Origin of the sequence: Leeuwenhoekiella aequorea (assembly GCF_004104375.1) — a bacterium.
Lineage (GTDB): Bacteria > Bacteroidota > Bacteroidia > Flavobacteriales > Flavobacteriaceae > Leeuwenhoekiella > Leeuwenhoekiella aequorea.
In genome coordinates, this window is record NZ_QOVM01000001.1 from 1 (window position 1) to 230,686 (window position 230,686).

Annotated in this window: 199 protein-coding genes and 4 tRNA genes; 110 read left to right on the plus strand and 93 right to left on the minus strand. The window is 34.9% G+C overall.

The genetic code is table 11. The features are described from left to right. Window positions 1–116: 116 nt before the first annotated feature. Entirely contained in the window at window positions 117–614 is a 498-nt protein-coding gene (locus DSM00_RS00005; protein WP_128755970.1) for a CAP domain-containing protein, read from the minus strand. Window positions 615–975: 361 nt separating this feature from the next. On the opposite strand from DSM00_RS00005, the gene DSM00_RS00010 reads away from it, so the two are divergent. Next, window positions 976–2,028, plus strand: a complete 1,053-nt coding sequence (locus DSM00_RS00010) for an isoaspartyl peptidase/L-asparaginase family protein (RefSeq protein ID WP_128755971.1) — start codon at window positions 976–978, stop codon at window positions 2,026–2,028. A 401-nt stretch (window positions 2,029–2,429) separates the two neighbouring features. On the opposite strand, the gene DSM00_RS00015 is transcribed toward DSM00_RS00010, so the two are convergent. Then, window positions 2,430–2,927, minus strand: a complete 498-nt coding sequence (locus DSM00_RS00015; protein WP_128755970.1) for a CAP domain-containing protein — start codon at window positions 2,925–2,927, stop codon at window positions 2,430–2,432. A gap of 477 nt (window positions 2,928–3,404) precedes the next feature. Between DSM00_RS00015 and DSM00_RS00020 the strand changes: the two genes are divergently transcribed. The 4 genes from DSM00_RS00020 to DSM00_RS00035 are packed head-to-tail and all read left to right on the plus strand — an operon-like array spanning window position 3,405 to window position 9,626. Beyond that, on the plus strand, window positions 3,405–3,911 hold the full coding sequence (locus DSM00_RS00020) for a GbsR/MarR family transcriptional regulator (protein WP_128755972.1): 507 nt from the start codon (window positions 3,405–3,407) through the stop codon (window positions 3,909–3,911). 10 nt (window positions 3,912–3,921) lie between these two features. Then, window positions 3,922–5,058 carry an efflux RND transporter periplasmic adaptor subunit gene (locus DSM00_RS00025; RefSeq protein WP_128755973.1) on the plus strand — a complete coding sequence of 379 codons (1,137 nt, stop codon included), beginning with the start codon at window positions 3,922–3,924 and terminating at the stop codon, window positions 5,056–5,058. A gap of 21 nt (window positions 5,059–5,079) precedes the next feature. Next, window positions 5,080–8,223 carry an efflux RND transporter permease subunit gene (locus tag DSM00_RS00030; RefSeq protein ID WP_128755974.1) on the plus strand — a complete coding sequence of 1,048 codons (3,144 nt, stop codon included), beginning with the start codon at window positions 5,080–5,082 and terminating at the stop codon, window positions 8,221–8,223. Window positions 8,224–8,225: 2 nt separating this feature from the next. Next, window positions 8,226–9,626 (plus strand): efflux transporter outer membrane subunit, encoded by a 1,401-nt coding sequence (locus DSM00_RS00035; protein ID WP_128755975.1) that lies wholly within the window; start codon window positions 8,226–8,228, stop codon window positions 9,624–9,626. A gap of 111 nt (window positions 9,627–9,737) precedes the next feature. Here the strand turns inward: DSM00_RS00035 and DSM00_RS00040 are convergent, their stop codons facing one another. Both DSM00_RS00040 and DSM00_RS00045 read right to left on the minus strand, forming a co-directional pair. Next, window positions 9,738–10,217 (minus strand): CYTH domain-containing protein, encoded by a 480-nt coding sequence (locus tag DSM00_RS00040; RefSeq protein ID WP_128755976.1) that lies wholly within the window; start codon window positions 10,215–10,217, stop codon window positions 9,738–9,740. Window position 10,218: 1 nt separating this feature from the next. Continuing rightward, the gene (locus tag DSM00_RS00045; RefSeq protein WP_128755977.1) at window positions 10,219–10,875 is read right to left on the minus strand and encodes an NAD(P)H-binding protein; all 657 of its coding nucleotides are present in this window, start codon (window positions 10,873–10,875) and stop codon (window positions 10,219–10,221) included. A 134-nt stretch (window positions 10,876–11,009) separates the two neighbouring features. On the opposite strand from DSM00_RS00045, the gene dinB reads away from it, so the two are divergent. Beyond that, window positions 11,010–12,113 (plus strand): DNA polymerase IV, encoded by a 1,104-nt coding sequence (gene dinB, locus DSM00_RS00050; RefSeq protein WP_128755978.1) that lies wholly within the window; start codon window positions 11,010–11,012, stop codon window positions 12,111–12,113. Window positions 12,114–12,167: 54 nt separating this feature from the next. On the opposite strand, the gene pyk is transcribed toward dinB, so the two are convergent. From pyk to DSM00_RS00075, 5 genes are all read right to left on the minus strand, one after another. Beyond that, window positions 12,168–13,604, minus strand: coding sequence for a pyruvate kinase (gene pyk, locus DSM00_RS00055; protein ID WP_128755979.1), 1,437 nt, complete (start codon window positions 13,602–13,604; stop codon window positions 12,168–12,170). Beyond that, window positions 13,604–14,092, minus strand: a complete 489-nt coding sequence (locus DSM00_RS00060; protein WP_128755980.1) for an IPExxxVDY family protein — start codon at window positions 14,090–14,092, stop codon at window positions 13,604–13,606. Before DSM00_RS00060 ends, pyk begins: the two co-directional genes overlap by 1 nt. A gap of 96 nt (window positions 14,093–14,188) precedes the next feature. Beyond that, window positions 14,189–14,935, minus strand: a complete 747-nt coding sequence (gene rnc, locus DSM00_RS00065; protein ID WP_128755981.1) for a ribonuclease III — start codon at window positions 14,933–14,935, stop codon at window positions 14,189–14,191. Between the two features lie 6 nt (window positions 14,936–14,941). After that, complete coding sequence (gene fabF, locus DSM00_RS00070; protein ID WP_128755982.1) at window positions 14,942–16,195, minus strand: beta-ketoacyl-ACP synthase II; 1,254 nt, start codon at window positions 16,193–16,195, stop codon at window positions 14,942–14,944. A 19-nt stretch (window positions 16,196–16,214) separates the two neighbouring features. Next, on the minus strand, window positions 16,215–16,448 hold the full coding sequence (locus tag DSM00_RS00075) for an acyl carrier protein (protein WP_009778413.1): 234 nt from the start codon (window positions 16,446–16,448) through the stop codon (window positions 16,215–16,217). Between the two features lie 176 nt (window positions 16,449–16,624). Between DSM00_RS00075 and purN the strand changes: the two genes are divergently transcribed. The 4 genes from purN (at window position 16,625) to DSM00_RS00095 (ending at window position 20,833) form a co-directional block, all read left to right on the plus strand. Further along, window positions 16,625–17,194, plus strand: coding sequence for a phosphoribosylglycinamide formyltransferase (gene purN, locus DSM00_RS00080; RefSeq protein ID WP_128755983.1), 570 nt, complete (start codon window positions 16,625–16,627; stop codon window positions 17,192–17,194). Between the two features lie 56 nt (window positions 17,195–17,250). Next, window positions 17,251–17,886, plus strand: coding sequence for a ribonuclease H1 domain-containing protein (locus DSM00_RS00085; RefSeq protein ID WP_128755984.1), 636 nt, complete (start codon window positions 17,251–17,253; stop codon window positions 17,884–17,886). Between the two features lie 73 nt (window positions 17,887–17,959). Continuing rightward, on the plus strand, window positions 17,960–18,883 hold the full coding sequence (locus DSM00_RS00090) for a PfkB family carbohydrate kinase (protein ID WP_128755985.1): 924 nt from the start codon (window positions 17,960–17,962) through the stop codon (window positions 18,881–18,883). 51 nt (window positions 18,884–18,934) lie between these two features. Next, window positions 18,935–20,833, plus strand: a complete 1,899-nt coding sequence (locus DSM00_RS00095) for an amidophosphoribosyltransferase (RefSeq protein ID WP_128755986.1) — start codon at window positions 18,935–18,937, stop codon at window positions 20,831–20,833. A 766-nt stretch (window positions 20,834–21,599) separates the two neighbouring features. Here the strand turns inward: DSM00_RS00095 and DSM00_RS00100 are convergent. Beyond that, window positions 21,600–22,208 carry a superoxide dismutase gene (locus DSM00_RS00100; protein ID WP_128755987.1) on the minus strand — a complete coding sequence of 203 codons (609 nt, stop codon included), beginning with the start codon at window positions 22,206–22,208 and terminating at the stop codon, window positions 21,600–21,602. Between the two features lie 161 nt (window positions 22,209–22,369). Between DSM00_RS00100 and DSM00_RS00105 the strand changes: the two genes are divergently transcribed. The 7 genes from DSM00_RS00105 (at window position 22,370) to DSM00_RS00135 (ending at window position 35,442) form a co-directional block, all read left to right on the plus strand. After that, window positions 22,370–25,513: a UvrD-helicase domain-containing protein gene (locus tag DSM00_RS00105; protein WP_128755988.1), complete on the plus strand. Its 3,144-nt coding sequence runs from the start codon at window positions 22,370–22,372 to the stop codon at window positions 25,511–25,513. Between the two features lie 236 nt (window positions 25,514–25,749). Further along, the gene (locus DSM00_RS00110; protein WP_394365790.1) at window positions 25,750–27,123 is read left to right on the plus strand and encodes an OmpA family protein; all 1,374 of its coding nucleotides are present in this window, start codon (window positions 25,750–25,752) and stop codon (window positions 27,121–27,123) included. A gap of 149 nt (window positions 27,124–27,272) precedes the next feature. Next, complete coding sequence (locus DSM00_RS00115; protein WP_128755990.1) at window positions 27,273–28,655, plus strand: OmpA family protein; 1,383 nt, start codon at window positions 27,273–27,275, stop codon at window positions 28,653–28,655. 81 nt (window positions 28,656–28,736) lie between these two features. After that, the gene (locus DSM00_RS00120) at window positions 28,737–31,439 is read left to right on the plus strand and encodes a PD-(D/E)XK nuclease family protein (protein ID WP_128755991.1); all 2,703 of its coding nucleotides are present in this window, start codon (window positions 28,737–28,739) and stop codon (window positions 31,437–31,439) included. Window positions 31,440–31,532: 93 nt separating this feature from the next. Then, window positions 31,533–33,473: a M1 family metallopeptidase gene (locus tag DSM00_RS00125; protein WP_128755992.1), complete on the plus strand. Its 1,941-nt coding sequence runs from the start codon at window positions 31,533–31,535 to the stop codon at window positions 33,471–33,473. Window positions 33,474–33,591: 118 nt separating this feature from the next. After that, window positions 33,592–33,981, plus strand: a complete 390-nt coding sequence (locus DSM00_RS00130) for a hypothetical protein (RefSeq protein ID WP_128755993.1) — start codon at window positions 33,592–33,594, stop codon at window positions 33,979–33,981. Between the two features lie 156 nt (window positions 33,982–34,137). Next, window positions 34,138–35,442, plus strand: a complete 1,305-nt coding sequence (locus DSM00_RS00135; protein WP_128755994.1) for a voltage-gated chloride channel family protein — start codon at window positions 34,138–34,140, stop codon at window positions 35,440–35,442. A gap of 498 nt (window positions 35,443–35,940) precedes the next feature. On the opposite strand, the gene DSM00_RS00140 is transcribed toward DSM00_RS00135, so the two are convergent. Both DSM00_RS00140 and DSM00_RS15480 read right to left on the minus strand, forming a co-directional pair. Continuing rightward, window positions 35,941–37,812, minus strand: a complete 1,872-nt coding sequence (locus tag DSM00_RS00140; protein ID WP_164916270.1) for a sensor histidine kinase — start codon at window positions 37,810–37,812, stop codon at window positions 35,941–35,943. 143 nt (window positions 37,813–37,955) lie between these two features. Further along, the gene (locus tag DSM00_RS15480; RefSeq protein WP_164916271.1) at window positions 37,956–38,123 is read right to left on the minus strand and encodes a hypothetical protein; all 168 of its coding nucleotides are present in this window, start codon (window positions 38,121–38,123) and stop codon (window positions 37,956–37,958) included. Window positions 38,124–38,501: 378 nt separating this feature from the next. Here DSM00_RS15480 and DSM00_RS00145 point away from each other — a divergent pair, with 378 nt between their 5' ends. After that, window positions 38,502–39,275 (plus strand): hypothetical protein, encoded by a 774-nt coding sequence (locus DSM00_RS00145; protein WP_128755996.1) that lies wholly within the window; start codon window positions 38,502–38,504, stop codon window positions 39,273–39,275. Window positions 39,276–39,570: 295 nt separating this feature from the next. After that, the gene (locus DSM00_RS00150) at window positions 39,571–40,791 is read left to right on the plus strand and encodes a site-specific integrase (protein WP_128755997.1); all 1,221 of its coding nucleotides are present in this window, start codon (window positions 39,571–39,573) and stop codon (window positions 40,789–40,791) included. Between the two features lie 69 nt (window positions 40,792–40,860). Here DSM00_RS00150 and DSM00_RS00155 read toward each other — a convergent pair whose 3' ends face one another. The 7 genes from DSM00_RS00155 to DSM00_RS00185 all read right to left on the minus strand — a co-directional run bounded on the left by DSM00_RS00155 (window position 40,861) and on the right by DSM00_RS00185 (window position 52,584). Continuing rightward, window positions 40,861–42,306: a glycoside hydrolase family 30 protein gene (locus tag DSM00_RS00155; RefSeq protein ID WP_128755998.1), complete on the minus strand. Its 1,446-nt coding sequence runs from the start codon at window positions 42,304–42,306 to the stop codon at window positions 40,861–40,863. 14 nt (window positions 42,307–42,320) lie between these two features. Further along, on the minus strand, window positions 42,321–43,724 hold the full coding sequence (locus tag DSM00_RS00160; protein WP_128755999.1) for a glycoside hydrolase family 30 protein: 1,404 nt from the start codon (window positions 43,722–43,724) through the stop codon (window positions 42,321–42,323). Between the two features lie 17 nt (window positions 43,725–43,741). Further along, window positions 43,742–45,478: a cellulase family glycosylhydrolase gene (locus DSM00_RS00165; RefSeq protein WP_128756000.1), complete on the minus strand. Its 1,737-nt coding sequence runs from the start codon at window positions 45,476–45,478 to the stop codon at window positions 43,742–43,744. A 24-nt stretch (window positions 45,479–45,502) separates the two neighbouring features. Beyond that, window positions 45,503–46,987 (minus strand): glycoside hydrolase family 30 protein, encoded by a 1,485-nt coding sequence (locus tag DSM00_RS00170; protein WP_128756001.1) that lies wholly within the window; start codon window positions 46,985–46,987, stop codon window positions 45,503–45,505. Window positions 46,988–47,057: 70 nt separating this feature from the next. Beyond that, window positions 47,058–47,924 carry a hypothetical protein gene (locus DSM00_RS00175; RefSeq protein WP_128756002.1) on the minus strand — a complete coding sequence of 289 codons (867 nt, stop codon included), beginning with the start codon at window positions 47,922–47,924 and terminating at the stop codon, window positions 47,058–47,060. Between the two features lie 16 nt (window positions 47,925–47,940). Next, window positions 47,941–49,455: a RagB/SusD family nutrient uptake outer membrane protein gene (locus tag DSM00_RS00180; protein ID WP_128756003.1), complete on the minus strand. Its 1,515-nt coding sequence runs from the start codon at window positions 49,453–49,455 to the stop codon at window positions 47,941–47,943. A 12-nt stretch (window positions 49,456–49,467) separates the two neighbouring features. Then, window positions 49,468–52,584, minus strand: coding sequence for a SusC/RagA family TonB-linked outer membrane protein (locus DSM00_RS00185; protein WP_128756004.1), 3,117 nt, complete (start codon window positions 52,582–52,584; stop codon window positions 49,468–49,470). 278 nt (window positions 52,585–52,862) lie between these two features. Between DSM00_RS00185 and DSM00_RS00190 the strand changes: the two genes are divergently transcribed. Continuing rightward, complete coding sequence (locus tag DSM00_RS00190; RefSeq protein WP_128756005.1) at window positions 52,863–55,775, plus strand: helix-turn-helix and ligand-binding sensor domain-containing protein; 2,913 nt, start codon at window positions 52,863–52,865, stop codon at window positions 55,773–55,775. Window positions 55,776–56,186: 411 nt separating this feature from the next. Here DSM00_RS00190 and DSM00_RS00195 read toward each other — a convergent pair whose 3' ends face one another. From DSM00_RS00195 to DSM00_RS00240, 10 genes are all read right to left on the minus strand, one after another. After that, window positions 56,187–56,540, minus strand: a complete 354-nt coding sequence (locus tag DSM00_RS00195) for a BfmA/BtgA family mobilization protein (RefSeq protein WP_128756006.1) — start codon at window positions 56,538–56,540, stop codon at window positions 56,187–56,189. Window positions 56,541–57,335: 795 nt separating this feature from the next. Then, entirely contained in the window at window positions 57,336–58,397 is a 1,062-nt protein-coding gene (locus DSM00_RS00200; protein ID WP_128756007.1) for a hypothetical protein, read from the minus strand. A 106-nt stretch (window positions 58,398–58,503) separates the two neighbouring features. Further along, complete coding sequence (locus tag DSM00_RS00205) at window positions 58,504–59,769, minus strand: McrC family protein (RefSeq protein ID WP_128756008.1); 1,266 nt, start codon at window positions 59,767–59,769, stop codon at window positions 58,504–58,506. Then, window positions 59,735–62,431 carry an McrB family protein gene (locus tag DSM00_RS00210; protein ID WP_206633773.1) on the minus strand — a complete coding sequence of 899 codons (2,697 nt, stop codon included), beginning with the start codon at window positions 62,429–62,431 and terminating at the stop codon, window positions 59,735–59,737. The genes DSM00_RS00205 and DSM00_RS00210 overlap by 35 nt, the downstream gene beginning before the upstream one ends. 4 nt (window positions 62,432–62,435) lie before the next feature. Next, the gene (locus DSM00_RS00215; RefSeq protein ID WP_128756010.1) at window positions 62,436–63,104 is read right to left on the minus strand and encodes a hypothetical protein; all 669 of its coding nucleotides are present in this window, start codon (window positions 63,102–63,104) and stop codon (window positions 62,436–62,438) included. A 2-nt stretch (window positions 63,105–63,106) separates the two neighbouring features. Next, window positions 63,107–64,843: a hypothetical protein gene (locus DSM00_RS00220; RefSeq protein WP_128756011.1), complete on the minus strand. Its 1,737-nt coding sequence runs from the start codon at window positions 64,841–64,843 to the stop codon at window positions 63,107–63,109. A 15-nt stretch (window positions 64,844–64,858) separates the two neighbouring features. Next, the gene (locus DSM00_RS00225; protein ID WP_128756012.1) at window positions 64,859–66,850 is read right to left on the minus strand and encodes a restriction endonuclease subunit S; all 1,992 of its coding nucleotides are present in this window, start codon (window positions 66,848–66,850) and stop codon (window positions 64,859–64,861) included. Further along, the gene (locus DSM00_RS00230; protein ID WP_206633774.1) at window positions 66,843–68,462 is read right to left on the minus strand and encodes an HsdM family class I SAM-dependent methyltransferase; all 1,620 of its coding nucleotides are present in this window, start codon (window positions 68,460–68,462) and stop codon (window positions 66,843–66,845) included. Before DSM00_RS00230 ends, DSM00_RS00225 begins: the two co-directional genes overlap by 8 nt. A gap of 93 nt (window positions 68,463–68,555) precedes the next feature. Beyond that, a complete protein-coding gene (locus DSM00_RS00235) occupies window positions 68,556–71,648 on the minus strand; it encodes a type I restriction endonuclease subunit R (RefSeq protein WP_128756014.1) in 3,093 nt (1,030 codons plus the stop codon). Between the two features lie 275 nt (window positions 71,649–71,923). Continuing rightward, a tRNA-Ala gene (locus tag DSM00_RS00240) sits at window positions 71,924–71,997 on the minus strand. A gap of 190 nt (window positions 71,998–72,187) precedes the next feature. Between DSM00_RS00240 and DSM00_RS00245 the strand changes: the two genes are divergently transcribed. Continuing rightward, complete coding sequence (locus DSM00_RS00245) at window positions 72,188–72,691, plus strand: GNAT family N-acetyltransferase (protein WP_128756015.1); 504 nt, start codon at window positions 72,188–72,190, stop codon at window positions 72,689–72,691. Between the two features lie 42 nt (window positions 72,692–72,733). Then, complete coding sequence (locus DSM00_RS00250; RefSeq protein WP_128756016.1) at window positions 72,734–74,077, plus strand: MATE family efflux transporter; 1,344 nt, start codon at window positions 72,734–72,736, stop codon at window positions 74,075–74,077. A gap of 28 nt (window positions 74,078–74,105) precedes the next feature. Here DSM00_RS00250 and DSM00_RS00255 read toward each other — a convergent pair whose 3' ends face one another. After that, window positions 74,106–74,753: a 2OG-Fe(II) oxygenase gene (locus tag DSM00_RS00255; protein ID WP_128756017.1), complete on the minus strand. Its 648-nt coding sequence runs from the start codon at window positions 74,751–74,753 to the stop codon at window positions 74,106–74,108. A gap of 210 nt (window positions 74,754–74,963) precedes the next feature. On the opposite strand from DSM00_RS00255, the gene DSM00_RS00260 reads away from it, so the two are divergent. Next, window positions 74,964–75,419: a 6-pyruvoyl trahydropterin synthase family protein gene (locus tag DSM00_RS00260; protein WP_128756018.1), complete on the plus strand. Its 456-nt coding sequence runs from the start codon at window positions 74,964–74,966 to the stop codon at window positions 75,417–75,419. A 36-nt stretch (window positions 75,420–75,455) separates the two neighbouring features. After that, on the plus strand, window positions 75,456–76,235 hold the full coding sequence (locus DSM00_RS00265; RefSeq protein ID WP_128756019.1) for a UDP-2,3-diacylglucosamine diphosphatase: 780 nt from the start codon (window positions 75,456–75,458) through the stop codon (window positions 76,233–76,235). Here DSM00_RS00265 and DSM00_RS00270 read toward each other — a convergent pair. From DSM00_RS00270 to DSM00_RS00290, 5 genes are all read right to left on the minus strand, one after another. Next, window positions 76,228–76,575, minus strand: a complete 348-nt coding sequence (locus DSM00_RS00270) for a hypothetical protein (protein WP_128756020.1) — start codon at window positions 76,573–76,575, stop codon at window positions 76,228–76,230. The genes DSM00_RS00265 and DSM00_RS00270 overlap by 8 nt on opposite strands. Window positions 76,576–76,632: 57 nt before the next feature. Beyond that, window positions 76,633–78,327 carry a single-stranded-DNA-specific exonuclease RecJ gene (gene recJ, locus DSM00_RS00275; RefSeq protein WP_128756021.1) on the minus strand — a complete coding sequence of 565 codons (1,695 nt, stop codon included), beginning with the start codon at window positions 78,325–78,327 and terminating at the stop codon, window positions 76,633–76,635. After that, on the minus strand, window positions 78,327–79,835 hold the full coding sequence (locus DSM00_RS00280; RefSeq protein WP_128756022.1) for a hypothetical protein: 1,509 nt from the start codon (window positions 79,833–79,835) through the stop codon (window positions 78,327–78,329). The genes recJ and DSM00_RS00280 overlap by 1 nt, the downstream gene beginning before the upstream one ends. 174 nt (window positions 79,836–80,009) lie before the next feature. After that, a complete protein-coding gene (rsmI, locus tag DSM00_RS00285) occupies window positions 80,010–80,687 on the minus strand; it encodes a 16S rRNA (cytidine(1402)-2'-O)-methyltransferase (protein ID WP_128756023.1) in 678 nt (225 codons plus the stop codon). Between the two features lie 14 nt (window positions 80,688–80,701). Then, window positions 80,702–81,580: a hypothetical protein gene (locus DSM00_RS00290; protein WP_128756024.1), complete on the minus strand. Its 879-nt coding sequence runs from the start codon at window positions 81,578–81,580 to the stop codon at window positions 80,702–80,704. A gap of 100 nt (window positions 81,581–81,680) precedes the next feature. Here DSM00_RS00290 and DSM00_RS00295 point away from each other — a divergent pair, with 100 nt between their 5' ends. From DSM00_RS00295 to DSM00_RS00320, 6 genes are all read left to right on the plus strand, one after another. After that, window positions 81,681–82,322 carry a thymidine kinase gene (locus DSM00_RS00295; protein WP_128756025.1) on the plus strand — a complete coding sequence of 214 codons (642 nt, stop codon included), beginning with the start codon at window positions 81,681–81,683 and terminating at the stop codon, window positions 82,320–82,322. Then, window positions 82,323–83,426, plus strand: a complete 1,104-nt coding sequence (alr, locus tag DSM00_RS00300; RefSeq protein ID WP_128756026.1) for an alanine racemase — start codon at window positions 82,323–82,325, stop codon at window positions 83,424–83,426. A 72-nt stretch (window positions 83,427–83,498) separates the two neighbouring features. Then, a complete protein-coding gene (gene mscL, locus DSM00_RS00305) occupies window positions 83,499–83,921 on the plus strand; it encodes a large conductance mechanosensitive channel protein MscL (RefSeq protein ID WP_128756027.1) in 423 nt (140 codons plus the stop codon). A gap of 292 nt (window positions 83,922–84,213) precedes the next feature. Next, complete coding sequence (locus DSM00_RS00310) at window positions 84,214–85,203, plus strand: aspartate-semialdehyde dehydrogenase (protein ID WP_128756028.1); 990 nt, start codon at window positions 84,214–84,216, stop codon at window positions 85,201–85,203. Window positions 85,204–85,295: 92 nt separating this feature from the next. Continuing rightward, window positions 85,296–87,461 (plus strand): prolyl oligopeptidase family serine peptidase, encoded by a 2,166-nt coding sequence (locus tag DSM00_RS00315; RefSeq protein WP_128756029.1) that lies wholly within the window; start codon window positions 85,296–85,298, stop codon window positions 87,459–87,461. A 69-nt stretch (window positions 87,462–87,530) separates the two neighbouring features. Then, window positions 87,531–88,457: an ABC transporter ATP-binding protein gene (locus DSM00_RS00320; RefSeq protein ID WP_128756030.1), complete on the plus strand. Its 927-nt coding sequence runs from the start codon at window positions 87,531–87,533 to the stop codon at window positions 88,455–88,457. Between the two features lie 485 nt (window positions 88,458–88,942). Here DSM00_RS00320 and accC read toward each other — a convergent pair whose 3' ends face one another. From accC to pdxA, 6 genes are all read right to left on the minus strand, one after another. Continuing rightward, complete coding sequence (gene accC / locus DSM00_RS00325; RefSeq protein ID WP_128756031.1) at window positions 88,943–90,295, minus strand: acetyl-CoA carboxylase biotin carboxylase subunit; 1,353 nt, start codon at window positions 90,293–90,295, stop codon at window positions 88,943–88,945. A 72-nt stretch (window positions 90,296–90,367) separates the two neighbouring features. Next, window positions 90,368–90,853: an acetyl-CoA carboxylase biotin carboxyl carrier protein gene (gene accB / locus DSM00_RS00330; protein WP_128756032.1), complete on the minus strand. Its 486-nt coding sequence runs from the start codon at window positions 90,851–90,853 to the stop codon at window positions 90,368–90,370. A 27-nt stretch (window positions 90,854–90,880) separates the two neighbouring features. Continuing rightward, window positions 90,881–91,876, minus strand: a complete 996-nt coding sequence (locus DSM00_RS00335; protein WP_128756033.1) for a beta-ketoacyl-ACP synthase III — start codon at window positions 91,874–91,876, stop codon at window positions 90,881–90,883. A gap of 159 nt (window positions 91,877–92,035) precedes the next feature. After that, the gene (gene rpmF, locus DSM00_RS00340; RefSeq protein WP_128756034.1) at window positions 92,036–92,236 is read right to left on the minus strand and encodes a 50S ribosomal protein L32; all 201 of its coding nucleotides are present in this window, start codon (window positions 92,234–92,236) and stop codon (window positions 92,036–92,038) included. A gap of 9 nt (window positions 92,237–92,245) precedes the next feature. Then, entirely contained in the window at window positions 92,246–92,800 is a 555-nt protein-coding gene (locus DSM00_RS00345) for a YceD family protein (RefSeq protein WP_128756035.1), read from the minus strand. A gap of 102 nt (window positions 92,801–92,902) precedes the next feature. Beyond that, window positions 92,903–93,973, minus strand: a complete 1,071-nt coding sequence (gene pdxA, locus DSM00_RS00350; protein WP_128756036.1) for a 4-hydroxythreonine-4-phosphate dehydrogenase PdxA — start codon at window positions 93,971–93,973, stop codon at window positions 92,903–92,905. 63 nt (window positions 93,974–94,036) lie between these two features. On the opposite strand from pdxA, the gene DSM00_RS00355 reads away from it, so the two are divergent. Further along, window positions 94,037–94,621, plus strand: a complete 585-nt coding sequence (locus DSM00_RS00355) for a riboflavin synthase (RefSeq protein WP_128756037.1) — start codon at window positions 94,037–94,039, stop codon at window positions 94,619–94,621. Here DSM00_RS00355 and DSM00_RS00360 read toward each other — a convergent pair. Together DSM00_RS00360 and DSM00_RS15485 are read right to left on the minus strand one after the other, a co-directional pair. Next, window positions 94,608–94,841 carry a hypothetical protein gene (locus tag DSM00_RS00360; protein WP_128756038.1) on the minus strand — a complete coding sequence of 78 codons (234 nt, stop codon included), beginning with the start codon at window positions 94,839–94,841 and terminating at the stop codon, window positions 94,608–94,610. The genes DSM00_RS00355 and DSM00_RS00360 overlap by 14 nt on opposite strands. Before the next feature lie 871 nt (window positions 94,842–95,712). Further along, window positions 95,713–95,774: transfer RNA gene (locus DSM00_RS15485), tRNA-Met, on the minus strand. Between the two features lie 127 nt (window positions 95,775–95,901). Here DSM00_RS15485 and DSM00_RS00365 point away from each other — a divergent pair. Continuing rightward, on the plus strand, window positions 95,902–97,101 hold the full coding sequence (locus tag DSM00_RS00365; protein ID WP_128756039.1) for a site-specific integrase: 1,200 nt from the start codon (window positions 95,902–95,904) through the stop codon (window positions 97,099–97,101). A gap of 274 nt (window positions 97,102–97,375) precedes the next feature. On the opposite strand, the gene DSM00_RS00370 is transcribed toward DSM00_RS00365, so the two are convergent. Further along, complete coding sequence (locus DSM00_RS00370; RefSeq protein ID WP_128756040.1) at window positions 97,376–97,867, minus strand: MerR family transcriptional regulator; 492 nt, start codon at window positions 97,865–97,867, stop codon at window positions 97,376–97,378. A gap of 87 nt (window positions 97,868–97,954) precedes the next feature. Here DSM00_RS00370 and DSM00_RS00375 point away from each other — a divergent pair, with 87 nt between their 5' ends. Genes DSM00_RS00375 through DSM00_RS00385 form a run of 3 tightly spaced genes read left to right on the plus strand, consistent with a single transcriptional unit; the run spans window position 97,955 to window position 99,647 of the window. Further along, entirely contained in the window at window positions 97,955–98,692 is a 738-nt protein-coding gene (locus DSM00_RS00375; RefSeq protein WP_164916272.1) for a TIGR04255 family protein, read from the plus strand. Between the two features lies 1 nt (window position 98,693). Further along, on the plus strand, window positions 98,694–99,131 hold the full coding sequence (locus DSM00_RS00380; RefSeq protein ID WP_128756042.1) for a hypothetical protein: 438 nt from the start codon (window positions 98,694–98,696) through the stop codon (window positions 99,129–99,131). 18 nt (window positions 99,132–99,149) lie between these two features. Next, window positions 99,150–99,647 carry a DUF7689 domain-containing protein gene (locus DSM00_RS00385; RefSeq protein WP_128756043.1) on the plus strand — a complete coding sequence of 166 codons (498 nt, stop codon included), beginning with the start codon at window positions 99,150–99,152 and terminating at the stop codon, window positions 99,645–99,647. A gap of 194 nt (window positions 99,648–99,841) precedes the next feature. Here the strand turns inward: DSM00_RS00385 and DSM00_RS00390 are convergent, their stop codons facing one another. From DSM00_RS00390 to DSM00_RS00415, 6 genes are all read right to left on the minus strand, one after another. Further along, window positions 99,842–100,138 carry a hypothetical protein gene (locus DSM00_RS00390; protein WP_128756044.1) on the minus strand — a complete coding sequence of 99 codons (297 nt, stop codon included), beginning with the start codon at window positions 100,136–100,138 and terminating at the stop codon, window positions 99,842–99,844. Between the two features lie 42 nt (window positions 100,139–100,180). Next, window positions 100,181–103,030: a type I restriction endonuclease subunit R gene (locus tag DSM00_RS00395; protein WP_128756045.1), complete on the minus strand. Its 2,850-nt coding sequence runs from the start codon at window positions 103,028–103,030 to the stop codon at window positions 100,181–100,183. Between the two features lie 142 nt (window positions 103,031–103,172). Further along, on the minus strand, window positions 103,173–104,084 hold the full coding sequence (locus DSM00_RS00400) for an Abi family protein (protein ID WP_128756046.1): 912 nt from the start codon (window positions 104,082–104,084) through the stop codon (window positions 103,173–103,175). Window positions 104,085–104,255: 171 nt separating this feature from the next. After that, window positions 104,256–105,461: a restriction endonuclease subunit S gene (locus DSM00_RS00405; RefSeq protein ID WP_128756047.1), complete on the minus strand. Its 1,206-nt coding sequence runs from the start codon at window positions 105,459–105,461 to the stop codon at window positions 104,256–104,258. A gap of 2 nt (window positions 105,462–105,463) precedes the next feature. Then, window positions 105,464–105,988 carry an MltR family transcriptional regulator gene (locus DSM00_RS00410; RefSeq protein WP_128756048.1) on the minus strand — a complete coding sequence of 175 codons (525 nt, stop codon included), beginning with the start codon at window positions 105,986–105,988 and terminating at the stop codon, window positions 105,464–105,466. A gap of 1 nt (window position 105,989) precedes the next feature. Then, a complete protein-coding gene (locus DSM00_RS00415; protein ID WP_128756049.1) occupies window positions 105,990–107,585 on the minus strand; it encodes a type I restriction-modification system subunit M in 1,596 nt (531 codons plus the stop codon). Between the two features lie 995 nt (window positions 107,586–108,580). On the opposite strand from DSM00_RS00415, the gene DSM00_RS00420 reads away from it, so the two are divergent. Then, window positions 108,581–108,907: a hypothetical protein gene (locus DSM00_RS00420; protein WP_128756050.1), complete on the plus strand. Its 327-nt coding sequence runs from the start codon at window positions 108,581–108,583 to the stop codon at window positions 108,905–108,907. 99 nt (window positions 108,908–109,006) lie between these two features. Continuing rightward, the gene (locus DSM00_RS00425; protein ID WP_128756051.1) at window positions 109,007–109,432 is read left to right on the plus strand and encodes a hypothetical protein; all 426 of its coding nucleotides are present in this window, start codon (window positions 109,007–109,009) and stop codon (window positions 109,430–109,432) included. On the opposite strand, the gene DSM00_RS00430 is transcribed toward DSM00_RS00425, so the two are convergent. From DSM00_RS00430 to mce, 8 genes are all read right to left on the minus strand, one after another. After that, a complete protein-coding gene (locus DSM00_RS00430; RefSeq protein WP_128756052.1) occupies window positions 109,429–109,920 on the minus strand; it encodes a hypothetical protein in 492 nt (163 codons plus the stop codon). The two genes, DSM00_RS00425 and DSM00_RS00430, sit on opposite strands and share 4 nt — an antisense overlap. Then, window positions 109,877–110,653 carry a relaxase/mobilization nuclease domain-containing protein gene (locus tag DSM00_RS00435; protein ID WP_128756053.1) on the minus strand — a complete coding sequence of 259 codons (777 nt, stop codon included), beginning with the start codon at window positions 110,651–110,653 and terminating at the stop codon, window positions 109,877–109,879. The genes DSM00_RS00430 and DSM00_RS00435 overlap by 44 nt, the downstream gene beginning before the upstream one ends. Next, window positions 110,653–110,955 (minus strand): plasmid mobilization protein, encoded by a 303-nt coding sequence (locus DSM00_RS00440; protein WP_128756054.1) that lies wholly within the window; start codon window positions 110,953–110,955, stop codon window positions 110,653–110,655. The genes DSM00_RS00435 and DSM00_RS00440 overlap by 1 nt, the downstream gene beginning before the upstream one ends. 407 nt (window positions 110,956–111,362) lie before the next feature. After that, the gene (locus tag DSM00_RS00445) at window positions 111,363–112,547 is read right to left on the minus strand and encodes a VapE domain-containing protein (protein WP_128756055.1); all 1,185 of its coding nucleotides are present in this window, start codon (window positions 112,545–112,547) and stop codon (window positions 111,363–111,365) included. 90 nt (window positions 112,548–112,637) lie between these two features. Further along, window positions 112,638–112,931: a helix-turn-helix transcriptional regulator gene (locus tag DSM00_RS00450; RefSeq protein ID WP_128756056.1), complete on the minus strand. Its 294-nt coding sequence runs from the start codon at window positions 112,929–112,931 to the stop codon at window positions 112,638–112,640. A gap of 114 nt (window positions 112,932–113,045) precedes the next feature. Further along, entirely contained in the window at window positions 113,046–113,729 is a 684-nt protein-coding gene (locus DSM00_RS00455; RefSeq protein ID WP_128756057.1) for a hypothetical protein, read from the minus strand. Between the two features lie 128 nt (window positions 113,730–113,857). Then, window positions 113,858–113,931: transfer RNA gene (locus DSM00_RS00460), tRNA-Ile, on the minus strand. 68 nt (window positions 113,932–113,999) lie between these two features. Beyond that, a complete protein-coding gene (mce, locus tag DSM00_RS00465; RefSeq protein ID WP_128756058.1) occupies window positions 114,000–114,422 on the minus strand; it encodes a methylmalonyl-CoA epimerase in 423 nt (140 codons plus the stop codon). A 146-nt stretch (window positions 114,423–114,568) separates the two neighbouring features. On the opposite strand from mce, the gene rbfA reads away from it, so the two are divergent. Continuing rightward, window positions 114,569–114,961: a 30S ribosome-binding factor RbfA gene (rbfA, locus tag DSM00_RS00470; protein ID WP_128756059.1), complete on the plus strand. Its 393-nt coding sequence runs from the start codon at window positions 114,569–114,571 to the stop codon at window positions 114,959–114,961. Between the two features lie 12 nt (window positions 114,962–114,973). After that, the gene (locus tag DSM00_RS00475) at window positions 114,974–116,176 is read left to right on the plus strand and encodes an ABC transporter permease (protein ID WP_128756060.1); all 1,203 of its coding nucleotides are present in this window, start codon (window positions 114,974–114,976) and stop codon (window positions 116,174–116,176) included. A gap of 26 nt (window positions 116,177–116,202) precedes the next feature. On the opposite strand, the gene dusB is transcribed toward DSM00_RS00475, so the two are convergent. Both dusB and DSM00_RS00485 read right to left on the minus strand, forming a co-directional pair. Next, window positions 116,203–117,198, minus strand: a complete 996-nt coding sequence (gene dusB, locus DSM00_RS00480; RefSeq protein WP_128756061.1) for a tRNA dihydrouridine synthase DusB — start codon at window positions 117,196–117,198, stop codon at window positions 116,203–116,205. An 84-nt stretch (window positions 117,199–117,282) separates the two neighbouring features. Then, the gene (locus tag DSM00_RS00485) at window positions 117,283–119,697 is read right to left on the minus strand and encodes an outer membrane beta-barrel family protein (protein ID WP_128756062.1); all 2,415 of its coding nucleotides are present in this window, start codon (window positions 119,695–119,697) and stop codon (window positions 117,283–117,285) included. Window positions 119,698–119,866: 169 nt separating this feature from the next. On the opposite strand from DSM00_RS00485, the gene lepA reads away from it, so the two are divergent. Together lepA and DSM00_RS15490 are read left to right on the plus strand one after the other, a co-directional pair. After that, window positions 119,867–121,663, plus strand: coding sequence for a translation elongation factor 4 (gene lepA / locus DSM00_RS00490; protein WP_128756063.1), 1,797 nt, complete (start codon window positions 119,867–119,869; stop codon window positions 121,661–121,663). Further along, window positions 121,663–121,833, plus strand: coding sequence for a hypothetical protein (locus DSM00_RS15490; RefSeq protein WP_164916273.1), 171 nt, complete (start codon window positions 121,663–121,665; stop codon window positions 121,831–121,833). Before lepA ends, DSM00_RS15490 begins: the two co-directional genes overlap by 1 nt. 20 nt (window positions 121,834–121,853) lie before the next feature. On the opposite strand, the gene DSM00_RS00495 is transcribed toward DSM00_RS15490, so the two are convergent. Together DSM00_RS00495 and DSM00_RS00500 are read right to left on the minus strand one after the other, a co-directional pair. Next, window positions 121,854–122,948 (minus strand): Gfo/Idh/MocA family protein, encoded by a 1,095-nt coding sequence (locus tag DSM00_RS00495; RefSeq protein WP_128756064.1) that lies wholly within the window; start codon window positions 122,946–122,948, stop codon window positions 121,854–121,856. 119 nt (window positions 122,949–123,067) lie between these two features. Beyond that, window positions 123,068–124,942 carry a cation:proton antiporter gene (locus tag DSM00_RS00500; RefSeq protein WP_128756065.1) on the minus strand — a complete coding sequence of 625 codons (1,875 nt, stop codon included), beginning with the start codon at window positions 124,940–124,942 and terminating at the stop codon, window positions 123,068–123,070. 240 nt (window positions 124,943–125,182) lie between these two features. On the opposite strand from DSM00_RS00500, the gene DSM00_RS00505 reads away from it, so the two are divergent. The 7 genes from DSM00_RS00505 (at window position 125,183) to DSM00_RS00535 (ending at window position 135,085) form a co-directional block, all read left to right on the plus strand. After that, a complete protein-coding gene (locus tag DSM00_RS00505; protein WP_128756066.1) occupies window positions 125,183–126,040 on the plus strand; it encodes an MBL fold metallo-hydrolase in 858 nt (285 codons plus the stop codon). A gap of 65 nt (window positions 126,041–126,105) precedes the next feature. Further along, the gene (locus DSM00_RS00510; protein ID WP_128756067.1) at window positions 126,106–127,755 is read left to right on the plus strand and encodes a S8 family peptidase; all 1,650 of its coding nucleotides are present in this window, start codon (window positions 126,106–126,108) and stop codon (window positions 127,753–127,755) included. A gap of 96 nt (window positions 127,756–127,851) precedes the next feature. Further along, window positions 127,852–129,690: a M1 family metallopeptidase gene (locus tag DSM00_RS00515; protein WP_128756068.1), complete on the plus strand. Its 1,839-nt coding sequence runs from the start codon at window positions 127,852–127,854 to the stop codon at window positions 129,688–129,690. 122 nt (window positions 129,691–129,812) lie between these two features. After that, window positions 129,813–132,386, plus strand: a complete 2,574-nt coding sequence (locus tag DSM00_RS00520; RefSeq protein WP_128756069.1) for a M1 family metallopeptidase — start codon at window positions 129,813–129,815, stop codon at window positions 132,384–132,386. 90 nt (window positions 132,387–132,476) lie between these two features. Next, the gene (gene rnpA, locus DSM00_RS00525; protein ID WP_128756070.1) at window positions 132,477–132,866 is read left to right on the plus strand and encodes a ribonuclease P protein component; all 390 of its coding nucleotides are present in this window, start codon (window positions 132,477–132,479) and stop codon (window positions 132,864–132,866) included. Window positions 132,867–132,971: 105 nt separating this feature from the next. After that, window positions 132,972–134,597: a S41 family peptidase gene (locus DSM00_RS00530; protein WP_128756071.1), complete on the plus strand. Its 1,626-nt coding sequence runs from the start codon at window positions 132,972–132,974 to the stop codon at window positions 134,595–134,597. A 110-nt stretch (window positions 134,598–134,707) separates the two neighbouring features. Further along, window positions 134,708–135,085 carry a hypothetical protein gene (locus DSM00_RS00535; protein ID WP_128756072.1) on the plus strand — a complete coding sequence of 126 codons (378 nt, stop codon included), beginning with the start codon at window positions 134,708–134,710 and terminating at the stop codon, window positions 135,083–135,085. 44 nt (window positions 135,086–135,129) lie between these two features. Here DSM00_RS00535 and DSM00_RS00540 read toward each other — a convergent pair whose 3' ends face one another. Then, complete coding sequence (locus DSM00_RS00540) at window positions 135,130–135,573, minus strand: GNAT family N-acetyltransferase (protein WP_128756073.1); 444 nt, start codon at window positions 135,571–135,573, stop codon at window positions 135,130–135,132. A gap of 1,033 nt (window positions 135,574–136,606) precedes the next feature. Between DSM00_RS00540 and rnr the strand changes: the two genes are divergently transcribed. The 3 genes from rnr (at window position 136,607) to DSM00_RS00555 (ending at window position 140,315) form a co-directional block, all read left to right on the plus strand. Continuing rightward, complete coding sequence (gene rnr / locus DSM00_RS00545) at window positions 136,607–138,817, plus strand: ribonuclease R (protein WP_128756074.1); 2,211 nt, start codon at window positions 136,607–136,609, stop codon at window positions 138,815–138,817. Between the two features lie 61 nt (window positions 138,818–138,878). Then, window positions 138,879–139,550, plus strand: a complete 672-nt coding sequence (locus DSM00_RS00550) for a head GIN domain-containing protein (protein WP_128756075.1) — start codon at window positions 138,879–138,881, stop codon at window positions 139,548–139,550. Between the two features lie 48 nt (window positions 139,551–139,598). After that, window positions 139,599–140,315: a LysE family translocator gene (locus DSM00_RS00555; RefSeq protein WP_128756076.1), complete on the plus strand. Its 717-nt coding sequence runs from the start codon at window positions 139,599–139,601 to the stop codon at window positions 140,313–140,315. 104 nt (window positions 140,316–140,419) lie between these two features. On the opposite strand, the gene DSM00_RS00560 is transcribed toward DSM00_RS00555, so the two are convergent. Together DSM00_RS00560 and folB are read right to left on the minus strand one after the other, a co-directional pair. Beyond that, a tRNA-Cys gene (locus DSM00_RS00560) sits at window positions 140,420–140,490 on the minus strand. Between the two features lie 50 nt (window positions 140,491–140,540). Further along, window positions 140,541–140,897 carry a dihydroneopterin aldolase gene (folB, locus tag DSM00_RS00565; protein ID WP_128756077.1) on the minus strand — a complete coding sequence of 119 codons (357 nt, stop codon included), beginning with the start codon at window positions 140,895–140,897 and terminating at the stop codon, window positions 140,541–140,543. A 235-nt stretch (window positions 140,898–141,132) separates the two neighbouring features. Between folB and DSM00_RS00570 the strand changes: the two genes are divergently transcribed. The 4 genes from DSM00_RS00570 to DSM00_RS00585 all read left to right on the plus strand — a co-directional run bounded on the left by DSM00_RS00570 (window position 141,133) and on the right by DSM00_RS00585 (window position 144,363). Next, complete coding sequence (locus DSM00_RS00570; RefSeq protein ID WP_128756078.1) at window positions 141,133–143,163, plus strand: glutamine--tRNA ligase/YqeY domain fusion protein; 2,031 nt, start codon at window positions 141,133–141,135, stop codon at window positions 143,161–143,163. 122 nt (window positions 143,164–143,285) lie between these two features. Further along, window positions 143,286–143,669, plus strand: coding sequence for a YtxH domain-containing protein (locus tag DSM00_RS00575; protein WP_128756079.1), 384 nt, complete (start codon window positions 143,286–143,288; stop codon window positions 143,667–143,669). A gap of 6 nt (window positions 143,670–143,675) precedes the next feature. Beyond that, window positions 143,676–144,131, plus strand: coding sequence for a hypothetical protein (locus DSM00_RS00580; protein ID WP_128756080.1), 456 nt, complete (start codon window positions 143,676–143,678; stop codon window positions 144,129–144,131). Continuing rightward, window positions 144,118–144,363: a DUF6327 family protein gene (locus tag DSM00_RS00585; protein WP_128756081.1), complete on the plus strand. Its 246-nt coding sequence runs from the start codon at window positions 144,118–144,120 to the stop codon at window positions 144,361–144,363. The genes DSM00_RS00580 and DSM00_RS00585 overlap by 14 nt, the downstream gene beginning before the upstream one ends. 77 nt (window positions 144,364–144,440) lie before the next feature. Here DSM00_RS00585 and DSM00_RS00590 read toward each other — a convergent pair whose 3' ends face one another. Next, complete coding sequence (locus DSM00_RS00590; protein ID WP_128756082.1) at window positions 144,441–145,433, minus strand: SPFH domain-containing protein; 993 nt, start codon at window positions 145,431–145,433, stop codon at window positions 144,441–144,443. Window positions 145,434–145,519: 86 nt separating this feature from the next. Here DSM00_RS00590 and DSM00_RS00595 point away from each other — a divergent pair, with 86 nt between their 5' ends. Further along, complete coding sequence (locus tag DSM00_RS00595; RefSeq protein ID WP_128756083.1) at window positions 145,520–146,182, plus strand: hypothetical protein; 663 nt, start codon at window positions 145,520–145,522, stop codon at window positions 146,180–146,182. Here the strand turns inward: DSM00_RS00595 and gltX are convergent. Then, window positions 146,177–147,691 carry a glutamate--tRNA ligase gene (gltX, locus tag DSM00_RS00600; protein WP_128756084.1) on the minus strand — a complete coding sequence of 505 codons (1,515 nt, stop codon included), beginning with the start codon at window positions 147,689–147,691 and terminating at the stop codon, window positions 146,177–146,179. The two genes, DSM00_RS00595 and gltX, sit on opposite strands and share 6 nt — an antisense overlap. Before the next feature lie 213 nt (window positions 147,692–147,904). Between gltX and DSM00_RS00605 the strand changes: the two genes are divergently transcribed. The 5 genes from DSM00_RS00605 to DSM00_RS00625 all read left to right on the plus strand — a co-directional run bounded on the left by DSM00_RS00605 (window position 147,905) and on the right by DSM00_RS00625 (window position 155,311). Continuing rightward, the gene (locus DSM00_RS00605; RefSeq protein WP_128756085.1) at window positions 147,905–151,270 is read left to right on the plus strand and encodes a hypothetical protein; all 3,366 of its coding nucleotides are present in this window, start codon (window positions 147,905–147,907) and stop codon (window positions 151,268–151,270) included. Then, window positions 151,263–151,688, plus strand: a complete 426-nt coding sequence (gene ybeY / locus DSM00_RS00610) for an rRNA maturation RNase YbeY (RefSeq protein ID WP_128756086.1) — start codon at window positions 151,263–151,265, stop codon at window positions 151,686–151,688. The genes DSM00_RS00605 and ybeY overlap by 8 nt, the downstream gene beginning before the upstream one ends. A 67-nt stretch (window positions 151,689–151,755) precedes the next feature. Continuing rightward, on the plus strand, window positions 151,756–153,633 hold the full coding sequence (gene mnmG, locus DSM00_RS00615) for a tRNA uridine-5-carboxymethylaminomethyl(34) synthesis enzyme MnmG (protein WP_128756087.1): 1,878 nt from the start codon (window positions 151,756–151,758) through the stop codon (window positions 153,631–153,633). Between the two features lie 41 nt (window positions 153,634–153,674). Next, entirely contained in the window at window positions 153,675–154,520 is an 846-nt protein-coding gene (locus DSM00_RS00620; protein ID WP_241652332.1) for a class I SAM-dependent methyltransferase, read from the plus strand. Between the two features lie 218 nt (window positions 154,521–154,738). Continuing rightward, a complete protein-coding gene (locus DSM00_RS00625; RefSeq protein ID WP_128756088.1) occupies window positions 154,739–155,311 on the plus strand; it encodes an OmpH family outer membrane protein in 573 nt (190 codons plus the stop codon). A gap of 45 nt (window positions 155,312–155,356) precedes the next feature. On the opposite strand, the gene DSM00_RS00630 is transcribed toward DSM00_RS00625, so the two are convergent. Continuing rightward, complete coding sequence (locus DSM00_RS00630) at window positions 155,357–156,505, minus strand: DNA polymerase III subunit (protein ID WP_128756089.1); 1,149 nt, start codon at window positions 156,503–156,505, stop codon at window positions 155,357–155,359. A gap of 139 nt (window positions 156,506–156,644) precedes the next feature. On the opposite strand from DSM00_RS00630, the gene DSM00_RS00635 reads away from it, so the two are divergent. From DSM00_RS00635 to DSM00_RS00645, 3 genes are all read left to right on the plus strand, one after another. Continuing rightward, window positions 156,645–157,832, plus strand: a complete 1,188-nt coding sequence (locus DSM00_RS00635; protein ID WP_128756090.1) for a phosphoglycerate kinase — start codon at window positions 156,645–156,647, stop codon at window positions 157,830–157,832. Between the two features lie 85 nt (window positions 157,833–157,917). Further along, window positions 157,918–159,486, plus strand: a complete 1,569-nt coding sequence (locus tag DSM00_RS00640) for a LysM peptidoglycan-binding domain-containing protein (RefSeq protein WP_128756091.1) — start codon at window positions 157,918–157,920, stop codon at window positions 159,484–159,486. Between the two features lie 18 nt (window positions 159,487–159,504). Beyond that, window positions 159,505–160,473 (plus strand): DUF4837 family protein, encoded by a 969-nt coding sequence (locus DSM00_RS00645; RefSeq protein WP_128756092.1) that lies wholly within the window; start codon window positions 159,505–159,507, stop codon window positions 160,471–160,473. Between the two features lie 75 nt (window positions 160,474–160,548). On the opposite strand, the gene tatA is transcribed toward DSM00_RS00645, so the two are convergent. Then, window positions 160,549–160,755: a twin-arginine translocase TatA/TatE family subunit gene (tatA, locus tag DSM00_RS00650; protein ID WP_128756093.1), complete on the minus strand. Its 207-nt coding sequence runs from the start codon at window positions 160,753–160,755 to the stop codon at window positions 160,549–160,551. Window positions 160,756–160,874: 119 nt separating this feature from the next. On the opposite strand from tatA, the gene DSM00_RS00655 reads away from it, so the two are divergent. The 7 genes from DSM00_RS00655 to DSM00_RS00685 all read left to right on the plus strand — a co-directional run bounded on the left by DSM00_RS00655 (window position 160,875) and on the right by DSM00_RS00685 (window position 169,598). Beyond that, window positions 160,875–161,741 (plus strand): M23 family metallopeptidase, encoded by an 867-nt coding sequence (locus DSM00_RS00655; RefSeq protein ID WP_128756094.1) that lies wholly within the window; start codon window positions 160,875–160,877, stop codon window positions 161,739–161,741. Further along, window positions 161,741–163,234, plus strand: a complete 1,494-nt coding sequence (locus tag DSM00_RS00660) for a GH3 auxin-responsive promoter family protein (RefSeq protein WP_128756095.1) — start codon at window positions 161,741–161,743, stop codon at window positions 163,232–163,234. Before DSM00_RS00655 ends, DSM00_RS00660 begins: the two co-directional genes overlap by 1 nt. Before the next feature lie 18 nt (window positions 163,235–163,252). Next, the gene (locus tag DSM00_RS00665; RefSeq protein WP_128756096.1) at window positions 163,253–164,944 is read left to right on the plus strand and encodes a DUF6909 family protein; all 1,692 of its coding nucleotides are present in this window, start codon (window positions 163,253–163,255) and stop codon (window positions 164,942–164,944) included. After that, window positions 164,944–165,897 (plus strand): hypothetical protein, encoded by a 954-nt coding sequence (locus DSM00_RS00670; RefSeq protein WP_128756097.1) that lies wholly within the window; start codon window positions 164,944–164,946, stop codon window positions 165,895–165,897. Before DSM00_RS00665 ends, DSM00_RS00670 begins: the two co-directional genes overlap by 1 nt. A 65-nt stretch (window positions 165,898–165,962) precedes the next feature. Beyond that, window positions 165,963–167,273, plus strand: a complete 1,311-nt coding sequence (locus DSM00_RS00675) for an MATE family efflux transporter (protein ID WP_128756098.1) — start codon at window positions 165,963–165,965, stop codon at window positions 167,271–167,273. A gap of 2 nt (window positions 167,274–167,275) precedes the next feature. Next, entirely contained in the window at window positions 167,276–168,346 is a 1,071-nt protein-coding gene (locus tag DSM00_RS00680; protein ID WP_128756099.1) for a hypothetical protein, read from the plus strand. Continuing rightward, complete coding sequence (locus DSM00_RS00685) at window positions 168,315–169,598, plus strand: O-antigen ligase family protein (protein ID WP_128756100.1); 1,284 nt, start codon at window positions 168,315–168,317, stop codon at window positions 169,596–169,598. Before DSM00_RS00680 ends, DSM00_RS00685 begins: the two co-directional genes overlap by 32 nt. Here the strand turns inward: DSM00_RS00685 and DSM00_RS00690 are convergent. Further along, window positions 169,567–170,655, minus strand: coding sequence for a glycosyltransferase (locus DSM00_RS00690; protein WP_128756101.1), 1,089 nt, complete (start codon window positions 170,653–170,655; stop codon window positions 169,567–169,569). The two genes, DSM00_RS00685 and DSM00_RS00690, sit on opposite strands and share 32 nt — an antisense overlap. Window positions 170,656–170,847: 192 nt before the next feature. Here DSM00_RS00690 and DSM00_RS00695 point away from each other — a divergent pair, with 192 nt between their 5' ends. Next, the gene (locus DSM00_RS00695; protein WP_128756102.1) at window positions 170,848–172,200 is read left to right on the plus strand and encodes an exopolysaccharide biosynthesis polyprenyl glycosylphosphotransferase; all 1,353 of its coding nucleotides are present in this window, start codon (window positions 170,848–170,850) and stop codon (window positions 172,198–172,200) included. Further along, window positions 172,178–172,945, plus strand: a complete 768-nt coding sequence (locus DSM00_RS00700; protein ID WP_128756103.1) for a glycosyltransferase family 2 protein — start codon at window positions 172,178–172,180, stop codon at window positions 172,943–172,945. The genes DSM00_RS00695 and DSM00_RS00700 overlap by 23 nt, the downstream gene beginning before the upstream one ends. Here DSM00_RS00700 and DSM00_RS00705 read toward each other — a convergent pair whose 3' ends face one another. Continuing rightward, on the minus strand, window positions 172,946–174,247 hold the full coding sequence (locus DSM00_RS00705) for a phenylacetate--CoA ligase family protein (RefSeq protein WP_128756104.1): 1,302 nt from the start codon (window positions 174,245–174,247) through the stop codon (window positions 172,946–172,948). It abuts the gene before it with no gap. A 70-nt stretch (window positions 174,248–174,317) separates the two neighbouring features. Here DSM00_RS00705 and purD point away from each other — a divergent pair, with 70 nt between their 5' ends. After that, window positions 174,318–175,589, plus strand: a complete 1,272-nt coding sequence (purD, locus tag DSM00_RS00710; RefSeq protein WP_128756105.1) for a phosphoribosylamine--glycine ligase — start codon at window positions 174,318–174,320, stop codon at window positions 175,587–175,589. A gap of 67 nt (window positions 175,590–175,656) precedes the next feature. Here the strand turns inward: purD and DSM00_RS00715 are convergent, their stop codons facing one another. Then, window positions 175,657–175,872 (minus strand): DUF6341 family protein, encoded by a 216-nt coding sequence (locus DSM00_RS00715; RefSeq protein WP_371455477.1) that lies wholly within the window; start codon window positions 175,870–175,872, stop codon window positions 175,657–175,659. A gap of 81 nt (window positions 175,873–175,953) precedes the next feature. Here DSM00_RS00715 and DSM00_RS00720 point away from each other — a divergent pair, with 81 nt between their 5' ends. Genes DSM00_RS00720 through DSM00_RS00745 form a run of 6 tightly spaced genes read left to right on the plus strand, consistent with a single transcriptional unit; the run spans window position 175,954 to window position 181,123 of the window. Beyond that, window positions 175,954–176,886: a DUF6427 family protein gene (locus tag DSM00_RS00720; protein WP_128756106.1), complete on the plus strand. Its 933-nt coding sequence runs from the start codon at window positions 175,954–175,956 to the stop codon at window positions 176,884–176,886. Then, the gene (locus DSM00_RS00725) at window positions 176,874–177,518 is read left to right on the plus strand and encodes a hypothetical protein (RefSeq protein ID WP_128756107.1); all 645 of its coding nucleotides are present in this window, start codon (window positions 176,874–176,876) and stop codon (window positions 177,516–177,518) included. Before DSM00_RS00720 ends, DSM00_RS00725 begins: the two co-directional genes overlap by 13 nt. After that, a complete protein-coding gene (locus DSM00_RS00730; RefSeq protein WP_128756108.1) occupies window positions 177,515–178,510 on the plus strand; it encodes a DNA adenine methylase in 996 nt (331 codons plus the stop codon). Before DSM00_RS00725 ends, DSM00_RS00730 begins: the two co-directional genes overlap by 4 nt. A gap of 6 nt (window positions 178,511–178,516) precedes the next feature. Further along, a complete protein-coding gene (locus DSM00_RS00735) occupies window positions 178,517–179,134 on the plus strand; it encodes a DUF4254 domain-containing protein (RefSeq protein ID WP_128756109.1) in 618 nt (205 codons plus the stop codon). Next, window positions 179,135–180,172 carry a glycosyltransferase family 9 protein gene (locus DSM00_RS00740; RefSeq protein ID WP_241652333.1) on the plus strand — a complete coding sequence of 346 codons (1,038 nt, stop codon included), beginning with the start codon at window positions 179,135–179,137 and terminating at the stop codon, window positions 180,170–180,172. Between the two features lie 6 nt (window positions 180,173–180,178). Next, entirely contained in the window at window positions 180,179–181,123 is a 945-nt protein-coding gene (locus DSM00_RS00745; protein ID WP_128756110.1) for an NAD(P)H-dependent flavin oxidoreductase, read from the plus strand. A gap of 78 nt (window positions 181,124–181,201) precedes the next feature. On the opposite strand, the gene DSM00_RS00750 is transcribed toward DSM00_RS00745, so the two are convergent. Beyond that, window positions 181,202–182,254 carry a ferredoxin--NADP reductase gene (locus tag DSM00_RS00750; RefSeq protein ID WP_128756111.1) on the minus strand — a complete coding sequence of 351 codons (1,053 nt, stop codon included), beginning with the start codon at window positions 182,252–182,254 and terminating at the stop codon, window positions 181,202–181,204. Window positions 182,255–182,358: 104 nt separating this feature from the next. Between DSM00_RS00750 and DSM00_RS00755 the strand changes: the two genes are divergently transcribed. From DSM00_RS00755 to DSM00_RS00855, 21 genes are all read left to right on the plus strand, one after another. After that, window positions 182,359–183,828, plus strand: coding sequence for a DUF5687 family protein (locus DSM00_RS00755; protein WP_128756112.1), 1,470 nt, complete (start codon window positions 182,359–182,361; stop codon window positions 183,826–183,828). Between the two features lie 59 nt (window positions 183,829–183,887). After that, window positions 183,888–184,607 (plus strand): ABC transporter ATP-binding protein, encoded by a 720-nt coding sequence (locus tag DSM00_RS00760; RefSeq protein ID WP_128756113.1) that lies wholly within the window; start codon window positions 183,888–183,890, stop codon window positions 184,605–184,607. Between the two features lie 96 nt (window positions 184,608–184,703). Beyond that, the gene (gene porW / locus DSM00_RS00765; protein ID WP_128756114.1) at window positions 184,704–187,271 is read left to right on the plus strand and encodes a type IX secretion system periplasmic lipoprotein PorW/SprE; all 2,568 of its coding nucleotides are present in this window, start codon (window positions 184,704–184,706) and stop codon (window positions 187,269–187,271) included. A 4-nt stretch (window positions 187,272–187,275) separates the two neighbouring features. Then, window positions 187,276–187,680, plus strand: a complete 405-nt coding sequence (locus DSM00_RS00770) for a bactofilin family protein (RefSeq protein ID WP_128756115.1) — start codon at window positions 187,276–187,278, stop codon at window positions 187,678–187,680. Continuing rightward, window positions 187,649–187,864 (plus strand): AtpZ/AtpI family protein, encoded by a 216-nt coding sequence (locus DSM00_RS00775; protein WP_128756116.1) that lies wholly within the window; start codon window positions 187,649–187,651, stop codon window positions 187,862–187,864. Before DSM00_RS00770 ends, DSM00_RS00775 begins: the two co-directional genes overlap by 32 nt. Further along, complete coding sequence (locus DSM00_RS00780; protein ID WP_128756117.1) at window positions 187,864–188,259, plus strand: DUF6168 family protein; 396 nt, start codon at window positions 187,864–187,866, stop codon at window positions 188,257–188,259. The genes DSM00_RS00775 and DSM00_RS00780 overlap by 1 nt, the downstream gene beginning before the upstream one ends. A gap of 91 nt (window positions 188,260–188,350) precedes the next feature. Beyond that, window positions 188,351–189,532, plus strand: a complete 1,182-nt coding sequence (gene atpB, locus DSM00_RS00785; protein WP_128756118.1) for a F0F1 ATP synthase subunit A — start codon at window positions 188,351–188,353, stop codon at window positions 189,530–189,532. Between the two features lie 38 nt (window positions 189,533–189,570). Next, entirely contained in the window at window positions 189,571–189,771 is a 201-nt protein-coding gene (atpE, locus tag DSM00_RS00790; RefSeq protein WP_164916274.1) for an ATP synthase F0 subunit C, read from the plus strand. Between the two features lie 89 nt (window positions 189,772–189,860). Next, window positions 189,861–190,361, plus strand: coding sequence for a F0F1 ATP synthase subunit B (locus tag DSM00_RS00795; protein ID WP_128756119.1), 501 nt, complete (start codon window positions 189,861–189,863; stop codon window positions 190,359–190,361). Window positions 190,362–190,376: 15 nt separating this feature from the next. Continuing rightward, on the plus strand, window positions 190,377–190,916 hold the full coding sequence (gene atpH, locus DSM00_RS00800) for an ATP synthase F1 subunit delta (protein ID WP_128756120.1): 540 nt from the start codon (window positions 190,377–190,379) through the stop codon (window positions 190,914–190,916). A 49-nt stretch (window positions 190,917–190,965) separates the two neighbouring features. Next, complete coding sequence (gene atpA, locus DSM00_RS00805; RefSeq protein ID WP_128756121.1) at window positions 190,966–192,546, plus strand: F0F1 ATP synthase subunit alpha; 1,581 nt, start codon at window positions 190,966–190,968, stop codon at window positions 192,544–192,546. Between the two features lie 32 nt (window positions 192,547–192,578). Next, complete coding sequence (atpG, locus tag DSM00_RS00810) at window positions 192,579–193,451, plus strand: ATP synthase F1 subunit gamma (RefSeq protein WP_128756122.1); 873 nt, start codon at window positions 192,579–192,581, stop codon at window positions 193,449–193,451. A gap of 114 nt (window positions 193,452–193,565) precedes the next feature. Then, a complete protein-coding gene (locus tag DSM00_RS00815; RefSeq protein WP_128756123.1) occupies window positions 193,566–194,000 on the plus strand; it encodes a hypothetical protein in 435 nt (144 codons plus the stop codon). An 80-nt stretch (window positions 194,001–194,080) separates the two neighbouring features. Continuing rightward, window positions 194,081–195,514, plus strand: a complete 1,434-nt coding sequence (locus DSM00_RS00820; RefSeq protein ID WP_128756124.1) for an oligosaccharide flippase family protein — start codon at window positions 194,081–194,083, stop codon at window positions 195,512–195,514. A 17-nt stretch (window positions 195,515–195,531) separates the two neighbouring features. Next, on the plus strand, window positions 195,532–195,966 hold the full coding sequence (dut, locus tag DSM00_RS00825; RefSeq protein ID WP_128756125.1) for a dUTP diphosphatase: 435 nt from the start codon (window positions 195,532–195,534) through the stop codon (window positions 195,964–195,966). A 95-nt stretch (window positions 195,967–196,061) separates the two neighbouring features. Continuing rightward, window positions 196,062–197,072, plus strand: a complete 1,011-nt coding sequence (locus tag DSM00_RS00830; protein WP_128756126.1) for a sugar phosphate nucleotidyltransferase — start codon at window positions 196,062–196,064, stop codon at window positions 197,070–197,072. A 10-nt stretch (window positions 197,073–197,082) separates the two neighbouring features. Next, the gene (locus DSM00_RS00835; RefSeq protein WP_128756127.1) at window positions 197,083–198,426 is read left to right on the plus strand and encodes a tetratricopeptide repeat protein; all 1,344 of its coding nucleotides are present in this window, start codon (window positions 197,083–197,085) and stop codon (window positions 198,424–198,426) included. Between the two features lie 4 nt (window positions 198,427–198,430). Continuing rightward, window positions 198,431–199,201, plus strand: coding sequence for a DUF4292 domain-containing protein (locus tag DSM00_RS00840; RefSeq protein ID WP_128756128.1), 771 nt, complete (start codon window positions 198,431–198,433; stop codon window positions 199,199–199,201). Beyond that, window positions 199,201–200,460: a murein hydrolase activator EnvC family protein gene (locus DSM00_RS00845; protein WP_128756129.1), complete on the plus strand. Its 1,260-nt coding sequence runs from the start codon at window positions 199,201–199,203 to the stop codon at window positions 200,458–200,460. The genes DSM00_RS00840 and DSM00_RS00845 overlap by 1 nt, the downstream gene beginning before the upstream one ends. A 64-nt stretch (window positions 200,461–200,524) precedes the next feature. Then, window positions 200,525–201,202 carry a hypothetical protein gene (locus DSM00_RS00850; RefSeq protein ID WP_128756130.1) on the plus strand — a complete coding sequence of 226 codons (678 nt, stop codon included), beginning with the start codon at window positions 200,525–200,527 and terminating at the stop codon, window positions 201,200–201,202. After that, the gene (locus tag DSM00_RS00855) at window positions 201,192–201,803 is read left to right on the plus strand and encodes a hypothetical protein (RefSeq protein ID WP_128756131.1); all 612 of its coding nucleotides are present in this window, start codon (window positions 201,192–201,194) and stop codon (window positions 201,801–201,803) included. The genes DSM00_RS00850 and DSM00_RS00855 overlap by 11 nt, the downstream gene beginning before the upstream one ends. Window positions 201,804–201,805: 2 nt before the next feature. Here the strand turns inward: DSM00_RS00855 and DSM00_RS00860 are convergent, their stop codons facing one another. After that, window positions 201,806–202,315, minus strand: coding sequence for an acyl-CoA thioesterase (locus DSM00_RS00860; RefSeq protein ID WP_128756132.1), 510 nt, complete (start codon window positions 202,313–202,315; stop codon window positions 201,806–201,808). 94 nt (window positions 202,316–202,409) lie between these two features. Further along, complete coding sequence (locus DSM00_RS00865) at window positions 202,410–203,342, minus strand: HU domain-containing protein (protein ID WP_128756133.1); 933 nt, start codon at window positions 203,340–203,342, stop codon at window positions 202,410–202,412. 95 nt (window positions 203,343–203,437) lie between these two features. On the opposite strand from DSM00_RS00865, the gene dprA reads away from it, so the two are divergent. Next, a complete protein-coding gene (dprA, locus tag DSM00_RS00870) occupies window positions 203,438–204,538 on the plus strand; it encodes a DNA-processing protein DprA (protein WP_128756134.1) in 1,101 nt (366 codons plus the stop codon). Here dprA and trpS read toward each other — a convergent pair. After that, the gene (gene trpS / locus DSM00_RS00875) at window positions 204,535–205,503 is read right to left on the minus strand and encodes a tryptophan--tRNA ligase (protein ID WP_128756135.1); all 969 of its coding nucleotides are present in this window, start codon (window positions 205,501–205,503) and stop codon (window positions 204,535–204,537) included. The genes dprA and trpS overlap by 4 nt on opposite strands. A 121-nt stretch (window positions 205,504–205,624) precedes the next feature. On the opposite strand from trpS, the gene DSM00_RS00880 reads away from it, so the two are divergent. Next, entirely contained in the window at window positions 205,625–206,377 is a 753-nt protein-coding gene (locus DSM00_RS00880; RefSeq protein WP_128756136.1) for a lysophospholipid acyltransferase family protein, read from the plus strand. A gap of 109 nt (window positions 206,378–206,486) precedes the next feature. Here the strand turns inward: DSM00_RS00880 and DSM00_RS00885 are convergent, their stop codons facing one another. The 4 genes from DSM00_RS00885 to recA all read right to left on the minus strand — a co-directional run bounded on the left by DSM00_RS00885 (window position 206,487) and on the right by recA (window position 210,052). After that, window positions 206,487–207,989 (minus strand): outer membrane beta-barrel protein, encoded by a 1,503-nt coding sequence (locus DSM00_RS00885; protein WP_128756137.1) that lies wholly within the window; start codon window positions 207,987–207,989, stop codon window positions 206,487–206,489. Beyond that, window positions 207,986–208,534: an RNA polymerase sigma factor gene (locus DSM00_RS00890; protein WP_128756138.1), complete on the minus strand. Its 549-nt coding sequence runs from the start codon at window positions 208,532–208,534 to the stop codon at window positions 207,986–207,988. The genes DSM00_RS00885 and DSM00_RS00890 overlap by 4 nt, the downstream gene beginning before the upstream one ends. Before the next feature lie 19 nt (window positions 208,535–208,553). Continuing rightward, entirely contained in the window at window positions 208,554–208,964 is a 411-nt protein-coding gene (locus tag DSM00_RS00895; RefSeq protein WP_128756139.1) for a hypothetical protein, read from the minus strand. 77 nt (window positions 208,965–209,041) lie between these two features. Continuing rightward, window positions 209,042–210,052: a recombinase RecA gene (gene recA, locus DSM00_RS00900; protein WP_128756712.1), complete on the minus strand. Its 1,011-nt coding sequence runs from the start codon at window positions 210,050–210,052 to the stop codon at window positions 209,042–209,044. Between the two features lie 575 nt (window positions 210,053–210,627). On the opposite strand from recA, the gene trhO reads away from it, so the two are divergent. From trhO to DSM00_RS00935, 7 genes are all read left to right on the plus strand, one after another. Further along, complete coding sequence (gene trhO / locus DSM00_RS00905; protein WP_128756140.1) at window positions 210,628–211,665, plus strand: oxygen-dependent tRNA uridine(34) hydroxylase TrhO; 1,038 nt, start codon at window positions 210,628–210,630, stop codon at window positions 211,663–211,665. 301 nt (window positions 211,666–211,966) lie between these two features. Then, window positions 211,967–213,136 (plus strand): PSP1 domain-containing protein, encoded by a 1,170-nt coding sequence (locus DSM00_RS00910; RefSeq protein ID WP_128756141.1) that lies wholly within the window; start codon window positions 211,967–211,969, stop codon window positions 213,134–213,136. After that, a complete protein-coding gene (locus tag DSM00_RS00915) occupies window positions 213,129–213,629 on the plus strand; it encodes a gliding motility lipoprotein GldH (RefSeq protein WP_128756142.1) in 501 nt (166 codons plus the stop codon). Before DSM00_RS00910 ends, DSM00_RS00915 begins: the two co-directional genes overlap by 8 nt. After that, window positions 213,613–215,943 carry a penicillin-binding protein 1A gene (locus DSM00_RS00920; RefSeq protein ID WP_128756143.1) on the plus strand — a complete coding sequence of 777 codons (2,331 nt, stop codon included), beginning with the start codon at window positions 213,613–213,615 and terminating at the stop codon, window positions 215,941–215,943. The genes DSM00_RS00915 and DSM00_RS00920 overlap by 17 nt, the downstream gene beginning before the upstream one ends. A gap of 110 nt (window positions 215,944–216,053) precedes the next feature. Continuing rightward, window positions 216,054–216,752 carry a CoA transferase subunit A gene (locus DSM00_RS00925; protein WP_128756144.1) on the plus strand — a complete coding sequence of 233 codons (699 nt, stop codon included), beginning with the start codon at window positions 216,054–216,056 and terminating at the stop codon, window positions 216,750–216,752. A 35-nt stretch (window positions 216,753–216,787) separates the two neighbouring features. After that, on the plus strand, window positions 216,788–217,426 hold the full coding sequence (locus DSM00_RS00930) for a peroxiredoxin (RefSeq protein WP_128756145.1): 639 nt from the start codon (window positions 216,788–216,790) through the stop codon (window positions 217,424–217,426). Beyond that, on the plus strand, window positions 217,426–218,082 hold the full coding sequence (locus DSM00_RS00935; RefSeq protein ID WP_128756146.1) for a 3-oxoacid CoA-transferase subunit B: 657 nt from the start codon (window positions 217,426–217,428) through the stop codon (window positions 218,080–218,082). The genes DSM00_RS00930 and DSM00_RS00935 overlap by 1 nt, the downstream gene beginning before the upstream one ends. A gap of 514 nt (window positions 218,083–218,596) precedes the next feature. Here the strand turns inward: DSM00_RS00935 and DSM00_RS00940 are convergent. The 13 genes from DSM00_RS00940 to hemA form a co-directional block, all read right to left on the minus strand. Beyond that, window positions 218,597–220,288, minus strand: coding sequence for an ABC transporter ATP-binding protein (locus tag DSM00_RS00940; protein WP_128756147.1), 1,692 nt, complete (start codon window positions 220,286–220,288; stop codon window positions 218,597–218,599). Window positions 220,289–220,324: 36 nt separating this feature from the next. Continuing rightward, the gene (locus DSM00_RS00945) at window positions 220,325–221,038 is read right to left on the minus strand and encodes a 3'-5' exonuclease (RefSeq protein ID WP_128756148.1); all 714 of its coding nucleotides are present in this window, start codon (window positions 221,036–221,038) and stop codon (window positions 220,325–220,327) included. Window positions 221,039–221,129: 91 nt separating this feature from the next. Beyond that, on the minus strand, window positions 221,130–221,609 hold the full coding sequence (locus DSM00_RS00950; RefSeq protein WP_128756149.1) for a methylated-DNA--[protein]-cysteine S-methyltransferase: 480 nt from the start codon (window positions 221,607–221,609) through the stop codon (window positions 221,130–221,132). After that, on the minus strand, window positions 221,609–222,775 hold the full coding sequence (locus DSM00_RS00955) for a CNNM domain-containing protein (protein ID WP_128756150.1): 1,167 nt from the start codon (window positions 222,773–222,775) through the stop codon (window positions 221,609–221,611). The genes DSM00_RS00950 and DSM00_RS00955 overlap by 1 nt, the downstream gene beginning before the upstream one ends. Window positions 222,776–222,918: 143 nt before the next feature. Next, entirely contained in the window at window positions 222,919–223,908 is a 990-nt protein-coding gene (gene hemB, locus DSM00_RS00960) for a porphobilinogen synthase (RefSeq protein ID WP_128756151.1), read from the minus strand. A 29-nt stretch (window positions 223,909–223,937) separates the two neighbouring features. Beyond that, window positions 223,938–224,840, minus strand: a complete 903-nt coding sequence (gene hemF / locus DSM00_RS00965; RefSeq protein ID WP_128756152.1) for an oxygen-dependent coproporphyrinogen oxidase — start codon at window positions 224,838–224,840, stop codon at window positions 223,938–223,940. Between the two features lie 17 nt (window positions 224,841–224,857). Then, complete coding sequence (locus tag DSM00_RS00970; protein WP_128756153.1) at window positions 224,858–225,388, minus strand: GNAT family N-acetyltransferase; 531 nt, start codon at window positions 225,386–225,388, stop codon at window positions 224,858–224,860. Then, window positions 225,385–226,125 carry an EI24 domain-containing protein gene (locus tag DSM00_RS00975; protein ID WP_128756154.1) on the minus strand — a complete coding sequence of 247 codons (741 nt, stop codon included), beginning with the start codon at window positions 226,123–226,125 and terminating at the stop codon, window positions 225,385–225,387. Before DSM00_RS00975 ends, DSM00_RS00970 begins: the two co-directional genes overlap by 4 nt. Beyond that, window positions 226,122–226,613 carry a DUF6973 domain-containing protein gene (locus tag DSM00_RS00980; RefSeq protein ID WP_128756155.1) on the minus strand — a complete coding sequence of 164 codons (492 nt, stop codon included), beginning with the start codon at window positions 226,611–226,613 and terminating at the stop codon, window positions 226,122–226,124. The genes DSM00_RS00975 and DSM00_RS00980 overlap by 4 nt, the downstream gene beginning before the upstream one ends. After that, the gene (gene hemE / locus DSM00_RS00985; protein WP_128756156.1) at window positions 226,610–227,641 is read right to left on the minus strand and encodes a uroporphyrinogen decarboxylase; all 1,032 of its coding nucleotides are present in this window, start codon (window positions 227,639–227,641) and stop codon (window positions 226,610–226,612) included. The genes DSM00_RS00980 and hemE overlap by 4 nt, the downstream gene beginning before the upstream one ends. 21 nt (window positions 227,642–227,662) lie before the next feature. Further along, window positions 227,663–228,394 carry a uroporphyrinogen-III synthase gene (locus tag DSM00_RS00990; protein WP_128756157.1) on the minus strand — a complete coding sequence of 244 codons (732 nt, stop codon included), beginning with the start codon at window positions 228,392–228,394 and terminating at the stop codon, window positions 227,663–227,665. A 13-nt stretch (window positions 228,395–228,407) separates the two neighbouring features. Continuing rightward, window positions 228,408–229,325, minus strand: a complete 918-nt coding sequence (gene hemC, locus DSM00_RS00995) for a hydroxymethylbilane synthase (protein ID WP_128756158.1) — start codon at window positions 229,323–229,325, stop codon at window positions 228,408–228,410. 3 nt (window positions 229,326–229,328) lie between these two features. Then, complete coding sequence (gene hemA, locus DSM00_RS01000) at window positions 229,329–230,594, minus strand: glutamyl-tRNA reductase (protein ID WP_128756159.1); 1,266 nt, start codon at window positions 230,592–230,594, stop codon at window positions 229,329–229,331. Window positions 230,595–230,686: the final 92 nt, after the last annotated feature.

Here is a 230,686-nt window from a genome sequence, read left to right on the forward strand (position 1 = left end):
CTGCATCTAACATAACAAAACCAACTTAAAGTGTTTGAATCTGTAAATGTTTTAAATATTGTAATCGAGTTGGTAATTATGAATTTGGGGAAATTCGTGGGGCTTAAATTGTAATATTATTTTGTAATAAATATTTGGGTGAAATAAGCAGTTCCTTTTTCATTTTTTACTACGGAAATACCGCTATGTGTGAAATTTCCTTCAAGAGCCTCTCTATGACCTTCACTCTTAATCCAGGCAGCAACTACTTCTTTAGCGTCTCGGTATCCAAAAGCTACATTCTCACTTACACGGGCAGCTCCTTTAGATTTTAAATAATCTGAACGCTTAAAAAAGTTATCGTGACTAATGGTTCCTTTTGTAGCCATATACTTAGTATGCTCTACTGCTTTAACTTTTGAATCTGAATTGTTTTGAAGTGCTGATAAACCTAATGATGCGCGGTGCTCATTAACTTCAGATAAAATTTCTGCAGCAAAAGCCTCTTCAACGGTAAGATCTGCTGAGATTTCTAATGCAGCTTCTTCAACTGGCATTAATTCTTCATCCTGCGAGCAGCTTGTTAAAAATAAAGCGAAAGTAAGTGCCAAAAGGCTAGTAGTAAAAGTTCTCATGATTTGGGGTTTATGAGTTATGTTGTTACAAACATAGCATGAAGAATCTATTCCTACAACACGTTGTCGGTTATTTTGTGTATTTCATCGACTACAATATCATTTTTAACATAATTAATGTAAATTTTAACAGTATTTGACGGCTAATTGTGTCTTTTGTCGATGTTCAAAAAGTATGAAAAAGGTAAGAAAATTTAAAAAATATGCATTTCAGCGACATAACTGGTTAATTATTCGGTTAAAAGACACTTTATAGTAAGAAAGTAGGAAATAATCTCGTAGATTTTTCTAATCAACATCAGCAGGTGATTTATTGTGATGAATTCGATTTTATGTACTTTACAGGTTTAAACAAAATAATATGAGATCTCTTTTCAGCTTATTAGCAATCATTCTTCTAGCATCTTGCAATCATCAGGAGCAATCCAAAGAAAAACCAGAAGATAAAACTCCCGTACAACAAAAATTTGCTATTGTTATTCACGGCGGCGCAGGCACAATTCTAAAAGAGAATATGACAGACTCTCTAGAACTAGCCTACAAAGAAGCACTGACAGAGGCTATAAAAATTGGATACGAAATTCTTGAAAACGGCGGCACCAGCCTTGAAGCGGTGCAGCGCACCATCAATAGTATGGAAAACTCCCCACTATTTAATTCTGCAAAAGGAGCTGTTTTTAATCATGAAGGTATAAACGAACTAGACGCATCTATTATGGATGGTGAAACTTTAAATGCAGGAGCCATTGCAGGTGTCACTAATGTAAAAAACCCTATCAATCTTGCATATGAAGTTATGACCAACTCAGAACACGTCTTGTTAAGCGGTAAAGGAGCCGAGCTTTTTGCTAAAGAACACAACATAGAACTGGTTGATCCCTCCTATTTTTTTACGCAAAATAGATTTGACGCTCTTCAGCGAACCTTAGCAAAAGAAAAAATATCATCATCTAATAAGACTGCTTTTTACGATCCGTTTATTAAAGATGATAAATACGGCACCGTAGGCTGCGTGGCCCTAGACAAAAATGGAAATATAGCTGCCGGTACTTCTACAGGCGGTATGAATAATAAAAGATACAATCGTATTGGTGATTCGCCAATCATAGGTTCTGGTACATACGCTAATAATGCCACTTGCGGCGTATCTTCCACAGGATGGGGAGAATATTTTATAAGAGGTCAAGTGGCTTACGACATTAGCGCCCAAATCGAATATGCCGGCAAAGACTTAGAAAGCGCTGCAAAAAATGTCATACAAGATAAGCTTACAAATTTAGGCGGTACCGGAGGAATAGTAGCACTCGATAAATTTGGAAACCCTTCAATGGAATTTAATACAGAAGGAATGTACAGAGCCTATATGAATGATAAAGGCCAACTAACGCTGGGCATCTACAAAGAAAATGAATAAATAAGTCAGCAATTAGGCGGAATACTAATCGGATTTAAAGCGATAGTTGAGTAATACAGTTTGAGCTGAAGGATCCATTCATTATAATTACCCCTGATGTCAAAGCATTTATCTTTATTAAAGATTAGGTTTTAAAATGCACGTAAGACTTCTACCTAATTTTAGCTCATACCAAGGACAATGCCATATAAAAGAAAACCTCTGAAGAATATCACTTCAGAGGTTATCGACAAATTTAATAAAATCCCATATCAGGATAAAAGCGAAACAGCAGGTCCCCACCCACTGCATCTAACATAACAAAACCAACTTAAAGTGTTTGAATCTGTAAATGTTTTAAATATTGTAATCGAGTTGGTAATTATGAATTTGGGGAAATTCGTGGGGCTTAAATTGTAATATTATTTTGTAATAAATATTTGGGTGAAATAAGCAGTTCCTTTTTCATTTTTTACTACGGAAATACCGCTATGTGTGAAATTTCCTTCAAGAGCCTCTCTATGACCTTCACTCTTAATCCAGGCAGCAACTACTTCTTTAGCGTCTCGGTATCCAAAAGCTACATTCTCACTTACGCGGGCAGCTCCTTTAGATTTTAAATAATCTGAACGCTTAAAAAAGTTATCGTGACTAATGGTTCCCTTTGTAGCCATATATTTAGTATGCTCTACTGCTTTAACTTTTGAATCTGAATTGTTTTGAAGTGCTGATAAACCTAATGATGCGCGGTGCTCATTAACTTCAGATAAAATTTCTGCAGCAAAAGCTTCTTCAACGGTAAGATCTGCTGAGATTTCTAATGCAGCTTCTTCAACTGGCATTAATTCTTCATCCTGCGAGCAGCTTGTTAAAAATAAAGCGAAAGTAAGTGCCAAAAGGCTAGTAGTAAAAGTTCTCATGATTTGGGGTTTATGAGTTATGTTGTTACAAACATAGCATGAAGAATCTATTCCTACAACACATTGTCGGTTCTTTTGTGTATTTCATCGATCATGACGTTATTTTTAACATAATTGGCGCAAACTTTAACAGTATTTGACGTCTAATTGTGTCTTTTGTCGATATTCACTATACATATAAAAGGTATGAAAATTTAAAAAAATGCATTTCAACGACATAACTGGTTAATTATTCGGTTAAAAGACACTTTAAATAAAATAAGTAGGAATTAATTCTTGAAAAAAAGACTAGAAAAGTTTCAATAAGTACACACACCTTCCATTAAAAAAATTAATTCCTTAGTTGCCAGCACTGTAAATGAGAAAACTTTGAATATTTAATAACTACAACGTTGTCTTTCATTTAACAAAGTTTTAGGTTTGCTTAGTTCGGCAAATTACGAACTAACCATAATTTTGCTCCTCGAATTTATTATTATGAATCAGGAAGAATTAGAAGAAACTAAAAAGCTATTAATCGAACGCCTTGGCGTACATATCGAATGTAAAGATCAATTAGCTCCCTTAGCCGCTAGAATTCTTGCAACATTAGTCTTAACAGGCAAAAAAGGAGCAACTTTTGAAGATCTGGTAACTGGCTTACAAGCTAGTAAAAGCACAATCTCTACCCACTTAAATACATTACAAAGCAATAAGAACATTACATATTATACAGTTTGTGGTGATCGTAAAAAATATTTCATTACTAACCCAGACGGTTTTATCATCAATTTAGATAAGATGATCACCACCTGGGAGAAGGAAAAACAATTACACCTTCAGGTAATGGAGTATAAGCAAAAAATAAATGACGACTCTAATTCTGCTGAGGATAGAGTCTTTGACCTGGAATTTCATAAGGACTACATGAATTACTTAGACCAGGCTACCTCATCAATTAAGAATATCCGCCAAAAATTAGTCTCCAAAACAAACCTAGAATAAATCTGTAAGTATGAGAAATAGAGTTTTAATCAATTGTATCCCTGTATTATTGGGAATTTTACTTACCGCAACATCGTGTGGTGACAGTAAAACTGAACAACCTGCTCAACAGGCACAAAAAACACCAGCCTTACCGGTTGTTACCTTGCCCACTCAAACGGTTACAGGTTATACGTCTTACCCTACACGTATAGAGGGAATTGTAAATGCAGAGGTTTATGCGAAAATTTCGGGTTATATCACAAGCGTAGCTGTAGACGAAGGACAAAAAGTACGTAAGGGTCAAACATTATTTAGATTAGAGACTCAATCTTTAAATCAAGATGCTGCTGCCGCAAGGGCAAATGTAAATGCAGCTCAAGTCGAGGTAGATAAACTTAAGCCACTCGTTGAAAAAAATATCATTAGTAATGTGCAATTAGAAACAGCTAAAGCACAATTACAGCAAGCAAAAAGTGGTTATAATGGGATTGCAGCAAATATTGACTACGGAAATATAAAGAGTCCGGTTGATGGTTTTGTAGGTTCTATAAATTTAAGAACAGGTTCATTAGTAAGTCCGTCAAGTCAAGAACCTTTAACAACTGTATCTGATATAAGCAAGGTGTATGCTTATTTTTCAATGAATGAAAAAGAGTACTTAGACTTTATTCAAAAAGCAGAGGGTGCTTCCATAGAAGAAAAAATAAAAAATATGCCAGCCGTAAGTTTAATTCTTGCCAATGGTGCAACCTATGATTCTGAAGGTAAAATCGAAACAATCAACTCTCAAATTAATATGAATACGGGTACAGTTTCATTTAGGGCTGTTTTTGATAATCCTTCTCGCATACTAACAAATGGAAATAGCGGAAAAATACGTGTTCCTAAGACGTATACAGATGTTGTAGTAGTACCTAAAGAATCAACATTTGAACAGCAAGGCGATATTTATGTTTATAAACTAGACTCAAATAACGTTGCCACTTCTGCAAAAATTAGTGTTAGTGGAGATGTTGACAACTTATATGTGGTAGAAAGTGGTCTTACAAAGGGAGATCGTATTGTGGCAAAAGGAACCAGCACGTTGCGGGGTCAAACTACTATACAGCCACAGGAAACACCATTTGATAGTGTTGCCAAGCCCGTAAGTAAAGTATTTAGATAACCCTCAGATAATACATATATTATGTTACAAAAATTTATAGAACGTCCCGTTCTCTCTACAGTAATATCTATTATTATCGTGATATTAGGGGTTCTAGGACTTTCATCATTACCTATAACGCAGTACCCAGATATTGCGCCTCCTACGATTCAGGTAAGTGCCACGTATCCTGGGGCAAATGCTGAGACAATTCTCGAAAGTGTAATCATCCCTATCGAAGAACAAATAAATGGTGTTGAGGGAATGACTTATCTTACCTCAACAGCGACTAATAATGGTACTGCAGCTATAACCGTATTTTTTGATCAGGATGTAGATCCAGACATTGCAGCAGTAAACGTACAAAACAGGGTAGCTCAAGCAAACTCATTATTACCGCAAGCTGTAATACAAACAGGTGTTACCACACAAAAACAGCAAACAAGTGCATTAATGTTTATGTCATTCTTTAGTGAGAATGACGATTATGATGATATTTATCTTCAGAATTATTTGAAAATAAACGTTATACCAGAAATTCAGCGTGTAAACGGTGTAGGGAATGTTCAGGTTTTTGGATCTAAAGATTACGCAATGCGTATCTGGCTTAATCCTCAAAAATTGGCTGCCTATGATCTAATCCCTTCAGATGTAACGGCTGCACTAAATGAGCAAAGTTTAGAAGCTGCAGCAGGATCTTTAGGAGAAAATGATGGAGAGTCTTTTTCTTATGTTATAAAATATAGCGGTCGTTTTAAAACCGAAAATCAGTATAGTGATATTGTGATCAAAGCTCTGGGTAACGGCGAATTTCTAAGACTGAAGGATATTGCAGAAATAGAACTTGGTGCTCAATCCTATACCGGTGGTGCAGTAACAAACGGAAATCCTGCTGTGAATCTTGGTATTTTTCAAACTAAAGGTTCTAATGCACAAGAAATTATAGAATCTATACAAACAAAGCTGGAAATTTTAAAAGAAGATTTTCCGGAAGGAATGAATGTTGTAATACCTTATAACACAAACAGTTTCTTAAGCGCTTCTATAGAAAAAGTATTACACACATTAATCGAAGCTTTTGTTCTCGTATTTATAGTAGTATTTATTTTCTTACAGGATTTTAGATCTACTCTTATACCTGCAATAGCAGTACCTGTATCTATCGTAGGTACTTTCTTTTTCTTAAGTCTATTTGGCTACTCGATAAACCTGCTTACTTTATTTGCACTAGTCCTCGCAATTGGTATTGTGGTGGATGATGCCATTGTTGTAGTTGAAGCGGTACACGCAAAACTAGATGAAGGCGAGACAGATCCTAAGAAAGCAACTTCAGAGGCCATGCACGAGATTTCTGGAGCAATTATCTCAATTACCCTGGTAATGGCTGCCGTATTTATTCCGGTAACCTTTGTACAAGGACCTACGGGAGTATTTTATGAGCAATTTGGCATCACGCTAATTGTAGCAATTATAATTTCTGCTGTAAACGCATTAACTTTAAGTCCGGCATTATGTGCTCTTTTCTTAAAAGGTCATGAGGAGAAAGCTCCAGATGGAAAAAAGAAGAATATAGCAAAGCGTTTCTTTGATGCTTTTAATACCGGTTTTAAAGCAACAACTGCTCGTTATGGTCGATCTGTACATTTCTTATACCGAAACAAATGGGTTACAATACTCATATTCGTTTTAGCAATAGGTGGTATTTTCTGGTCATCATCAGTCGTAAAAACAGGGTTTGTTCCTGATGAAGATCGAGCGTTCTTATTTATAAATACAGAACTTCCTCCAGGATCATCTATAGACCGTACCCACGAGGTAAATGAGAAGCTTTATAGTATGATTAAAGGAATGGAAGGTGTAGAAAGCATGTCTTTTATAGAAGGTAGAAGTATTATTAATGGAGCCGGAAGCAACTATGGTTTAGGATTTATTAAACTTGATGACTGGGAAGAACGTGGATCAGACGAGCTTTCTATGGAAACAATCACTGGAAAACTCTTTGGTATTGCGGCTCAAATTCCAGAAGCTAACATAATTTTCTTTGCACCCCCTAGTATTCCCGGATTTGGAAATGCTGCCGGAGCAGAAGTAAATTTACTAGACCGTTCTGGTGGAAGTTTTGAAGATCTTGATGCAACAAATCAAGAGTTTATAGGAAAACTTACCCAACGACCAGAAATTCAATATGCTCAATCTTCATTTAACACAAAGTATCCGCAGTACGAACTAGATATAAATGTACCGGTAGCTAAAGAGCTTGGGGTTCCTATTAGTAGTATTTTCTCTACACTCCAAGGTTATATTGGGGGTGTATTCGCATCAGATTTCTCAAGATTTGGTAAGCAATATAGAGTATATATACAATCACTTCCTGAAGATCGCGCAGACTTAGCGGATTTAAATGAGTTATATGTAAGAACTGATAGTGGTGAAATGACACCTATTACACAGTTTATAAACTTAACTCGTGTTTATGGACCGCAATCTGTAACTCGTTTTAATTTATTTAACTCTACAAAAATTACAGCAGCATCTAGTCCGGGTTATAGTTCTGGAGATGTTATTGCAGCAGTAGAAGAAGTGGCAAAAACTTTACCGTCAAATTATACAACCGCTTATTCTGGTTTAACGCGTGAAGAAGTAAATGCAGGGAATCAAACAACAACTATATTTATTCTATCACTTGTCTTTGTGTATTTCTTACTAGCTGCACAGTATGAAAGTTATATCATTCCGCTTGCGGTAATTCTTTCGCTTCCTTTTGGAGTATTTGGAGCCTATATAACTACGCAGTTTACCGGCTTACAAAACAATATTTACTTTCAGATAGCACTTATAATGTTATTGGGGCTTCTAGCCAAAAATGCAATTCTTATCGTAGAGTTTGCCATACAAAGGCGGAAAGCTGGAGAAAGTATTGTTGATGCAGCGGTACACGGAGCAGAATCACGTTTACGACCTATACTTATGACTTCGTTTGCTTTTATAATGGGGCTTTTACCTCTAGTATTTGCCAGTGGTGTAGGTGCCGAAGGGAATCGATCTATAGGTACGGGAGCAGTAGGTGGTCTTTTAATAGGTACTATAATTGGTGTTTTTATAATCCCTGTTCTCTACATTCTGTTTCAATGGTTACAAGAAAAAATATCTGGAGCACCAACCCCTAAAATCGAAGAAACTCACTAATTATGAAAAAGCAACTTATATATAGATTCTTAATTCTGGGAGTAGTTCCTCTTTTTTTAGCCTCTTGCTTTGCAGCAAAAGATTATGAACGGCCAGAAGCTATAGTGAATGATCTTAACTACCGTACAGATAACTTGCCAGCAGACAGCTCAAATGTGTCTTTAATTTCGTGGCAAGATTTGTTTACAGATCCTTTGTTAAAAACTCATATTGAAGAAGGTCTGGCTCAAAATATTGATATACGTGTAGCGATGCAGCAAATTCTTGCTGCACAGGCTTATTTCAAACAAGGCAAACAGGGTTATTTTCCTACTTTAAGTGTATCGCCACAATATACACACCAGGAATTATCATCTAACAGTCAGTTTGGAAGTCAGTTTTCTACTTTAGACGTTTATCAACTTGCCGGAAACTTAACTTGGGAGGCAGATATATGGGGAAAAATACGCAGTAATGAACGTGCATTTGCAGCATCTTATCTACAAACCGTTGAGGCGCATAAAGCTGTAAAAACACAACTTATTGCCAATATAGCATCTGCATATTTTCAGCTTTTAGCACTTGATGAGCAGCTGGCAGTTACTGAAAGAACAATAGAAACCAGAAGCAGCAGTCTTGAAACCACACGTGCCCTTAAAGAAGCGGGTAACGTTACAGAAGTAGGTGTTAAGCAAACCGAAGCACAATTATATACTGCTCAAGCACTACGACTAGACATACTCAATCAGATACGGCTGCAAGAGAATAGCCTGTCTATTCTTTTAGGAAAAGAGCCCGGTCCTATAGCTCGCACAAAATTAAGCGAGCAGGAGATTAAAACTCCTCTTAAAACCGGAGTGCCTGCAGAATTACTAAGCAATCGTCCAGACATACGTGCTTCAGAATATAATTTGATGAATGCTTTTGAGCTTACAAATGTGGCGCGAAGTAGTTTTTATCCGTCCTTAACGCTTACAGCATCTGGTGGTTTTCAAAGTTTAAACTTTGACAAGCTTTTTGACTCTAGCTCATTGTTTGCAACAATTATAGGGGGTTTAACACAGCCTATTTTTAACGGAAGACAAATACGCACGCAGTATGAAGTTTCACAGGCAAATCAAGAAGAAGCAAAACTTAACTTTAGAAACGCATTACTTAATGCAACACGTGAGGTTTCTGATGCGCTTTATTCTTATGAGATTGCTACTGAAAAATTAGGCGTTAAAAAGAATGAATATGAAGCTTATGAACTTGCAACTTCCTATTCTGAAGAACTTTTAGATAACGGATTAGTTAACTATCTGGAAGTTTTAACCGCAAGACAAAATGCATTAAACTCAAGCCTAGATCTTGTAGACACTCGATTTAATCAACTACAAGCAATTGTAGATTTATATGAAGCGTTAGGTGGTGGCTGGGAATAATATTTGAAGTGTCTTTTACCCCTAAAAGAGAATTCAACCAGAACCGACATCCCATAAGGAATGTCGGTTTTTTTGTGCGTTATATTTTCAGAGATCTAATTTTCAAATAATCTAATTAAAATCTGAATGCGCTTTAATTGGGTTTTTACTCAATTGAGAATTATAATAGCGATTATCCCCGGTCACCTCTTCACCCAACCATAGGGGTTTTATAAAAGCTTCATCTTCAAAATTTAATTCAATTTCGGCTAGAATTAACCCTTTATTTTCTCCTTCAAAAACATCTACTTCATAGGTATGAATACCGGCCTTCACAAGGTACCTTCTTTTTATAATAGTACCGGGTTCACAAAGTTCAAATAGCGCTTCGGCCTCTTCTTTAGAAAGTTGTTTCTCCCACTCAAAACGCGTGGTTCCGCTGCTGTTAGAACGTCCTTTTATAGTCAAGTAACCTTCCTCATTTTTAATGCGAATACGTACTGCACGATCTGGGTTACTATTCAAATACCCTTGTTTTATTTCGCTATACGTAAATGCATCAATTTTAAAATCATCACTCTTTACTAGAAATTTACGTTCTATCTCCTGCATATTAGTTGGCTATTTTCTTTATTTCATCAGACTCAATCCGAATTTCACTATAGGTATTAAACGCCAGATATTGCATTGTGGCTACAATAGGTTCTGGCTTAATACTTTGGTATTTTTTTAAAGGTCCTATTAGTAATGGATTTAAAACTTTAAATGCCCCAATGGCTAGTTTTTCTAGAATACGTTGTTCTTCACGATATCCTGCTAGTAAAGAAGGCTGCAGAAAATAGGTTTCATTTACATTTTGTTTTAAAACATCACGTTCCATTTCACCTTTAGTTTTATTGTAAAAAACACTACTGCTAGGATTAGCTCCTAAAGCTGAGATTGCAATAAACTTCGGGATATTGTTATACGCACTTAATTTTGCAGCAGCCACAGGAATCCCATAATCAATTTTTTTATAGGTTTCTTTATCATCGGTTTTTGCTTGCGTGGTACCAATACAACAGAAAACCACATCTCCTTTAAACTGTTCTGCGTATTTTTCTAGATCAAATAGATCTACAATATGTTCTTCTAGCTTAGGATGTACAATTCCTGACTTTCTTCTATGGAAACTAATAAGTTTATCATATCTGGAATCCTCTAAAATATTTTTTGCCAGAGCGTTTCCTATTAAGCCTGTAATTCCTAAAAGTATTGCTGTTTTTCCCATATCTCAAAAATTAATTATAGCTATAAAGATCACATGATTTTAAAACATGAAAACTACTAAAACCTAAATAAAATACTGCCAAATAAAGCCTAAGCTATTTTTAAATAACCTTTAGTAGGTAACTTTGTAGCGCTATGGAAGACTTTCCTGTAAACCGAAAAATAATTCACGTAGATATGGATGCTTTCTATGCATCTGTAGAGCAATTAGACAACCCAGAATTACGTGGTAAGGCGGTTGCCGTAGGTGGCGGTTCAGAACGCGGTGTAGTTAGCGCTGCTAGCTATGAAGCACGCAAATTTGGTGTACGTAGTGCAATGGCTGGCGGTCTTGCGCGCAAATTATGTCCAGAACTTATTTTTGTGAAAACACGTTTTGAACGCTATCGTGAAATTAGCGCTCAAATACGTGAAGTCTTTTATGAATATACAGACCTTGTAGAACCCTTATCCCTTGATGAAGCATATCTCGATGTCACTCAAAATAAAAAAGGCAACCCCAGCGCAAGCTTAATAGCTAAAGAAATACGAGCTAAAATCAAAGATAAAACTGGCCTCAATGCCTCAGCGGGAATTTCTATAAATAAGTTTATTGCAAAAGTAGCTAGTGATATAAATAAACCCAATGGTCAAAAAACCATAGGTCCAGAAGAGGTGATTGCATTTTTAGAAGATCTTGATATACGTAAGTTTTATGGCGTAGGTAAAGTCACCGCAGAGAAAATGTATCAATTGGGAATTTTTACTGGTAAGGATTTAAAGACAAAATCAATCGAATTTTTAAATGAGAAGTTCGGAAAAAGTGGAGCCTACTACTATCACGTGGTGCGAGGTATTCATACCAGTCAGGTAAAACCAGACCGGATACGCAAATCCCTGGGCGCCGAACGTACGTTTAGCGAGAATATATCTTCAGAAATTTTTATGATAGAGCGCTTAGAAAATATCGCTGAAGAGATAGAGCGCAGAATGAAAAAATCTGATGTAGCGGGCAAAACAGTGACCTTAAAAATAAAATACAGTGACTTCACTTTAAAAACACGCAGCAAAACCTTACCCTATTACATTCGTTCTAAAGAAGTGATTTTAGAAACTGCCCGCGAATTACTCTTTCAGGAAAAGATGGAAAATAGTGTTAGATTGCTAGGCATAACACTCGCAAATTTGAATACTGAAGAGCGTGATCAAAAAGTTTCAGAAGACAAGGTTATTGCTGTTCAGTTAAAATTTGACTTTTAATAAAAAAGCCTTTCATTTCTGAAAGGCTTTAAGAATTATAAATTAATGTTGTGATTAATTTCCTTGTATTTCTCGTACACGTAAGGTATTTACCATTCCTTTTTCGCTAATAGGCATTGCTGCAAGGCTAATAACCATATCACCTACTTCAAGATAACCTTGATCCCGTGCAATGCGATTTACGTCACGTACGGTCTCGTCTGTAGATACAAATTTATCGTAATAAAATGCTTTAACTCCCCAAAGTAAGTTTAATTGGGTCAAGATAATTTTATTAGATGTAAATACTAAAATATGAGATTTTGGCCTCCAAGCTGAAATTTGAAAAGCTGTATAACCACTATTTGTAAGCGTTGTAATTGCCTTTGCATCAATCTCATTTGCCATTAAGGCAGCGTGATAACAAATTGCTTTAGTAATATATCGATTTGTGCGTATGTGCGGAGGAGTATGTGGTACTTTAATAAGATCAGAATCTTCTACTTTAGATAAAATCGAAGCCATACGCTCAATAACCTGAACAGGATATTTACCTACAGATGTTTCTCCACTTAGCATCACAGCATCTGCACCATCCATTACAGAGTTAGCAACATCGTTAACTTCTGCTCGTGTAGGCGTTAAGCTATCGATCATGGTTTCCATCATTTGAGTCGCAATGATTACCGGTATGCGTGCTTTTTTAGCTGCAAGTACAAGTTCTTTTTGAATAAGAGGAACTTCTTCTGCAGGAATTTCAACACCAAGATCTCCACGAGCAACCATAAGTCCATCACTATAAGCAACAATTTTATCGATGTTCTTAACAGCTTCTGGTTTTTCTATTTTGGATATAATAGGAATTTTGTGCTCTGAGTGTTCTTTAATTAAATCTTGCAATTGTATTAAATCACCTTCGTGACGCACAAAAGAAAGAGCTAACCAATCTACTTTTTGACTAATTGCAAAAATTGCATCTTCAATATCTTTTTCTGTTAACGCAGGAAGAGAAATGTTTGTATTCGGAAGATTTACACCTTTGCGTGATTTTAGCGGTCCACCTTGAATAACTACAGTTTCAACTTCACTTTCGTTATCAGATTTAAGAACTTCAAAAATTAATTTTCCGTCATCAAGAAGTATGCGTTCTCCTTTATTTACATCTCTAGGAAAATGTTGATAATTCATATAAACACGCTCCTTTGTACCTTCAAACTCTTCTTTTGTAGAAAAAGTGATGATGTCTCCAGGATTAACTTCAATACCTTCTTTCATTATACCTACACGAAGCTTAGGGCCTTGTAAGTCTGCTAAAATAGCGGTGTTGTAACCAAATTCATCGCTAAGGCTGCGTATCATTTGAATGCGTTCTTTTACTGCATCATAATCTGCATGTGAAAAGTTGATTCTAAAGACATCTACACCCGCTTTAATCATTTCGTGTAGTACCTCTCTCTTGCTAGTTGCGGGACCTAGAGTTGCAACAATTTTGGTTTTTTTCTTATTTGACATTATTCAAAAATTAAATTTTGTTTTGATTTTAAGGAACTTACGTTAACATCGTAAGCCGTTATTATTTGGGATATTTGGTTCAACTGGTTTAGAAGTGTCTGTAGGCATACCTGTTCAGAATCACTCTCAATTTTGAGCAAATAATCTGCATTTCTAACCTCGGGTACTAAATTAAAAGTCTTAAAATGTTCACCTGCAGATTCTGCAAATAAATCATTATTAGATAAATTACCTAGCTCTTTAAATTTGTACTTGTTGCTTATAAGCGTATAATTTACATAGTTTTTTACATCTTCATACTGCATAGTAGGAAAACTATATCTGTCATTCTTAGTATAGTAATGTACATCCTTAGCACATTTTAAATGTAAGCCTGCATATTTATTAAGAATAAACGCCAATCTATAATCTTCTAATGAACAATGCATTGCTATTAATGCAAAATCGTATTCAAACGTATCGTCCAATAAAAGTTTTAGAGCGGCCATAGAAATGTTTAAGCACCTAAATATACTTAAAGTCTAACAGAAATATGCGTGTTTAACCTTAAGTAAATGTAAAATGAGAATCTATGCTAAATTGATTTAGTTGAAACGATGCAAATCTATTTTGTTTTGAAAAACATAGTAGGCTCTTTTTGCGGCTTTCTCTTCAGCTTTCTTTTTTGAAGTAGATCGTCCTTTTGCAACTTGCTTACCATCAATAGATAACTTTACCGAAAAATGCCTGATAGCATCTAACCCTGAGTCTTCATAAGTATCAAATTCAAACACTCGCTTTTCTTTTTGACACCATTCGATAAGAAGACTTTTGTAGCTAATTACCCTACCCTCCAGTTTTTCTATATCTACATACGGTTCTATTACACGCTTGTTGATAAACCTACAACAGTATTTATATCCGCGATCCTGGTAAATAGCACCTACAAGTGATTCAAATAAATTTCCGTGCACATTTGTGCCAAAATTCTCTTTGGGTATTGCAGACCTTAAAAGACTTAATAGATTTAAATCTCTACCTAATTCATTTAAATGTTCTCGGCTAACTACTTTAGATCTCATTTTTGTAAGATACCCTTCATCACCTCTGCCTACCTCATCAAAAAGGTGAGCTGCAATTACACTTCCCAGCATAGAATCACCTAAAAACTCGAGACGCTCATAATTAAAAGCGTGGCCTTTAGCATTTTTAATCCCCATTGATCTATGGGTAAATGCCTCTTCGTAGTGTTTAATATTGCTAGGTTTAAAACCAATAATAGCTTTAATAGCAGCAAAAAAATTCCCGTCCTTTTCAGAACGGGAAGTAAATATGTTGCGAATCGCACTCATATATTATTATTCGCTAAACTTTTTGAAAATTACACAAGCATTGTGACCTCCAAAACCGAAAGTGTTGCTCATTGCAACGTTTACCTCACGTTTTTGAGCTTTGTTTAAAGTTAGGTTTAGTGAAGAATCAATATTCTCATCTACAGTCGTATGATTTATTGTAGGCGGTACAAGACTGTGCTGCATAGCTAATATTGAAGCAATTGCTTCTATAGCACCGGCAGCCCCCAGTAAGTGACCTGTCATAGACTTTGTTGAATTAATATTAATATCTTTAGCATGCTCACCAAATACTTTAGTAATTGCCTTCAGTTCTGCTACATCACCTAATGGGGTTGAGGTACCATGAGTGTTAATAGCATCTACTTCTTCAGGCTTAATATTTGCATCACGTAAGCAATTAAGCATTACACGTTCTACACCTATACCTTCAGGATGTGGAGCAGTCATATGATACGCATCACTTGACATACCACCACCAGCAATTTCTGCATATATTTTAGCTCCTCTAGCTTTAGCGTGCTCGTATTCCTCAAGGATCAGAGCACCTGCACCTTCTCCTAAAACAAACCCATCTCGGGTAGAGTCAAAAGGACGTGAAGCTGTTTCAGGATTATCATTTCTGGTCGACAAAGCGTGCATAGCGTTAAAACCGCCCATACCTGCTTTTGTTACTGCTGCCTCACTTCCTCCCGTAACAATAATATCACAATGGCCTAAACGTATATAGTTTAGAGCATCTATCATTGCATTGGCAGACGATGCGCAAGCAGAAACTGTCGTATAATTAGGACCCATAAAACCGTGCTTGATAGAAATATTACCAGGGGCAATATCAGCTATCATTTTAGGTATAAAAAATGGGTTAAATCTTGGGGTCCCATCACCTTCAGCAAAGTTTATAACTTCATCTTGAAAAGTCTCAAGACCACCTATACCAGCTCCCCAAATTACTCCAACTCTAAATTTATCAACCTCATCAAGATTTATTCCTGCATCCTTGATAGCCTGATCTGAAGACACTAATGCATATTGTGCAAAGCGATCTAACTTTCTGGCTTCTTTTCTGTCAAAAAAATCTTCAGCGTTAAAATTTTTGAGCTCACAAGCGAATTTGGTTTTAAACTTCTCTGCGTCAAAATACGTAATAGGGGCACAGCCACTCTTACCTGTACTCAATCCTTCCCAATATTCTTCAATATTGTTCCCGATTGGCGTAAGCGCACCAAGACCTGTTACAACGACTCGCTTTAACTCCATAAGGTAATTTGCTTTCTTCTTATTTTGCTTCTTCTATATAGGAAATAGCCTGGCCTACAGTAGCTATATTTTCTGCCTGGTCGTCTGGAATTTGGATATCAAATTCTTTTTCAAACTCCATAATAAGCTCAACTGTATCTAACGAGTCTGCTCCTAGGTCGTTTGTGAAGCTAGCTTCTGCAACAACCTCGTTCTCATCAACGCCTAATTTATCTACGATGATGGCTTTTACTCTTGATGCAATGTCTGACATAATATTTTATTTTTAATTTTAATTAGGAGGCAAAAATAGCAAACTTTACGGTTTTACCACATTCCCTATCTAAAATGTGTCGTTAAAATAAACATTTCCTTTTTAACTTTAGAAAAAAAACCTCCTAATAAAGGATATTTATTACTTGCTTTGCAGCTCCAAAACATAAGTATACTATGAAGAAGATCGTAATTTTTGCATCTGGCAGCGGTTCAAATGCACAGCGTATTGCAGAATATTTTAAAGAGCGAAATGATGCGCGTGTTGATCTTATTTTGAGCAATAAACCCACTGCAAAAGTACTTGAACGGGCTACAAAACTTGATATTAGCAGCTTTAGTTTCAATAAAAAAGCCTTTTATGAGACTAATCATGTTTCTAAACTTCTAGATGCAATACAACCAGATCTTATAGTTCTTGCCGGCTTTTTATGGCTATTCCCTAAAGCTATAATTAAATCATATGAGGGAAAAATTATAAATATACACCCAGCCTTGCTACCTTCTTACGGCGGGAAAGGTATGTATGGGGCAAATGTGCACAATGCAGTTGTAACTGCAAAAGAAAAAGAGTCTGGCATTTCTATACATTATGTAACTGAAAATTATGATGAGGGCGCAATAATTTTTCAGGCTAAGACAAAACTTAATTCAGAAGAAACGGCAGAAAGTCTAGCCGCTAAAATTCATCAGCTTGAATATGAGCATTTTCCAAAAGTTATTGCGGCGCTATTAGAAAAGCAATAAACAATTAAAATATCATTGAGATTTCCGCCTGTGTGGAAATGAAAAGTAATTTTTCAATGGCTAAAAAAGAAAAGTTCTACGTCGTTTGGCAAGGAAAAAAACCTGGTATTTATACAAAATGGAAGGATTGCAAAGCGATGATTGATGGTTATGCAGGAGCCCAATACAAATCCTTTTTATCTTTTGCAGAAGCTAAAACAGCATTCAATAAAGATTATAATGATGTAAAAGGCAGTTCTAAAAAAAAGCGGGTGCTTTCTGATATTGAAAAGCAAAAATATGGCGAACCCAATCTTTATTCTATTGCTGTAGATGCCGCAAGTTCAGGAAATCCGGGAATTATGGAATATCGCGGTGTTGACACACAAACTCAAAAACAACTCTTTCATCAAGGTCCTTTTAAACAAGGAACAAATAATATAGGTGAATTTTTAGCACTTGTACACGGACTCGCTTTTCTGAAAAAAAATAAAAGTGACCGCATAATTTATTCAGACTCTAGAATTGCCATAGGCTGGGTCAAGAAGAAAAAATGCAATACAAAACTTACTGAAAGCGCCCGCAATAAAGATGTTTATGATCTGGTACGTCGCGCCGAACACTGGCTTAAAGCAAATACGTATACAACAGTAATTGTTAAATGGGAAACAAAAGCGTGGGGAGAAATTCCTGCAGATTTCGGAAGAAAGTAAGTTTAATAGTTCTCTAACGACCATTGTTTAAAATTGCACTATCAAAACAGTATATTTGCACAAAATTATTTGAATGCAAAAAATGGTAATTGTAGGCACTTGTGCCTTTGATGAAATAGAATCTCCTTTTGGAAAAACAGGAAAAATATTAGGTGGTGCAGGTACCTACATAGGTCTTGCTGCATCAAATTTTGATCTAGATCAAGCAATAGTTTCTATTGTAGGGTCAGATTTTCCGCAAGAATATATTGACATTTTAAAGAATAAAGGTGTGAATATGGAAGGTCTTGAGATCGTTAAAGATGGTAAAACATTTTTCTGGAAAGGTCTTTATCATAATGACCTCAACTCAAGAGATACACTAGTAACAGAATTAAATACCCTAGCAGATTTTAATCCAATTGTTCCTGAAGATTACAAAGATTCAGAAATTGTGGTTTTAGGTAATCTGCATCCTATAGTTCAGCTCTCTGTATTAAAGCAAATGAATACTAAGCCAAAACTTGCTATTCTGGACACCATGAACTTCTGGATGGATAGTGCCCTTGAAGATTTAAAAAATGTAATTGCACATGTAGATGTGATTACAATTAATGATGAAGAAGCACGCCAATTAAGTGATGAATATTCTCTGGTTGTGGCAGCACAAAAAATATCGGAGATGGGACCTAAATTTGTTGTGATTAAAAAAGGAGAACACGGAGCGTTACTTTTTGAAGGTGAGAATATTTTCTTTGCTCCTGCACTACCTTTAGAAGAAGTTTTTGACCCTACCGGTGCCGGCGACACCTTTGCAGGAGGATTTGCAGGTTATCTTGCCAGTACAGGAGATTATTCTTTTGAAAATATGAAACGAGCAATTATTCACGGCTCGAATCTTGCATCATTTTGTGTAGAGAAATTTGGCACAGAACGAATGCAAGATTTAAAACCAGACGAGATAAATCAACGCTTACTGAAATTCAAAGCGTTAACCCAATTTAATATAGACCTATAAAACAACCGCGCCCTCTTCTAACCGAAGGGGGCGCAAACATTTGACTAAGTTATGAGTGACGCAATAAAGCACGAATGTGGAATTTCGGTAATACGGTTATTAAAGCCACTAGAGTATTACAAGGAGAAGTACGGCAGTGCATTTTATGGGGTAAATAAAATGTATCTAATGATGGAGAAGCAGCATAACCGCGGTCAGGATGGTGCAGGTTTTGCCAGCATAAAATTGGATGTAGGTCCAGGCGAGCGATACATAAGCAGACAGCGATCAATAGCACAGCAACCTATTCAGGATATTTTTGCACAGATTAATTCTCGAATTAATGAGACGCTACTTGAGCATCCAGAATACGCAGATGATGTTGCATTACAGAAAAAGTATGTTCCATATATAGGTGAATTGCTTTTAGGCCATGTACGCTATGGTACCTTCGGAAAAAATAGTGTTGAAAGTGTACATCCATTTTTAAGACAAAATAACTGGATGCATCGTAATCTTATTGTTGCGGGTAACTTTAATATGACTAATGTTTTTCAGCTTTTTAATAAGCTTGTAGAACTTGGTCAGCATCCTAAAGAGAAGGCAGATACTATTACCGTAATGGAAAAAATAGGTCACTTTCTGGATGATGCCGTTGCTAAAATTTATAAAAAACTTAAAAAAGAAGGGTTTTCAAAGTTTGAAGCATCTCCGCAAATTGCAGAGCGCCTTAATATCGCAAAGATTTTAAGAAAAGCTTCAAGAGACTGGGATGGTGGTTATGCAATGGCTGGCTTACTGGGTCATGGAGATGCGTTTGTATTGCGTGATCCATCAGGAATAAGACCTGCATATTACTATCAAGATGATGAAGTGGTGGTAGTTGCTAGTGAGCGACCTGTAATTCAAACTGTTTTTAATGCAAAGTTTGAAGATGTTCAGGAATTAGATCCTGGTCATGCTATCATTATTAAGAAAAGTGGAGCGACTTCTATAGAGCAGGTACAAGAGCCTCGTGAGCGTAAAGCATGTTCTTTTGAACGTATCTATTTCTCTAGAGGTAGTGATGCAGAAATTTACCAAGAACGTAAACAACTTGGTCGTTTGTTAATGCCCGAAGTTTTAAAACATATTAATCACGATACGCAAAACACTGTTTTTAGTTATATTCCTAATACAGCAGAAACATCATTTTATGGAATGGTCGAGGCTGCTCAAGAAGAACTTGATAAGCAAAAAACAGCTGAAATACTAGAACATCGCGACACCTTAGATGAAAAAGGTCTTAATACCATTTTATCAAAGAAGCTAAGAACTGAAAAAATAGCAATTAAAGATGTTAAGCTACGTACTTTTATCACAGAAGACAGTAGTAGAGATGATCTAGTAGCTCACGTATATGATGTTACGTATGGTGTTGTTAAATCGACAGATAATCTTGTGATAATTGACGACAGTATTGTTCGCGGTACAACATTGAAGAAAAGTATTATTAAAATGCTTTCTCGTCTGAATCCTAAAAAAGTGGTAGTTGTTTCTTCGGCACCGCAAATACGCTATCCAGATTGCTATGGTATCGATATGGCAAAACTTCAAGACTTTGTGGCATTTAGAGCTGCAGTAGCATTGTTAGAAGAAACAGGTCAAACAGAAATTATAGATCGGGTTTATCAAAAATCACTATCGCAAGTAAGTTTTGAAGATAAGGATGTAGTAAACTATGTAAAAGAAATTTACAAACCTTTTACAGACGAGCAGATATCTGATAAAATTGCACAGTTACTAGTTGATGAAACAATACAGACTGAGGTAAGTGTTATTTATCAAAAAGTTGAAAATTTACATAAGGCTTGTCCTAAGAATTTAGGAGACTGGTACTTTACAGGTGATTATCCTACTCCGGGGGGAAATCGCGTTGTAAACAGAGCTTTTATCAATTATGTAGAAGGAAGTTTAAAAAGAGCGTATTAAAAAAGGTACTTAAACTGATAATTTCGTATTTTATCTAAAACTTTATGTATACTTAATTATACAACGTACTTTGGACATTACCAGAGCATAAGTAGGTTAAGTTCATGGTAGATTTGGGGCAAAAAAGGTGGATTTATTCCACCTTTTTTATTGCCAAAATTCGGGGTTGCGCTCACACAAAAAATGACCAGAAGTCGCAAAAATTCATTGTTGAATAAAGGTTGAAATAAATTTTAGAAGCGAGCCGTTTCTTTCTTCAGGTTTTCCACCTTTTTTATTGCCAAAATTCGGGGTGGCGAGCACACGAAAAATGACTAGAAGTCGCAAAAGTTCATTATTGAATAAAGGTTGAAATAAATTTTAGAAGCGAGCCGTTTCTTTCCTCAGATTTTCCACCTTTTTTATTGCCAAAATTCGGGGTGGCGAGCACACGAAAAATGACCAGAAGTCGCAAAAATTCATTATTGAATAAAGGTTGAAAATAATTTTAGAAGCGAGCCGTTTCTTTCCCCAGGTTTTCCACCTTTTTTATTGTCACAAATTCGGGGTGGCGAGCACACGAAAATGACTAGAAGTCGCAAAAATTCATTGTTGAATAAAGGTTGAAATAAATTTTAGAAGCGAGCCGTTTCTTTCCCCAGGTTTTCCACCTTTTTTATTGCCACAAATTCGGGGTGGCGAGCACGATATTTTTTGACATAAAAAATGAGCATAAAAAAACCCGGAATAAATTCCGGGTTTTTGAATAATTATAAATGCTTATTAATTATTTATTCTGCGCATAGCGGCTAGAAACTTCTTTCCAGTTTATTACATTAAAAAATGCTTCAATATAATCTGGACGTCTGTTTTGATAGTTTAAGTAATATGCGTGTTCCCATACATCCAATCCTAGAATCGGCGTACCACCACAACCTACTTCTGGCATAAGTGGATTATCTTGATTAGGAGTAGAACATACTTCTACTTTTCCACCTTCATGAACACATAGCCAAGCCCATCCAGAACCAAATTGTGACCCTGCTGCACTACTAAATTTATCTTTAAAAGCTTCGAAAGAACCAAAAGCAGCATTAATTGCCTCGGCTAATTCTCCTGTAGGCTCTCCTCCTCCATCTGGAGACATTACTTCCCAGAAAAGACTATGGTTATAAAAACCACCACCATTATTACGAACAGCACTATTAGACATATCAAGATTGATTAGAATATTTTCTATAGTCTTACCTTCGTGATCTGTGCCTTCGATAGCTGCATTTAATTTGCTTGTATAACCAGCGTGATGCTTACCGTGGTGAATTTCCATGGTTTTAGCATCAATATTAGGTTCTAATGCGTCTTTAGCATATTTTAAACTTGGAAGTTGAAATGACATATTTATTTATTTTTTTGTTAATATAACAGTTGATTTCCAAAGATAGCAATTCAGCTTTCGTAATTAAAGCAACACGTGTTATAAAAGTCTTAAGTTTTAAATATTAAGTTCTTAGGGCCTTATTCGAATTAAATTATTAACTCCTTTATTATCTTGAATTTATGCAAGATCATCATACAATTTCTATTTACAATGCTTCCGCCGGTGCCGGAAAGACATTTGCTCTTGTAAAAAATTATCTCGTAATACTTTTTAAAAGTAAAAACGAGTTTAAATACCGCAGAATTCTTGCGATTACATTTACAAATAAGGCGGTTGCAGAGATGAAATTGCGTATTGTAGATAATCTTCAGTCTTTCACAAAGGATGAGATCATCAATGATCCCAGTCCCATGTTGCTTGCTATCGAAGAAGAGACCGGCTTGAGCAGGTTAGATATTCAGAATAAATCAAAGAAGCTTCTAAAAAATATAGTTCAGGATTTTGCATCATTTGATGTTGTTACTATCGATAATTTTACGCATCGAGTTATTCGCACATTTGCACACGATTTAAAAATTCCTCAAAATTTTGAGGTTGAATTAAATACTCAAGATGTTTTAGAACAGGCTGTAGACAGGTTAATTGACAAGGCCGGAAAAGATAAACTGGTGACCGATATTCTTCTTGATTATGCTCTAGAGAAAATAGACAGTGATCGAAGCTGGGATATATCTAGAGATTTTTATGACATAAGTAGATTATTACTTAGTGAGAATGACAGAGCTTATTTAAAAATGCTTGAGGGAAAGTCGCTTGAAGATTTTGCCGAATTGAAAAGACATATACGACTATCTGTTATTAGCACAGAAAAAGCAATTATTGAAAACGCAAAAAAACTTCTCGATTTTATTTCTTCAAATGGGCTGGAAGAAGGACATTTTAAAGGTAAATATTTACCGAAAGCACTCGTAAAAATTGCTGACGGGTTGTTTACAATCAATACCACATCTGCATGGGTAGTGAATTTAGGTGAAGAGCCTATGTATACAAAAACGCAAAAACAGCCTATTAAGGATATTCTAGATGAAATTGCTCCAGAAATCGCTCTTCAGTTTAACACAATTAAACATGATATTTTAAACTTAAGTTTTCAGGAAGAGCTTTATAAAAAAATTACTCCTCTATCTGTATTACAAGCGATACAAGACGAGGTTGATAAAATAAAGACAGAGAATAATTTGATATTAATATCAGATTTTAATGAGTTGATAAGTAAAAATATTGCCGATCAACCTACACCATTTATTTATGAGCGTTTGGGTGAGCGTTATGAAAATTACTTTATAGATGAGTTTCAGGATACTTCAAGATTACAATGGGGAAATTTAATCCCATTGATAGATAATGCCGTTAGTGTAAATCAATCTGAAGATTTATCGAATAGTCTTATGCTAGTGGGAGATCCTAAGCAAGCAATATACCGCTGGCGCGGAGGGGAGGCTGCTCAGTTCATAGAGTTATCTAATACTACTAATCCTTTTCAAAATGAAGATAAGGCAATTATAAATCTACCCTTTAATTACCGCAGTTTTCACGAAGTTATTAATTTTAATAATTCCTTTTTTAGTAAGCTCGCGAATATCTTTGAAAATGAAGATTATAAAAGAATATATACTGAAGGCAATGCCCAAAAAGTAAATTCTAAAGAAGGAGGTTATGTGTCAATTTCTTTTATAGATGCCATTAATAAGGAAGAATCTATCCCCTTATATCTTGACGAAGTAGTATCAAGAATCGCATCTTGTCGAGAAAATGGTTTTGATCTAAATGAGCTCTGTATTCTTGTGCGTAAAAATTCTGAAGGTATTGCAATCGCTCAACGTTTACAAGAAGAAAATATACCTGTTATTTCTAATGAGAGTCTATTAATAAAACAATCTGCTCAAGTTCAATTTATAGTTAATCTTCTTCATTATACGATAGAAAAAGAATCGTCTGCTATAAGTATTAAACTGCTTGAATATTTAGCTGAAGAATTTTTAAACTTAGAAAACCCACACACTTTTTACAAAAACAACTTAATATTTACGGGAGCCACCTTACTTAGTAATGCTTTAGGAGAAAAGTCAATCTTTGACTTTGAGCAATGTGCTAACCTTCCCCTCTATGAAGCTGTAGAATATATTATACGAAGTTTTGAATTACAAAAAGATGGTGGCGCCTACTTGCAATTTTTTCTGGATGCCGTTTATGACTTTACTCAAAAAAATTCTGGCGGTGTCCCCGAGTTTATAACCTGGTGGGATCGCAAGCAAGACAAACTAAGCATAAGTACACCACCTGGCTCAGAAGCGATACAGATAATGACTATACATAAAGCAAAAGGTCTTGAATTCCCCGTTGTAATATATCCTTTTGCAGATAGCGAATTATATCCCAGAAACTCTGATTCGTATAATTGGTATTTACCAGGTAAGGAAGATTTCTTAGGATTTGAAGCTTTACTTATAGGTCAAAAAAATGAGCTCACACAGTTTAATGATCAGACTGAAGCTTTATATCATATTAAACGAAGCCTTCAGCAGTTAGATAATATTAATATCCTTTATGTTGCATTAACGCGTAGTGTAGAGCAATTACATATCATTACAAATAAAGGTGCGCTGAGCAAAAGTGAACCAAAATCATTTTCAGACTTGTTTATAAATTATGTAAGTGAGTTTCCTGAATTTAGTGAAGAATCTTATTTCTTTTCAACAGGTAATAAAGAGCGAATTTCAAAACCCGGTATTTCAGATCTTATTTCAGAACATTTGGCACTTACTAGTACAGCAAAGGAAGATCATAATCTTATTATGGTCACCCAAGCTGATACATTGTGGGATACTGAACTGGTTGAGGCAATAAATCTGGGGAACGTTATCCATGAACTTATGGAAAATATAAAATTTGAAGAAGATATAATTTCAGCATTAAATAAAGCCCGCACTACAGGATTGATAGAAGCCGATTACTATCAGATTCTTTATGAAAAATTACAAGGATTGATCGTCTTATTAAAAACTGAAGGATTCTTCAATAAAAGCAATACTATTTTAAACGAAAGGGATATAAATTTAAACGGAAAAACTATTAGACCAGACCGTTTGGAGATTAACGCTGATAAAGAAGTATGGTTATTGGATTATAAAACAGGTTCAAAAAACGACTCCCATAAAGATCAAATAGATGTGTATGCTAAGGCTTTAACTACCATGGGATATACCATTAGGAAGAAAATAATTGTATATCTCAATGAGGAGGAGCAAATATACATCCCTTAATAAAACACAAATTAACTTAAGGCAACTTATTAACAATGGAATTTTAAATATGTTTATATATCTGATATACAGTTATTTAAAAAATATATTTTAATGTTTGTAAGTTAATAAATACTTCTCCTTTTTTGTAATTCTTAATAAAGGTTTAATAAAACTTTATCAATTGCCGCTTTGTATCTAAATTTTAACAAACTACTTTTACCCCCGTATTGAATAACTTATCCTTTAAAAATATGATTAAAAGTACTAGTATATTGTTTATGTTTTTTGCAGTATTCTTTGGAGCAAACACAGTTTTGGCTCAAGATGCAAACAACCCTTGGTATATAAGTGTTGGAGTTAACGCTGTTGACACTTATCCTGTAGATGAAGACAATCGACCCTTAACAGGTGGTTTTCTTAATGAAATGTATAATGTAGATGACCACTGGAATATTCTACCTTCTATCTCTACTTTATATGTAGGTCGTTACATAGGTAGTGGATTTGCATTTGGAGTTAGAGGTTCTTTAAATAAGATTGAGAAGCTTGGTGATACAGATGCTAATGATCTTGCTTATTACGGTTTAGACGGTACATTTACATACAGCTTCCGCGATGCTCTTTTTGGAGAAGGCGGCTGGTTTGATCCTTATTTAGGTGTAGGTGGTGGTTACGTATTTGTAGGTGATTTATCTAGCCACGGTACAGCTAACGGAACTGTAGGTTTAAAGCTTTGGCTTGGAGAGTCTATTAGTTTAGACTTATCTACAACGTACAAGCACGCATTTGAAGATAGATATACTAAACATATGCAACACACTGCAGGTATAGGTTTCGCTTTTGGTGGAGTTGATACAGACGGTGATGGTATCTTTGATAAAAATGACGAATGTCCAGACGTTCCTGGTTTAAAAGAATTTAATGGTTGTCCTGATACTGATGGTGATGGAATAAAAGATTCTGAAGATGCTTGTCCAGAAGTTGCTGGTCTACCAGAATTTAATGGTTGTCCTGACTCTGATGGTGATGGTATTGCAGATCCTCAAGATAAATGTCCTGATGTTGCTGGTTTACCTGCTTTAAATGGTTGTCCTGATGCTGATGGTGATGGAGTAACTGATGCTGAAGATAAATGTCCTAATGAAGCTGGTCCTGCAGCTAATGATGGTTGTCCTTACCAAGATAAAGATAACGATGGTGTATTAGACAAGGATGATGAGTGTCCTACAGTTCCTGGTACAGTAGCAAACAATGGTTGCCCAGAAGTAACTGTTGAAGTATTGGAAGAAATCAATGTACAGGTTAGAACAGTTCTTTTTGACCTAAACAAAGCAACAATACGTAAAGAGTCTTTTGAAACTTTAGATAATGTTTCTGGGACTATGATGGAGTATCCTAATACGAGATTCTTAATAGAAGGTCATACAGATAGTCAAGGTAGTGATGCATATAACTTAAAGTTATCTGACGAGCGCGCTGCTTCAGTTAAAAATTATTTAATTGAAAAAGGATTGCCTGCATCAAGATTATCTTCAGAAGGATTTGGTGAGACTAAGCCAGTAGCAAATAATGCTACAGCAGCTGGTAGACAACAGAACCGTAGAGTTGAAATATCACTTATAAAATAATCTAACTTGTTATTAGCTATGCAACAAATCAAATGCCAGAATCATCTTAAATAAGCGATTATTCGATTTTTCTCAAATTTGATTTTGTTGCTAGTTTTTAACAAATTACATTTGCTTCAATTAACACACTTAAATTTTACTTACTTAACATGAAAAATCTTACTCAATTATTTTTATTTGCAGCTCTTGTCGTGATCGGCATGAGTCAGGCAAATGCTCAAGACAAAAACAACCCTTGGGCTGTTAGTATTGGTGTAAACGCGGTAGATACATACCCTGTATACCCACCAGATAACAGACCAATGACTGGAGGCTTTCCTGATGAATTTTACAATGTTTCTGATCACTGGAATATTCTTCCATCAGTTTCTACATTATATGTAGGTCGTTACATTGGTGCTGGTTTTGCATTAGGTGTACGTGGTTCTATCAACAAAATTGATAAATTAGGTGACCTTCCTGTTGATGATTTAGCTTACTATGCTGTTGATGGTATGTTCTCTTATAGCTTCCGTGATGCCCTTTTTGGCGAAGGTGGCTGGTTTGACCCTTACCTAGGTGGTGGTGGTGGTTACGTGTTCATTGGTGATAAGCCAAGTCACGGAACATTAAACGGTACTGTAGGTTTAAAAATCTGGTTAAGCGATAAAATTAACCTTGATCTATCTTCTACTTACAAGCATGCAATGATGCCTGGTACTTATTACACAAGACACATGCAACACGTAGTTGGTGTAGGTTTTGCTTTTGGCGGAAAAGATACTGATGGTGATGGTGTTTATGACAAAAATGATGAGTGTCCTGAAACTCCAGGTCTTAAAGAATTCAACGGATGTCCTGATACAGATGGTGATGGTATAAAAGATTCTGAAGATGCTTGTCCTGAAGTAGCTGGTTTACCAGAATTCAACGGATGTCCTGATTCTGACGGTGATGGTATCGCTGATAACGAAGATAAATGTCCTAACGTAGCTGGTCCTGCTGCAACTAATGGTTGCCCTGATGCTGACGGTGATGGTGTTATCGATGCAGAAGACAAATGTCCTAATGAAGCTGGTCCTGCTTCTAACGATGGTTGCCCATTCGTAGATACAGACGGTGACGGTGTTGCTGATAAAGATGACAAGTGTCCTAACGTAGCTGGTCCTGCTTCTAACAATGGTTGTCCAGAAGTTGACGCTGCTGTATTAGAAGAATTAAATGGTGAAGCTGGTCGTATCTTATTTGATACAGATAAAGCTACTATCCGTAAGAGCTCTTTAGCTACTGTAGATAGAATTGCTGCAATCGTTATGGAATATCCTAACGCTAAATTTGAAGTTGAAGGTCACGCTGATAGCCGTGCAAGTAATGCTTACAACATGAGTCTTTCTGAAAGAAGAGCTCAATCAGTTGTTGATTACTTAATCTCTAAAGGTGCTAACGCTAGCAACCTTATGATTCACGCTTACGGTGAAGAGCAGCCAATCGCTCCTAACACTTCAGCTGCAGGTATGCAACTTAACAGACGTGTGAAACTTACTTTAAAGTAAGATCATTTTCAGACTAGATTCTGATTACAATATTTTTTTTAAAACGCCCCGTTTATTCGGGGCGTTTTTTATTTTTAGCATATGACTACATTCATCGACGAGATAATTGAAGATTTATTAAACTCTAACATACCGCTTTCTCAAACGGTGATTGTTTTACCCTCTAAAAGAGCTGGGAGTTTTTTTATTAAGAATTTAAAAAAGAAGTTAAAAGATGAGGTTTGCTTTCTGCCAAAGACCTTAAGCATAGAAGAACTTGTTGAGGATATATCAGGATTGATTCCTGCATCACAAACCCAATTACAAGTCGAATTGTATCACATATATCAACAACAATACAATCAAGGGGAGCCAGAATCATTTCTAAATTTTCTTGGATGGGGACAAACTCTGTTAGGTGATTTTAATGAGATAGACAGACACCTTATAGCTACAAAACCTTTTTTTGATTATCTAAGTGCTATAAAGGAATTAAACCATTGGTCAACAGACAAATCTTCTACGCTAGTTTCTAATTATCTTATTTTCTGGAAATCTATAGCAGACTATTATGAGAATTACAAAACACATCTAGAAAAGTTAGGTCTAGGCTATCAAGGTATGCTTTATCGAAAGGCAGTTGAAAATATAAATGACTATCTTAAAGATGATGAGCAACATTATCATTTTTGTGGATTTAATGCTTTAAACACAGCAGAACAGGAAATAATTAAACGATTCTTAACCAGACCATCTACTAAGATTTTCTGGGATATTGATCCGTATTTCTTAGAAGATCAATATCATGTTGCCAGTACATTTATAAGAACATACCTTAAATCCTGGCCCCAATTAAATCCTGATAATTCAATTCTAGTAAAAGGGAAATCTCGATACAATTCTGAAAAGAACATTGTTGCTACCGGAATCTCACAGAACATTGGCCAAATTAAATATGTAGGACAATTATTAGCAGATTTCTCACAAAACGACCTAGAAAACACAGCGGTAATTCTTGGTGATGAAGCACTCCTATTACCTTTGTTAAATTCGTTACCACATAATATTAAGGCATTAAATGTTACTATGGGTCTGCCTTTACAGCAAGTAGCCCAAGCTGCTTTCTTTGAAAACTGGTTTCAATTACAACTCAACTTTAAAGAAAATGGATTTTATTATAAAGATGTACTCGCCTTACTAGATCAACAGTATGCAATAATTCTCTTAGGAGATATTCGGCTGACTATAAAAAAAGAGATAACTCAGAAAAATCTAATTTATATAGATCCTTTAAAACTAAATATTACCAGCGAGTCTACTGCACTACAACTTATATTCAGTTCATGGAAAGATAAAAGTAGACAAGCATTAGCAGCTATTTTAAAAATCATACAGCTTTTAAAAGAAGAACTCTTTCCACAAAAGAACTGGCTACAGTTAGAATTTCTACACGCTTTTTTAGAACTCTTTAATCAGCTTAAAAATTTAAATGACACCTATACTTATCTTGGAGACATTAAGACGCTTAAACAGTTTTATAGGGAATTACTTAGTAAAGAAACATTAGATTTTAGAGGAGATCCCTATTCAGGTTTACAAATTATGGGAGTCCTTGAATCTCGAGTACTCGATTTTGAAAATATTATTATAACCTCGCTCAATGAGGGAACTTTCCCTTCAGGTAAAAGTCAAAACAGCTTTATACCGTTTGACTTAAAGATAGAATACAAATTACCTACCTATAGAGAAAAGGATGCTATATATGCCTATCATTTTTTTAGACTTTTACAGCGTTCTCAACATATAAATCTTCTTTATAACAATGAAGCAGGTGGTCTTAATAGTGGTGAGAAAAGCCGTTTTTTATTGCAGCTAGCCACAGATCCCGATGTAAACTACTCATACAAAGAACAAACTGCAAGTGCCGGTGTGACTTTGAAGCCTAAAACACTTAAAAAAATTAAAAAAACACCAGAGATAATTGCTAGTATTAAAAAACATGTCGAGGCAGGTTTATCTCCATCTGCTTTAACAACTTACATTAGAAATCCTATTGATTTTTATTATAAATACGTTTTAGGTATTAAAGAGCTGGACGAAGTTGAGGATATCATTGCTCACAATACATTAGGAACTGTGGTTCATGAAACACTAGAAAAATTATATGAACCGTATTTGAATACGGTACTTACTCCCGCAATCCTCACCAAAATGGAAGCAGGTATTGAACAGGAAGTACGTAAACAATTTGCGATCTGGTACAATGCGATAAATATTGATACAGGTAAAAACCTGATAATTTTTAACGTAGCCAAGCAATTTGTACGCAATTTCTTAATTCTAGAGCAAAATGAGATAGGGAGTGGAAACCAGATTATAATTAAAGCTCTTGAGGCAAAATATAGTGTCACAATCAGGGATGGAGTGACATTAAGAGGAACAGTAGATCGAATAGATACTGTAAATGATGTTTTAAGAGTTTTAGATTATAAAACCGGAAGAGTCGAAAAAGGACATCTTGTTCTAAAGGAATGGGATGATCTTATTTCAAATTATAACAAACAATCTAAGGCATTTCAAGTTTTATGTTACGCACTAATGCTTTATAAGTCTGAAGGGCTTCCTCAAAGTACTGAAGCCGGTATTATATCTTTTAAAAATTTAAAAGAAGGTTTCTTAAAACTGAATAAAGATAGAAACTCTTTAATTACTCAGGATCTTATTGAAACCTTTCAAGAATATCTCTTGCAGCTAGTTGATGAGATTTTAGACATCGACACCCCCTTTACAGAAAAGGAAGTATAGAATATCTATTAATTGAAGATTAGCTATCAACACTATAGATACTATTTGATAAAATAGAATTACATTTAAAACTCAATCAAACTTTTTTAGTAAATGAATAATTTCAGCAAAAAATTTGCTTTTGCAACACTAACTCTGACAACACTTTGTGTGGTTAATGCTCAGGAAATTAAGGTTTATAATCAACCTCTTTTCAGCGAATTTCTTGAACATAGTGGTAATGAGTTTCGTTCTGCCACTGGTGAACCCGGTGAGAATTATTGGCAAAATGAAACCGATTATGTTATTGAAGCTACGCTTAATGAGCAAGCACAAACTATCACGGGTAAAGTCACGCTGCATTATACAAATAATAGTCCGTTAGCACTAGATTACATCTGGATGCATCTGGAGCAAAACCGATTTACGGAAAAATCTAGAGGAACGCTCACAACCCCTATCGCTGGTAATCGCTATAATGGTGATGTAGATGGTGGTTATACGCTCTCAAATTTAAACGCCAAAGTAAAACGTAGCAATTCCTCAAAACACATAATTACAGATACGCGTATGCAAGTATTTTTTGCAGAACCTCTAGCTGCAAAAGGTGGTGAAGCTACTATCTCTATGAATTTTAAATATAAAATTCCTCAGGATGGTATGGATCGTATGGGACGTGTAGTCACAAAAAACGGAACCATCTTTGCTTTAGCACAATGGTTTCCCAGAGCGGCGGTTTTAGATGATATCGAGGGCTGGAATATAGAACCTTATCTTGGCGCAGGCGAATTTTACCTAGATTATGGAGATTATGATTTTAAAATTACTGCTCCATTTGACCATATAGTTGTAGCTTCAGGTGAATTACAAAACCCTAAAGATGTTATGTCTTCTAAAATGCGCGACCGGATGGATCAAGCAAAAAATAGCGATGAGACGGTATACATTATAAAGCCAGAAGAACTTAATGATATGTCATTAAGAGCTAAACAAAACGGTACACTTACTTGGCATTTTAAGATGAAAAACACCCGTGATGTAGCATTTGCATCTTCTAAAGCATTTATTTGGGATGCGGCAAAGATCAATTTACCCAATGGAAATAAAGCTGTTGCCCAATCTGTTTATCCTATTGAAAGTTCTGGTGAAGAAGCGTGGTCACGATCTACAGAGTATACTAAAAATTCTATAGAGAATTATTCTAATAAATGGTTTGAATATCCATATCCAACAGCTGTAAATGTTGCCGCAGAAATAGGCGGTATGGAATATCCCGGATTGAGTTTTTGCAGTTGGAAATCTAAAGGAGCTGGACTATGGGGTGTTACAGATCACGAATTTGGTCATAACTGGTTTCCCATGATTGTAGGGTCTAATGAAAGACGTTATGCCTGGATGGATGAAGGTTTTAATACTTTCATTAACCACTATAGCACACTAGAATTTAATAATGGAGAGTACCCTGCAAATCTTAGCAAAGTACGCAATTCTATAGGCTGGTTTAATAGCCCTAATCGGGAAGGCATAGACACCTATCCAGATGCGACAAATCTAAGAAACCTTGGGATGACGGCATATTACAAACCTGCACAGGGATTATTTATGCTTCGTGAATACATCTTAGGATCAGAGCGCTTTGACAATGCATTTAAATCGTATATCAAAACTTGGGCTTACAAACATCCACAACCCAGAGACTTTTTTAACCATATCGAAAATGTCGCTGGTGAAAATCTTGCCTGGTTTTGGAAAAGCTGGTTTTATGGTACGGGAAATATTGATTTAGCTATTGACACAGTTAGTGAGAAAGAGGGTAATTATATCATAACTATTTTAAATAAAGGTGAAGTCCCTATGCCTGTAAAGATGATGGTGACTTATGATGATAACACTACCGAGTTGATAACGCTTCCTGTAGAGATCTGGCAGCGCGGTAATTCATGGAATTATATGCTGAATAGCACAAAAAAGTTAAGTAAAGTTGAACTTGATCCAGAGAAAATAATTACTGATGTAAATTTTGAAAACGATATTTGGGAACCGACTCAGAAATAATTTCTAATTTTTTAAAACATCCATTATAAAATCCCAGATCGAGTTCTGGGGTTTTGTAGTTTATAGCATTTTGTAACAATTAGTATATTATAACTACCTATACCTAAAACAGATAATTATGGAACTGCAGTCAAACAATCTCAACACTTTCAGAATTTTATATATAATTAAGGGTGTACTTACATTACTGGGATCCTTGATTCTATTAGGCTATTTGATTTTTATCTACAGTTATACCAGCGAAACAGATACTATTCCTTCTGCAGATTTAGGTTTCCAAAGTATACTGGCAATTGTTCTTGGAATAGGTTTTTTGATTTGTTTGATTGTAGGTATACTTTCGTTATTAGCAGCTAAATATATTGGCCAAGCTCGTAACTATACTTTTGTACTTGTAGTAGCCATAATATCTTGCCTTTCTGGTATACTAGGCATCCTGCTTGGTGTTTTCACAATAATAGAGATCAATAAACCTCACGTCAAAATACTCTTTGATCAAAAAAATTAAAAATTTATAGTCCAGAGGATAACCTTCGTATTACTATAGAGTTTAGTTATTCTAGTATATTTGCGCCTAAACAAAACGGCATAAGGTTTTTTATTTCTTCAAAAACTGTCGTTATTTCCAAATGCTAGAAAAAGCAATTCGATATGGTACAATCTTATGGATAACAACAAGCTAAAACTCTATTTATTTAAAATAGAACAAATTCCAGCATTGCTCTACCTCTTCAAATGGCTCATTATTTGTACATTTTTAGGAGCAATCGCAGGTAGTGTCTCTGCATTTTTTCTCGTTAGTCTTGATTGGGTAACAGCTTATAGAGAGTCTCACTTTTGGATTATAGCATTGCTGCCCGTGGCAGGATTTATTGTTGGTATATCCTATCACTTATACGGTAATAGTGTAGTAAAAGGAAATAACTTACTTCTTGAAGAATTTCATACGCCAAAAAAAATTATTCCCTTTAGAATGGCTCCTTTAGTTCTCTTCGGAACTCTAGTTACTCACCTATTTGGCGGATCTGCCGGGCGGGAAGGAACCGCAGTTCAAATTGGAGGAGCCATAGCAGACCAATTTACTAAGATTCTAAAACTTTCAAATCGAGATCGTAAAATTTTACTTATAGCAGGTATAAGCGCAGGCTTTGCTTCTGTTTTTGGAACACCACTCGCAGGAGGAATTTTTGCTTTAGAAGTTCTGATTCTTGGCAGAATTCGTCTCGACGCAATTGTCCCCAGTTTTTTAGCGGCAATTCTTGCAGATTATTTTTGTAAGATTTGGAATGTTACACACACTCATTATCATATAAATTCTATCGTAGAAATGAATCCCCAAAACTTACTTTGGGCACTGTTAGCAGGAGTAATTTTTGGTTTGGTGAGTATGTTGTTTTCAAAATCTACACACTTCTGGAGTGATTTATTTAAAAAACACCTTAAATATCCTCCTCTTCGACCCGTTATTGGCGGAGTCGTAATTGCAATCGCAGTATATGCAATTGGCACAACAAAATATATAGGTTTAGGTGTACCTACAATTGTAGATTCATTTAATATATCAATGAACTCCTACGATTTTTTATTAAAACTTCTATTTACTTCATTCACACTGGGTGCCGGTTTTAAAGGAGGCGAGGTAACTCCTTTATTTTATATAGGAGCAACTCTAGGAAATGCATTAATTTGGTTTGTGCCTTTACCTATAGATTTATTAGCAGGTATGGGGTTTGTAGCTGTTTTTGCAGGCGCTACAAATACACCTATCGCTTGTACAATTATGGGAATTGAACTTTTTGGTATAGAGTCTGGAGTTTTTATTGCATTGGCGTGTAGTACCGCCTATTTATTCTCCGGCCACTCTGGAGTTTATGCTGCTCAAATAATTGGAAGTCCAAAATCTGAAAAATTTGATGACGAAAAAGGAATCTATTTATCTGATATCAAAGACAAACGCAAACAAAAATAGCAGAACTTGTTACACTAAAACCCAATTTTTAGGATGTGTTCAGTTACCAGACTGTGAAATCGACACGAAAACTTAATGACTTTAGAGGAAGGAAATTTAAATAAAAGACGAGAACTTAAATGTATCGTCTTTCTGTGCAGAGTTATGCCGATCCATTTTCTTTTTCAGTTATGACACTATCTCAAAAGGATTTTCTTCTATCGAATTCACAATGACTTTTTAAACCAGCCTACAGCTTTCTGGCTTTATCTATCTATGCTATCCCGGAAAGTAGCTTTCGTAGAATGTGATTTTTTTTTAAAAAAAATCAGTAAAAAAAATCATACCCGTTCTGATTTGACCCTGCAACCTTTAGGCGATTATAGGCATTATCACGATAATACTCTTCATCTACTTCCTCAATTTTCAGTTGATTCTTCAAGGGTCTACAATCCTTTTAATATCACCTTGAAAATCTTCTGCGATTAATGCTTTTTTAAAACACATTGAAAAACAATTTTAATTAGGAATTTTAATCAAAGCCTTAAAACCATTGCCCTGTTTAGATTCAAAACTAATGCTTCCTCCTATGGCTTCTATACGCTTTTCTGTAATGAAGAGTCCATTTTTCTCAATTTCAGAAATATCAATCCCTACACCATTATCTAAATACCGAATTTCAAGTTCGTTTGCCTGCTGCTTCAGGTTTAAAGTAACAAGTTTAGCTTTGCTGTGTTTACTCATATTGATAAACAACTCCCGTAAGACTTTATAAAGAGTTATTTTGGTCACATTGCTCAGGGATTGCCAGGGTATATCTTTACCACCCACAATAAGCAGCTGTGTTTCTTCTGGTTTTTGAGAATTCAGCATAGCATAAAGGACCTCCTTAAAATTTGCACCGGTATCCACGGCGTTAATTTCACGCGAAAAATCCCGACTTTGTTGATAGAGCTCATCAAGCTCGTCGAGTATTTTTTCAGGATCGGCTTTACTCTGCACCAATAGCATCAAGTGATGTAAACCTGCCCCAAAATCATCGTGTAACCGTTGTGACAAAGCCGCTTCTGTAGCGTAAGAAGCCTCAACACGATCTGCCCGGTTTTGGGCTTTTAAGCGTTTAACGCGTTGTCTATTTGAATAATAACCAATTGCTAACACAGAGGCTAAGAAAACTGTACCTCCAAGAAACCAATATCTCATATTACGTTCTTGAATAGCTTCTAGCTCGGCTTCCGCATTTTCTTTTTCTAGCCTTAGTATTGATTCCTGTTTTATTTGATCATCATATTTGTATTTGGCAAACTGAGTTTTTACTTTAAGCTCTTGCTTATAGAGACTATCTTGTAAAAAGATGTAACGGTTGTGTATTTCTACACGATCAGGAAACAACTGCATCAGGTGTTTCATGGCATCTTTTTCTGCCCTTGGAACTCTAATCGTTTTTGAAAGTTGAATTACGGAGTCAAAATAACGGGCAGCCCGTTGGGGTTCTATCTTGCTGTAAAACTCGCCTAGATGTGTATAGCTAGAAAGCAAGCCACGCTTATCACCTGCTTGTTTACGCAAGTATAATGGCTTTAAAAAAGAATTTTTTTTAATTGGTTTGTTAGATAACCAGTTTGCGTATGCCAAATTATCTAAAACACGAGCGTGTTGAGAACTTTCTATTTTTAATGAGGAACTCTCTAATATTTCATTTAAGAGTTTAGCTGCTCTAAAAAATTCACCATTATCTATATAAGTTACTGCTAAGTTATTTTTAATACTTAACCCATTCTCTTCACTTTCAGTCAAAGCTATAGCTTTTAAAAAGTATGTTTCAGCATCTTTATAATTAAAGAGTTTACGATGGTTTGTTCCTAAAGTACTGAATGCAGAAGCTGTTTCATTTTTACTCTTTTCTCCAAAATATTGCAAAGCTTCAGTTAAGGTTTCTTTACTTCCAAAAAAATCGCTTTGAGCTTGCTGAATATTAGCCATATTCAACAAATTTTTTCCGATCCAACTACTATCTTTCTCTCGTTGATAATAAGTCTTAGAGCGATTGTAACGTACAAAAGCACTATCGGGTATTTCTGCTATTATCTCGTAGTAATATCCCATTAAGTAGTTTTGCTTGGCTAATACTAACTCATTTTGAAACTGCTTAGGTATTCGGCTCAAAACTTTATCATACTTGATAAGACTATCATATTGTCCTAACGAAAGATGCAACCAGTTTTTTTGATATAAAATTTTCGGTAATAAAGTATCAGATGGGATAGTACTGACTAATTTAAACGCCTTTTCTGTCAATTCATATTGTGCGTTTAAAGCTAAATCTGCATTTTTCGATTCTTCAAAATATTTAAGTGTACTGTCTATACGAGTGGTTGGTGTACTTTGCAAACTTCTCTGCTTTCCTGTGCAAGAAATCAGTAGAATATAAATGAGTAAGAGTAGCGTTTTCTTCAAAAAAGTTTTTAGCTAAACTACTACAAAAAGAGCTATACCTCGTGGTACAGCTCCTATTTATTAAGACTCAAATTCATTTAATCTCCCATACCTTCAGGAGGCGGAGGTGGAGGTGTTATTTGTTCATCATCTCCCTCAGTGGCCTGAGTTCCTTTAATTAAACTTTCTTCATAAGCGTCTGCACTGCAAGAGGTAACCACCCCGTTTAAGGCCACAATAAATATGGCTATTATAATTTTTTTCATCTTTTTAAGATTTGGAATTAGACAAAGAGGTGGCCGTCCGAGATTTCCCCAGCATTTGCTTTACAGCCACCATTGAGTTTTGGAGTACTCCTGTTGATTTTTTGGAAAGTGGAAATCTTATGCAGCAGCTTTAAGCTACTTTCCAATTGGCTTAAGCCACTGCATTATAGATTTCCGTAAGAATGCTTGTTCTAGAAAAGCTATGTTAGCAACACATAGCAGCAAGTATTCTCTGGGACAAAGTAAAGGGAAGATGAAAGAGTAGTTGCAGACAGACAACAGACAGGTTTTAGACAGCTAATGGACACCCCGTAAAAACAAGGGTTCACAATGGGTCTGTCTAAAAGTTGTCTACATATTATTTGTATTTTTGATAAGATGGATGAACGATTAACTAAAAAAATTGTTGAAGAAGTATTTGAAAAAGCCAAAACAAAATCGGCTTCACATAGCAAACATGCTTTATCCAAACAGGTTGAATTAGAATCCAGATTGAGTTATAGAACTCTTGAGCGAACCTATAATAAATTCATAACCAAAACCCGAGATCTAGATTATGCTCCAAATTCAGATAGTATTGATGAATTCTGTATTTATTTGGGATATCAAAATTATGCTGATTATGTCTCAAAAAAATCAGTTAAAACCACACCTTCTCAAGATTCTACATTAGATATATCAAAGCCTACTGAAACAGCAAAACCGACATCTAAAAGGAAATTACAATTTTTGGTTATTGCTGCCCTAGTTATAATTTGTATAGCTATCGCTGCACATATGAATTACAACAGTATAGGTTTAAAAAATACAAAATCTGGAGCCTGTATGACATGGAATGGGGGTAGTTATGAAAAAATTTCCTGTTCCGAAAAACCCTATTCTAAGTTCGGCACACCTATAGAACCTTATGATGACACACGACTAAAAAATTTTAAGCGTATTAAAGTGAATATGGCTACTCCTTTTTTTGCTGAAGAAACTGACAAACCACTTATCTGGTATTATAAAACCGATGAAGAAACGATTGAATACTATACTGCTCCTGGAGTTCATCCGGTAAATGGGAAAACTCTAAAAGCCGTGACGAAATATATTATACAGAAGTATGTCCCACTACATCAAAACTGGGAGTCATCTTTTCTAATAGAATAAGCTTGGTTTTTTAATGAACAATCCGTCAAGTGTGTCAAAAACTTTAAATTTTCAAATTGCGTGCAAATAAAAAGGGTTTCGAGAGCAAAACTCTGGAAACCCTTGTGGAGAAGATCGGGCTCGAACCGACGACCTCTTGACTGCCAGGTTTTCTTTAACACTTCTCTAACTATTAAAAATCGATATAATTTATTGATTTTCAGGTTTCTAATAATTTTTGATATTATAACATATCACTTGATATCAAAGAATTGCGTGCAAATTGCGTGCAAATTTTTTTACTAATTTTAAGGATATGAAGACCAGTTTAGTCCTTTCCTTAGACACACGAAGATCGAAAAAAGATGGCACATATCCTATCATTTTGAGATTGACTCATGGCCGAAAAACAACATCAATTGCCATGGGGTTTTCTGTACTTAAATCGGAGTGGGATGATCGCAAGAAAAGGGTAAAAAGATCGTATAAGGGAGTAACTTCTATAAATAGATTGAATACCCTTTTGGCCAAAGAAAAAATTGATGCGATGGATATCATCAATAAGCTTCAAGATAAAAAACGTTTACACCGTATGGGAATAATGCAATTAAAAGATCTGATTGCAACAAAATCGCATTATGAATCCTTTTTTAAATTTGGAGAGCGCGTCATTGAAGAAATGAAAGAGATGAAACGCTTTGGAAATGCGGAGGCTTATAATCAAGTACTCAAAGCGATTAGAAAATTTATGAGTGGCAGTGATTTAACGTTTAATGAAATCAATTATGAATTTCTGGTAAACTTTGAAAAGCATCACCTTTCAAAAGAAGGAAATTCAATTAACGGTGCTGCTTCCTATCTTAAGGGAGTACGCGCTATCTACAATAAAGCGATTAAGATGGGATACGCCGAAAAAGATGGGCATCCGTTTGAGTTTTATACCATTCGCACCACCCCTACAGCCAAAAGAGCTTTAGATATCGAACACTTAAAGAAAATCATCAACCTGGAATTAAAACCGGGTCACCATCTTTTTGATTATCGCAATTATTTTGTCTTGTCTTATATGCTTTACGGTATCTCCTTTATAGACCTGGCTTATTTAAAAATGGAAAATATAATCGATGGGCGTTTAAAATTTAAGAGAAAAAAGACCGGTAAACTGTATGACATTAAACTGTTTCCTCAACTGGAAGCGCTTTTAGCACATTACACTGTTGGAAAAAGAAAGAGCGATTATATTTTTGATATCATCTTTAGAAACGATCCAGAACTCGCCTATAAGGATGCAAAATGGGAGCGTTTACGCTATAATAAAGGTCTAAAGGAACTTGGTGAGCTCTGCGGGATTGAAACCCGTTTAACGTCTTACGTCTCCAGACACAGTTTTGCGACGCAAGCGATGCTGCACAAAGTGCCTGTGGTGGCGATTTCTGCAATGCTTGGGCATAGCAAGTTGAGCACGACTCAAATTTATTTAAAGGATCTGCCTAATAATATTCTAGATGAATATAATGTGTTAATACAATCTACTTAGAAAATCCAAACTAAAATAACCCTAACAAGAATATTCTTAGGGTTATTTTAATCACATATTGGATAACGCTTAATAAACCAAGCTTTGAATACTATGGGCTGGTATTTCTAAAGTAGTTTCAGCTCCTTGGATATACAGTGAATACGATAAATTCTCATCAGTTTTATTCATCACCACCGTCACATAAGAACCATCTATATTTTCAAAACTTGTACTCATTAGCACACTTCTACTTACTGCAGAACTAAGACGTTTAGCTTGTTGTTTTATGAATTTTGAAAAATGACCTATGTAATAATATGATGGTGTATAAATTAATTCACCGGTTGTCGTGTCTGCGTGAATAGGAGCAAAACAAAAATTCCCCACATGATTGGGCCCGCCGTTTTGATCCAAAAGAATATTCCAGTCTGTCCAGGCTACCGTCCCATTGTTAAAATCGTGAATCATTTGCTCGCCATAACGCTCACCATTAGGCCAATATTGATATCTGGAAGCATCAAACTTTTCAATGCAACCTTCTGTAAACATGAGCTTTTTATCAGGAAATGCTTCATGCACACGGTTTACATTCTCGTATAAAGGTTCGGCACCGGTCCAAGTTTCATACCAGTGAAAGCCGGTACCCCACGCATATTTTGATGCTTCAGGATCTTCAAAAATCACATTAGAGCGGTTTACCATAAGATCTCGATTATGATCCCAGACGACTATATTTTTAGCTCCTAAGCCTTCTTTTTCTAGGGTTGGCCCAAGATAGTCTTTTAAGAAATCGCGCTCCTCTTCGGCAGAATAAATACAGGATTCCCAAGTTTGCGTCGCCATAGGTTCGTTTTGAATTGTAAGCCCCCATATAGGCATTCCTTCAGCCTCATAAGCTTTTATAAACTTAGCGTAATAATTTGCCCAATTTTGACGAAATTCCGGCTTTAACTTTCCGCCTTTCAGCATAGAACCGTTTGTTTTCATAAATGCCGGCGGACTCCAGGGACTCACATAAAGTGTCAATTTTCCACCTGCAGTTTGGGTTGCTCTTTTAATCATTGGGATGCGGTATTGCTGATCGTGAGCTATAGAAAACGTGTTTAAATCTGCATCTCCTTCTTCCACATAGGTATAACTTTCCTTACTAAAATCGGAACTGTGAATTGTGGTTCGCAATAACGAATAACCGATGCCTTTTTCAGAATCGTAATACGCATCTAGCAAGTGTTGTTGTTGTTCTTTTGGTAGTCCTGCAAAAATTTCGGCACTTGCATCAGTTATTGCACCACCAATTCCTAAAATATTTTGAAAGGTTTTCTTCGGATTTATAAATAACGAGATTTCGGTTTCTAAAGGTTGTGTCGCTTCTTTAAATTGAGCCGTTCCGGTTATAGATAAACGAAGATCTGTATCTTTTGAAGTTGTATAGATCTTGATTTCTTTGTTTGAAAAATCGGCATCTTGAGCATTCACGGTCAATGTGCTTGCACAAAGAAATAAGACTCCTAAATAGTATAAATAATTTTTCATAATTCGTTTTAAAATTAAAGTACCAGCGTCCCTACATCTCCAGCAGCAAGAGCAACCAATACATTTGAATCTTTTCTTTTTACCTCAACTGTTTTAGTTTCGTTAGACGTATTTTGAAGTATAACTACCGTTTTACCTTCCGGAGTTTTAAAAGCAACATTAGGAATATCACTCGTTGCGTTAGAATCGATACGCAACGAACCCGCAGGAACAAATTTTGATGCTTGCCCTATTATATAGTAGGCTGGCTCACGGGTAACAGTATCTCCTTCTAGGGTAACAGCACCTAAGCAACGATCACAACCGCCACGATCTGTATGTGGCTCTTGATTTTTATCGGCAGCTAAATTCCATTCTAAAACGGTTTTACACCAGTTTCGGGTAGCTCCAATAATTAAATTTTCGGTATGCCATGCCATTTCCTGTGCAAAATTACCGGGAGCTCCCACCCACTGTTCTGTGAAGTATAAATTCTTATCAGGATGCGCGTCATGAACTTGCATTAAGGCATCAATTTCTCCACCGTACAAATGAAATGCCGAGCCATCAACATACTTTGCAGTTTCGGGATCATTTAAAATAGAGATGGGATAATCAGGCCGATCTGCATTGTGATCGTACAAAAGTATTTTTGTTTTAATACCTTCTTTTTGAAATGCAGGACCCAAGTGATTTTTTATAAATTCTCCCTGTTGTGGCGCTTTCATTAAAAGGCTGGGATTATTACCGGGATGCAAGGGTTCATTTTGAATGGTAACTGCATCTATAGTAATACCTTCAGCATGCATCGCTTTAATATATTTTATAAAATAAGCCGCATACACTTCGTAATATTCTGGCAACAAACTTCCGCCTCGCGTATCGCCGTTATCTTTCATCCAAACCGGTGGAGACCACGGCGAACCTAAAATCTTGATGTCGGGGTTTATACTTAAAATTTCTTTTAAAACCGGAACTAAGTGCAGGGTATCTTGAGCCAACGAAAACTTTTCAAGATTCTCATCTGTTTCTCCCTTCGGAAGATCATCATATGAAAAAGGAGCTGCATCAAGGTCTGAAGCGCCAATACTCAATCGTAAATAACTTACTCCCAGTTCGTCTTTTGCAAAAAGTTCGTTTAATAATTCAGCCCGAGCAGAATCGCTCATCGTATGGATATGCATCGCGCTACCGCCTGTCAACGTGTATCCAAAACCATCCATAGTTTGATACGTAATTGAATCGTTAACCACGATGGTCTCATCAACCAGAGTAGTATCTAGAGTTTGGGAAGGGATTTCACGCTTTTCTAGCAATGCGGTTTTATCTAAAGAAGTAATCCAGATTTCAGCGGTTTCTGTTTTTTTCTCTGATGTTTTACAACTCTGAAAAATGCAGAATAGGCTAAAAAGCAGGTAGGGGTATTGATTAAATTTCATTTACGATATCACTTAATTTAGTTACTGATTTTTATGCTTTGAAGATTGAAACCGGAGTGTTCTACTAAAAGCTTAATGGTGTTTTTTCCAGCTTTTAAATACACCGAAACAGGCGCAGTCCATTCCCATTTATCAGCTGTATTCTCTATGTTAATTGGTGTAGTATTGCGGTCGTTTATTAGCAGAGAAGCTTTACCCGTATTGGTGTTTGAACTTATTTTTAGAGAAATTGAATACGCCCCAGCTTCATTTGTATTAACCGTGTAATGCAGCCATTCATGCTGCTCCAAATCTCCCACATAAACCGCCTCATTATCAGGATTTATTTTAAAAAGATCAACCCCATCATTGCGGTATGTTCTTCCTAAATTCCAGGTTTGCCGCTCTTTGCCTGTGGAAATATGATAATTTGCAGAAATCGTATCGTGATACGCAACGCCATCTGTACCTAAATCATAATCTGCCGCTTTGATCACAAGCTGGTTTTTTAATTGATTGTATTTAAATGGGATTGCATCGGCGTTTTTGGGTTGCCTAATGATCGCATCGAGCACATCATAATGCACAATACAGTTTTCTATTTTTGCATTTTCTGCTAACTGCATTAACGCTTCAAATGCTTCTTCAGACGAAGGTTTTTCTGATTTTTCTGCCCAATAATTCAGTAAATCACGGTATCCTTTATTTATTTTAATTTCTAAAGGGTTATTAAAACCAAGTTTTTTTAAAGGCCACCAACACCAGCCAATATTATTTTCTTCCATTAAAGAAATGGCATCTCTAAACCAAACATTAGAATTTTCGCCAGACTCACCCAGCCAGACCGGGATATTGTATTTGTTACGGTATTCCAGAAACTGTTGTATAGAAGCTGTGTCGTTGTAATTCCAGTATTTATGAAAACTAAGTACAATATTGGTGTCCCAAGGCGGTAAAACACCATTGTAATTATTACCCCAACCGTTACCTTCTATAATCACAATATGATTGGTATCTATTTCACGAACGGCTTTGGTAAGTTCTTCTAAGAGTTTACGTAATGGCTTATTTTCCGTATCTTCTATACCATTTTCATTCTTGCCGTTTTCAAAAGTCCAGTTGGGTTCATTAAGTAAATCATAAGCGCCAATCCAGGTTTCATCTTTGTATCGCTCAGCAAGTTTTTGCCAGACTGCAATAAGTTTTTGTTGATTTGCCTCACTCTCCCAAAGCGAAGGTTTTGAAGGATTTCTATCTGAAATATTTACGTCGTGACCTTGCCCTCCGGGAGCTGCATGCATATCTAGAATCAAATACATCTTATTTGCTTTACACCATTTAAGCAAGGAGTCTGTAAGTTGAAAACCTTCTTCGAGCCATGTATTTTTACCTGCAACAGGCTCTTCATCTACAGGAAGGGTAAATAAATTATAATGTAACGGTAAACGTATAGAATTAAAACCCCACTGCTTAAGCGAATCTACATCACGCTTTTGCATATGATTTTTACGCCATGCTGCATAAAACTGCTCTGTTTTCTCCTTGCCTACAAGTTCTTCAACGTGTTCTTTAAACACATACTGCTGGCCTGAAAATGGAACTTGAAGCATATAGCCTTCCTGCAGCATATAACCGCCTAGACCAATACCGCGAAGCAATACATTTTCGCCATTCTCATTTACAATTTTAGAATTTTCAGCTTTTAAAAATCCCTGACCAAAAACCTGACTTCCAAAGAGAAAAAATGTCAGGAAAATTAAATGTGTTATTTTCATATTGAAGCTTAACTGATTGCTTGTTTATTCCCAAATATAGGTGCCAACTGCACCTGCATCTAATGCGGTCACAACCCATTTTCCATTCTGTTTAATGTTGAAGGGAAGATTTGTGGAACCATTATTTTCTACGATAAGTACTTTTTTACCATCTGGTCTTACAAAAGCAACATTTTGAAGTTCTCCTTTTAGAGCACTTTCTATGCGTACCGAACCTGCAGAAACAAATTTTGAAGCATGCGCAACAATATAATATCCCACATTACGGGTAATAGCAGATCCACTTAGAGTTAATGCTCCTTTACAAACTGTACAGCCACCATCTGTATGCGGTCCAAATCCTGCATCATTCGCTAAATTCCACTCCAACGCATTTTTACTCCAATTACGCATAGAGCCAATAATCACATTCTTTAAATGCCATTTTAGTGTTCCTGCAAAATCTTCTGTTGATGAGTTGTATTGTTCCGTGAAATAGACATTTTTATCAGGGAAGGCATTATGAACTGTAGATAAGGCCGCAATATCCCCAGCATAGAGGTGAAAAGCAGAGCCATCTATAAATTGATTTGTAACTGCATCATTTAATATGGAAATGGGGTACTGGGGATTATCACAATTGTGGTCATAAATAATAATTTTAGTTGCTATCTCAGCTTGCTTTAAAAAAGGACCTAAATTATTCTTAATAAAGTTTGACTGTTCTGTAGCAGACATCTCCATACTAGGATTGTTACCTCCATGTAAGGGTTCATTTTGAGGGGTAAGCGCATCTATAGTTATTCCCTCTGCTTGCATAGCATTTAAATATTTTACCCAATAATTAGCATATACCTCATAATATTTGGGCTGTAATCTTCCACCTATGAAACTACTATTATCCTTCATCCAAACGGGAGCCGTCCATGGGGAAGCCATAATTTTAAGACTAGGATTAATAGTAAGTATTTCTTTTAAAAGATCAATTACACCACGGTCTTTTTCTATACTGAATTCAGATAAATCTTCATCGGTCTCACCCGCAGGCATATCATTATAAGTAAATGGAACTTCATTAAGGTCTGAAGCACCTACACTTATTCTTAAGTAACTGATGCCAATATCATTTGTACCTGTACCGAAAAGTTCCTGAAGTAAATCTCTCTTTTTATCAGCTGGTAATGCATTAATCACTTGAGCACTACCGCCGGTTAATGAAAAACCAAAACCATCTATAGTTTGATAGGTTTTTGACGCATCAACTTCTATGCTAGTATATCCATTAGGGCTTGTGCCAAAGATTAAGTTCCCAGGTTGCTTATCTAGTTCTGCACTTCGGTTTCCTGTAGTAAGCCAGAAATCCATTTCATTTACAGTACCGGAAGGATTTGTGGGCGTTGTAGGTATCTCCGGATTTTCGGGAGTTTCTGTTAGTTCTTCATCTGTAGAAGATGAGGAGCAACCGGCAGTAATTCCTAATACGAATATTAGGTAAAACAATCGGCTCGAAATTGTATATACTAGTTTCATTTTTAGCTTTTTTAATTAAAAAAACAATAAACAACCAACACTTCTTAAAACGAACTGCTGCTTTTATTGACTAATTCGCACTTCCTCTAAATTCTACATTGGTAAGAGATATACCCGTAGAACCCATATTTTCTCCACCACTTTTGATAACTAAATAAACAGTACCAGATTGATCGAAGCTTACTGTATTACCAGAACCCACACAACCTATTTTAGATAATTTACCTTCAAATTGTCCGTTTGCACAACCATCCCATGTACTTAATCCCATTCTACGGCCTTCTGCGGTGTAATCCTGATTTTGAACGGGTACAACTGGTGATACATAAACCTCAAACCAGGTGTTTACAGACCCATTACCAAAGACCTTCATATCAATGGTGTATTCTTTATTTGCTTCTACCTCTACGGCTTGATATAAACCTTGTTGATTATAACTAGAGCCGACTACATTTGCACTTCCTTCAGTGAACGTAAAATATGTTCCGGATTCACTAATCTTAAGAATAGTCCATTCATTTTGGTCTGCTTCTGTCATAAAGCTTCCTCCTTTAATAAGGTTTCCTGCTACAGGATCTGAAGTGGCAACATTTACTTCTTGTGAAGTTTCATTTACCACACCGCCGCGCCCGTAGGCTTGATGTGTAATGGTGTAAGTACCTGCATCTGGCAAAAAAATCTCTTCACTAAATGAACCTGTAAAAAAACCGTCTCCAATATTCCAAAGTGATTTCAGAACATTATCGTTACTGGCATCAAGAACAAAGCGATTAGGTTCTCCACTCACTGCTTCTATAGTAAAAGAAGCATCCACATTAGGATCGCTAAGACCATTACCTCCTGCAACTTCGTCTGGCTGGCAGTTAGTAAATCCTAATAATGCAATCATAAGACCTGCAAGGCCTAAAGTTTTAGACTTTATAGTTTGTGATATCATGTCTCTAATGTTTTGATTAATAATTAGGATTTTGAACGATTAAGGTATTCTCTAATTCATTAAGTGGAATTGGAAAAATTTCATTCTTACCCGATGTAAAACCCCTGTCTGCTAATACACTCGCTGCTCTTCCGGTACGCACGAGGTCAAACCAACGATGTCCTTCTCCTGCTAGTTCGCGTCTTCGCTCTAACATAATATTATCTATAGAAACAGGTACTGGTGAAAGACCTACTCTGGCACGCACGGCATCCAGAAGTGCCTGAGCACGTGCTCCTGATGCCCCAAGTGCTTCAGCTTCCATTAAATAGGTATCTGCAAGACGAATGATGTACACATTTTGTTTATAATTAAGTTCTACGTTACCACCACCCGTAGATTGATCAGACTTTAAAGGCATAAATTTTTTCAAGAAGTAGCCGGTATCTCTATTACCCGGTGTATAGTTCGCTTCACCTGCAGCTTGCAATGCTTTTAAGTCAGCAATTGTTGCATCAAATCTTGGATCCCCTTTCAAAACATCGTAAAGTCCCTGAGTTACAGTATTAAAACTCCATCCTCCTGCGTAGTCAGGAGCTGATGAACCTGCAGTAACCGAATAACCACGAGGACCTACCATTTGATTCACGGTGTTACCTTCATTCTGACCACCACCCCAGGTGTCATAACTAACGTTTGCAAGACTTGTCGCAGCCAGTTCAATAATAGATTCTGAGTTAAACTCATTCGTCAAACTAAAAAGATCTGCAAAGTTATCTACCAACTTGTAACCATATTTACTGGTTTCTCCTGGCATGCCATTAACCTCTGCAAATTGTTGTGCTGACTGTTGATTTTTACCTTCATACAAATACACTTTTCCCAATAATGCCTGAGCACTACCCTGGGTAAAACGACCTGCTTCATTTTCTAAATCAGTAATACGTAGCGGTAGGTCTGGTAAAGCTTCACTTAAATCTGTTTCTATCTGAGCGTAAATTACCTCTGGAGCTACTTGCTCTACCGTATAGATCTCACTGGTTAAGATAGGCTCAGTAAACAAAGGCACATTTCTGAACAGTCTAACCAATTCAAAATAGTAGTATGCTCTGAGTGCCTTTGCCTCTGCAGTGAATCGTGTGCGCAATGCATCATCCATCGGTACATCAGGAAGTTTTTGAAGGAGAATGTTTGTTCTGAATATTCCTTGAAAATAGTCATTCCAAAAACTCCCGGGTATAGTTGCAGGATCAATAGTATAATTTGAAAAAGATTGAATCCCAGTTCCGTCTGAAGGACCACCACCACCGGCGAAATGATCATCTGAACCCGCATTCATCATCGTTATCATGTTCTCAAAGCTTTTTGATTGCTTGCCCATGATATCGTATGCTGCTACTAATCCTGAAAAAGCTTCATCTTCGTTAGAATAATAACTGTCAACCAAAGGCTGACCTAAAGGATCTAGTTCTATAAACTCTTTAGAACACGAAATCGCAGATGCTGTCATTATCAATAAAACAGCGGGGTATAAAATCGATTTTAGTTTCATAACTCTATTTTTTTAAAATTGTACATTAACGCCTATAAGCCCTGTTCTCGCTTGTGGATAATATCCTCGATCTATACCGAATATACCCCCACCTATTTCAGGATCATAACCGGTATATTTTGTGAAAGTAACTAGGTTTTCACCGGTCAAATAAATTCGTAATCTTGTAAGACCTATACTTTCAATTACATTTCTATTTAAAGAATATCCTAATTGAACCGTTTTTATTCTTAAGTAATCTCCTTTTTCTAAATAGAAATCTGAAGGGTTTGTGAAGTTGTTGTTTCGATCAATATTACTTAAACGTGGAAAGCTATTTGAAGTTCCTTCTCCTGTCCAACGATTAAGTGCCTCTGTCTGATAATTTGCATTACTTATATCCAGACGTCTTAAGCCTTGGAAAATTTCATTTCCACCTGCTCCTTGTGAAAACACAAGCAAATCAAAGTTTTTGTAATCAAGATTCAGAGTTAAACCAAATGTGTATTTAGGAATTGAACTTCCTATAAATTTACGGTCATCTGCATTTATAGAACCGCTATCATCAACATCTTCATATCTAAAATCCCCGGGTACTGCATTAGGCTGAATAATTACACCTTCAGAATTTACATAGGAATTAATCTCTTCCTGATTCTGAAAAATTCCCCGGGTTTTAAAGCCAAAAAATGAATTAAGAGGCTGTCCTACTGCTGTTCTTGTAATAGGATATGTGCTTGATTGAAACCCGGCACCACCAGATAAAAAGTCAATACCTTCTCCTAAGTAAACCACTTCATTTTCTAAATAAGAAACATTTCCATTAAGTGAAAAATTGAAATCTCCAAAGTTTTTTGAATATCCTAATTCAATGTCAAATCCTTTGTTTACCATATCTGCTACATTAGCAGCAGGACTTCCTGTTGCTCCAACGTAACCCGGAAGGCGTACATCTTGTAGTATCCCCACTGTTTTCTTATTGTAAAAATCAACAGTGACAGAAAGATTGGTAAAGAAACGTGCATCAAAACCGATATTACTTTGTCTTGTTTCTTCCCATTTTAAATCAGGATTTGCAGGAGCATTAGGACTGTTACCTATAACTACGGCTGAAACATTCCCAAAAGTGTAGTTACGACCTGCACCAATGGTTGAAAGGTATCTAAAATCACCTATAGCATCACTACCTACAATACCGTAACCCCCTCTAAGTTTAAATTGATTAACAACATCATTTTCTTTCCAGAAATCTTCTTTTAAAGGATTCCAACCTAAAGAGAATGAGGGAAAAAATCCATATTTATTATTTGATCCAAAACGAGAGGAGCCATCACGACGTATAATACCCGTTACCAGGTATTTCTCTTTGTAATTATACGTAAGACGTGAAAATAAAGAAGTTACTCTATGCTCCGTTCCTATATAAGCGCTGGCAATAATTTGATCATCAGGTACCTGAATAAATGCTGCATCTTCTCTACTGTTTACAGGAATATCATTGTACGTTACAGTTTCACCTTTAGTGTCATTTTCAGTATAGGAACCTTGACCTAAAAGAAGTGTAAAATCATGATCTCCTAATTGTTTTGAATAGGACAACGTGTTTTCAATATTCCAACCAAAACCTCTGTTTGTACCTCTGGAGATATTATTCTGAGAAGTCACTGTTGAGGTGTTTAAAAAAGACACTGGCGTAAAACTCTCATAACCGTAATAGGCTAATTTTCCTCCTAAAGTACTTCTGAAGTTTAGACCAGGTATTAGTTCAAGATTCACATAGACATTACCTACAAAATTATCTGCCCAGTCATAATTACCCAATCGCGTTTGAATATAGGCTAAGGGGTTAGTCATTTCCTGAATTACAAGATTAGAAATTCCATAAGGATTTCCATTAGGGTCTCTAATTATACCAGGATTAGTATATAAACCAGAATTAGCAACGGCAGGATCTGTAATCACAACAGGAGTTGTAGGATCTAAATTTATAGCTGAACTTAAGGGTCCTCCAAACTCACTGTTTGTATTACCAATACCTATACTCTTCTCATTAGAATACCCTATTGTTTCACCAATTGTAATTATATCATTAATCTGGTGGGTAGAGTTCAGTCGTATGTTCTGCCTCTTATAATTAGAAATTTCTTTTGCGACTATACCTTCCTGATCTAAATAACCAAATGACAAGTAGAAGGTAGAGACTTCATTACCTCCGCTTAAACTAAACTCGTGATTCTCTTTTTTTGCACTGTTATTGAAAATAACATCTTGCCAATCTGTACCTACCCCTAGGTTTTCTGGGTTGGGAAATGGCAGGTTAAAATCTTGTGGAGAACCACTAAAATCATTAGCATATTTCTCGTTAAATAAGGTCGCATATTCTGTTGCATTTAATAGATCTAGTTTACGCGCTGGTCCAGAAAGACCTGTGTACCCATTATAGCTAACCGTAAGTTTACCTAATTTTCCTTTTTTGGTAGTTACTAAAATTACACCTGCTGCTGCTCGGGCTCCATATATTGCCTGTGATGCAGCATCTTTAAGAACTTCTATAGACTCAATATCAGATTGATTTAAATACCCAATGCCTCCGGCATCTACAATTACTCCGTCTACAACCCAAAGAGGTTCATTATTACCAAAACTGGTAATACCTCTTACACGAATAGTAGAAGATGCTCCTGGCTGACCAGAATTTGCTGCAATAGTTATCCCGGAAGTTCTACCTTGTAAAGACTGCTCAATACGAGTCACTGGTAGACTTTCTAACTCACTAGCTTTAATACTTGAAATTGCCCCAGTAACCACACTTTTCTTCTGAGTACCATATCCTACAACTACAACCTCATCAAGAGCTGCTGAGTCTTCAGACAATGTTATCTTTAAATTAGTCTGCTGCCCTACCGGAAATTCAAGCGTTTTAAATCCTATATAAGAGATAACGAGGATATCCTGAGAGCTAGCGTCGATTGTAAAATTTCCATCAAAATCAGTTTGAGTTCCCTGATCGGTTCCTTTTACCAAAATATTTGCCCCAGGCAAAGGCATAGCATTTGCATCTAAAACTGTACCTGTTATCTCATTCACCTGTGCATGAATTGCACTAAAAGCGAATAAAAACAGCACCAAAAAGTAATTTTTAATTCTCATTCGATCAATAGATTTAATTGTTAGTCAGCTAATACAAGAAATCTATGTTGTCATATTCTCATAAATACAGTCAACGAAAACGTTTTCTTGTTAAAATAATACCACTCAAAACTATTATTTAACAACACAGAGACATAGAAAAGAACTACACTTGTACTACGCCAAAATGTTAACCTTACTCGTCAGCACTACTTCATACAGTTTTAGCATCTGAATTTCAGTATTTTAATGATCTTATTTTTTACTAATTTTGTTAATGGAAATGAAAAATTATAAAGTTGATTAATCTATTACACTTGTTGGTTAGAATAAAAGTATTAGTATGCCTGATAGCTCTGGCTTGTTCTTCGTGCCTAGTAGCTCAAGAAAATGAATTTTTCCAAAGAATAATTCCTAAAATAACGCATTACACAAGGGAAGATTTTGAAGCAGACAGTCAATTTTGGACAATGACAGAAGATGCAGAGGGCGTATTTTATTTTGGCAACAATGACGGAATTCTAGTTTTTGATGGAGAGCGATGGCAAAAAGTAACCTTGCCCAATAATTCTGCAGTTAGAAGCTTGCTTACCGATGAAAATAATAAAATACATGCAGGTGGTTTTAATGAAATAGGACTAATTGAAAAAGACTCTGAAGGTAATTATTATTATAAATCAAGAAATAAACCATTAGATCTTGAATCTTTGAATCTCGAATATTTCTTTCAAGTTCACGAATTTCAAGAAGCCATTATTTATAGATCATTTCAGGAGCTTATTGTAGTTAGAGAAAATAATGTTACTCACATAAAAGCCAATTTAAACTTCATTTATTCAGGTGTTGTAAACGGACATTTTTATGTTCAAGATCAAAACCACGGAATTTTCGAATTTGATCCTAAAAGCTCTAGTCTTAAAAAGATATTTGAAACCCCTTTAAACTTAGATAACATTGTTGCTTTCTTACCTACAGATGAACTTAACGAAGTTTTAGTGTTAACAAAACCCGGAGGTGTCTATTTAGCAAACAGAGATACCAATACATTAGAATTTATAAAAGAACTATTTCTCGAAAACGAACAAGAAGAAATACTTTCAGCTGTAAACTTCAATAAGACTTATTTGTTAGGTACGTTATCATCTGGTATCATAGAGTTAAACTCAGGCTTTCAATTAGATCACAAAAGATCAACCTTTTCAAAACTTGCCAACTCAACCATTTTATTTATTTATCCACAAGAAAATCAAAAAAGAATTTGGGCAATGATGAATAGTGGTATTGATCTTATTGAGTTTGATTCTCCGGTATCACAGCTATTTGAAAACTCATCTATCGCAGATATTTATATTCACAAAAACATCTTATACCTAGCAACAAATACGGGTGTGTTTTATAGTGCTTTTGATAGTGATCATATTGAAAAACTCAGTTTTCAAAAGATTCCAAATCTCGAAGGACAAGCGTGGTCAATTCAGGAACAAAATGATGTGATATTAATAGGGCACGATAAAGGGCTTTTTCGTCTAGATCAATTTAAGCCCATTCGTATAGGAAACACCTATGGGATATGGAAAGTCATCCCTATAAATGGTAAGACAAATAGCTTCTTTGCCGCAGGTTATAGCGGATTATATCCTCTTACTTATAATGCAGGAAATTGGAAATTAGAAGATAAAATAAGTGGATTTGATGAGTCTAGCAGAGATATCGTTCAGATAGGAGAAAGTAATAGCTTTTGGATTTGTCACGGTTATAAAGGCGTTTACCATTTAAAACTTAATGAACGTTTTGACCGAGTGTTTTCATTAGAACATTTTACAGATCAAAATGGACTTCAGTCTGCCTTTAATGTAAATGTAACCTTATATAATAAGGAAATTATTTTCACTACAAATACCGGGATATATACTTTTGATAAGAATAATTCTCAATTTATACCTTATACATCACTTAATAAAGTGCTTAACCCTAAGTTAAATACACGTAAACTTATAACCACCGACTCAAAAGTTTGGTTTGTTCAGGATGATGAAGTAGGATATTTTGACACCAGTAATGAGGATATAACCGTTAATAAAAATCTTTTTTTAAATCTAAAAGGGAATTTAAATCGGGGAATGGAAAGTATCCTTCCATTAAGTCACGATCAGGTCCTCATAGGTGCTACAAATGGTTTGTTCCTTTATAATTTATACGAGAACAACCCCGATATAAGAGCGACAACTCAGATAACAGGAATGTTGTATCAAAAGAAACCGCAAGCTTTTACAAGATTAGGTTTAATGAATAATCAGCAATTAACCAATGTTATAGATATATTACGATTTGAATTTTCCGCACCTCAATTAACTCCTTCTTCCCAAAAAGAATTTCAATTTAAACTAGAGGGTGTAGACAGCGAATGGTCTGAGTGGTCCACAAATCCATATAAAGAATATACGCACCCCATCCCTGGTGATTATATTTTTAAAGTCCGTAGTCGTAATTTTATGGGGCAAACCGCAAGTGAAGCTTCTTTAAATTTTACTATACCCCACCCTTGGTACCAAAGTAAAGCTGCATACTTGTTTTATATTCTATGTATTATTACAATAACGTTTGTGATCATTAAACTTGTAAATAAAAAGATTGAAAAAGAACGTCAAAAAGAAAAACTGACTGCTCAAAAATCTAAAAAACTTCTGGAGCTCGAAATTGAACAGCTCAAGCTAGAACAAGACAAAGCACGTATTAAAAAACACAAAGAAGAATTAGAAATAGATAACCTTGTAAAAAGTAAAGAGCTGGCTAATTACACGATGCTTCTCGTTAAAAAGAAAGAAATATTTACAGAAACTTTTAATGCCCTTAAAGATTTTAGAAATTCCTTAAAGACTCAAACTGCTCGCAAAAGACTTCAAGATGTTTTATTTAACCTCAACCAGCATAGAATGGGTGAAGAATATCTAAATGTTTTTGATATTCACTTTGAAAAAGTACACGAAAACTTTTTTAATCATCTTAAAGAAATAGATCCGAGTATAACGAAAAGAGAACTTAGACTGTGTGCTTTTGTAAAAATGAATCTTACAAATAAGGAGATTGCTCCTCTATTAAACATTTCTACACGTGGTGTTGAAACTGCTCGTTACAGAATACGTAAAAAATTGAAGGTGAACGATGAAAGCTTCAATTCCTACTTAGAGGGATTAGAGAGCATTTCAAACTAATACAGTAAATGTAAAAGCGATCATATTTTAATATCATCTTTAGAAACGATCCAGAACTTGCCTACAAGGACGCAAAATGGGAACGTTTACTCTACAACAAAGGTCTAAAGGAACTTGGCGAGCTGTGTGGCATTGAAACCCGTTTAATGTCTATGTGTACAGACACAGCTTTGCGACGCAAGCAATGTTACATATAGTGCCTGTAGTGGCTATTTCAGCAATGCTTGGATATGGCAAGTTGAGTACAACTCAAATTTATTTAAAGGATCTGCATTCTAATATTCTTGATATATATAATTAGCAGGTATACGGACAATAAAATTTTCAAGTGAAAGAAAAAAAGCTTCAACTCTATAGGCATGGAGTAATTGAATTTCATCTAAACACGATCGTTTCAAAATCTTTACCATCTCAATCTTTAAAAGAGTCACTATTTTTCTCCAAAATTTTCCGCTCCACAAGTAAGGGTTTCTCATTTTTTTGGGGCTGAAATAAGCGCTCTAATAATTCTCGTGAAGGCTTCAATTGTTCTGTTTCCATTCTTCTTAATATAGCCTCAACAGCATCCATGCGCTTGTCAACTAGTACGTGTAAACTATGTACAGAATCATCAAAAGGAACAAAAGGATTAATCGAATACTTCTCAAAAAAGTCCAACATGACTTCTAAGGTTTCTGTATAATTTGCATCATTTGTTATGGCGTACTTTTTAAAGCGCTCCACCGTTTCTGTATGAAAATTAATTCTGGAAAATTTAGGACTCATAGCTTTAAAATTTAAAATTAGGATAATCACTTGCCCTGTTCATAAGGCTTGAGAAGCGTTTTTAAACTTTTTGGCGCAAAAGTGAATTTCACTCAAAATTAAAAATGATCATAAATAACTGAAATACAGTGATTTAAAACTAAAAATGAGATCTGTAACATCGCGCAGCGTGTTACCCTCTTGCTGATCATTTTTATCCGCTTCGCTCCTCAAAACGATAACTTTTAAACCCTAAGTTATCATTAAAAATCCTCATTAATTATGATAGCAAATAGCATCAAATTAAATGATATCAAAAAGTCTATTTACTTATTATATCTGGAGCGTTTTCCTTGTAAAATGATTGAAATAGTATTTTCAACGTGTTCGAATTTTCAATTTTATTAAAACGAAAAAAGAGTTAGTATTCATTCCCATTTACTTCCCATAGAGCTGTATGCGTTTCCTTTTCGATTGCCCGTATTTAAAATTTAGAATTGAGAAAAGCTTTTATAAAAAGAGCGAGCTGAGGCCTGCACTGAGCAGCGTCGAAGTGAGCCTGATTATGCAAAGCGCCTCAAGCTAAATTTTAGTTCTTTAAAGAAAAGGAAACGGCTGCTGTGGAGAATGCCTAATGATAGTTTTGAGTTTATCCAATGTTGGATTTGAATACAAATTTTCAAGTCATTAGGATCAAGCGAACTTAATCCCTCTTTCAGGGATTGGGTTCAAGACCTTTGAATGAACCGCTTTTCCCGAAATGAAGTCTTTTGCGAAATGGAGGGGAATGGGGTGAAGGCTTTACTATTTGCTACTTTATTCAAGTGAACCAATATAATCTAGTTTCTCAATTCTATTTTTAGCCCATTTAAGAAGCTCCAATTTATCATAATCTAAATCTTTATTTTTTTCAAGCATACTGATAAACTCCTTCAAGTTTTCAACACGCTTCCATTGATCAGCAATATTCAATAGTTCTTCAAATCGCTTTTCTTCTTCTACCATTTGTTTTTCAATGGCTTTGGCTTTTTGTATTTCAATTTCATTTTGCCGGTACTTAATCTCCTGATAAATTCCTTTAGCTCGATTAGTTCTTCCTAAATATTCCAACTTAGCAATAATTTCAGAAATTTTATCTTCAACAAATACTGTCTTTTGATCCTGCCATTCCTTGCCCCACCACTCATCAATCTTAAAAGCAAGTTTCCCCGTACCTAAAAGGTCAGAACCCCATCTATCATTCTCCCTTTTAACCCTCTTATTTACTTCCCGTAAACTGAAAGGAAATAGTTCACCATGAATGTTAATTTTATAACTTTTGTTTTGTAGTTTAAAACTGTGCCCTCTTAAACGTAAATTTTTAATCAGGCAATCCATAAAACGCAGAGCGCGAGATTGAACCTGCTTTGTAGTACTTATTGAAACTCTAGGATTATCCCTGTAATTAAAATAAACACCTCGCCTTTTACTAATCTTTTCTATTTCAGCTTCTATACGTAAGTAATCTTGAATGAGTTCATCTGGTTTACTCAGTCTGTTTGAAACTGTTAAGTTAAGTTTAGAGTCGCTTTCGATTTCAAACTGAATTGATAGTTCTAGTTCTTTACCTTGCAAATAAGCTTGTGAGATTAAATCTGCTTTTTGTTTTACTCTCCTCCAAATTATTTTATCCTGATCTTCAGAAGATAATTCGGGTTTTACTCCCTGTTTACCAAATTTCAGCTTAGCCCAATAACTTGATTTGGGTCTAGGAATGTTGTTCTTATTGCAGATTAAAATTATAGAATGGTAATCTATACCATACTCATCAGTAATTTTTGATAAGGATTTAGACCAAACTAGATCATAGAACTCTTTTCGGCTAAGTCGTTCCTGCATGGGCTCCAATAAGTTTTCAGAGTTTTGATTATTGAAAAATAAAAATGGCCATTATTTGTCTTTAGGGGTTATTTTTCTCGCTATTCTTGAGTTCTATTTACTTGATTCAAAATCCCAGAACCCTTTTCAAATCTGAGCTAAAATTATCATTTATCCTTCCGCCTTCTAAAATGTTTATCCATGCTAAACCACAGCTATGGTTCTCACCTTTATCCTTGATAGGTTCAAATTGTTTTACTGCTGTAACTTTTTCTTTATTCGATGGATATAAGAGAATAGCTTGAGTGGATTTCCAATATTCATTATACACATACATCTGCCGCAAGTCGTTAGTCGAAGGTTTATATTGATCAATGATTTTCCACTTGGTATCAATGATCATTGCAGTGTGGTCGCCTTTTCTAATTACAATATCAGGCCTTATGGTAATACCATTCCAAAAGGTTTTACTACGCTGTCCCAATACCTGAACCTCATCATCCCGAAAGGCTTTTTTAAGATGTACCAAAATATATTCTTCCCAAAGATTATTCATATCAAAGAGCAACGCAATCATCTTCTCTGAACCGCTTTTGACGTTAGGTGCAAAATTGAGAATAATGAGACGGGCTATTTCTAGGGCAGTTGTATAGGGTTGTTCTTTTCGACCTAAAACCAATTTATCAAAAGTAGCCGCTGTTGCTTGGATTGCTTTTACTTCCGGAAAATCTAATTGGATGGACTTACATTTTCCATACAAATACCCTCCCCGTGTAAACTGCTCAATGATTCCTAGTGCCTGATTTAATATCTGATGAATCAAATGATCTTTATCGTAAACCTGATGCTCTGTGTAAAAGCGTTCTTTATGTATAAGGTTTTGCGAAATTTGCTTGGCAAAAACCAATTTTCCCTTTAAAGTATTTAGATTGCCTTGTTTGCGGTAGTATTTTTTAATAAGCCCTTGATGCATGAGTTTTTGTACCTCATTCAAATACCACTCAAAATAAATATCAAGTAAATGTTTGCTTTGTTTAGTGACATTAGCGTGATCAACTTGATTTACTTTAAGTCGCCTGGTTACCCGTAGCATCTCAATTAAAGCATTTTGCCAAGCGCCTTCATCTGCACTGGAGCGGTCTGCTTTCGGTAATACTTCTATACACACATCATGTACCTGTAAAACGCCTACGTAGTGTTTAAAAGTGATTTTATTAAGCCCTACTGTAAAGTATTTGTTGCCGTGAAGCTCATTTAATTTAACTAGGGCTCGAAAGTGCTTTTTCTTAAATTCGACCTTACCCTTTTTAGTTCCAATATTTAAACTATCATACTCAAAAACTTGTATTTGCCTGGGACTATGCATATTCTGAAAGCTCCTGTATTGCTGCATCAAAATCTATCTCACTAAAAGGCTTTAGTAAGTAACGTGTAGTTTCATTTTCAACCGAAATTCTTGTAGACTTTGAAAATATAGCTTGGGAATCATAGTTCTCAATTTCTACAAATTCATCCCCTAAAACCAGTCCTATCTTAGAGTAGTCTTTATAAAAATATTCCTGAAGCAACGGTATAATTTTATTTTCAAAAACCTCTTGAAGTTTTAGCTGCATGTCTGCCGCCTGATATACTTCAAAAAAATAGGAATGCCCTATAGTATGATCCCGATCCAGTAAGTATTCTATACGTTTATTGATTGTTTTAAGAATTGAATCTAGACGTATACCTGAATAAGTATAATTATTAAAATAAGATATTTGTTTCTCATCAATTCCTTCATTAATCATTTTAGACCAGATTGCTTTTCGATCTTCATAAAGATGATCATCTGCCCCAACAAATTTTAAAAACTGTTCTTCTTTAGTTTTATATAATTTACTTAACCAATCGTTCTCTTTATACTTCCAAAGTAATTCCCAGAAAAATCGCTGAGGTTTTAATAAATCTGCATCTGGCATAATTTCTTTAAAAGAGAATCTTCTTCTTAAAGCAGTATCTAACGCTTCTACAGAACGGTCAGCAGTGTTCATTGTACCAATTATATATACATTTGAGGGTATTGAAAAAGTTTCTTTAGAATAAGGTAAAGTAACCTCAATCATTTCTTTATTATCCTTACGCTTATCCGGTTCAAGTAACGTTATCAACTCTCCAAAAATGGCTGATACATTTCCTCGGTTAATTTCATCTATAATGAGCACATAATTTTTCTTGGTTTGCTTGGCTTTCTTACTATCTTTTAATCCGCATTGATCTTTTAAATGCTCAAGAATGCTCTTTACATAACTGGGATTATACATTCCTGCAGTATCCTTACCGATATACAGTTTTTTTATAAAATCAATAGAAGCCGGGTAATCTGGTTGTTCATTTACACTGTTTTCTGGGTTTACTCTAAAGGTTGTACCACCATTATAACCAACTCTGAATTTTTTACCCCTACTCGTTTGTAACTGTTGCTCTCCTTCATTTTCTATTTTAGTTTTAAATTTTTCAATAGCATCTTCTACTGTTTCACTGCCTCCTTCTGCGTGTTCACACAATTCTTTAAATACACCGGGTTGTACTTTATATATTACCTCTTCTTTTTCATTGGTTTCAGGCTTAATCCCTTCTACAAAATCCTCATATCCAAAACTTTGATGAAACGTAGTAAACGCAACTTGTTTTGATTCAACTAAAGAGTTATAAACTTCATTAATCTGCTCTCGATAACTCAAATTTTTCGAAGGGTCATAATCAAAATCTGGCTTTGCAATAGAAACAGCGATTTCTTTAGTAGAATAAGTTTTTCCAGTACCTGGAGGACCGTATAAAATTTGATTTAAAGGAATATTAAACTCTTCAATGTTTTCAAAAAGTTCTTGATTTATATTATTCAGGAATATTTTCTCAATAGCACTTTTGTTCCATACCCTGCTTATTGTATTCCTATAACCACCTTGACCTATTAATTTTACAGGTTTAAAATTAGGCTCCCAATCCACCTCCAACTCCCTGCCGTCATTACGGTTACCCTTTACAATACCACGTGCATGAACTTCTAAGACTGGGATTGTACGCCCTTCCTTTTTCATCGTATAAGTGGTTTTAGCTGCTATTGCTGCTCCTACAAGCACTTTATTAGTAGCATCGATAAACTTTGTTTTATACCCATTGACCCATATACCTTCTTCTAAAAATTTACTAAGTTGATTGGTGTCTTTAGTACCGTAATAGTGAAACCCAACGCAGTAGTAGGCTGGTACATTTTTATAATCTTGTATTGATTTCTCTCCACTCATAAATTCATTGACATTTAAATTCTTAAATAAGATATATTTTAAAGCGTTGCTAGTAGTACCAGCATCCTTATTCCATTGGGTACGTTTAGAATCTTTAATATGTTCATATTGAAGCCTAAACTGATTTTTAAACTCTTCTAATACTTCGTGATCAATTTCTGACCAATTATCAACTTGTAGTTTTATATAACTTTGATCGGGTACACCTTTATAATCATAGCTATAATTAATAGTATACTTATTCTCTAAATGCTTCTTAAATTTTGGGCTTATCAAAAGTCCTATATAGGATTTCGAGTCTTTTTCACTATAGGAGTACGCGGCTCTCATACCTACGATAATAGAAAGATCACCATCAGCTTCAATTGCCATTCTTACCTTATAGACCTCAATCTCTAGATCTGATAAAATACTTTGCCCAAAATTTATAAAATCCTGAAAAAGTGTTCTATTCTTAATTTTGGTCTCAATATGTTTTATAAGTTTACTTTTATCTGGGTTATTGTAAACTAAATCTTCTGTGATTTTAAAACCGAAATCTTCAATGAATTGATTTGTAGATAGACCACCTCCTATTCTTTTCATTTCTATTTCTGGGTGCTCTTCTTCTACAATTTGTGCAGCTCTGCCTAAAACAATCTTAGGTGGCATTTTGATTCCTTTATATTCCACATGATACCGTTCACTCCTATTGGTATCTGGCCAATCTTCATTGTTTTTTAGTACCCTTTCGATAGTTGATTTCCAGATTTGGTTTTCCTTTTCAGTCATAGAATTATCTTGATTTAGCAGCATAAATGATGGTATTGACTGTAATAAGAAAAGTCAATAGGCCACATACACATGCAATAAGATTAAAGGTGTTGAGTCTGAAAATATTTATTAGTAAATAAACATCGAAACAGATGGGTCCAAAAAGAACAATAGCTTGTAAAGCTGTACCTGACCACTTCATCCACTTTTTTAAATCTTTCTTTTCTGTTTGATAATCTAACCCATGAAATAAAATGCTAAATGGTCGTATCGCATTTAACGTTTCACTTAGTGAACCAATTTTATAAAGGTCTTTAGCCAACTGGTCAAACTTTATTCTAAGGTCATTGTTATTGTACCAGCGAATAATATTTGCCATGTATAGATAACTGAATAAAACAGCTATTCCATTAAGAAGTTTATACTTATCGGTTAGTTGAAAGCTTAATATATTAACTTTTTTAATGTAATCCCACAATACCAAAAAATAGATTACTACACTTACCACAAGCACAAAAGAATTACGCTGTATGGCTCTATTGTTTGACCGAATATTTTCTGTTATAAGATTGAGGTAATTTTGCTTACTGGATTCTGATTCTATCTCTTGATCTTTATTAGAGTCAAGTATTTCAGGAATCTCAATTTCTGAGGCTATTTGCTTTAAGTATTCGTTCTCTACTTCTGTCATCTTTACTTTCCACTAAATTTTCTAAAAGCTCTAATTATTTGAAAGATGAAAATGCCTAAGATCAATCGATGAAGAAGGTCTAACAAATACAGAAAAGCACTTCTATCTTCTCCGTAAACGCTTTCAAACTTTCTAGCAGGATTAAATATTTGCCAGTAAACCTTAAAATGACCAATGCATTCCAACCAAGTCATCTTAACCTCTTCCCAAGAAGTTGCATAGCAATACTGCAATTTGTCAGAAAAGAGAGGTAGCTCTATTAAGTAAAAACCAAGAGTTATTAAGGCTACAATCCAAAGTGGTTTAAACCAATCTATCCCATAATTATTAGTCATATTTACGGTCATAATTAATTTATCATTGCTGCCATAATTGTCTGAACTTTTTAGTTCCGCTCTATGTGCTCGCATCTCTCTTGCTTGAAACAAAAGACTATCTATTTGATTGCCCTGCGATTTTAATGCATGTTTTATTTGCCTATATATTTCCCTACGTGTTCTATGTGCTTTAGAAGTATTATTATCAGAAAATCCCATAACCAGTTGGCTGTCATCAAACCAATTCACATTAGAGCATTTTATCCCATCAAATGAAGTATTCTCTACATTGATCGTAAGGAAACTTCTAAAATCCATCTCAGTAAATCTGGTAGTACCCAGATCATTATGAGCCATTATAATTGCACTTGAGTCAACCAGATTTGTTTTAAAGAGTTCATTCTCTGCTTGGCACCTTTCAAAAGTGACATCTGCATAATTTGTAAACTCTATCATTTTGAGCGTGCGTATACTCATCTGGCATAAAAGAAGTTTTAGATTTTGATTTATACCTGAAATATTCAACTCTGCTACCCGCCAATTTTGAATACGTAAAACACCTTTTAAATCTGGGGTAATGGGTAGCCTTATAAACTCTATACTTTTACCTCTTCCTCGTATATCTGCTCCCTCTATAAAATCTGCATTTGCGATCCATAGTCTCTTTAAGTAGCATTCTTTATTGCCTTCCTCATCATTAAAATTCTCATATTCAAGCTTTTTGTTGAAAGTGTCACCAATTATGCTCCAACTATCAATAGTAGATGATTTTATAGTAACCGTCTCTTCGAAAATATTCTTATTAAAAATCAATCCTTTAGAATTCAAATTAAAAAACTGAACCCAATTTTTTATCGTCGATTTTATTATACTTATTCTACTGCTGCATCTATTGATTCTTAAACTACCATTCAAGATTGATTTAGAAATTGTAAGACCTCCAGTGAAATTTTTTAAATCAAAAAATTTAAGAACTTTACTACTTTCAAGGTAAAATCCTAATTCATCAATACGAGAATCAAATATTCTTACAGCATCAATTTCTGAATTTTCTTCAATTCTAATATTTCTTTTGAAATGACAATGCTCTGCCAATGTAAAATGTCTCATTTTACAATTAGCGAAGTATAAGCTGCACCTTGCTTTACTCTTTTCTACATCAAACTTTAGACAAAAAACTCTTTTAAAAACAATACCACCCAGGAAATTACAATTATAAAAGGCTAAACCCGATCTTATATCAACATCGCTAACAACAAAAGGTTGAAGAAAAGTAACATTAGAAATTGCAGCAGATTCCCAAGTAAGATCCTTTTCCTTGATTATTACCTGTTCATCAACGTGATACTTTTTATCAGAAAATGCATCTGTTTCTATGTATTCAAAAAATGTTTTAATATCTAAGTAAGTACCACGATCCATATTAAGAGTAATTAATTATAAAACCTCTTTACCCGATCCCTTAGGTACAAGATCATTTTTACGCAACCACTTTATAGCTTCTTTAAATTCTGCTTGGGCTATTTCAAGTTTCTTTTTATGCCAATCTTCTCTGGCTTCTTTAACAATTGCATTATCTGTGATTTTCTCTTGACGAATTATAAGGTTGTTCCAAGCCGTATAAGTCGTAGCAACAACCTCTGCCTCTCTAGTAGTCTTTAACTCCGTAAAAAGATCAATTACGCGTTCCAGTTCATAAATGTTTTCTTGATTTTCTAACTGCGCTACCTTAAAAAATTCATTGAAACTAGAACCTTTTATATACTTGTTAGATTGTCCACCAGAAGTCAATTTCTTTTTTTCTCTTACGAACCAATCATTTCTTTTTGCAAGGGGCTCTACTGTAGTAACCAGATATTCAAAATCTGCAGGGCCAGCCGCCATTTTAATTGCTTTTCTACCAAAGTCCATTAATAAATGCTTTTCAACAACCTCTATTAATTTTTCTCCTTTTGTTCTATAGAGGTTTCGGTTAAGCTTAGAATGTGACTCTATAGCTAATGTGAGAATTTGGGCTTGCTTTCGGGCCTTAATAGTATTATTCTGCTCATCAAATAAGCTGTAATCCACTTGTGCTTCAGCGACATTTAAAAGCTCAGGACTTGGCTTTATATATTTATAAGAATACTCATTTTCACTGCCAGTATACCCTACGCGTAGCTGCCCATTCATCAACATAGGCAATAACCAATCGCGGAGTTCTGCAAGTTTTTGGTTTTCTTTTTGGTTATTGCTTTGTTTTTGCCAAATATTTTTTATGATTTTAGAGAATTTAGACTGAAGATTTGCTACAGGCAATATAATATTAAGCTTACCTAATTCGGTTCTTGATAATTCTGTTTGACCAGTAGACCCTACTCCTAATTGTTCAATATATGGCTGTAATTCAGTGATTGAGAAGGCTAAATATTTTGTATTAACTTTCTCTTGATCAGCACGAACAATAGTTACGTGAGAATCAACTGTGACTTTTTGATCAACTAAATATTTTACAACAGCTGAACGGCCTAAAGTTCCAACACCCGTTGAATTAACCAAAATATCATATTGCTCTATAAGCTTAGATGTATTTTTATTTTCTAAATCGTGGCGTCTGGTTAATTCAAAGTCTATTTCTTTACCTCTAATACATCTCTGATTGATAACAGGAATTCCTCCCTTTTCTATGTATTTTGGCCCAATTCCTCTATTTACAATTGTAGTTAACGCATTCAACTCTTTAACCTCCCATCCCTCAGGAATCTCACGCTTTAACTCCGCATTATACAACATCTTACCACCATAAGCTTTATACGGTTTGCCAGCTAACTCGGGTTTACCTATAGAATTAGCGTATTCCTTAGACATTGGGAAATCAAACTGTACAAACCAATAGTCATACAGCGTTTTTGCCATCGCTTCCAATTCCTGATTGAGTTTATTGTTAACTTCTATTTTGGTATCTAAATCAGAAAGGACTTTGGCTATTTGCTTTTGAACTTGTAATTCAGGAAGCCAAATTTTAATTGTCTTAACAATATCAAAAGTAATTTGAGGAAAAGAACCTATTCGATTTTCAGCTCGTTTTTGTAAATAGTCTATTGTCCCTTGAAAAGTCAAGAAATGATATAGATAATCTGTATTCAATTGGTTAGAAGCATTACGCAATACCATTAGCTTTGTAGATACAACATAATCCTCTGTATTATCTATATCTCTAACGTAAGCATATCTTTTATTTTTAGGTCTAATTTCACTATAAAGAATATCTCCATTTTGTATTGTTTTCTTTGCTTGACCTTTCAGTTTAAAAACAGGTGTATAATAATCTATTAAAATATATCCTTCCAAAACATCTGAAGTGTTTAGAAAAACTAGCTCATCTTTATCAAACTTATGAGTTTTTGAAATAGACTTAATTAAGTCACCTAAAGCAACATAATTATTCATATCTTAAACTCTTTAAGTTATTTTGAATTTCTACCTCCAAAGTCTTGCTTTCAGAAAACAGGTTATCCAAATTACTTTGAAAGCTTTTTAGCCTGGTGTCAAATTCTTCTGCAGTAATATCTACATACTCAATTTTTACTTCAAAATACTGTCCGGCACTTAACGAGTAGTTTTTGGCTTTAATTTCTTCATAATCTACCGCTATTGAAAAATCAGCTACTGCTTCCTTATTGATAAAGGTATTGATGATGTGCTGCTCTTCTTTTTCCGAGAGTAGCGTTTTTTGCGCTTTACCTTCTTTTACTGTTGTTCCCAGCTTACTGGCGTCAATTAGAACTACTCTACCATCGTTAGCTTTATCAAAAAATACGATAGATACATTCGTACCTGTTGTCGCAAAAATATTAGAGGGCATACTCACTACTCCCGCAAGCATTTTATGCTCTACGAGCTGTTGGCGTATCTTCTTATCAATACCAGATTGCGCGGTAATAAAACCGGTAGGTACTACTACAGCTGCTTTTCCTTTTCCGCTTAGCGAAAACATAATGTGTTGTAAAAAGAGGCTGTAAATCGCCATCTTGCTTTTGGCCTTTTTTGGCACATTGGGTATGCCCGCAAAAAAACGTTCTTGATTTATTTTCTTATTCAATTCATCTACATCGTCACTAAAATCTAGCTTAAACGGCGGGTTGCTTACGATATAGTCAAATTTACGAAGGTGTCCATTTTCCCGGTGGTAGGGTGTGGTTATCGTGTTCCCTTGTATCACATTTCCAATACTGTGTACAAGGTCATTTAAGATTAGGTTTAATCGCAACAGGTTAGAAGACTTCTGCGAGATATCTTGAGAATACACCGTACATTTTTGAGAACCAATAGCGTGAGCCAAATGCATAAGCAAGGTCCCACTCCCCGCACTCGGATCGTAAATGGTGACATTATCGGTAGGATTGGGTACTAAAATAGCCGCCATCACTTTAGATACCGCTTGTGGCGTATAGTATTCGGCATATTTTCCGCCTGAGTCGTTGTTATAATCCTTAATTAAATATTCAAATATGGTAGAGAAAAAATCAAAGCCTTCTTCCATAATGGCTTCAAAATTAACTCTAACTAATTTATTAATAATCGCACGTGCAAAATCATCACGTAAGCTGGTATCTTTTACAAACTCGGTAATACGGTCAAACAACTGTATTTTAGAACCACCTCCGGTAGTCACAGAGAATATCTGGTTGTTGATCTGGCTGATGTCCATCAGCGTATCGTCTAATGTCTTGGCAAAATCATTATCATTCTGGCTGTTAAACACATTGGTAATCAAATGACGGGGATACAAAAATGCCGCATTACTGGGTAATTCTAATTCAAGTAAGCGGTAGTCATTTTCATCCATCTTGGCCAAGTCTTCCTGCCAGGTTTCGCCGTTAGCAAGATCGGGGCGTACTTTTTTTAACTGGTAGGTAAACTTGTCATTAAGGTATTTGTACAAAAATGCTTGAGTAATGATGTCAAACTCACTGCTGCTGTTGCCCAAACCGTTGTTGGCACAAACGGCTTTTAGGTCATCAATCAGCGCTTTGGTTTTATTGGTATTTTCTAATGTCATTATTTGTTTTATATTCGACCTTATCCAGTTATAAATTGAATAAGGGTATTTTGGTTTTGAGTAATGGCTTCGACCTGCTCAGCCTGACAATTTTTAAGCCGGACGCTCATAGTATTCATCCAGATATTCTTTAACGATTACATCAGAGATAAACATCACTGTATCGTAGTCCAATCTTTTTTTAAGAGTATCGTTAAATTCCTTCATAACCATACGTGCCACTTCTTTTGTGAAATAATTTTCATTATTTAAACTATCCTGCCGCTGCAATACCGTATGATCGGTTTGTAATTTAATACGCCGCAAGGCTTCCATAATTTCGGCCTTTATTTTTGAAGGCTTGCCGGCTTCCAGCAAACGTTTTTCGGTGCGTGCATATTTAGGATCACCGTCATACTTCGCCTTGAGTAAATCATTTTTACGGTTAAGTTCTTTAACCTTATTATGTATTTGTCTTAGCGAATGCATATTGGCCTGCATTTCTTCCTGGCTTACTTCGTTTAGATTTTTGTTTTCAAAAAGCCTGCGAAGTTCGTCATATAAACTTACCCATTCAGGATCTTTGGTGTCAAAATTATTAGCCAGCCCCTCCCGGGTCTTCTTCAAAATATCTTTGAGCTTGTCAGCCAGTATCAATTCTTCTTCGCCTATCTTTTTAAAGTTGAAAAGAATGTCTTCCAAAGCTACATTCAACAGATTGTTCATCTCCTCGTTATGCTCAAAGGCTTCTTTGGCATTGATCAACTGTAAACGATTTGTTGCTTCATTACGCAGCGTATTCAGTTGTCTAAAATCTAATTCTTCTAGCAATTCATATTCTCCTACCAGACGAATGATATTGTACAGCGAGCGTGCATCTTCCAACGCTTTTTTAATTTCAAGCATAGTTGTCCTGTCGTCAATCTGAGAGATTTGCTGTTGAAAGACTTCGGCATTTTTGAGATCGTAATCAATAAGTGTTTCCTTGATTGTTTTAATTGTCTCCAGCATCTCTTCCCGGGACATAAAAAGATTAGAATAATTTTCCAGTTCATCGCCTAACGTTTCCTGCAATTCATCAAAATAGGCTCGATTGGTAGCATCAAACTCGTTAGAGATATCTGCAAAATCTACAACATAGCCGTAGCGGTGATTTTTATAGGTTCGATTCACGCGGGTAAGTGCCTGCAATAAATTGTGTTTTCTGATCACACGCCCTAGATACAGCTTCTTTAAACGCTTGGCATCAAAGCCGGTGAGTAACATATTGTAAACGAACAAAAAATCAACCTTCCCTGCTTTAAAGGCATCTCTCCAGCGACCTAAATCTTCTTTAGAACCCGAATCGAATAAAATTAATGCAGCCACTTTGGGAGTGTAAGAGGCTTTGCGTTTGGCATTGTAACTTTCCGGTTCTTCAGCTGCCTGACCCAGTTGGTGTTGTATGCCATTATTTTCGATATCCTGATAGCCATCACCGTACTTTTCTTTAAATATCTTATAGAGCTCTTCTGCTTGTTCGCTACTGTCACAGATAACCATACCACCCAGACCTGCATCATCTTTTACAGCTCTAAACTTCTCAAAGTCTTCAACAATATAATCTAACATAGGTTCAACAAAGGAAGGATGTGCATAAGCGTCCTTCTTGTCGATTCCGCCTTTTAGAATGTCTATTTGATCTAAAGCCTTTTGAAGCTTTATTTGATATTCTGTAGCAATTTCCTCTCGGATTAAACGCAAGGTATACCCATCTGCAATTGATTTATTGTAGTAGTATTTATGGATATAATTACCAAAGAGATGCTTTGATTTTAAGTCATTCCCAATTAGTGGAGTTCCTGTAAGTCCTATCTTAATCGCGTTAGAGTCACTTTCTTCTAAGTTTGCCAGAAAGCTACCTTCCGGGTTGTAACTGCGATGTACCTCATCTAAGAAATAGATACGTTGAATTGATAAGTTATAATCCTCTTTCTGTGCAAGTTCTGGATCATCTGCAAACTTTTGAATATTGACAACCGTAATTTCAGTCTGCCCTTTATCATTATTAATCGCAGTCGTTTTCTTTAAATCGGCAACAAACTCTGTTTTTGAATTGACCGTATGTACTTTTAGACCACGTGCAGTAAATTCATCACGAGCCTGAGTGAGCAGGTCTAATCGATCTACAATAAAGTAGAATTTGGGTATAATCTTCTTTTGCTGGTAATAGTGTTTTAAAAAGTGCGTATTGTAATACGCCAAAGCGGTCTTGCCGCTTCCCTGTGTATGCCAAATAATCCCTTTGCGTATTCCCTCATCTAGTTTTTCTGCTATCGCTTTTGTAGCAAAGAACTGCGGATAGCGCATAATATGCTTTTGAATACCCATAGGTTCATTAACATAAGCCAATGCAAATTTCATGAAGAACTTTAAGCGGTCTCTTGAAAGTAAAGAAGTTAAAACACGATTGGTAGGAGAGTCTGGATTCTTATTAGTCAAATACTCCGGACTATTCTTGATTACCTGATAATTCGTATCCTTTAGAATGAAATTCTCCTCTTCTGATTTTAAAGGATTTAAGATTTGAGTAAAATTAAAACCAATCTCCTCCCTAAAATAGTTGAAAACAGGCTTATAATAGGATGGCGATGCATAAAACGCACCCTGCCAAGGCTGGATCTCGTTCTCGTCATATTCCATATTGTTAGAAAAGAGCATAAACTGGGTTAGGTTTACAAACTTTCTAAACTTCTTATTCTGAAACCTCCTATTGATGCGGTCCCGCTCTGCAATGACACCGTCTCTGTTATTCGGCTTTTTGACTTCAATAAAAACAAGCGGCATACCATTTACTAAGCAAATAATATCCGGTCTAAACTCGTCTTCCCCATTTTTATAAGTCAGCTCTGTAACAACGTGAAAACTATTATTGTTAAAGTTATCAAAGTCAATCAGTTTTATGCCTGATGTTGCTGTAAGCATCTCATAAAATGCTTTCCCTAAGTCTTCGTTTTCAAGTTTGAGACTTACATCCTGATATGCTCTATTTACATCAGCAACAGTGAGCTTATCATTGATCCTCCCTATAGATTTTTTAAAAATATCAGTAAAAATATTTGTGCTTTTATCCCAAACAGCATCTTTTAACGAGATATAGGTATATCCTAACTGCATGAGGTGTAAAATAGAAGGGAGCTTTACTCTAGAGTCTTCGTTAAATGCCATAAAAGTAGGTAGATGCTGAAAGATACTATTCTTTCAGCATTGCCCAAATATATTAGTTTAGAAAATACTAGGAATACGGTTTTCCGTATTGGCTTGAAATTGGGGGAAATAATAATATAAGATTCAATCAAAAAATCTAATAATGTCAAGCATCTAAAACCTAACAGAATTATTTTAAAAATGTTAAAAATGTTAAATTTTTTATCTGCGTGCAAATTGCGTGCAAATGAAAAAGGCTTCCAGAGCAAAACTCTGGAAACCCTTGTAAACACTAGTGGAGAAGATGGGATTCGAACCCACGACCTCTTGACTGCCAGTCAAGCACTCTAGCCAACTGAGCTACATCCCCATTTTTGAGATCGTAAATATAAATAAAATGTCTTTATAAAAATTTTTTATCAGACCAGACCTATCGGTATGTTAAACAAGTAATTGCAATTCAAGTAGTCTATAAAACCTTATAAAGATGACCTCGTAAGACCGTATTCAATTTGGAGCGAAGCTTAACAACGATTACTTTCAATAAACATTATGATCATATGATTCGCAAAGCAGAAACTCAGGAAATCGATGCTATACTCAATCTCACAAGAGCTTGTGCTCAAGCAATGATACAGAAAAATATATTTCAGTGGAATGATACATATCCTTCACGCGCAGCTTTTGAAGACGATATAATACGTAACGAACTCTTTGTATTTGCTCAAGGTGAAAAAATAATAGGTACAATTGTGATTTCTAATTTAAAAGATGAGATCTACGAGCAGATTGAATGGCTAACTCCCGGAGATACTAAAAGTATTTACATTCACAGGCTGGCCGTACATCCCGATTTTCAGGGTAAAGGCATCGCGCAGCAGCTTATGCATTATGCGGAAAGTTTTGCTGAAAAAAATAATTATGTTTCAGTACGATTAGACACCTTCAGTAAAAATTTAAGAAATAATAATTTTTATACTAAACGTGGCTATCATAAACTTGGAGACATCTTTTTTCCAAAACAAAGTGAATTCCCTTTTCATTGCTACGAACTCGTTTTATAAGAATTGCATTTAGAAATGTATTTTCGCTGTAAGCAGCAGTATATGTCAAAATCCAATACGCTATCTTTTAAAAATGTTAATCGCTTAGCAATCCCCGCATTACTAGCTGGTATTGCAGAGCCTATATTATCTGCAACAGATGCAGCCGTTGTAGGGAATATTCCTATTAATGCAACTGAAGTACTTGCCGCAGTAGGTATTGTTGGTTCTTTTTTATCTGCTTTAATATGGGTGCTAGGTCAAACCCGAAGTGCACTACAGGCGATAATTGCTCAATATTATGGGGCTGATAAAATTTCAGAAATAAGTACACTTCCTGCACAGGCAATCTACTTTAATATATTACTTAGTGTGGTACTTTTAGCAACTACGCTACCCTTTATTGAGCAGATATTCTCTTTATATAATGCCAGCGGACTCATTCTCGACTATTGTGTGCAATACTATTCCATCAGAGTGTGGGGGTTTCCACTTACCTTATTCACGTTTGCCATTTTTGGTATTTTTAGAGGGTTGCAAAACACTTTTTGGCCTATGGTTGTTGCTCTTATAGGGGCAGCATTAAATATTGTTCTGGATTTTGCATTGGTTTATGGGATTGAAGGATATATACCCGCTTTACAACTAGAAGGAGCTGCATACGCAAGTTTAATTGCGCAGGCAATTATGGCTGTTTTATCACTTATTCTTGTACTTACAAAGACTAATGTAAGTCTAAAATTAAAATTTCCTATTCACCCAGAGTTATGGCGATTGGTAGGCATGGCGCTCAATCTTTTTGTACGCACTATAGCTCTTAATGTGGCGTTATATCTTGCAAATTCATTTGCCACAGACTATGGCGCATCATATATAGCGGCACAAACAATTCTTATTAATATCTGGCTTTTTTCAGCATTTTTTATAGACGGTTATGCAGCTGCAGGTAATATTCTAGCCGGCCGTTTTCTAGGAGCAAAAGATTATAATAGCCTGTGGGAATTAAGCAAAAAACTCACAAAGTATGGCTTGATAATTTCTGGCGGCTTAATGCTGGTTTCTGTATTACTTTATGAACCACTCGGACTCTTATTTAGTAAAGAACCAGAGGTGATAACCAGGTTCACAGCATTATTTTTTATCATCATATTAATGCAGCCAATAAATGCCGTAGCCTTTATTTTTGATGGAATATTTAAAGGAATGGGTGAAATGAAATATTTACGGAACGTGCTAATGGCTGCTACCTTTTTTGGTTTTGTTCCTGCCATTTTTATAGGTGATTATTTTGGGCTCAAATTATACGCTGTTTGGATTGCCTTTACCATCTGGATGCTCATTAGAAGTGGCGCATTAATCTTGAAATTTAGAAAGCGATTTAAACCAAAAGTATCTTCCGATATTTAAACGACCCCTATAAAGATTTACGGTTCTGCTAGCGTGTCTTTAACCAGCCAGTAATACTTAAACGCTCGGAAGCTAAGACTGGTTTTACTTCATGTTCTAAGACTTGGCTTTCAAAAATAACCATACGACCTGGTTTCGGAATAATATCTAAGGCTGACTCTCCATTTTCAGAAGGTAAATAAAGTGTGAGTTCTCCCCCATTCGTCGCCACCCAAGAATCATCATTTAAATAACACACCATCGATAATTTACGACGATCATCATTTTGAAAAGTATCTAAATGTCTCTTGTAAAATGTACCGGTGGGATATACAGCATAATGAAACTCTTTTTGTAAAATTCCTAAAAAACAAGTGCGGTTTAAGTAATCTACAAGATTATTAATTTTATTAAAAAATCGTCGTTCTACAGCTCTTCCTTCTGCTTCATTTATCCATAAAATAAAATCACCGCGTACGGTTTTATCTACCTCTTCATTAAACTTATCCCCTATTGCGGCCTTCTTAAAGCAATCTGCTTCATAAATATCCTTCAACGAATCCCGTAGTTCTTCAATTTCTGAAGCATCAAAAAAATCATCAATAATACTATAACTCTTCTCCAAGATATCTGTTATAAGATTCTCATAAACAGTATTTTCTGTAAATTGCAATTGTTCAAAAAGCTGTGTTTCCATGGCGGCAAATAACGTATAAAATATATTAAAATAAGCGTGTTTTTTTCTTCCTATTAAAATTTAGGCTTCGGTCAATTACTTTAGTATTTTTACCGCTTTAATACTATAATAAATGGAAGTTTTAGAGTTCTTAAGCGGAACAGGTATTTATGTGATTTTTGCAATTGCACTAATCGTCGTTGTATTAGTAAGAAAGTTTAAAAAGTAAGGATGAGTAACATACGTATCACAAAACAGTTTTCGTTTGAAACCGGTCATGCACTGTATGGTTATGATGGTAAATGCCGAAACGTTCATGGTCATAGCTACAAATTATCGGTTACAGTTATAGGAACTCCTATTTCTCAAAGCGACAATGTAAAGTTTGGGATGGTTATCGATTTTGGTGACTTAAAGAAAATTGTTAAAGCTGAGATTGTTGATGTTTTTGATCACGCAACTGTTTTTAATAAGAATACACCACATGTAGAACTTGCAAAAGAACTTTCAGACCGCGGGCATAATGTACTTCTGGTAGACTACCAGCCTACAAGTGAAATGATGGTTATTGATTTTGCTGAAAAAATTAAAAAACACTTACCCAGTAACATTACCCTCTTTTCTTTAAAGCTTCAGGAAACAGACAGTAGTTTTGCAGAGTGGTATGCCTCAGACAATAAAGAATAACTAACTATAGCGCCGTTATTAGCCTAAATTTAAGGTATGAAGCAACCTGTTTTGCAAACTATAATACCCGAAGGAAAAAAAGTTTACTTCTCTAGTGATAATCATCTGGGTGCTCCCACAGCAGAAGCCAGCAAACCTCGCGAACTAAAATTTGTAGCGTGGTTAAATGAAATCGAGAAGGATGCCGCAGCTATTTTTTTACTGGGGGATCTTTTTGATTTTTGGTTTGAATATAAAACAGTGGTTCCTAAAGGTTTTGTAAGAGCTTTAGGAAAGCTAGCCGATCTTAGAGATAAAGGTATCCCTATATATTTTTTTGTAGGAAATCACGATCTGTGGATGCAAGATTACTTTAAAACCGAATTAGACATTCCCGTTTATCATAATCCTCAGGTATTTGAATTTAACCAAAAGCGTTTCTTTATAGGCCACGGCGATGGTTTAGGACCCGGTGATAAAGGCTACAAACGGATGAAAAAAGTATTTAAATCAGGTGTTTTTCAATGGCTTTTTAGATGGGTTCACCCAGATATTGGCGTGCGTGTAGCTCAATATTTATCTGTTAAAAATAAATTGATTAGTGGAGATGATGATCATATTTTCTTAGGTGAGGATAAAGAGTGGTTAGCAGCTTATGCTAAGCGCAAATTAGAAACTGCACACTACGACTATTTCATATTTGGTCACAGGCACTTGCCAATGCATATTAAGGTAGGCGAGAATTCATCATACCACAATCTTGGCGACTGGATAATTCATTATACCTATGGTGTTTTTGATGGCACAAGCTTTACATTAAAAGAGTATTCTAATTAAGAGCCGTTCGCATATAAGATTGCGCTTCCATTCTAATGATAGTTTGATCTAATAGGTCCTGCATATCATCTAGTTCTTGCTTACTTACCGCAAGATCTATACAATCTGAAGGTGTTTTTAAAAGCAAAGACCTACAGTCTTGAGGGTTAGGACAATCGTTACACGTATATTGGGTTTTTGCTACTTGAGTTTGAAACGCAAAAGTTTTAAGTTGGTCTACAGTAAAATAAAAACCCGTATCTCTAAAAACTACTTGAGCTTTAAGCATGTCATCGTTAGCAGATTTCCAATAAAAGGATATTCCTGAGTGATTGCGATAAATGATATTGATGTTTTTCATAAACCTGATTTTATACAAATATAAAACCTTGTTTAGAATTAATATAAATAGAACTGATTATTCTTGAATATCTTTTAATCTTAATTGAATACTTACATTCCCGTTCCATTCATTTAGATCTAATGAATATGCAGCACTAAATGTTTTTTTGTTTGCTATTAAGCTACATTTATCTCCCAAATTAAAGCCTATAGCCCCTATTTGAACAGCACTTTTCATTTGGGTAACCGTGCATTTTAAATGGTCATCACTAGCCCCTACACATTTACCATAACCCGTGTCGATAAGATTTTTTGTCATAAATACAGGTGCCATATTACCAGGACCAAAAGGAGCAAATTGCCTCAATATTCTATAAAACTTAGGAGTGATTTCCTCTAATTCTAATGTCGAATCAATTAAGATCTCCGGGATTAATAATCGGTCCTCAATACTAGAAGAAACTACTTCTTCAAACTTATTTTTAAAGCCCTCATACTGCGTTTCGCTCAAGGTAAGCCCCGCTGCATATTTATGTCCGCCAAATTGTTCAATATGATCACTACATGCTTCTAGAGCTTCATAAACATCAAATCCTTTAACAGATCGTGCACTTGCTGCAAGTTTCTCCCCGCTTCTGGTAAACACTAAAGTAGGGCGATAGTATGTTTCAATCAATCTTGATGCGACGATTCCTATTACCCCTTTATGCCAGTTTTCTTGATATACTACTGAGGTTTTGCGCTTTTCTTCTTTATGAAATTTAATTTGTTCTAATGCTTCGACAGTTATTAATTTATCGAGATCTTTTCGCTCTGCATTAAAACTTTCTATACTTGCAGCCATTTCCTGCGCCAATACCTCATCTTGCTCTGTTAATAATTCAACAGCGTGTAATCCATGCTTTATTCTACCTGCTGCATTTATACGGGGTGCTATTATAAAAACGACATCTGTAATTGTCAAGACATCCTTTTTTATATTTTGAATAAGCGCCTTAATACCCGTGCGGGGTAGCGTATTAATAACTTCGAGCCCGTAGAATGCAAGTACCCGATTCTCTCCGGTAATAGGTACTATATCTGCTCCTATAGCCGTAGCCACAAGATCGAGATAGGGTATTAGCGTTTTTACAGGCAGCCCTTTTACTTGTTCTAAAGCCTGTATGAGTTTAAATCCTACTCCGCATCCGCATAATTCATTATAAGGGTATTTACAGTCTGGTCTTTTTGGATCTAAAACTGCAACAGCATCGGGAAGCTCTGATCCCGGTCTGTGGTGATCACAAACAATAAAATCAATTCCTAATTTTTTTGCATATGCTATTTTATCAATCGCTTTTATACCACAATCCAAAGCAATTATTAAGGTTATATCATTATCATGAGCATAATCTATACTCTTATAAGAAACACCGTAACCTTCTGCATAACGATCGGGAATGTAGGTAGCCACCTGAGAATAATGACTTAGCAAATAACTACTCATTAAAGCCACGCTAGTAGTACCATCAACATCATAATCTCCGTACACCAGGATATTCTCTTCACGTTCGAACGCTGTATTAATTCGTGATACAGCTTTATCCATATCTTTCATAAGAAATGGATCGTGGAGGTCTTCTAATGAGGGTCTAAAAAACTGTCTGGCCTTATCAAATGTATCGATACCTCGCTGTACAAGTAATGTTGCGATTTTGATAGGAATATTAAGCTGTTCTGCTAATGCAGTTGTGGTGATCGTATTGGGTGTGGGTTTTAAAGTCCAGCGCATTAATCTAAATTTATTTTAAGCATCCAAGCCTTTTTAAGGTCTTTATTAGTTCTTAAAGTGGTAAGTCGTTTATATAAAATATCGGGGTCTGTATCAAAATCCAGATATACGTAATTGTAATTATTTGATGATCTTATAAACTGACGAGGAGAATAACCTTGGTATCTCATCTTTTGAGCCCATTTGTCTGCATTTACACTTCTTGCAAAAACATGATTTATGACATAATACCCACTTTCTAAATCAGGTATTGCAATCGATTCTGCATTTATCATGTTTATCAAATCAACACTTCTATCCTTCTGAATAGTATTCTCTATTTTAATTTCTTCGGAAATGTTACTTTCTATTTTCTTCTGCTTTATATTAATAATATCCGGTTTACCATCTATTATGACATTTTGATAAAATGAAGTGCTTATTTCTGTCTGAAAAGCACTAAAAAACACAAATAACCGGTCTTCTTCAGTTTTAAATTGAAGCTTTACACTTGTCGCATCATTACGAATCACATCATTGTTAGGGTTAGGAATCTCAATATGTGCCAAGTCAAATCCTAGAGTATTCTCACTATTAGGTACCCTGTCTAAGTACTTGAAATCCCCTCTAGTAATGCTACTGTTGAAAAAATTTGTCGCCAAACGCACCTTACTTTTAAGAGGAATATACTGCTGCTGCTTAGCACTATAAATAGAAGTAATATCTTTTGAAAGAGCCAAATCTCCTTCTAACCCGGCTAGCGTTAATGATGTTTTGACAGCTCCGTTTGATAAAGCTCTAAAGTTTTTAAATTCTAATTCCTCCGTTTTCTCTGTACCTATATATCTAAAACCGCTATAGCTTGTTAAGTATTGTAAAGGTGCTTTCTCATCTTCATAAATAACATAGAGCATCCACCCGGCAGAACTACCTCCATACATCTCTCCTTCTAAGGCAGTCACGTTTGCTAAAGTATAAGATCCTGAAACGGTACTGCTTTCTGCAAGTAGTTTTGTTACATCACTATAACATACATAAGGAGCTGCGTTTTTTAAATCTATGTTAGCATCAATCATACCGTCATAAACTAACTCACCTTGTATTTGTGTATATTCTTTAGAACCGGGAATTTTTAAATGTACAAGATCAAAGACTCGATCTCTCTTTTTCTTTAGGTCATAAAAAACACGACCCCCTCTGCTTTTTTGTTTCCCTACTGCTCCGGGATAAGTTGCAGCCCAGTATAAACCTGCATATTTTATTTTACTCTTTGCCGGAATACTCAGATTTGCACTGCTTGAACTAAAAGTATCTGGATCATTATCTATATCCACATATACCATTTCGGTTTGATCGTTTATTCCTCGAGGTCGATTATATGGAATTTTTGGATCATTGCTTAGAATATTGTTGCCTATAACTTGGCTGTCTCCGTGTAGATAAAATTCATTAACCCGTTGAAATGAAACTCCCTGACTAAAACCCAAAGTAGTTAAAAGTAAACATATCGCTACAAGAATTTGGTTCATAAGAAACTGTTATACAAAATGTTATGCCATAAAAATTGGCAAGGAAGTTACAAATTTGCGTGCATTACTTTACTAAATGTTAGATGTTTTTAAAGCCAAGCCGCTAATGACTATCCTCAACGTTAGAATAGAAGTGCGATAAGTTGAGGACGCTCATTAAAATTTAAATACTTACTAATCCTTTGGCTTTCCTGCGACTACTACGACAAGTTCGCCTTTAGGCGGCTTAGCCTCAAAGTAATTGAGAACCTCTTCAGCGGTACCACGTATTGTTTCTTCATGTAGTTTAGAGATTTCTCTGGAAACAGATACTTTCCGCGAAGCGCCAAAAAATTCTACTAGATGTGCCAAAGTCTTTAAAAGCTTATGCGGACTTTCATACAATATGATAGTACGTTCTTCTTCAGCTAAAATCTTAAAACGGGTTTGTCTTCCTTTTTTTACCGGTAAAAATCCTTCAAAAACAAATTTATCATTCGGCATACCGCTATTTACAAGAGCAGGCACAAATGCTGTAGCCCCTGGTAAACAATCTACATCTATGCCCGCATCTACACAAGCCCGCGTTAATAAAAATCCGGGATCAGAAATTGCAGGCGTTCCTGCATCGCTTATAAGTGCTATGGTTTGACCACCCTGTATGCGTTCTACTAGATTTTCTACCGTTTTGTGTTCATTATGCATATGATGCGAATGCATCTGAGTAGTGATTTCAAAATGTTTTAACAGTTTCCCACTGGTACGCGTGTCTTCAGCTAAAATAAGATCTGCCTCTTGCAGGACCTTAATTGCTCTAAAGGTCATATCATCAAGATTACCTATAGGAGTGGGAACTAAATAAAGTTTGGCCATAGTGTAGTGCCTTTCTAATCAAATTTACGTCCTACTAATTCCATAAATCGGTTTTCATAAACCTCTTTACCTTCCCAAGAATTATAGTCTGGCTTGATCATCGTATTAATAAGATTATATGCTTCCTCTTTAGAACGCGCTGTATTAAGCTGAGATAGTACTCTGTTGTAATCTGAAGAATTACCGTTAAACAAATGTTTGATAAATGCAATTCTATCGTTGAGTCCAAAAGTTAGACCTCTCGTGCCCCGATCATTAAGTTTTTTTGGTTTTGCTTCCTCTTTTACAGCCTCTTTCTCTTCAAATTCTGGGATACGACCATACTCTCCTATCTCATCACGGTCATTTTTTACAAACTTTGGTTCTTGTGTAATTTTCTGAAACATATCATCAATAGCATCTGCTTCAGAGGGCATTTGCGCGACAATATCTTTTATTTTTTCCATTACAGGTTCGTAAAGAGAAGCTTGATTAATTTTTTCTTCTTGTTGGTTTTCAGAAGATTCAGCATATTTTGAAGTATCATCGGCCTCAGCTTTTCTTAAGCGTTCATAAACCTCTGTATTAGACGCTGCAATTCGCGCAATACGATCTACATCGGTCTCTTCTTTCATAGACTCAAAATCAAATTGAGGTGCCTGTTGAATTTCTTGGACTTCCTGAATGCTTTCTTCTAGCACCGCTGTATCCTCTTGTTCAAGAGCTTCAATTATCTCACGCTTACCTATAGTTGGCTGCGCACCATCAAAATGGGACTCCACATAAGCCATTATTGATAAGGCCTCATAAATCTTAAGCGCCTCAAGTTTTAATGTCTCGTAGTCGCTATTAGAATCCATTTTTAAAATCTTATGTGCCAGGCTAACCAAGTCAGATTTTAATTTCTTCTTCATAAGTTTTTTGTTTGCTCTGTTTATTGCTGGTCTTTTTAATAAATTTGCTCAGCCCTCAAAAAATAGCACTGTTGCCCTTTAAGAGGTTGAAAAGTACAAAATGTTTCTCGAAAATACTGTAAATCACAAGGAGCAATTTGGGTGGATAGAAGTCATCTGCGGCTCTATGTTTTCTGGTAAAACAGAAGAGCTAATTAGACGATTGAAGCGTGCCCAGTTTGCAAAACAGAAGGTTGAAATTTTTAAACCTGCTATAGATACGCGTTATGATGATGAGTTAGTGATTTCTCATGATGCTAATGAAATACGCTCTACTCCGGTGCCTGCTGCTGCAAATATTCCTATTCTCGCAGATAGTTGTGATGTAGTGGGTATAGATGAAGCACAATTTTTTGATGATGAGATTGTAAAGGTATGTAATGACCTTGCAAATCGTGGAATACGGGTAATTGTTGCAGGACTGGATATGGATTTTAAAGGAAATCCTTTTGGTCCTATGCCAGCATTAATGGCTACTGCAGAATATGTCACAAAAGTACACGCCGTTTGTACACGTACAGGAAATCTGGCACAATATAGTTATCGAAAAGCCTCTAGTGATGATCTGGTACTCCTAGGTGAAACTGAAGAATATGAACCACTAAGCAGAGGCGCTTATTACAAAGCGATGTTAAGGGAACGCCTTAAAACTATTGAGGTTAATAATCCTGAAGAACTCAAAACTAATATCAAAAAAGAATAAATGCCACAAACTGTTCTAGAAATAGACCTCAATGCTTTGAGTCATAATTATGATTATCTCAGAGATAAAGTAGCGCCTAATGTAATGATTCTTGCAGTTGTTAAGGCATATGCCTATGGAAGCGAATCTGTTGCTGTAGCAAAAAAATTAGAGGAGAAAGGTATAAATTATTTTGCCGTTGCTTATGCTTCTGAAGGTGTGGCGTTACGAGAAGGAGGTATTAAGACTCCTATCCTTGTCTTGCACCCACAAATCGAAAATTTTGATACCATAATCTCGTATGATCTCGAGCCAAGTATGTACAGCATGCGTGTTCTAAAATCATTCATTGAAACTGCAGAATCAAAGAATAAAGAACAGTATCCTATTCATATTAAATTTAATACTGGCTTAAATCGACTTGGTTTTAAAGATGTTAATGAAGATGAAATTCTTAAATACATTACAAAGACTAAAGCTATAAAGGTTAAATCGTTGTTCTCTCATTTAGTTGCTAGTGAAGATCCTAACGAAAAAACATTTACGCTTAGTCAGATTGAAACATTTGAAAAAAATGCTTCGAAAATGATTCAAGGTCTAGGATATTCACCACTGCTGCATCAAAGTAACACATCTGCGATAATTAATTATCCACAGGCTCAGTTTGATATGGTACGCACGGGTATAGGTCTTTACGGCTATGGCAACACGCAGGAAGAAGATCTAAAATTAAAACCGGTGGCTACCCTAAAAACGGTTATCTCTCAAATTCACGAAATTTCTATAGGTGAAACTGTAGGATATAATCGAGCTCATACGGCTGCAAAAAAAGAACGTACTGCAACTCTACCTATTGGTCACGCAGATGGTATTTCAAGAGCTTATGGCAAGGGTAAAGGTTATGTAATGATTAATGGTAAAAAGGCTCCTATAATTGGCAATGTGTGTATGGATATGATAATGGTGAATGTAACCAAAATCGATTGTGAGGAAGGTGATGAAGTAATTGTATTTGGCAAAGAGGCATCTGCAGTTGCACTTTCAGCACGTATTAAGAGTATTCCTTATGAATTAATAACATCAATTTCTCAACGCGTAATGCGCCGTATAATTGGGTTAGACTAGTGAAAGTTGGGTTTTCAATTCTAATTTTCCCTATATTAGCACTAGTTTGACATTAACCTAATCAAAATCAAGATGGCATTTTTAAAAGATTTTAAAGCCTTTTTAATGAAAGGTGACATTGTAGCTCTTGCTACAGCAGTAATCATTGGTGGAGCTTTTAATAAAATAGTTGGCTCATTAGTAAAAGACGTTATTATGCCCGTAATAGGTGTAATTATGGGTGGTAAGAATGTTAATAATCTGTTCTTTTCTCTCGACGGTGGTGAATATGAAACCGTTGAAGCCGCAGTTGAAGCTGGGGGAGCAATTTTAACTTATGGTAATTTTTTACAAGCAATCATAGACTTTATTATCGTCGGCTTCGTAATCTTCTGGCTGTTAAAGGGCTATGAAAAAACTAAGAAGAAAGAGGAAACTGCCGCTCCTGCTGCTCCAAAAGGACCATCACAAGAAGAGTTGCTTATTGAAATACGAGACGAATTAAGAAAAAAATAATTAGTCTATAAAAATAAATGTACGTAAGTACAGACCGCTGCACTGCAGATTTATTTTTAACTAAACCCTCGGTAACTCCGAGGGTTCTTTTTTGTTATATAATATACATAATGTATATAATTTTTGTAAAATGTCACTTTTTGAACAAATGTGTTCATTTTATATTAGATTGAGGGCTTTGATAAAAGTTGTTGTTACTTTTGCCAATTAAAGCAGTACACAAATTGTAATTGTTTGTATTTAATCAACATCTCCGTAAATATGGAGATTAAGAATAGTTAAGATAAAAGATATGAAAGTAGCTGTTGTAGGTGCCACCGGAATGGTAGGCCAAGTAATGTTACAAGTTTTAGCAGAACGTAATTTTCCAATAACTGAATTAATACCGGTAGCCAGTGAGCGCTCTGTAGGAAAAACAGTTTCCTATAAAGGTAAAGAGTATACAATTAGCTCTATGGAAGATGCTATAGCTGCTCGCCCGGAAATTGCGATTTTCTCTGCAGGTGGAGACACCTCTCTTAAATTTGCTCCTAAGTTTGCCGAAGTAGGTACGACAGTCGTAGACAATTCTTCTGCTTGGAGAATGGATCCTGATAAAAAACTGATCGTTCCAGAAATTAATGCTTCAGAGTTAACTGCTCAAGACAAAATCATAGCAAATCCTAATTGTTCTACTATACAAATGGTATTGTCATTAGCGCCACTTCATAAAAAATACAAAGTAAAGCGTCTTGTAATTTCAACTTATCAATCTATTACTGGTACTGGCGTAAAAGCAGTTCAGCAATTAGAGAATGAATATAATGATGAGAAGGGAGAAATGGCTTATAACTATCCTATACATCGCAATGCTATTCCTGCTTGTGACGTTTTCACAGAAAATGGATATACTAAGGAAGAGATGAAACTTGTTAATGAGACTCAGAAGATCTTAGGAGATCGTAGTATCGCAGTTACGGCAACTGCAGTGCGTATCCCTGTAGTAGGCGGACACTCTGAAGCTATAAACGTTCAGTTTGAGAATGAATTCGATTTAGCTGACGTTCGTAAACTTTTACAAGCACAAGATGGTGTTACAGTTCAGGATAATCCGGATACAAATACATATCCTATGCCTATTTATGCTCACGGTAAAGATGATGTGTTTGTAGGTCGCATACGACGTGATTTCTCTCAAGAAAATACATTGAATATGTGGGTTGTCGCAGACAATTTACGCAAAGGGGCAGCGACTAATGCTGTTCAGATTGCAGAGTATTTATCTGCACAAGGATTACTGTAGTCCAATCTCTTAACAAATAGTTAAAACCTCCTAACCACCGAGATTAGGAGGTTTTTTTATAGGTATATTTGAAAGACTTCAATATCTCTCAAATGAAAAAATTAGCATATTTAGGCGCTATAACTCTTCTTATAAGTGCTTGTGAAACAAAAAAAGAAAAATCATCAGATATGGCAGTGACCTATCCTACCACAAAAAAAGTTGATACAGTAGACACCTATTTTGGCACAGAAGTTCCTGATCCATACCGCTGGTTAGAAGATGATCGAAGCCCAGAAACAGAAGCTTGGGTAAAATCAGAAAATGAAGCTACCTATGGATATTTAAATAAAATTCCGTTTAAAGAAGAGATAAAAAAGAAACTCGAGAATATCTGGAATTATGAAAAAATAGGCGCTCCTTTCAAAGAGGGAGATTACACCTACTTCTACAAAAACAACGGTTTACAAAATCAATATGTTATTTATCGCTATAAAAATGATGCTTATCCTGGTTCTGCCGAGGTTTTTTTAGATCCAAATAAATTTTCTGAGGATGGGACAGTTTCACTTGGAGGATTGAGTTTTACAAAAGACGGAAAACTTGCGGCATATAGTATTTCTGAAGGCGGCAGCGACTGGCGCAAAGTTTTAGTAATGGATGTTGAAACTAAAAAAATAACAGAAGACACGCTAGTAGACATCAAGTTTAGCGGTATCTCTTGGAAAGGTAATGAAGGTTTTTATTACTCTAGTTATGATAAACCAAAGGGAAGCGAACTTTCAGCAAAAACAGATCAACATAAAGTTTATTATCATAAGCTTAATTCAGCACAAAAAGAAGATCAATTAATTTTCGGAGGTACCACTACTCAAAAACATCGTTATATTGGTGCAGGAACAACAGAAGATAATAAATATCTTATCATCAGTGCTAGTAACGCAACTTCGGGTAACAAATTATTTATTAAAGATCTTTCAAAACCTAATAGTGAATTTGTTACAATACTTGATAATGACGACACTAATACGTCAATCATAGAAAATGTAGGTTCAAAATTATTTTTAGTAACAGATAAGGATGCTCCAAATCAAAAAATTGTAACAGTTGACGCTGCAAATCCAACTCCGGATAATTGGGTAGATTTAATTCCTGAAACACAACATGTACTCTCTCCATCTACAGCAGGCGGCTACTTTTTTGCTGAATATATGGTAGATGCTGTTTCACAGGTCAAACAGTACGATTACGAAGGGAATCTTGTGCGGGAACTAGAACTTCCAGGTATTGGTTCGGCAAGTGGTTTTGGTGCTAAGAAAGATGAAAAAGAATTGTATTACAGCTTTACAAATTATACAACTCCAGGAAGTATTTACAAATTATCTATTTCAAATGGTAAATCAGAACTTTTCAGAAAGCCAGATATTAAATTTAATCCGGATAATTATGAAAGTAAACAAGTATTCTATTCTTCAAAGGATGGGACGAAAGTCCCAATGATTATAACCTATAAAAAAGGAATAAAATTAGATGGTAAAAATCCTACCATCCTGTATGCCTATGGGGGATTTAATATATCCCTTACCCCTTCTTTTAGTATCACTAATGCAATATGGATGGAAATGGGTGGTGTCTATGCAGTTCCCAACCTTCGCGGAGGTGGAGAGTACGGAAAGGAATGGCACGATGGAGGTATAAAAATGAAAAAGCAAAATGTATTTGATGACTTTATTGCTGCTGCAGAATATTTAATCTCAAACAACTATACCTCAAGTGATTTCCTGGCAATACGTGGTGGTTCTAATGGCGGTTTGCTTGTGGGAGCAACAATGACTCAACGACCAGACTTAATGAAAGTAGCTTTGCCTGCAGTAGGCGTAATGGATATGTTACGCTATCACACATTTACAGCCGGTGCAGGCTGGGCGTATGATTATGGTACTTCTGAAGACAGTAAAGAAATGTTTGAATACATTAAAGGGTACTCTCCTGTTCACAATGTAAAAGCAGGTACAAAATATCCTGCAACTTTAATAACAACCGGTGATCACGATGATCGCGTAGTGCCTGCTCATAGTTTTAAATTTGCCGCAGAATTACAAGAAAAACAAGCTGGTAGCGCTCCTGTTCTAATACGTATAGAAACAGATGCAGGTCACGGCGCTGGCACTCCTGTAAGCAAACAAATAGAGCAAACTGCAGATATATTTGCTTTTACTCTTTACAATATGGGTTTTGATGTGCTTCCTGAAAAAACCAGAGAAAAAGTAAAAGGATAGAATAACAAGTTATAATCTTATCAGACCTCATCTTTTTTGTAAATCGATGAGGTCTTCTTATATTAATATATGCTTAGAGTTAACATACATAGTTTCGCTTATACTGAAGAGCCTGTTTTAAAAAACATAAATTTTGAAGTTGAGAAAGGGCTTCATATTTCAATATTAGGCGAGAGTGGTTGCGGTAAGAGTACGCTTCTTAAAGCAATATATGGTTTGCTTCAGGTTACAAACGGAACGATATTTTGGGAGGATAAAAAATTACTAGGCCCCGATTATAATCTTGTTCCCGGCGAACCATTTATTAAATACCTCGCTCAAGATTTTGATTTAATGCCATTTATTTCTGTAGCCGAGAATATAGGTAAGCACCTTTCCAGGCGATTTATGCAACAACGACAAAAACGCATAGACGAACTTCTTGAAGTAGTGGATATGACAGATTTTGCAGACACTCACGTAAAATTATTAAGTGGTGGGCAGAAACAACGTGTTGCATTAGCTCGTGCCATTGCAAAAGAGCCAGAGTTATTGCTACTTGACGAACCCTTTAGTCATATTGATAATTTTAGAAGAAACGCTTTACGACGGAATTTATATGTTTATTTAAAAAAAGAAGATATAACTTGTATAACCGCAACGCACGACAGCGAAGAAGCATTATCATTTTCTGATGAGATTAAAATGATGCGCAACGGTACATTTATACAATCTGCATCGCCTGAAGATTTATATACTAACCCAAAAAACAACTATGTTGCTTCGTTTTTTGGAGATATAAGCAGGCTAACTATAGCGGGTAAGGAGGCAATGCTAATGCCACACCAACTTGAACTTTCTGAAACGAAAACACCATTAATTGCAAGCGTTTTAAAAAGCTATTATAAAGGGAGTTATTACCTAGTTGAAGCCTTATCTGAAAATAAAAAGATCTATTTAAATTCTCCACATTCATTAAAACCTGAAACTACTATTTATTTAAATATTAACAACTAGTACTCAAATAGCTAAAACTTCATTTTTAGAAAAAAACCACAACCTCTGTCCCATCATCGCCTATGGAATTATTGCTGTTGAGGTTTCTTTTAATTGCTATATAGTGATTGTACAACTTCTATAGTTATTTTCTACAAATAAGATAATAGTCAGCCTTTAGATGTGATTTAAGCAGCTCTAATTCTTCAATTGTAGTTTTCAATACCCAAACCCACTTATCATAAATAATACTTTCAGAGACTTAAAAATGGAATCCGATTTGTATTAAAGATTAATTTTTACATGCTAATTAGAAGTATACTAATTGTAAAGCTTCTGACTGACTTTATAATGGATTCATAATGAGTTAGTGATTTACGTGTTGATAGCGCTATACTGCCATATGCCAAAAGCGAACGTCAAAAGAGCTGATTTTCAGAAAAAACCAAATAAAAAACCCCGAACATAATGTTCAGGGCTTTTAAGTATAACTAAGATATATTTTACTATTCTTCTTCTGGTGCATTCATGACAAAGTCATTCATAAATGCTGTTGTATAATTACCTTCAAGATAACGAGGATCATCCATCAATTGGCGGTGAAAAGGAATTGTGGTTTTTATACCTTCAATTACAAATTCATCTAATGCACGCTTCATCTTATTAATTGCCTCTTCTCGTGTTTGAGCAGTAGTAATTAATTTAGCGATCATCGAGTCATAATTAGGAACGATCGAGTAGCCGCTGTAAACGTGCGTATCTATACGAACACCGTGGCCCCCTGGCGCATGAAGGTTTGTGATTTTTCCTGGAGATGGTCTAAAATTATTATAAGGATCTTCTGCATTAATACGACATTCAATTGAATGCAGTTGTGGTATATAATTTTTACCTGAAATAGGCACTCCCGCTGCAACAAGTATTTGCTCGCGTATTAAATCGTAATCTACTACTTGTTCTGTAATAGGATGCTCCACCTGAATACGGGTATTCATCTCCATAAAGTAGAAGTTACGATGCTTATCTACTAAAAATTCAACAGTACCGGCTCCTTCGTATTTAATAAATTCTGCTGCACGTACTGCTGCCTCACCCATTTTTTCACGAAGTTCGTCTGTCATAAATGGTGACGGAGTTTCTTCAGTAAGTTTCTGATGACGACGTTGTATAGAACAGTCACGCTCTGATAAATGACACGCTTTACCATTACTATCTCCCACAACTTGAATCTCGATATGGCGCGGCTCTTCGATAAGCTTTTCCATATACATACCATCATTACCAAATGATGCTGAAGCTTCTTGACGTGCAGAATCCCAAGCTTTACGTAACTCTTCTTTTTTCCAAACTGCACGCATACCTTTACCACCACCACCTGCAGTAGCTTTAAGCATAACAGGATATCCTGTTTCTTCTGCTATACGTTCACAGTCTTCAAAATCTTTAATAATACCATCACTTCCCGGAACACAAGGTACACCAGCAGCTTTCATAGTTGCCTTTGCGGTTGCCTTATCTCCCATTTTTGCAATCATATCTGGAGAAGCACCAATAAATTTAATATCGTGTTCTTCACAAATTTTTGAGAAACGTGCATTTTCAGATAAAAACCCATAACCTGGGTGAATAGCATCTGCATTTGTGATTTCTGCAGCTGCCATAATATTTGAAATTTTCAAATAAGATTCACTACTAGCCGGTGGGCCAATACAAACTGCCTCATCAGCAAAGCGCACGTGTAAACTTTCGGCATCTGCTGTAGAGTAAACTGCTACAGTTTTAATGCCCATTTCTTTACAGGTTCTAATTACCCGTAGGGCAATTTCTCCTCTGTTTGCTATTAATATTTTTTTAAACATATCTGTTTTGCATTAAAATTTAAAGAATGAGATCTTTAATTGAATTATTTGATCTTAAGTTCTTCTTTAAATTTAAGAAGGGTCAACCAAGAATAGAGGTTGATCAAATTCTACTGGAGAAGCATCGTCAACTAGTACTTTAACTATTTTACCGCTTACTTCACTTTCGATCTCATTAAATAATTTCATCGCTTCGATAACACATAAAACATCACCTACTTTGATGTCTGCTCCTACTTCAACAAATGTAGGTTTGTCTGGTGCAGGTTTGCGGTAAAATGTACCAATGATTGGAGACTTTACAGTGATATACTTATCACTTACGTCTGCTTTAGGCTTCTCTGCTTCTTGAACCGGTACCTGAGCAACTGGCTGTTGCATAGTAGGTTGTTGCATTGTATTACCCATCATAGGTACTTGCTGTAGAATCGTAGTTTCCCCTTTCCCCTCTTCACCAGTTCTAATGGTGATTTTAAAATCATCCATCTCAAGCTTTACTTCGCTTGCACCTGATTTAGCTACAAACTTGATAAGATTCTGAATTTCTTTTAAATCCATAATTGATAACGTTAGTTAGATTATATATTAAGCGTTGTAAGCCCATTTAAGATAAATAGACCCCCAAGTAAATCCGCCTCCAAAAGCGGCAAATATTAAATTATCACCTTTTTTAAACTTACTTTCAAAATCGTTAAGTAATAAAGGTAGTGTTGCAGATGTAGTATTACCGTAATGCTGAATATTCATAAGCACTTTACTATCGTCAAGTTGCATACGTCTTGCTGTAGCATCAATAATACGTTTGTTAGCCTGGTGTGCTACAAGCCAATTTACATCATCATTTGTAAGATTGTTACGTTTCATTATGAGCTCGCTTACATCTGCCATATTAGATACGGCAAATTTGAAAACGGTTTTGCCATCTTGATATACGTAATGCTGCTTGTTTGCTATTGTTTCTGCAGATGGAGGTAGAAGTGAACCACCTGCTTCAATTTTTAAAAAGTTGCGTCCTATACCATCAGAACGTAGATATTCATCTTGTAAGCCCAACCCTTCTTCATTAGGTTCAAATAGTGCTGCTCCAGCACCATCCCCAAAAATTATACATGTCGTACGATCTGTATAATCTATAATTGAAGACATCTTGTCTGCCCCAATTAAAAGTACTTTATTATATTTTCCTGAAGCTATGTAAGCAGATGCTGTAGACATACCATATAGAAAGCTTGAGCAAGCAGCTTGTAGGTCGTAAGAAAATGCATTTACTGCTCCTATAGTTGTAGCTACATAAGCAGCTGTAGAAGCTACAGGTAAATCTGGCGTAGCAGTCGCTACAATTACCATATCGATCTCAGAAGGATCTAAGTTGCTTTTTGAAATTAAGTTTTGCGCTGCTTGTATAGCTAAATAAGATGTTCCTTTATCTGGATCTTTTAAAATTCTACGCTCTTTAATTCCTGTTCTGGAAGTGATCCAATCATCATTGGTCTCAACCATTGTTTCCAAAATTTCATTGGTAAGCACATATTCTGGCACATAGGCGCCAACAGCTGTTATGGCAGCAGTGATTTTACTCATATAAATGGTTTCTGCGAAAATTTGTCTATTTCGCTTAAAAATGGAAGGAAAAGTACTAAAATTCGAACAAACTGGCTCGAAAATTAACTTTTTTTGCCCATCCTGAAAAATAAAAAAAACTCCCAATAATGGGAGTTTTACTATAAGTATATGCTTTAATTAAGCAGCTTCTTCATTAGAAGTAGCATCAATTACAACCTGCCCTCTGTAATAGAGTTTACCTTCATGCCAGTGTGCACGGTGATAAAGGTGTGCCTCGCCAGTAGTAGCGTCTACACCTATTTTTGGCATTGCAGCTTTGTAATGTGTTCTTCTCTTATCTCTTCTAGTTTTCGAGATTTTTCTTTTAGGATGTGCCATTACCGTTTATTATTTATTATCTGTTAAAAAATCTTTTAATTTATCCCAACGGGGATCAATTTCTTTTTGTTCAGGAGCATTATCTTCCTGTTCTTCTTTATTCTTAATACTCAATTCTTCGAGCTTATCTAATATGTCTGACTCTAAAGTTCCATCTTCAACTCCAGGATGAATTCTTTTTGCAGGCATAGCTAAAACTATTAGCTCATATATATAGTGTGCAATATTTACTTCATATTCACCATAAGGAAGAATTAAAATATCTTCAACCTCATCATTATAATCCTGACCAAATTTAACCACTAGTTTATAAGAGGCGTCAATAGGTTGATCATAAGGTTCATTTGTAATATCACAATCGACATTTACACTTCCTGTAGCATCAAAATAAAACTCCATCAAAGTGGACATCTTATTTAATACTACTTTCAATTCTATATTAATAGAATTGAAATCATCATATTCAAAATGCTTAAAGAACGTGTCGTCTATAGTGTATTCAAAATCGTGTTCTCCTTGTTTTAAACCAACAAATGGAATTGTATACGTTTTCAAATGCTTCATTACCTTTCTCTTTCCTAAATAATCTTTCCGCAAAAGGCGGGTGCAAAGATATAAATTTTTATTTAGCTGTTAATTAAGTGTGGATAAATTTTTTAAAAAGGTTTAATTCCCACGTGATCGACCGGAATATTGTTTTTTACGCGGTTGTTTTTGCAAAACATTTGCTGTTATTTCAGCATATTCTGCACGCTTTTTAAATATCTCTAATGCGGTGTATACTGCCTCTTTAAAAGAACTGTTGCTCGCTATCCCTTTTCCGGCAATTTCAAATGCCGTCCCATGGTCTGGAGATGTTCTTACTTTATTAAGTCCGGCAGTATAATTTACTCCTTTCCCAAATGATAAAGTTTTAAACGGAATTAATCCTTGATCATGATATGCAGCTATTATTGCATCAAAGTTTTTATAGTTTCCGCTACCAAAAAAACTATCTGCAGCATATGGTCCATAAGTCAAGTGACCTTTTTCTCTTAATTGTGCTAATGTGGGAATTAATGTAATATCATCTTCATCGCCTATCACACCATTATCTCCCACATGCGGATTAATCCCTAAGAAAGCTATTTTAGGTTTACTGATCCCAAAATCCTGAATCAACGAATTTTGTATGGTATTAAATTTTTGAGTTATGAGTTTAGCATCAATCTTATCTGACACATTACGTACCGCGACATGATCTGTTAATAAACCTACTTTTAATTTTTCGGTAGTCATAAACATTAAGCTATCGCCCTCCAACTCCTGATTTAAAAAGTCTGTATGTCCCGGAAAATTAAAATCTTCAGATTGAATTGTTGCTTTATGTATAGGAGCAGTAACTAGAACATCTATTTTATTACTCTTTAATGCCTCTACAGCTGCTTTTAAAGATTTTATTGCATAGGATCCGCCGGTACTCGATTCCTCACCAAACTTTATTTGTGGATTATCTTGCCAAACATTTACGACATTTAGCTTGCCTTCTATTACAGTATCTAGCGATTTTACTCCCTGGAAATTAATGTCAAGGTTAAAGTGTTTAAGTAAAAATGTAATTGTTTTAGCCGAAGCAAATATGATTGGAGTACAAAACTCCAACATTCGGGCATCTTCAAAAGTCTTTAGTATGATTTCCCCTCCTATACCATTAAGGTCACCTATACTGATTCCTAATTTTATATTTTGTTCTTTCATGCTAAACCCCTTTGGCTTTCTTTTGTAAATTGAAATGTAAAAGTACTCAATTAAAACGCAATCATGTTTACAGGTATTATTGAAGATTTAGGCAAAATTGAAAAATTAGAAAGAGAAGGTGATAATCTACATATTACTGTTGCAAGTTCGCTTTCTCAAGAGTTGAAAATAGACCAGAGCGTTGCACATAATGGAGTATGTCTAACAGTCGTGCAACTAAATGATTTAAATTATACGGTTACAGCTATTGAAGAAACTCTATCTAAAACCAATTTGGGAACTCTGCGCGAAGGTGATGTTGTCAATCTGGAGCGCGCTATGATTTTAGGAACCCGTTTAGATGGTCATATCGTACAAGGTCATGTGGATCAAACTGCCATCTGTAAAGAAGTAGTTTCTAAAGATGGAAGTTGGATTTTCACTTTTGAATATGATAACGAGCTAAATAACGTAACAATTGAAAAAGGTTCAATAACTGTAAATGGTGTAAGTCTTACCGTGGTAAACTCAAAACCTACTGTGTTTAGTGTAGCAATTATACCGTATACTTATGAGCACACTACATTCAAAAATTTCAAAAAAGGTACCGTTGTAAATTTAGAATTTGACGTAATCGGAAAATATGTAAAGCGCCTTATGTCGTTGTAGATGTGCTACGCTCTTTAATTATTAAATATCCAACACCAATTATGAGGGCTATAACTAAAAAATGAGGGATATAATCATCTATTGGGAGCGGTAATCCTACAGGAGGGGCATCTGACATTCGGGTATTAGGAGTGGGTGGATATTTTTCATTAGCACAAACACCTAAGCTATAACCCCAGAACATTAAGTTTATGAAAAATATGTGAAGCTTTTTATTCATATTGAAGTAGGGAATAATCTTCTTTGGGTTATCTAATTTTTAAAATATTCATTAGACGTTTTTTTTGTGCATTTAATCGTAAAATTATAAAAACTAATCAATTAGATGCCGTTTCTATGTTTAATTATTATTAAGATTAATTTTTCTGTGCATATAAACGTAATAAAACGTTATTTAGATGTGTACTTTACAAATTGTGGGAGAATTTTCTTTCAACATGTAACTATATAAGCTGCATATTAAAAGTTGATAAGTACACTAACTTAATCTTCTCCAAAATTTTTCATCAGGTGTAATTGGGATGAGACAATTAGTATAATGAAATTCGCACACCTCAACATCATAAAACAATACTAGACTGTTCTTAACTTTTGGAGAAGTGAAGGAAGGAAATCCTGAAAATTTTCTAATTGGAAAATTTTATAAATGATAGAAGAAATACCATTTTTAATTATTGTTTTGATTAGATAAGTACTATCTATAAAACTGTTTCGGTTTAAGGCCTTCATATTAAGGGGATTTAGAAGACGCTAATTTTAAGTTGGGGACTTTAAAAAAAGCTAATTGTTTTGTTAAGAGCGAATTTAACACAAATTCCGTTTAAAAACAATTATTATCGTCTAAATGCGTTATTATTTACAAATTATGATTTATGAACCCTAAATTTTATTAAATCAGAAACTTCAAAGGCAACTTTGCCTTTTAGTAATATTTTGATGGTATGTACAAAATGATATAATAAAAATTAAAAATAGATAATACGCCATACTCCAGCTTAATAACGTCAATCGCGCCTGAAAGAAAACTAGAAATTATTAAAATCAAAAAAGCCTCAAAAGAAAAAATCTTTTGAGGCTTATCTTTACTAGTGTGGTCCCACCTGGGCTCGAACCAGGGACCACCTGATTATGAGTCAGGTAATTTTATATTTCTTTTAGTATCATATGATTTCATATAACTGAATATCAAATAAGTAGGATATTTTGTTTTTCATCTATTTTCTTTAAATGTACCTTTAAGCCATTATTTGTTGTACTTATGTTGTACTAAAACTTTATAGATGGCATCTCTCAAAACTGTTTTACGAAAAACCCAATTGAAAAATGATAAATATCCCATAGCCTTAAGAGTCACTAAAGATAGGAAGTCTAAATTTTTTAAAACTCCTTTTGAGGCCACAATCAACGAATGGGATTCAAAAAAGGGACGCTTTAATAACCGCTTCTCAAATTCCTTAAAGGCCAATCGGTTGCTCGGAAAAATTGAAGATAGAGCTTTAGAAGCAATATCTGACTTAGAAATGAATGCTGATTTCTATACACTTCAAGATTTTGAAAATAAATTTAGGGTAGAAACCAACCCTATTGCACGTAAGGTTTTCCCATTTTGGGATGAAATCATTGAAGAAATGAAAAGTGCTGGAAAAATTGGAAATGCCTCTGTTAATAAAGACACTAAGGATTCCTTATTGATGTTTAGCAAAAAGCCTGATTTATTATTCAAAAGCATTTCTGTAAAATTTCTAGATAAGTATGAAGTCTTCCTCAGGTCTCGAGGAGGTACTGATGGTGGAATTGGTGTGAAAATGCGAGCTTTAAGAGCAATATTCAACTTAGCCATCAGAAGAGGTTTAGCTACTGAAAAAGAATACCCTTTTAGAGAATATAAAATCTCAAAGCTTAAAGGCAAAGGAATTAAGAAAGCACTAAATATTGAGGAGGTCCATAAAATCCAGAACCTGGACTTAAAGGATTATCCAACTTTAGTAAATAGTAGAAATTACTTCGTATTCAGCTTTTACACCCGAGGAATGAATTTTGCGGATATGATGAAACTTAAATGGTCTGATATATCTGGTGACAGAATTCATTATCAACGATCTAAAACAAAAGGTAACTTTATTATTAAAATCCTCCCTCCGGTACAGGAGGTGCTTGATTATTACAAAGACAATCCATATTATGTTTTCCCGATTCTTTTAAAAAGGAATATGACGCCTAATCAAATTGATAATCGTAAAAGAAAAGTATTAAAGCGCTATAATAAAGATCTGCGTGAACTTGGAAAATTGGCGGGTGTGAACAAAATAATTACAAGTTATGTTGCCCGGCATAGTTTTGCTAATTGTTTAAAGCAAAAAGGAGTGGCGACTGATGTTATTAGTGAGTCTATGGGGCACCAAGATATTGGCACAACTAAAGCGTATTTAAAAGAGCTTGATGTTTCTGTGATTGATGATGCGAATGAGTTGTTACTTTAAATTAAGAACATAGATAGTTCAAAATTTTTATTTAACACAAACTAACTTCTTTTACTTAAATACTTGAATTCAAAAAAATCACTATCGGTACTATAGTCATTATTTGAGAAATAGGTAGATTACTAAATTAGAAAGTTCATCTAAATAAAACTCACTAATCTGTTATAGATGATGTGCACAAGTTGTTACTACAGGGAGATACTAAGTTATTTAGCTTTCATAACAAAACTATTTTATTTAAATTTTGTAGCAAATATTTGAAATTGAAGAAAAATTAATGATCCTGAATTTTTTTGTAGATATTTTGAATAATATTTTTCAAAGGAATGTTAATGTGAGGTTCATTTTTATAAACTCCTTTATGCCATTGGCTTAACGTGCTACTATCGTGGAAAGTATAACTACCATCAAAAAAAATCAGAATGTAAAGGTCTTTCTTATAAAAGATCGATTCAATGATTTCATCCTCAAAAGATTTTATAATAAAGCTAGCTTTATCTATACTTCCATACTTTCCTTCAATAAATAATTTTGAATAAAGATCAACAACTTTAACCAGAGGCATACCCATTTCGCGAAGTGAAGCAATCAAATTAAGCCAGATAACTTCAATTGCAGAAAAATGTCTCCAAGACCTTGAGTCCCCCCTTTCGGAAAGAAGTAATCCTTTCTTTTCATAATGATTTATAGTTCGATAAGTAAGATCAATATCATTCGCTGAAAATATAGGTCTAAGAATATTTGTTCGTATTTCGTTTATATTCATAAACTTATCTAAAATTATACGTACGGGTATAATTTTTATTATATTAAATTTATATTTTTGCACCAATCTTTTAAATCCAAAATGGTGATGTCAAATCATAGTTATTATGAAAATGCTCCAATTATTTTAAGTATTCTTCAGTTTCGTTTCGCTCCTCTTGAAAATCTAAATGTAAACGAAGTTAAGAAGTTAGCTTCTGTTATTAAGAAAAACTTTCCGGATGTTGAAGAAAAGTATTCTCAAGGTATTTTAATTAACAACAATCAAGACCAAACCAATATATCGTTGGATGAAAAAAAATTTGAAGGAGTTCAAATATCTTCTAAGGATAAAAAAGATGTATTTGTGATAACAAGAGATAAATTCACGTTTCAGTCGAAAAATAAATATCTAGGTTGGGAAAGTTTTACTGAAAATATTAAACTGTTCTGGGATGCTTTTTCTAACACTCACAATATTGAACAATTGAATGGGATTTCGTTAAGGTATGTTAACAAGTTTGATTTACCATTAGGACTGAAAGACTTTAAAAAATATTTCACCACTTATATGGAGGATAAGAAAAATGACTTTAGCATTACAAATTATCAATTTAGATTTAGCTCAATTGATAAAGAAAATAACTTAATCGTCAATATTGGTCATTCTCTTGAGAAAGCAACTTCAGAAAATATTCCCTATATTTTTGATCTTGATATTTTAAAAAATGATTTTATAATTAATAATTCCAAAAGTGTTTGGGAAGAATTCGAGAAAATTCGTGAAAAGAAAAATCAGGTATTCAATCAGTCAATAACTGAAGAAACTATTAACTTAATTCGATAATATGCCATTTATTGTAGATTTACCTCCAACTTCAAAAAGTCTGGAGAGAACGTATATTCAAAGAAATACGAATGATAAGGAATCCGGCGATATTTCTGACATAAATACCTTAAAGCTGGATCAAGATCTTATGGAACAAGTCTATTTAAGTGCTAGATTTGATATTTTAGTTGAAAATTGGAAAAATAATACGATGTTTCAGTCTTCAATATCAAAAATTACTTCAGACCAAAATTTCATGGATATTATTGAAATGGGAGAAAGAGCTATACCATTAATAATCAATGAGATTGAAAAAGAGCCTAGTGTGTTGGTTTGGGCTCTTAATATTATAACTAACAATAGAATAGATTCAAGACAAAGATTGACCGTAACTGAAGCTTGTAAAAAATGGGTTAGTAATTTTAAGCGGGGTAAAATTAGAACTAAAACTGCTTAAATTTAAAACTCTACTCAATTGCTTAATAGCCCAGAATTCAAACAAATAATAATTAAAAAATTCCCCGCACTTAAAGATGACGAGGGTTTTGAAATTATTGATGGTTCTAATCCTAATTATAATTGTATTGCTTGGGCAGCTAATGTTAAGGATCGCTGGTTTCAGAATTTACCACTTGACAAACGCCCTTATATTAATTTTGAAGGGGTTGTAATAGATTGGCCATTTGAAGCAGATGACGAATTTAGTATAATTGCTTTAAAACAGATTTTCACTCATTATGGTTATATAGAATGTGAAAATGATTATTATTTAGAAGGTTATAAAAAAGTGGCATTCTATGAACTAAACGGGGAGGCAACACATGCAGCGAGACAAATGACACATGGAAGGTTTAAAGGTAAATGGACTAGTAAATTGGGTTCAGGACCTTGCATTATTCATAGCCATTGCAGAGGTATAAGCGGTGATGATTATGGTGAGCCTGTGTATTTTATGAAAAAAAGTATGAGTTAAAATACTTTGATAAAATTGAACAATATTGAGACTGAAATCTCACAAAAATAAGCCTAGAGATTACTCTACATTTTAGCCTTGGTAAAATCAGAACTTGCTCTAGTAGACCAACCACTTAAACCCTCAACACATTGGTATTGAGGGTTTTGTGATTTTAAAGGGGAAGGATACGGGGCAAGATTATTGCATTGCTCTTAATCAATCTCTTGAACCTCTAAATTATAAGCGATAGGTGATTTACCCTCAAATTTGCCAATAGGGTCACGCATCTTGAAGGTTGCTTTAAATTTTGTTCCCAGATAGTTGCATTTGATTTTTACGTGTAAAGCAGAATAATCATAATGATCATACCGTAGCATTTTTGTAAAACCTAAACAACCATCTTCTTTGTAATGGCTTTGGCATAGCTTATGGAAATCTAATAACGAAAGCATTTTATCTTGCTTTAACTGTCTAATTACTTCTTGAGTTGCAAACTCTAAAAGTTTCAATTACTTTCCGTTTTTCTTTTTTTGTTAAACCAAAGCTCATAATTAGCTGACCCCATTTATAAACGTTTTTATAAAGTCTTTTATCTTCTCCGTAACCCGGTTACTAATAGATTCTCGTTGTAAAACACTCGGTTGCTTTTCTAATGCTTCAATGACTTCATCTTCGGTTGCCATCCTGCCTGTAAAAAGAAAATCATTTATAATACCTTCAACTTTCTGCTGATTTAGGTCCTCCTTTTTACTTAGTTCTTGGAGGGCTTTTCTCGTTTCATCCTTCCAGTAGGCATTAAACTCATCTTCTACATCATCACCTTCCTCAATTTTAGGAAGATTATTCTGGATAAATTTCTCTATTAAATCGCGCTTACTTCTAAGCTCGGTTTCTCCGGAGATTAAATCTATGATTTGTTTTTTCTGTTTCGCTTGTTCTTTAGGCTTGGCATCTTTCAGTTTTGCTAACAATTTTAAAATATAGGCAACATTTATTTCGTCCCGATGTATGAGCTCTAACTCAAAATCAATTTCTTCTAAAATAGAAACAGATTCTTTTTGTTGGTTGGTCTTGATTTTATCATAGAGATCTAAGTATTTGCTCGTGTAATCCGCAAATTCCTGCTCCTTCATGTAGGTGTCTTCAAATGTAAATTCAACAAAAGAAGACAGTATATTTTTTAGACGCATTATTTCCCTAAAGGCTTTTGCGAAGGCTAATTCATCATCTTCGGTTTCAAGGTCATTTACACTGTCTACCGTGGGTGCAATAGCCATTAATTCTTTATAAGCCGTGTTGAATTTTTTTAACTGATCCTCATAAGGATCAATTGTAATGGTTTCTTTTGCGTTTTTATCTGAAAATAAAGCAATAGCGTCATCCGTATTTTGTTTCAGATTTCTAAATGCTAAAATATTCCCCTGCGATTTCTTTTCATTTAAAATTCTATTGGTTCGGGAGAATGCTTGTATTAAACCATGATAGTTTAAGTTTTTATCTACATAAAGCGTGTTTAAAGATTTGCTATCAAAGCCAGTCAAAAACATATTTACAACAACAAGAATGTCTATCTGTTTATTTTTGACACGTTTTGAGATGTCTTTTTTATAGTTTAGAAAGGTGTTGCCATCTTTAGCCGAATGTTTTGAGCCAAACTGCTTGTTGTAATCTGCAATGCATTCATCTAATTTATCTTTATGAGGAATTTTAGCATAGGCGGCTGATGGCTCTGCAGCCATCATCACCTCGGGAAAATCTTCTTCCGGTATTTCGCCGTTTGCTGAAGCATCTTCAGGATTGGCAGCGTAAGAGAATATGGTAGCAATGTTTAAAAGATGCTCTCCAGCTTCCTTCTTCGCCTTTAAGAGATCATAATATTTAATTAGAATATCTACACTGCTAACACATAGAATAGCGGTAAACGTTCTGTGGTGCGTTTTACGGTTATGGTTGGCTAAGATATAGTTGGTAATGGTATTAATGTAATCGTCGCTCTCATAAACCTCCTGCTTATCAATATCTTCAACTTTAATATCGTCAACGCCCTCTTTAGATTTAAATACATTGTAATATTCTATAGAAAACTTTAAAACGTTCTCATCTCTTATCGCATCTGTTATAACATAGCGGTGTAAGCAATCGTGGAATAAGTTTGCAGTAGTTTGCTTTATGCCTTTTTTGCTAATTGCGTTCTTAACAAATATGGGCGTTCCTGTAAAACCAAATAGTTGATGATTCGTAAAAAAGCTCACTATACGCCTATGCGTATCTCCAAATTGAGAACGATGGCACTCATCAAAGATGAAGACGATTTTCTCGTCTTTTAATTTTTCAATCTGACTTCTAAACTTTGCCTTTTTAATAGCTCCATTTAGTTTTTGAATGGTGGTGACCAGCAATGGCCTGTTTGGATCTAAAAATTGCTTAATAAGCATTTTTGTATTTTCAGTGCCATCAATGCTATCTTTATCAAAAGCTCTGAATTCCCGTACGGTTTGATCATCTAGATCTTGCCGGTCAACAACAAACACTACTTTTTTAATTTTTGGATTGTTGGTCAGAATCTGACTCGCTTTAAAAGAAGTTAGCGTTTTTCCTGAACCGGTAGTATGCCAGATATAGCCATTTTTTGTGCTGTTTTTTACTCGATCTATAATTGATTCTACAGCATAAAACTGATACGGTCTGAGCACCATTAAAATCTTATCGCTTTCGTGTAAAACGATGTATTTGGTGATCATTTTTGCAATGTGGCAAGGCTCTAAGAAAATAATCGCAAATTTTTCTAGCTGTGTAATTTTCTTATTTTTCTCATCACCCCAAAAGGAAGTAAACTTAAAGCTTTGCTTCTGGCTGTTTGCGTAGTATTTAGTATCTACTCCATTACTAATCACAAAAACCTGCACATAATTAAAAAGGGCATTGTTTGAAGCAAATGATTCTTTCTGGTAACGCTGCACCTGGTTAAAAGCTTCTTTAAGCTCGATACCACGACGTTTCAGCTCTATTTGCACCAATGGCAAGCCGTTTATAAGAATAGTTACATCATAGCGGTTTTCCTGCTTACCATTTATAGTAACCTGATTGGTAACCTGAAATTCGTTTTGACACCAAAAATCCTGATTGATAAATTCTATAAATGATTTGTCCCCGTTGTCCTTCTGCAGTACATATTTATCACGAAGGGTCTTTGCCTTATCAAAGATATTTCCTTTAGAGAGATGTATTAAAATACGCTCAAACTCTGTTGTAGAAAAGGTGGTTTTGTTGTGCTTTTCTAATTGAGCTTTTAGATTGCTTAATAAGTCTTCTTCTGTTTTTAGTGTTACCGGTTTATGACCTAGACCTTTTAATTGATCTACTAAATTATTCTCTAAAACTTGTTCTGGTTGTGTGGTCATAAATTGGCTTAGTTACATTAGCGTTACATACTAATACCTTGATTTTGTTGACATTTTCAAAATTAATAAACAGCTTAGTTACAAGCGTGTTACATTCTTACTTGTAAATCTTAGATTATACAAGATTCTCTTTTTAGTACGCTTATTTCCAAACTGGCTCATTCTGCCAATCCGGTTTCATTCCTAGTGCATCAGGATCTACATTGTCATATTTTACAAATAGATCATTCAGTTTATTCTTGAAATTATTATCGGGTTGTATAATGTTAAGCATATATTTCATCAACGTCATATGAACATACAGCTTCTGAAACTCGTGCTGCTTTGGCACATTTTCTTTTTCTCTGATCCAAGGATGAGGAGGGTTTGATAATAGTTTTACCGTTCCTGGTAAATTGCGATTCCATAACCTGCTATGATGTGCACAATAATTGCGTATTTGCGCTATAGATTGCAACCAACTAGGCAAATATGTGTGGTTTACAGCACCTAATTCTTCTGCAATGGTATCTTTTGCTTTTACTGTATGTTTTAGATTACCATAAAGCTTTGATAAGGCTCCAAAGCTGGTTTGCTCTAAGGACTTCCAAGCAGGTGGAAAGCGTTTATCATCCTTGTGCTTCTTTAGATGGTTTTTAATTGTAGGATCTTTACTGCGGCTTATTTCATCCTCGAGGTTTGCCAAAGTTTTAACCAAAGCCCGACTATCTGTAAATAGTTCCATATTTTGAAACCACCAAGGATCTATCTCGTGAGACACGTGATAAATCAATTTGGTACGGACACTGATTTCTATTTTCTCTATAACTTCAAATAGCAAAAGTCTTAGCTCTGCATCAAAGTTGTAGAGTTTTACAACATCTTCAAAAATGCTATTTGGTTTAAAGAGATGCTTCTCTTTATCGGCTTGCATCACATACCAATACTCGCCAAGCCTGTAATAACTTATGTGAGCAAGATACTTTTTAGCTTTTTTGAGATTGTCAAATTGCAAACCTCGTTCCTGAAGCTGCGCTATTTGCTGGTCTATTGTAAAGGCTTTCTTGGTAAACATTTAGGAAAGATACTAGAAGAAATTAAAAACAGAAAACCCTATAAAGCAAAAGACACACCCTGGGACGCTGATCTTACGGGTAGCGTGGTGTGTACTGTTACTGCAAAAATACATCATTAGTTGCGTATACGCAACTAATGATGTCACTTTGACTATTGTTCTTAGAATGTATCACACAAACATATGCTGCAACAGCCCTCTTTTAAAGGTGGTTGTTTTATCTATTTGAGTATTTACCGCTTCAATCTTATCATCTATAGCGCTTAGAAAATTGGCGATTCTAGTTTGCTCCTCTATACAAGGCAGTTTTACTAAACAATTACCTATCTCTCCTAAGTTAATCTTGATAGGGAAGGCTACATGAATTATTCTCTTCCACAATTCACGTTGAAAAGGCTCAGCATTTATATATTGAGCGAGATACTTACTTGAAAACGATGAGCCTTGTTTTATCAAAGCTAGACTAACATAAAATGAGCCCTTAACATCCCAATCTATATATTTAGCCTTGCCAACATTACCAATCCTAGTCATTAAAATATCTCCCTTTTCCAGCTTTACTCTTTTGTTCTCTTTATCAAAAACCTCTTTAGAAATGTATTTCGTTTGCTCAAATTGGTTAGCTGTGACGTGTTCTACACTATAAAAGGGAATTCCTCTGGAAACATAATTTGGTGTTTGGTGAGTACCATCATAATACTTTGTAATCTTACTCAATCTCTTCTCTTCCCATTCAGGAAAATCATTACCATTCTCATCCTTAAACCGTATCTCCTGACTAAAAAGCTTTTGCATTACACCTTTTTTATATTGATCAAGCAGTTCTTTCTTTTTAGTAAGTTGATTGATTTTAGTGTCTACAGCGGTAAGAAAAGAAGCTATTTTTTGTTGTTCCGCTAAAAACGGATATTGAATTTTTATTCTATAAAAATCAGAATGATTTAAATCAGGAATTGTAGATGTTCCTGCTAATCTTAGAATTAAATTTTGAGTATTAGTTAAAATTAAATAGTAATAAAGAAAACTCTTAATTAACTTCTTTGAATAAGCAATCTTAAAAAAATTATTATGAAAAGCTCCTGATACATTTGTAACAACCGTTCCTGTATTTCCCGTCCGTGTCATCAGAATATCTTCTTCTGAACAAATAACTGATTTCGAAGGATTCTTAATGTAATATTTCTTTTCAGAATTAGCTCGCAAAAACTCATTAGTAATATAAAAATAAGAGCCATTTTGTTCTTTAGTAAGTCTTTCAGAAATAGGTATTTGAAGACCTTGATTTATCTTTGTAAGATTTCTAAAACTTTCTTCTTTCCAATCATCTTTAAACTCAGGAAATCTCAATTTGGGTGTAAGTGGCTTTATATTTTGCATAGCTAGTTCTTTAACTCCCTCTTTTCCGCTCTACAGATAGAAGCAATACCACTTAGATGGGATACTATTGTGTTAACTTCCACTTTAAAAACTTCCTTACTACTAACTCCCTTTGGGGCATTTGTCATCATTGCTGTTTTGTGCCATTCAAACTTATTACACATTTTAATTACTTGATCATGCTTGAAAGAGATGTTTACTTTATGAGCAAATAAATTTCTAATCTGTCCTAATCCATCTAAATCAGTTTTTATCATTTTGTCAATAAAGCCTAAACAGTATAATAAATCTACTTTTGCGCTATAAGTTCCTAAAAATCCCCTGTGGCTCAATATTTTATTCACAGTAAATGATTTTTTCGGCAAAAAACTTTCTAAACAATACAACAATTGGTCTTCAATAAATGCTAATCCAACAACTACAATAGCCCTGTCATTACTCTCATAATTAAACTGATTATGAAATGATATGAGTCCTTCTTGGATTTCGAAATACCGTTCTACTTCTTTTTTTTCATTTATAATCATTTTAAAACGGGGTGTTTATATTCAACTGTTTGCAAAAATCTGCAATTTGAGAATCGGTCTTTGCCAGCTCTCTATCTAAGTCTTGTATTTCTTTAGCGACTGCAGTAATATCTACAGGCTCCTCTTCCTCAAAGGTGTCTACATAACGCGGAATATTCAGGTTGTAATCGTTCTCAGCGATTTCTTTTAAAGTTGCTTTGTAACTGTATTTGCCTTTTACTAAACGTTCTTTATAAGTGCCTACAATAGCTTCTATATGTTCCGGTAAGAGTTTGTTGTCTTTACCTTGTTTTTCAAAATGATTACTGGCATCTATAAACAAAATATCTTCATCAACTTCCCTACATTTTTTAATCACCAAAATACAGGTAGGTATCCCCGTTCCAAAAAAGATATTAGCCGGTAGCCCTATAACGGCATCTATATAGTTACGATCTTCTATTAAATAGCGTCGTATATGCGCTTCTGAGCTACCACGAAACAATACACCGTGAGGCAAAACGGTTGCCATTATTCCGTTCTCATCTAGATGGTGCACCATATGTTGTACAAAGGCAAAATCAGCTTTAGTCTTAGGTGCTAGCTTACCATACTGGCTAAAGCGATCATCTGTACTAAAAATACTTTTAGCACTCCAGTTCGCAGAAAATGGAGGATTAGCTACAATAGCCTCTGCCCTTAATTCATCGTGTTGTGGTTCTTCTAAAGTATCTTCTTGCTTGATATCAAACTTACTGTAATGCACGTCGTGAAGAATCATATTCATTCGCGCCAAGTTATAAGTCGTACGGTTTAATTCCTGTCCATAAAAGAAACTAACATCATCTACTTCTCTAGCTACTCTTAACAGCAACGAACCACTACCACATGTAGGATCATAGACAGACTTGATACGGGTTTTACGAGTCGTAACAATTTTGGCCAATATAGTAGATACTGCTTGTGGCGTATAAAACTCACCTGCCTTTTTACCTGCACCCGCTGCAAACTCACCTATTAGAAATTCGTAAGCATCGCCCAGTAAATCACTATCTGAGTTCTTTAACTGAAAATCTATCTGATCAAGATGCGTAAGTATTTTGGCTATGATTTCGTTCTGTGCCTTTGCTGTTCTACCCAACTTAGAAGAGGTCAAATCGAGATCTTCAAATAAGCGTACAAAATCATCTTCTGAGTCTGTACCCATTGTACTCTGCTCAATATTTGTAAGAATGCGCTCAAGATCTTCTATAATGAAAAACTGCTTCGCTTCATCATTATCGTTAGTTTCTACCTCGTTAAGGTTATTTCCTTTCTGAGCTATAGAGGTGAAAAGTTCGGTTGGCTTTAAGAAGTACCCTAAATTCTTAACACAAGCTTTTCTAACGGCTTCTATATAGAGTTTACCAGTATCTGAGTTTTCGTCTAGTTGCTCATAAGTTAGGTTGTCTGGGGATAATATCTCATCTGCATAGATGTGTAGCTTCTCAGACAGGTATTTAAAGAAAATAAAACCTAAGATGTAGTTTCTGTAATCGTCTGCATCCATTTTGCCCCTAAGAAGGTTAGCAATAGCCCATAATTGTTTTTCTAGTAGTTTTTTTTGTTCTTCAGACATGAATTTGAATTAGTGATAACCGTTGCTTTCAAAAATAAGAAACTTAGCCACGGCAATTCGATAGAAATGAATAAACTGGTTTGTTTTGTAAATAGAAAACATTTAAGGGTGATTTGAATGATCTATTTAAATAATATATCCAATTCAGAATGAGGAATTCTGTAATGATAATCAGTAAGTTATGATTATATTCGTTTAATAGGAAGGTAAACTAATAATCATTCAAATCTAGAACTTATGGAAAAAATAAAAGCAATTAAGCCCGGGCCAAAACCAAAAAAAGAAGACGGAACCCCTGACAAAAGACGACGGGTCAACCCTGAAACTAAACCGAAGCACCCAGGGCTAAAGCCTCATAAGCATAATCCTGGGGATTAATGTCTGGTTTATCTTTCGTAAAGTCAGCACTCAATTTTAGTAATAGGTGCTGATTTTTATTTTACCTGCTGATCGTCTTTAAATCATCTAAAGCTTCAATAAAAGCCTTTCGCAAATCTTCTGTAGAATTGGCCTCGTAGATAACGAGATGGTTGATCTCAAGAAATTTTCCATACCAAACTCCATCAGAAGAACTATACTCAATGGTACCTTTATAATTTTATATGTAAGATAGTTTTTCACTGCTTTTATTAATTTTGATATACTTAAATTTATTCATTAGAAATGCTTTATTTTCTGTTAATTGTATAGGTTTTCCTTTTTCCGAAAAGCCTACAATTTTACCGATGGTACTTGAAATCAAACAAACATTGAACGCTTAGAAGAATTTCCTATACTCAGAGAATTTAGAGGGACAAAGGAATATAAAAACTTTAAAGCTGAGTCTAAATTTTTCAAAGAGAAAAATAAGGAAGTCATTACACCCTATACAATAGAAAAAGAATAAAAGTAGCTGCCAACAGCAGGTTTTTAAAAGAGAGATATTTAAGATTATTTTAGGTTCTAAACCATAAGACCACTCTCATAATATTAATCATTAGTTTTAGATATATGTAATGTATTTCAAAAATAAAAATATAATTATTGGACTGCTTAAATACTTTATCAAAAAAAATAACCTACACGATAAAGAAGGGTTCAAAGAATTTAATAAATATTATTTTGTAGTTGAACTAGATGTAAGTGGCTTTGAAGAAGGCTTAATTATGAAGGGAATTGAAGAATTAATGATAAATCCTAAATGGATTATAATTGGAAAATCTCATATTCTTTTTAGAGAAATTAATAACCCGGAGTATAATATAACTAATCAAATTCTGAAATTTCATATATTAAAAACAAAATTGATTGAATTCAGAGATTTAGCATTAAAAGATAAATAAGGGGGTATCCTTTTATTCCCTTCTGCTTTATATCTAAGTCAAAAACGAATGTATTTTGCTTCATATTTATTAATTTTAATAAAACCTCAAATCCTGAAAATGCATCAAGAAACCCTTCAATACTTCGACCCCTTCTATGATCAGATCTCATATAACTACTCAGGTTCTGTTCAGCTTGAAGAAATATTACATTTTCTCGATTTAGCCTTTCCAAAATGGAAAACTAATTGTGGCTTGGGTACATTTGCTCCGGAGTTTGTGAATTGGCTTCTAGAACATACATCAGAGTCATTTCAAGATGATTCCTTTTTAAATTTTTTAAATTTACTGTACTTAGAGATTGCTGATGAATATTCAAAATATGAAGAATCTCAAGCTTTCTCGTTTGATCTTGAATGCATAAAACACTTCCCTGAGGATTCAGAGACCAGCTACGATGCTTTATCAGGTTTTGAATATAAAGTTGAGCTAGAGAAATTTAAAGCGAGCAGAAGGGAAATAAATGCATTTGATTTTATCTTTTAAATGTTCTCATTCCATTTTTCATAAAGTTCCTGAACATCTGGATACTCTTTAAAAAATTGATTTTGACGATTAATCAAATATCTATTCTTTTGTTTTTCGATATCAATTTGCTCTTTTAAATCTTTATCCGAAAAATAGCTTATGATCAATACTGAAGCAAAACAGGTTAACATTAATAGTATAATAATAAGATAAATACGTTGATTTATTTTATTTGATTTAATCTTTTTGACAGTCTCTTCCGCTTGCTCAACTAGAGAATTGTTAATTTTAGAAATAACTTTTATATACTCCTCTTTAGAATTTTCAAAGGGCTCTAAATTAATGAGTATTGGCTTATCCAAAAGCTTTTGAAAATCAACATATTTAGTATCAATATCATTGCTCGCTTTAACTATTCTACTAGCATTATAATCAAATTTTTTAGATTGAGTTTCAAGGTTTTTAAACTCTTCTACTAGCAGAGCGACTAGATGTTTTTGTGACATTGTTCTTATTTTTATTAATTTCTAAATCTTTTAATAATTGGTTCTTGGCCATAGTTTTGTGAATTTCACTTGCTTTGAAATCATAACCCTTATGTATAAACCTAAAGCCTCTAAGGTTTCCGAACTGATCTAAAATGGCTATTGCTAAAATGCCATTCTGTTTCATTTCTAATTCATAAGTTTTTATGTTTATAATTGCTTTTTTAGAAATAACTTTCTTATGAATATTTAAAAGTTCCTTTCTAATCTCTTTAGTAGCTGTCTTTTTCTTTGTTTTAACATCATCAATAGTTTGAAGCCCCAATCTAATTGCAACCTTTTCAGCCGCTTTCATTGATTTATAGCCTATATAACTACTAGTTAATGCCTTTCCAGAAAAATCTATTCTGTTTACATACAAATGAAGATGTCTATGCTTTCTGTCATTATGAACATAGCCTACACTCTGATTATCATTTAAACCTAATTCAGATTTAAATCGATGAGCTATCTCATTCCAATCTTCTGTTTTTAGCCGGGCTCCATCTTCAGGAACTGGAGAAATAACAAAAGAGAATACATTATTGAGACAATTATGGTTCAACTCATGAATCATATTAAATTCACGAGTTATATCCTTTGTTTTTATAGCTGATAATAGTTCTTTATGGACCAATTCAGCATTCTTCTTATCATTATCTGCATATTCTAAGCTTGCTCTTAAATGGCTTATTGCTCTTCCTAATCCAACCATTATTGAAAGTTTTTAAGATGCACTCTAATTTCATCAACTAGATTATGAAGCTCCTGATTAAATCTTGGATCTTTCTTTTTAAGTAAATTTCCAGTTGATGTTAAACCATTTTGAAATTTAACAAGTGATTTATAAGTTTCTAATTCATCTTCAGTCAATCTAGATCTCAAATTCTTATTCAATCCGGCTTTAATTAAATATTTACTTAGAGATAAGCCGGCATCTTTAGCCATAACTTTTAAAAGCTTTTTATCAATTAAGGTGGTACGCAGAATAATTACTTCTCTCCTTTTTTGTTTCATTTTTTTTGTTTTTGAGCCTTAGCGAAAAAACCAAGAATTGACTTTTATATAGGATCAGGTAACTGATTGTATATACAAAGTCACTTCTTGAATTACTCTTTCGAATTACTCTTTCGTTGAATTACTCTTTCGAATTACTCTTTCGTTGTCAATTCAAGAATCCTTACTCATCAAGCTGAAATCTTGATTTTAAGTTTAGTTTTGATTTAATACTTACCTAATTTTTAACTTCTGAAATACAGTAATTTAGGTTATGCAATCAAGTTACCTACCTCCTACCTATCTTACCTAATTCTTAGATTTAGGTAAGTTTAGGTAGCTGATAAAATATTAATCTACCTGCTATAATCAATTAATAATGTGACCTTTATAACTCTCTGGTAAGTAGGTAACTTGATTTTTAATTTTTAATCATTTTCAATTTCAAATGGACTTACTTTGAAAAGTGGTTTAATTAAATAGCCGTATATCTGTCTTTGTGGATGTTTTACTCTAGGGAAACCTTGAGATGTTAAGGCTTTACCCATACTTACAGTATTTAGTTTTGTATTAAGCCCATTGAGGCTAATAACCACTTCAGTCGAAGTTTTGAATTCACTGAAATCATCTCCTGGAACAAAATATTTCGTTACAATCTCTTCTTCCGGTGTCAACTCTCTATATTGCGCATTTCTAATTTCATTTTCCTGAATATCTTTAAATGTGAGCTCCTCATTAAAATCAGGATCATTGTAAGCTAGATGATAGGCTTGTGACCAAACCATATTAATATCTACCTCTTCTTTAAAACTAAAGTCTATTTTGCCGTTCATCATAAAACTTAACCATCTCACTGAACCTGTAGGGTCTTTTAGAAAGGTTAATACGTTTGTTGATCCAAGAAATGAACATATTCGAGGAAGTTTCGAATTTCGTTTATCGTAGGGTAGGCGTTCATTTATACTCATTTTAGACATCATAGCCTTTCGGTTTCCTAAGGTCTTAGAGTCCTCACCATCGAAATCGTCTAGAGCAATTAAGAAGTTTCTAGTCAATTGAATATTAGCATCTTTCCCATAACCTAATTCTTCTGTAAAATAATTTCTTAAAGGTTTCGGACATAGTGCTCTACACCAAGATGATTTCCCCGAGTTTTGTCCAGGATGAACTAAAACAAAACATTGCTTGTTTACATAATTTGGTTCTAATGCGCACCGCACAGCCCTGACTAACCATTTTCTCATATGATATTCAAAACTCTTAAAGTCTATTACCGGCACATAACTTGCAAATTTGGATATATGATCAGAATGATCATATTTAGGTAGCCCCCTGAAATAATTATCTATTGGATCATAACTTTCAACCATATCAGATTTGATTAGTATTTCTAATTTCCTAATACTTATATTGATCTGATTGCTCTCGAGTTCGATTAAAAGTGATTCTAGGTTAAGGGATTTCCATTGGGAACCTTCTTTCAATCTAATCTCATATTCGTGAGCAATCGTATTATATTTAAGTTCATATCTTGAAAAAATATGTTCTGCAGCTAAATGATATATAGTCTTACTCTTGGGATCTTCAATCCCATAGAAAGAATTTGCTTTCATAGATAAATAATTTATAGAAAGCCGTATATTTGTATGACTTTCATTAAGTTGTAAAGTGATAAAGAAATTTTTAAGCGTAAGGTGGCACCCTTACGCTTTTTTATTTAGCAAGAGCTTTTTGTTAAATTCTGCTTCTAAGAAATCATCAGAAGTATCTGGTTCTCCTAATAACCAATTATCAATATCTTCTTTCTTAAAAAACAGTTGACGAATGTTTTTATTGGAACCTTTTGGTAGAAGTTGTAATCTGGAAAGCTTGTAAATTTTGCTTTTAGAAAGTCCGGTGTAACGTTCTAGGTCTTCAATATTAAAAACCTTTTTATTGAGGTAGAGTTGATTTCGAATGTCAAGTAATATCTCGACTACATTTTCTGAATTGCTCATCGCTTTGTGATTTAAAATTAATAGATCAATCGGCCGATTGTTTGAGCAAACATATGATGCTAAATGTCACTAATACAATGTAGTAATATACATTACCAGTTAATTACTACATATTTATGCTTTGAAAATGTTTTGACTGAAATAATTTAACAAGTCACTAGTACTTGGAGCTCGATTTTCTGATAAATCCTTCTTCCATTTGGAATAGCTTTTTTTTAAGCTTCCCATATTTACAGCATTTTTACCCATTAAAAATGTATGATCGATTAATTGAAAGAAAGCCTTTTTCTTATTTCCTTCTAAACTTTGAACTCCCCCCACTATAAGTAAATCAAAAATTGAAAAAATTGCGTTGTAGTGCGGGTCTTTTGGTCTGGTCGTGGATGTGATTTTAAAAACTACTTTTTTAGAAACTTCCTTTCCCTCAAGAATTCGTAGAAATTGATCTGACTCACCTTTATTCATTTTCAAAAAATGAAAATCAATATTTCTATTCTTTATAAATTGAAATATTGGCTCTACATTCATTTCATTTTTGACAAATAATGCTCTCTTATGAAATAGAGCTGATACTCCAAATAAAAAGAATACTATTGCGACAATTAGACTTATATTCCAACTGGCTCCATTAAAAATCAGGAGTAAAAATGTAAATAAAGAAATACCCAAGAAAATAAAAACAAACCTATTAAAGAGCTTTGATGGTTTCATACGAAAACCTGGTTCGAAAAGTAACTTTAATTTGTTTTCAATTTTGGTTAAAATACGGACGTAGTATATGATAGAATTTTCAAGCATTCAATATAATTTGGGGGTTTGTGATTATCAAATATAAATAAATGATAACTATTGTGTTGTCTATATGTTGTACTAACCCCAAAACAAAAAAGCCCTACGATCTCTCGTAAGGCTTATCTTTACTAGTGTGGTCCCACCTGGGCTCGAACCAGGGACCACCTGATTATGAGTCAGGTGCTCTAACCAACTGAGCTATAGGACCAGCATTAATGCTTATTAAAGCACTAAAGCGGGCGCAAAAATAAGACTAATTTTTATTTACTGCAAATATTAATCAAACTCCTTTAATTCAATTTCTCTATCTTGACATAATTCGATTAAAACTCCTCCTGTGCTTTTAGGATGTAAAAAGGCAACCCATTTATTGTCAGCACCTTCTTTTGGCTTTTCATTTAGCAAAATAAAACCCTCTTGTTGCAAACGCTTTAATTCACCTACAATATCTTCTACTGCATAAGCAATATGGTGTATGCCTTCACCACGTTTTTCTATAAATTTTGCAATAGGACTATCTGCATTACTTGCCTCTAATAGTTCAATTTTACTTGTTCCCATTTCAAAAAATGAAGTCTTTACGCCTTCAGTAATTACCTCCTCAAATTTATAAGGCGGTTTGCCTAATAATTTTTCATAAAGAATATTTGAAGCATTTAAATCTTTAACTGCAATACCTATATGTTCGATTTGTTTCATAGTACATGTCTTTCTCTACTCATTAATACCTTAAAAATAGAATTTCTACATTTCTCCTAATCGTTACAAACTCAGAAATACATCCACTTACTAGAGATACGCATTATTTGCAAACACGTCGTAGCTAAAAATCGTATTTTTGCAGTATGGAAACGAATAGGCAGAAAAAAGTAGGTGGTGTTTTACAACGCGACCTTGTAGATGTGATACAAAAAGCACTTGCTCAGGCAGGCGTAACAGGAATTATTGTATCTGTGAGTAAAGTAGGTGTAACAACAGATTTATCACAAGCAAAAGTTTATATGAGCGTTTTTCCTCACGATAAAGCAGCAGAAATGCTTGTTGAGGTAAAGGCTGTAAAACCATTTATTAAACACGAAATTGCACAACGCACACGTCACCAATTGAGACGTATGCCAGAATTGCAATTTTATATTGATGACTCGTTAGAATATATAGACGGAATAGATAAATCTTTAAAAGGAACAGAAGATCCTATTGAAAATCCTGATTTATTACCTCGCCGTAAAAAATCATAATTTACATATTTGTTGAAATTTCCTGTATTTATCGCAAAACGTTACCTGTTTACCCGAAGCAGTAATAATGCTATAAATATAATCACTTTTATTTCTGCCCTAAGTATAATAGCAGGCTCTGCTGCCCTATTTATTGTACTTTCGGGATTTTCTGGTCTCAAAGATTTTAGTTTATCCTTCTCTTCAATATTTGATCCAGATTTGAAAGTTATGCCCGCAAGTGGCAAGACAATAACATTTGATGAAGCAGCAGCTTTAAAATTATCAAATACAGAAGGCATACTCGGATTCACCAAAATTATTGAGGAACGTGCATTTTTAGAGTTTAGAGGTAAGAATCATATTGCTTATTTAAAAGGTGTAGATGAGAACTATATGCGTGTTAATGCAATAGACAGCACCCTTCTATATGGCAATTGGATAAGCCAGAGTGAACCCGTAGGTGCTATTGGTTTTGGCATCTCCAGACTTCTCTCACTGGGCGTAAACAATTATACAGATTTACTACGTGTTATGGTTCCGAGGCCGGGAGATGGTCAAATTTCAGATCCTACTCAAGCATTTAATAGTGAACAACTCATCGTCTCAGATATCTTTCAGGTAAATGAAGAACTGGATGAGAAATATATATTCACTAATATCAACTTTATGCGTAACCTTTTACGCTATGATGAAGAAACCTTAAGTGCGCTGGAAATTAAAATAGATCCACTTGCAGATCCTATACATATTAGAGAAAAAATTCAAGAAATTTTAGGTGAAAATACAGTAGTCAAAACAAGATTTCAGCTCAATGACAAGCTTTATAAGATGTTAAATGCTGAAAATCTAGCTGTTTATCTCATATTCACCTTAGTCCTTATAATTGCCTTATTTAACCTTGTAGGTAGTATTATAATGATAATCATTGATAAGAAAGAAAATATAAAAACTCTTCATAGCCTCGGGTCAACTCTAAAAGAAATACGCTATATCTTCTTTCTCCAAGGTGCTTTAATGACAATTTATGGAGGTCTTGCCGGTATTATTTTAGGTGCATTAATTGTAGGTGCGCAAATTCAATTTAAATTGAAAATGATAACTGCTACACTGGCTTATCCGATGGAGTTTACACTTACAAATTTACTGGCGGTATTTGCCACAATATCTATACTGGGAATCTTAGCCTCTTACCTGGCTGCATCGACGATTAGGCCTAAGCTGATAGAAAAATAAAAGTTGTTATATTAGAATTTTAAATTCTAATGCGTAAACACATAATCTGAAAAGCGCTCTTCAACCTCATCAAAAGCTGCAAAAACATCTACAGAATCATCACTTGTAACCATTTTCATTCTAAACTCTTTAAAGTCTGGAATATTCTTAAAATAGTTTGTGTAATGTCTGCGAGTTTCAAAAACACCTAATTTCTCACCTTTCCAGTCTATAGCCATTTGCAGATGTCTGCGGGCTGCATCAATTCGTTCTTGCATAGATGGCGGAGCTAGGTGTTCTCCCGTTTTAAAAAAATGCTTAACTTCTTTAAAGAACCAAGGATAGCCAATACTAGCACGACCTATCATCGCTCCATCGAGACCATATTCATCTCGCATAAGAGCAGCTTTCTCAGGCGTATCTACATCACCATTTCCAAAAACCGGAATATGCATTCGCGGATTATTTTTTACAGCTGCAATAGGTCTCCAGTCTGCTTCTCCTTTATACATCTGGGCGCGGGTTCTACCGTGTATAGAAATAGCTTTACAACCTACATCCTGCAGTCGTTCTGCCACTTCTAATATTTTAATAGATTCGTGATCCCAGCCTAATCTGGTTTTTACAGTTATAGGAAGGTTTGTATGTTTAACCATAGCTTCAGTTAATGAAACCATTAGGTCTATATCCTTAAGAATTCCAGCACCGGCGCCTTTGGATACTACTTTTTTTACAGGACACCCAAAATTGATGTCTATGATGTCTGGTTTTGAAGCTTCAACAATTTCTACACTTTGAAGCATAGACTCTAAATTTGCTCCAAATATCTGTATGCCTACTGGTCGTTCTTTTTCATAAATGTCTAGTTTCATAACACTTTTAGCAGCATCTCGAATAAGACCTTCACTTGAAATAAATTCAGTAAAAACGACGTCTGCCCCCTGCTCTTTACAAAGCGCGCGAAAGGGTGGATCACTTACATCTTCCATAGGTGCTAATAGCAACGGGAAGTCTCCAACATCTATATCTCCAATTTTTGACAAAACAGTATTTTTTTGCAAAATTAAGCAATGTTTTGTTAAGTAAGCGTGTTGTATAATTAAGTGAATGAAGAATAGATGAAGAAGCTATTCTACAATAAGTCGATCTTCTTCAGTTACATTAGTACTTCTGCTATTATCGTTTAATTTGAAGTTTCCGAATTTATATCGAACTCCTACCCTAATTATTTGAGATTCTGGCATCGCCAAAAAGGAGTTATTTTGATTTCTGTATTGAGATGTAGTTCTAATATTTCTAGTATTAAATATATCTTCAGAACTAAAAGTCAAAGCCAGACGACCATCTAAAAACGTTTTTTGTAAATCAAAATTAACTGCAAACTGCGGGCTATCATATTTATACGAACCTAATAAATAATCACTTAAGAAATCTAACGCTACGGTTGAAGTAAATGTACCGGAGCTATCTAAAATAAAATAATTTTGTGTTTGCAACAGCATACTATTTATCTCCTGCTGAACATTACTAGTATCTTCAAGGGCTTTTTTAAATTCATTTTTCATATTAAAAAATGAAGAGTATATGCTCATCCACATCCAATTAGTCACAAATTCAGAATAAATTATATCAAGACTGTATTGACGCTCAAAATTTAAATTAGTGTTTAAACCTCTCAGCGTTAAGTCTTGATTATTTTGAAAAGGCAATCGCGCTATAGCATTCTCTATATGATCATAATACAAATTAAATGTTAGCTTATTCTTGTAGGTATAACTGAATTTAACCTTATTACCTATTGCAGGTTGAATATTAGGATCTCCCTCCAAAAAATTATTTTCATTTAAAAAATATCTGTACGGATTTAAACTTTGAAAACGAGGCCGATCAATTCTTCTGCTGTAGTCAAAACCAAATGAATGGTTGTCAGAAGGGTTATTTAATATATAAAACGTAGGAAATAATTCTAAATATTCTTGTGTGTTAACAACCCCTAACGTTCTTGAATTACCATTAGCATCGGTATACTCTCCTCGTAGTCCTGCTTTTAAACTCCACTTTTCCCATTCTTTTTCAAAACTGAAATACAAAGCATATATATCTTCATTATAATCAAAATTATCATTGAGGATTGCATCTTGATTTATAGATCCATTTGCTATTGAAAATTCTTGTTTACTGTTTGAATTAATACCAGAATATTTTACTCCAGATGTAATAGACAAACTACCTAAACTTCCCACATAATCTAACTGTCCTGTATAAATTTGAGAATTTTGAGTAGGTATGGTGTTAAAAGCGTTTGTATTTAAAAGTGTGTTTTGTGCTGAAAAATAGCGGGTATTTACAGATTGGGTTTGGTTATCTGTATAATCAATATAGTTTATCAATGCCGCTAGAGTTGCACCTTTTTCACCTAATTGTTTTTTATAATTAAGACTAAAAAGCAAATTATCACGATCCGTATTGAGTTCGCTCTGCGTAATATACAATGAATCAAGTTCACCCTGCGCATTGTAAATTTCTGTTCTTCCGCTAATGTCTGAATCTGCCTTAGGAGTATGTAACACATTTGCACTAAAACTTAGCACCTCATTCTCACTCAATGTAAAATCTAAAATCGTATTTAAGCTGTGTGAAAAGGTGCGGGTATCACGTTTAAACAAATCTTCCCAAGTAGCTTTTTCGCTTCCATCGGGATTATAAAACTGAACAAAACCTTCATCTGTTTTGGTATCAAAACGTGAATTAAAGGTATAACTTGCATATGCATCTAGCCAATCCGTTTTGTAATATTGGCTCGTTCCTAATGCATATTTAGGTACTATGCCCACAGTATTTGACGCATTAAAACTTCCTTTATATCCTATTGACAGATTTTTTGAAGTATTGATATTTATTATTGCTCCACCTTCTGCATCATATTTTGCGGGTGGCGTAGTAATTACCTCAACAGATTTTATGTTTACTCCAGCAAAACCTTCGAGTAACCGTTGCAGTTCCTGACTTGTCAAATACACCTTGCGATCATTAATATAAACTTGAGCCGGTCTATTTCTCACAAGTATTACATCCTGATTTACTAGAACACCAGGAGTTCGTTTTAAAATATCATACGTCGTACCAGATGAAACCACCGTATTTTCAACCTCAAATATCATTCTGTCTACTTTATTCTGGATAATGGGTCGTTTTGCAGTAATAGTAACTTCGTCTAGAAATTCTGGACTATCCTTAAGCACAAATGGAGATAGCATAACCGAATTTTTCAAATTAATTGGTTCGCTATAAAAATCGCTATAGCCTACAAAGCTTACCTTGATGAGATAGTGATCTGCATCTAGTTGAGAGAATTTGCAAGAACCGTCGTTTTCACTTACGACTCCTTTTACAAAAGAAGAATCTTTTGCTTTAAGCAAAATTACATTTGCAAATGATACCGGTTTCTTCTGAGAGTCAATTACCTTAGAAGAAATATCATAATCTTGTGCCAGTAGGGCTAATGGGGCTAAAATTATGTAGAATAAAATAGTGTTCCGCATAGAAAACCAAAACTAATGCAATTTTAATGTTAAAGCTTACCTAAAATGAAGCTTTTTTTAAACTTTGAGAATAATAATTCCAAAAAATAGATTTATTAGAAATTGGCTTTTCTAAACTGTATATTTGTGGGCTAAAGCGACTGCACTGTCGCAATGATGAATAACGTCTATGAATAACATTCGCAATTTTTGCATTATAGCTCACATCGATCACGGAAAAAGCACTCTTGCCGATCGTTTACTTGATGCTACAGGTTCTGTAACAGCTCGTGAAAAACAAGAGCAGCTTTTAGATAGTATGGATCTAGAGCGTGAGCGCGGTATAACAATTAAGTCGCACGCTATACAGATGGATTATGTACATAACGGTGAGCCGTATATACTTAATCTTATCGACACTCCGGGTCACGTAGATTTCTCGTATGAAGTATCTAGAAGTATCGCCGCTTGTGAAGGAGCTTTACTTATTGTAGATGCCGCACAAAGTATACAGGCACAAACTATATCAAACTTGTATCTGGCTCTAGAAAACGATCTAGAGATCATTCCGGTATTAAACAAGGTTGATTTACCAAGTGCTAATCCTGAAGAAGTTACAGATGATATTGTAGATCTTTTAGGATGTAAACATGAGGATGTAATTCCTGCAAGTGCAAAAACAGGATTAGGTATTCAAGAAATTCTTAATGCAATTATCGAGCGTATTCCACCTCCTAAAGGAGTGGTTGATGAACCTTTGCAAGCACTTATATTCGACTCGGTATACAATCCTTTTAGAGGGGTTGAAACCTATTTTAGAGTTTTAAACGGTCAAATTACAAAAGGTCAAAATATTAAATTTATGGCCACCGGTAAAACCTATTTTGCTGATGAAGTGGGTACTTTAAATTTAAAGCAAACACCTAAAAAAGTAATTAAAACTGGAGATGTTGGTTATTTAATTACAGGAATTAAAGAAGCTAAAGAAGTAAAAGTAGGAGACACCATCACTGATGCTAAGACTCCTACTACAAATATGATTGAAGGTTTTGAAGATGTAAAACCTATGGTGTTTGCAGGTATTTACCCTGTAGATACAGAAGATTATGAAGATTTACGTTCTTCCATGGAAAAATTACAGCTCAACGATGCATCACTGGTATTTGTACCAGAGAGTTCTGCTGCATTAGGCTTTGGTTTTCGTTGTGGCTTTTTAGGGATGCTTCACTTAGAGATTATTCAGGAACGTTTAGAACGTGAATTTGATATGACTGTTATTACGACAGTTCCTAACGTATCCTATCACGCATATACAATCAAAAACAGAGAAACTCCAATACTGGTAAATAATCCTTCAGATTTACCAGATCCATCAGGTATTGACCGTGTTGAAGAACCTTTTATCAAAGCATCAATTATTACAAAAGCTGATTTTGTAGGACCTGTGATGTCGTTATGTATTGAAAAACGTGGTCAAATAACAAATCAAACTTATTTGACTCCTGAGCGGGTTGAATTGTCTTTTGATATGCCACTAGCAGAAATTGTTTTTGACTTCTATGATCGTCTCAAAACCGTTTCAAAAGGCTATGCATCCTTTGATTATACACCTATAGGTATGCGTGCTTCACATTTAGTGAAAGTTGATGTTTTACTTAATGCTAATGTTGTAGATGCACTTTCTGCATTATTACACAGAGATAATGCTTATGACATAGGTAAACGTATCTGTGAAAAATTAAAAGAGCTTATACCACGTCAACAATTTGATATTCCTATTCAAGCAGCAATAGGTGCAAAAGTTATTGCTCGTGAAACTGTAAAAGCACTTCGAAAAGATGTTACTGCAAAATGTTATGGTGGTGATATATCTCGTAAGCGAAAACTTCTTGAAAAGCAGAAAAAAGGTAAAAAACGTATGCGTCAGGTAGGAAATGTTGAAATCCCTCAAGAGGCATTTATGGCTGTTTTAAAACTCAACGATTAATGCAAAAGAAGCAACTAATAGGCTTAGGGTTAATTGTACTTTGTGGCGGTCTCAGCCAGTGGACACCAGCAAAAGAAAATCAATTTATGGTTTGGCTTATGGCATTAGGGGCTATGGCCGGCATGATCCTCGTCTTATCAGAATATTTTACTTCAAAAAAAGAGTCTTAATAAGACTCTTTTTTTATTGATTAATACTGCTCTAAAATTACTTTTTCACCATTAGCACGGCCAGATTTTAGTGCAGCTTGTACTATTTGAATATCTTTTAAACCTTCAATTCCGGGAGCAATCATTGGTTTGTTTTCTAATATTGCAAGAGCATCGTCATCCATTTGCAGTGTTTGCTGGTTACAATTACAAGGCTCTAGCTTTTTACCATCACTCGTGCTTCCCTGCACCCCATTATAACTTTGAAAAGGGGAGAGTTCATAGTTTCCTTTTTCAGAATTAATTTTCAGAAAATTTACATTATCTGCATACGTAACTCTTCCTTTTGCAATTATCCCTTTAGGAAATTCAACATCAAAATAAGTTATTTCTTCAGCTCCGTTAGAAAATAGCTTATCGCGCTGAGTCTCGTGACGTGCTGTTACAGATAGTGGCTCAAGTCCTGTTGCATAACGCATCGCATTAATGGGATATACGCCCATATCATAAATAGCCCCGCCACCTTTAGAACCATCTAATCTCCAACCTGCATCTGCACCTATTCTAAAACCGGCTTCGGTATGTACATCTTGTATAGGTCCATAGGGCAATGTTTTTGACCATTCTATTATAGTTTGTGTATTCTGTTCATGTTGCATACGATAGCCAATAGCAAGTTTTACCTTATTACGGTAGCAGGCGTCAATTATCTCCTGGCATTCTTCAACGGTCATTGCCATTGGTTTTTCACAAAAAACATGCTTGCCGGCTTCAGCTGCAACTATACTGAATTTCTTATGCAGAAATGTTGGAGTAACTATATATACTACATCAATTTCATCATTATCTATAATCGATGAGAAATTGTCATAGTTATAAATATTACTGTCTTTGATACCATATTTTTCTTTCCAAATCGGAATTTTTTCTGGGCTTCCAGTAACAATACCTCGTAATTCTATATGCTGTGTTTTTTGTAGAGCTGGAGCGAGGTTGTTTGTAGCATAACTTCCCAGACCTAGCAAAGCAATCCCTAACTTTTTCTCAGGTTTTAGGCAAGATATATATGATAAAGGAAGGGTGCTTGCTGCTACAGCAAGACCAGATCGTTTGATAAAATTACGTCTATTGTGCATATCTATTTTTTAAGAAATTTACATAACAATTTGAAAATAAATATGCTGCAATCCCAATGTTAGTAAAATTTTAATAGTGTAACAGATAAAAAAAGGGATTCAAAAATGAATCCCTTTTTTTAATCTTCTGGCTCTTCAATCACCAGTTTCTCTTTAACAGGCATTTTTTCTGGATCAAAAGGTTTACCTATATACACAAGTTTTGTGTCTGCAAAAGAATCGACATCCAGATCATCAATATTAGAGGTTAAAATTTCTAACTCGCCAGATTCTTTTCTTAAAAATATAGGGATGCTGTTTCGGTCTGCACGCGTACTTTCAATAAGCTTTTCAAACATCTCTTTTGAGTCGATATTAACTTCTTGAATGGTAGGATGTGCCCGGGCAACTTCAGTAAGACGTATAAAGTCATCTGTAGGAGAAAATAAACTACCTACAGGGCTATTTTCAGGATCTTTCATCTCATCTGGAGTGATTAGTCTGAAAGATCCATTCTCTCCAAAAATATCTTTAAATCTGTTTATAGCATATTGATTAATATCGCCGTTTCCGGTTAATGCCATTAAATACCCTACATCATTAAGTTCTATATTATTCATCAAACTATCTGAGTAGATACTATCTTCAATAGCTTCTAAGCCGCGCTCTTTTGCTTTTTCGATATTAACACTGTTACTATCAACAAGCACAACGTGACGTCCACTTTTCATTAAATATTCAGCAATAATACGTGACGCTTTAGATGCTCCAATTATCACAATACCTTTAGATTCAGTTAAAAATACACCTACCATTTTTGCAAATAAGCGTGCAGTAGTTGCATTGAGTAAAACAGTACCTAATACAATCATAAATACCAGTGGGGTAATATATTCTGCGCCTGCAACACCTTCATCAACAAGCTTTAAACCGAATAAAGAAGCTATACCAGCAGCTACAATACCACGAGGTCCTACCCAACTTACAAACAACTTTTCATTAAATTTTAAACCCGATTTATTAGAACTTAAGAAAACTCCAATAGGTCTAAGAACGAATACTACAATCGCAAATAATAGAGCAGTTTTCCACGTATAAACAAGGTATAAATCTTGCAATTCGATATTTGCCGATAGCAAAATAAACAGCAATGATATTAGAAGTACACTTAGTGATTCTTTAAAATATAACAGTTCTTTTAAATTTGGTAGCTTCATATTACCCATTACCATTCCCATCACTACAACAGATAGAAGTCCGCTTTCATGTGCAAAAAGGTCTGATAACACAAATACACCAAGTACAGAAGCCAGTGTAAATACATTTAATAAGTAATGCGGAATAATCTTTCTCTTAATACACAATGCCAACGCGTGTGCAAACGTAAACCCAAACGTAAACCCGAAGAGAACTATTTTTCCAAATTCTTCTAGAGCAGTAATAGTAAACTCACTTCCCGCGTCTACACTTATAAATTCAAATACTAATACCGCAACTAACGCCCCTATAGGATCGATAAGAATACCTTCCCATTTTAAAATAGTAGATATATCTTTTTTAAGCGGAATATTTCTTAGTATAGGTGTAATAACCGTAGGTCCTGTCACAATTATTAGTGCAGAAAATAGAAAAGATATACGCAAACTCAAATCAAAAATATAATATGCTGCTGCACCAGCTCCAAAAAAGGTCACCAGTGATCCTACAATTATAAGTTTAGTGATTACTGGTCCTACGTTTTTAATCTCACTAAAACGTAAGGTAAGTCCGCCTTCGAAAAGTATAATTCCTATTGCCAGCGACACAAAATTAAATAAACGCTCTCCCGGGAAAATACCATTTTCTCCATTCCATATAGGTTCTATCCATTTTGAACCGTCGTAAGATAATAATGTTGAAATAGGACCAACAAAAAGCCCGATAAGTATTAGTGGCAAAATTGCCGGTATTTTAAATTTCCATGCTACCCATTGCGCTAATATTCCAAGTATTATAATTCCTCCCAGTTCTAACATGTATTCAAGTTTTTGCTATGATACGTTTTTCTTCAATGATTCTAAAGCTCGCAAAGCCTATTCTGTGTTAAATATAGCTTAATTAGATGGCTAGAAAAATTTGATTTAACAGGCATTTAGTATTTTGCATGACTTTACCTAATGTTAGGTTTTCTATTTAATGAAGTGTTTTTTGACGTTATAATTCCTAAATACTTACTTAAATGTTTACTTACTCATTAGCAATCAGAATTCTACAATATGACGATACACGCAATCGATGCCGGTAGTTTTAAACTAGACGGTGGTGCTATGTTTGGGGTAGTTCCTAAAACCCTCTGGATACGTACAAATCCCGCAGATACTAATAATATGATAGATATAGGGGCACGCTGCCTTCTTATCGAAAATGGAGATCGACTCACACTCATCGATACGGGAATGGGAGATAAGCAAAGTGATAAGTTTTTTAGTTACTATCATCCCTGGGGAGATGCTACATTAGAAAAATCTCTACTTCAAAAAGGATTTCATCCTAATGATATCACAGATGTGTTTCTTACTCATTTGCATTTTGATCATTCTGGAGGATGCATAAAGTGGTCAAAAGACGGTAAATCATTACTACCCGTTTTTAAAAATGCAACTTATTGGAGTAATCAAGATCATTGGGAATGGGCTACAAAACCTAATGCTCGAGAGAAAGCCTCTTTTTTAAAAGAAAATATTCTGCCTATTCAAGAAAGTGGGCAACTTCAGTTTGTAGATAAGCCTACAAGCGCTTTTTCTGCAACATCTGCACTTGATTTTGGTATTTTGTTTGTAGATGGTCATACCGATAAGCAAATGATTCCGCATATACAGCACAAGGATAAAACACTTGTTTTTATGGCAGATTTATTGCCTACCGCAGGTCATTTACCCTTGCCTTACGTTATGGGTTTTGACACAAGACCTCTATTAACATTAGGAGAGAAAGACAGTTTTTTGAACGAAGCTGCAGATAAAAATTACTACTTATGGTTAGAGCACGATGCACATAACCCTATAATTACGGTAGAACATACCGAAAAAGGAGTACGGTTGAAAGACACCTTTAAAATTGAAGATGTACTGTAGCAATTCGTATTGTTGCTGTATTGTAAATAACAAATTATCAAGCAAAATCTAAATAACACCTATTAATGAAAAAAGTTTTTATTGCTGCCTTTAGTGCCGCACTGTTTCTGAATGCTTGTGGTACTGCACCACTAATCTCAATACCGGAAGAAAATGTTGATAAACTTCCTTTAAAAATTAGCGAACTTGAAGAAGACCAACTTAAAGCTTGGCCTACTTTAGACATTATGCAGGATACTGTTCCTGGAATGAGCGTCGAAAAAACGTATGCCGAACTTATAAAAGGTACAGGTGCATCTATTATTGTTGCAGTTGTTGACAGTGGAATTGATATTGAACACGAAGATCTTAAAAATGTACTCTGGACAAACCCAGGTGAAATTGCCGGAAATGGTATTGATGATGACAACAATGGATTTATAGATGACGTTCATGGATGGAATTTTCTTGGAGATATTGTTCAAGAACAGTTAGAAAAAAGTAGGATTGTTCAAAAGTATAATGCTCAATTTAGCGGAAAAACTTTAGATCAAATACCAGCTGCTCAAAAGGATTTGTTCAACCTTTATACTGAAGCAAAAAATCAGGTTGATACAGAGCGTGACGAATTAATACAGCAAAAAACGCAATATGATGGTTTACTTGCTGCTGTAAAAACAGCACATACTGCTGCTACCGAAAAATTAGGTAAGGAAGACTATACTGCAGAAGAGGTTGCAACATTGCCAGAAACTACTGCCATGGAAGAGCGTAACAAAGGTGTACTTACACAAATGCTTACTTATGCAGAGACTATTCCTGAATTTGTGGAAATGCTTACAGAACAGTTAGAGAGTATGACAGATCGCCTTAACAACAATTATAATATTGAAGGTGATTATCGTAGTGTTTTAGGAGACAATCCAGATGATATTAAAGATGCTGTTTACGGTAACAATAATGTAACAGGACCAGATCCTGATGCGGCTTTACATGGAACTCACGTAGCCGGTATTATTGCCGCAGAGCGTAATAATGGTATTGGGATGAACGGTGTAGCAAATAATGTGAAGATTATGACTATACGAGCGGTACCTGACGGTGATGAGCGTGATAAAGATATTGCTCTTGCCCTAAGATATGCTGTTGATAATGGTGCAAAAGTTATAAATACAAGTTTTGGTAAATATTTTGCAACAAATCCAGAGTGGGTATATGATGCTATTAAATATGCTGCTAAAAAAGATGTATTAATTGTAAATGCTGCAGGAAACGAAAGTATAGATCTTGATTCAGGAGATACTGTATATCCTAATGATCAATTAGATAATACTACTGAGTTTGCAGATAATGTAATTACTGTAGGTGCTTTAAACTATAAATATGGAGGCAAATTGATTGCAAGCTTTTCCAACTATGGTAAATCTAATGTAGATGTATTTGCACCAGGAGTACAAATCTGGTCAACAACTCCAGACAATTCGTATCAGTTTTTACAAGGTACTTCTATGGCTTCTCCAGAAGTTGCTGGTGTAGCTGCAATGTTACGTTCTTATTATCCACAATTTTCTGCAGCTCAAATCAAGCAAATTATCTTGCAAAGTGGAATTTCTACTAACATTCAGGTTTCTGCAGGAGAAGGAGGAGAGACTGTAAAGCCATTTAATGCGCTGTCAAAATCGGGCAAAATGGTTAATATGTACAATGCCTTTAAAATGGCAGAATTGTCAAAGTAATTTAAAAATTATCTGAGAGAATGTATATTTATTACATTTTCTCAGATTTATACAAGACATTTTTAATACCACAACGTGGGAAAATCTAAATTAACTATGAATTTAAAAGCTTTAATTAGTCTTTCTTTTTTAAGTGTTTTTGCATTTGCGCAAGCACAAAATAATACATCTTACTGGCAACAGCATGTTGATTATAAGATGAATATTGATATGGATGTTGATAACTATACCTATACTGGTGATCAGGAATTGGTTTACACAAACAACTCTCCAGATACATTAAGTCAGGTGTTTTATCATCTTTATTTCAATGCATTTCAACCGGGTAGTGAGATGGATGTGCGCTCTTTAAATATTAAAGATCCAGACGGTAGAGTAAAAGATCGTATATCTAAGTTAAAACCAGATGAGATAGGATTTATTAAAGTTGATAAACTCACTCAAAATGGTTCTGTATTAACTTATACAGTTGCAGGTACTGTTCTTGAAGTAAATCTAGCTAGTCCCATTGCTCCAGGCGAGAGTACTACATTTAATATGAATTTTAATGGACAGGTACCTGTTCAAATACGTAGAAGCGGACGTAATAATGCTGAAGGTGTAGCTTTATCAATGACACAATGGTATCCAAAATTAGCAGAGTATGACTTCGAAGGCTGGCATGCAGATCCTTATATCGCACGTGAGTTTCACGGAGTATGGGGAGACTTTGATGTGAAAATTACTATAGATTCTAAGTACACAATAGGTGGTACAGGAAATCTTCAAAATCCTGAAATAGGTCACGGATATGGAGAGCCGGGTCAAAAAGCAATAAAGCCAGTAAAAGGAAAATATACCTGGCATTTTGTAGCCCCTAATGTTCATGATTTTGCTTGGGCTGCAGATCCAGATTACATTCACGATAAGTTAACTGCAGAAGATGGTACAGTTCTTCATTTTTTCTATAAAGATGATAAAGAAATCATTGAAAACTGGAAAAAATTACAACCTAAAACTGCAGATCTATTAGCCTATTATAATGAGCACGTAGGTCCTTATCCTTATGATCAATATTCGGTTATTCAAGGTGGAGATGGTGGAATGGAGTATGCAATGTGTACATTAATTACCGGCGGAAGAAATCTTGGGAGCCTTATAGGTGTAACTGCACACGAATTTGCACACACTTGGTTTCAGTTTTTAATGGCTACCAATGAACAAAAACACGAATGGATGGATGAAGGTTTCACCTCATATATCTCTGATGAAGCTATGAACGTGGTAATGGATGAGAAAAAACCTAATCCTCAAGCAGGTAATTACAATTCATACTTTAGATTAGCTACCAGTGGTTTTGAACAACCCCAAACAACCTATGCAGATCGTTACTCTTTAAATGCTGCATATGGAGCTTCTGCTTATTCTAAAGGTGCTGTTTTTATGGCACAACTAGGATATATCATAGGTAAAGAAAATCTTGATAAGACTATTAAAAATTATTACAAAAACTGGCATTTTAAACACCCAACACCTAATGATTTTAAGCGTGAAGCTGAAGCTGTAAGTGGTATGCAGTTAGATTGGTATCTGGTAGATTGGACACAAACTACAAATACTATTGATTATGCAATCAAAAATGTAGAAGAAGTAAATGGAAAAACTGAGGTTACTTTAGAACGTAAGGGTCTTATGCCTATGCCTATAGATCTTTATGTAAACGCTACAGATAATGCAAATGAGGCATATTATATTCCGCTACGTATGATGCGTGCAGATAAATCAAATCCATTTCCAGATATGAAGCGTACGCAATTAGAGGACTGGCCCTGGGCATTGCCAACGTATACTTTCACAATAGACAAACCTCTTTCTGAAATAAAAGCAATGACTATAGATGCTCAACAACTTATGGCAGATATAGACCGTTCAAATAATACGTGGACAAAACAATAATTATAAGTCTATCTTATTTTAAAGCCGTTTTCATTGTGAAAACGGCTTTTTTATTTTAGAACTGTTGTTAATCTGTTGCTGAGATTTTTCCGATATTTAAAATTTTCAATTTTATATTTATAATGAAATTTCTATATCTTTTTTCTTTACTGCTTATAAGCTTCTCATCTTGTCAAGAATCTACAACGGAAAACATTTCTCCAGAACCGGGAATATCCTTGGAATTAGCAGAATTCCGTAAAAAACAGATAAGTGATATTGTATATAAATTAGAGTTTAAGATTCCTAAAAATCTTGAAGATTCTATTCCTGCAGTATTAGAATTAGACCTCATCATACACGATAATTCACAACCCTTAATTTTAGACTTTAACGTTGATGAAAGTCACCTTAAAACGATCAAAACAAATGGTAAAGAAGTAAGTATTCAGCTGGTTAACGAACATATAATTATACCTAAAGAGCATCTAAATAAAGGTGCAAATACTATTGATATCAATTTTATTGCAGGTGAACAATCACTTAATCGCAATTTAGATTTTCTATATACTTTATTAGTTCCCGATCGTGCGAGTACACTTTTTCCTTGTTTTGATCAACCTAATTTAAAAGCCAATTATATTCTTAACATAACTGCTCCTAACGAATGGGAAGTATTATGTGGCGCACCAGAGTTAAAGAAAATAGAGAAAGGAGATTTTATTGAGCATCAGTTTGATAAATCTGATTTGATGAGTACCTATTTATTTTCTTTTGTAGCCGGTAAATTTAATGTTGATAAACAAAAGATAGCTAACTTGGATATGACGATGCTTTATAGAGAGACAGACTCCATTAAAGTAAAGAATAGTCTAGATCCTATTTTTAAACTACATGCAGTTGCTGTTGCATTCTTAGAAAACTATACCGCGCAGGATTTTCCTTTTGTAAAATTAGATTTTGCTTCTATTCCTATCTTTCAGTATGGTGGGATGGAGCACGTAGGAGCAATTCAATATAAAGAATCATCATTATTTTTAGATAATACAGCTACAGACAGTGATAAATTAGGAAGGGCTAAGCTTATTGCACACGAGACGGCACATATGTGGTTTGGAGACTTAGTTACAATGAACTGGTTTAATGATGTATGGATGAAAGAGGTTTTTGCAAATTTTATGGCAGATAAAATTGTTAACCCTGCATTTCCAACGATTAATCATGATCTGGTATTTGTAGTTAATCATTACCCGGGTGCATACGGTGAAGACCGCACAAAAGGTGCAAATCCCATTAGGCAAGAACTAGATAATTTAAAGAATGCCGGCTCTCTATATGGGGGAATAATTTATCACAAAGCACCTATTATGATGCGACAATTGGAGCTTACAACGGGAAAAGATAAATTTAAAGAAGGTATACAAGAGTATATAAAAAACTATGCAAATAGTAATGCCGTATGGAATGATCTCGTATCAATATTAGATAATAAAACTGCGATAGATCTAAAAGAATGGAGTGATGTATGGGTTAACCAAAGCAGTAGACCAGTATTTACAGAACATGTGATCTATGATGATCAAGAAAAAATAAGTTCATTTATTCTTAAACAAAGTGCTGAAGATAAGAGTACTAAAATCTGGCCTCAAACATTTGAAATAGGTCTTGTTTATGCAGATTCTACACATAGAATCACAGCGAATGTTACTAATGCACAGCTAGAGCTAGAAGAGGTCAAGGGCTTACCTAAACCACTTCAGATAATTTATAATTACGACGGAATGGGGTATGGTATTTTTCCGCAGCAGAAAGATGCTTTATTAAATATACCAGAAATTAAAGATGAGGTAGCTCGGGGTTACAGCTATATAAATACCTATGAGAATTTATTAAACGGAAGTATAGATCCCATAGCAGCTTTTAACCTCTTTAAAAAAGGAATTGAAACAGAACGCAATGAATTAATTCTAGGTAGAATCACCAGTCAAATGAATAGTCTGTACTGGACTTATTTTACAGGTGAACAAAGGGATGCGCATCAAAAAGAGCTTGAGAATCTGGTCTATCAACAATTGCAAAAAGAATTACCAGCTAATATAAAAAAGACCTTATTTGGTTTATTTAGTTCTATAGCACACTCAGAAACCGGTAAAGAAAAGTTGTTTAAGATTTGGAGCAAAAAAGTAAATATTAAGGATTTAAAGCTCAATCAGGACGATTATACATCAATGGCAATGAATCTCGCTGTATTTGAGCATTCAAAAACCGATTTGATATTAAAAGAAACTGAAGCTGAAATTACAAATCCAGATAAGAAAAAGAGATTTATTTTTCTAAAGCCTGCTTTATCAACAGATAGCGCAGTTCGTAACTCATTTTTTGACACGTTCAAAGACGCAAAAAATAGAGAAAAAGAGTCTTGGGTAGTTTCTGCATTGCATTATATTAATCACCCATTAAGGCAAGATGCAGGAGAAATAAACTTAAAAGCTTCACTAAATTTATTAGAAGAAATTCAACGCACTGGTGACATCTTTTTTCCAAAAAACTGGCTAAATGCTACAATAGGTAAATACTCATCTAAAAAAGCTTTTGAAATACGGGAGGAGTTTTTAGCTGCACATCCTAATTTGAATCCTGTATTAAGAAGTAAGCTATTACAAGCTACCGATGATTTAGATCGTATTAATAATTTGGATAATAGCAAAGACGATTAGACTTACATGCAATAAGTCTGATTGAATTTTAGTGATACAATAGTTAACTATCTTTACCAAACTAATATTTTCACCTGAGGGTAATTTATAATGAATCAAACTTTCCCTAAAAAAGAACACTTAAAACGCAAAAAACTCATTGACTTGTTGTTTAAACAAGGTCAAAAAGTTAGCGCTTATCCATTATTACTTTTTTATACTCAGGCACCTTTATTTGAAGAAGATGTGGTTATACAAGCAGGCTTTTCAGTAGCAAAACGTAACCATAAGCTTGCGGTAACAAGAAATAGGTTAAAACGCCTAATGAGAGAGGTTTATCGAAAAAATAAACTATGTTTTCAAACTAATGAGTTAACTTTTGCGTTTATGTTTATTTACACCGGTAGGGAAGAAGTAAGTTATATAGAATTGGAAAAAGCTATGCTTAAGCTTATCTCAAAATTTAATAGCAAAGTAAGCGCTGGATCAGACGATATCTAGAACGTAATCTATTAAGCAACTCAATCTGGTATTAGTATTAAATACTGGAAAGTTGTACTTAAAATTAGCAACTTAATTCAACTAGAAACATCAACATAATTTATTATGAAAAAAAGGATATTCGTTTCTACAGCAGCTGTATTACTGTTTTTGAGTACAGTAAGTTTCAAAAGCGATTTTTTTGAAATCGCTAAACAACTCGAAATTTTCACGACGCTTTTTAAAGAGCTTAATATGAATTATGTCGATGAGGTAAATCCGTCAGAGTTAATGGATGCTGCTATCGAAGGTATGCTGTCAAAACTTGATCCCTATACAAAATACTGGACAGAACAAGAGGTTGAAGATGCCCGTATCAATAACACGGGTGAGTATACCGGTATAGGAGCTTCTATATTAACACGAGATAAAAAAATAATAATTTTAGAAGCATATAAAGATTATCCTGCAGATAAAGCGGGATTACAAGCAGGTGATGAACTTCTAAAAATAGGGGATATCACAATTGCAGATTTTAATTCTGATGCAGGTGACTTACTTCAGGGGGCACCAGGAACTAGCATTCCTATATCATTTAAACGTCAAGGATCTATTAAACAAACAACTCTAAAACGTGAAGAAATAGATATAAAAGCAGTCCCTTATTATTCATTAATTGAGGGTACTATTGGTTATATCGTATTATCAAAATTTAATAAGAAAGCTTCCGAAGAAACAGCAGAGGCTATATCCCAACTTAAAAGCGAAGGTGCAACCTCTATAATTTTAGATTTAAGAGGAAATCCCGGAGGATTACTTACTGAAGCAATTAATGTTAGCAATTTATTTATTCCAAAAGATAGAGTTATAACAACGACAAAATCTGTTATTGAAAAATATAACCAAGAATATAGAACTCAAAATGAAGCATTAGATATTCAGATACCCGTTGCAGTTCTTATTAATGGTCGTAGTGCTTCTGCCAGCGAGATTGTTTCAGGATCTTTGCAAGATTACGATCGTGGCGTAATAATAGGGGCTAGAAGCTTTGGAAAAGGACTGGTACAGCGTCCTAAAGAACTTACGTATGGAACCCAACTCAAAGTAACTATATCTAGATATTATACGCCTAGCGGGCGTTGTATACAAGCTCTTGATTATTGGAATAGAGACGAGCAAGGAAACGCTATACGTACAAACGTTGAAGATTATAATGAATTTAAAACAGCAGCAGGCAGAAGTGTTTATGACGGCGGTGGAATTTTACCTGATGTTCAAATAGAATCTGCACAATTAAGTGCAATAACTGAAGCCCTTTTAATGGATCAGGCCATATTTGATTTTGCTACAGATTATTATTATAAACATACATACGAGCGTATCTCTGACTTTAAATTTACCAATGCAGACTATATTTCTTTTAAAAATTTTCTGATTAAAAATGGTTTTGAATATCAAACCCAAACTGAAAAAGAATTAGAACAATCGTATATACGCGCAGATAAAGATGATTTGCAAGGAGAAATTAGTACAGCATATGCGAGTTTGATGAAAACCATAGATGCAGCTAAAAAGCAGCAGTTGGATCTTAAAGAGAAAGAAATTTCTAATTTAATAATCGACGAATTGGTGAAGCGTTATTTCTATAGAGACGGACTTTATGAATATCAAATTAAGCATAATGAAGAAATCGCTCAGGCGATAGCTATCTTAAAAGATAGTAAGAGATATTCTCAAATTCTAAAATTGTAATCTAAACAAAATACAAGGAAATTTTAATTTTACTGTTCGTATTAACTTTCCACTTAGTGCTTTAACCGAAATTTAAGAGAATTTAAATTCTAATTTGTTATCTTATCAAAATGATAACTATTGATAAAGACACCGATAAGAATACAGAAATTTTAGGAACTGCAATTAGCTATTTAGAAGATCGTGGATTTGAAAACATAAAAGCCGATACTGAAGGCTTTGAAAGTCCAAAATCATACATTAAAAAAGGTAGTGAAATATCTATTACGCCAGATATAGTTGCAGAGCGTGACGGCGAGAAACATATATTTGAACTTAGTTTAAAGTCTAAGAAACCCAGATTATTAAAGTCTAAATGGCTTTTTCTAGATGTTTTAAGTACAATGAAGAACTTCAAATTTAAAATTTTGACCACCCGTGGACATTATAAATTTACAGATGAGATGCTTGATAGTATAAGTTTGAATAAAACACCACTCAAAATCTAAATAGCATTTAGACATAACAGAACAACCGCCAATTGGCGGTTTTTTTATTTGCTTTTTATCATCTTTATATGCGGAATATTATCTTCTAAATAACCTTCACCAACTTTGTTAAAACCGAGTTCTGTATAGAATTTACCGAGATACTGTTGTGCAGAAATTTCTATTGTATCCACCTTAAACTGATTTTCTAAATAATCGATAGAAGCTTGCATAATTACTTTACCATAACCAAACTTACGATATTGAGTATGCGTTAAAACTCTTCCTATACTAGCTTCTTCAAAGTAATCACCTCTATTAAAAATGCGAGTATAAGCAACTAAAGTATTATTCTCATATCCCAATACATGTAATGCTTTAAAATCTTTACCGTCTATATCTTGGTAAACACAATTTTGCTCTACTATAAAGACTTCTGCGCGTAATTGTAATAGTTCATATAATTTAGAAGCCGTTAGCTGCTCAAAGGGAAGTATCTTGATTTCCATTTTAGTTTGTGAGATTGTTTGAAACTTAATAAGTGCAAGTTTCCTATAAATATTTAAACTGACTTCAATATTTATGATTAAGTCTAGAATTTTTCAAAGGTGATTTACAGAGAAAATACGGTCTTATTTTAGTGTATAATAACCACATTTAACTGCTATAAACTTAATTTATTTAGTATCAATTAGATATAAATAGTGAAACTTGAAATAAGCTTAACTATCAATGAGTTAACATATAGTTAACATGCTTGTTAATAAGTTGTATTCAAAAAATCAAAATGAAAATTGGTTTCTAAATAAAAAAATACAAAGCAGAACATGGGTAATACCATGCAAGAAAATCTTTCTAAATTTTGTGTTCAGTTTATGAGCAAAAAAAAATTCTAATCTTAATAATTGTTAGTAAAAACTTATCTTAAAAATCTATTTAATTAGGGTTATCAACAATTGTTAACAGTGATTAAAATCTCCTTGAAAATCAAGTGTTTTAGACTTTATAAACCTATTAATAATACGTTCATAAGTACCTATAATTAATAATCCTAAGAACATGATCTAAAACTTATACCGCTATTAACACACTATAATAACAAACAGATTTTATTTAAAATTTTAAAAAGAAAAATGATTATTATATATACTGTTAACAAGTGTAAGATTTAATCAAAAAAAAAGAGTTCCAAATTATGGAACTCTAGAAATTAAATATTTTGAAAATTGATTTCTAAAATTGTGAATTTACGTGTGTAAAGACAACTATAATTCCAAGTATAAGTATACTTAGAAATATATAAAAAATTGCATTTTTCTTGATACGTAGTATCTTCATAGCATTAATAAGAGTTCATTATAGTTGTAAATTTAAGTTTATTTTAACAATAAACTAAGTTTAAAGATTAAGAAGTGGTTATCAAACCTTTAAATAGTCTCTTAAAAGGCTAATATGACCAAGATTAACTTAAAGTTCACGTTCCTAAAGACTCAGTTAAAGCGATTAACCCTAATTTTACGAATATTAAATACAAAGCATTGAATGCCAAATAAAAGAAGAAGAAGACCCATTACACAAATAGCAGACCTATCTCAGAAAATTCTGAAGATTTTAAAAAGAGAACCTGGAAAGCTTTTTAATCATAAACAAATAGCTGCTAAATTAAAAGTTGACGACCCTAATAGTCGTAATGAGATTGTTAAAGAACTGTCTCAACTTACAGCTAAAAAGCACGTTGAAGAAAAAGAACGAGGAAAATTTAGCTTTAACGCTACATCCCACTACCATACCGGCAAACTTGATTGTACTTCTAAAGGCGATGGTTATGTTATTGTAGAAGGAATGGAACAGGATATTTACATACCTAAAAACAATATGAACAAAGCCTTAAACGGTGATACCGTTAAGGTTTATGTATATAAACAACGTCGTAGTAAGAAACACGAAGGCGAGATTGTCGAAATTCTAGAGCGTAAAACGGAAGAATTTGTAGGTGTGATACAAATGCAGAAGAATTTTGCATTTGTAAATACATCTGCAGAAGGAAAAATGCGTACTGATGTATTTGTTCCGAAGAATAAAATAGGGGATGCAAAGGATGGTGAGAAAGTTTTAGTTAAAATAGAAGATTGGCCAGAAAAAGCTGATTCTCCATTTGGAAAAGTTATTAAAGTCCTAGGAATGCCTGGGGAACACAATACCGAAATTCATTCTATACTTGCACAGTATGGATTACCGCACGATTTCCCTAAAGAAGTTGAAGATTATGCTAATAATATAGATACGAGCATAAAAGAAGATGAGATAAAAAAACGTCGGGATATGCGCGATGTTTTGACATTTACAATAGATCCTAAAGATGCAAAAGATTTTGATGATGCATTAAGTTTTCAAAAATTAGAAAATGGTAATTATGAGATAGGAATTCATATTGCAGATGTATCGCATTATGTGGTACCTGGTACCATTTTAGATGATGAAGCTTATGAGCGTGCTACTTCGGTGTACCTTGTTGATCGAGTAGTACCTATGCTTCCTGAAATTTTATCTAACAATGCATGTTCCCTACGACCTAATGAAGAAAAATATACATTTTCTGCGGTTTTTGAATTAGATAAATCATCAGGTAAAGTTCTGGATCAGTGGTTTGGACGCACTGTTACATACAGTGATGCCCGTTTTGCTTATGAAGAAGCGCAGCATATTATAGAAACCCGTGAAGGCACTATACCTGCAGAGATTTCTTTAACAGGAAAAGAATATACTTCTACTGATGCTATTGTAGAAGCTACTATAGAACTAGATAGATTAGCTAAGATCATGCGTAAACAACGTATGAAAAATGGTGCTATTTCTTTTGATAAAGTGGAGGTTAAATTTAATCTTGATGAAGATAATGAGCCTGTAGGTGTGTTCTTTAAAAGCTCTAAAGATTCCAACAAACTTATTGAAGAATTTATGCTTCTTGCCAATAAGAAAGTAGCAGAATTTATAGGTAAGCAAACGCCTAAAAAAACATTTGTTTATCGAATTCATGATGAACCGAATGATGAAAAATTAGCGGCATTACAAACTATAGCCGGTCGATTTGGTTATAAAATGAACTATAAAGATCGCAAGAGTACCACAGCATCTTTAAATAATTTATTGAGTGATGTAGCTGGTAAAAAAGAGCAAAATCTTATTGATACATTAACTATACGTACAATGAGTAAGGCTGTTTATAGTACAGATAATATAGGCCATTATGGTTTAGCATTTGATTATTATTCCCATTTTACCTCACCTATAAGACGTTATCCAGATGTAATGGTTCATCGTTTATTACAACATTACTTGGATCAGGGTAAGTCTGCAAATGAAGAAGAGTACGAGCAAAAATGTAAGCATAGTAGTGATATGGAATATTTAGCTACTAGCGCAGAGCGCGATTCTATTAAGTATATGCAGGTTAAATTTATGCAAGATCATAAGGATGAAACTTTCTTAGGTGTAATTTCTGGTGTTACCGAATGGGGAATTTATGTAGAGATTATCGATAATAAGTGTGAGGGAATGATTCGTTTACGCGATATCAAAGGCGATCATTATGATTTTGATCAAGAGCAATATGCTATTGTAGGTAGAAAATCAAAACAGACAATTACGTTAGGCGATGAGGTTTATGTAAAGGTTAAAGAAGCCGATCTAGTAAAAAAACATCTTGATTTTACTTTGATTGGTACAAAAGCAGAATATGAGAATAAAGCCTAATCGCTTTCTAAGTGTAACAAATCAAAAAAGAGTTTGTCTTTACATTACAAAATCAAAACGTATGAAAAATTTAATTATGTTGTTAGTTCTTCTAACAATAGGTGCAGCTAATGCACAGAATAACGAACGAAATATAGGTGATTTTACAGAGGTCAAAGTGTTTGACCGTATGCGAGTTAATCTTATTAAGTCTTCTGAAAATAAAGTTATTTTAAAGGGAAAGGATACCGAAAATATAGAACTCGTAAACAGCGATGGAGTTTTAAAAGTGCGTATGAATCTTGATAAAATATTTGATGGTAATGAGACTTTTGTAGAAGTATATTATAACAATTTACGTGTAATTGATGCTAATGAAGGTGCTCAAGTTGAAATTAATGAACTTTTAGAACAAAGTAGAATTGAAATACGTGTACAGGAAGGCGCAATTGTTAATGCAGGATTAGATGTAGAATTTGCAGAAATGCGTGCTGTAACCGGAGGTATTATTAAAGCTAAAGGTTCTGCAGAAAAGCAAAATGTAGAGATAAATACCGGAGGTATTTTTGAAGGAAAATCTTTAGAAACTACAGACACAACCTTAAGAATACAAGCAGGTGGAGAAGCAGACATTTTTGCTCGTAGAACGGCTCAAATTAAAATAAGAGCAGGAGGAGATGTTGATGTTTATGGTAATCCTACCGAAGTCATCCAAGACAAATTTATAGGAGGCCGTATTAACGTTGTGAAGTGATTTAACTCAATTTAGTTACTTTTGTAGCACATCGATTTTTAAATCCTAATGTTACAAGATTTTACAACAGCTATACCTTTAGGTTTTTTACTTGCATTTCTGGTAGGACCTGTATTTTTCGTATTGCTAGAAACAGCTGCTTTAAAGGGATTTAGAGCAGCTTTTATTTTTGATATAGGTGTAGTTCTTGCAGATATTACCTTTATTCTAATTGCCTATTTTAGTACAAACCAGCTTCTGGCAAAGGTCAAAGATGATCCGGCACTTTTTATTTTTGGAGGAATGCTTCTAGCGATGTACGGGGTCATTTCTTTTTTAAGAGTCAAAAATAATAAGCTTGAAGATGATGAGCATCCTACGGTTGTGATGAGTAAGCGTAATTATTTTGGATTGATGGTAAAGGGATTTCTACTCAACTTTATCAATATAGGAGTTTTGGGATTTTGGCTTGTAATTTTAATATCTGCAGGTCCTGCATTAGATATGGATTCAGATAGGCTACTTCTATTTTTCGGTGGAATATTAAGTACCTATTTAATAACAGATATTTTTAAAATACTGCTGGCTAAGAAGTTGAGAAGTAAATTAACACCTACACGTATTTCTATAATTAAGCGCAGTATTAGTGTTTTAATGTTTGTCTTCGGATTAATTTTAATTTCTAAAGGAATGTTTCCTGCAAAAATTGAACAGATCGAAAAACGAATTGAAGAGATTGCTCCAGAAACGCAGTTCAATATTCATGGGGACTCCATAACCCTATAAATTTTCCGTAGTTAGATTTTAGAAATCTTCAATTAATTGCTAACTAAAATAATATCAATATTTTAAACAAAAAAAGACTCTTCAAATTTGAAGAGTCTTTGTTGAGGTGTCGAGCGGATTCGAACCGCTGTAGCAGCTTTTGCAGAGCTGAGCCTAGCCACTCGGCCACGACACCCTTTGTATTGGGAGTGCAAATTTAAGATTTTTCTTTGGATATAAAAGAGATTAACGTTTTTTAGTTATAGATACTCCTACAGAAGCTACATCACCACCTATGGGAGGGTTTACTTTACGTACCGTTACTGTGGCTTTCTCTATACTCGATATTTCTAAAAATGAACGATCTAAAATACGTTTGCATACGTGCTCAAGAAGTTTTGATCGTATCGCCATTTCCTCTTTAATTATTTTATTTAGATGCACATAATCTACAGTATCGCTAAGATTATCTGTAATTGCAGGCGTAGTCAAATTTGTTCTAATTTTTAGATCTACAAAATAATCCGACCCTATTTGACCTTCTTCAATTAAACAGCCGTGATATGCATATACTTTAACTTTATTCAATTTTATAACTCCCATATATTTTAATTTCTGAAGGGTAAATTTAATTGCAATTAGATGATGTTCTTTGTCCTATCTATTAGCTTATCTAAGCAATTTTTTAAATTTTACGCTCTTGGCGATATTAGATCGCGTAAAGATATTATATGTTTGATGAAGCTGTAATATTATACAGCTCTAAATAGAATATATTAAGCGATCTTAGACGTGTATTTTTAGTAATTTTACACTCTCATACAGCACAGATAATACAATGGCAGAAGATTATATAGCGCTCAATTTTTTAGAGCAAATAGTAGAAGAAGATATCAATAACGGATTTCCAAAAGAAAATCTACGCTTTAGATTTCCTCCAGAACCTAATGGTTATTTACATATAGGTCATAGTAAGGCAATCTGTATTAGCTTTGGGTTAGGAGAGACTTATAACGCACCTGTAAATTTGCGTTTTGACGATACTAATCCGTCTAAGGAGGAGCAGGAGTATGTAGATGCTATTCAGGAAGATATTAAGTGGTTAGGTTACAAATGGGATAAGATTTGTTATTCTTCAGATTATTTTCAGCAACTGTATGATTGGGCTGTACAACTTATCAAAGATGGCAAAGCTTATGTAGATTCTCAATCGAGCGAAGCTATGGCATTGCAAAAAGGGACTCCTACAGAACCCGGTACAAATAGTCCTTACAGATCCCGATCTGTAGAAGAGAATTTGAGATTGTTTGAAGGAATGAAAAATGGTGAGTTTGCAGAAGGCATTCATGTTTTACGTGCAAAAATTGATATGGAATCTCCTAATATGCTTCTGCGGGATCCTATAATGTATCGTGTAATTAATAAAGCACATCATCGTACAGGTACCGCCTGGAATATTTACCCAATGTATGACTGGGCTCACGGTGAAAGTGATTATCTGGAACAAGTATCTCATAGCTTGTGTTCTTTAGAGTTTAAACCCCATAGACCTTTATATGAGTGGTTTGTAGATAATATTTTTACAAACGGTGTAAAACCAAAACAGCGTGAGTTTGCTCGTCTGAATTTGAGTTATACAATTATGAGCAAGCGTAAATTGCTTAAGCTTGTCGAAGAAGGTATTGTAAGTGGATGGGATGATCCTAGAATGCCTACCATTTCTGGGTTTAGAAGAAGAGGATATACACCAGCATCTATACGTAATTTTATTGATGCTGTGGGTGTAGCAAAGCGTGATAACGTTATTGATGTGTCGCTTTTAGAATTTAATATACGTGAAGATTTAAATAAAACTGCTCCACGTGTAATGGCAGTTCTTGATCCTGTAAAGTTAATTATAGATAATTATCCGGCAGATCAAGAAGAATGGCTGGATGCAGAAAACAATCAGGAGGATGATAGCGCGGGCTTTAGAAAAGTACCTTTTTCTAAGGAGCTTTATATAGAACGTGATGATTTTAAAGAATCTGCAAATAATAAATATTTTAGACTAAGTATAGGCAAAGAAGTACGCTTAAAAAATGCTTATATCATCAAAGGAGAATCTGTTGTTAAGGATTCACAAGGAACTATTACTGAAATTCATTGTACGTATGATCCCGATTCTCAAAGTGGAAATGGTACAGAAGCCAGTTTACGCAAAGTAAAAGGAACACTACATTGGGTTTCTATAAAACACGCTATAAAAGCAGAAATACGTCTTTATGATCGCTTATTTAATCACGAGTCTCCAGATGGAAATAAGGATGTAGATTTTATGGAGTATTTAAATCCTGATTCTTTAGAAGTAATAACTGGCTATCTGGAACCAAGTTTAAGTGATGTAAAACCGCTTGATATCTTTCAATTTCAACGTATGGGTTATTTCAATGTTGATAAAGAGAGCACACCATCAAATCTAATCTTCAACAAAACAGTAGGTTTAAGAGATACTTGGGCAAAAACTGAAACAAAGTCTACAGTTGTGCCTCAAAAGAAAGAAGTACCAGTAAAGGAAATACCGCAAATACCGGCTCTAAATGAAATCAAAAAGATAGGGAAGAAGTTAGGTCAACTACCAGAAGAAAAGCGTTTAAAAAGTATCAAACAAATTCAAAATCTGGCTAAGGATGTTGATTACGAAGAGCTAAAAGAATTGTTTAATACATCAGCTAAAAAAATAGGTACACGATTAGCTGTTTTAGAGACGCTAATTGTTCTTATTGAAAATGGTATTGTTTCTAAAGATGATGCAGATGTAGCTGCTTATCTCACTGAAATGAAAAACTCTGGAGACTCACTTCTTGAGCAAAGCGCAGATATGGTATAATTACAGATCGATTAAAATATTTTTAGCATTACTTTAAGGTAAATAGCTTAATTATTAACCGGTTATTAACGGTGATTGGTTTTAAACAATGCTAATTTTGAGTGAAACTTAAAACCATAACCATGTCAAAAGCAGGAAATACAATTTTAGCACTTATCACTGGAGCAGCAATTGGAGCAGGTCTAGGATTATTATATGCACCAGAAAGCGGTGATAAAACAAGAAAGAAAATATCTAAAAATGCTAAAGAAGCAAAGAGAAAGTTAGAGCAACAGATTAACGAGACTTCAGAAAACTTGAGCGCTTCTGCAAAGCAGGCAAAGAAATCTTTTGATGCTAAGTTAGAAGATACTCTTAAAACTGCTAGTACAAAGGCTGACGATATTTTAGTGACTATGGAGCGTAAACTTGAAGAGTTGCGATCTAAAAATGCTAAAACCGCGAGCAAAGTAGAAGAAGAAGTACAGGATATTAAAGATATCAATGTACCAACCGCAAAAGTATAAGCGGAAATGTCAATATTCAATATTTCAAAACATATAAATGTTGTAGCTGATGATGCTAAAAAATATCTTGATAGTAGTATTGAATATTACAAACTAGATATTTTTAAAAAATCAATGAGTGGTGCTGTATCACTAGTAAATTTACTAGTAATGGGTAGCATTTGTGTGATTTTTGTACTCTTCATCTCTGTAGGTTTAGCGATTATTATAGGTGAATCATTAAATAGTGTTAGCTATGGGTATTTTATTATGGGTGGTTTTTACCTATTAATTTTATTGCTATACCGCACATTTGGAAAACCTATTATCACTAAAATTGTTCTTACAAAATATTCTGAAATTTTCTTTCAAGAGGATGAAGATGATTTCAAAAAGGAAGATTATAGTAAGAAAGCAGAAGATACTACTGTAATTTATCAACAAGATGTAGAACCAATACGAGCAACTCATGAAAGTTTATAAATCTTTTTTAGAAATAGAACACGATTTAAAAGTTCTCAAACTTCAAAATCAGATTGATCGTGAGCAGGTAAAGCTTAGTATTAACGATGTTAAATCTTCCTTTTCACCAATTTCTATGGTAGCGAATACAGTAGGAGCAATAGCTCAAAAAACTATTGTTTTAAAAGCTGTTAATTCGATTTTAGGTATTAAGCGAGTCAAGGTTAAAAACGTCGAAGGAGAAAACGAGTAAATTTTTTAGTTACTTAATAAAATAAATAAAATGCCTCAGATTTATCTGAGGCATTTTATTTATACTGAAATAATCAATTATATCTCATCATCAAAGTTAGAATCATAACCACTTTCAGGACGTGGTTTTCTTATCTTCTTTTTAGGAACTATCCCATTAGCTTCATTCTTCTTTTTCATCTCTTCACCTATTTGATTTGAGGCGACAAAACTAGCAATCATATTATTGAGCATTTCGCTTCCGGCTTGAGGTGAATTAGGCATAAGAATAAGATTTGAATTTGTATTCTCACCTACAGATTGTAAAGTATCATAGTGCTGGGTAACCACAATTAAAGCTGACGCTTCTTGTGAATTTATACCAACATTATTTAAAACCTCTACAGACTCTTCTAGACCTCTTGCAATCTCTCTACGCTGGTCTGCTATACCTTGACCTTGTAAACGCTTACTTTCGGCCTCTGCACGTGCCTTAGCTACAATTTTGATACGTTCTGCCTCAGCTTCGTATTCAGCTGCTACTTTTTCACGTTCTGCAGCGTTAATTCTGTTCATTGCAATCTTTACTTGTTGATCTGGATCTATATCTGTTACCAGCGTTTTAATAATATCATATCCATAATCTGTCATCGCTTGGTTCAATTCACTTTTTACAGCTATAGCAATATCATCTTTACGCTCAAAAACATCATCAAGTTTCATTTTTGGAACTTCAGATCGTACTACGTCAAATACATAAGAAGTTATTTGATTTTGGGGATCCTCTAGTTTATAAAAAGCATCGTATACATTATTTTTCACTACTTGAAATTGTACCGAAATCTTTAAGCGTACAAAAACATCATCCTTAGTTTTAGTTTCAACGATAACATCTAATTGCTGAATTTTTAAATTAATACGCCCTGCAATTTTATCAACAAGAGGTAATTTAAGCTGGATACCCGAATTACGAACACTGGTAAAACGACCAAAACGTTCAATTACAGCAGCTGTTTGCTGTTTAACAATAAAAACTGAAGAGATAAGAATAATTAATCCTAGAAATAGGATTACAGGTAAAAAGTAAGTCATAGTAATTCTTTTAGATTATATCTCCTTTAAGAGACTCATTAAAAATACAATACATTTGTCGTCCTATCCTAAATTTTGTAACGCTTTTGAAAACACTATTTTATATACTGATATTTATAATTTATAGTTCTGTAGCTGCTCAGAGCTATAAAACACAATACAACCACATTGGTTTACAAGGTCAATACGCACTTCTCAATTTAAATACATCAAATTTTAATACGGAGCAGGGTAGTGGATATATTGCAGGATTATCGCAAAGAGGTGCATACTTTAATAATTTTGATCTTATTTACGGTGTAGATTTTATTCAAGCTTCTGCTAAAATGAGTACACGAGATTTAACAAATAAAGCTCAAGATGTAAATTATACAACTACAGGAGCACAAATAAAATTATTGCTAAGTTACCTTATACTTGCTGAAAATTTAACCATCGAATTTGGACCTGTATTGCAAATCAATAGTGCTTTAAAGCTACAAAATGAAGATCAGAAAAAGTATATTATTGAAGGCTACGACTCATTAAGAGCAGAAGATATTCAAGAGTGGTCGCGACTCAACGGAATGATCCTTGGTGGTTTTTCTGCAGGAATTGATAATGTACGTTTTATTGCCAGATACCAATATGGTGTGACCAACGCGCTTAAGAAATTAAATAAAAAGAATCTTGAAAATAAAGATCCTGCAGCAATAAATTTTAAAGGAAACTTAAGCCTTATCACTGCAGGAATTGTTTTTTACTTATAACTTTTCGATAGCATATCGTATACGCTCAAGTGTGCGTTCTTTGCCTATTGTTTCTGCAATGACGAAAACATCTGGGCCAGACATAGATCCTACTAAGCTTAATCTAAAAGGTTGCATTACTTTACCAAAGCCTAAACCCTCTGCTTGAATCCATTCTTTAACATTTGCAGATAAATTTTCTGCTGTAAACTCTTCGGTTTCATTTACAAGTTTAGATACGATAAGCATTAACTCTGCTGTATCATCTTTCCAAGTTTTTTTAGCTGTTTTTTCGTCATAGTTCTCTGGTCTCTCAAAAAAGAAGTTTCCTTGTTCCCATAAGTCGGCTACAAATACAGCACGTTCTTTAACCAGATGTATTACTTTTTGAACATAAGCATCATCATAATCAAGATTTTTACCAGCTAAAATGGCTTGCAATCCCTTTACTAAAGAAGCGTCAGAAGCTATATGCAATTGCTGCTGTTGAAACCATTTTGTTTTTTCAGGATCAAATTTTGCTCCCGATTTATGCACTCGTTGAAGATCAAAATCCTGAATTAACTCTTCAAGATTGTAAATTTCCTTTTCAGTACCAGGATTCCACCCTAAAAAGGCTAACATATTTATTACAGCTTCTGGCAAATAGCCATCTTCGCGGTAACCTGCAGAAACATCATTTGTTTTAGGATCTTTCCATAAAAGTGGAAATACAGGGAATCCCATTTTATCACCATCGCGCTTGCTAAGTTTTCCTTTACCTACCGGCTTCATAATTAACGGTAAGTGTGCAAATTTTGGAGCATCCCAGCCAAAAGCACGGTAAAGTAAAACGTGTAAAGCCATTGAGGGTAACCATTCTTCACCACGTATAACGTGAGTAATTTCCATTAGATGGTCATCTACAATATTAGCAAGATGATAAGTAGGCATACCGTCAGACTTAAATAACACTTTATCGTCTAATAAGGCTGTGTTAACTTCTACGCTACCTCTTATAAGATCATCTAGTTCTAGAATTTCACTTTCGGGACATTTAAATCGAATCACATAATCTTCTCCGGCTTCAATACGTTTAAGAGTTTCTTCTTGGCTTAAATTGAGTGAGTTATCGAGTTTATTGCGATTATGCCAGTTGTATATAAATGTTTTTCCCTGGTCTTCGTGATTTTTACGGTGAGTATCTAATGCTTCAGCAGTATCAAAAGCATAATAAGCGTCTCCTAATGCAATTAATTTTTCAGCAAAAGCAACGTATTTATCCTTACGCTCACTTTGTCTGTAAGGTCCATAACCAGCTTCTTTACCCGGACCTTCGTCATACGGGATTCCGCACCAATTAAGGGCTTCTATTATATAATTTTCGGCACCTTCAACGTAACGATTTTGATCTGTATCTTCGATACGTAAAATAAAAGTTCCATTGTTTTTTTTTGCAAAAAGATAATTATAAAGAGCGGTGCGTACACCACCTATATGAAGAGGTCCTGTAGGACTTGGTGCAAACCGCACACGAACATTATTAGACATATAATTTTTTTAGGCTGCAAAGGTACTCAATCTTACTAAGTGTAGCACTTGCAGTGAACTATGTTAATCGTTTTTTTAAATTGAGATCAGCTCTTCATTGCGTTTTATACACGGTTTATTATCTCATAAGAACCTTTTATTTTTGCTATTACTAACTAGAATATATTGACGTAGCTTTAGTTACTAGAAAACAAGCTAATTAAAGAGGTAGCTGTGGAAGGTTTAGAGAGAAAATTAGAAAGCTTTATTAAGAAATATTATAAGAATGAGATTCTTAAGGGTTTTCTATTTTTTATTGGTATTGGACTTACTTATTTGCTGGTTGTTTTAGCAATTGAATATTTTTTCTGGTTAAGTAGTTGGGGGAGGGGATTTCTATTTTGGTCATTTGTAGGTATCGAGTTGTTACTAATCTATAGGTTTATACTTATTCCTACGTTTCGATTATTTAAACTTTCTAAGGGTATTGATTTTACAGAGGCTTCCTTAATAATTGGAAATTATTTTCCCGAGGTACGGGATAAATTAATTAATACGCTTCAGTTAAAATCAAATTCTCAGCAATCAGATTTGGTAGAAGCTAGTATTCTTCAAAAAAGCCACGAATTAGAACCCATACCATTTTCATTAGCTATTAATTATAAATCCAATGCAAAATATATCAAGTATTCCGCTATTCCGGTTCTTATATTTTTAGCTATTAGTTTAAGCGAATCTTCAAATATTCTAGGTAGTAGTGCAAAGCGTGTTATTAATTATAAAGAGGTATATACACCACCGGCGCCATTTCAATTTACACTTCTTAATAGAGAACGATCTATTATTTCTGGTAGTGATTTTGAAATTCGTGCTAAAGTTGCGGGTTCAGAAATTCCAGAAGAAGTGTCGATTACAATAAATGAGGTCACTTATTTTATGAAAAATAAGGGAGGAGGGATTTTTACTTATAAAGTGAATCAACCTAATAAAAATCTCAAGGTAAATTTTTCAGGAAATGGAATATTTTCTACAGCGTATGAGTTTAAGATTGTTCCGACTCCGATTATACAATCCTTCAATATGCATCTCCATTTTCCATCTTATTTACAGATGGAAGATAAAATTATAAACAATTCGAGCACTATAAAAGTTCCTGAAGGCACAAAAATTGACTGGTTACTTTCAGCAAAAAACACGTCTGAAGTATCGTGGAAAAATGATACACTAGTATCGTATTTTAATTTGAATTCAGATATTTTCAGTTTTTCAAAAACTATTTATGAGACTGTAAATTATCAAATAGCTACAAGTAATAAACAGGTGAAAAATTATGAAACGCTTAATTATTCAGTTGAAGTTATCCCAGATTTATTTCCAGACATTACTATTGAATCTAAAAAGGATACGTTAGGTACGAGTCAAACTTATTATAAAGGATTAATTTCTGATGATTACGGTTTACATGACTTAAACTTAGTTTATTATATTGATAATCAATTAAATAATAAGAAAAGTATTGCTATTCCCACAAACAATAGCACTATTGACCAATTTTACGTTTCATTTCCCGGTAATCTCAAATTAACTACTGGAGTTTCATATTCCTATTACTTTGAAGTGCGTGATAACGATGCTATACACGGCTATAAAAAAACCCAGTCTGAAATCTTTATTTTTCAATCATTAAGTCGTGAAGCTGCAGTAGATAAACAATTAGAATTGCAGCAGAATAGTCTTAAAGGAATAGATAAATCTATTAACAAGTTTACTAAACAGCAAGAAGAATTAAAGGTAATACAGAATTTACAAAAGGAAAAGAATAAGCTCGACTTTAATGATAAGCGAAAACTCAAATCTTTTATAGAAAGGCAGCAGGCTCAGGAGGAGATAATGAAAAGTTATTCTGAAAAATTAAAAAATAGCCTTAAGGAATTAGACAAACTGAATGAAAATTCCAACCCTGAAAGCGAGCAGCTAAAATCTAGAGTTGAAGAAAATGAGAAGGAACTTGAGGAACAGGAAAAACTGTTAGATGAATTGTCAAAGCTCCAGGATTTGATGAGTGATGAGGAGTTAAAAGAGGAGCTCAATAAAATGGCAAAGAATAGCAATAATTCTAAAAGGAGTATGCAACAACTATTAGAATTAACGAAGCGTTTTTATATTAAAACCAAAGGAGAACGCATAGCGAGACAGCTTATTAATACAGGAGATAAACAGATTAAGGAGGGTACAAATACAGAATCATCTAATAAAGAAAAGCAGAAAAAGTTAAATGAAGAATTTAGTATTATACAACAATCTCTGCGTGATCTAGAGAAAGAAAATCAAGGTCTTAAACAACCTCTGGAAGTGCCTAGTGATAGAAACTTAGAACAACAAATAAAAGATGCCCAAAATAAGGCACTTAAAAATTTGGACAATCCTTCTAACTCTAGTGATTCTAATCCCAAAGAAACTCAAAAGGAAGCTGGTCAAAAACTGAAGAAGCTAGGAAAAAAATTACTTGATTCTTTTGAGTCTGGTGGAGGAGGGGATACTCAGCAGCTTCAAGAAGATGTTGAGATGCTTCGTCAAATTTTAGACAACTTAATTACGTTCTCTTTTGATCAAGAAGCACTAATGGATAATTTTAAATCTATTAATAATTCTAATCCTTCTTTTTCTAAGTTCCTTTTAAAACAGAATGTTTTGCGTGAGAATTTTAAGCATATTGATGATAGTCTCTTTGCTTTATCGCTTCGCAATGGTTCACTTAAGGAAGATATAAATAAAGAGCTTACTAATATTACTTTCAATCTGGACGCTTCTATTGAGCGGCTTTCTGATAATAATGTCGATATGGGTGTGGTTAGTGAGCGGTATGTTGTAAGTTCTTCAAACACACTTGCAGATATGCTATCGAATATTTTAGATAATATGCAAGATCAATTGTCGTTAGCTTTAGGCAGTGGTTCTAGTGGTAAGCCTATGCCGCTCCCTCAACACGGAGGCCGGGGATCAGGTAAGCAGCTTCAAGATATTATAATGTCTCAGCGTGAAATTGCAGAGCAATTAGGTAACGATCAAAACGGTCAAGGAAATGGAGGGGAATCTGGTAAAGATTCTAATTCTAAAGAGTCCGGATCTGGTAAAAAGGGAACTAACGATTCTAAAAATCCCAAAGTAAATAGTGGCGCTGGTGTAAGTGAAGACGAATTGGCACGACAATTTGAGATTTATAAACAACAAGAGTCGATTAGAAAAAGGTTAGAAGATCTTATTAGGCAAGAAGGAATTATAGAGAATGCCTCACAGATTTTCAAGAATATAGATCAAATTGAATCTGATCTTTTAAACGGAAATTCTGAACAGGCAAAGCGTAGAATAAATGAAGTTATTCAACAATTCTTAAAACTCGAAGATGCCTCTCAGGAAAAGGACAAAAACTCTAATCGAGAATCAGTTTCAAATGATAAACTCTTTTCTAATTCGGCTAAAGATATTATTCCTGATAGCGTTCAATATTTTAATTCTAAGGAACTTTTGAATAGAGATGTGTTACCTCTTAATACTAGTTACAAGATAAAGGTTAAAGAATATTTACAAGACAATGATTGAATTTAATAGTCAAAATAATTTCAGTTTAGATTTAGTAGATCAAACTGAGAATTGGATTAAAGCAGCAGCTTTAAAAGAATCGTATGGGATAGAAATGTTGGGTTACGTATTCTGTTCTGATGAGTACTTGTTAGAAATCAATGAGCAATTTTTAAAGCACGACACCTATACAGATATTGTTACTTTTGACTATACCGAGGGTAAACTTCTAAATGGTGAGATGTATATTAGTACAGATCGTGTTGCTGAAAATGCAGATAAATTTGGTGTTGAATTTAACACAGAACTTCGCCGCGTTATGATTCATGGACTTTTACATATGTGTGGTTATGGAGATAAATCCGAGGATGAAATTAGACTTATGCGGAATAAGGAGGATTATTATTTGAATTTATGGAATACTGCAGAGCCATCTTAGGCGCTTAATTTTTAGTATCTTTGCGGCCATTTTTAAGGAAGTATAATTAAATGTTTCACGTGGAACAATGAGTTTTTTTGATCAAACATATGATGTAATTGTAGTAGGTGGCGGCCACGCAGGTTGTGAGGCCGCAGCTGCAGCTGCAAATACCGGAAGCAGCACGCTGCTAGTTACAATGAATTTGCAAACGATCGCTCAGATGTCATGCAATCCTGCTATGGGAGGAATTGCTAAAGGACAAATCGTTCGTGAAATTGACGCAATGGGAGGCTATAGCGGGATTGTTTCCGATAAGACTGCTATTCAGTTTAAGATGTTGAATAAAAGTAAGGGGCCTGCTATGTGGAGTCCCAGAGTGCAAAGTGATAGAATGCGTTTTGCAGATGAGTGGCGACTTATGTTAGAGCGTACACCTAATCTTGATTTTTATCAAGAAATGGTAAGTGGTCTATTAATGGATGGCGATCGCATAGGTGGAGTAATTACTTCATTAGGAATTGAAATAAAAGCCAAATCAGTTGTTCTTACAAATGGTACGTTTTTAAATGGATTAATTCATATTGGAGATAAACAATTTGGAGGTGGTAGAGCAGGGGAGCGTAATTCAAAAGGAATAACAGAACAATTACTTGAGTTAGGTTTTGAATCTGGCAGAATGAAAACGGGTACGCCTCCTCGAGTAGATGGTCGCAGTTTAGATTTCTCAAAAATGATCGAGCAGCCAGGAGATGTCAATCCACAAAAGTTTAGTTATAGCAATGTAACAAAACCACTAACAAAACAACGATCTTGTCAAATGAGCTATACAAGCTTAGAAGTACATGATTTATTGCGAGAAGGTTTTGATAGATCACCTATGTTTAACGGTAGAATTAAAAGTACCGGACCACGATATTGTCCTTCAATTGAAGATAAGATTAATCGTTTTGCAGATAAAGACAGACACCAACTTTTTGTAGAACCAGAAGGATGGGATACAATTGAATATTACGTAAATGGTTTTTCTACATCTTTACCAGAGGAAGTACAATTTAAAGCTTTAAGAAAGGTAGCCGGATTTGAAAACGTGAAGTTTTTTAGACCTGGTTATGCAATCGAATATGATTATTTTCCACCTACACAATTAAAACATACATTAGAAACTAAGGTAGTTTCTGGTTTGTATTTTGCCGGGCAGATAAATGGAACTACAGGATATGAAGAAGCTGCTTCACAAGGATTAATGGCTGGAATTAATGCGAGTTTAAAAGTTAAAGAAAAAGACGCTTTAATTCTCAAAAGAGACGAAGCTTATATAGGTGTATTAATAGATGATTTAATTACTAAAGGAACCAAAGAGCCGTATCGCATGTTTACTTCACGTGCAGAATACAGAACTTTATTGCGTCAGGATAATGCAGATAGTAGACTTACACCTTTAGCTCATAAGATTGGCTTAGCTAGTGATGATAGAATGTACGCTTTAGATGTAAAAGAAAAAGAAGCTCAAAATCTAGTGGACTTTTTCAACACGACGAGTATTTCTCCAGAGGAAGCAAATCCTATACTTGAGGAGAAAGGGACTTCTCCTATGAAACAATCTGATAAGATGGTGAAGATCTTTAGCAGACCTCAAATTGAATTATCAGATATGTTAGATTTTGTTGACGTAAAAGATTACGTTCAGAAAAATAATTTAGATACTGAAGTATTAGAGCAGGCTGAAATTAGAGTTAAGTATGCAGGATATATTGCTAAGGAAAAAGCTAACGCAGATAAACTTCAGAGACTAGAGAATATCAAGATTCCTGATAACTTTGACTATACGAAGTTAAAGTCATTAAGTTATGAAGCTCGCGAAAAGCTTTCTAAAATTCAACCTACAACTATTTCTCAGGCCTCTCGTGTAAGTGGTGTATCACCAAGCGATATTTCAGTAATGTTGGTTTATATGGGACGTTAATTACGGTTCCACGTGAAACAATCATCATCATCAAAATTATAATGCCATCAAAATCTAAAGTAGAATCAACAATGCAGATTAAGGACTTTTCAGTTTCAAAGGAAGAGTTTAATTTGATTTACAATAAAGAATTAGATAAATACACTACAGATCCCATACCTAATAATTTAGAGGATTATTACGTAAGCGAAAATTATATTTCACACACCGATTCTAAAAAAACGCTGATAGATAGAATATATCAACTTGTAAAAGGATATATGCTAAAAAAGAAGCTACAGCATATTAATAGATATAGAAACGGGAATCAGTTATTAGATATTGGTGCCGGAACAGGAGATTTTCTTGTAGCAGCAAAAAATGACGGATGGAAGGTAAACGGTATAGAGCCGAGTAAGATTGCAAGAAAAAATGCCGAGAAAAAAGATCTCACTTTATTCGAACTGAAATCTAATTTGAATAATCAAAAATTTGATTTGATCACTATGTGGCATGTTCTAGAACACGTACCAGATTTAAAAGATCAACTTCAATGGTTAGTTGATCATTTGTATGAGAATGGTACATTAGTAATTGCAGTGCCCAATTTCAATTCGTATGATTCAAAACATTATAAAGAATATTGGGCTGCTTGGGACGTGCCAAGACATATTCATCACTTTTCTAGAAAAAGTATGATTATGCTTTTTTCGGAATTTGGTTTCAATTTGATTGAAGAAAAACCAATGTATTTTGATTCTTACTATGTAAGTCTGCTTTCAGAAAAATATCAATCTGGAAATTCTAATATTTTTAAAGCTATAATGAGTGGTTTTAAATCAAATTGGAAAGCTAGACATAGTAATGAGTATTCTTCAATAATATATACGTTTAAGAGGGGTAAATGATAAAATAAGCCCTTTTAAGCCGGTTTTATAGTTAAACTGAGTAAATGGGTTCAAAATAATTTATAATTCATTAGAAACAGCCTCTGAATGTAGTTTTTAATAAAGGTAAGCTATAGATCTTCTGTTTCACATTAATTTGTTTTATAGTAAATAAATAGTGAAATTTTTAAATTTTAAAAAGAACTACTTATTACTTTTGCAGCAAATTTTAAGAAATTATGAAAAACATATTAGGTGCACTTTTAATAACAATTACATTAGCTAGTTGTTCAAAATCAAAATCTGCTTATGTAGACACTCAAAAACTTTTTGAAGGGTATACAGAAATGACAGAAGTACAAGACAAGTATTCAAAACTTACTGAAAGTGTACGTGCGGATTTAGAACCAAAAATTCAGGCATTCCAGATTAAATTAGATTTGTACCAAAAAAATGTTCAATCGATGAGTGCTGCAGAGCGTCAATCAAAAGAACAAGAGCTTGGAGCTTTACAACAACAAATTCAGCAAGAGCAACAAGCTAGAGGAGGTCAATTACAACAGGAAAGTCAAACTGCAATTGATACAGTTGTAAGCAAAGTGAGAAAATTTATTGATACTTACGGCGAAGAAAATGGATATGATTTTATCTACGGTAAAAATGATAGTGGCAACATCTTATTCGGCAAAAAAGAATTTGACATTACAGATCAAGTGTTAGAAGCTTTAAACAAAGAATACACACCAGATTCAACAGAAGTTCCTGCACAAACTCCGGCTGCTACTACACCAGCTGAAGAAACTACAGAATAAGAAGATTAAAACGAAATAAAAAAGGCGGCCAACTGGCCGCCTTTTTTATGCTTTCGTATGTAATAATCGCGTTAGTTTTATGGAAAGATCGGTAAGTACAATTTTTGCATTTCCATTTCGCTCAATGTGAAAAGAGGCCGTTTGGAGTTCGTCAATAATAGAATTGATATTATTTCCGTGAATAAAGGGTGCAAATTTAGCAAGTTCAAATTTTGTTTGCGGTTGTAGATATACGAGTTCTTTGGCTCCATAATTAAGAAGCATCGCTTGTCTAAAAAAATCTTCACAGTAAGCTAAAAAATTTTTTTGTGTTTCTCTTCCTGTCGCCGCGATTTGTTCGCTCCACGCTATAAGATCTAAGATTGCTTTCTTGTTACCGCGTGCTTTAAACGCAGTACGTACCCAAGAAACAAACCAGGTTTCAAATTCTTCTTCGTCGCTGTTATTTTCTAATAAATGCAGCGCTAGGTTATAATCCCCGTGAGCTTTAATAGCAATTTTTTTTGCTTCAGAAGGCTCACAATTATGTTGATTTATTAATGCAGCTTCTAATGAATCTGCAGCTAACGGCGGAAAATTTAATACCTGACAACGGGATTTAATTGTATCTAAAATTTGATCCTCATTTTCAGCAATAAGTAAAAAAACTGTTTTCTGAGGAGGCTCTTCAATAAGTTTTAATAATTTATTTGAAGCCGCATTATTCATCTTATCTGCCATCCAGATAATCATCACTTTATAACCTCCTTCATAAGATTTTAAAGACAATTTTTTGACTATATCTTGTGCTTCGTCAACTCCTATTTTCCCTTGTTTTTTCTCAATACCAATATGTTGATGCCAATCATATAAACTTCCATAGGAATTTTGAGTGACAAATGTGCGCCATTCTTTTGCAAAATTATCAGAAACTGGATGATTTTTAATGGAGTCTGTAGTTGCTACAGGATATGCAAAGTGTAAATCTGGATGGGCAAGATGATCAAACTTTAAGTTGCAGGAAGTATTGACACCTGTATTTTCTCCCTCACTGTTTGCGCAAATTAAATATTGCGCATAGGCAATTGCACAAGGAAGCACACCACTACCACTCGCACCAACAAAGAGCTGCGCATGAGCTACCCGCTTGCCGTCAATGCTTGCCGTTAGATGCTTTTTAATAAATTTTTGACCGAGAATATCTTGAAATAACATGGGTCAAATATAACAGAAATGTAACGTATATTTTGTGCCTTATCTGTTATATTTGTTAGCTAAAGCTGGCATTCTATACAGGTTTGCTTAAGCGAAATTCCAAAAAATTTATTACTGACTCTGTAAATAATAACTATTCATGAAAACCATCGACGATTTTAATTTTGAAAATAAAAAAGCACTTATTCGTGTTGATTTTAATGTTCCTTTAGATGAAAACTATAAAGTAACAGATGCAACACGTATCGAAGCTGCAAAACCTACAATTTTAAAGGTTCTAGAAGATGGTGGATCTGCGATTTTAATGTCGCATTTAGGACGACCTAAAAATAACGAACCTGAGTTTTCTTTAAAAAACATCGCAGATTCTGTCACTGAAATTATAGGTGTACAGGTAAAATTTGTATCAGATTGTACTGGTGAAGAAGCTGAGAAGGCTACTGCAAATCTTGAGCCTGGGGAAATCTTATTATTAGAAAACCTGAGATACCACAAAGAAGAGGAGGCGGGAGATACTGCATTTGCCGAGGAGCTTTCAAAATTAGGAGATATTTACGTTAATGATGCGTTTGGTACTGCACATAGAGCACACGCCTCAACTACTATAATTGCTCAGTTTTTTCCTGAGAAAAAATGTTTTGGTTACCTTCTTGCCAAAGAAATCAAAAGTATAGATAAGGTGCTTAATGATAATGAAAGTCCCGTATTAGCGATATTAGGTGGCGCTAAAGTATCTTCAAAAATTACCGTTATAGAAAATGTTCTTGACAAAGTAGATGATTTAATTATTGGCGGTGGTATGGCTTATACATTTATCAAAGCCCAAGGCGGAAAAATAGGAAGTTCTATTTGTGAGGATGATAAGCAAGATTTAGCACTTGAAATTTTAAAGAAAGCGAAAGAAAAGAATGTAAATATCCATTTACCGGTAGATGTAATTGCAGCAGATGACTTCTCTGAATTTGCAAATACTCAAATTGAAGATATTTATACAATTGCTGATGGATGGCAAGGACTTGATGCAGGTCCAAAATCTCTAGAAAATTTCGCCAAAGTTGTTTCAAATAGTAAAACTATTTTATGGAATGGACCGCTTGGTGTTTTTGAAATGGAGCCTTTTGCTAAAGGCACAATTGCACTTGGTAATGCGATTGCAGATGCGACTGCAAATGGAGCATTTTCTCTTGTAGGTGGAGGAGATAGCGTTGCTGCAGTAAAACAATTTGGTTTTGAAAATAAAGTTTCTTACGTATCTACCGGTGGTGGTGCAATGTTGGAAATGCTTGAAGGTAAAGAGCTTCCGGGTATTGCAGCTATTCGTGATTAACTTGTAAAGGATTCTACTTTTTTCTGAGCATTTTTGATTTCGGTTAAAAAATACGACTTTAGCGTTTGCATCGTTCTAAATAGATATGAGAAAACGTTTTATTATTGGTTATTTTTTGATAACCGCAGTGAGTACATTTGCTCAGAAAAAAGTTATAAATTCTGAAATTATAGAGGATGAAAGTTTATCTGATACACTTTCAGTCGTAGATACCTTAGAAATAAAAGAGCTACAAGAGGAAATGTCACAAAATTTCCTTTTTAAGCAACGTAAAGGAGGGAAAGTTACTTACAACTTAAATGACCAGGAGTTTCCCTCAAAAATTGATAAAAAGTGGGTTAGAGAGCTTACAAATGGATCGCTATATGATTCTATCGAAGCTATAATTGATGAAGACTACCATCTCACAGAAGTAGATTTTCCTGAGCTTACCACAGAAATTCTCAAAAAACGATTATCAGATCTAAATGCCCGCACTCCTTTCAATATAGAATACACCCCATCTCTAGAAAATGTAATTAAATCATATCTAAAAAGGCATAAGCCTACTTTAGAGCGATTAATGGGTTTATCTGAATTTTACTTTCCAGGTTTTGAAGCCACATTTGATAAATACAATATGCCATTGGAGCTAAAGTATTTAGCGATTGTAGAATCTGCACTGCGACCAAGAGCAAAATCAAGGGTAGGCGCAACCGGGATGTGGCAGTTTATGTACAGTACAGGAAAATTATATGGTCTTGATATAAGTTCGTATGTAGATGAGCGTATGGATCCTATTTTATCTACAGAGGCAGCAGCTCAATACCTATCAAAACTTTATGAGATTTTTGGAGATTGGGATTTAGCACTTGCTTCTTATAACTCTGGACCAGGAAATGTGAGTAAAGCGATTAGACGTAGTGGCGGTAGCACAAATTACTGGAATATACGTCACAATCTTCCACGTGAAACTGCTGGATACATACCTGCTTTTTTAGCAACAATGTACATATTTGAATATGCACAAGAGCACGGCTACAAACCGGTTAAACCAGATATTAATTATTTTACTACAGACACCGTTAGGATAAAACAAACCTTAACGCTTCAGCAAGTATCAGCATATACGGGTGTCTCTTTTGATGAGGTTCAATTTTTAAACCCATCTTACAAGCTTGATGTTATTCCTTATGTTAGTGATGAAGAATATTATTTACGCCTCCCTGTAGAAGCGCTAGGTTCTTTTGTGGCTAATGAAGATGCTATTTATGCTACTGCAGAAAAAGAATTACAGCGTGATGAAGCTACATTACCGGCTTTTGTTGAAAATCCTACTAGTGTTACTTATCGTGTGCGTAGTGGTGATTATTTAGGGAAAATTGCTTCGAAGTACGGTGTAGGGATTTCACAAATAAAACGATGGAATAATCTTCGGTCAAATACCTTACGTATAGGACAGCGACTAACATTGTATCCAACAAAATCTATTGTTTCTAGTTCGTCTTCGAGCACTTCAAAAAGTAAATCTCAAAAGTATATTGTTAGAAAGGGAGATAGCTTGTGGAAGATTGCTCAAAAATTTCCTGGGGTTAGTCCAGATAATTTGAAAAAGTGGAACGATATTAGTGGTAATAAATTAAAACCAGGAATGACCCTGGTGATTGCCAACTAACATCAAATAGAAAATATTATGCAAAAATTACTTTTGGCACTTGTGCTATTTACTTTGATTGCGTGTAATGATAAACCGGAAGGAAAAATTTTATCATCATCTTCGGGAGCATTAAATACCTTAACTGTAGTAATGCCTAATGATTTATGGGCAGGTAGTGTAGGTGAAAGTATTAGAGAAAAACTTGCTGGTCCTGTTAATGGCTTGCCTCAGGTAGAGCCTATGTTTGAAATTAACCAAATGCCTATAGAAGCTTTTTCGGGATTTATGCGTAAACAGCGTACATTCTTAAAGATTGAACAAGCAGATGTTCCGGCCTTAGAGGTAGTTTCTGATGCTTATGCAAGACCTCAAACGGGTATAATTTTAAGAGGACCTACCGAAGAGTCAATCATAAATCTTATTAAAAGTGACAGTGCTAAAATTGTAGACACCTATAAGGCGGCAGAGGTTAAAGAAAAAATAAGACGTATTAGTTTATCGCTTAAAGAAGACGAGGATATCACTAAGAGTTTTGGGATAACCATGAAATTTCCATCAGCTTATAGATATGCTAAAACCGATCCAGGTTTTTTCTGGATTCGTAAGGACATTCCTAATGGCGATATGAATATTACCATCTATGAAGTTCCCTACAATATGATCGATGCAGATAGTAATACTATAGGATCGTTAATAAAGATGAGAGACTCTATCGCTGGAGATAATATAGTTGTGAATGAAGGTATGCGTTTTATAACAGAAGCAGCTTTTGCCCCGTATCTTAATGAGACTACAATAGACGGAAAAAAAGCCTTTGAGATGAAAGGAATGTGGGAGGTAAAAGGAAGATTTATGGCAGGACCGTTTGTAAACTATACGGTAGACGATAAAGAGAATAACCGGTATCTTGTATTAGAAGGTTTTGTATTTAAGCCGTCTGCAAATAAGAGAGACAATATATTTGAACTAGAATCTATACTTCGATCTGTAAAATTTGTTGATTAAAGATTCTAAAAATAAACAAAAAAAAGCCGCCTCAAATTAATTTGAAGCGGCTTTTTTTTTAGAAGTAAATACGTATTATAACTTTTTATCTTCTATAGTGTCGTCAGATTTTCTAGGAGCGTCCTCGTCTTTAGAAGCATCTTTAAACTCTTTGATACCACTTCCTAAACCACGCATCATCTCAGGTATTTTTTTACCTCCAAAAAGTAAAAGTATAACAACCACGATAAGACCTATTTGCCAAGGTCCAACCATTCCTAAAAATATCGATAGTAAATTCATATTATTCTAATTTAGGCAGTAAATATAAAAAGAATTCGTCAGATTAGGTTGCTCCTTAAGAAACTTTAGCAAGTGAGAAACGCCTTTTAAATTTTATATTTGCATAAGCACAAAACAATATGGCTAAACCTAAAGAAAGAAAGAAATTTAGAAAGCGCCTTCTGCATAAATACAGGTTGGTGATTCTAAACGAAGACACTTTTGAAGAGCGTGTTTCTTTTAAGCTTACACGGTTAAATGTATTTATCGTTGTGGGCTTCTCAATAATCATACTTATTGCTTTAACAACATTCTTAATCGCATACACTCCATTGCGGGAGTATATCCCCGGATATTCATCTGTAAAATTAAAAAAGCAAGCTACTGAGTTGATCTTTGAAACAGATTCACTTAAAAGACAATTAGATATTAATCAGCAGTATTACGCTAGTATAAAAAAAGTGCTTACAGGAGATGTTGATCGGGTGAACTTCAATAAAGATTCGCTACTATTAGTAGATCAGGAAGAAAATGGAAGTTTAAGCTTTAAAATATCTAAAGAAGATAGCATTTTGAGAGAACAAGTAGCTAATGAAGACCGGTATAATTTGTTTGAACCGGCATCTACTAAAGTGAATTTCTCTTTATTTCCACCGGTGAAAGGAAATATTACTGAAAAATACAATTTAGATAGAAAGCATTACGCGGTAGATGTTGTTGTTCCTAAAAACGAACCTATAAAAGCCGTGGCCGATGCTACCGTTATTTTTTCAGAATGGACTTCAGAGACGGGTAATGTTCTCATACTCGATCACGGAAATAATCTAATTTCGGTTTATAAGCATTGTGCCTCTAGAATTAAAGATCAGGGAGATCTGGTAAAAGCAGGTGAGGTGATTGCTACTGCAGGATCTACCGGTGAATTTACCACAGGACCACACCTGCATTTTGAACTTTGGAACAACGGTTACCCTGTGGATCCAACTAATTATATCGCATTCGAATAATGTCTATAAAATCATTTTCAGCAAAACTTTTTGCAAAATATATTGTTTCAAAAACTCAAAAGTGGTCTTCAGAACCCGAGGAGACACAGCAGAAAGTATTTGAATATCTAATTAAAAGTGCCTCTCAAACTCGTTTTGGCAAGGATCATGACTTTAAAAATATAAGCACATATCAAGATTTTGCTAAGCGTGTGCCTATACGTGATTATGAAGAATTAAAAAGCTATGTTGATGAGGTAGTAGCTGGCGAAAAAGACATTTTGTGGCCGGGAAAACCGCAGTATTTTGCTAAAACTTCTGGAACCACTTCCGGAGCTAAATACATTCCCATTACTGCAGAGTCTATGCCTATGCATACCAGTGCAGCACGTGATGCAATACTGCATTATATTGCTGAAACAGATAACCGAAGTTTTGTAGATAAGAAGATGATTTTTTTACAAGGCAGTCCAGAACTTCAAGAACAAAACGGAATACAAACCGGAAGACTTTCTGGTATTGTTGCACATTATGTGCCGGGATATCTTCAAAAAAACCGAATGCCCAGTTGGGAAACTAATTGTATCGAAGACTGGGAGACAAAAGTAGAAGCTATTGTAGCAGAGACCACAAAGGAGGATATGAGCGTAATAAGCGGTATTCCTTCTTGGGTGCAAATGTATTTTGAACGATTAACTGCTAAAACAGGAAAAAAAGTAGGTGAGCTCTTTCCTAATTTTAATCTCTTTATCTACGGGGGTGTGAATTATGAACCTTACCGTAAAAAGTTTGAAAACCTTATAGGTAGAAAAGTAGATAGTATAGAATTATATCCCGCAAGCGAAGGGTTTTTTGCATTCCAGGATTCACAAAATGAGAAAGGCATGCTTCTCTTGCTAAATAGCGGTATTTTTTATGAATTTATCAAAGCTGATACATTCTTTAATGAAAATTCAGATCGACTTACCATAGGTCAGGTAGAAGTGGGTGTAAATTATGTAATGATAATTTCAACTACAGCGGGGCTTTGGGCATACAATGTAGGAGACACGATTATGTTTACTTCAACAAAACCGTATAGAGTTGTTGTTTCTGGTCGTATTAAGCACTTTATTTCTGCTTTTGGAGAACACGTGATAGGGAAGGAGGTAGAAGAGGCATTAGCGAGTACAGCGACCTCTTTTAATGTACAGGTAAGCGAGTTTACTGTGGCACCTCAAATAAATCCCACAGAAGGCTTGCCGTATCACGAGTGGTTTATAGAGTTTGATAAGGAACCTGAAGACATTAATGCGTTTGCAAAAGCAATAGATGGAGCACTTCAAAAGCAAAACAGTTATTACAAAGATTTAATTACAGGAAAAGTTCTGGAAACATTAAAAATTAATGTGGTTTCTAAAGGAGGCTTTAACCAATATATGAAATCTAAAGGAAAGTTAGGAGGACAAAACAAACTCCCAAGACTGGCAAACGACCGCAAAATCGCAGATGCCTTAAATGAATTTGGTTTTTAAAAAAGTATATTTGATTTGATGAGTTTAATAAAACAAGAAAACAGAACACGTGCGCAAGAAAGCTCTGCAGCTATTGAGCGTATGTACATAACTATGAGACACCTTTTTAACCGTGGTTTTTATAAACCTATGGGTGTTTCTGGAGATACATTACGTGAAGCGCTTTTAATTTTGCGACCAGAAATATATGGGACTATTGCTGAAGAAAAAGTAGAGCTCAACGGACTATTATACGTTATTGATCGTCTACCGGAAGGTATTGAGGAATGTCGGTTTATAAATCTTACAAGTGACGAAGGATACAAAAACTCGCATTTTAAGCCTATAGTTCCGCCAAAAAGACGACGTAATTGCTACCGAATTGATGATGAACAAATGAATATTGAGATTACCAGAGGTAGATCTGAAATTTATGATATTCTAACACACTTGACCTTTTTGTTTGTAGAGTCACACAAGATTATGAAACGTGTGATAATTAATGAAGAAGGTCAGACTACTCGAGACTGGAAGAAACTGGAAAAAGCAGTTTTATCTGAAGAACCTTTATCTCAAAAAGAACGCGAAATAGCATTAACGCATACCGCAAATATACTCGGAAGAACATTTCACGAGGTAACTGTCATTTATAGTAAATTCTCTGCTCCTACAAATGAGAAGCGCTTTTTGAGCCTCGTATATTGGCTAGGAAAACGTGCCATTGAGGAAATATCTGAAAATGACAAACGTATAGTCACTTTCTCTCCAGTACTTAGAGAGCGCTTAGGGCATCATATTCACGGTGAAGTTTGGGCAGATACAATTAAAAAAGAGCTAGATACAAGAGGACTTCTTAATCGCCCTATTCACATCATAAGTGCAAATATGCATAGTGTTATGAATACGCTTTTTGCACCTGTAGCTCTTGCAAAAGAAATGGCAAAAAAGGAAAATCTTGAGATTTATGAGATTCTGAGTGATGCCGGTAGTGGTAAATTACGCGCTCGTGTTGAAAAAACTGCATTACAAAATGGTATGATTTCGGTGCCAGATCAAAGCGGAACAAATATAGATGTTCAGCTATTTGATACGGCAAAATTAGATATTGACCAGAATAATTTTTGCTCAAAATCTTCTTATCCACAAGGTAAAGAACCTGTGATCATAGTTATGGATTATGCATTTGGAGAGCAGGCTTATGAGACGATGGAAGAATTATTAAAACCTTATGGAGAACCAGAAAATCTTACATATCTAGATGTGAAATCGGTTTCTATAATGGGTAAAGCGGGTATTCTCGAAGGTGGAAAAGGAGATATTATGATACCGAGTGCCCATCTATTTGAAGGCACTGCAGATAATTATCCGTTTGACAACCAACTTAAAAAAGAGCATTTTGAAGGACACGGAATTTCAGTTTGTGAGGGCGCTATGATATCTGTTTTAGGTACCTCTCTTCAAAATAGGGATATCCTACGCTTCTTTTACGAAAGCACCTGGAATGTTATCGGTCTTGAGATGGAAGGTGCTCACTATCAAAAAGCAATACAAGCAGCGGCAAAATTAAGACGCAGTATAAGCGACACCGTAAAAGTACGATATGCGTATTATGCATCAGATAACCCTCTAGAAACCGGAAGTACACTCGCCTCTGGAGGACTTGGTACTACCGGCGTTAAACCTACTTATTTAATTACTGAGCAGATCTTGGAGCAAATCTTCAAAGATTAATGGAAAATTCAGCACAGGATATAGATTTATTTGATTTTTTTAAATGGCTCCGCAGGCAGTTTAGAAATTTTCTTATTTATCTATATCGTCTGGGGCGATTTCTTCTTAGAAATATTGGAATACTAGCAGGCTTAATGATATTAGGCTTTGGTATAGGTTATGTAGTTTCAAAAATTGTAGACGAGAAAAGAATTGCTGAAATAATTGTCGTTCCCAATGTGAACACAACAAGCTATTTATACAGTAAAATAGATCAAATTAATCACGGGATTTCTAGTAAAGATTCTAGCTTATTAGCAGAATTGCAAGGCTATTTCCCTAATTTAGATATCCACGAAATACGCGTAGAGCCGATTGAGGATATTTCAAATTTGCTAGAAAATACGGCATTCAACAGTGAAGAATTGTTGGAAATGATTGCAGATTATGACGATGATGGTCCGTTTTACGATAAGCCGCAATATACTACTTCTTATGATGCTCATAAAATTACAATAACTGCTTCAGGAGTTTTTAGAAATCCAGAAGGGCTAATTCAGTTTTTAGAAGGAGATCAATATTTAGAAATAAAACGGGAAGCGGGAGTAGATAATTTAACGGCAGAATTAATATCTAATGAATTTACGATACAACAGATAGATAGTGTTCTTCAAAATATTAATAGAGCGTTGCAGACGGGGCAGCAATCTTTGTCTATACTGGCTGCTAGAGATGAATCTAACTTAAGTGCAGTACTAGAAAGTAAAGCAAGTTTAGTCACTCGAAATACCGAGATTAAGGAAAAGCTCTTATATCTGGATTCGGTTTTTAAGGTTTACACTTCTTCAAAATGGCTTCAAAGCACCTCGCTTGTTAGTGTTTTAAAATATATACTACCGCTAGTATTTGTTCTCATATTTCTTTTTTATCATGCATTACTTAAGTTTAAAAAGCGATTTCAGGCTTACTTATAATCACTACATAAATTTTTATTCTAGGTAATTTTTGAACTATCGCTTATACCTTCGGAAGAATATGTATGTTAAAAACAATTAGAAATAAGATTTATAATAGTACTACGACCTCTGCATTGGGTGGTATAATTAGCGTATTGCTTATAAGAGTATTTGGGATCCTATTTTTATTTGGGATCACTATTTATCTTACAAATTTTTACGATCCAGCTCTCGTAGGTGCTTATGAGTTCACACGATCTGCATTATTCTTAATAGGTGGTTTTGCAATTTTAGGCACAGACCAATCAATATTATTTTTTTCAGGTAGATTTTTAAAGAGAAATCAGGTAAAAACTTTCTTTAGAATTTATCTCAAAATGGTACTGTTAATATTACTTATAAGTGTGGTAATATTGATTGGTACACTCTCCGTACCACAACCTGTTTTTGATTCGCTTTTTAATGATATAACATCCGGAACTCTTTTAATCAAGACCTCTTTTTGTGTGTTTTTCTATGCCATTACTTTATTAAATACCGAATTATATCGCGGTTTTGTTTTGCAGAAAAAGTCTGAGTTATATCGGGGTCTCTACAAGCAACTGCCATTTGCTGTAGGATTATTTATACTTTATATTTTTGAAGCGAAAGCCTATTTAGTAGACGTATTTCTGGCTAGTTATCTTCTATTAGCTATCATAACCTCACTAGAAGTACTTAAGATATATTCACGAAATACCTTTAGCAATTCACCTAGTAAGCCGGTCTTGTTTAAAACAATTTTAAAATCTACTATGCCCATTGCTATGAGTGCACTAGGATTTTATTTACTCATAAGCATAGATATATTTTTTCTAAAAATATACACAGACTTTAAAACGCTCGCGTATTATGGAACGGCTGTTAAAATTATATTTCTTATATCGACGATTGTAAGCACTATAAGCTCCTACATTGCAGTAGAGATTGCAGAGTTATATGTCAAAAATAGAGAGGAACTACAAGTATTAATGCGTAAAGGCGTGCGTATAATTTCATCACTTTCCGTTCTACTTTCTGTTTTCTTATATTTCTGCTCAGAACTCATTTTAAACATTTTTGGAGCTGAATATACAGAAGCAAATGAATCATTACGTATTTTAATTATAGGTCACTTTTTGAGTACACTTTGCGGAATCACAGCCGTATATTTAAATATGACCAAGAAGCAAATTACATTGCAATATATTATAGCTTTTACAGTTGTTTTTAATGGTATTCTCAATTGGATTTTAATTCCTAAAATGGGAATGAACGGAGCAGCAATAGCTTCTGCACTTAGTGTTGTGATGTGGAATGTGATCGCCGGTATCATCATCTACCGAAAGGATAAAATTAATCTCTTTATACATTAAGTATGGGACACTTAAAGATACATAAGTCTTTATTTGTCTATCTCGCTCTATGTATAATAGTAGTAGTTTTGGGATGTTTATCGTATTACATTTTACCAGAGCGATTTTTTTTTGATGCAATTATAATTACCGAAGATTTTTATAATGAAAAAGGCTTTTTCCGCAGTTACCCAGTTACAATGCTTTTTTATGACAGTACAGGATTAGGTAAGCTACCATTCTCAATTGTCGCTTTAGTTCAATTACCTATTGTCTTATTGGTTCTCTTTAATTTAGGGATTCCGCGGCGATTTGCACATTTTACACTCCGTAATGTTCTGGCATATATCTGTATTATCTTATTGGCTTTCTTTATAGCTATGCCATCTAAAGAATTTATAACCTTCCTCGTCATAGCTTGTATTCCGTTAATTTTGAAAAGCAGAAAATATAATTTGAGAACGACGGTTTTTATTTTATTTGCTCTAATTGTTTTATTCGGAATCTGGTATAGACCCTATTATATTTTAATACCTATAATTTCTGGGGTTATTTACTTAACAAGCCTGATAAATTTTAAGAGGAAGGTTTTAGCTGGTATTTTTTCAGGACTCTTAGTCTTAGTTTTTTTATCCCTTTCTTATGGCGTGGTACAAGGAGAATATTTATCACAAAGTACTCGAGAAGAACTTAATGAGCAACGTGCGGGAGAAGAAGCTACAAATTCTGCAATTACATCCCCTGTAGCAACAGAATCCTGGTATGGTGAGGCAGTAGGTATATTCTACGGATTTGCATCTGTAAACCTGCCTTTAAATGGCTTAAAGCACATTTTAAAACCACAAATTCTGGCTTTTGTTATCTGGCAGTTACTTTTGACATTTTATTTACTATTTCTCTACCGTAATTGTCTCAAAAATAAATCTGTTTATAGCTATGAGATATGGGCTTTTTATCTGGTCTTCGCTTATTTTATTGTTCAGGGAGTATTTGAACCAGATCTAGGCTCTGCCGTTAAACATAAAATAGGCATATTGCCACTTATTTATTTTGCACTGTATTATGATAGTTTCAGAAAGAGCGTATCGATATAACTATAACCTCTGGCTTATCGTAATTGCAGTTGCTCTCCTTTTTAGAGTACCGGCAACTTACCTCTTGATTTTATTTACAGCATATAATCTTATTTTTTATAAGCAATTTTTTTTTACAAATAAACATCTCCTATTTTCGGGCTTAATAGCCAGTCCCTTTTTATTAGATCTCCTCTTTATAGGAAATAACGATTCAATTCTGGAAGGTTTTAAGCACGCTGAAAAACGGATAAGTCTTCTGGTACTTCCGCTTTTAATTTTAAATCAGAATCACCGTATTAATGCACCACTCATTTTACGTGTGTATGGCGTAATTACAACTTTAATCTTAGGTTTTTGCTTAGTACGCTTTGCTTTTGTCTCTCCAGAATTATTTGTGAAGTATCTCCACGGAAAAGACCTCTGGGAGATGGGTTACAAATTTGCAAACTCTATAGGAAAGCATGCGCCTGCGCTTAATCTCCATGTGGCTTTTGTAGTGGTAATAAATTATTATTTTATTAAAGAAGGCATAGGAAAACTTAAACGGAACCTACTATTTTGGCGTATCGCGATATTTATTCTTTCGATACTTATTCTATTTTATATAAATACCCGTTTAGCCATTACTAATGCTTTTATCGGAATATTGTTAATCACATTTTATAAGGAAAATGGGTTTTTAAAATTTAGAAATTATAGAAAGACATTTCTAGGAATCGGCGTGTTCCTAATTTTGGCAGTTGCATTCATTGCTGTTTTTCCGTATTCGTTACAAAAGTTTACAACGGTTACTTTTGGGCATCTTGATAAAGTGGGGAAATTAGACGAATTAGAAAATCCCGAAAAAACTGTTTTTAATGGTCTGGTAACACGATTGAGCATTTGGAAATCTGGTATCGAGCTTGCTTCTAAAAATTCGATAATAGGTGTGGGAGCAGCAGACGGAAAAAAAGAACTAACGCGCTACTTTAAAGAAACAAATCAGAATTTTTTACATAAATATGAATTTCCGGTTCATAATCAATATCTGGACTTCTTTATAAAGTTTGGATTACTCGGTCTTATAGTGTCCTTGCTTTATGTGAGCCTTTTTGCTTATATAGGCATTACTTCAAAACAAATACTGTGTATATATTTCTTTATACTTTTTGCTACATCAAACTTTGTAGACGATTTTTTAATCCGTTTTGATGGAATTGTATTTAGTGCTTTATGGCTAAGTATATTCACCAAGAACGCTATTGATAATCAGAAGAATAAATTGAGATAAGTTTGTTGAAATTGCGCGAACTATCAAAAAGTAAGCTGCAACGCTCGTAATTTGCCATGCCCATTTTTTTACGTTTGTGAGGAGCTTCTATCGTGTTTAGAGCAACTTTAAAATCTGATGCTTCTTCAATTAATATTCCGGTTTTTCCGTTTACTATAATATCCCGATTTCCTATAATCGCTGTAGCAATTATAGGAATTTTTTGTGCAGCGGCTTCTAGAAGTGCAATGGGCAAACCTTCCCAAAGGGAGGTTTGCAGATAAACATCTGCTTTGCTCAAAGTAGATAATGCAACATTACGATCTTCAAACCATCCGGTAACTTGAATGTTAGGAGCAGTAATCACGTGTTTTAATTCTCCGTCACCTATCCAGATAAAGTTGAGGTCTGGATTTTGGAGTGCAATGGCGTTAAAGAGCTTAGGATTTCTTGCATAGGTAATTCTTCCCAGGGTGACAATATTCTGAATGCGATCTGATTTTAGAGTTTCCTGTTGAAGTGCATTTTTAAAATTTATTCCATTACGTACCAGTATAGACGGTCCTATTTTTTTTGAATATTTTAGTTCTGTATCACCACAAGCAACTATTTTCCCACCGGTTAATTTTTGACTCAAAAATTCTATTGTAAAAAAGGCAAAACGCTTGATGACACTAATGTCTTTTCTTAAAAATGAATACCCATGCGGGGTATAATATAGCTTGGTATTAAATTTAAAAGCTGCTAAAAATGCCAACCTTCCTAAAATGCCTGCCTTTGATGAATGTAAATGCAAAACATCGGGCTTTAATTTTTTTAGTTCGCTGCATAAGTCTTTAAATGAATTATAATCTGCTACAGGAGAAATCTCGCGGAGCATAGCAACTTTTATCAATGTAGTGTCAGGATGAAAGTCTTTTGCAATTTTGTTTGCATTGATCTCTTGTCTTTTATCACTATAAATCACAGTGAGATCAATATTAGGATGTGGTGCGAGCACCTGTGTTAGATTTATAAAATAGCTGTATATACCTCCTCCTAGTGCCTCGACGATATGAACTACCTTTAGTTTTGTCATGACTAAGCCCGAAGATTAATGGCGAATTTTGCTGTTAAGTATAAAAATATAGTTGGTGATCAATATGAAATTGATAATTTGATGCAGTTTAAACAAATAATTATTCAATTTAGCAGCAGTTATCTTACTTTTCATTCATTATCTTTTAACTAACTTTATATGTTTAGACAAACTTTTATCGGGTAGCTGTATATGATTGTAAATGACACAAAACATAATTATCTAGTACAACCTATAATTGCAAGTATAGATATTCTTATTTTAATAGGCTTTGCTAAATTTTTTGATTTCTCCTCGCACAGTTATTTACTATTTGCTGTATTCATAACCATTAGCTGGCTAATCACGGCATATGGTTTTAGTTTTTACTCTATTTATAGATTTACCCCATTAGTACGTATTCTCACTATAATTGCCAGACAATTTTTCTTATTAGTCATATGCTCATTTACTTTTCTAGGCATATTTAATGAAATTAATACCTCTGTACGCGCTGTACTTGAATATACTTGTTTAAGTATGGGTGTTATTGCAATTTTAAAAATCACCATTTTTAATGTACGTAAACGATTTAGAAAACAGCTAGGTGGTGATATGGTACGTGTGATTATTATTGGGAAGAACACAAAAACCGAACGCTTAAAAAACTTTTTTAATTACAATCCGGCTTATGGATTTCAACTCATAGCGAATTTAGATGTGCTCGATCCTGATATTGATATAGAATACATTAAAGATTTTGTATTGAAAAATGATATTAGCCAGATGTTTTGCTCCATTGCAGAGCTTAAAAATAAACAGATTAGAGCGTTAATTCAGTTTGCAGATAATAATCTTGTAAGCCTCAAATTTCTACCCGATAATAAGAAGATTTTTACAAAGAAAATGGAGTTTCAGTATTATGGTATTACGCCCATTTTAGCTTTACGAACGTTACCTATTGATACTCCTGTTAATTTATTTTTAAAACGTTCTTTAGATCTTACCATCAGCTTAATTGTTGTTATTGGGATTCTATCTTGGTTAACTCCATTAGTATCACTTCTCATAGCATTTGATAACAAAGGACCCATTTTTTTCAAACAAAAACGCAACGGAATAGGAGGCTCAGAGTTTTACTGCTATAAATTTAGATCTATGAGAGTCAATACAGCGGCAAATGATTTGCAGGCGAGTAAAACTGATGTACGAACCACTAAAGTGGGTCGTTTTTTACGTAAAACAAGTCTTGATGAGATGCCTCAATTTTATAATGTTCTAATGGGAGATATGTCTGTGGTAGGACCTCGGCCGCATATGGTGGCTCACACGCACTCGTTTGCTACCCAAATAGATAAATTTATGCTTAGACACTTAGTTAAGCCGGGAATTACTGGTTTAGCTCAAATAAGTGGTTATAGAGGAGAAATAGAAAGTAAGCGCGATATAAAAAACCGGGTTCGCTTTGATATATTTTATGTAGAAAATTGGTCTATATTGATGGATCTGCGTATAATCGCAAAAACATTCATTAAAGTAATTTATGGAGATACAAAGGCCTACTAGTGCTCAAAACCCTCTTATTTCTATTGTTACTCCTTGCTTTAATGCCCAAAAGTATATTGCTGAAACAATACATTCGGTTCAAAATCAATCTATAGTAGATTGGGAATTACTACTTGTTGACGACGCTTCTACAGATCAAACAAAAAATATCATTTTAGGTTTTCAAGAACTTGACCCGCGAATAAAATATTGTAGATTGAAACACAATAGGGGGGCAGCTCACGCTCGGAATATTGGAATTAAAAATGCCCGCGGAAATTATCTGGCTTTTATTGATGCAGACGATCTCTGGCTGCCTGATTTTCTTAAAAAATGTCTGGCTCAAAATCAAAGTTTTGTTTTTACATCAGCAGTCCGTGTCGATGAGAAGCTAAAGCCTATTTTAGAACCTTTTATTGTACCGCAGAAAGTCTGTTATAACGATATTTTAAAAAGTAATTCTATCATTTGCTCCACCGTATTTATAAATATTAACCAACTAGGTAAACGTTATATGCCACTTATGAGAAAGAGGCAAGATATGGGGTTGTGGTTGCAGTATCTAAAAAAAATCGATTTTGCATATGGCATTCAAGAACCATTGGCTATTTATAGAATTCGTAAAAATTCACTTTCACGGAATAAACTTGACGTAGTCAAATATCAATGGCAATTATATCGAGAGGTCGAAAACATCTCAATATTGAAAAGTCTTTATTTAATGTTATGTTGGAGCTATTTGGGTTACGTGAAATATAAAAAATAGCTAAAAACTACGGGTAAATTGCTTCAGCTTACCACGATTGCTTCGGTTTAATGATGATTTTTGTATAATCTCTATAGTGACAGATTGTTTGATATAGGTTAACAAACTTTTTTTGATTTTAGCTCGTTGACTTTCAGATAGTTTATTTTCAGCTACATAAATTATTTTAAAATTATTGGGTGCTTGCTGGTCAATAACAAATTCTTTTATATTACCACTGTCATCAATAACGTTTTTAGTCACGTAGTAAAAAGCGAGTGCAGGTATCTTACTGCCATCTGGTAATACTGCATAATCTCCTATTCTACCCTCCAGACTGGTAAGTATTTTATTTCCATTGCTATCACGATTTATTACTCCGATGTCTCCTAGTTGATATCTGATAAAGGGATGAGCTTTATTAAAAAAAGATGTAACTATAATTTTACCATTTTTTCCATCTGGCACTGGTTTATTAGATGCATCAAGAATTTCTACATATATTAAAGCCTCGTCTATTTTCATAGAGTGTTGAGCTGTACCTATTGCAATTACACCAGTTTCAGAAGCGCCATATTCATTGATTACAGGTACTGCAAATTGATGTTCTAAAAATTGTTTATCAGATTCGAGAAGCATTTCTGCAGTAACAATACAGTGAGTCAGAGTGGGGCATATATCTCTTAAAATAAGATGCTTTGTATTGAGGTATTTAGCAAACAAAAGCAGCGTACTGGTGTATCCGTTGAGGTGTCCAAATTTATTGTGTTTGAACTTGGCTATAAAATTTTCAAAATTATGATAAGAAGAATCAAATATCGAGAAGCGATATCTATGGCTTAAAAAGTCTTTAAAACGCTCTTTATAACGCGAAATTCCACTTTGCGGAATTCCATAAAAACGTGCTTCGTACGATGTGTTGAGATCAATACCTTGCGTCAAATATAAATTTTGAATAGACGCCCAGGTGAGTGCATGGCAGTATTTGTCTTTAGCAAAAATAAATGGAGTACCCGAGGAACCTGAAGTTTTATGGATGTGGCAGTTTTTATTAGAATAGCCTACTGAGAGCCGTTTATTTAAAGGGATTTGTAAATCTGATTTAGTCATAATGGGTAGTGCATCCCATTCGGTAGATTTTTCAGAGACAAATCGGCTATAGAATTCGTTATTTTTTAAGTGGAAATCTAAAATAGCTGCTTTGTGTTGAGCATTATAGCGTTCAGTATTTTGTAAAACCTTTTTGTTTAAAATATCAAGCTCCTTTTTAGCAGAAGCGATATCGTAGCCATTAAGAGATAAACTAAGGTTGGTTAAATTCACAAGACTAAAATTAGTAGGTCAATTTACAAACATTTATTTTTGAGGCTTAATCTAATTTCAAGTTACTACGATGAATATTCTAATTCTGGGTTCTGGTGGTCGTGAACATACCTTTGCCTATAAAATTGCTCAAAGTCCTAAGTGTGAACGCTTGTTTGTTGCTCCTGGTAATGCCGGAACAGCAAAACTCGCGACAAATGTTGACCTTAGTGTAAATGATTTTGAAGCTGTTAAAAAACTTGTATTAGCAGAAAATATTGAGATGGTGGTTGTGGGGCCAGAAGACCCCCTTGTAAATGGTATTTACGACTTTTTTAAAAATAATAAGTCTTTAGAAAAGATAGCCGTTATTGGCCCTTCAAAAAGAGGAGCATTATTAGAAGGAAGTAAAGAGCGTGCTAAAGAATTTATGGCGATGTATTCTATTCCTACTGCCGCCTACGAAAGCTTTAAAGCAGAAAGCCTTGAAGCAGGAAAAGCTTTTTTAGAAACGCTTAATCCGCCTTATGTACTTAAAGCAGATGGGCTTGCTGCCGGTAAAGGCGTTGTAATTCTGGAGGATATAGAAGATGCAAAGTCAGAATTAGAAGACATGCTTACCAATAAAAAATTTGGTACTGCCAGTGAAACGGTAGTAATTGAAGAATTTCTAGATGGTATAGAACTTAGCGTCTTTGTACTTACCGATGGTAAAAACTACATAACACTTCCTACAGCAAAAGACTACAAGCGTATAGGTGAGGGAGATAAAGGGTTAAATACTGGTGGTATGGGAGCTGTATCGCCAGTGCCATTTGCTGATGCGGCCTTAATGGAAAAAATCGAAAATCGTATTATTAAACCTACTGTTGAAGGTCTGGCTGCTGAAGATATTGAGTATAAAGGATTTATTTTTATAGGATTAATAAAAGTAGGAGATGAACCAAAAGTTATAGAATATAACGTACGTATGGGTGATCCTGAAACAGAGGTTGTGCTTCCACGTATTAAAAATGATTTGGTTACTATGTTTGAGCAGGTAGCTGCTCAAAAGCTAGATGAGGTTACTCTTGATCTAGATCCTAGATATGCTGCAACAGTTATGCTGGTGAGTGGTGGTTATCCTGAAACATATGATAAAGGTTTAAAATTAACCGGTTCTGAAGAGGTAAATAGCTCTCTCGTTTTTCATGCGGGTACTTCATTAAAAGATGGAGAAGTGATCACGTCTGGAGGACGCGTTATGGCAGTAACTTCGTTGCACGAAGATTTCAAAGAAGCGTTAAACACATCTTATGAGAATATAAAGAAAATCTCGTTTGATAAAATGAATTATAGAACAGATATTGGATTTGATTTGTAGCAGTATCAAATAATTAAAAAGCCTGCTATGAGCAGGCTTTTTAATTATTCTATATTTTGTGAAGAGCTTATTTATTCAAGTTATGATGCTCGTCTTTATCAAATTTCTTTAATTGTAAAGTCCAGTATGTAAATGCAGCAGCAGCTATTAAGATAAATACAAAGTTTAGCAAATTTGCAGCAATCCAGCTACTATCTTGTAATTCTCGTATTGCATCTAACGGCGCTAAAGCAACATTCACAAAAAAATCTTGAATACCGTAAAATAAATCTTTCAATTCCATAATTGTATACTTTTACATCGTTATTAGCGAAGTCGCACGTTCAATGTCTTATTGTGCGGTGCAAAAATATAAAAAACTAAGATGCTTACAAGCTTTTTTGGCGTTTCAAAACCTATAAATTTTGCAATTATTGTAATTGCAGTGCTTATTTATTTTTCGGGTCTATATGTATTATCAGATTTTTATGAGTTAACAGCATATACTATAATAAACCAGTTTTTTATTCTGCTCGTTTATTTGTTTTCACTGGGTGTGCTTAATTTTGTGGTCAAAAAAAATACACTTACTAAGCGTAACACATATATCGTCTATCTTTTTGTCTGTTTTTCATTTGCAGTACCTACTACATTTTTTAATTCAGATATTATAATTTCGGGAGCTTTTATTCTCTTAGCATTAAGACGCATCATAAGTTTAAAGTCTTCTAATGATTTTAGTAAAAAAGTCTTTGACGCCGCTTTCTGGATTACGATAGCATCCTTGTTTTTTTTCTGGAGCTTTTTGTTTTTGATTGTGCTTTACTTTGCCATCTTATTTTATGGGCGCTTAGATTATAGAAACTGGTTAATTCCTTTTACAGGGATATTTGCGGTACTTATTATTGCCGTTACGTACAGTATGTACACAGATGGCGTAGTAGATTTTGCATTAAATTATGTGCAACTCCCCACCTTAGACTTTACAGCTTATAGTTCGCTAAGTCTATTATTACCGGCCTCATTTTTCCTAGCACTTTATTTGTGGTGTGGTACATTTTACATTTCACAGATTTCTGATGCTTCTCAAACACTTAAGGCTTCTTATTTTTTAATTTTAATAAGCTCTGCAGTTGCTTTAATAATTATACTCTTTTTAGCCCCTTTACGAGATGGTAGCGAATTGTATTTTATCTTTGGCCCGTTAGCTATAATTAGTGCTACTTATATTGAAAAACATAAGAGTTTCTGGTTTAAAGAAATGCTTTTATGGCTTGCATTACTCATCCCTTTATTTTTATTGTTTTGGCACAATTAGATTTAGTAAAACTTGAGCAGGAGCTCAAAAAGCGGTGGCCTTACAGAGATATTTGGTTTAGGAAACAAAACGATGTTTGGGATAAATACAGCAATTTTATATATAATATTCAAGAGTTTGAAGCGCTTCTCGAGCGTATAAGGGAAACTGTAGATAAACACCGTTTAAACAAAAAACATTTCTTTTATTATACAGTTAATCGCTGGTATAATTTCTGGAGTGCCTGTGCTGTAGAGCAAGTATTTATTGAACTTGACGGGGTAGATGCTGCTAAGAATAAAAAAGATAGGCTTGTTGATTTTAGCATCCAAGGAATAAAGTTTGATCTTAAGACTTCAAAATTCCCTAAAGGTTTTGGGAGAGATCTTGATTTTGCCATGTCACATCAACAAAAACTTATTAAGTGGCTTTACCTCAATCAAAGTACAGGTAGACGGTATCATATAGAAAACAGATTGTTCCTTATTGTTTACAGTGAAGATGGAGATCATTATAAGTTAAAAGCAGAAATCGAATGGCTTAAAACTCATATTGAAGAGTATGTAGAAAGCTTTGATATCTATAATTTAAAGCGGCCACATATAACCGAAACAAAACCTGCATATTCAGACATAATCTGGGCGATTAAATGAATTATATAGGTTCAAAACATAAACTTTCTCATTGGTTACTCACTAACATTCAATCTGTTTGTGGAACCGATTTGTCTGCAAAAATATGCTGTGATCTTTTTGCAGGCACGGGTAGCGTAGGCCGCAAACTTAAACCGCTCGTAAAGGGGGTAATAGCAAATGATCTTGAATATTATAGCTATGTTTTAAATCGAAATTATATAGGCAATAACATTAATCTAGATGCTGAAAAATATCTTGAAGAACTAAATAATTTAAAACCCGTAAGCGGATTTATATATCAAACCTATAGCGAGTCTGGAGCGGCAAACCGACTTTATTTTTCTGCAGAGAATGGAAAAAAAATAGATGCTATACGCGCGCAAATTGAGAAATGGTACATTTCAAATAGTATCAATAAAGATCTTTATTTTTTTCTTCTGGCTTCTCTGTTAGAAAGTGCAGATAAAGTTGCAAATACAGCATCTGTGTATGGAGCATATTTAAAAAATATTAAAAAATCTGCTCAAAAATCTTTAGTACTTAAAGCTGCAGATTTTGAATGCACAAACGGCTCACATACGGTATTTAATGAAGATAGTAATGCGCTCATTCAAAGTATTGAAGGTGACATTTTATATTTAGACCCTCCTTACAATGCGAGACAATACGGGGCTAATTACCATTTACTAAATACTATTGCAAAAAAAGATACCTTTGTACCTAGAGGCAAAACAGGTCTGCGCGACTATTCAAAAAGTGCCTTTTGTAGTAAACTAGAAGTAGAACAGGCATTTGATAACTTGATCGCTTCTGCAAATTTTAATACAATCTTTCTAAGCTATAATAATGAAGGATTAATGCCTGCAGAACTTGTAAAAAAGATAATGCAGCGTTATGGTAAATATGATTTAGTAACTACAGAATATCAGCGGTTTAAAGCAGATAAAACTGAAAGTAGAAATCATAAATCCACAACAACAACAGAATTTTTACACATATTAGAAAAATAGAATACCATGATTACACATACCGCAAAGCGAATTTTTGAGCGCGCTGTCGATGATTATCACATTAAAAATGATGTAGACCAGCCTTTTAAAAATCCGTTTGATACAGACGTAGATTTCTTAGAACATTTACTTTACCGTAAAGCTTGGATCGATACTGTACAGTGGCATTATGAAGATATTATACGTGATCCGCAAATAGATCCTGTTGCAGCACTTAAATTGAAGCGTCAAATAGACTCTTCAAATCAGGAACGTACAGATATGGTGGAGTATATAGACAGTTATTTTCTTAAAGAATATAAGGATATTGAGCCTAATGATAATGCAACGATTAATACAGAAAGTCCGGCGTGGGCATTAGATCGTTTATCTATTCTTACCCTTAAAATTTATCATATGGAAGAAGAAGCAAACCGCCAGGATGCTTCAGATGACCATAAAGAAGCTTGCCAGAAAAAACTAGATATACTTTTAGAGCAACGGGTAGATTTATGTGCCGCCATAGACACACTTATCATTGATATTCGCAATGGAGATAAGTACATGAAAGTTTACAAGCAGATGAAAATGTACAATGATGATGAGCTAAATCCAGTATTGCGTAATCAGAACAGAAACTCATAAATGGCAATAAAATCGCCACATATATTATGCATACGCTTTTCTGCTATGGGTGATGTGGCGATGACCATTCCGGTTTTAATCGCGTTAACACGCAGATACCCTGATCTGGAAATAACTGTGGTGTCAAAACCTTTTTTTGCGCCTCTTTTTCAATCTATTGAGCGTGTTCATTTTTATGGAGCAGATGTTAAAACAAAATACAAAGGCGCATTAGGTCTTTATAAACTTTTTAAGGATCTCAAGCCCGAGCGTTTTACCGCAATTGCAGATTTACATAGTGTTATAAGATCACATGTTTTAAAATCTTTTTTTCGCTTGCGCGGAAACTATACCGCTCAAATAGATAAAGGCCGAGCTGAGAAAAAAGCCCTAACAAAATCTGTTAATAAAGATTTTAGACCTTTATTAACCACACACGAGCGATATGCTTCAGTTTTTAAAAAAATAGGTTATCCCGTACAACTTGATGGAAGTGAGATTCTAGCAAAGCAGAGTTTAAGCAATAATGTGCGAGCTATGTTAGGAAATGAACCTCAAAAGTGGTTGGGAATTGCACCTTTTGCGGCTCACGATGGTAAAAAATACCCTTTAGAATTACTCGATGAAGTTTTAGCTGCATTAAGTGAAAAGCCTTATAAAATAATTCTTTTTGGTGGTGGTAAAGAAGAAGAGCGGCTATTAAACTTATTGGCATCAAAATATGACGCTGTATGTAGTGTTGCCGGTTGCTTTAGTTTTTCCGAAGAAATCGCCTTGATATCTCATTTAGATGCTATGCTTGCCATGGATAGTGGAAATGGACATTTGGCTGCACTTTTTGGGATTCCTACACTTACGATTTGGGGTGCTACACATCCTTATTTGGGGTTTGCACCGTACAAACAATCAACAGAAAATCAATTACTTGCAGATCGTGAGAGGTATCCTGCGATACCCACATCTGTTTATGGTAATAAAGTTCCACAAGGATATGAAAATGTCATGCATACCATATTGCCAGAGCAAGTTTTACAACGCATTTACGCACTTCTAGATTAGAATATTATGAAAAAAACACTCAAGCAACTTCTTAATATTGAGCACCCTATTATTGTTGCTCCTATGTTTTTAGTTTCTAATGTAGCAATGATAAAATCAGCAATGCAAGCAGGAGTTGCAGGATGTATTCCTGCATTAAATTATCGTACACTTCCAGAACTGCGAGAAGCGATCACTCAATTAAAAGCCTCAAAAACAGAAAATGGGGCTTTTGGTTTCAATTTAATTGTAAATAAATCCAATCTTAAATTTCCAGATCAATTAGAGGTATGCTGCGAGATGGGTGTAGATTTTATAATTACATCACTGGGAAATCCTAAACAAGTAATTGAAGAAGCGCACAAAAAGGGAATTCTTGTATTCTGTGACGTTGTAAATATTGAACAAGCCTTAAAAGTAGAAGCATTAGGCTGTGACGCCGTAATTGCTGTTAACAATGAAGCGGGAGGTCATAGAGGGGACAGGTCACCTAAACAATTGACAAAGGAGATTAATGAAGCGTTAAAAATCCCTGTGATTTCTGCCGGTGGGGTAGGTAATAAATCTGAGCTGGAGGAGAAGATGAGCTATGGTGCAGTAGGAGTAAGTATTGGGAGTCCGTTTATTGCATCAGAAGAAGCAGGGGTCTCTAAAGAATACAAAGAAGCTTGTGTGGCGTATGGGGCAAAAGATATAGTAGTTACTCAAAAGATAAGCGGAACGCCTTGTACAGTCATTAATACACCTTATGTACAGGAAATAGGTACAGAACAATCGTGGATTGAAAGCCTATTGAATAAAAATAAATGGCTTAAAAAGTATGTAAAGATGCTGCGCTTTTTTAAAGGGACTAATATGGTTACCAAAGCAGCGGCAGGAGCGACTTATAAAACGGTATGGGTTGCGGGACCTACAATTGAACATACAACATCTATTGAGTCTCTTCAAAAAATTATTCAACGATTCATCTAGCGAGAAACAAGAATATATTTAAAAAAAAGCACCTCAGATTTTAATCTGAGGTGCTTTTTTAGGAGAATAATTTAATCTCTATAAATCATCATAATCAACTGTCAAGTTTGCTGAGGTAGCTAATGCCTGGCAGGTTAGAATTAATCCTTCTGCTACTTCACCGTCTGTAAGAATTTGATTTTTACGCATCACAGCGGTCCCTTCTGTTACACGAGCTATACAACTACTACAAATACCCCCTTGACAAGAATAGGGTACATCGATGTCATTATCTAAAGCTGCATCTAAAACAATTTTATCTTGATTTATTGTAAGTTCAAACTCCTCATCGTCAACCACAATTTTAAGCTGGGTAACACCATCTAAAGCTTCAGCGATTTCTGCACCGTCATTTGAACTGGTAAATAGCTCAAACTTAATTTTGTCTTCAGCTATATTATTTTCAGCAAGAATAGCGCTAACCCCTTTGATCATTTCTTCAGGACCACATAAAAAATACTGATCAAAATCATGAGATTTAAACTTGTTCTTCAGTATATAATTAACTGTTGCATTCTCGATACGTCCAAAATGAGAATCTGTTTCTTGCTTTCGGCTAAATACAAATTCTAAAAATAAACGTTCGGGATATTTTAGCTGAAGTTCTAAAAGCTCTTTATGAAAAATCGTTTCTTCGATTGTTCTGTTTCCGTATAGCAAAACAAATCTGCTATTCGGCTCTTGTTCTAAAACCGTTTTTACAATAGATAGTACTGGCGTTATACCACTTCCTGCTGCAAATGCTGCGTAATCTTTATTGTTATCAGCATTGGTTTCAATAAAAAATTTGCCTTCTGGAGGATGAACTTCAAGAGATTCACCTACTGTTAATTTATTATTAGCCAGCACAGAAAATGTACCACCTTCTACTTCCTTTACAGCAACCTTAAGTTTACCACTTTGAGGTGTTGAACATAGAGAATATGCACGGCGTATTTCTTTCCCTTCAATTTCGGTTTTTAAAGTAACATACTGCCCGGCTTTAAATTCAAATTGCTTCTTTAGTGCGTCAGGTACACCAAAAGTTATGCTTACAGCTTGTGCCGTTTCGCGTGTAATATCTTGTATAGTAAGTGCGTGAAAATCGCTCATTGCTTAAAAATTTTGGCAAAAATACAAAGCATGATGGTTATGAAGCGTAACATTTTTATAATTTTCACACTAATAGTATGACCATAAGCCAAAAAATAAATTAGATGATTAAACACTTTCTCAATCTAGAGTGGAAAAGCTTTTTTAGATCTGCTGCCTTTCAAACAAATATTATTCTTAAAATATTCATGGCGCTGGGAGCGCTTTATTTTATTGGAATATTCTCTATGGCGGGTGTAGGAGCCTATTTTGGCCTGGAAAAGGCAGGATTAGAGCCGCTGCAAACCGTAAATCGTTTTCTAATTTACTACCTGGTTGTAGATCTTCTCATCAAATATTTTTTACAAAAAATGCCCGTGGTAAATATAAAACCGCTGCTTATAATTCCGTTTAAAAAATCTAAGATCGTAGATTTTGCATTAGGCAAAACAATGGTTTCTTTTTTTAACTGTATCCACGCATTTTTCTTTATTCCATTTAGTGTGGTATTACTCATTAAGGGTTATGATCCCTTACATGTAATTACTTGGCATATTGGCATTTTAGCGATGATTTACATAAATAATTTTATAAATGTATTTCTTAACGACGCTCTTGCTCTGGTTGTAGGTTTTGCGACTGTAATTGCAGCTTTTGGAGCCTTACAGTATTATGAAGTATTTGATGTAACACCTTATATAGGTGCTTACTTTCAGGGTCTTTATGATTATGTGTGGCTATTTATAATTCCGGTTGTAGTAGTTGTAATTTTTTATAAGGTTGCACATAGCTTTTTCTTAAGAAGACTTTATCTAGATGCAGGACTCGCTACTAAAGCTCAGATGGCATCTACCGAAAATCTTGACTGGTTGGATCGATTCGGGAAAACGGCCAGTTTTTTAAAAAATGATATAAAACTCATAAAACGCAATAAGAGGTCGCGTACTACATTGATTATGAGTGTGGTGTTTCTTTTTTACGGTCTTCTATTTTTCTCTGGCGGAATTGAAAGTTATGACAATCCATTTATGAAGATATTTGCCGGTATATTTGTTTCTGGCGGATTTATGTTCAGTTTTGGTCAGTTTGTACCTAGTTGGGATAGTTCGTATTACCCCTTAATGATGACTCAAAATATTAAGTATCAGGAATATTTAAAGTCAAAATGGATGCTGGTTGTAATTGCTACAGCTATATCTACGGTTCTTGGTGCTTTTTACCTTTATTTTGGATGGGAAGCTTACGCAGCTATTCTTGTAGGAGGCATTTTTAATATGGGTGTTAATGGCCACGTGGTTCTGCTAGGCGGTGCTTATATCAAAACTCCAATAGATTTAACGAGTAATAAAAAAGCATTTGGAGACAGCTCTTCTTTTAATGTAAAAACCCTTTTGATCACTGTGCCTAAATTATTGCTGCCCATTGCTTTGTATGCACTAGGTCATTTTACACTAGGACCCGTTTTAGGTTATGCATTAGTCGCGCTCGCCGGTCTGGCTGGGTTTGCATTTAGAGATTTTATGTTCAAAAAAATTGAAAGTGTGTATAAAGCCGAAAAATATAAAACCATCGCAGCCTATAAACAAAAGAACTAATCCCTTGTTAGCCTTAAGAAAGGGAAAAACAATTATCTACGAACAAAGAACTATACAATATGATACATATTCACGATTTATCAAAGACCTATAACGGAGTTACCGTTTTGAAGATTGAAGAACTTAATATTCCTAAAGGGGAAGCTTTTGGTCTTGTAGGAAACAATGGCGCAGGAAAAACAACACTATTTAGTGCGCTATTAGATCTTATACGACCTACTACAGGATATATTCAAAATGGAGAAGTTAAGGTTAATGAGAGCGAAGCATGGAAATCACACACCGCATCATTTATTGATGAAAGCTTTTTAATAGGTTATTTAACTGCAGAAGAATACTTTTATTTTATAGGAGAGTTACGGGGTCAAAACAAAGCAGATGTTGATGCATTATTAGCAGGTTTTGCAGATTTCTTCAATGATGAGATTTTAGGCAAACGTAAATATCTGCGTGATCTTTCTAAAGGAAACCAAAAGAAAGTAGGAATCGTTGCCACTTTAATAGGTAATCCTGATGTGATTATTCTTGACGAGCCTTTTGCAAATCTCGATCCTACAACACAATTTAGACTTAAAGGCATTATTAAAAAACTAGCTCAAGATACAGATATCACTGTGTTAGTTTCTAGTCATGATCTTATTCATGTTACAGAAGTGTGCGAGCGTATTGTGGTTCTGGAAAAAGGAAGTGTAGTTAGAGATATTAGAACCTCTGAAGCCACGCTGAAGGAGTTAGAGACTTATTTTAGCAAAGAGGATACTGTGGCTGAGAATGTTTAATGTTAATGTGATTAAAAAGCGTGTTTAAGTAATCAATTTTGGCGCATTAAATTTATTTCAATAGCTATTTAAACCGTTCATACTAATTTTGCTACTTTGCAGTTATTGCTTTATACTAAACTAGATTTGCAAACTCAGGTACAAAAAATACTCATCTTAGCAGTGTTAGCGAGTGGTCTTGTGGGGTGCTCGCGTAAAAAAGACAAATTTCTAAGTAGAAATTTTCACGCACTTACTACAGAATACAATACGCTGTTTAACGGTAGGCAAGCTTTTGAGCAAGGTCGTGATGCTCTTATTAACGGGTATCAAGATAATTTTTGGTCTATTTTACCAGTTGAGCGTTTAGAAAATCCAGAGTACATTCCCTTACCCGGAGATGCTGTAGATCCAAGTTTTAAAATTGCTGAAGAAAAAGCTATTAAAGCCATTCAAAAGCACAGTATGCAAATAAATGGCTCTGAGCGCAATCCGCAAATGGATGAAGCTTTTATGCTTTTAGGAAAATCCCGCTATTACGATATGCGGTTTGTTCGCGCCCTTGAAGCTTTCAATTATATTCTCGCCTATTATCCCGCCAGTAATAATATCGCTCAAGCAAAAATTTGGAAGGCAAAAACAGATCTTAGATTAGATAATACTAAAATCGCCATTGAGCAACTTCACAAACTTCTCAAAGAAGAAAAAGAACTTGATGCACAGGATTATGCAGATGCATCTGCCATGTTAGCGCAAGGTTATATTACAGAAAACCGCATAGATAGTGCGCTGGTCTATATTGAAAAAGCGGCCTTTTTAACTCGTAAAAATGAAGAGAAAGGCAGGTATTATTTTATTCAAGGGCAATTGTATGATTTAGTAGATCAACCTCAGTTAGCAAATGCCAATTACGATAAGGTAATTGATTTAAATCGCAAGTCGCCACGACGATATATGATTAATGCTTATGTGAATAAGATTGCAAATTTTGATTATCAATCTCAGGATCAACAGCAACTTTTTGAACTGCTTACAAATTTAGAGAGCAATAGGGAAAACAGACCTTATTTAGATATTATAAATTATCAGTTTGCGCAGTTTTATCTAAATGTGGGACAACAAGATTCCGCAGTTTCTTATTTCAATAAATCTCTTACCTCAAAAAGTGCTGATAATTTTCTAGTCTCACGGAATTACCTAAGTCTTGGCGAACTTAATTTTGACAATTCCGAGTATCTACAAGCAGGTGCTTATTATGACAGTACATTGTCTTTTATTCCTGAAAATACCCGAGAGTTCCGTGACATTTATAAGAAACGTACAAATCTAAATGACGTCATACTTTATGAAGGTATTTCTAAGAGCAACGATAGCATATTAAAATTGGTTGCAATGAATTCTGCAGATCGTAAAAGCTATTTTGAAGATTATATATTTCAATTAAAAGAGCAACGAAGTAAGGATTCTATATCGGCATCAATCGCTGAAGCTACTATTGCTAATAATGAATTTTTTACTCCAGACACACAGGTCCCGACAGGAAGTGTATTTTATTTTTATAACCCAGTACAGGTTGCACAAGGTAAACTAGATTTTAAATCCAGATGGGGATCTAGAGCTAATGAAGATAACTGGCGTATATCTAATAAACAAGGAGCACTGCAAGAAGAAAAAGTAGCTTCTGGAAGAGAAGACGAGTTAAAACTTACGGAAGACGGTTTGTATTCTGTAGATACTTATATTTCAAAAATTCCATCTCAACAACCTGTAATTGATAGCATAAATACAGCACGTAATTATGCTTATTATCAGCTTGGACTTATTTACAAAGAAAAATTAAAAGAGCCTCAGCTAGCTATACAGCGGTTAGAGGCGCTTTTACAAAATGATCCTGAAGAACGTCTAATACTGCCAGCAAAATATAATCTTTACCAACTGTATGCCTCTCAGAATGAAGCATTCAATAGAGATAAGTATAAAAATGATATACTTATAAATTATGCAGATACTCGATACGCTAGTATAATTAATAATCCTGGTAATGTGTTGGCTAAAGATGCAGACAGTCCAGAGGTTTTGTATAATAATTTATATGAACAGTTTGAAAATCAAAACTTTAAACAAGTCATTGTGAATGCAGATCGTTATATTGACGAATTTGCAGGAGATTCTTTTGTGCCAAAATTTGAATTACTGAAAGCTACAGCAATCGGTAGATATCGCGGCTTTGAAGCATATGAAGCAGCTTTAAATTATGTTGCTTTAAATTATCCTAATCAAGAGGAGGGCAAACGTGCTAAAGAATTAATTGAAAAGGCACTACCACAATTGAAAAGTGCTGATTTTGCACCAGATTCTCAGGTACTTAGTTTTAAGATACTTTATGCAATTAATAAGCAAGACTTAGAGCAGGTAAATCTGTATAATGATTTCTTTACACAGTTTATAAAAGAACAAGGGTCTTCAGCCATTTTCACATCTCGGGATGTGTATGATTCAAACACGACTTTTGTTGTAATACACGGTTTTAAGACTGCAGCAGACGCGATGTTTTTTGCTGAAAAATTAAAGAAATCTGAATCTACTACAGTTAAAACAGAACCAATTGTAATAAGCGCAGACAATTATAGAATTGTTCAGATACATAAAAATATAGAAGCATTTAAAAACAAAGAAGTAGAGTAATACGATGAGAAAAGATAAATCTGTAAATAATCTAGACCAAGGAAGTAAACAAAATAGGATAAGTGATGGCACCTCAATTGTAGGAGATGTAAAATCACAAGGAGATTTTAGACTCGACGGATCATTAGAAGGTAAATTAGAAAGTACAGGAAAAGTAGTAATAGGTAAAAACGGACTTCTAAAAGGAACTCTCATCTGCAAAGATGCAGATATTGAAGGCAAAGTAGAAGGGATTTTAAAAGTAGAAGAACTTCTTAATTTACGTGCAAGTGCAGTTGTAAATGGCGATGTTTCTACAGGAAGACTTGCTGTAGAGCCAGGAGCAGATTTTAATGCGAGTTGTGAAATGGGTAATGGAGTAAAAAATCTTTCAAACAATGTCAGAAAAGAAACCGGAAAATCAGCTTAGCACCTGGGCAAAATTTTCAACAATAGCTATTCAAATGGGAGGAACTATTTTTTTAGGTAACCTCCTTGGATCTTGGTTAGACACCAAGTTTGAAACCACATATTTAGAATCAACCATTACTTTACTCGCTGTATTTTTATCGATGTATATCGTTATTCGGGGAGTAAAACAACTCAACAAATAATGCTTACAAAGCGCTTAGTCACCTATTTTGTAATAATTGCAGCTCTTTTTTTATTAGGATATTTTATCCACACTGCCCTATTGAGCAGTTTAGAAATTGAACACCCGTTTTCGTTATTAAATATTTATTTATTTCAGGCAATCGCAACATTAGTAATATGCGTAGGTTTTGAACTTATAGCAAGCTTTTCAAAGCGATTTTCAGATCAGTTAGGGTTTATATATTTAGCAACAATGATTGGTAAAATAGGAATATTCTGTTTAGTGTTCAAAAACACCCTGTTTTCGGGTGTGGTTTTAAGCAAAGCTGAGAGTCTTAGTTTGCTGATACCCATATTTATTTACTTGATTTATGAGGTAATTGCCATTACAAAAATCTTAAATAGAAATGCTTAGCGGTTTATTTGTTTTAAAATGATTCTTATTCTGAATAAAATGTTTAGTTTTGCAGCAAATTTTAGCAAGCCTTATTTTTGAAATTATAATAATGAAGATAGCAAAATTACCTATCCAATTTTTAACCGTTTTGATGTTTCTAACCATTGGAAACGCAGCTACGGCTCAGGAACACAGCGTTGCAGAAAGTAATGATGCTGGCACGTTGGATACTCAAGAAGAGATTGATGAGTATATTCAACATCATATTAAAGATTCTCATGATTTTCATTTGTATTCGTATACAGGTGATGATGGTGTGCGTCATTCTGTAGGTTTACCATTACCTGTTATTGTATGGGGAAGTAATGGTCCTGCAGCATTTATGTCTTCTGCTTTTCATCACGATATCAACGGTGAAGTAGTGGTTGAAGCAGGTGGAAGCAGATTTGTGAATCTTCATGATAAAATCTACGAATTAGAAGAAGGCGCAGAGACTGTTGAGATAGGAGGGGATCACCATCCGGTTAATGCACACATGCCTTTAGATTTATCTATTACAAAAAGTGTAGTAGGTATTCTTGTAATAGGAATATTAATGTTGATTTGGTTTTCGTCATTGGCGAGACAATACAAAAAGAGAACAATTCCTAAAGGTTTTGGTAGAGTATTAGAGCCACTTGTTATTTATGTGCGTGATGAGTTAGCACGTCCTAATATCGGTGAGAAGAAATACAGAAAATTCACAGGGTTTTTATTGACCGTATTTTTCTTCATCTGGATTCTGAATTTATTAGGTTTAACACCATTTGGATTTAACGTTACAGGACAGTTAGCGGTAACTGCAGCTTTGGCAATATTTACATTGATTATTTATACATTTAGTGGTAACAAAGACTACTGGATGCACATATTATGGATGCCTGGAGTTCCTTACTTAATACGTCCGGTATTAGCAGTTATCGAATTAGTAGGAGCTTTTATTATAAAACCTTTCTCACTTTTAGTTCGATTATTTGCAAATATATCTGCAGGTCACATTGTAATTATGAGTCTTATTGCAATTATGATTACGCTTAAAGGAGAATTAACACCTGCGGGATCAACACTATTATCATTTGTGTTGTCATTATTTATAACATTAATAGAAGTGCTTGTTGCATTTCTACAAGCCTATATCTTCACAATGCTTTCTGCCTTATTTATAGGAATGGCGGTTGCAGAGCATGATCACGATCATGACCACGCGCACGATAATGTGGATGCAGAAGATGTAAGAGCAGATTTCATTTAAAATTAATTTTTGTTTAATTATTTATATATTTTTTAATTATGGAAACAATGGTTCCAAATTTAGTAGGTGCTGGTTTAATCGTATTAGGTGCTGGTATTGGTTTAGGTAAAATTGGTGGAAGCGCTATGGAAGGTATCGCTCGTCAGCCAGAAGCTGCCGGTAAAATCCAAACTGCAATGATTATCATCGCTGCACTTTTAGAAGGTTTAGCATTTGGTGCACTTTTCTTAGGAAAATAATCCAAACAAAAAATCAAAACTCAATCTCCTGTAACGGTTGGTTGCAGGGTTTGAGTTTTAATTAAACAAACAATAAACGCGATCACATTATGGATCAATTATTAAATGACTTTTCTCCGGGACTGTTTATAATGCAAACAGTCTTATTGTTAGTGCTTATTTTACTAATGGTAAAATTTGCCTGGAAACCTATTCTTAAATCATTAGATGATCGTGAAGAAGGTATTCAAGGTGCATTAGAAGCTGCCGAAAAAGCACGCATAGATATGCAGAACCTTCAGGCAGATAATGAAAAAGCATTACAGCAAGCTCGTGAAGAGCGTGACGGAATGCTTAAAGAAGCTCGTGAGATCAGAGCAAAAATGATTGCTGAAGCAGAAGGAGATGCAAAATCTCAAGCAGATAAAATTATCCTTCAGGCTCAAGAAGCAATCGCTGCTGAAAAGCGCGCTGCAGTTGCTGAGTTAAAAAGTCAGGTTGCAGAGCTTTCTTTACAAATTGCTGAGAAAGTAGTGAAGGAAGAGCTTTCAGACAAAAATAAACAAATGCAGTATGTAGATAAGATGCTGCAAGACGCTACCCTTAATTAATTAAAAAAGTAGTTCATGTCTTCAAGAGCAGCAATACGTTATGCAAAAGCAATTTTAGAACAGGCCAGTGAAAAGGGTACTGCTGAAGTTGTTTTTGGTAATATGAAATCTATTGAGGCAACCCTCAACGCGAGTAAAGAATTAAGAAATGTGCTTAAGAGTCCGATTATAAAATCTGATGATAAACGCGCATCATTGCTTGCAATTTTTAGTGGATATGATTTGAGTACAACAAGTCTTATAGAATTATTAGTTGACAAAAAAAGAACTGCAATTCTAGGAGATGTAGCATCAAGTTATGTTGATCTTTACAATAAATCTAAAGGTATTGTTGTTGCACATTTAACAACTGCAGTTGAACTGGATGCTTCCTTAGAGGCAAAAGTTCTAGTAAAAGTTAAGGAGATAACAGACGGTAAAGATGTTACACTTGAGCATCATATAGATTCTAACCTTATAGGTGGGTTTATATTACGAGTAGGTGATGTGCAATACGACGCAACAGTTGCAAACCAATTAGATAAAATACAAAAAGAGTTTAGTAATCGTTTATAATTACAACTAAGTCTTGAGTTAAACAAAGACTTATTAGATATCAAACAAAATGGCAGAAGTAAAACCAGCTGAAGTTTCAACAATATTAAAGAAACAACTTTCAGGCTTTGAAGCATCAGCTTCATTAGATGAGGTAGGAACAGTACTTACCGTAGGTGATGGTATTGCCCGTGTTTACGGTCTTTCTAACGCACAATACGGAGAACTCGTTGAATTTGACGGAGGTCTTGAAGGTATTGTATTAAACTTAGAAGAAGATAATGTAGGGGTTGTACTCTTAGGTCCTTCTAAAGAGGTTAAAGAAGGTGCTACAGTAAAACGTACCCAGCGTATCGCATCTATTAATGTAGGTGAAGGTATCGTAGGACGTGTTGTAAACACTTTAGGTCAGCCTATAGATGGTAAAGGAGCTATACAAGGTGAAACTTATGAGATGCCACTTGAGCGTAAAGCTCCAGGTGTTATCTATCGTCAGCCGGTAACAGAACCATTACAGACAGGTATTAAATCTATTGATGCTATGATCCCTGTAGGTCGTGGTCAACGTGAACTTGTAATTGGTGACCGTCAGACAGGTAAAACTACTGTTTGTATTGATACGATCTTAAATCAAAAAGAATTTTACGATGCAGGTGAGCCTGTATATTGTATATATGTTGCAATAGGACAAAAAGCTTCTACTGTAGCAAACATTGCTAATGTACTTGAGGAAAAAGGTGCTTTAGCATATACCACCATTGTTGCTGCAAATGCATCAGATCCTGCAACTATGCAGGTTTATGCTCCTTTTGCAGGTGCTTCTATTGGTGAGTATTTTAGAGATACTGGTCGTCCAGCTTTAATTATTTATGATGATTTATCAAAGCAAGCGGTAGCCTATCGTGAGGTATCTCTTTTACTACGTCGCCCACCGGGACGTGAAGCATATCCTGGAGACGTTTTCTTCTTACACTCTCGTTTATTAGAGCGTGCTGCAAAAGTTATTGCAGATGATGATATCGCTAAGAATATGAACGATCTTCCAGATACTTTAAAGCCTATCGTTAAAGGTGGTGGTTCATTAACAGCACTTCCTATTATTGAAACTCAGGCAGGTGACGTTTCTGCGTACATTCCTACTAACGTAATCTCGATTACAGATGGTCAGATTTTCTTAGATGGGGATTTATTTAACTCTGGTGTACGTCCTGCAATTAACGTGGGTATTTCTGTATCACGTGTAGGTGGTAATGCACAGATTAAATCAATGAAGAAGGTTGCAGGTACTTTAAAACTTGATCAGGCAGCTTTCCGTGAACTTGAAGCTTTTGCCAAATTTGGTTCAGATTTAGATTCTGCTACATTAAGTGTAATTGAAAAAGGTAAGCGTAACGTAGAGATTCTTAAGCAAGGTGAAAACACACCATTTACTGTAGAAGATCAGATCGCAATTATATACGCAGGTTCTAAAAACTTGCTACGTAATGTGCCTATCAATAAAGTTAAAGAATTTGAAAGAGACTACCTGGAGTTTTTAAATGCTAAACACAGAGATGTGCTTGACACTTTAAAAGCAGGTAAACTTACAGACGAAGTTATCGATACGTTAACTACTGTAGCAAAAGACCTTTCATCTAGATATACTAAGTAATTTTTTCGCAAAGCGAAAAAACCAATTAAAGAATGGCAAATTTAAAGGAAATACGTAACCGGATTTCATCAGTATCCTCAACGATGCAGATAACAAGCGCTATGAAAATGGTGTCTGCTGCAAAGTTGAAAAGGGCTCAAGATGCTATTACAGCTATGCGCCCATATTCTGATAAATTAACCGAACTTTTACAAAGCTTAAGCGCTTCTATGGAAGGCGATAGTGGAAGTCGTTTTGCCGAAGAACGTGAAGTTAAAAAAGTGCTAGTAGTTGTGATCTCTTCAAATAGAGGTTTAGCTGGTGCTTTTAACTCTAACATCGTTAAAGAAGCAAAGAATATTCAAACAGTTGCTTACCCTGGTAAAGAAGTACACTTCTTAACAGTAGGTAAAAAAGCTAGTGATATTCTTAAGAAGTCGGCTAAAATTATTTCTAACGACAATGCAATTTTTGACGATCTTACCTTTGAAAATGTAGAGGTAATCGCAGAAAATGTGATGGACTTATTTGTAAATGGTCAGTATGATAAAGTGGAATTGGTTTACAATTCATTTAGAAATGCTGCTACGCAAATTGTTACAAGAGAACAATTCTTACCTATTGTTCCTTTAAAAGAGCAATTTGAAAATGTAGAAGTGTCTTCTGTAGATTATATTTTTGAGCCATCTAAAGAGGAAATTGTAAAACAATTAATTCCTAAAGCATTAAAGACACAGTTCTTTAAAGCGGTTAGAGATTCTGTAGCAAGTGAACACGGTGCGCGTATGACTGCGATGCATAAGGCAACTGATAATGCAACTGAATTAAGAGATCAGCTTAAGCTTACTTATAACAAAGCAAGACAAGCAGCAATTACAAATGAAATTTTAGAAATTGTAGGTGGTGCAGAAGCATTAAACAATTAAGATTATTTAAAATTCATATATTAAAGCCTTGCAATTGCAAGGCTTTTTTTATTCTTGTTATTTCAATAAAAAACCAAAGTCTCAATATTAATATTCTAACCCAAAATATATTCTATGTATTATAAATTTTCAATCTTTATAATTTTAGCATTTCTTGTGAGTTCTTGCGGAAGCAATAAAGTTTTAGGCGTCAGAGACTTTTCAGTAAAAAATATAGAACGAATCGAATTAGATAATCAAGCATTTGAAATTACATTTGAAGTAAATGAGCTGAATCATAATACGCAACTTGAATATTTATATTTTGACAATCAGAAATCTGCTGTAGTCAATTACAGTGAAAATAAATTTTCTGCAAAATTTGCTCCTTCCAAGATCAATTCAGAAGATCGAATTCTTTCTGTAAATAGAGCAGAAGAAGCAAAAAATACATTGCCACAACTTCCGGTTAAGCCTCCTTTAGAAATTGAGAAATCTGAAGCTTTATTAAGCTACATTATAGAATCTGAGATTAAATACAAGGTGCTAGATTTAAAAAGCGAGTTGTAAACATTCCCCAAGTTTGAAAGCATTAAAGTGATTTTAATTTGGCTACTTTAACTTACTTTTGAACCCTAAATAAAACTTTTTTGAGTGTACTTAAGCGTTTTGTAAAGGATACAGCGGTATATGGTCTGGCTACTATTTTGCCTAGATTGATGAGCTTTGTTTTAATAGGTTTACATACCGAAAAACTGGAAACAACGGGTTATGCAGAAAACACTTCTTTTTACATAGGTGCTGCATTTTTAAATGTTTTGCTAACCTATGGGATGGAAACTGCTTTTTTCAGATTTTTCTCAAAATCTGAAAATAAGGAACGGGTTTATTCTACAGTTTTAATTGCCTTGACAATTAGTAGCTGTATAGCTTTTGTACTTTTATGGCTATTAAAAGAACCCATTACAGAAGCTTTAGAGTTGCCCGTTAAGTATATTGGATACTTGATAGGCGTAACTATACTAGATACGCTTGTAGTGGCTCCGTTTGCCTATTTAAGGGCAAAAGGTAGGGCGCTAAGGTTTGCTGGGATTAAACTTATAAATCTGGCTATTTATGTACTTCTAAACTTTTTCCTTCTTTGGGCAATACCTTATTTCTCCCTCTCTTTTGATTGGTATAATTCCGACGAATTACTCACTTACATCTTTATCGCAAATCTAATCGCAAGTGCAGTAACATTGCTGCTGATACTCCCAGATTTTTTCAAGACAAAATTGGTTTTTGATAAACATCTTTTTTCACAATTATGGAATTATGGTTGGCCGGTATTAGTCGCGGGGATGGCATTTGTAATTAATGAAAATCTTGATAAATTATTGTTAGGTAATATGCTTGATAAGGATATAATGGGTGCTTATTCAGGTTGTTATAAATTGGCTGTATTTATGACCATCTTTATACAAGCTTTTAGGTTAGGGGCAGAGCCATTTTTTTTCAATCACGCAAGAAATAAAAATGCTCCTATCACATATGCCACTATCTTAAAATATTTTGTCATCGTTGGTGCAGGTGGTCTTCTCTTAATTGTCTGCTTCATAGATATTTTTAAAGAACTATTGATACGAGATGAGCAGTACTGGAAAGCTCTTGAAATTGTACCGTATATACTTTTAGGGAATCTCTTTTTAGGGATCTATCATAACTTATCAGTTTGGTATAAGCTAACTGATAAAACCCAATACGGAATGTACTTTTCAATATTAGGAGCCGGTCTCACTATCGTTCTAAATATAGTTTTAATTCCAGTAATCGGCTTTATGGCATCGGCATATGCTACAGTAGTAGCCTATGGTGTGATGATGTTGATTTCGTACTTTTATGGACAAAAATATTATCACATTCCGTATAATGTAAGTCGTATAAGCCTGTATCTGGTTGTTGCTACAGCCGGAGCTTTAGTGTCGTTTTACTTTTTTAGAGCGCATTATTATATCAGTGCATTACTGATTTTCATATTTACTGCTCTAATTTTTTATTTAGAAAAAAAGGAATTAAAAAGTATTTTAAAAAGAAATAAATAGCCCTTAAATAAAGAAGAATGCAAATAAATATCATTAATAAATCGAATCACGCTTTACCTAATTATGAAACAATAGCTTCTGCAGGTATGGACCTAAGAGCAGTATTAGATGCTCCTGTGGTTTTAAAACCCTTAGAGCGCTCCATAATTAAAACTGGTTTATTTATTGAATTGCCTGTAGGTGTTGAAGCCCAGGTGAGACCGCGAAGCGGACTTGCAGCAAAAAACGGAATTACTGTTTTAAATGCACCAGGAACAATAGATGCAGATTATCGTGGTGAGATAGGGGTTATTCTTGTGAATCTCTCAAATGATGATTTTACTGTAGAAAGTGGTGCGCGTATCGCGCAATTAGTAATAGCAAAGCACGAGCGAGCAGCATGGAACGAGGTAGAAGTACTTAATGAGACTACTCGTGGAGCGGGTGGCTTTGGAAGCACAGGAACAAAATAAAACGCTATTTATTTTGTTCTATTAAAGTCCCGCATTAATAATATGCGAGATGCCTTTTGTAAATCTCAAAAGGGGAAATATCTGAAATTAAAATTATGAAAATTATAGTCCCTATGGCTGGTCGCGGTTCTCGACTGCGCCCACATACTTTAACAATACCAAAACCTCTTATACCTATTGCAGGCAAACCTATAGTTCAACGTCTTGTTGAAGATATAGCTCATGTCTCGGAAGAAACAATAGAGGAAATTGCCTTTGTAATAGCCGAAGATTTTGGTGTAGAAACGGAGGAAAATTTAAAGCAAATTGCCCAAAGTTTAGGCGCAAAGGGAACTATATATTATCAAGACAAACCATTGGGTACTGGCCACGCCATTATGTGTGCTCAAGAATCATTAGACGGTCCTTGCGTGATTGCTTATGCAGACACACTTTTTAGAGCAGATTTTAAACTAGATAAAGAGGCAGATAGCGTAATCTGGGTAAAGCAGGTAAAAAATCCGCAAGCGTATGGTGTGGTTTCATTAAGTGAAAATAACCAAATAACAGGTCTGGTAGAAAAACCAGCAGAATTTGTTTCAGATTTAGCCGTTATAGGGATTTATTATTTTAAAGATGGATCTGTTTTAAAAGAAGAACTTCAAGCAGTTTTAGATGCTAATCTTATGCACGGAGGTGAATACCAGATTAACGACGGTATCAAACAAATGCAAGCTAAAGGCTACGTCTTTAAACCCGGGAAAATTGAGGAATGGATGGACTGTGGCAATAAAAATGTTACGGTAGAGACAAACGGAAGAATGCTTCAGTTTTTACAAACAGAAGAAGAGAAATTAATTTCTCCTTCAGCTAAACTAGAGAATGCTAGCATAATTCCGCCAGTATATTTAGGGGATGATGTAGTAATTAAAGATTCGACAATAGGTCCTAATGTTTCCGTAGGTAAGGGTACTGTCATTGAAAACAGTACTATTGAGCATAGTTTAATTCAAAATTACAGCACTATAAAAAATGCACAATTAAAAAATGCGATGATAGGTAATTACGCCAAATACAATGGTAATTTTACCGAAATTAGTATCGGTGATTATTCCGAATTGATATAGGCTTTATTTAATGAAATTAGTTACGTGTTTACTTGTACTTTCTTTGTTTTCGCTAGTGGCGGAAGCACAAGAACCTGCTACATTAAAAGACGTAAATGTTGATAATCTGGAAGATGTTACAGATGATTTTCAGGAGTATTTTTTTGAAGCACTAAAGCAAAAAGGAATACAGAATTATGAGCGTGCCCTTGTTGCCTTAGATAAATGCATTTCATTAAGACCTCAAGAAGCTATTCTTTATTTTGAGAAAGGAAAGAATGAAGCTATGCTGGGTAATATAATCGAAGCAGAGAATAATTATTTAAAAGCACTACAGTTAAAACCTAATCAACGTGATATCATGGTGAGTCTGTATGATGTTTATTATGCGCGGCAGGATTTTGAAAAAGCTATAGATCTGGTTACTCAACTCGTGCAATTTGATATTAGATATAAAGAAGATTTAGCCCGTATTTATTTGCGTAAAGGTTCTTTTGAGAAGACAATAAGTCTTATTGACGAGCTGGATGAGAAGTTAGGTAAAGATGCCTATCGCAATCAAATTCGGCAGCAAGCGCTAGCGCTAAGTGGAGGTGATATTCAAGAAAAGGAACTTTTAAAACAAATAACTGCAAATCCCGCAAATGAGCAGAATTATCTTAACCTGATCTACGTCTATAGTGAGCAAGGTAAAACACAACAAGCCTATGAGACTGCACAAAGATTAATAAAAGTTAATCCCAAAACTGAAATTGTGCATATGGCATTGTACAAATATTACCTTGAAAGTGGAGATATAAAACAAGCTGTAAGTTCGTTAGAGAAAGTTATAAAAAGCGCTAAAATAGAACCAAAAGCTAAACATAGTATTTTAAACGACTTTCTAATATTTGTAGATCGCAATCCGGAGTATGAGGCAGAACTTGAACAGGCAGTTGCTTTATTTGCAAAAGAAGAGGATACTAATGTTAATGAAGAATTAGGCGCGTATTACATCAAGAATAAAGAAACAGACAAAGCGTTATCATCTTACAAAAACGCTTATAAAAAGAATCCTTCAGATCTGGGGGTTTTGCGCAATTTGCTAATGTTACAATTACAAGCAGAGCAGTTTGAAAATGCTACAAAATTAAGTGAGGAGGCATTAACATTGTATCCTTCGCAAGCACTATTTTATCTGGTGTATGGAGTTGCGCAAAATAGATTAGGAGCGCCTAAAAGCGCTAAAGATTATTTGGAAATGGGCTTAGACTACATTGCAGATGACCCAAAAATGACTGCAGATTTTTATAGTGAACTTTTACGTGCTTATGAGCTGTTAGGTGATGCTAAAAAGATCGAAAAATACCGTACACTTATTAATAATTTGAATTAGACCTATGCGTGTTTATATAAAAAGTGTTGTACTTATCTTGATTTTGAGCCTTTCAGCTTGTAAATCAACAAAAAAAGTTACTGCTACTAATGATGATCTGGCGTCTGCTAAGATAATTGCAAGTCACTATGAGACCCATCCACAGTTTGAGACTTTAGCGGCACGTTTAAAAATAAGATATTCAGATCCAGATAGAACGCAAAGCGTTACCGTAAGTCTGCGTATGCAAAAAGATGAAACCATCTGGATGAGCGCCTCTGTTTTAGGTATATCCTTAGCAAAAGCGATGATAACTAAAGATCGTGTTCAGTTTTATGAGAAAATCGACGGGACTTATTTTGATGGAGATTTTAAACTACTTAGCGATTTGTTAGGTGCAGAACTAACCTATAAGCAAGTGGAAGGATTGCTTCTGGGAGAACCCATTTATGATTTACGTGAAGGTGGTTTTAGCGCAGGAGCTACAGGATCACGTTATCTCGTGGCGCCAAGACAGCAACAAAATTTATTTAACTTGTTTTTCTATTTAAATGCAGGAGCATTCACACTGCAAGAACAACGACTTACACAAGCTAAAGAGCAAAGAGATTTGACGATTAAGTATGGAGATTATACCAGAGAGCAAAATGGATATTTCCCTACAGAAGTTACTATTATAGCTCAGGAAAAAGATAAGGAGACCCGTGTAGATATAGAATACAGAGGCGTGGACTTTAACACAGAGGTAAGTTTTCCGTTTAGTATTCCAGATGGTTTAAAAGAAATAAAACTTTAATGCAGTTGAAGCAGGTTCATAAATTAAGTTTGGTAGCAGCAGTACTTTTTATTCTAGGAAGTAATGCTTTGTGGTCTCAAAATGATAAACAAGCAGAGCTTGAGCGCCAGCGCCGTACGTTAATGGGTCAAATAGAAGAATTAAGTAAACTGCGGAAGAGTAACAAGAAAAAAGAAATTAGTGTTTTGAGTCAGGTTGAAGATCTTGATTCTAAAATAAAAACCCGGCAAAACCTAATTAAGGTTACAAATAGTCAGGCCAATTTATTAACCCAAAAAATTAATCAAAATCTAAACAGGCTAACTACTTTAAGAGACGAACTCGAAAAACTGAAGGAGGATTATGCAGGCATGGTTCAGAAGTCTTACAAGAGTAAAAGTAGCCAAAGCCGAATTATGTTTTTGCTTTCATCTAAAAGCTTTTTACAAGCATATAAGCGGGTGCAGTATATGAAGCAATACAGCAATTACCGCAAAAAGCAAGGAGATCAGATCAAAGAGCGCACCGCTTTACTTCAGGAAACAAATAAGAAGTTGGCTTTGCAAAAAGAAGAAAAACAAAAACTGGTTGCACAGAATAAGATTGAACAGGAAAAACTTGAGATAGAGCGCAAACAACAAGACGAATTGGTCTCAAAAATTAGAAAACAAGAATCTACCTATGTTGCGCAAATACAGGATAAACAAAAAGCGGCAGACCGTATAGACAAAGAAATAGATCGTTTGATTAGAGAAGCAATTGCAGCTTCTAAAAAAGAGTCTGGAGCAGAAGCAGCAAAAGAAAGCAAAACTAATGTAAGTAAGATGCCTACCTTTTCGCTTACCCCTGCCGCAAAAGCGCTCGCTAATGACTTTGCTTCTAATAAAGGTAAAATGGACTGGCCTGTTGAACGTGGTAGAGTTTATAAGAAATTTGGGACGTCAAAACACCCTACACTTCCTAATATAACCACCTATAATAGCGGTGTGGAAATAGAGACAGCTCCCGGAAGTATTGCAAGGGCTACTTTTAAAGGTACTGTGCAACAAATACAATTAATACGTGGTGGAGGCTATACTGTTTTAATTCGCCACGGAAACTACCTAACGGTTTATCAAAACCTTAAAAATCTGAAGGTAAAAGTCAATGATCAGATAGCTACCAAGCAGGCACTGGGTGAGATTGCAGAGAATTCCTTTAATGGTAAGACAATTATTAAATTTCTAGTCTATAAAGATTCTGAGCGTTTAAATCCTGAAGATTGGGTTTATAATATGTAGTATGTAAATTGTTCAGATTTAAACGCAACGCTATTGATATTGTGTCATCTACAATTTAAACAAGATGTTGAGAAACCTTAAGCTTTTAGCAGTATGTATTTTGTTTGTGATGACCTCTTGCGCTGAAGATGTTATAGATTCACGGCGAATTCGTGTAGCCGGCCGATTAATAGATGGCATGGGCTTTCCTGTTTCTGACATAAATATCACCTCAGGATCAAAGACAACAATTCTGGGCGCTTCAGCTTCAGAAATCACAGGTAATTTCGATTTTGTTTCTTTAGAATCAAACCGAGGAGAATTTCAAATACAAATAAATTCTGGTGCACAAAGAGATAGCCTATTTGCTGAGGTTATACTCGTTAACGATTTAAGTTCACCCAATCGATCCCGATTAAATTATGATTTAGGTGACATTATAGTAAAACCTACCGCATTTCTCAATTTAAAAACGCAGAATACCAGCGGAACTTTAGATACCTTAAAGATTTTATTAGACTATACATCTAATTATTGCTCTTTAGAATTAGATAATGACAAAGAACTTTTAGCAAAGCGTAGATGTTACTCCACACATACCAGCAGAATCACCCTACATGAGCAAGATTCAAATTATGATATGAGGTTAACTTCAGTAAAAAATGAAATTGCCAGACTTTATTATCGTTTTAATAATGATTATCAGCAGGTTGTTGAAATCCCACTAACTAATACTGAAAACACGTATGTTTTTGAATATTAGGTTATTTTTAATAGGAATAGGTTTTATGATTTGTAGTGCAGTAATGTGCGCTCAAGACACTACATCGGCAGCTTCTTATAGCTATAAGCGTAAGGGTTTTATAAATACGCAATTGTATATACCTAATGCTATAGGGTCTAATTTTGTATCAGATGGTATGAAGGTAAAGCCGGGATTTAAACTTAGTGCCCTAGGTCGTATATATCCTAAAGTCCTTATAGGAGTTCGCTATTCCATATTTGAAGCCGAAATAACACAATCGGAATTTACGGGAAGTTATGAAAGGAGCAGGGTGTTTCTAATAGGAGGAGATATCGGTTATCAATTTGATCTCCTGTCTAATCTTGATTTAATAATTACAGCCGGAGGAGGCTATGTAAGTTATTTAGGAATTAAAGATGATCTAGACTTTAGAGATTCTGGAGGTGCAATCTGGCTGAATCCCGAATTGAGCTATTCTATATTTAAATGGCTAGCAATTACGGCAGGAGTTGAAATACGCGCAGATTATCTAAATATAAAAACCGCTCCTCAGCTAGAGGGGAATTTTAATCAAGTTACCTATCTCAATTTAGGAAGCGGTCTTCGGTTTATGTTATAAGATTATTCAAAAATAGCTTTGAGCTCGGTCGCATCAGAAGCTTTCATTTTTCCTGCAAGTACAAGACTCAGTTGCTTTCTGCGTAGTGCCGCATCATATCGCGCAATTTCTTGCGTGGTCTCTGGTTTAATTTGGGGTATAGGTACAGGTACACCCGTATCATCAACGGCTACAAAAGTATAAATTGCATCATTCGCTTTTGATTTTAAGCCACTCTCGCGGTCTTCTACCCATACATCAATAACAACTTCCATCGAAGTCTTGAAAGCCCGGGAAATTGAAGCTTCTACAGTAACGACACTACCTAAAGGTATCGCTTTATTAAATGCAACGTGATTAACAGATGCTGTTACAACAATTCGTCTCGAGTGACGTCTGGCTGTTATACTCGCCACACGATCCATACGTGCCAGAAGCTCACCACCAAACATATTGTTAAGTGGATTTGTCTCATTAGGTAAGACAAGATCTGTTTGCGTAGTGCGCGATTCTGAAGGTGTCTTTGTTTCCATAGATTAATTTTTGCGCAAAAGTAATACGTTTGAAAGGATTGAGAAATGAAAAAGCCTCCAACTTGGAGGCTTTTATTTTATATTTTACTGAAGATTAATCGATTTCCTGAATAAGCATCCAGGCATTAGGATTATCTGAAGTACGTATTTTTCTTAAATCATTAAGAGCTTCTGTGCGATCTGTATAACTTCCGTATACTACTTGGTGTAACCCAAATCTATTTTCGCCTATCGCTCGTGCTTTATATCCTGCTTCACGCAATTCTTTTACGCGACTTACAGCATTCTCTTCAACTCGAAATGCACCTGCTACTAAGTGATAACTTCCTTTAGGTTTGAAGGCATTTAAAGTAACAGCCGGTAAGGGGTTATCGATTGTAAAAGTGGCGTGTTGTATTGTATTTTCAACTTGTTTCTTGGCAACTTGCTCTTGAGCAAAATTGTAATCTGCAATATCTTTAAAGTGTAAAAAACCTAAAGTACCAGACAAACCAATAGCCAAAAGACCTACAGCAGCATATCTTAGCCACGTATTTGTACGTCTGGCCGTTGTAATATGGATAGGTGCTTTTTCTTCTAGGGCTTCAACTTCTTGTTTTAATACTTCACGAGTTACCGGTGTGGTTTGAAAAGAAGCAAGTCCAAAAGAGTCAGTCAAATAATTTGTAACGGTAACTGGTTCAAATTTAATTTGTGAAGTTTCATTTTTAGATAATGAACCTATTTTATCCAATAAAATAGTCTCTCCGTTCAATATGCGGGTTTCCAAAGAATAAGCATAAACCTGAACTTTAGCTAATGCTTCAGAATAGCTAAGATTTTCTGCCTTAGCAACATAATCTGCTAACAAGCCATCATTTTCTTTTAACTGAGCATTAAATGAAATGCGCTTTTTTGGCGGAAAAAAAACATTTTTCTCCATATCGTGATATGCCGAGGTTCTATGAGCTAGAAATGCTCCGAAACCCGGAATGATCACACATTCGTAACGGTAAAGCAGGTCGCTTATGTAAGTTGAGTAATACATAACGTAAAAATAAAAAAAAATGCGATTGAGCTTTACAACTCATCATTGAATTGTCAACAATTTTGCAATATCTTTAAAGACAGCTATTTAATAAAATGAATCAAGAGCAATTACACGCATTCTTAACTTTACAACGTATTCCTAATCTGGGAGATACCTCCATTAAAAGACTTATAAACAGATTTGAAACTCCTCGGCAGGTTTTAGACCAAAAGAAGCAGGTTTTGCTAGAGGTAGATGGTATAGGAGCTCATAAATTAAAAGAGTTTTATAACAAAAACCATGCGCTGGAAGCTGAAAAAGAGTTGAGGTTTATTGAGCAAAATAATATCTCGTATAGTAGTTTCCTAGATCCAGAATATCCAGAACGTTTAAAACACTGTATCGATGGTCCTATTTTATTATTTAAAAGAGGGACTTCTAATTATGGTGCTAAAAGAGTTATTTCTATTGTAGGAACACGTAAAGTCACCACTTATGGAATCGAATTTATAAAACGATTTATTGAAGACTTAGCACCATTAAACCCTTTAATAGTTTCGGGATTTGCTTATGGAGTAGATATTAATGCGCATAGAGTAGCCCTAGATTGTGGCCTAGAGACCCATGCAGTTTTGGCACATGGACTAAATCAAATCTATCCTAAAATACATCAGAAGTATGTAAAAAGTCTGGAGAGTCAAGGTGCCTTCATTACAGATTTCTGGAGTTCTGATAACTTTGACCGAACAAATTTTTTAAGGCGTAATAGAATTATTGCCGGTATAAGTGAAGCAACTGTGGTTATAGAGAGTGCAGATAAAGGCGGTTCTCTTGTAACTGCAGATATTGCAAACTCCTACAATCGTGATGTGTTTGCGGTGCCGGGAAGACCAGATGATCTTCAAAGTTTGGGGTGCAATAATCTTATAAAATCTCAACAAGCGCAATTAATTACTTGTGCAGCAGACTTAATTTATATGCTTAACTGGAATATAGAAAATACATTTAAACCGGTTCAAAAACAGCTTTTTGCATCTCTTAATGCAGAGGAGGAATCGGTTTTTAATTTCTTAGAAAAAAAAGGCAAAGAGCAATTAGATTTGATAGCCCTTAATTGTAATATGCCTACATTCAAAATTGCAAGTATTCTTTTAAATATGGAATTAAAAGGGGTCGTGAGACCCCTTCCGGGTAAGCAGTTTGAACTTGCCTAATATCCTAGTTTTGTGCGTACGCGTTCTAAAACCTTATTTGCGGTTGCACGTGCTTTTTCAGCACCTATTTTTAGTACTTCATCAATCTCATCTAAATTGGTCATATAGTGATTGTAGAGAGCACGTTCTTTATCAAAGCGCTTAAGAATAAGTTCATACAAAGCTTTTTTTGCATGACCATAACCATACCCGCCACTTAAATAATTTTGGCGCATTTGATCTAACTCTTCAGGCGTAGCAAGTAGTTTATAAATAGCAAAAACCTTACACGTATCAGGATCTTTAGGTTCTTCTAAGGGGGTGCTGTCTGTTTCGATACTCATTATTTGTTTTTTCAATTTTTTATCAGATTGAAATAAAATAATAGTGTTGCCTTTACTTTTACTCATTTTATCACCATCTGTGCCCGGGATGTACATCGTCTCCTCGTGTAACTTGAGCTCAGGAATAACAAAAGTATCACCCATTTGAGCGTGAAAACGAGAGGCAACATCGCGTGTCATTTCGAGGTGTTGTGATTGATCTTTACCCACCGGTACAATCTCTGCATCATATAACAGGATGTCTGCCGCCATTAGCATAGGATAGGTAAATAGACCTGTATTAACATCATCAAGACGATCTGCCTTATCTTTAAAACTGTGAGCCAGTTTTAAGCGCTTGTAAGGATAAAAGCAACTTAAATACCAGGTTAACTCTGTAGTTTGAGGAATATCACTCTGGCGGTAAAAGACTGTTTTATTTATGTCAAGACCACAAGCGAGCCAGGTTGCTGCAGTCGAATAGGTGTTATTTCTAAGTGTTTCTCCATTTTTTATTTGTGTAAGAGAATGCATATCTGCGATGAATAAAAAAGATTCATTTTCTGGCTGATTCGCCATGTTGATCGCAGGAATAATAGCTCCTAAAAGATTTCCTAAATGAGGGGTTCCTGTACTTTGTACACCAGTTAATATTCGTGACATTTTTTACTATAATTTTGCGCAAAGTTACCCCTTTTGGCTAATTAACTCCTTTAAAAATGCCTATTTTTGAGCGACTACAATCTCATTTAAATTTCAGTAATGCCCTTTTAGGTTATCCCGTATGATTAGCATTCTCCGTAAATTTATTACCCTTCTCTGGCGTATTTGGTTTTATATTCTTCTTGTAATTCCTATAATCGTCATGTTTCCTTTTCTTGTCATATCTGTTGCCAAGGATACGTGGTATCCATACTTTTTTAGAATGGCTCAATTTTGGGCTCGATTTATACTATATGGTATGGGATTTTGGCCGCAGATAAAAAGACTTCAAAAAACGAAACGCGGTAAAAGCTATATGTTTGTTGCTAACCACACCTCGATGGCTGACATTATGTTAATGCTACATGTTGCTCCTAATCCATTTGTATTTGTAGGAAAAAAAGAACTTGCGCGTTTTCCTTTATTCGGATATTTTTATAAGCAAACCTGTATTCTTGTAGATAGGGGAGATGCAAAAAGTAGAAGGGCGGTTTTTGAGAGTGCACAGCGCAGACTCAATCAGGGATTGAGCATTTGTATTTTCCCTGAAGGAGGTGTCCCTGAGGATTTATCTATTGTACTTGATAGTTTTAAAGATGGAGCATTTAGATTAGCAATAGATCATCAAATTCCTATCGTGCCTATGGTGTTTTACGATAATAAAAGAAGGTATTCTTATGACTTCTTTACGGGTTCTCCAGGAAAGATGCGTGTAAAAGTGTTGCCGTTTATAGAAACTCAGGGAAAAGTGGCAAGTGACAGAAGAGCCTTGCGAGATGAGACCTTCACAGCAATTCATAAAGAGTTATTACACGACTTGGCTTTAAAAGTCTAGTTTATACATAAAAAAAAATCCGCCCTAACCAGTGGCGGATTTTCTAATTATTACTTGGGTAATAATTAAGTTAACCAACTAAATAAACTAACCAAACCTTACTTTTATATTAAAACCTAAAACTTACTCCTGTATAGAGACCTAAGTAATACGGCTTAAAATCACTAACACTTTTAGTATATGCGTTAAGTTGATATTTAAACATAGGCTCTAATTTAAATTGTACTTTATCTGTAAACTTATAATCGATACCTAGACCAGCATTTGTACTAAAACTGGTATTGTTGAGACTATTAGATTTTCCAAGTTCAGAAACCAGATTGCCCTCTTCTTCAAGAAAGATTGAATTCTTATTCAAAAATAAAGAGCTTATGCCCCCTATAAGTTGAAGACCCACTTTCTTATTTATAAGTGCATATTCAGCTTCTATAGGTATCTCTATGTAACCTAAATCTTGACGCAAAGAAGTGTTTTTTTGAGAAACTATATTTGTTGCAAATTCAGTTTGATTATTACTTGGCAAATTAGGTAAGCCTTGAATATTGTTATTGTCAAGCTGTATAATTTTTGAGTTTTCATTATAATCAATACTACTAATCATCGCAGTAGGATTTCTGGCACTAATACTTGGTGTAAAGCCTATCTGCTCTGTAGTATAACCTAAATCAACTTTATTAATACCCGATCTTACCGTGAGTCTATTGGTAACAGCATAACTCACTTGAACCCCATAGCTCAAGTTAACATCTGCCTTTTTGGTATTGTCAGAAAACTGCTCGCTTATCCCAGATCCACTGAAACTATCGTAATAAACAGGTGCTACCATAGGAGTAATACCCCACCGTGTTAACCTTGCAGATTCTGTGTTGTCTTCAGAAGCAGCCACTGCGGCATTCGTTTTTTTATTTGCTAACTGTTGTAAAGCATCTGGATCAATATCTTCTGCGGTCTGGTTTTCTGTAGATTTTGAAGTTGCAGATTTATTTTGAGCAACTGCTGATTCAACAGCATCATCTTTACGGGAGAGGTTAGTGTTAATTAGTGCCTCATTCGGTTTTGTTGAAGTGTCAGATGCAGTTGTTTTTGAATTTACAACTGGAGTATTTTCAGAACCTTCTAAATTCCCGGTTTTAACTACGGAAGAATTTCTAGGAAATCCTTGATTGTTATTAACCACAGCAGTTTTTTTGAAGGTGCTTTCATTTCCAGTATTTATTCTTTCATATTTGTCAACCGAATATTTTTCGTTGGCTTTAACTGAGGTTGATTCAGTAGATGTTGCATCTTTTTCAGTGTCTCTAGATTCCGGGTCGGTTGTTGCATAACCTTCAGATCCATTTTTTTGAATAGAATCTGGAGTAATGTTTTCTTCTTGATTAACCAGTTGAGGTGTATTTATTTTGTTTTCCGTTTTAAACCAAAATGTACCTGCTAGTAGTAACAAGATCAAAACTGCTGCTGCACCGCTTAATTGAAACCATAACGGAATTATGCGTTTTTTCTGTTTATTTTGTTGCGCAGCAATACCTGCCCAGACATTTTCACTAGGCTCAATGGTAAAGTCTTTAAACTTTTCCTGATACAAACGATCTATTTTTTTCTTATCCTTCACCGCGTTGAAGTTTGTATATGTGCATTAGTTTGAAAGTCTATTACTTTCTCTTTTAAAATCATTCGGGCACGTGCAAGATTAGACTTGGATGTACCTTCTTTAATTTCTAGCATTTTTGAGATTTCTTTGTGAGAATAGCCGTCTAATGCATATAAATTAAAAACCAACCGATACCGGTCGGGGAGTTCTTGTACTATTTGAAGTAAAAAATTAAGCGGGATCTCGTCGTCATCGACCTCAACATCCGCTTCTTTGATATTTTCTTCGTTTATTATTTCAAAAACAGCTTGTTTTCGGTAGCGCTGTAATGCTGAGTTTATTACAATGCGTTTGAGCCATCCTTCAAAAGAGCCTTTACTTTTAAATTGACCTACCTTTTGAAAAATTATAATAAAACTTTCCTGCAAGATATCTTCTGCCTCACTGTAGTTGCGGGCATATTTTAAAGCAACGGGAAAAAGTATACCTGCAAATTGCCGGTACAATGCTTCTTGTGCTTTAGATTTTTGACGTTTGCAGTCAATAATGAGCTGTTCTAAACTCACATTTTTAGATTATTAAAATTTATGGTCGCTTTACAGGAACTTCCTCAGTTATATAAGTAGGCTCGTCATTAGCGTCGAAGCCGTTGAAAAATTTAAATACATATGTATAATTATAAAGCACCTCAAAATTTAAAGTTGTTTCTACCGTGTCTGTAGTAGGTAAGCAATTCTCACTTTCTAAGACTTGATTTACTATAAATATTAAGCGGGTACTATCTCTACGGTCGTATTCAAAGCCATAAAAGGCATTGCAGTCTGTAGGGGAAACGTAGCTTATTGGAAATTCATAGTTCTTTCCAAAAACAAGTGAATCTGGTAACTCGTATTTTGCTATGGGTACAAACTCATAGCTAACGTTTCTACCATCGTCATCTAATGAACAGCTAACCACTAAAGTTAGCAGAGCGAGTAATAAAAAAACCTTTTTCATCATTATAAATATCTTCTTTTACAAAGAAGATACCTAATGATAAAAAAGGTTGCGTAAAAAATTAATAATTAAAGTTACTATGCTGAAGTAGCAACTTTTATAGCATCTTTAATTTTAATTTCTAATTCTTCTAATAGGTCCGGATTGTCTTTAAGTATTGCTTTTACAGCATCACGGCCTTGTCCTAATTTTGTGTCTTGATAGCTAAACCACGATCCACTTTTATTTATAATCTCATATTCTACACCTATATCAAGAATTTCACCCACTTTTGAGATTCCTTCACCATACATGATGTCAAATTCTGCCTGGCGGAATGGTGGTGCTACTTTATTCTTAACCACTTTTACACGGGTTTTATTTCCTTGTACTTCGCCATTAGAATCTTTGATTTGTGTAGAACGACGTATATCTAAACGCACAGAGGCATAAAATTTAAGTGCATTACCACCGGTAGTAGTTTCTGGATTACCAAACATCACACCTATTTTCTCTCTTAACTGGTTAATAAAGATAACTGTACAATTGGTTTTACTTATTGAGCCGGTAAGTTTTCTTAAAGCCTGAGACATTAATCGTGCGTGTAACCCCATTTTAGAATCACCCATTTCTCCTTCAATTTCACTTTTAGGAGTTAATGCTGCAACCGAGTCAATTACAATAATATCAATTGCGCCCGAGCGTATAAGATTATCTGCAATTTCTAGTGCTTGTTCACCATTATCTGGCTGTGATATAATTAGGTTTTCTATATCTACTCCTAATTTGCCAGCATAGAAACGATCAAAAGCATGTTCTGCATCTATAAATGCTGCGATGCCTCCTTTACGTTGCGATTCAGCAATTGCATGTAAGGTAAGCGTAGTTTTACCAGAAGATTCTGGGCCATAAATTTCTATAACTCTACCTTTTGGAAGTCCGCCAACACCTAAGGCAATATCAAGACCTAGTGAACCTGTAGAAATAGCTTCAACTTCTACAATAGCATTATCACCCATCTTCATAACTGTTCCCTTTCCGTAGGTTTTATCCATTTTGTCAAGGGTAAGTTTAAGAGCTTTAAGTTTTGCTTCTTGCTCTTTACTCATTGCAACTTCTTCTTTTTTTGCCATTATAGTATTGTTACAATCTCAAATAAACTCTTAATTTAAGTAAAAATCAAAGGTTTATTATTTTGATCTGGATTTATCTTTTAAGCTGCTAAATTACTATTTCTTTTTGATGACTACAATCAAATTGAGGCTAATTATTGGAAAAATTCCACCTTCAGGATGTTTTATTGAAAATAATAACTCATAAATTGGAATATATCCTAGCTGCATCATTCTAGCATGTTTATACGCAACCATATCTATTATTGTGTATCTACTTGATAAATATACATATGATACATATGCAAATTTCAATGTGTTATACAAATTGCGACTATGCTGTTCGTTATTTGTCATGCACAGCAAAACTGGACGGTGGTTAGTAGTAGTTAATTTTTGATTTCAAATAAATTAACAATGAATTAGCCGTTCAGGAAACAGCCTTCAATCGTATTGAAGGCTGTTTTTGTTTTAAACACATACTAATTGATAAGACTCCAGGGTCTATAAGTGGTATCTCTATAAAAATCCTTATTTTTGCGCCACTTTTAACCTTATAAAATTAGTATAGCATGCAACTGTACAATAAATTAAGTGCGAAAGAGCGGGCGGCGCTTATTGATGAAGCTGGTGAAGACCGTTTGACTCTTTCGTTCTATCAATATGCAAAAATTGGTAATCCACATCTTTTCAGAGACCACCTCTTCATTGCTTGGGATTCTATGTCTGTTCTAGGTCGTATTTATGTAGCGCATGAAGGGATCAACGCCCAACTTTCTGTACCGGCAAAAAACTTTGAAGCCTTCAAATCATTTCTAGATAACATTAATTTTCTCAAAGACGTTCGGTTAAATATTGCTATAGAACAGGATGCAAAATCCTTTTTAAAACTCAAAGTAAAAGTGCGTGATAAGATTGTAGCAGATGGTCTTAATGACGACACATTTGACGTTACAAACAAGGGAATTCACGTAGATGCACAGACTTTCAACGAACTTATTGAGTCTGATGATGTGGTTCTGGTAGATATGCGTAACCATTACGAGAGCGAGATAGGACATTTTAAAAATGCTATAACTCCAGATGTAGATACTTTTCGTGATAGTTTAGACCTTATAGAAGAAGATTTAAAAGATCACAAAGAAGATAAAAAGTTGGTAATGTATTGTACTGGTGGTATACGCTGTGAGAAGGCGAGTGCCTATTATAAACATAAAGGTTTTAAACAGGTATATCAATTAGAAGGAGGGATTATTGAATATGCGCGGCAGGTAGAGCAGTTAAAACTGGAAAACAAGTTTAAAGGAAAAAACTTTGTATTTGATCACCGTCGTGGCGAGCGTATTTCTGATGATGTGATTTCTAATTGTCACCAGTGCGGAAAACCTTGTGATACACACGTAAATTGCGCTAATGAAGCGTGTCACTTGTTATTTATACAATGTGAAGAATGCTCAGACGCGATGAGTCTAACGTGTTCTGATGAGTGTAAAGAGATTATTGCGCTGCCTTATGAAGAACAAAAAGAACTGCGGAAGGGAATCCCTAACAGCAACAAGATCTTTAAAAAAGGAAGGTCAGAAAAGTTGAAATTTCAACGTAAAGCATAAAAAAACGCCGGCAAATGCCGGCGTTTTTTTGCTATAATAAATTTTGCATCAACTTTTAGACTGACTCAAGATAATTTTCTAGAACAGGAACCGACTGAAAATTAGAATTTAGAACTTTATGTTAGTGCTCTTATGAAAAGCATTTTTGTTTGCTGCCATTGCCAATAAGATTTACTATATTTTTGCATGTCTAAAATGTTATCTTTAGCAGCAATTGAAACGAAAAAATTTCGTTTTAAAGAATACAAATCAAAAAATCCTAATTTACTTTAAATTAGAGATTTACTAAATATAGGATCTCATGGCGTGTGGAAGTTGTGGTACGACCGTAAACGGTCAGCCACGTGGTTGTCAAAATAATGGTACCTGTGGTACAGATGGTTGTAATAAATTAACGGTTTTTGACTGGTTAGCTAATATGAGTTTGCCAGATGGGCAAGAACCATTCGATTTTGTAGAAGTCCGTTTTAAAAACGGTAGAAAAGAGTTTTTTAAGAATGTAGATAATCTTCAAATTAACATTGGAGAAGTGCTTGCGGTACAGGCAGCATCAGGTCACGATATAGGTATTGTATCACTTACCGGTGAGCTGGTACGCATTCAAATGAAGAAGAAAAAAGTTCCATATAATACAGACGAATTTTTAAAAATATATCGCAAAGCAAATCAAAAGGATGTAGAAATCTGGCAGGAAGTAAAAGATCGCGAGGAAGCGATGAAAGTGCGCTCCAGACAAATAGCAATCCGTCTTAACCTGCATATGAAAATCTCTGACATAGAATTTCAGGGAGATGGTTCAAAAGCTACTTTTTACTATACAGCAGAAGAACGCGTAGACTTTAGACAGCTTATTAAAGAATTTGCGCAAGAGTTTAGAACACGTATAGAAATGCGTCAAATAGGTTTTAGACAAGAGGCTGCACGTCTGGGCGGTATTGGCTCTTGTGGTCGTGAGTTATGCTGTTCAACCTGGTTAACAGATTTTAGATCTGTTACAACAAGTGCCGCTCGTTATCAGCAACTCTCCCTTAATCCTCAAAAACTTGCAGGACAGTGTGGTAAATTAAAGTGTTGTCTCAATTACGAGTTAGATGCTTACTTAGATGCATTAAAAGACTTTCCGAAGACAGAACAAAAGCTTAAAACCGAAAAAGGTACTGCGGTATGTCAGAAAATAGATATTTTTCAAGGACACTTGTGGTATGCTTATGAAGGTGAGTGGATGAACTGGCATAAGCTTACAACCACTCAGGCAAATGAAATATTAGAATCAAATAAAAAGAATGAACCTGTTGCAAGTCTTGAAGAATATGCTGCAGAACTTCTTTCTGACACTAAAGTAGATTTTGGAAACGTTGTAGGGCAGGACAGTTTAACGCGTTTTGATAAACCTAAACCTACGCGCAAAAAGTCTAAAAACCGCAGAAAAAAATCTAACTACCGTAAAAAAGGGCCAAGTAACAATGCATAAATTTTGCTATGCACTTTTAATAGTAATGTGTTTTTCCGCTTGTGATGAGAAAGCTATTTTTCACGAGTACAAGAGCTTACCCAATTATTGGGAACGCGACTCTGCGGTAGTTTTTAATATCAAGGAGCTTGATAGCATAGAAAAGTATAATTTATTTATAACGTTAAGAAATACAAATGATTATGATTATAGTAATCTGTTTGTGATTTCAGAATTACAGTTTCCTAACGGAAAAACTATTTCAGATACTTTAGAATACGAGATGGCCCGACCAGATGGTTCTTGGCTGGGTACGGGTTTTGGAGATTTAAAAGAAAATAAGCTTTGGTATAAAGAAGCATTTCGGTTTTCAGAATCTGGAATGTATCAAATACGATTAAAACAGGCTATGCGTCGCAATGGTAGCGTGAATGCTATTCAACAATTAGAGGGTATTGAAGATGTGGGAATACGCATCGAAAAAATAAATGAATATAATGGCTCAGAAGAATAAGAAGGCAGTTAAACAAACTAAAAGTAATGCACCGTATATAAGGGGTTTTTGGATTCTATTTTTTGGATCTTTTGGAGTGCTGATTCTTATTTTTCTATTAGCATCCTGGGGTGTGTTTGGAAGTTTGCCCACTTTTGATGAATTAGAAAATCCCGAGAGTAATCTTGCTACTGAAATTCTTTCTTCAGACGGAAAAACTTTAGGAAAGTTCTATAATGAAAACCGTACACCGGTAAAATACAATGATTTACCACAAAATTTAGTTGACGCTGTAGTTGCTACTGAAGATAGACGCTTTTATGACCATTCTGGGATAGACCTTAGAGGTACAATGCGTGCTGTCGCATATATGGGGTCAAAAGGAGGGGCAAGTACAGTTACACAACAATTAGCAAAACTACTTTTTTCTGACACACCTAGTAATACGTTAGAGCGACTGGTGCAAAAAGTAAAAGAATGGATAATCGCTACCCGCCTAGAAAGACAATATACAAAAGAAGAGATAATCACCATGTATCTGAACAAACAGGACTTCTTGTTTCAGGCTGTGGGTATACGATCTGCTTCTAAAATCTACTTTGACAAAGAGCCTATAGAACTACGACCAGAAGAGTCTGCGGTAATTGCCGCAATGCTTAAAAATCCAAGACAATTTAATCCCCATAGAGAGATTTCTAAAGACAATGCTTTAGAACGACGCAATACGGTTTTGGCACTTATGGCAGAGACTGGTAAGATTACAAATGTGGAGCGCGATAGTCTAATGGCGATGCCTATGAAAATTAATTTTTCTCCTGAAGGTCACGCAGATGGTATTGCTACATACTTTAGAGAATACCTTCGGGCATTTATGGCAGACTGGATTAAAAATAATCCTAAAGGTAAAGATGCAGACGGCAACCAAGAGTTTTACAATATTTATCGTGATGGTCTGGTTATTACAACTACTATAGATTCTCGTATGCAACGTTATGCAGAACAATCTGTAACCGAGCATATGGAAAATTTGCAGCGCGAATTTGACAGGCAAAATGAGCGCAATAAAACAGCACCTTTTAGAGATATCACACAAGAAGAGGAAGAGAAGATTTTGTACAGAGCAATGCGTACTTCAGATCGCTGGAGAAAAATGGCAGCTAATGGTATTTCTGAGGCAAAAATTAAAGCTTCATTCGATATTAAAACAGATATGCGTGTTTTTGCGTGGAAAAATGGTGTTTCAGAAATAGACACGATTCTTACACCTAAAGATAGTATACGTTATTATAAACGTTTTTTAAGAGCGGGCCTAATGAGTCTTACGCCACAGACGGGTGAAGTAAAAGCTTGGGTGGGCGGTATTAATTATAAGCACTTCCAATACGATCATGTTAAAACAGGAAAAAGACAGGTAGGTTCTACCTTTAAGCCATTTTTATACGCTACTGCTATAGATCAGTTGCATTTATCTCCTTGTGATACAATTCCAAATATACCATACTGTATACCGGCAGGTGAAATGGGAGCTCAGCGAGACTGGTGTCCTGATAATTCTGGCGGTCAATATGGTGGTATGGTTACTCTTAAAAGTGCTTTGGCCCAGTCTATAAACACTGTTTCAGCGCGTTTGATGCATAGAGTAGGCCCACAAACAGTAATAGATTTAATAGAAAAACTGGGCATTGATACAGAAAATATACCGGCAGTACCTTCTATTGCTTTGGGAACTGCAGATATTAGTTTGTTTGAGATGGTATCTGCTTATTCTGCTTTTGCAAACAAAGGGGTTCACGTAGAACCACAGATTGTTTCCACTATTGTAGATAAAAATGGAACTGTTTTATACCAAAGCATCCCGGAAGCTAAGGATGTATTGAGTAAAGAATCTGCATATGTTACCGTAAATCTTATGGAAGGAGTTACACAATATGGTTCTGGTGCACGTTTGCGCTCTGGACCTATTAATAGCGATGTTTACAAAAAAGTAATTACCGGTCACCCGTATAGATTCAAAAATCCTATTGCTGGCAAAACGGGAACTACACAGAATCAAAGTGATGGTTGGTTTATGGGCATGGTTCCTAATTTGGTTAGTGGTGTGTGGGTAGGAGGAGATGATAGATCTGTACACTTTTCTTCAATAACATATGGTCAGGGAGCAACGATGGCTTTACCAATATGGGGTAGTTTTATGAAAAAATGCTACGAAGATGAAGATCTTAAAATTTCTCAGGGAGCATTTGAACGACCAGAAAATTTATCTATACGTATAGATTGTTCAGAGTCTGAAGCTAGCTCGCATCAATCAGATATTTTAGACGAACTTGACTTCTAATAATGAGAATGAAGATAACTTCTATTATTTAAATAGAATACTATAAAATCTTGTAAAAATATTGTTGTTGCATTAGTTGTTTCGTAATTTTCTGTATCTAAAATCAGAAAATGATAATTAAAACAGTGCGTTCAGTTTCAGAGGCCTTAAATGGCGTTTCTGATTCAATGACAATGATGTTTGGGGGCTTTGGCCTTAGTGGGATTCCAGAAAATGCCATATCAGAATTAGTCATATTAGGTGTAAAAGAGTTAACATGTATTTCTAATAATGCAGGTGTTGATGATTTTGGACTTGGATTATTACTTCAGAAAAAGCAAATCAAAAAAATGATTTCTTCCTATGTGGGAGAAAATGCAGAATTTGAGCGCCAAATGTTAAGTAACGAACTTGACGTAGAGCTTATACCGCAAGGTACGCTGGCAGAGCGTTGCAGAGCAGCTCAAGCTGGATTTCCGGCTTTTTACACACCCGCAGGATACGGTACAGAAGTTGCCAAAGGCAAAGAAACTCGAGAGTTTGACGGTAAAATGTATGTTCTGGAGAAAGCTTTTGAGGCAGACTTTGCTTTTATCAAAGCTTGGAAAGGAGATGAAGCCGGGAATCTAATCTTTAAAGGCACAGCACGTAACTTTAACCCAAATATGTGCGGCGCAGCAAAAATAACAGTTGCAGAAGTAGAAGAGCTAGTACCTGCGGGAGAACTCGACCCAAATCAAATACATATCCCAGGTATTTTTGTTCAGCGTATTTTTCAGGGAGTTAATTATGAAAAACGTATCGAACAGTTAACAGTAAGACAGAGATAATTTCAAAAATTAAGATTAACCGTAAAACATATATAATGGCACATTTAAGATTAGGAGATATAGCACCAGACTTCACAGCAAACACTACTGAAGGAGAAATTAATTTTCACGAGTGGTTAGGAGATAGCTGGGGAATTCTATTTTCACATCCGGGAGATTATACTCCGGTTTGTACAACAGAATTAGGTACAGTCGCAAATTATTATGGAGAGTTTCAAAAACGCAATGTCAAGCCTATAGCTATAAGTGTAGACAGCGTTGAGGATCATATGGGCTGGATTAAAGATATTAATGAGACTCAGAATACCACAATGAATTATCCAATCATTGGTGATGAGAGCCGTAAGGTTTCTGAGCTTTATGATATGATACATCCTAACGCAAGTGAAAAAGCTACCGTACGCTCTGTATTTGTAATAGGAGCAGACAAAAAAATAAAATTAACGCTTACCTATCCACCATCTACAGGGCGTAATTTTGATGAGATATTACGTGTAATTGATTCATTACAACTTACAGCTTATCACAAAGTAGCCACACCAGCAAACTGGAAAGATGGCGAAGATTGTGTGATCTCACCTAGCGTAAGCAATGAGCAGATACCAGAATTTTTCCCAAAGGGTCATACAGAAATAAAGCCTTATTTGAGAATGACACCACAACCCAATAAATAATGCTAGATAAAAACGGAATCGCTAAGCGTATCGCTCGTGAAGTTAAAGATGGCTTCTATGTAAACCTGGGGATAGGTATTCCTACTCTGGTTGCTAATTATGTTAGAGATGACATAAATGTGGAATTTCAGAGTGAAAATGGCATTTTAGGTATGGGACCTTTTCCATTTGAAGGTGACGAGGATGCAGATCTTATTAATGCCGGAAAACAAACTATAACTGCATTAAAAGGAGCATCATTTTTTGACTCTGCAACCAGTTTTTCAATGATACGTGGTAAACATGTACATCTTACTATTTTAGGCGCGATGGAAGTTGCAGAAAACGGAGATATTGCTAACTGGAAAATACCAGGTAAAATGGTAAAAGGTATGGGTGGAGCGATGGATCTTGTAGCGAGTGCAGAGAATATTATAGTTGCAATGATGCATACAAATAGGGAAGGTGAATCAAAACTTTTAAAGAGATGTTCTCTCCCGTTAACAGGTGTAGGTTGCGTTACAAAAGTAGTGACTAATCTTGCTGTTATAGAAGTGACATCAAAAGGATTTAAGCTTCTTGAGCGTGCACCCGGAGTTTCAGTAGATGAAATAATTAAAGCTACGGAAGGATATCTGGAAGTGTCTGCAGAGGTTCCGGAAATGATTTTAGCATAGAAACCCAAATATATAGAATAAAAAAAGCCGCTGATATCAGCGGCTTTTTTTATTCTATATAGTACTCATATTATCGCTAAAAGAACACATGTCTCTTTTTTGACGATTAAGTGTGGTCTAGAATAGATTAAAAGCCATAATTTTTAACATATTTTAAATAAATTGTTTGAAAAGTTTGTCTGTAGATAAAATTAAAATTAATTTAGTCGCTCCCAATTTAGGATTTGGAATAAGCATTTATAAGAAGTCCTTTAAATTATTACTTAATTTCAGAGCAGGAGTGTTTTGATGTTATGATTTGTTAATAAGCCGCAGGGGGAGCCCGGCGGTTTTTTTTTATATTTATACTAAAGTTGTTAATGTATCGTTAAAGCAGAATAATCTATACTAATATGCACACACTATCTGAAGTTAAAAGCGCTAAGGCAAGAACATTAAATACTGTTCTAAAAGATACTTATGATACTACGCGTAGTATTCTTTACCTTTTTAAGAAAGTATTTCTGTTTATGTTTTAAATCCCTTTGGGTATTGCATCTATAAGCGCCTTAGTATATGCGCGCTGCGGATTCTCATAAACTGCATCTGCTTCACCGGTTTCTTCAAAAATTCCGTTACGCATAACAAGTAAACGGTCGGAAATATATTTTACTACGGCAAGGTCGTGAGAAATAAATAAATAGGTAAAACCATAAGTGGTTTTTAAGGTATTCAATAGGTTGAGTACTTGAGCCTGAACCGAAATATCTAAAGCAGAAACAGATTCGTCACAAACAATAAATTTAGGACGTACAGCAATTGTACGCGCTATACCTATACGCTGGCGTTGACCACCACTAAATTCATGGGGATACCGGTTAAAATGCTCAGGAAGCAATCCTACCTCTTCAAGCAATTTAATAGCCTCCATTTTACGTTCACTTGAATTTTTATAAAGCTTATGTACCTGCATAGCTTCAGTAATTGAGCGTCCTACAGTTAGCCTGGGGTTTAAAGAAGAATATGGATCTTGAAAAATAATCTGAATATCTTTACGTAGTGATCTTAATGCTTTTGAAGAAAGAGCGGTAAGGTCTGTCCCCTTATAAAAAATGGATCCAGATGTGGTGTTATCGAGTTGTAAGATGAGGTTTCCTAAAGTTGATTTTCCGCAGCCAGATTCACCTACTAAGCCTAATGTTTCTCCTTCGTAGATTTTAAAACTAACATCATTTACAGCTTTTAGAGTTTCGGTCTTCCCAAAAAACGAAACCTTTGAGTAGTATTCTTTTGACGCATTTTTGATTTCGAGAAGCGGTGTTTTGCTATAAATCCTTTCGTGCTCCTGAGAACGGGTTTCTTTACTTACTGGTTGAGAAAGAGCTTTACCACTCAGAAAATCTTTGACAGTAGGTAGTTTAGCTAATCGTTCTTTTGTTGAAGGGCGGGCATAAATTAGTGCCTTTGTATAGTCTTTCTTGGGAGTTTTAAAAATGGCTTTGGCACTACCTTCTTCTACTATTTTTCCGCGGTACATAACGAGTACGCGATTTGCAATCTCACTCACTAGAGACAGATCGTGTGAGATGAATAAAATGCTCATTCCGGTTTGTTGCTGTAAATCTTTGAGTAATAAGATTATTTCTTTTTGTACAGTAACATCAAGAGCGGTAGTAGGTTCATCTGCTATAAGAAGTTTAGGTTTACAGGCAATAGCCATTGCGATCATAACTCGTTGTTTCTGCCCGCCACTTATCTCATGAGGGTAAGCTTTAAATGTTGCTTCAGGTCGGGGTAATTTTACCTGATTTAAAAGACGTAGTGTCTCTTCTTTAGCTTCTTGTTTTGTACAATTTGTATGTCTTAGCAAAACTTCGGTAACTTGCTTGCCACAACGCATCGATGGATTGAGCGAACTCATAGGCTCTTGAAAAATCATCGAGATTTCATTACCTCGTATTTTCTGCAGTTCTTTCTCATTTTTAGTTAATAGCGATTTTTCTTCAAAAAGAATCTCACCAGATTTTATATCTGTATTTCGCTTAGGAAGTAATCCTAAAACAGCAAGATTTGTAACCGATTTACCAGAACCCGATTCTCCTACAATTCCTAAAATCTCGTTAGGAAAAACACTAAAAGTAATATTGTGAAGCACAGTATTGATTTCGTGCTGCTTTCTGAAGCCGAGAGTTAGATTATTAACGGTAAGGAGGGGTGAATTTTGCACGATATAAATTTACAATTTTAAAAATTTGGACAGTTTCTAGACACTAACCACTTCTTCATTTAAAAGTAATGCTTCATTACGAAGGCGTAAAACAATCTGAGCAACTGCAACCACATCCCGCTCACAATATTCAACGATGCGTGTAATATCTTTTTCTAAATAGTAAACATCCCTTACCTGACTTCCATCTATATCTGTTTTAGGAGACGGTATATTTAAAATTTTGGTAAGCAATTTTAAAGATGTGAAGTGTTTATAATCACCAAATTTCCACAATTCAAGCGTATCCAGATGTGGTATTTCCCAAGGCTTTTTACCGAATAAATCCAGTTTATAGGGGAGTTTTATTCCATTTATTATCATACGTCTCGCGATAAATGGAAAATCAAATTCTTTTCCATTATGTGCGCATAAGACATGCTGAGGTTTATTAAAATGTTCTGAAAGTAACTTTTTAAAATCAAGTAATTGGTTCTTCTCCGAACCTTGAAAAGAAGTGGTTCTAAACGAACGAACGGTCTCTTTAATAGTAAAATAACCCACCGAAATACAAATTATTTTACCAAACTCTGCCCAGATTCCTGCACGATCATAAAATTCTTCTGCAGTATAATCTTCTTTGCGCTGATATTGAGTTTTATCTGCATATAAATCTTGAATTTCAGGTTCCAGACCTGTAAAATTCTCAAATTGAGGAACCGTTTCAATATCAATAAATAGAATGTGTTCAAGATTAAGTTTAGACAACATATGATTGATTTTCAGTTGATTTAAGAAAGGCAATAAAATTCTAAATTTAACTTAAACGAATTATAATCAAAAGTTTAACTACAAATAAGACTTAAAAAAGTGTGTGTTGGGTAACCGGACTTTCGTGAGCTAAGAGCCATTTTTTTCTCCAAATTCCACCAGCATATCCCGTCATAGAATTATCGCTCCCAATCACACGATGACAAGGAATTATAATAGAAATAGGATTTTTACCGTTAGCGGAAGCTGCGGCTCGTATGACTTTAGTATCTCCCAGATTTTTTGCCATCTGTAGGTAAGATGTGGTTTTTCCGAATGGAATTTCTGCCAATTGATTCCACACGCTCTTTTGAAATTCTGTGCCTTGTGGATTGAGTTTAATGGTAAACTCGTTCAAAGTACCATCAAAATAATTTTTTATTTGATCAACAGCATCCCTTAAATCACTAGGAATTTCATCAGTTTCTAATGACTTATTTTGATTCTCAACAAATTTTATTACTGAAATACCGTCTTGATCTCCTTGAATAAGCAGAATGCCCAATGGTGTTTCTAGAAAAGCTTGAACCATTATTCTGGCTTGTCGATATCTTCATTTTTGACATTCACGTCGTGCTGTGGTGATAATTCGACAGTTTCAGGCTCATCCGGAATTTTATCCAGAACGATTCCCATACGTTTTGCGCGACGCTCCCAATTTTTCCGTGCTTGCACCTGCATATCTTCAATAGTGTCGCTCTCATCCATTATTTCAAGCCCTAAAAGGGTCTCTATGATATCTTCCATAGTAACAACACCTATCGTATTTCCAAAGTGATCTGTAACGAGCGCTATATGTCCTCTGCTGGTGACAAAAGTGTCAAAAAGCTGAGGTATGGGTTGATCTGCATCTACAATTAGAATATCGCGTTTAATATCAGAAAGTAGCTTCTCTCCGTGTTCATCTACTATTTCTTCCAGCACGTCATCCTTCAAAATAAAGCCGGTAATATTATGTGATTTTTCACTGTATACCGGTATTCTGGAAAACTTGAGATGAGGATGCTCTTTTTGAAATTGTTTTAAGGTTTTAGTTTCATCTTCAGTGATAACCACAGGAAAAGGAGTCATAACATCTTTGGCCATCACAGATTTAAAAACAAGTAGATTTTTAATAACTGTTGTTTCATTGTCTTCAAAAACACCTTCTTTTTCTGCGGCGTCGGTAAGAGCCATAAATTCTTCTCTACTCATCGTGCTCACATGAGCAGATTTCCCAACGAGTTTAGTGACTTGTGTAAGCAGCCATAAAACACCGGTATATTTTAAGAAGATTATTATTAAGGTGAGTGTTTTTGCTGTAAAGTTCCCTAGTGATTTCCAGTAAGTCGCTCCAATAGTTTTAGGGATTATTTCTGAAAGTATAAGAATCAACAAAGTCATTATTGTTGACACGATAGCAACAAAATTAAGACCCAGAAAAGAAAAGTCCCATCCCGAATCTAAAGCCATTTTTCCGGCTTGATCTCCTACTAAAATAGCACCTACGGTATGTGCAATTGTATTAAGCGTAAGAATCGCAATTAGTGGCTTATCGATGTCTTTCTTAAAGTTTGCAAGTGTTTGTGCATATCGATGCCCCTCTTTAGTTTTTATACGAATAAAGCTGGGAGTTATACTTAACAAAACTGCTTCTAAAATAGAACAGAGAAAAGAGAAAAATATTGAAATTAGGGCAAATGCGATGAGTAAAGCCATTGGTTGTGTTTGATTTGTGATAAAGATACCACAATCAAAATAGCTTGCAAACAGGTTAAGAAAAGCTTAGGTTAAACTTCAAGTGGTTACAACAAAAAAAGAGGCTCAATGAGCCTCTTTTTATTATACACTGAGGTGTGTGATTACGAAATTAACTTAACCACATCTTTTGCAAAATAACTAGCTATTAAATCTGCACCTGCGCGTTTAATCGCATACGTTTGTTCAAGAACTACAGCATCATGATCAAGCCAACCGCGCTCTGAAGCTGCTTTAATCATTGCATACTCCCCACTTACTTGATATACGGCTAGAGGTACATTAACTGTGTTTTTTATATCACGTACTATATCTAGATAGCAAAGGCCGGGTTTTACCATCACGATATCAGCCCCTTCTTCAATATCCATAAGGGTTTCTTTTATGGCTTCATCGCGATTTGCATAATCCATCTGATATGTTTTTTTATCTTTTGGAACATCTTTTAAATCAACAGGAGCACTATCTAGCGCATCGCGAAACGGCCCGTAAAAGGCAGAAGCATATTTTGCCGAGTAACTCATAATGCCCACGTCGTGATGTCCTTCATCTTCGAGCAGTGTGCGCATTTCAAAAATACGTCCATCCATCATATCACTAGGAGCAACCATATCTGCACCAGCATTTGCGTGAGAAAGCGCCATCTCAGCAAGTATTGCGGTGGTATCATCATTAACGATTTTTCCTCCACCTACAATTCCGTCATGGCCAAAAGAAGAGAATGGGTCTAATGCCACATCGGTCATTACAATCATTTGAGGCACTGCTTCTTTGACAGCTTTAATAGCGCGTTGCATAAGACCGTCTGCATTTAAAGCTTCGGTACCTTTGTTATCTTTTAACGCGTCTGCTACTTTTACAAATAGCAAGACACTTTTTAAACCTAATTTCCACAGCTCTTTTGCTTCCTTCTGTAAATTATCTAAGCTTAAGCGATAGTAACCGGGCATTGACGCGATTTCATCTTTAACGCCTCTTCCTTCAACTACAAATAGTGGAACAATAAAGTCGTTAGGAGAGACAATGGTTTCACGCACTAAAGAGCGCATTGCTTCACTTGTGCGTAATCTGCGATTTCTTCTTAATGGAAACATATATTTATGTTTTAATTTAATTCTACAATTTATACCCAGTCTCTAGGGTTTTCTAATACATCAACGAGTTTTGCTTCTTCAGATCCAGGCTCTGGATGATGATCATAGCGCCATTGAACGTTAGGAGGAAGACTCATTAGTATGCTTTCTATTCGGCCATTTGTTTTTAAACCAAACAAGGTTCCTTTGTCGTGCACTAAATTAAATTCTACATAACGACCGCGACGTACTTCTTGCCAGTCACGCTGCTTTTCGCCATATGGCAACGCTTTTCTTTTTTCTAAAATAGGTGCGTACGCATCAAGAAAACTATCTCCTATTTGAGTGACAAAATTGTACCAATCTTGCATAGATCGCTCTGGAGTTGCTTTTAGGTAATCAAAAAACAAACCGCCTATCCCTCGAGCTTCTCCACGGTGGTAATTATAAAAATACTCATCGCAGCGCGTTTTGTAATGTGGATAAAACTCTAAGTCGTGAGCATTACAAGCGGTTTTACATGTTTGATGAAAATGGATTGCATCTTCTTCAAACAAATAGTAGGGAGTTAAGTCTTGTCCGCCTCCAAACCACGAATCTACCAACGTACCATCTTTCTCATACATCTCAAAATAACGCCAGTTTGCATGAACAGTAGGAGCGTAGGGGTTTTTAGGATGAATAACCAGACTTAATCCACACGCAAAAAAATCACAATCGCCTACATTAAAATACTTCTGCATAGCAGGAGCAAGAGGTCCATAGACTTCAGAAATATTAACCCCACCTTTTTCTATTACAGCGCCATTCTCAAGCACACGCGTACGGCCACCACCGCCTTCTTTGCGAACCCAGTTATCTTCTTTAAACTTTGCAGAACCATCTATTGCTTCTAGCTTTGAAGTAATTGTGTCTTGTAAATTCTTTATGTAGTTAACAAATTGTTCTCTCATGGGGTAATGACTTATGCTTATTTTTTTAAAATGTAAAGCTCCATATCCTGAGCTTCTTTACCTTCTGGTTTAAATTCTTTTTCAAGAGTGCTGTGCCATACAAAGCCGCTGTGTTCTGCGACTGCTATACTCTTTGTATTTGTTTTATGGGTGATGATTTTAAAGATTGAAATCTGGTGGTTTAAAAAAGCAAAATCTACAATTTGAGATACCGCTTGTGTTATCCATCCTCTTCCTTGAAACCGCGGACTTAAACAATACGCTAATTCTACTTCATTATTTTCAAAATCAAGATCTTTTAAGATGACCAATCCAGCTATCTCTGGGTGTATAATTGTATGTATAGCAAAGGTAAAATCAGTTTTATTTGCTGCTTCCTTTTCTTTAAGCGCAATATATTTTTTAGTAGCAGAAAGCGAAGTATTCTTACTTAAAGTAATCGGGAAATATTCTTTAAAGGCGTCATTATCTTCCTTTAAAAGAAGGTGTAGCGCTTTAGCATCTTCTGCATTTAATAATGCAATTTCAAATTGAGATTCTTCAGTCATTGGTTTTTTTGATCTAAAAGGGTGAGCGTTGTTTTGCTTGCCGCTGTAACCGAGATGGGCAAAACCAGAAGTATTCCGACGATCGGAATCAAAAGAAAAAGCATAAATACAATACCGTTGCCTATCGCATAACCTCGATTTTGTTTCACAAAGGAAACACTTTCGCGGTAGCGCAAATGCCGTTCTAGCGTATAATCCATATTACCAAAACCTGCGTAATAGGCTTGTATTAAAAATAGCAGCAAAGTCGCAATGATGCCTACAACAGGAATTAAGCCCAATAGCAATAAGGGCAGTGTCATAAGTAATTCCCAACCCAGATTACGCAGGTTTATACGTATACCGCGTATAAGTTGGCTTGCATTTGAAGTATCTCGATGTTGATGAATTCCGGGCTGTAAATAGGCTTCTATTTTCTCAGACACAGGGCTCATAAAAGGAGCCGAGAATGCCATTATTAAATGTTTGTAGAGAATAAGTCCCAAGGCTATGATTACTAAAGCTCCTATTATGTTGCTAATGGTCGCCATAGTTTCTGCTCCCCAACTCCAGACCCATAAACCAGATATAAAACCACCTATAGTATCAGAAAGTCCCCATGCCGTAATCCCTATTAATAGAGCTGTAACTAAGCTTATTACCATAGGGATTGCAAAGTATTTCCAGAGGTTTAATTTATGAATTAAACTTATAGAATCTGTGTAAGCCGCAAGTCCTTTAACTATAGATTTTATCATTCTTCAGAAATGTATACAAGCTGATTATCCAAATTTACCACCTCTTCCGGCTCACATATTTGCTGTGCTTCTTGTGCTTTCTTCTTTAATAAAAGTACAATTTCGTCTTCTTTTTTATTAATCAATTCTGCCAGCAATAAGATGCCTACCTTATTATTGTGCAAATCCATTGTGCGCTCTAGAGGCTTATTTACAGCTATATCTTCATGAGCGGTAGTTACTTTTAAAGCCCAGTTCTTAGCTATAGTAATATCCTCATTTTTTTGATAAACAAATTGCCCTAACAGAACTACCCACAATGCGTGTCTAAATGCGTTGGCTCTGTTATTGTATTGATGGGTATTTCCGTAGTGCTTATTAGCTAGCACAACTGCCTTTTTAGAGGCTTGTAATGTAAGCTTAATATAGTGTGGTTTTGTGATAAAGAGTTGGGCGAGCTTAAAAAGCTGAAGTAAATTAAATGTCTTTAAGCGCGCCCAGATTTTCATCGTTCTGCTTTGTATTCTTTTACTGCCTCAATAAATGCACCTGCATTTTCTAAAGGAATATTGGGTAAAATACCGTGACCCAGATTCACAATATATTTGTCTTTCCCAAATGCATCGATCATCTCAGTAACCATTCTTTTTATCTCGCTCGGAGGCGAAAACAAGCGTGTAGGGTCAAAATTACCTTGTAAAGTTATATTTCCGCCGGTAAGGTAACGTGCATTGCGTGCGCTGCAAGTCCAATCAATTCCTAGTGCCGATGCACCACTTTTAGCCATTTCGCCAAGTGCAAACCAGCAACCTTTACCAAACGCGATTACAGGAATCTCCTCTTTTAAAGCATCTATAATTTGTTGAATATACTGCCAGCTAAATTCTTGATAATCTACGGGAGATAACATACCACCCCAACTATCAAAAACCTGTACCGCATTAACTCCTGCTTTCACTTTTTCTTTTAAATAGAGAATTGTGGTATCGGTAATTTTCTGAAGAAGTTCGTGTGCTGCAAGAGGTTGTGTAAAACAAAACTCCTTTGCAATATCAAAGTTTTTAGAACCCTGTCCTTGAACACAATAACATAAAATCGTCCATGGACTGCCGGCAAAACCTATTAACGGAATTTCGTCATTTAGTTTTTCTTTAGTCATTTTTATAGCATCCATTACATAGCCCAGAGTGTCATTGATATCTGGTACTATAACTCGCTCAATATCTTTTTGAGAACGTATAGGATCTGGTAACCACGGGCCTACACCTGGTTTCATCTCTACATGAATATTCATCGCTTGAGGAATGACAAGAATATCACTAAATAAGATTGCTGCATCCATACCATAGCGGCGTATAGGCTGCACTGTAATTTCACTAGCAAGTTCTGGAGTCTGGCAACGGGTAAAGAAGTCGTATTTAGCCCTTATTTCTTGAAATTCGGGTAAATATCTTCCCGCCTGGCGCATCATCCATACCGGCGGGCGATCAACAGTTTCTCCTTTTAAAGCTCTTAAAAATAAGTCGTTCTTAATCATAATTTGTAAATAAGCTCGAGCTTAGTCGAGTGTTTGTTTGTTAAGTGCTTTTACCGCTCGAGCAATAACACTTTCTATAGTAGTATCATTTGCTATGGTAAAATTTACAGTATGTTTTTGTGCCTCGGCTGCAGTAGTTGAACCTATGCAAACCGCCAGCGTATTTTTTAATTGGTTGTTAGCGATAAAACTTTGTATACCACTCGGACTAAAAAAAAGAAGCGCGTCAAATTGTTGTTTAAAACTCATTGATTTTAGAAGCGTATTATACACTATAATCTCTTCAAAGCTTACCGAATACTCTTTTAAAATTTGTGGTAATTCTACTCTTCTACTCGCCCCACAAAAAAAACTGAAATGCTCTTTATTATATTTTTGAGTGATGAAATAAGCTAATTCCTTAGCGTTTAAAGCAGATTTAATAACCTTAAAACCATTGTTTACGAGTAACGTTTCAGTTTTTGGGCCTATACAGAAACACTTATAATTCTCAACTTCCGAATTATCTGGTGCGGAGAGAAGCCTTTCAGTATTACGTATTGAATTATTAACTGCCTTAGTCTCTCGTATTTTATTTAAAAAAGCTTTGACTGCATTTTTGCTTGTAAAAATTAAATGCTCCAATCTCTGTGGAAGTTTAAAATCTGCAAACTCAATGTCTATGGCATCATATTCAACTACGGAAAAACCAGCTCCCAAAATTAAATTCTTTTGAGAAGGGGTTAATCGTTTTGTAGAGAGGATAGATTTCATCAAAGTGAAGGAATTACAACTCTTTTTTTATGGCTTCCATTAGAGCTCTACCGCCACCTTCTAAAATTTTCAAAGCGCACAACGTACCAAAATTTCGACATTCAGAAACCGGAACAGATTCTTCAATTTCCATTTTTTCAGATCCGTCTAAACTAAAAAGAACTCCTTTAAAATAAATACGATTTTCTTTAATTTCTGCATAAGCACCTATGGGCGCAGTACAACCTCCTTCTAATGTGCTAAGAAATTCGCGTTCTACATATGTGGCTAAGGCAGAATCTGCGTGGTTTAATTGTGCACAAGCTTCTCTGGAATACGTATCATTTTGCATTGCGGCAATTACCATTGCACCTTGAGCAGGCGCTGGAATCATCCAGTCTAAAACAATATGATTTTCCGGTTTAAGATTTATACGTTCTAAGCCGGCTTTTGCAAAAATTGCACCGGTCCAGTCATTATCTGCCACCTTTTGTAAACGAGTATTTACATTACCACGTAAGTCAACAACCTGGTGATAGGGGTATCGGTTAAGCCACTGTGCTTTGCGACGTAAACTACCTGTTGCAATAGTAGTTTTAGCGTTAAAGTCATCAGCGTTTTTTCCGTCTCTAAAAACAAATATATCTTCGCTAGCTGCGCGTTCTAATACGGCAGCTTGTATAATTCCTTGAGGCAACTTAGTAGGTACATCTTTCATGGAGTGCACAGCAATATCAACAGTGCCATTAATCATCGCCACATCAAGTGTTTTTGTAAAAATACCGGTGATGCCTAACTCATACAAAGGTTTGTCTAGAATAAGATCTCCTGTAGATTTTACAGAAATTAATTCTGTATCATATCCTAAAGCCTCGAGTTTACGTTGGACTGTATGTGCCTGCCAAAGCGCTAATTCGCTGTCGCGGGTACCTATGCGTATGGTTTTTGTCAAAACTTATTGATTTTGAAGTTTGAACACTTTTTGTATGAGCTCCAGACTTTCTGTACTAGAAATATCTTCGGTTTTTAAGTGCTTTGCAAACTGAGTCGTGATTTTTTGAATAATGCGTTCGCTTATGATTTCTGCTTGCTCCTCGTTAAAATTAGCAATTTTGCGACGTTGATTATCGATCTCACCATCTTTCATAGTCGCAAGTTTCATCTTAAGCGCTTTTATAGTGGGAGCAAACTGCCGTGTTGTCAACCACTCGTAAAACTCATCTTGAATTTCTTTATTAATGGCAACTGCTTGAGGCAATTGTTTTTTACGACGGTTTAAGGTGTCATTTGTTATTTGAGAAAGTTGATCAAGATGTATAAGCGTTACCCCATCGATCTCCTGCACATTCTCATTCACATTTTTTGGGATGCTTAAATCGAGAATAAGAAGCGGTTTTTTAATGTAAAGTAACTCTTTAGATATTGTAGGTTTTTGAGCGCCGGTAGCAACTATAAGAACATCTGCAGCTGCAATTTCAGATTGGATGTCTGCATAATCTTTAACAATAAGATTAAATTTTCCTGCGATCTTTTCAGCCTTATCTTTTGTTCGGTTTATAAGGGTAATGTGATCATTCTTTGTATGCTTAACCAGATTTTCACACGTATTTCTACCTATTTTTCCGGTTCCGAAAAGCAAAATGTTTTTCTCAGATATAAACGGTACACGTGCAAGTATATATTGTACCGAAGCAAAACTTACAGAAGTAGCACCGCTAGAAATATTTGTTTCGTTTTTAATGCGTTTGCTGGCTTGAATGACAGAATTTACAAGTCGCTCCATAAACGGATTAACGAGCTTTAACTTCTTTGCTCTGCGAAAACCATTTTTTAACTGACTTATAATCTCAAAATCACCTAAAATCTGACTGTCTAAACCGGTGCCTACTTTAAAAAGATGATCTACAGCTTCTTCATTTTTATACGAGTAAGAAACTTTCTCAAACTCCTGAATGGTGCCGTGGGTATGCTCACATAAAAGTTTTACTAGGTCTAAAGGTTCCTGTGCAAAACCATATAATTCGGTGCGGTTACAAGTCGAGATAATGCTCAATCCTTCTATACCTTCTTCGCGAGCACGTTCTAAAATACGTTCTTGTACGTTAGTATCTACACTAAAATGACCACGCGTTTCGGCATCTGCTTTTAAATAGCTTAAGCCTATGGCGAAAAAATCACCGGGATAAGCCGGATAAAAATGTCGTTTGCCGTTTGTATTCATAATATCGGGTGCAAAAGTATTTCGCAGATTATTTAAAAAATAACGCTTAACGCATGATTTTTAACGATACCCGAATAAATAAGTCATAAAAT

Bases quoted from the DNA above. Each gene is read 5' to 3' on its own strand.
- DSM00_RS00005 (WP_128755970.1), bottom strand. From the start codon at position 614: ATGAGAACTTTTACTACTAGCCTTTTGGCACTTACTTTCGCTTTATTT.
- DSM00_RS00010 (WP_128755971.1), top strand. From the start codon at position 976: ATGAGATCTCTTTTCAGCTTATTAGCAATCATTCTTCTAGCATCTTGC.
- DSM00_RS00015 (WP_128755970.1), bottom strand. From the start codon at position 2,927: ATGAGAACTTTTACTACTAGCCTTTTGGCACTTACTTTCGCTTTATTT.
- DSM00_RS00020 (WP_128755972.1), top strand. From the start codon at position 3,405: ATGAATCAGGAAGAATTAGAAGAAACTAAAAAGCTATTAATCGAACGC.
- DSM00_RS00025 (WP_128755973.1), top strand. From the start codon at position 3,922: ATGAGAAATAGAGTTTTAATCAATTGTATCCCTGTATTATTGGGAATT.
- DSM00_RS00030 (WP_128755974.1), top strand. From the start codon at position 5,080: ATGTTACAAAAATTTATAGAACGTCCCGTTCTCTCTACAGTAATATCT.
- DSM00_RS00035 (WP_128755975.1), top strand. From the start codon at position 8,226: ATGAAAAAGCAACTTATATATAGATTCTTAATTCTGGGAGTAGTTCCT.
- DSM00_RS00040 (WP_128755976.1), bottom strand. From the start codon at position 10,217: ATGCAGGAGATAGAACGTAAATTTCTAGTAAAGAGTGATGATTTTAAA.
- DSM00_RS00045 (WP_128755977.1), bottom strand. From the start codon at position 10,875: ATGGGAAAAACAGCAATACTTTTAGGAATTACAGGCTTAATAGGAAAC.
- dinB (WP_128755978.1), top strand. From the start codon at position 11,010: ATGGAAGACTTTCCTGTAAACCGAAAAATAATTCACGTAGATATGGAT.
- pyk (WP_128755979.1), bottom strand. From the start codon at position 13,604: ATGTCAAATAAGAAAAAAACCAAAATTGTTGCAACTCTAGGTCCCGCA.
- DSM00_RS00060 (WP_128755980.1), bottom strand. From the start codon at position 14,092: ATGGCCGCTCTAAAACTTTTATTGGACGATACGTTTGAATACGATTTT.
- rnc (WP_128755981.1), bottom strand. From the start codon at position 14,935: ATGAGTGCGATTCGCAACATATTTACTTCCCGTTCTGAAAAGGACGGG.
- fabF (WP_128755982.1), bottom strand. From the start codon at position 16,195: ATGGAGTTAAAGCGAGTCGTTGTAACAGGTCTTGGTGCGCTTACGCCA.
- DSM00_RS00075 (WP_009778413.1), bottom strand. From the start codon at position 16,448: ATGTCAGACATTGCATCAAGAGTAAAAGCCATCATCGTAGATAAATTA.
- purN (WP_128755983.1), top strand. From the start codon at position 16,625: ATGAAGAAGATCGTAATTTTTGCATCTGGCAGCGGTTCAAATGCACAG.
- DSM00_RS00085 (WP_128755984.1), top strand. From the start codon at position 17,251: ATGGCTAAAAAAGAAAAGTTCTACGTCGTTTGGCAAGGAAAAAAACCT.
- DSM00_RS00090 (WP_128755985.1), top strand. From the start codon at position 17,960: ATGCAAAAAATGGTAATTGTAGGCACTTGTGCCTTTGATGAAATAGAA.
- DSM00_RS00095 (WP_128755986.1), top strand. From the start codon at position 18,935: ATGAGTGACGCAATAAAGCACGAATGTGGAATTTCGGTAATACGGTTA.
- DSM00_RS00100 (WP_128755987.1), bottom strand. From the start codon at position 22,208: ATGTCATTTCAACTTCCAAGTTTAAAATATGCTAAAGACGCATTAGAA.
- DSM00_RS00105 (WP_128755988.1), top strand. From the start codon at position 22,370: ATGCAAGATCATCATACAATTTCTATTTACAATGCTTCCGCCGGTGCC.
- DSM00_RS00115 (WP_128755990.1), top strand. From the start codon at position 27,273: ATGAAAAATCTTACTCAATTATTTTTATTTGCAGCTCTTGTCGTGATC.
- DSM00_RS00120 (WP_128755991.1), top strand. From the start codon at position 28,737: ATGACTACATTCATCGACGAGATAATTGAAGATTTATTAAACTCTAAC.
- DSM00_RS00125 (WP_128755992.1), top strand. From the start codon at position 31,533: ATGAATAATTTCAGCAAAAAATTTGCTTTTGCAACACTAACTCTGACA.
- DSM00_RS00130 (WP_128755993.1), top strand. From the start codon at position 33,592: ATGGAACTGCAGTCAAACAATCTCAACACTTTCAGAATTTTATATATA.
- DSM00_RS00135 (WP_128755994.1), top strand. From the start codon at position 34,138: ATGGATAACAACAAGCTAAAACTCTATTTATTTAAAATAGAACAAATT.
- DSM00_RS15480 (WP_164916271.1), bottom strand. From the start codon at position 38,123: ATGAAAAAAATTATAATAGCCATATTTATTGTGGCCTTAAACGGGGTG.
- DSM00_RS00145 (WP_128755996.1), top strand. From the start codon at position 38,502: ATGGATGAACGATTAACTAAAAAAATTGTTGAAGAAGTATTTGAAAAA.
- DSM00_RS00150 (WP_128755997.1), top strand. From the start codon at position 39,571: ATGAAGACCAGTTTAGTCCTTTCCTTAGACACACGAAGATCGAAAAAA.
- DSM00_RS00155 (WP_128755998.1), bottom strand. From the start codon at position 42,306: ATGAAAAATTATTTATACTATTTAGGAGTCTTATTTCTTTGTGCAAGC.
- DSM00_RS00160 (WP_128755999.1), bottom strand. From the start codon at position 43,724: ATGAAATTTAATCAATACCCCTACCTGCTTTTTAGCCTATTCTGCATT.
- DSM00_RS00165 (WP_128756000.1), bottom strand. From the start codon at position 45,478: ATGAAAATAACACATTTAATTTTCCTGACATTTTTTCTCTTTGGAAGT.
- DSM00_RS00170 (WP_128756001.1), bottom strand. From the start codon at position 46,987: ATGAAACTAGTATATACAATTTCGAGCCGATTGTTTTACCTAATATTC.
- DSM00_RS00175 (WP_128756002.1), bottom strand. From the start codon at position 47,924: ATGATATCACAAACTATAAAGTCTAAAACTTTAGGCCTTGCAGGTCTT.
- DSM00_RS00180 (WP_128756003.1), bottom strand. From the start codon at position 49,455: ATGAAACTAAAATCGATTTTATACCCCGCTGTTTTATTGATAATGACA.
- DSM00_RS00185 (WP_128756004.1), bottom strand. From the start codon at position 52,584: ATGAGAATTAAAAATTACTTTTTGGTGCTGTTTTTATTCGCTTTTAGT.
- DSM00_RS00195 (WP_128756006.1), bottom strand. From the start codon at position 56,540: ATGAGTCCTAAATTTTCCAGAATTAATTTTCATACAGAAACGGTGGAG.
- DSM00_RS00200 (WP_128756007.1), bottom strand. From the start codon at position 58,397: ATGCAGGAACGACTTAGCCGAAAAGAGTTCTATGATCTAGTTTGGTCT.
- DSM00_RS00205 (WP_128756008.1), bottom strand. From the start codon at position 59,769: ATGCAGCAATACAGGAGCTTTCAGAATATGCATAGTCCCAGGCAAATA.
- DSM00_RS00210 (WP_206633773.1), bottom strand. From the start codon at position 62,431: ATGACTGAAAAGGAAAACCAAATCTGGAAATCAACTATCGAAAGGGTA.
- DSM00_RS00215 (WP_128756010.1), bottom strand. From the start codon at position 63,104: ATGACAGAAGTAGAGAACGAATACTTAAAGCAAATAGCCTCAGAAATT.
- DSM00_RS00220 (WP_128756011.1), bottom strand. From the start codon at position 64,843: ATGGATCGTGGTACTTACTTAGATATTAAAACATTTTTTGAATACATA.
- DSM00_RS00225 (WP_128756012.1), bottom strand. From the start codon at position 66,850: ATGAATAATTATGTTGCTTTAGGTGACTTAATTAAGTCTATTTCAAAA.
- DSM00_RS00230 (WP_206633774.1), bottom strand. From the start codon at position 68,462: ATGACATTAGAAAATACCAATAAAACCAAAGCGCTGATTGATGACCTA.
- DSM00_RS00235 (WP_128756014.1), bottom strand. From the start codon at position 71,648: ATGGCATTTAACGAAGACTCTAGAGTAAAGCTCCCTTCTATTTTACAC.
- DSM00_RS00245 (WP_128756015.1), top strand. From the start codon at position 72,188: ATGATTCGCAAAGCAGAAACTCAGGAAATCGATGCTATACTCAATCTC.
- DSM00_RS00250 (WP_128756016.1), top strand. From the start codon at position 72,734: ATGTCAAAATCCAATACGCTATCTTTTAAAAATGTTAATCGCTTAGCA.
- DSM00_RS00255 (WP_128756017.1), bottom strand. From the start codon at position 74,753: ATGGAAACACAGCTTTTTGAACAATTGCAATTTACAGAAAATACTGTT.
- DSM00_RS00260 (WP_128756018.1), top strand. From the start codon at position 74,964: ATGAGTAACATACGTATCACAAAACAGTTTTCGTTTGAAACCGGTCAT.
- DSM00_RS00265 (WP_128756019.1), top strand. From the start codon at position 75,456: ATGAAGCAACCTGTTTTGCAAACTATAATACCCGAAGGAAAAAAAGTT.
- DSM00_RS00270 (WP_128756020.1), bottom strand. From the start codon at position 76,575: ATGAAAAACATCAATATCATTTATCGCAATCACTCAGGAATATCCTTT.
- recJ (WP_128756021.1), bottom strand. From the start codon at position 78,327: ATGCGCTGGACTTTAAAACCCACACCCAATACGATCACCACAACTGCA.
- DSM00_RS00280 (WP_128756022.1), bottom strand. From the start codon at position 79,835: ATGAACCAAATTCTTGTAGCGATATGTTTACTTTTAACTACTTTGGGT.
- rsmI (WP_128756023.1), bottom strand. From the start codon at position 80,687: ATGGCCAAACTTTATTTAGTTCCCACTCCTATAGGTAATCTTGATGAT.
- DSM00_RS00290 (WP_128756024.1), bottom strand. From the start codon at position 81,580: ATGAAGAAGAAATTAAAATCTGACTTGGTTAGCCTGGCACATAAGATT.
- DSM00_RS00295 (WP_128756025.1), top strand. From the start codon at position 81,681: ATGTTTCTCGAAAATACTGTAAATCACAAGGAGCAATTTGGGTGGATA.
- alr (WP_128756026.1), top strand. From the start codon at position 82,323: ATGCCACAAACTGTTCTAGAAATAGACCTCAATGCTTTGAGTCATAAT.
- mscL (WP_128756027.1), top strand. From the start codon at position 83,499: ATGGCATTTTTAAAAGATTTTAAAGCCTTTTTAATGAAAGGTGACATT.
- DSM00_RS00310 (WP_128756028.1), top strand. From the start codon at position 84,214: ATGAAAGTAGCTGTTGTAGGTGCCACCGGAATGGTAGGCCAAGTAATG.
- DSM00_RS00315 (WP_128756029.1), top strand. From the start codon at position 85,296: ATGAAAAAATTAGCATATTTAGGCGCTATAACTCTTCTTATAAGTGCT.
- DSM00_RS00320 (WP_128756030.1), top strand. From the start codon at position 87,531: ATGCTTAGAGTTAACATACATAGTTTCGCTTATACTGAAGAGCCTGTT.
- accC (WP_128756031.1), bottom strand. From the start codon at position 90,295: ATGTTTAAAAAAATATTAATAGCAAACAGAGGAGAAATTGCCCTACGG.
- accB (WP_128756032.1), bottom strand. From the start codon at position 90,853: ATGGATTTAAAAGAAATTCAGAATCTTATCAAGTTTGTAGCTAAATCA.
- DSM00_RS00335 (WP_128756033.1), bottom strand. From the start codon at position 91,876: ATGAGTAAAATCACTGCTGCCATAACAGCTGTTGGCGCCTATGTGCCA.
- rpmF (WP_128756034.1), bottom strand. From the start codon at position 92,236: ATGGCACATCCTAAAAGAAAAATCTCGAAAACTAGAAGAGATAAGAGA.
- DSM00_RS00345 (WP_128756035.1), bottom strand. From the start codon at position 92,800: ATGAAGCATTTGAAAACGTATACAATTCCATTTGTTGGTTTAAAACAA.
- pdxA (WP_128756036.1), bottom strand. From the start codon at position 93,973: ATGAAAGAACAAAATATAAAATTAGGAATCAGTATAGGTGACCTTAAT.
- DSM00_RS00355 (WP_128756037.1), top strand. From the start codon at position 94,037: ATGTTTACAGGTATTATTGAAGATTTAGGCAAAATTGAAAAATTAGAA.
- DSM00_RS00360 (WP_128756038.1), bottom strand. From the start codon at position 94,841: ATGAATAAAAAGCTTCACATATTTTTCATAAACTTAATGTTCTGGGGT.
- DSM00_RS00365 (WP_128756039.1), top strand. From the start codon at position 95,902: ATGGCATCTCTCAAAACTGTTTTACGAAAAACCCAATTGAAAAATGAT.
- DSM00_RS00370 (WP_128756040.1), bottom strand. From the start codon at position 97,867: ATGAATATAAACGAAATACGAACAAATATTCTTAGACCTATATTTTCA.
- DSM00_RS00375 (WP_164916272.1), top strand. From the start codon at position 97,955: ATGTCAAATCATAGTTATTATGAAAATGCTCCAATTATTTTAAGTATT.
- DSM00_RS00380 (WP_128756042.1), top strand. From the start codon at position 98,694: ATGCCATTTATTGTAGATTTACCTCCAACTTCAAAAAGTCTGGAGAGA.
- DSM00_RS00395 (WP_128756045.1), bottom strand. From the start codon at position 103,030: ATGACCACACAACCAGAACAAGTTTTAGAGAATAATTTAGTAGATCAA.
- DSM00_RS00400 (WP_128756046.1), bottom strand. From the start codon at position 104,084: ATGTTTACCAAGAAAGCCTTTACAATAGACCAGCAAATAGCGCAGCTT.
- DSM00_RS00405 (WP_128756047.1), bottom strand. From the start codon at position 105,461: ATGCAAAATATAAAGCCACTTACACCCAAATTGAGATTTCCTGAGTTT.
- DSM00_RS00410 (WP_128756048.1), bottom strand. From the start codon at position 105,988: ATGATTATAAATGAAAAAAAAGAAGTAGAACGGTATTTCGAAATCCAA.
- DSM00_RS00415 (WP_128756049.1), bottom strand. From the start codon at position 107,585: ATGTCTGAAGAACAAAAAAAACTACTAGAAAAACAATTATGGGCTATT.
- DSM00_RS00420 (WP_128756050.1), top strand. From the start codon at position 108,581: ATGTATTTCAAAAATAAAAATATAATTATTGGACTGCTTAAATACTTT.
- DSM00_RS00425 (WP_128756051.1), top strand. From the start codon at position 109,007: ATGCATCAAGAAACCCTTCAATACTTCGACCCCTTCTATGATCAGATC.
- DSM00_RS00430 (WP_128756052.1), bottom strand. From the start codon at position 109,920: ATGTCACAAAAACATCTAGTCGCTCTGCTAGTAGAAGAGTTTAAAAAC.
- DSM00_RS00435 (WP_128756053.1), bottom strand. From the start codon at position 110,653: ATGGTTGGATTAGGAAGAGCAATAAGCCATTTAAGAGCAAGCTTAGAA.
- DSM00_RS00440 (WP_128756054.1), bottom strand. From the start codon at position 110,955: ATGAAACAAAAAAGGAGAGAAGTAATTATTCTGCGTACCACCTTAATT.
- DSM00_RS00445 (WP_128756055.1), bottom strand. From the start codon at position 112,547: ATGAAAGCAAATTCTTTCTATGGGATTGAAGATCCCAAGAGTAAGACT.
- DSM00_RS00450 (WP_128756056.1), bottom strand. From the start codon at position 112,931: ATGAGCAATTCAGAAAATGTAGTCGAGATATTACTTGACATTCGAAAT.
- DSM00_RS00455 (WP_128756057.1), bottom strand. From the start codon at position 113,729: ATGCTTGAAAATTCTATCATATACTACGTCCGTATTTTAACCAAAATT.
- mce (WP_128756058.1), bottom strand. From the start codon at position 114,422: ATGAAACAAATCGAACATATAGGTATTGCAGTTAAAGATTTAAATGCT.
- rbfA (WP_128756059.1), top strand. From the start codon at position 114,569: ATGGAAACGAATAGGCAGAAAAAAGTAGGTGGTGTTTTACAACGCGAC.
- DSM00_RS00485 (WP_128756062.1), bottom strand. From the start codon at position 119,697: ATGCGGAACACTATTTTATTCTACATAATTTTAGCCCCATTAGCCCTA.
- lepA (WP_128756063.1), top strand. From the start codon at position 119,867: ATGAATAACATTCGCAATTTTTGCATTATAGCTCACATCGATCACGGA.
- DSM00_RS15490 (WP_164916273.1), top strand. From the start codon at position 121,663: ATGCAAAAGAAGCAACTAATAGGCTTAGGGTTAATTGTACTTTGTGGC.
- DSM00_RS00495 (WP_128756064.1), bottom strand. From the start codon at position 122,948: ATGCACAATAGACGTAATTTTATCAAACGATCTGGTCTTGCTGTAGCA.
- DSM00_RS00500 (WP_128756065.1), bottom strand. From the start codon at position 124,942: ATGTTAGAACTGGGAGGAATTATAATACTTGGAATATTAGCGCAATGG.
- DSM00_RS00505 (WP_128756066.1), top strand. From the start codon at position 125,183: ATGACGATACACGCAATCGATGCCGGTAGTTTTAAACTAGACGGTGGT.
- DSM00_RS00510 (WP_128756067.1), top strand. From the start codon at position 126,106: ATGAAAAAAGTTTTTATTGCTGCCTTTAGTGCCGCACTGTTTCTGAAT.
- DSM00_RS00515 (WP_128756068.1), top strand. From the start codon at position 127,852: ATGAATTTAAAAGCTTTAATTAGTCTTTCTTTTTTAAGTGTTTTTGCA.
- DSM00_RS00520 (WP_128756069.1), top strand. From the start codon at position 129,813: ATGAAATTTCTATATCTTTTTTCTTTACTGCTTATAAGCTTCTCATCT.
- rnpA (WP_128756070.1), top strand. From the start codon at position 132,477: ATGAATCAAACTTTCCCTAAAAAAGAACACTTAAAACGCAAAAAACTC.
- DSM00_RS00530 (WP_128756071.1), top strand. From the start codon at position 132,972: ATGAAAAAAAGGATATTCGTTTCTACAGCAGCTGTATTACTGTTTTTG.
- DSM00_RS00535 (WP_128756072.1), top strand. From the start codon at position 134,708: ATGATAACTATTGATAAAGACACCGATAAGAATACAGAAATTTTAGGA.
- DSM00_RS00540 (WP_128756073.1), bottom strand. From the start codon at position 135,573: ATGGAAATCAAGATACTTCCCTTTGAGCAGCTAACGGCTTCTAAATTA.
- rnr (WP_128756074.1), top strand. From the start codon at position 136,607: ATGCCAAATAAAAGAAGAAGAAGACCCATTACACAAATAGCAGACCTA.
- DSM00_RS00550 (WP_128756075.1), top strand. From the start codon at position 138,879: ATGAAAAATTTAATTATGTTGTTAGTTCTTCTAACAATAGGTGCAGCT.
- DSM00_RS00555 (WP_128756076.1), top strand. From the start codon at position 139,599: ATGTTACAAGATTTTACAACAGCTATACCTTTAGGTTTTTTACTTGCA.
- folB (WP_128756077.1), bottom strand. From the start codon at position 140,897: ATGGGAGTTATAAAATTGAATAAAGTTAAAGTATATGCATATCACGGC.
- DSM00_RS00570 (WP_128756078.1), top strand. From the start codon at position 141,133: ATGGCAGAAGATTATATAGCGCTCAATTTTTTAGAGCAAATAGTAGAA.
- DSM00_RS00575 (WP_128756079.1), top strand. From the start codon at position 143,286: ATGTCAAAAGCAGGAAATACAATTTTAGCACTTATCACTGGAGCAGCA.
- DSM00_RS00580 (WP_128756080.1), top strand. From the start codon at position 143,676: ATGTCAATATTCAATATTTCAAAACATATAAATGTTGTAGCTGATGAT.
- DSM00_RS00585 (WP_128756081.1), top strand. From the start codon at position 144,118: ATGAAAGTTTATAAATCTTTTTTAGAAATAGAACACGATTTAAAAGTT.
- DSM00_RS00590 (WP_128756082.1), bottom strand. From the start codon at position 145,433: ATGACTTACTTTTTACCTGTAATCCTATTTCTAGGATTAATTATTCTT.
- gltX (WP_128756084.1), bottom strand. From the start codon at position 147,691: ATGTCTAATAATGTTCGTGTGCGGTTTGCACCAAGTCCTACAGGACCT.
- ybeY (WP_128756086.1), top strand. From the start codon at position 151,263: ATGATTGAATTTAATAGTCAAAATAATTTCAGTTTAGATTTAGTAGAT.
- mnmG (WP_128756087.1), top strand. From the start codon at position 151,756: ATGAGTTTTTTTGATCAAACATATGATGTAATTGTAGTAGGTGGCGGC.
- DSM00_RS00620 (WP_241652332.1), top strand. From the start codon at position 153,675: ATGCCATCAAAATCTAAAGTAGAATCAACAATGCAGATTAAGGACTTT.
- DSM00_RS00625 (WP_128756088.1), top strand. From the start codon at position 154,739: ATGAAAAACATATTAGGTGCACTTTTAATAACAATTACATTAGCTAGT.
- DSM00_RS00630 (WP_128756089.1), bottom strand. From the start codon at position 156,505: ATGTTATTTCAAGATATTCTCGGTCAAAAATTTATTAAAAAGCATCTA.
- DSM00_RS00635 (WP_128756090.1), top strand. From the start codon at position 156,645: ATGAAAACCATCGACGATTTTAATTTTGAAAATAAAAAAGCACTTATT.
- DSM00_RS00640 (WP_128756091.1), top strand. From the start codon at position 157,918: ATGAGAAAACGTTTTATTATTGGTTATTTTTTGATAACCGCAGTGAGT.
- DSM00_RS00645 (WP_128756092.1), top strand. From the start codon at position 159,505: ATGCAAAAATTACTTTTGGCACTTGTGCTATTTACTTTGATTGCGTGT.
- tatA (WP_128756093.1), bottom strand. From the start codon at position 160,755: ATGAATTTACTATCGATATTTTTAGGAATGGTTGGACCTTGGCAAATA.
- DSM00_RS00655 (WP_128756094.1), top strand. From the start codon at position 160,875: ATGGCTAAACCTAAAGAAAGAAAGAAATTTAGAAAGCGCCTTCTGCAT.
- DSM00_RS00660 (WP_128756095.1), top strand. From the start codon at position 161,741: ATGTCTATAAAATCATTTTCAGCAAAACTTTTTGCAAAATATATTGTT.
- DSM00_RS00665 (WP_128756096.1), top strand. From the start codon at position 163,253: ATGAGTTTAATAAAACAAGAAAACAGAACACGTGCGCAAGAAAGCTCT.
- DSM00_RS00670 (WP_128756097.1), top strand. From the start codon at position 164,944: ATGGAAAATTCAGCACAGGATATAGATTTATTTGATTTTTTTAAATGG.
- DSM00_RS00675 (WP_128756098.1), top strand. From the start codon at position 165,963: ATGTTAAAAACAATTAGAAATAAGATTTATAATAGTACTACGACCTCT.
- DSM00_RS00680 (WP_128756099.1), top strand. From the start codon at position 167,276: ATGGGACACTTAAAGATACATAAGTCTTTATTTGTCTATCTCGCTCTA.
- DSM00_RS00685 (WP_128756100.1), top strand. From the start codon at position 168,315: ATGATAGTTTCAGAAAGAGCGTATCGATATAACTATAACCTCTGGCTT.
- DSM00_RS00690 (WP_128756101.1), bottom strand. From the start codon at position 170,655: ATGACAAAACTAAAGGTAGTTCATATCGTCGAGGCACTAGGAGGAGGT.
- DSM00_RS00695 (WP_128756102.1), top strand. From the start codon at position 170,848: ATGATTGTAAATGACACAAAACATAATTATCTAGTACAACCTATAATT.
- DSM00_RS00700 (WP_128756103.1), top strand. From the start codon at position 172,178: ATGGAGATACAAAGGCCTACTAGTGCTCAAAACCCTCTTATTTCTATT.
- purD (WP_128756105.1), top strand. From the start codon at position 174,318: ATGAATATTCTAATTCTGGGTTCTGGTGGTCGTGAACATACCTTTGCC.
- DSM00_RS00715 (WP_371455477.1), bottom strand. From the start codon at position 175,872: ATGGAATTGAAAGATTTATTTTACGGTATTCAAGATTTTTTTGTGAAT.
- DSM00_RS00720 (WP_128756106.1), top strand. From the start codon at position 175,954: ATGCTTACAAGCTTTTTTGGCGTTTCAAAACCTATAAATTTTGCAATT.
- DSM00_RS00730 (WP_128756108.1), top strand. From the start codon at position 177,515: ATGAATTATATAGGTTCAAAACATAAACTTTCTCATTGGTTACTCACT.
- DSM00_RS00735 (WP_128756109.1), top strand. From the start codon at position 178,517: ATGATTACACATACCGCAAAGCGAATTTTTGAGCGCGCTGTCGATGAT.
- DSM00_RS00740 (WP_241652333.1), top strand. From the start codon at position 179,135: ATGGCAATAAAATCGCCACATATATTATGCATACGCTTTTCTGCTATG.
- DSM00_RS00745 (WP_128756110.1), top strand. From the start codon at position 180,179: ATGAAAAAAACACTCAAGCAACTTCTTAATATTGAGCACCCTATTATT.
- DSM00_RS00750 (WP_128756111.1), bottom strand. From the start codon at position 182,254: ATGAGCGATTTTCACGCACTTACTATACAAGATATTACACGCGAAACG.
- DSM00_RS00755 (WP_128756112.1), top strand. From the start codon at position 182,359: ATGATTAAACACTTTCTCAATCTAGAGTGGAAAAGCTTTTTTAGATCT.
- DSM00_RS00760 (WP_128756113.1), top strand. From the start codon at position 183,888: ATGATACATATTCACGATTTATCAAAGACCTATAACGGAGTTACCGTT.
- DSM00_RS00770 (WP_128756115.1), top strand. From the start codon at position 187,276: ATGAGAAAAGATAAATCTGTAAATAATCTAGACCAAGGAAGTAAACAA.
- DSM00_RS00775 (WP_128756116.1), top strand. From the start codon at position 187,649: ATGTCAGAAAAGAAACCGGAAAATCAGCTTAGCACCTGGGCAAAATTT.
- DSM00_RS00780 (WP_128756117.1), top strand. From the start codon at position 187,864: ATGCTTACAAAGCGCTTAGTCACCTATTTTGTAATAATTGCAGCTCTT.
- atpB (WP_128756118.1), top strand. From the start codon at position 188,351: ATGAAGATAGCAAAATTACCTATCCAATTTTTAACCGTTTTGATGTTT.
- atpE (WP_164916274.1), top strand. From the start codon at position 189,571: ATGGAAACAATGGTTCCAAATTTAGTAGGTGCTGGTTTAATCGTATTA.
- DSM00_RS00795 (WP_128756119.1), top strand. From the start codon at position 189,861: ATGGATCAATTATTAAATGACTTTTCTCCGGGACTGTTTATAATGCAA.
- atpH (WP_128756120.1), top strand. From the start codon at position 190,377: ATGTCTTCAAGAGCAGCAATACGTTATGCAAAAGCAATTTTAGAACAG.
- atpA (WP_128756121.1), top strand. From the start codon at position 190,966: ATGGCAGAAGTAAAACCAGCTGAAGTTTCAACAATATTAAAGAAACAA.
- atpG (WP_128756122.1), top strand. From the start codon at position 192,579: ATGGCAAATTTAAAGGAAATACGTAACCGGATTTCATCAGTATCCTCA.
- DSM00_RS00815 (WP_128756123.1), top strand. From the start codon at position 193,566: ATGTATTATAAATTTTCAATCTTTATAATTTTAGCATTTCTTGTGAGT.
- dut (WP_128756125.1), top strand. From the start codon at position 195,532: ATGCAAATAAATATCATTAATAAATCGAATCACGCTTTACCTAATTAT.
- DSM00_RS00830 (WP_128756126.1), top strand. From the start codon at position 196,062: ATGAAAATTATAGTCCCTATGGCTGGTCGCGGTTCTCGACTGCGCCCA.
- DSM00_RS00835 (WP_128756127.1), top strand. From the start codon at position 197,083: ATGAAATTAGTTACGTGTTTACTTGTACTTTCTTTGTTTTCGCTAGTG.
- DSM00_RS00840 (WP_128756128.1), top strand. From the start codon at position 198,431: ATGCGTGTTTATATAAAAAGTGTTGTACTTATCTTGATTTTGAGCCTT.
- DSM00_RS00845 (WP_128756129.1), top strand. From the start codon at position 199,201: ATGCAGTTGAAGCAGGTTCATAAATTAAGTTTGGTAGCAGCAGTACTT.
- DSM00_RS00850 (WP_128756130.1), top strand. From the start codon at position 200,525: ATGTTGAGAAACCTTAAGCTTTTAGCAGTATGTATTTTGTTTGTGATG.
- DSM00_RS00860 (WP_128756132.1), bottom strand. From the start codon at position 202,315: ATGGAAACAAAGACACCTTCAGAATCGCGCACTACGCAAACAGATCTT.
- DSM00_RS00865 (WP_128756133.1), bottom strand. From the start codon at position 203,342: ATGTATTACTCAACTTACATAAGCGACCTGCTTTACCGTTACGAATGT.
- dprA (WP_128756134.1), top strand. From the start codon at position 203,438: ATGAATCAAGAGCAATTACACGCATTCTTAACTTTACAACGTATTCCT.
- trpS (WP_128756135.1), bottom strand. From the start codon at position 205,503: ATGTCACGAATATTAACTGGTGTACAAAGTACAGGAACCCCTCATTTA.
- DSM00_RS00880 (WP_128756136.1), top strand. From the start codon at position 205,625: ATGATTAGCATTCTCCGTAAATTTATTACCCTTCTCTGGCGTATTTGG.
- DSM00_RS00895 (WP_128756139.1), bottom strand. From the start codon at position 208,964: ATGAAAAAGGTTTTTTTATTACTCGCTCTGCTAACTTTAGTGGTTAGC.
- recA (WP_128756712.1), bottom strand. From the start codon at position 210,052: ATGAGTAAAGAGCAAGAAGCAAAACTTAAAGCTCTTAAACTTACCCTT.
- trhO (WP_128756140.1), top strand. From the start codon at position 210,628: ATGCAACTGTACAATAAATTAAGTGCGAAAGAGCGGGCGGCGCTTATT.
- DSM00_RS00910 (WP_128756141.1), top strand. From the start codon at position 211,967: ATGGCGTGTGGAAGTTGTGGTACGACCGTAAACGGTCAGCCACGTGGT.
- DSM00_RS00915 (WP_128756142.1), top strand. From the start codon at position 213,129: ATGCATAAATTTTGCTATGCACTTTTAATAGTAATGTGTTTTTCCGCT.
- DSM00_RS00920 (WP_128756143.1), top strand. From the start codon at position 213,613: ATGGCTCAGAAGAATAAGAAGGCAGTTAAACAAACTAAAAGTAATGCA.
- DSM00_RS00925 (WP_128756144.1), top strand. From the start codon at position 216,054: ATGATAATTAAAACAGTGCGTTCAGTTTCAGAGGCCTTAAATGGCGTT.
- DSM00_RS00930 (WP_128756145.1), top strand. From the start codon at position 216,788: ATGGCACATTTAAGATTAGGAGATATAGCACCAGACTTCACAGCAAAC.
- DSM00_RS00935 (WP_128756146.1), top strand. From the start codon at position 217,426: ATGCTAGATAAAAACGGAATCGCTAAGCGTATCGCTCGTGAAGTTAAA.
- DSM00_RS00945 (WP_128756148.1), bottom strand. From the start codon at position 221,038: ATGTTGTCTAAACTTAATCTTGAACACATTCTATTTATTGATATTGAA.
- DSM00_RS00950 (WP_128756149.1), bottom strand. From the start codon at position 221,609: ATGGTTCAAGCTTTTCTAGAAACACCATTGGGCATTCTGCTTATTCAA.
- DSM00_RS00955 (WP_128756150.1), bottom strand. From the start codon at position 222,775: ATGGCTTTACTCATCGCATTTGCCCTAATTTCAATATTTTTCTCTTTT.
- hemB (WP_128756151.1), bottom strand. From the start codon at position 223,908: ATGTTTCCATTAAGAAGAAATCGCAGATTACGCACAAGTGAAGCAATG.
- hemF (WP_128756152.1), bottom strand. From the start codon at position 224,840: ATGAGAGAACAATTTGTTAACTACATAAAGAATTTACAAGACACAATT.
- DSM00_RS00970 (WP_128756153.1), bottom strand. From the start codon at position 225,388: ATGACTGAAGAATCTCAATTTGAAATTGCATTATTAAATGCAGAAGAT.
- DSM00_RS00975 (WP_128756154.1), bottom strand. From the start codon at position 226,125: ATGATAAAATCTATAGTTAAAGGACTTGCGGCTTACACAGATTCTATA.
- DSM00_RS00980 (WP_128756155.1), bottom strand. From the start codon at position 226,613: ATGAAAATCTGGGCGCGCTTAAAGACATTTAATTTACTTCAGCTTTTT.
- hemE (WP_128756156.1), bottom strand. From the start codon at position 227,641: ATGATTAAGAACGACTTATTTTTAAGAGCTTTAAAAGGAGAAACTGTT.
- DSM00_RS00990 (WP_128756157.1), bottom strand. From the start codon at position 228,394: ATGAAATCTATCCTCTCTACAAAACGATTAACCCCTTCTCAAAAGAAT.
- hemA (WP_128756159.1), bottom strand. From the start codon at position 230,594: ATGAATACAAACGGCAAACGACATTTTTATCCGGCTTATCCCGGTGAT.